The organism is Pseudophaeobacter sp. 1A09344 (assembly GCF_041008745.1).
GTDB classification, from domain to species: domain Bacteria; phylum Pseudomonadota; class Alphaproteobacteria; order Rhodobacterales; family Rhodobacteraceae; genus Phycobacter; species Phycobacter gallaeciensis_A.
The window spans coordinates 341,397-572,082 of sequence record NZ_JAXGFS010000001.1; the positions used below are offsets into that span (position 1 = coordinate 341,397).

Below are 230,686 nucleotides of genomic sequence, written 5' to 3' on the forward strand. Positions count from 1 at the left end.
CGTTAATCTGCCCAGCGGCGCGACCGCGGCAAACCAAGAGATGTTGAATGGGTCCTATCTACTCCTTGCCGGATCTTCTGGACATGCTGCGCCGCCGCGCGTTGGTGATCCTTGCGATTGCCGTTCTGGGCAGTCTGGTGTCGCTGTTTCTGGCCGCCCGACAGCAGCATTTCTACGAAAGCTCCGAGGTCATTCAGGTCGCACAGCCGACAATCGCGGATGATCTGGCCAAATCAACGGTCGAAGGATCCACCGCGCGTCGCATGCAGCTGATCGAACAGCGGCTGATGGCGCGCAGCTCTGTACTAGAGATTGTCGAGGCGTTCGATCTATATAGCGATATGCCGGATCTTAGACCTTCGGACCTGGTTACGCTGGTGCGCGAAAACGTCTCGATTACCGGGGTGGCTGCGGTGCGCGAAGGCTTTGCCGATGATGGTACCATCGCTGTTTTGACCATCACCGCCCGCATGCCCAGCCCTGAACAGGCCCAGGCGGTTGCAGCGGAATTTGGGCGCCGGACGATCGAGCTCAGCGTCAGTACCCGTATCGAGCAGGCGCGGGAAACGCTGAATTTCTTTACCGCAAAGGAAACGGCCGTGGCCAAGGAACTGGCGGCGCTGGACGATGAGATCGCCTCCTACCGGACCGAGCACGACGTTGCTCAGCCGGGGGCGTTGGAAATCCGCCAAGGGGAAATCGCCACGCTGAACGAGGCGCTGCTGGATATTGACCGGGAGCAGATCCAGATCCGTCGGGCGGCAGATCAGGCGATGTCCAATGAACGCCCGGCAACAGCGCAGCGCATGCTTGAAGAATTCGAAGAGCAGCTTGCCACCCTGACCGCGCAGCGCGATCTTCTGACCCGGCGCAAGGCAGAAATCGAAGCGTCACTAGAAACCTCTCCTGAGGTCGAGCGTCAGCTCGCTGCCTATGACCGCAGGCTGCAACAGCTGCAGAGCGAACTGGAGACGACCCGTGCTCGCCGCAACGAGGCCGAGATCGGATTCCGTCTGGAAACCGCGCGCCAGTCCGAGCGACTGACAGTGCTGGAACCAGCTGCCTTGCCCGATTACCCGGTAACAGGGGGACGCAAGCGCACGGCGCTTTTGGGCGCCGCCGCCAGCCTGCTCGCCGCTTTGGTGATTGCCTTCCTTCTGGAGTTACGAAAGCCGGTGCTGCGCTCGGTCGCGCAGATGAAGCGGGAAACTGGGCTAATGCCGGTTGTCACCATTCCGGAAATGAAGTCCCCCGGCGGAAAACGGCGCTCAGGCAAAGGGCGGCGCAGCTGATCGTTTGCCTTGTGAGGGGACCGTCACGACCAAAAGCCGGGCGTGCAGTCCCAGTTGTCCTGCCGCAGGGGCGGCTGTAGGGCAGGCGGTGGATCAGGGGGCTAGCGCCTTGATCAGGGTCAGCACCGCATCTTGATGCCACCATAGGGCGCTGCCTCCGACCAGAACAACCAGAAAGCCAGAGACCAGATCGTGCAGGGGATCCCAGGCGCCGTGTCGGCGGGCCAGCCAGATCAGCACCGGATAGGCGCCGAGCATCGCCAATCCCAGCGCTGCAATACCGCCGGGCAACCCGAACCAGTAGGTGCCGAGTAAGAAAAGTGCTGTTTGCAGCAGGGCGCGGCTGGCGGTGAAGACAAAGAACGCCCGGCTGTCTCCGGCGGCCAATGCGGCCTGATCGTAGGTCATGGTGATGACGGCCGGGGCCAGAGCCAGTGAGATCAGCACGATCATCGCACCCGCCTGCTGATAGCGCGCATCATAGAGCAGATCTGTCAGCCAGGGGCCGATCCAGGCCATGATCAACAGCAGCGACAGGATCACGGCGCTCAGACCTGCGCGCAGCAGGCGGTGTTTGCGCCGGTTTTCCGGCGGGCCATCGGCGGGCTTGTCGCGGTACACCGGAATCATCAGCCTCTGGTTCACCGCATGGCCCAGCAGCATCGGGAAACTCGCTAGAAAGTAGCCGATATTATAGACGCCCAGCACATCCAGCGGCACAAAGCGGCCCAAGATAGCCCGGTCCCCCTGCGAGGTCAGGAACCAGAAGGCCGTGGAGAGGAATATCCACTTACCAAAGCGGATCAGCTCCTGCGCGGCGCGGGGTTCCCAGCGAAACCGGTTTGTCTGCCCTGGCAGGCCAAAATGGGTCAGCGCCAGTTTCGCCGCGGCCTGAATGACCCCGCCCAGAACCAGCGCCAGAACCGATCCGGTTGCCCATGCCAAAAGCACCATAGCGCCGATGCCAAGGGCCTGCGCCGCGAGATCCAGTGCAGTGAGGCGCCCGACCAGCAAGTGCCGGTGCGCAGTTTCGATGCGGGTCGGGTTGAAGCCTGCGATGGCGAGGCCAATGCCGGCGATCGGCAAGTAGAGCAGCAGATCCGGGGCCTGATAGAGCCAGGAAACAGGCCAGGCCAGCAGCAGAGTCATCCCCCAGAGACCGAACCCGCGGACAACTTGAATGCTCCAGGCGGTGTTGAGAAAGTCGGGATCATCGCCGCGTTCATTCTGCGCAATGGACGGGCCGATCCCGACATCGGAAAACAGCGAAAGGCCAACGGTCACCACGCTGACCAGTGCCATCAGGCCAAAGGCCTCGGGGAACAGCAGCCGGGCCAGGATCAGATTGGCGCCAAGCCGCAGTGCCTGGCTGCCGCCATAGCCGATCATCAGCCAGGAGGCCGAGCGCAGCACCCGCGCCAGCAGACCCTGGCCGGAAAACAGCGCGGCTTGCTTAAGCATCTGACCTCCTGATGGTTTTCTGCACGCTAGGCAGGGCGGCGCGGCGCGTCAATCGACATGCAACTTTCGGCGCTGCCTAAGCACGAAACCCGGCAGTTGCATGCGACAATCCGTTGGCTGGGCAGTGATTGATGCGCCGTCGTGACAGGCAGTGGAGCAGCGCGACGGCGGAAACTTCTGCTGCCAACGGCGCTCTCCCGCCCATCTTGCCCACGGCAGAGCCGCGTGTGCGACGGTTGGGCCTGGCGCCGCGCAAGCGCGGCGCGGTGGCGTCAGTCCTCAGGCGTCAGAAGGCCTAGCGACCTCTCGCCCAGCGTGTCTTGGTCCTGAACAGTGGCGTTTTTACCGTCAGGCTGACCAGCGCATAGGCGGCAAACCCCAGCGGGTCGCGCAGGAAGAGACGCATCAGACTCGATGCGCCGAGACTTCGTTTGTCATCGTTTTCCAACAGATGCGGAAATCGCTTGGCGATTTCCTCGACGCCGAGATTCTGCCGTCTGCGCACCCGCACAAGATTGGCAAAGCCTTCGACCATCGGCCAGTCATAGCGGGCGGGCACACGAATGCGCTCGGCAGGGGCAAAGGACAGCCGTGCGAATGTGTCGTCCGAGATGATGTCGGGCCAGTCCTGCCAGCGCTCACGCCCGGTACGGGTCATGGCGAAAAGACCAAAACCGGGGGCGCCATCCGTGACAAAGGGCAGTCTGGACCAGAACCGCCCATAGGCGCGGGTCAGGGAAGAGCGGGCCGGGGCAACACGGGGGCTGCCACTGGCATAAAGCGGTCGCTCCGGCGTCAGAACCCCTGCCAGTTGCGCCAAGAGAGGCGGGGTAACCGTGACATCGGCATCCAGGTAGATCAGCACCGCGCCCTTTGCACGGGTATCCCCGGCGTTGAGCGCGGCCAGCTTGCCGCCCTGTGGCAGGTCGGCCACCTCGCGGCTCCAGCCTTGGGGAAGGGTGACAGAACGGGCAATTTCAGCGGTGTCATCGCTGCAGCCATTGGCTAGCACCAGAACCTCGGCCGAGCCGGGCAACGGATCAGAGGCAAAAAGCGCCTCAAGACAGGGGCGGATATACGCCGCCTCGTTATGGGCCGGGATCAGCACGGATATCAGCGGTGTCATTTCACCGCCTCCAGCACCCGCCAACGCGGGTTGTCGTCGCTGAGCGTGCGCCGCGCACCCCAGCTGCCCCATTTGCCGGGCACAGCCACATCGGCATAGGCCGCGAACAGGGTGCCGCCATGCTCGGCCCAGCCGGTCAGCATCTTCGTATAAAGCGCGGCCATTTCTTCGGTGTAATTAAAGTGGGTGAAAAAGCCGGTCAGCTCTGCGTCCTCGACCATCTGGCCGACACCCACCACATGGCTGCCGCCCTCGTACATGATTAGGTCCAGCTCGTATTCGTCGGCGACGGATTTGTGATAGGGCAGTTCCTTGTCCAGAAAACCGGCCATAGCGCCATTGCCGTCCTCGCTGAGGAGGCCATCCTCGATTTCCAGCATAGCCTGCGCCGTTGCCACATCGTACTGATGCGCCTCGATATAGGCCGCAGCCTCAGCGCCCTGCAGCCCCAGATCGGCGGCGGCAGAGCGGGCCCGGTCGCGGCTGTCGGCGATCCAGGCGCGCACCATGGGGGCGTTGTCGCGCAGGCCAAGCGTGCCGCCGAAATAGCCGGTGATCGCATAGGCATCGAAATAGCGCGCCGGGGGCAGGCGGTCTGGCGCCCCGGCCACCCAGAGCGGTGCGTTCAGCACCTGTTCCTCAAGGCCCGGCCAGCCGGTCTGACTTGAAATCACCCGCACCAGTCGTTGGTCGGCGTCTGCGCCAAAGACATCGGTCCAGATCCGCGACATTTCCGCAGCGCGTCCGCCGTAGAACTGCATCCAGAGGTCGCTGCCGCCCCAGAGGCTGCGGACCTGCTCGTCTGCCCATTGGGCCTGTGCAAATTGCCAGTTCCAGACCTCGTTGGAGTATTCCACATAGGCACGTAGATCCTCGTCCAGGCCGCCATCCACCAGCTGGGCGAAATTGCGCAGATAGCTGTCGTCGGCCATATGGGGCATGTTGAACCAGGGATCGGCGCCCAGCGTGTTGACCAGCGCGAGCAGGACTTCGGCCGGAACGCCCTTGCGCGCCCAGGTGTAATCAGAAACCTCCGGCCGGTCTTCCCAGCCAACCTGTTCGGAATCGTTGGTCTGCATCCAGTCCATGAACCGTAGCACGTCAAACCCATCCAGCATGTCGAGCCAGAGTGGGTTGAACAGGGCGCCATCTGCATAGGCCTTCAGCTGATCGGCGCGCACCACGGTGATGTTGCGTACATAATCTGTCCCGCGCCCGGTGCGCTGAATGCGGATTTCGACCGGGCCGGGGCCGGGGGTATAGTCAAAGGTGACCTTGCCTTTGCCGTAGCGGACGTTTTCGGCGCGGCCAGAGACCTCGACAATGCCGGAGCCGTCAAAGCGCAGCACATAACGCCCGGCAAGCGAGTGCGCCGAGGCGGGCAGATCGGTCAGAATGACGGTGCCGATGGAGCCAAGCTCGGGCGGCATGGCGGTGGGCCAGCCTTGCGGGTCCAGATAGCCTGCAGCGGCAAGATCGTCATGGCCGACACCGCCCCAGCGCCCAGGCAGGTGGCCGATCCACGGGCGGGCGGTTTTGAAGTGGTCAAGGAAAGGTGCCTGTGGGCTCCAGTCGGCGACCTCCATCAGGTTCATGGCGATCGGCTGGCGCGGCGGTGCCTTCGCAACAGCCTCGACCGCAGTGGCAGAGGTCGCAACCTCGGCGTTGAGGCGCGGCGTGACGGGGTCGGAGGGCAGCGGCGGCGGGTCGGGCGGCAGGGCGGCGGTGCGCACCTCCTCGCCTTGGGCCGCGGCCCAGGCGATCTCCTGCAGCCGCCGGGCCAGCGCGGGCTCAGGCGCCGGATAGGCTTTGCCCCAACGATCCTGTAGCCGGTGCGGCAGACCCACGGGGCTGTGTCCGGTCAGAACCGCATATTGTAGCGCGCTGATATAGTAGAACCCGGTGGAATTTGGGTGGATGTCATCGGAAAAGACTTCGGAAATCTCGGTGAGGCCCGGCACCGTGCCGGCCCGGATGGCATCGTCCAGACGCGCCATGGCCTGCCCGGCGGGAAGTAGGCGCATATCACCACCGACGCTGTCGTTGACTTCATCCACCACAGCCTGCCAGCGGGGCAAGTCCTGCTCCAGCCGGTCACGCCAGGCGATATCGGCGCCTTCGTCAAACGGCACCTCGGTGCCGGTTCCGCTGCTGAGGCTGTGCCAGGTTTCCTGCAGATAGACTGCGGCATCCGGATTGGCATCCTTGGCCAACTGGTAATAGCGGGTGACGGTCTCTTCGGTATTGCTCCATTTCAGGTGATTGGCCAGCGGAAGGCCCTCGGTGAGGATCACCGCGTCGACTGGGGTCTGGAGCCGCTCGCGGGCGTTCACCCCTTCGGCGCTGTCGCCGTGCTCCCAGTTATAGCTGAGCGGCGCGCCATTGATGATCTGCGCTTCGACGGTGGCACTGCTACTGGACTGGCGCAACAGCTGTTCCAGCATGGCGGGATTGTCCTGGCCAAACAGCGAATGGCCCACCATCAGGACCGAGGTGATCAGTGTTTCAAGGTTCATCCGTTCTGGCCTGCGTCAGAGAGACCCGTGCGGGGGATCCCTGTCACCACCTGCCAGACAATTTGCTGCACCGTCTCGGCAGCGGCCGGTGACAGCGCCGTCGCTGCCTCTCCATCCGGACGCGACAGCTGGTGCGGCAGGCCAACAGGGGAGCGGTGATAGAGCACGGCATAGTGGGCGAGGGCGACAATATAGGCGCCCAAGTCGTTGATATGAATGGTATCCTGTGCGCCCTCTGGGCTCTTGGCGAAAAGATCCGCAATATCGCTCAACCCGTCGATCTGGCCTGCATCAATGGCCCGTGCGACAGCGGCCATGACCTGTCCGGCGGGGATCAGGTAGACCGGGCGTTTGGGATTACGACGTGTGTCTGATCCGAGCACCTTGCCCAGCCAGAGCCGGTCAAGATCGCTTGCGATGCGCGCCTGCCAGCCGTCCGGGTCATCAAGGTGATGCCAGGTCTCATAAAGATAGATCCGCGTGTCAGGCGAAGCATCACGGGCCAGCGCGGCCCAGCGGCGCATGTATTTGGCGGAGCCGAAATACTTCACCGCGTCGCGCAGCTCGACCATTTCTGTCAGCACCACCGCATCATAATCGCCGGAACCGATGGCCTCTTTGGCGTCGCGCCAGATGGGGGCCTGATTCACCAGATCGAAATGAAGGATCGGCTCCTCCGGCTCCCAGTGCTGCTTTAGTGATGTGCCCGACCCGAGCTGGCTATTCCAGCTGTGCCCCTTGGGGGCAAGCTGCGCCAGCATGTGCGGCATCACAGGGCCAACCAGAGAGTGGCCAAGGTGATAGACCTTCATCGGTTGCTCTGGTGGGGAAAGCTCGGGCACGGGAAACGGCGCGGCCTGCAGGGGTAGGCTGGCCCAGATCCCATGCAGGCAGGTCGTCAGCGCCAGAAGCAGAGATCGTTTTCCCATTGCTCACGCCTCCAGACTTGCCGCGGTGAAAATGATACCTTCCCCGATGACATAGGCGCCGTTGATCCGGGCGCCAGTGAGAAACGGCGGGCGGTCGGCGGTGAAGGCGGCTACGAAACGTCCGCGCCGGACCGTTTCACCCACGTCTTCTGGTTCGATCTCCAATTCCATGCCGTCAAAGCCGAAAAACTGTTCACTGACAGTATACTGGCACTTATATGCAGCTTCCTTGGCGGAGAAGATCAGCTTGGCCATCTGGCCGGGGTTGTCCTGCGAGGTCAGCCAATCCTGTTCGCGGGCAGAGCAGATCGCCGGGCGCAGGTCGTCTTTCAGCGGGGTGTCTTCCTCGACGTCGATGCCAATGGCCCGCCGGGTCTGTGTTGAGGTCACGGCGGCAAGGGCGCAGCTGTGGGTATGGGTGATCGATCCGGTCAACCCTTTGGGCCAAATGGGCGCGCGGGATTTGGCAATCACGATGGGGCAGGGTGCCCGGCCAAGATCCTGCATCGCCCGGTGCGCCGCCGCCCGCCCAGCGGCAAATTCGCGGCGGCGTTTATCCACGGCGCTGGGCGACAGGCAGGCGCGCTCTTGCGGGAAGGGATCGGGCAACGCCCCCAGCGGGTTGGCCGCCCCCAGCGATATGCCAGCGCCAAAGAGCGGCCGGACCAGAGCCAGCCGCGCATCGGTTGTCTGATCAAGGGGGGCGGGGCTGTCTGTTATCATCCGGTCCGGGCTTTGCGGCTGGCGCGCATCGCCCGCCGTTTCGACATGGTTTCCGATTTGGCCGCCTCGGCTACGGCGGCCTGTTCTGCATCGGCCGGATCATCCGGCGATTCCGCGCCGCCTGCAAGCCCTTCGATATGGGCGGCCAAACCGGCCAGCGTCGGGAAGCGGAAGATATCGGTGATCGACAGTTTCGGCACCTCCAGCGCCGTGCGGATGTCCCTGTGCGCCTGCACCGCCAGCAGGGAATGACCGCCAAGGACAAAGAAATTGTCCTGGGCGCCGATCCCGTCGAGACCAAGAATCTGCCCCCAGATCGCGGCGATCTTGCCCTGCGCGCCGCCCTTGGGCGGGGTCGCTGTGGTGGGTGCGGCAACCCGCGCCGGTTTTGGATCCGGCAGCGCCTTGCGGTCGATCTTCTTGTTGGGGGTCAGTGGAAACGCATCCAGCGTCACGATATGCGATGGTACCATCACCTCGGCCAGCCGGGCCGAAAGCGCCTGTTTCAACGCAGCCTCCTGCACCGGAGCAGAGGTGGTGATATAGCCGACCAGTTGTTCCCCCGCGCCGATCTTGCGCGGCATGACAACCGCGCCGGTGACGCCGGGCTGGACGGCCAGGGCCGCTTCAATCTCTCCAAGTTCAATACGTTGGCCGCGGATCTTCACCTGATGGTCGGTCCGTCCCAGGAAATCGAGCCGCCCATCCGCGCGCCAGCGCACCAGATCGCCGGTGCGATACATCAACCTGCCGCCAAAGGGATCGGGGACAAACCGCTCCGCTGTCAGTTCGGGCCGTTGCCAGTAACCTGCGGTCACGCCGTGTCCGGCGATGAACAACTCCCCTGGCGCCCCGATGGGCTGCGGCGCGCCCGCAGCATCCAGCACGTAAACTTGGGTATTGGCGATGGGCCCGCCGATATCGGCAACGCCTGCCGGGACGCCATCAAGGGTCTGCATGGTCGACCAGATGGTAGTTTCGGTCGGCCCGTACATGTTGTGGATCTGCCCGGGGCCAGCCTCGCGAAGATCACCGGCCAGATCGCCGGGCAGCGCTTCGCCCCCGACCAGAAGATGCTTCAGGTGCGGCAGCACCATGCGGGCCTCATCGTTCTGCACCATCATCCGCGCCATGGAGGGCGTACATTGCATGTGGCTGACGTCATGGCGCAGGATCTGCGCCGCAAGTGAAAAGTCGTCCGCGGCCAGTTCCTGCGGGGCGTTGGAAAGGCGTAGCACCTCGGCCAGCGGTTTCAAACCGTCCAGTACGACATCGGGCGCGATGCCATAGTCGATGAGGCAGGCAATCTCGTCCACGCCGATGCGCTTCAGTTGCTCGACCCGGGCGACGCCATCCTGCACGGTGCCGAACAGGCCTGAGTCCTCGAAATAGCGTTCGAAGGCAAAGTCGAGGATCGCATCCAGTTCTTCCTCGGACAGGATACCAAGATCCATTTCAAAGGGATTGTTGACGCCTTTGGGTTTCTTAAAGGCGGGGAAGGCCCAGGCGTATTGCTTGATCAGGCCCGCGGCCGAGCGCAGGTAATCCTTCATCGGCTCGCGTGCGGTCTGACGGGCATCCTCGCGGCTGTCGGCCAGATAGGTGTGCAGCATCAGCGTCACGGTGAACTCCGCCGGATCATGCCCGGCGCCGCGCAGGGCGTCGTGGTAGATGCGGATCTTGCCCGCGACCTCATCAATGCTTTGCCCCAGAAGGTGGGTCAGGACATTGGCGCCGATCTCGCCCGCCTCGCGCCAGGTGTCGGGGTTGCCAGCCGTAGTGACCCAGACCGGCAGTTCGCTGGACACGGGGCGAGGCTGTGTGAGCACCGCATGGGTGCCGCCATCCTTGCGCGGGAAGGCGACCTCTTCGCCACGCCAGAGTTTGCGCACGGTTTCGATGGCTTCGTACATCGCCGGTTTGTTGGCCGGCGGCGTATTCTCGGGGCGCAGGATGAAATCATCCGGTTGCCAGCCTGCGGCAAAGCCGATACCGGCGCGCCCCGCCGTCAGGTTGTCGATCACCGCCCATTCCTCGGCGATGCGGGCGGGATGGTGCAGCGGCGCCACGCAAGAGCCGGAGCGCACACCGATATTCTGCGTCACCGCCGCGACGGCTGCCCCGGTGACCGAGGGGTTCGGGTAGGGACCGCCAAAGGCGTGAAAGTGCCGCTCGGGCGTCCAGACCGCGTTGAACCCATGCTGATCGGCGAATTTCGCACCCTCCAGCAGCAGGTTGTATTTGCGTGGGCCGGGGCCATCGTCATTGCCCCAGTAGAACAGGTTGAAGTCCATCTTCCGGTCCGAGATGGCAATTGGCCCGTTGGATAGCTGCAGGCGGCTTTCATCGCTGGACAGCACCAGTTTGAAGCCGCGCGCGAGGGTCCAGAACAGCTCCAGCACCGAGATATCAAAGGAGAGGCTGGTCACCGCGAGCCAGGCATCGCCGGGCTGATGGGGAATGCGCGCATCCATGGCGGCAAAGAAATTCGCCACATTGGCGTGGCGCACCATCACCCCCTTGGGCAGGCCGGTAGAGCCGGAGGTATAAATCACATAGGCCAGATCCTGTCCGGTGGCGCCGCCATCAACAGGCGTGTCACTCGGGGCGGGGGCATCCGCGCCATCCAGTACCAGCAGTTGCGCGCTTGAGACGGGCAGACTGCCTTGCAGGGCGTCTTGTGTCACGATGACATCGGCGCCGCTGTCCTTGATGAAATGGGCAATCCGATCCGCAGGATAGGCGGGGTCGAGCGGCACATAGGCGCCACCCGCCTTCATCACCGCGAGGGCGGCCACCACCAGATCCGGACTGCGGGAGACGTAGATCCCCACATGGCTGCCGGGTTTGACGCCCATGTCCTGTAGTCTGGCCGCGACCCCGTTGGCGCGGGCATTGAGGTCTGCGTAGCTGAGGCTCTGATCCTCGAATACCAGAGCGGTGGCCTCGGGTGTGCGGGACACCTGCGCTGCAAATGCGGCGTGGATGGTCTGATCCGGTCCCGTGTCTGCGCCTGTCTGGTTCCAGTCGCTGAGCAGCACCCGGCGCTCATCCTCGGGCAGGACCGGCAGATCGGTGAGAGGGCTATCTGCGTGATCCGGGGTGGAAATGGCGCCCAGCAGCAGCTCCAGCCGCGCGGCGAGCAGCTCCGCGGCCTTTGGTGTCAGCTGGGCACCATCCACATGGAGCGCAAGCACCCCATCCGCCCATGACACGGTTGCGACGCAGCCTGGCAGAGCTGCATCCCGTCCCATGGACAAACCAATGCCGGGCTGTGCCTGCGGTGCCAGTTCCGGCGCGCGGGCAATCAAATCCTCGGCAAACCCGCCTGTTGCGCGGGCTTTTTCAATCTCTTTGGCGACGCGGCTCTGCAGATCCGCGAGGGTGTCGTCGCGCTTTCCCTGCACCGGAACCCAGCCAGAGACAAGCCCCGCCAGCGGTGTCATGGTCTCAAGGCTGAGGGCAATATCGGCGACCTCTTCCCCCGCGCTGCGCAGGGCCCAGGTCAGGACTGCGGCGGCGATCTGTGCCTCTGTCAGGCCATCCGGCGCTGCAATGGGACGGCGGGTGACGCCGCTGTTGCCGGTCGGTTCTGCAAGGGGAACAGCGACCGGGCGCATCGCAGCCAGCGCGCGGCGCCAATGGCTTTCGCCTTTCTGTGTCTTGGCAAGGGCTTCGGTAATCGCTTGCCTTTCCGCTTCACTCAGGACCGGGAGCGCATCGCCCGGCTTGCACAGATCGACAGGCGCCCGTTTGCGTCCCGCAGGATCGGTCAGACCGCTGAGCCGCACCGCGCCATCGCCGCAGGCCACGGTCAGGCTGTCCTTGCTGACCTCGATCACACTGCCGGGCGCGCCTGCGCCCTCGACCGCCTCTGCGCTGCCGACCAGCAGGATATTCTCGCCAAGGGCGCATTTCGCGGCGCAAAGCGGGTTCCAGTAGCCGCCAAAATCAAGCGCGCGCACCACACGGGTGATCGCGGCCGCCGGGGCGATAAAATCGATCAGCGCGCCTGCCGCGGGCCGGTCGCTGCGGGCGTAGTAGCTGCGCTGGCTCAGGTCCTGTGGCTGGCGGTTGAGTGTGCCTGCCTCCAGCTGGTCTATCACCGTGCCAAAGCTATCCATCGCGGCGGCATAGCATTTGGAGTTGAGGCTGAAGGCGGTGTCATCCGCCGCAACATCGAACAGGCGCTGGGCGAGGATATCGCCCTCATCGATGCCGCCTTCGATCATATGCCAAGTGATGCCATAGCTGTCGGCGCCCTCAATCAACGCCCAGTTCGGCGCGTTGAGGCCGGCGTAACGTGGCAGCGGCCCGTCGTGAAAGTTCACCGCGCCCTTGGCCGCCAGCGCCAGCACCCGGTCGGGAATGACCCGCAGGTTGGCAATGGAGAGCAGCCAGTCGAAACCCTCGGTCAGCGCATCCGGGCTGGCGTGTACCGGGATTCCGTGTTTCTCGGCCCAACTGCGAATACCATCATCCTGCGACACGACGGCAGAGATTTGATGCCCGCGCGCCAGCAGCGCATCGCCGCATCCCACCGCGAGGGATTCATTGCCGATGATGACTGAGGAAAATTGGCTCATTTCTGTTCCTCCGGAACATGACTGTGAGGGCGCGTTTCACGTATTGCTGTCTTGGGGCGGATCGCCGACCGCAGCGCGTGGGTCAGCAGATCGCGCAGAAAATATGGTGCATCGGCGGCTGGCTTTTTCTGGAGCATCCGCCGCAGCCCATATAGGCCGCAGCCGAGGACGCGCGCCAGGGTGGCGAGGGCGGCGTAGATCACCCCGTGCGTCTTGACGAAATAATGCATGCGGGAATCGAACCAGTAGGTCGGTGTGCGGTCCCAGGACTTCATCCCGGTCGAGGCCGAGCCGAGATGCGCCACGGTGCTTGTCGGTACGTAATGCGTGCGCCACCCGGCCTGCGCGGCGCGCTTGCACAGATCCGTTTCCTCGAAATAAAGGAAAAAACTTTCGTCAAAGCCACCGATATCCTCGATCACTTCGCGGCGGATCATCAGGCTGGCGCCGGCGGTCCAGTCGACCTGGGTCTCCTGCTGCGGCATATCCATCGCCACCACTGCATGGGACAGCAGCCGGGTCACGATACCGGTGCGGGCGGCCATTTCGAACTCTCCCGCGATCGAGGGGAAGCGGAAGGCGGTGCGGTGGGGCACATCATCCGTGCCATGCACAAAGGATCCGGCGAGGCCAGCACCGGGGCTGGAAAGGAGAAATTCCCGCAGCCGGGAAATCGTCGTGCCCTCCACGAAGGCATCGGAGTTCAGCAGATAATAGAACCCCGGCGCGCTGCCGTCGGGCAGACCGGCCTCCATGCCGATGTTCATGCCCGCGCCAAAGCCACCGTTGACGGGCGAACGGATCAGCCGCAGTTTGCCGCTGTCCAGCCAGCCCCGGCTGGCGGCGCCTGCTTGCAACTCTTCCCACGAGTTATCGCCCGATCCGTTTTCCACGATCACCACGGCGCCGGACAGATCTTCCATTTCCGCCAGCGCCGCCTCTGCCGCCTGCAGCGTCATCTGCGGGGTGCGGTAGTTCAGGATGATGGTCAGAACGCTGTCGCTTTGTGACGGTGGGGGAGGGGCCATGGACATCTACTCCGCCGCCTGATTACGCACTTGCCCGGCATGCACCGGTACTGGCGCAGTATAGCCAGCCTCGGCCCGGTCCAGCCGCGCTTTGACCTCAGCCGCCAGAACGCTGACGTTGGGTACCAGCACCATGCTGTCGTGGTCACCGGGCACTTCGATCACCTCGATCTCCGGCGCCCAGCGGGTCCAGTCGTTGTCGGCAAAGACATACTCCCGCTCGGCGCTGACCCAATTGCCCCCCGAGACCTGCCAGTGCTGGTCCAGTGGCGGACGGAACAGCGACATGGCGCCGTCCCAGGGCTGCAATTCATAGCTGGCAACAGCGGCGCGGAAGCCCATTTCGATCTGCCGGTTGTTAAAGGCAGGCGCGGCTCCTGCATCGTTGCTGCCCTGGCGGCGTTGGCGTTTTGCGATCTCCCAGGCAACGCGGTTGCGCGCCCATTCCGCCAGATAGGACGGTCCCTTGCGGCGCAACTCCTGCAGTTTGATCAGCGCCTTGTCCTGTCGGCTCAGCGGTGGGCGCAGTGGCAGCGGTGTGTCGAGCAGGACCAGCGCTGCGGTTTCCTCTCCGGCAGCCTTCAGCTGCTGCGCCATTTCATAGGCCGTGATGCCACCGCCCGAGAAACCGCCCAGAAGATAGGGGCCCTGCGGCTGGATCTGCCGCACCTCGTGCAGGTAATCGGCGGCGGCCTCGGCAATGTTGTCGTGGGGCGCAACGTCCCCGATCAACCCGCGCGCCTGAAGGCCGTAGACCGGGCGGTCGCTGCCCAGCATCTGGGCCAGATGCCGCAGGTTCAGCACGTTGCCAAACATGCCGGCCACCAGGAAGAACGGACGCCGCCCGGTGCCATCACCGGCGTGAAGCTTGACCAGATGGGTAAAGGGTTCTGGCCCTGCGTCATCGGTAGTGTTCGGGGACTGCGCGCTGCCTTCGGTGGTCACGCCGCCGCCTGTTCGGGCGATAATCCTGGTCGCCAGATCAGCAACGCTTGGGGCTTCGAAGAGGACTGACAGGGGGAACTCGACGCCAAAATCCCGCTTGATCTGGGCAAACAGCCGCACCGCGATCAGGGAATGCCCACCCAGATCGAAGAAGCTGTCGCGGGTGCCGACCTCGCCCACACCCAGAAGGGTCTGGAAATATCCCGCCAGGACCTCCTCAACCGCGTTTTCCGGCGCTACGTAATCAGTGTCGAGCTGCGGGCGCTCAAAACTTTGGCTGTCCGATGGGGCCTCGGAACTGGTCATCTTGGCCTGTTCGATCAGGGCAGGCAGATCAAGGGCTGAGACCACGACCTGCGACAGGCCGCCGGAGGTTGCCGCGGCAAGGGCGCGCGTCAGGGCCTCGCCCCCGTCTTCGGCGCGGATGCCGTTTGCGATATTGTGGTGAAGGCGGCGTTCCTCGGGCGACAGGGGCTGAGCGCTGCCACCTTTGCCCATGGCAATACCGGCGGCGCTGACATCAGCCGCCGCAGTTGCAGCGGGAGCCAGAGCCTGCGTCATCCGCTGCATGCGGAAGCCTTCGATCTCGACCAGAACCCGCCCTGTATCATCGCATAGCGTCACGTCGAATACGGCGGTCCCTTCGCCAGCCGCGTCGGCGGCTTGCGCGGACAGGCGCATGTGGCTGTGGATTGTCTCGGTCAGTGGCGCATGGATGCGGATTGCCCGGTACGACAGGGGCACCCAAAGGTGGTCAGGGCTATAGCCCGGCGCCAGCGCGATGGCCCAGCCGGTTGCCAGATCCAGCAGCCCCGGGTGCAGAAGCGTTCCGTCGGATTTGGCCGCATCGGCCAGTTGTAGTGTCGCGATCCCTTCGCCGCTGCCAAAGGCCATGCGCTGCAGCACATGCCAGCGCGGGCCAAAAAGTAGGTTGGCCTCCTGCGGGGATTTCAGCCGCGCGCCATCGGTTTCGGTCTGCGACGGGCAGCGGGCGGCAAGAGCGCTGAGGTCAACCGGCGCCGCCGTGGTCTGTGTTTCTGCAAATGTCACCTTGGCCTCGGCATGCAGGGCATAGCCTTCGCCGCTGGCGGTGTAGAAGGACAGCGCGTAGCCGTCTTCCTCGGCCAGCAGCCGGATCAGCAGATCTGCCGGACTGTCATCGGCGACCACAAGCGGGCGCAGGAAGTAAAGGTCGTGCAGTTCAAAGGCTGGGTGCGCGCCATCTTTGGCCATGCCAAGGGCCGTCATCGCCTCTGCAGCCAGTTCGATGTAACCGGTGCCGGGCATCACTGCGGTGCCATCGGCGGTGCGGTGTTCATTCAGCAGCCAGTGTTGGGCTGCATCCAGTCGGGTGCGGTAGATCCGGTTCCCGCTGCCATCAAATCCTTCGCTGTCCAGCAGGGCCTGTGCGCAGGGCACAGGGTCCGAGGGGCCGTCACTGCCTTGCCGCGCGGCCATCGCTTCGGAAGCCATGCCGGTATCGGCCCAGACGCCCCAATCCACCGCCACGACACGGGTCTTGCCGCCCCGGCGATGCGCCGCCCAGGCATTGAGGTATTCGTTGGCGGCGATGTAATCCACCTGTCCCGCCGGTCCCGTCACCGTCGAGGATGAGGAGAACAGCACCATCAGATCAAGGCTGCCGTCGGGGAACAGGCTGTCCAGTACTCGCAACCCGCTGACCTTGGCCGCCAGGACCTTGGCGATCTGTTCGTCTGATTTCGCCAGCAATGGCCCGTCATCTATATTGCCCGCGCCATGGATCACCCCGGTGAGGGGGCCAAAGCGGTCCTCGGCGGTCTTTAGCGCGGCGCGCATCTGGCCGGAGTTGCAGACATTGGCGGCCAGCGGCAGCACCGCGCCCTTGCCGATCTCCTCCAGGGCCTCGACCGCGCGGATGCGCGTGGCGGTGCGGTTGGCGGGGCTGTGACTACGCAGATATTGCGCCCATCCGCCGCGTTCGGGCAGGCCCTCGCGCGAGATCAGGATCACATTTGCGGCGTATTCCTCCAGCAGATGCCGGGCGATTGAGAGGCCAATGCCACCATAGCCACCGGTGATCAGATAGGTTCCGCCTTTTTTGAAGGTGGGCAGCTCGGCAGGCGGCAGTTCGACCGGGCGCCAGTCCAGCTCATAACGTTTTTCACCGCGCCAGGCGGCGGCTGTGCTGGTCGGCTCGGCCAGAAGTTCCTCAAGCAGGCGAGAGGAGATATCTGGCGCCGCCGCGCCCTTGATCCGGGCCAGCAGACCTGTTTCTGCGCGGGGAAGTTCGATGTCCACCGTGGCGCAGGAGAATCCAGGCAATTCGCGCGGTATCACCCGGGCAGGACCCGCGATCATCGCCTTTTCCGGATCCGGCAGGGCTTCGTCCCGCAACTGCGCGGCGCCGGTGGTGAAGACGGTGATGTGCGGCGGCTGGGGTAGATCGGCGCTGCCAAGCTCCTGCGCCAGCGCGGTCAGGGCATAAAACCCGGTTTCCAGATTGCGGTCAAAGAACGAACTGCCGGGGCGGAAGGTCTCGCCTTCGGTCGCTAGCCAGAAATGCGCAATCCGGGTTGGCAGCATCTCGGTCCGGGCCAGATCCGCCAGCAGTGCGGCATAGCCCGCGCGGCCCTGTTCGGGCGCCAAGATGTAAGAGGTCGGAGATAGCTGCGCATAGGTATCCCCGGTGCGCAGCCGCACCACGGCGTGCCCTGCCGCCACCAGCCTGTCCGCCACCTGAGAGGCAAGGCCGATGTCATCTTCGAAGATCAGCCAGCATTGCGGGTCCTGATCCAGTTCGGTGTCCACATCCAGCGCGCAATCGGCAAGGCGCGGGCGCCAGGCCGCACGGTAGCCCCAGTTGTCGATGTCATCGTGGCGGGCGGGCAGGGGAGCCTCTTCGACCTGCGTGGCGGTGCCCGGTTCGATGAAATAGCGGCTGCGCTGAAAGGCATAAGTGGGCAGCGGCAGGCGATGGCGCTTTGCCTCGCCCCAGATCTGATCCCAGTCGGCGTCATAGCCGCAGGCCCAGAGCCGACCTATGACGCCAAAGAAATAGGCATCATCCATCACATCCTGTTCGGGATGGCGCAGTGAGCTGAGCGCCTGTCCGGGGGCGACCGCCGGGGCCATTTGCGCCAGCGCGCTGAGCGCCTTGCCCGGGCCGACCTCCAGATAGATGCGGCCCGGCACCTCGGCCAAGCTGTCGATGCAGGCGCCAAATTGCACGGTGCCGCGCAGCTGGCTGACCCAATAGTCGGGGTCGGTGGCCTGCTCTGGCGTCAGCTGGTCGCCGCTGCGGTTGGACATCACCGGGATCTGCGGCGCCGACAGGGTCAGACCGCGCAGGAAGGCGCCGTATTGCTCAAGGATCCCGTCCAGCATCCGCGAATGAGCCGCAATATTGATCTGGATCCGCTGATGGTCGATGTCGCGTGCGCTCAGGTCCTTGGCCAGCCGGTCCAGCGCCGCTTGCGGGCCGGAAACTGCGGTCAGGCGCGGCGCGTTGACGCTGGCGATATCGAGATCGTCACCGATCAGTGCCTCCACCTCGGCCAGCGGCAAGGAGACGGACAGCATGCCCCCCGCAGGCACGGTGTCGAAGAGCCGCCCGCGCAAGAGCACCAGATCGATGCAATCCTCGAATGAGATCACCCCGGCCAGACAGGCGGCGGTGTTTTCGCCCATGGAATGGCCGACCAGCGCAGCGGGGCGCACGCCCCAGCTGATCCAGAGCTGCGCCAGCGCGTATTCCACGATCATGATCAGCGGCAGCTGCACCGAGGGCTTTTGCAGGGCTGCATTCGCGGCCTCCTCCTGCCCCTCTTCGGGGAGCCACAGGGCGCGGATGTCATAGTCGAGGCTGGCTTGGAGGTGATCAATCCCCCGGTCCATCCAATCGGCAAAGACCGGTTCGGTCTCGTAAAGGTCGCGCGCCATGCCCGCGTATTGTGCACCGCCGCCCGGGAACATGAAGACGACCTCGGGCGCATCGCCCAGATGGTCGTGTGTGAAGACCTTGCGTGGATCACCAGCCTCTAGCAGATCGGCGGCCTCGCTTGCGGTTTCGGCCACCAGCACCCGACGCTTGGCAAAACCGCGCCGCCCTTCCTTAAGAGTATAGGCCACATCGGCCAGATCCACCTCGGGGTTCTGGCGCAGCCACGCGGCCAGCGCGGCGCTGTTGTCATCAAGCGCCGCCTTGGACCGGCCCGAGATGCAGAGCACATGGAAGGGGAAATCGCTTTCGTCGGAGGCGCCGCGGTTTGGCGCTTCCTCCAAAATGACATGGGCGTTGGTGCCGCCAACCCCCAGCGCGTTCACCGCAGCACGTCGCGGCCCGGAATGGGACTGCCAGTCGCTGAGAGCGGCGTTGACCTTGAACGGTGAGCCTTCGAAATCAATGGCCGGGTTTGGTGCCTCGTAGCCAAGCGAGGCCGGGATCTGCTGATGTTTCAGCGCCAGCGCGGTCTTGGCCAGCCCCGCGACCCCTGCGGCCGTATCGAGATGGCCGATGTTGGTCTTGACCGAGCCGATGCGGCAAAAGCCGCTTTCCTCGGTGCTGTCGCGGTAGGCTTCTGTGAGGGCGGTGACCTCGATTGGATCACCTAGGTAGGTTCCGGTGCCATGGCATTCCACATAGTCGATGGTCTCAGCCGTCACATCCGCTGCCGCCAGCGCTTTGCGTACGGCAGTGGCCTGTCCTCCGACCGAAGGCGCCAGATAGCCAGCCTTGTCGGCGCCGTCGTTGTTTATCGCGGAGCCCTTGATCACGGCCCAGATATGGTCGCCCTCGGCGATGGCATCCTCCAGCCGTCTGAGCGCCACCGCCCCAGCGCCAGAGCCGAAGACGGTGCCCTGCGCCCGGTGGTCAAAAGCATGACAATGGCCGTCGGGCGACAGGATCTCGTTTTCCTTGTATAGGTATCCACGCCCCTGCGGCAGCTCGATGGTGACGCCGCCTGCCAGCGCCATGCCGCATTCCCCTTCGCGCAGCGCCTTGCAGGCGTAATGCACCGCCACCAGAGAAGTCGAGCAGGCGGTCTGAATGTTGACCGATGGCCCTTTCAGATCAAACACATGGCTGACGCGGGTCGACAGGAAGTCCTTGTCGTTGCCGGTGTGGCGCAGCAGGAACATGCCGACCTCGTCCACCAGGGCCGGGTTCGAGCAGATGTTGAAATAGAAATAGCTACCCATGCCGCAGCCCGCATAGACCCCGATGGGTTCATCCAGGCTTTCGGGCGGGTGGCCGGCATCCTCCATGGCACCCCAGGCGACCTCAAGGAACTTTCGGTGCTGGGGATCCAGAATGGCGGCTTCCTTGGGGCTGAAGCCAAAGAAATCGGCGTCGAATTCGTCATAGCCCTCAAGACGCGCGGCGGCAGGCACATAGTTGGGATCGCTGAGGACAGAGGTGCGTTCACCGGCTTCCAGCAGGCTCGCCTCGTCCAGCACCTCGATGGATTCAATGCCGTCACGCAGATTACGCCAGAACGCGGCAGCGGACTCGGCGCCAGGCAGGCAGACGGACAGTCCGACGATGGCGATGTCACCGGAGTAGGCGTCGGCGCGTGTTTGGCTCTCGTCTTTGTTTCCCAACTTAGTCTTCACCTTTTACGCGTCTTACGCATCAACCCTGAACCGAAACCCGCAGCGCCGTGAAAGTGGAACGGGCCGGTCGTCTTTTGTCAATCCCTTCAACCCCTTGTCGCGCCCGGTTAACCTCTGTTCCGAAATAGGAAAAGCCCCCGGGAAAGCGGGGTCCTAGGAATAATAAACCGAGATGCGGCTGGGCTGAATTCAGTCAAAACCTCGGAAATAAGACTTCCGAAATCCTGATTGCCCAAGGCCAGAGTGATCGCCATATGCGGCCAAGCTATGGACGGACGGTGACCAATTATGCCGGAAACGCGATAAAAATGAGGCAGCAAGGGCAAAAGCTTGCAAAGCGTTAGTCACAAGACACTGCGTGGCCCCGGAGCCTGTTCCGACGTTCCAATGGCTTGCTGTCGGTCAAACAGGCTGCGCTTACTGCGAAATACGTCCGGATTGCGCAGGCGTTCGGCATATCCCAGCACAGAGCCTGCACAAAGCCAGGTGATCGGGATGAGTGTGTCATTCAACAGCATATCGGCCAATGTGGCTGCTAGGATCAGGGCGATCGGTGTTGCATAGGGGGAGAACGCGTGGCCCCGGTGGCGGCGCATTTCCCAAGCGAGGAGAAAAATCGGCAAGGTCAGCATGCCCATTTCGGCAATGTAACCGAGCCAACCAAATGCGCCGAAAGTGATGATCCAGCGCCCGTCGGGCACAGATATGATCCGGCCGGTTTCCATGTCGCGCACCAGATTGCGCCCCCAGCCCCCCCAGCCGAACCAGGGCTTTTCGGCGGCCCGCTCCAGCATCATCGCCTCGTTGTGGAACCGGTAACCCAGGGACTGTGCCCGCTCGCTGCTGATTGCCTCTGCCTGTGCCAGAATGGCGTCGGTTGGAATAAGACCCTGGTTGCGCAGCATCGGATAGGTCACCGCGATCACCGCAATTACCATCGCCAGACGCATTTGCCAGCGGGCCGGGGCCAGGGCCACAACCGGCACGATGGAAAGCCCGTAGGCAAGCGAAGCCAGGCTCTTGCACAGGTAGAGCACCCCAAAGAGATAGACAGCGGCGAGGGCGAATTTGGTCCGTTCCCGCTCCTGTGCGGCCCGGGCAAGTGCGACAGCTGCAACAATGGAGGTAAAGATGAAGAAGGCCAGCCACAGCGCATGCGGCAGGAACACGATGGGACGAAATCCGCCCTGCCGCATCATCTGGCCGAAATCGTGCTGAAAAAATCCATAGATCCAGATGTTGAGCTGGGGACTCAAGCGGATCTCGAACAGCGACGGAATACTATAGGCCAGACCGGCCAGGCAGAGGGCCAGCAACAGTTCCTTCTGTCCCGCTTCGCAGGACAGATAGCGTCGGGCCAGCAAAAACGGCATCAGCACTATGATCTGATTGATGATCACTGATCCCAGATCACGCCAGCGCAGCCCAGGTAGCATATCGGTCAGAAAGACGATCGGGCCGGCCCCTTCAAGCACCTGAAACAGAACGGGATCTTTATTCGTCATGACCGTAGGGATGACGCATAGGACAAACAGGATTGTCAGCGCACGGGCCAGCGGATGGCGCGGCCACAGCGGCACTGGCTTGCGCAACAGCCAGACGCAGAGGCCAAAAGCGACGACCGAAGGGATCGTGAACTTGTCCATGTCCGGCACCAGCGGCAGGTCGAACTCGGCCAGGGGCGGCAGCACAAGATAGCCACCGATGAAACACCACAGGATTGCCCGTTCCAGCGGCAGCCGCAGGAACAGCAGCAGGCTGACCAGCGGCCAGATTAGCAGCATCATATTGGCCAGGGCGTTGGGCATCGGCGTTCGGGACTCTCGATGGTGACGATCACAAACGATCAGTAATGGCCTGTTTTATAGACCTTACCTGTCAAAGTTTACGTAAACTTGCACCTCGTGTCCCGCTGAAATGCGAAATCGGGTAAACGGATGGCAACAATGCCACGTTTACCTATGCGCACCCCTGCCGGACTGGTCCAGACGCGGGCAGACGGGTAATCAGTCCTTTGCAGACTGGATTTATAGGCAGGGTTTGCAGACAGGGATGAGGCGAACTGGTGTATTTCGAGTTTCAAGGCACACGGATTGAGGTCAACATCGCGGACCGGCCCCGGTTGGAGAGTGAGGTCCTGTCGCGGTTTGCAAGCGGTGAAGGCTTTGCTCTTGCTACGGTCAATCTGGATCATCTCGTCAAACTGGAAACAAGTGCCGATTTCCTTGCCGCCTATGCGGCGCAGGATCTGGTTGTTGCCGATGGGAGCCCGGTGGTCTGGCTGTCACAGCTGGCGGGCAGACCGGTTGAGCTGATGCCGGGATCGGACATGGTGCTACCCCTGTGCAGGCTGGCCGCAAAGGCTGGGGTGCCGGTGGCGCTGGTCGGCAGCACTGCCGAGGCGCTTTCGGATGCCTCCGCCGCGCTGACGGCCAAGGTGCCGGGACTTGATCTGGCATGGTGCCATGCGCCCTCTGGCGTGTTCGACCCCGCAGGCCCCGAGGCGGAAGAGATCCTGCATAACTTGGATCAAAAGGGAATTCGCCTGTGTTTCCTCGCGCTTGGTGCGCCAAAGCAGGAGCTGCTGGCGGCGCGCGGGCGCGAACTAGCCCCGGGCGTCGGGTTTGCTTCGGTCGGTGCGGGTTTGGATTTTCTCGGTGGGCACCAGCAACGCGCGCCACTGTGGATGCGCAAACTGGCACTTGAATGGCTTTGGCGGGCGCTCAGCAGCCCGGGCCGGATGGTTCCCCGTTATCTTAAGTGTTTTGCCATTCTGCCACGTCAAATTAAGCGCGCCCTGCGGCTCAGGCGCAGCTAGTCGCCCTCAGCCGAGGCCCGGATGTGTTGACTGTAGTCCTCTGACGCGATCAAAAACCCCTTGTCCTGCAGGGTGGCGATATCCGGCGCCTGCAGTGCCGCCTCGGACCACAGCGACAGATCGGGGTTGCTGGACAGAACCGACAGGCGCAATTGGTCCTCACCATGCGCGATGGCCGCCTCGGCAACGGATTTGCGGTCGCGCGCCAAGCTGTCATTGGCGAATTTATAGTGCTTAAGCAGCCCTGTTATCGGCGCCAGTGTCACCCCGGTGGCGGCATGGGGATGCACGCCTGCCTCAACCCCGGGACCGACAAAGACCAACGGGTGTTTCGTCAGGCAGCAATGCTCTGAAAACACCTTGGCGCGCACGCCGCCAAACAGCACTTGCAGTGGCTGCAAACCACCCATGGCGATCCGGTTTTGGTTCAGAAAATAGGAAAGCCCGGTGTCCGGTGCGTCATAGTCATGGGCGGTAATCGCGCTGAGGTCGCACCAGCTGAACTGGCGCAGCACCTCGGGGTAGGTCATGTCCGCGACCTCGGCCAAAGGCGCTTTGGGGAACATTTCCAGCATCTGCGCCATCATGGCGGTATATCCGCGCGCGGACATGTAGCGCGCCAGCCCCTGAAGCCCGATCTCAGTGCGCCCTTCGAACTCAAAAATCTCGTCCATATCCACGATCAGGCACCAGCGGTTTTTCGCATAGCGCTGCGCGGCATAGCTGCGGAACATGTTCTCGAACTGGCCCCAGGGCAGGCGCGATTGCAGGATGGCGGTGCCCGGTCTTTCGCGGATCCGCGCAATCGTGTCATCCTCCGAGCCGTTGTCGAAGAACACGAAATGGCGGATGCCAAGGCTGCTGTAGTGGTCGAAAAACGCGTCGAGGTAATAACTCCCGTCACGCACAAGGGCGATCAGGGTGACCTCATCCGGGGCTGCAAAGACGCCGCGCGGCCCGTGCAAGTGACGCAGCGAGGACAGGAACCGCATCCGCTGATAGGTTCGGCCGAGCCGTTTGCGCAGCCGTACAGAGACGGAGCTTGGTTCGGCACTGTCCTTCATTTGCATCTGTTTCCTTCAGCTTAGGTGCGGCCAACCTAAGGCGAGGGCCGTATCTGCGGCAAGATGTGTTTGCCGATCCTGGCACGGGCAATGGTTGCGCCAACATTTGCATTTTGCTATTCGATGCGGCAGCTTAAAATAACAGCACCCGACAACCGGGGCGCCCGAGGAGGCTGACAGGAATGGCATCGGATCTGACCGTATTGGTGGGGGATGTTGGGGGCAGTAATACGCGGCTGGCTCTTGCGGGGCCGGAAATCGGCGTGACAGGGCTCAAACATTTCCCGAACGACAGCTATTCCAGCCTGGATGAGGTTCTGGCCGCCTATTGCGCGCAGCCGGATCTGCCGCCCTTGCAGGGCTGCTGCCTGGCCGTGGCCGGGCCGGTTTATGGTGGAACCTACCGGCTGACCAACCGAGACTGGCATGGCACGGCGGCTGGGCTGGCTGAGAGATTGCCGCTGGAGCCCGGTGGCGGGGTCGATGTGGTGAATGACCTAGCCGCCCTTGGTTATGCGCTGCCGGTGCTGATCCCCGGACAGCTGTCCTCGCTGCGCGCTGGGCGCCAGCAGGGAGAGCAGGCACTGGTGGCCGGTGTCGGCACCGGCTTCAATGTCTCGCTTTCGGCCGGTGGGAACACGATCGAGGCGGAACTGGGTCACGCCAGCCTGCCGGATCCGCTGGCGCAGGAGTTGGCACGTCTTCTGGGGCGTAGTCCGGAGGAATTCCCCAGCGTGGAAGAGCTGTTTTCCGGTCGCGGACTCGTGCGGCTGCACCGCGCCCTTGGCGGCGATCCCTCCGAAGGCGGGGCAGAGATCGTTGCCGCCTTTCAGGATGGCGAAGAACACGTCGCGCAGCGCAGCGTGCCTGCCTGGGCGCGGCTGCTTGGGCTGTTGGCCCGCGAACTGGTGCCTGCCTATATGCCGGGACAGGGGATCTTCTTTGCCGGTAGCGTCGCCCGCGGGGTGCTTGGCACCGGTGCGCGCGGTGATTTTCTGGCGGCCTTTGCCGAACCGGGGGGCAAACTTGCCGCGCAATGCGCAACCACGCCCCTGTGGCTGATCACCGATGATGCTGCTGGCGTCAGCGGCACCGCCCGCTATGCCATCGAAGCAGCGCAGCGCCGGGGTGCCGCACCCGTTCAAGCGTAATCGGTCGGCTACCAACGCGGAGCGGAGAGTGTTGCCGGGCGCGGTGCCTGCCTGTCAGTAATCACGTTTGAAAAACAGGCCCAGACCGGATTCGCCTTCACTGTCGACCTTGCCGCTCACCGTCAGGCTTTTGGACAGGTCAAGATTGATGCTCAGCTCGCTATCGCCGCGGGTGTTCACATCCACATCGGTATAGACGTTCTCGGAGATATAACCGCCCAGACCCAGTCGCCCGGCGCCAAGGCTGTCTAGGCCGACTTCGGCATCATCCGCGCCGGTGCTTTGGCGCAGAGTGTCCTGAGTTTGCCCGCCCCGACCGCTCAGCTGCAGGGCCGATGCCGCCAGCCGGGCCAGTGCCAGCGGCGACAGATCCTTGATGTTATCCCCAAAGAGCAGCAACGCCAGGGCTTCTTCGCTGGGGCGGGGCGGCTCGGAGGTGACCTTGATTTCCGGTGCATCGATCAGGCCCGAAATCTCCAGCGTGGCGCTGCCCTGTTCCGTCTGCGCCGAGGAGCGGAATTCAAGATAAGGAACCAGGTTGCCCAGCAGGGTGATCTGCCCTTCGTCCAGATTCAGACGCCGCCCCAGAATGTCGAAGGTGCCGCGGATCAGGCCGATTTGCCCGGCGGGTGAGATCCGCGCTGTGCTGCCCCGCAGGTGAATGCGTCCGCCCAGTTCGGCGCGCAGGCCGCGCCCACGGGCAAAGATCTTGCCCGGGGCGTCGATCACCACGTCCAGCGCGATGTTCGAACGGCCCGCGCTGCCACCCGTGTTTTTCGCCTGCGTGATCAGCCCGGCGCGGGCGCGGGTGGCATTCACGGCGCCAGAGGCCCCGATATGAGAGATCGGCGGGATTGGCGCCGCAGTGACCGAACCGCCAGTGGCGTTGAGGTTGATATTGGTTTCACCCACGTCGATGCGCCCGGACAGGCGGCTGTTGCCGGTGAGCGCCCCGGTGAGGGCCAGCCGCCCGTTCAACTGGCTGTCATAGCTCAGATGATCGCTCATCAGCAGATCGAGGATCTCAATGCTGAGGTCTGCATTGAACGGCGCCGCCAGAGCCACCGGCCCGGAGACGCGCAGGCTGCCGCTGTCGCCGGGGCTGGCTGAAAGTTGTAGCAAGGCGCGCGCCTGCTGCAGGGTCACGGTGGCGTTGATATCATCGACGCGCTGACCCGCCGTTGGCAGGGCCAGCGTTGCCCCAGACGTGGTGATCGTGCCCGTAATGCTTTCCAGTGCGGGCGGGCCTTTCATGGCCAGATCGAAGCGGGCCGCGCCCTTGGCAAGGTTGGGCTTGATGAAGGGGTTCGCCCCTTCCAGACGCAGCTGACCGGTGGCGGCGATATCGGCCGCGCCGCTGGCCTCGCTAAAGGTGCCGGAGAGATCGGCGCGGGCCTCTGCAGGGGCTGTGGCACTGGCATTGATGCTCCAGACCCCGTCTTTGCGCTGCGCCTCGCCCTTGGCGGCCAGGACGCCCGGCAATTCCGGCACGAACCGCTGTAATTCGTTGAGCGCCGCATCAAATGTCAGATCGGCGCTGCCATCCAGCTGCACGGACCCTTCCAGATCCGCACGCGAGGAATGCGGTCCCTTGAGCCGTGCCAGGCCCGACAGGATGTCGCCATCGCGGGTCAGGTACGCCGCAAGTTCCAGCGTTCCGGGCACCTCTGGCACCAGCTGTTCCAGCTCCAGCAGGCGGGCGGTGAGGGAGAGCCGTCCGGCGGCGCTGTCCAGACTGCCGCTGGCAGTGGCAGACAGGGCGCGGCTATCTAGGTTGAAATCGTCAATCCGCAATCCGTCTGCGCCGCGCGCGGCTACAAGTTTCAGCGTGGTAGGACCGGTCATCAGCGCATCCAGCTGGGCGATATCCGCGCTCAGGTCCTGCGCCTGCAGGTTCAGATCCACGTCAAAGGCGCCGGAAAGAGGCGTGAACTGCCCGGTGAACAATGCCTGCACCGCGCCGCCCAGCGGGCGGCCCGCCAGAGCAGAGAACCGTGACAGGTCGCCAGCACCTGCACTGAGGTCCGCCGACACCCGGAGACCGCTATCGAGGCCGGAAAACTTGGCGTCGCCTGCGGCGCGGTAGTCGGAGCCGCTCAGCGTCAGGCCGGTCAGCGACAGCGCATCCGGCCCGTCTGTGGTGAGAGTGGTGACAAGCTCCAGTTCGCTACCGGTTGCCTGTGCCAGCGCCGGATCGCGCGGCGCGAAATCGCGCAGGGCCAGACGTAGATCTCCGACAAGACCTGCCGGGCCGGTGTCATCTGCTGCGCTCTTGAGGGTGCCGGAGCCGTCAAGTCGGAGTTCCCCAAGGCGCATCTGCGGATGGCTGAGTTGGCTCACCGTTCCGGCGACGCTCCAGGCGCCATCGGTGGTCTTGCGCGCGGTGAGATCTGCCCCGGCAAGGGTCGTTGCCGCGCCGGGGACGGGCAGGACGACGGCGGCTTCTCCTGACGGGGGCCGGATTTGGACCTTCAGGTTGGCGGTATCAAGGTTGCCGGTGGCGCCGGTGGCAAGCGCGCCGGTCACGCGCAGGGCACGGGTGCTGAGCGCGAGCGTATCAAGCGCGACACCGCCTTCGGCCCCGGTCTGACCACGTGTCACCAACCGCAGGCCCGGACCAAAGAAGGGGCGGTAGTCGGGCAAGAGAAGCGGATCGATATCGCCGCCCAGATCAGCCGAGAAGGCGATCCCGCTGGGGCCTGCGTCCGGTTCGCTCTCGGCATCCTGCAGCGCAGCCAGAACGACCTGACCCGAAAGACGTTCCTGTCCGTTGCTGCTGAGCGCGATATCCGCTTCGAAATCAGTGACCGGGCCACTGCCCTTTGCGGTGAGGCCAAGGGTCGGGCGACCGGGAAGTGCCAGGACGGTGGAGAGCAAACCGCCTGCGGCCTCGGTCAGGGACAGGTCCAGATCAATTTGGCGGGTCTGATCGGAATAGCCCGCCACCAGCGACAGCCGGTCGCCGGGCTTGTCCAGCCGCGCCGTTTCGAGCCGGGTCTGCAGCGCGCCATCGGCCAGGCTCAGTGCCCCCGTGACGGAGAGGCTGGCGGATTGGCCCAGCAGGTCTTCGCCAAGATCCACGCGGCCTGCGCGGATCTCGCCCAGTTCAATCGCGACGGGCAATTCGGGCAGGCGGAGTGGGGTGGCTTCCGGGGTGGGCAGCTCAGGGTCTGCGGGCACCGGTGTCGGGCTGCGAACCACGGTGATGCTCTCGGCGCTGAGGCTGTTGACCGAAAACCGCCCCTGCAGAAGGGCCAGCCGGTTCCAGTCCAGCTTTGCCTCTTCGATGGTGAGCCAGATGCCATCATCATCCGCGACGGTCAGCCGTTCGATCGTGGCTTGTGAGGACAGGGCACCAGTGAGGCCGGTCACGGTGATATAGCGACTGTCGGCAGACAGGGTGTCTTCGAGGAACCCCACCAGCATACCGCCGCTGTCGCTTTCTGTTTCCTGAGCGCCGGAGGGGCCGACAGCAGCGGTGAGCGACAGGGCCGCAGCCAAGCAGCTGCCGCGCGTGAGGGTGCGGGTACTGGTCAAAACGCCTGTCCTATGCCGATGTAGAGTTGTGGCCCGTCGTCGCTGCCGCCGGTCACGGGATAGGCGAGGTCAACCCGGATCGAGCCGATGCCCGACACGTTGTAGCGCAGGCCCAGCCCGGCGCCCGAGTGGCTGGCCGAGTCCGACGACACGAAGCTATCCGCATCGACGTAGGCATGGTCGTAAAAGCCGACGAGCGAGATTTTCTCTGTGATGCGGCCGCGCAGTTCCGCGGACAGGGCCAGATAGCCCCGGCCGCCTGCGGTCTTTCCTGCGACGGGCACGCCAAGGGATTGATATTCATGCCCGCGCACCGACCCGCCACCGCCGGAGAAGAACAGCAGCGTCGGAGAAACCCCACTGTGCGAAGGACCAATGACCGAGCCGAGTTGCGCTCGCCCGGCCAGCACGATCCGGTCATCGGCGCCAAACCCGTGATAGGTCCGGGCATCCAGCGTGAGCTGGGCGCCGGGATCGCTGCCATCGACGCCAAAGAAGGGGGTGAAGCGGCCACTCAAGAAGCGGCCACGGGTGGGATCCACCGTGCTGTCGCGTCCGTCGTATTCGGTGCGTAGGCTGGCGAAAGCATATTTGAAGCGTCGTTTGCCAAAGGCGTCCGTCGCGAGGATGGAATCGAACCCGACGGTTGCTTCGGCGAAGAGCGTGTCGGAAAACACCCGCCGCACACCGATGCCGCCCATGCCATGGGTGGCGGTGAAATGCTCCTGATCCAGGCGCTCTGCTTCGATGAGGTAGAAGATATTGTCATCCGGGCCGAGCGTGGCGGGCTGGTCCAGACGGAGCGCGATGCGCCCGTCGATATCGCTGCTGCCGCCGATGCCGCTGACGCGGGCCTCGAAGCGCAGTTTTTCGGCAGCGCCGAACAGGTTGCGGTGCATCCAGCTGGTGGTGAGTGTTACTCCCTCGGTGGTGCTCAGTTCAGCGCCGAAGGTCAGCCTGCGGGGCGGCATGTCTTCCAACGTGACGTTCAGATCAAGCGTACCATCGGTGTTGGCGCGCTCGGCCTCTTGCAGCGAGACCGAGGAAAAGGCCCCGGTGCGGCGCAGCCGGGTGGCGGATTTCGACATCAGATCGGGATGATAGACCTCGCCCTGAGGGAAACCTGCGATCTTGCGGATGGCGTCTTCGCGGACGGCGCTGGGGCTGAGAATCGTGGTCTTGCCGAACCGCAGCTGCGGACCGGGCTGCAGCCGCAGCCGCGCGTTCAGCGTGGCGCTGCGATGATCTGCGGTAATGTCCTGCCCGCCAAGGGCGACCTTGGCGTGTCCCTGCCGCCGCCAGGCGCGGATCCCGGCATTGGCTGCATCGCGGATGGCACCGGTGCTGGCGGGGGCGCCGCTGGTGAACTCGTTCGGCAGCTCCACATCGCTGGTCTTGGGCCAGGGACGAACCTCGGCCGCGCCAAAGGTGAATCTGCGCCCCGGTTTGACCGAAATCTCGATCCGGTCGATGCGGCTGGGCGGTGTTACGGGATCAATCGCCGCTGCCTCGCGCCCATCAAGGCGAATATTCACCACCGGCGCGAAATAGCCCGCATCATACAGAACCTGCACCATGGTGCGGTAATCCGACAGCGCTGCCGCCAGAAGATCCTGAACGTCGCTCTGATCTCTTGTGGCCAGAACCGCAGAGGCGCCTTGCAGACGCGCGGTCAGATCATCCGGCGCACCGGGAGCAACCAGCAGGGTTTCGGCGGCCTCAGCAGGAGCGGACATCAGGCAGCCGCAGACCAGCAGGCCCGACGCCAAACGCCGCAAGGCAAAGCGTGATTTCGGTTTTGAGTACATCAAGGCTCCGGGCAGCGGCAGGGGGCGGGCGTGCCCCCCTGTCGGCGGAAAACCTAGCACAGCAACAGCCGAGGTAAAGCCGGGATAGGTATCATCGCAGGAGCGGATCGGGCAGGTGGCGGATTGGTGCGCACATAGACATGCCGCCCGCCATCAGAAGGCGCGGATCACATCTGCGCGGCGCGGAACCAGCGGCGGATCGCGGCACGGTCTTCGGGTTCCATATAGGTGATATTGGCCGGGGGCATGGCATGGGTGACGCCTGCCTGCAGGTAGATTTCGCGGGCGCGGCGGGCCACGTCGCGCTCGGTTTCCAGAACCACGCCCTTGGGCGCTGTGCGGATGCCGTCCCAGAAGGGTTCGCGCGCGTGGCACATGCTACAGCGGCCCATGACGATCTCATGCACCTCTTCGAACCCCGCTGTCTCTGCCATCACCAGGGCGGTGCCTTGGAGTGCCGCCTCTTCCTCAGTATCGCCTTCGTGCTCCAGCCCGGCAGTGGACAGAATGATCACCCCGAGGAACAGCAGGAACGTGGCCAGCCAGGTCCAGGTCGGGTTGCCAGCATTGGCGTGGCGGGTGTTGAAATAATGCCGGATCGTCACCCCCATCAAGAATACCAGCGCCGCGATCAGCCAGTTGTATTCACTGGCAAAGGCCAGCGGATAGTGGTTCGACAGCATCAGGAAGATGACTGGCAGGGTCAGGTAGTTGTTATGGGTCGAGCGCAGCTTGGCGATCTTGCCGTATTTGGCATCGGGGGTGCGCCCTTCCTGCAGGTCCTTCACCACGATGCGCTGGTTCGGCATGATGATGAAAAAGACATTCGCGGTCATGATGGTGGCGGTAAATGCCCCCAGATGCAGCATCATGGCGCGGCCGGTGAAGACCTGATTGAGGCCCCAACCCATGGCCACCAGCAGTACGAACAGCAGTACCATCAGCAGGGTAGGGCGCTCGGCCAGACCGGATTTGCACAGGCGGTCGTAAACGAGCCAGCCAATCGACAAGGTGGCGGCAGAGATCGCGATGCCCTGCCACAGGGACATATCCGCCTTGGACTGGTCGATGAGATAAAGCTCACCCCCGGCCCAGTAGACCACCATCAGCAGCGCAAAGCCGGAGAGCCAGGTGGAATAGCTTTCCCATTTGAACCAGATCAGATGCTCCGGCATCTCGACCGGGGCCACCAGGTATTTGCGTATATGGTAGAAACCGCCGCCGTGCACCTGCCATTCCTCGCCATGGGCGCCGGGGGGCAGATCCGCGGCCTTGCGCAGGCCCAGGTCCAGCGCGATGAAATAGAAGGACGAGCCGATCCAGGCGATCGCGGTGATCACATGCAGCCAGCGGATGGCAAAGCCCAGCCAATCCCACATCATCACGAGTTCATACATGCGCAAACGCCCCTATTGTCTTTGCTCTCTGGTCTCAGTCCGGTCTCTGGCCCTTACCCTAGGCAAGGGGGACATTCTTCGGTATTGCAGATAAAATCCAAGCTGTATCAAAAATTCTGGAATAATATCGGCCCCGTCCATGTCTTACCTCGACAATATCCGCACCTTTGTGCGTGTCTATGAACTTGGCTCCATGTCGGCGGCGGGGCGGGATCTGCGGATCTCTCCGGCTGTTACTTCGGCACGGATTTCCCAGCTTGAGGATTATCTGGGCGTTCGTCTGTTCCAGCGCACCACCCGCAACCTGACCGCGACCGAGCAGGGGCAGGTGTTCTATAGCGGCGCGGTCACGGTTCTGGACGCGGTGGACCAGGCCGAGGCGAAGGTGATGCATCTGACCGATGCGCCGCGCGGCACGCTGTTCGTAGCGGCGCCTCTGGGAGTGGGGCGGCGACTGGTTGCGCCTGCGGTGCCGGAATTCCTGGCGAGCTATCCTGAAATCAACCTGCGCCTGCGACTATCGGACCGGGCGGTGGATCTGACCACCGAAGGGCTGGATTTGGCGTTTTTTCTGGGGCAACCCGAAGACAGCACCCTGCGGATCCGCAAGATCGCCGATTGCCGCCGGGTTCTAGTTGCGGCGCCGGAGTATATTGCTCGCTGTGGCATGCCAAAGGACGGGGCGGCACTGATCCGAGAGGGGCACAATTGTCTCAACCTGCGCTATCCCGGCGCCAGTGAGTTTCAGTGGATGCTGCAAACTCCGGAGGGGCCGCAGCGTTTTGCCGTCTCCGGCCGCTATGAATGCGATGATGGCGATGTGTTGACCGACTGGGCTCTGGCTGGTGAGGGGATCGCCCTCAAACCCGTGTTCGAGGTGGCGCCGCATCTGGAGGCCGGGCTGCTGGTGCCGGTTGCAACCGCGACGCCGCCGGTGCCGGTGCAGATGGCCTGTCTCTACACCCACCGGCGCCATCAGGATCCGAAAACCCGGCTGTTCATGGATTTCATGACCGAGCGGATGGCGCGGGCGATGCGCCAGACCGAAACAGGCGCCGAGGATCCCGGCGCCTGACCGATGCGGCGTTCAGCTGCCGCGGTAAGTGGAATAACCATAGGGCGATAGCAGCAGCGGCACGTGGTAATGGGCCTCTGGATCGCTGATGCCAAACCGGATCGGCACGATATCGAGGAACAGTGGCTCCTCTGCGGTCTGACCGGTGGCGCGCAAATAGCCGCCTGCGTCGAACTCCAACTCGTAAGTGCCGGTCGCAAACTCCCCCTGTGGCAGGATCGGGCTGTCGGTGCGTCCATCCGTGTTGGTCTGCATCTGCGCCAGCTCGGTCCGGGTGCCACCTTCGACACGATAAAGCGTGATCGAAAGCCCCTCGGCCGGGCAGCCGCGGGCGGTATCCAGAACATGGGTGGTAAGGTATCCGGTCATTGGCAGTTCCTTCGCTATGTCTGTTCTTCCTGCACCAAGCGCGAGAGTTGAGCAAATGGCGCCGGATTGACAGTGTTTTCGGGAAATTTTGATAAAAGGGCCAGGTCTTCTGCCATTATAGAGGTTATGCTTGCGGTTGCCTGCCAAAGTGGCGGGCGACATCAACAAAGAGACAGCAGACCATGAACAGATATCCGCGCAATATGATCGGCTATGGCGCCACCCCTCCGGATGCAGCCTGGCCGGGCGGTGCGAAGGTCGCGGTGCAATTCGTGCTGAACTATGAAGAAGGCGGCGAGAATTGCGTGCTGCACGGGGATGCTGCGTCCGAGGCCTTTCTGTCGGATATCGCCGGGGCCGCACCCTGGCCGGGGCAGCGGCACTGGAACATGGAGTCGATCTACGAATACGGCGCCCGCGCCGGGTTCTGGCGGCTGCACCGGATGTTCACCGGGGCGAATATCCCGGTCACCATTTATGGCGTCGCCTCCGCGCTGGCGCGCTCCCCTGAGCAGGTGGCCGCGATGAAGTCCGCCGGGTGGGAGATCGCCAGCCATGGGCTGAAATGGGTCGAGCACAAGGACATGCCCGAGGCAGAGGAACGCGCCGCGATCGCCGAGGCGGTGCGCCTTCATACCGAGGTGGTCGGAACCCGCCCGCGCGGTTGGTACACCGGCCGCTGCAGCGCCAACACCGTGCGACTGGTCGCCGAGGAAGGCGGGTTCGACTATATCTCGGATACCTATGATGACGATCTGCCCTATTGGCTCGAGGTGGGCGAGCGTGACCAGTTGATCATTCCCTATACGCTGGAAGCCAACGACATGCGCTTTGCCACCGCACCGGGCTACATCACGGGCGAGCAGTTCTTTCAGTATCTGAAGGACGCCTTTGACGTGCTCTATGCCGAAGGAGAGGCCGGAGCACCCAAGATGATGTCGGTGGGGCTGCATTGCCGCCTGATCGGCAGGCCCGGCAAGGCCGCAGGGCTGAAGCGGTTCCTTGATTATATCCAAGGGTTTGAGGGCGTCTGGTGTCCGCGCCGGGCCGATATCGCCGATCACTGGGCAGAGACCCACCCGCACAAGCGCTACACGCGTCTGAGCCAGATGGAGCGGGAAAGCTTTGTCGCGGCCTATGGTGGCATCTTCGAACATTCCCCCTGGATCGCCGAGCGCGCCTTTGATCTGGAGCTGGGACCGGCGCATGACACGGCACTGGGGCTGCACAATGCGCTGTGCCGGATGTTCCGCTCCGCCAGTGAGGCTGAGCGTTTGGGCGTGTTGACTGCGCACCCGGATCTGGCGGGAAAGCTGGCCGCCGCGAAACGCCTGACCGCAGAAAGCACTTCAGAGCAGGCCAGCGCCGGGCTGGACGCGTTGACTGACGCAGAGCGGGAGAGCTTCACGCAGCTCAACACTGCTTATGTGGAAAAACACGGTTTCCCTTTCATCATCGCCGTGCGCGATCACGACAAGGCATCAATCCTGGCGGCCTTTGAACGGCGGATCGAAAACGACCGGGATACCGAATTTGCCGAGGCCTGCCGTCAGGTTGAACGGATTGCCGAATTTCGCCTGAAGGATCTCCTGCCATGAGTGAGATTATCGAGATCGCGCCGATCAGCGCCGAGGCTTTTGCACCCTTCGGGGATCTGATCGACATTTCTGGCGCGCCCGACAAGATCATCAATCAGGGCCTGTGCGGGCGTTATCACGACCGGGCAAAGATGGATTTTGCGGACGGGCGCGCGGGCCTCAGCCTGTTCAACGCCGAGCCGCGTAGCCTGCCGATGCGGCTGGAAATGGTGGAGCGCCACCCGGAGGGAAGCCAGGCCTTTATCCCCATGGGGGGGCAGGGTTTCCTTGTGGTTGTTGCCCAAGATTTGGGCGATGCGCCGGGCAGGCCGCTGGCTTTTGAGACAGAGCCGGGTCAGGCCATCAATTTCCACCGTGGCACCTGGCACGGCGTGTTGACGCCGCTGTGCGAACCCGGCCTCTTTGCCGTGGTGGACCGGATCGGTCCCGGCGCAAATCTGCAGGAACACTGGTTCGATACCGCATATGAGGTGAGGCGCCCCTGACGGGCGCCTCGTCTGTTTTCCAGCCCACCCGAAAAGAGGTGGCACCAACAAAAATACCAACAGATCCAACAGAAGAGGGAAATGAAAATGGCAGATGGTTCCATCGGAACGGCAGCAGAGCTGCGCGATCCGAATTACACGCCGCCGCTGACCCAGGCGATACCGCTGGGGATCCAGCATGTGCTTGCGATGTTCGTGTCCAATGTGACGCCTGCGATCATCGTCGCCGGGGCGGCGGGGTTCGGGTTTGGTTCGAACTCGCCCGACTTTCCCGAGCTGTTGTACATGATCCAGATGTCGATGCTGTTTGCCGGGGTGGCGACGCTGCTGCAGACGATCACCCTCGGCCCGGTTGGCGCCGCGCTTCCGATCGTGCAGGGCACCAGTTTTGCCTTTCTGCCGATCATGATCCCGCTGGTCGCGGGCAAGGGCGTCGATGCGCTGGGCGCGCTTTATGGCGGTGTCCTGATCGGTGGCCTGTTTCATGCGGCGCTGGGCATGGTGATCGGCAAGATCCGTTTTGCCCTGCCGCCGCTGGTGACCGGGCTGGTGGTGACGATGATCGGTCTGGCGCTGGTCAAGGTCGGCATCCAGTACGCGGCAGGCGGCGTGCCTGCCATCGGCAAGCCGGAATACGGCTCGCTCTTGAACTGGTCGGCCGCGTTGATCGTGATCTTTGCCACCTTGGGGCTGAAATTCTTTGCCCGTGGCATGCTGTCGGTTTCGGCGGTGCTTCTGGGGCTGATCGTGGGCTATATCTACGCGCTGATGGTCGGCATGGTGAGCTTTGAGGCCATCGGAACCAGCTGGTCGCGCGCATCGGCCTTTGCCTTGCCGGTGCCGTTCAAATACGGGTTCGAGTTCTCCTTTGCCGCGATCCTGGGTTTCTGCCTGATGGCCTTTGTCTCGGCTGTTGAGACCGTGGGTGATGTCAGCGGCATCACTCAGGGTGGCGCCGGGCGCGAGGCCACCGACAAGGAGATCGCCGGAGCGACCTATGCCGATGGTCTGGGCACGGCGGTTGCGGGGATCTTTGGCGGGCTGCCGAATACATCTTTCAGCCAGAACGTCGGCCTTATCGCCATGACCGGCGTGATGAGCCGCCATGTGGTGACCTGCGGCGCGATCTTTCTGATCATTTGCGGCCTGGTGCCCAAGGTCGGCGCCATTATCCGCACCATTCCGATCGAGGTGCTGGGGGGCGGCGTGATCGTCATGTTCGGCATGGTGGTCGCGGCTGGCATTTCGATGCTGTCCGATGTGGACTGGAACCGGCGCAACATGGTGATCTTTGCAATCTCCCTGTCGGTGGGGCTGGGGCTGCAGCTGGAACCCGGTGCGGTTCAGTATCTGCCCGATACGCTTCGGATCCTGATGACCAGCGGCCTACTGCCTGCGGCGGTAATCGCCATCGTGCTGAACCTGGTGCTGCCCATGGAACTGCCCGGCAGCGCCACCGAGGAAGTTTCTGGCGGCATGTCCGGGCATGGTCAGGGCAGCCTCGGACACGACTGATCCAAGTCCCAAGGATTGGCGGGGGCTCTCCCGCCCGTCCTGCGATCATCCTGTGATGATCTGGTCCCGTTGGGCCGGGCGCCGTGCTGCCGCGCGGCGCTTTTCTTTTTGCTGAGAGGTGCCTGAAGGGCAGGTCTGCCTTCAGGCACCTGCGCCATTCTATCGGTCTGGTTTCGGCCTCAAGGGGAGCCCGCGCCAAGGCGCGGCAGCTGCGCTGCCCTTGACCCCGAAGCCAGACCTTGGGAGCGGGGCCAAGATCGGGCCGGGGATGAGGTCAGCTTTGCGCCATCAGCCGGGCCACATCCAGCATGCGGGCGGAAAAGCCCCATTCATTGTCGTACCAACCGAACAGACGGATCTGCCGGTCTCCGCACATCCGGGTTTCCGGCGCTGCGATTACCAGTGATTCCGGCCGGGCCCGCAGATCCGAGGAAACCAGGGGCAGATCGGTCCAGCCCAGCACCGGAGAGCCTTCGACGGCTTTCTTCAGCGCGCTGAGGGCGTCAGTTTCGCTGAACGGGGTTTCAAGGCTAGCCACCAGATCGACGGCGGAAACACTGGCGGCAGGCACCCTGACGGCAGCGCCGCTGATCCGGCCCTTCAGCTGCGGCAGGACCTCGTCGATCAGGTGAGTGGCCGAACTGGTGGTCGGAACCATCGACATTGCCGCGGCGCGCGAGCGGGCGAAATCGCCGCGGGGCGCATCTACCAGCGGCTGCGAATTGGTGTAGCAGTGGATCGTGGTCATATGGGCGGCAGCAATGCCCGCGAGTTCATCCAGCAGGCGCACCAGCGGCGCCAGGGCATTGGTGGTGCAGGAGGCGTTTGAGACGATGCGGGCGTCTGTCAGCCTATCCCCGTTGGCGCCCAGAACCACGGTGCGTTCGGCGGCGGGGGAGGGGCCGGAGATCAGCACCTTGCGCGCGCCGGCCTGCAGGCCGCGTTGCGCCACGTCCGAGGTTCGGGCGATGCCGGTGCATTCGAGAACCACATCGACACCGGACAGATCGACCTCAGTCAGGTCCGCTGCATGGCTGACCGGGATAGTGCGCCCCATCACGTGCAGGCTGGCTTCTCCGGTCTCCACCGGCGCGGGGAAGGGGCCGAATGTGCTGTCGTATTGGAACAGGTATGCGCAGATATCGAGCGGTGCGATATCGTTGATCCGGGCGATCTCGATGCTTTCGGATCCGGGCAGTGTCAGGATCTGGCGCAGGATGGTGCGGCCAATGCGGCCAAATCCGTTGATGGCAATTTTCATGAATTGTTCTCCGGCCCCGGAAATGGAGCGGCGCAGCCGGTCCGGATTGGGGTGATGAATATCTGAATGGGAGGGCAAAAGGGAGCGAGTGGCAGGCGCCGTGCGGTGTCGCGGTGCGCGGTTACCGCGACCGGCAGACCAGATCGGCGTAGTAGACGCCGGAGATCGTCCTAAGCATGCTGTCGCGGCGGGCGGTGCAACCGGTGGCGGCCTTGTAGGCGCGCGCAGCCTGCCGGGCGCTGATCATTGCAGGAGGGCGGAAGGCTTCCAGCTTGCGGTTCAGCCGCTCGGCCCGGTAGCGACCGGTGCCATCGCCGACAGGGCTGACGATCCAGGTGCGGCCCAGAATTGTAACCTGACTTCCCTGCACCTTCTCCCCGGCCGCGGCGGGTGTGGGGGACAGCGTCAGCATACCCGCGCCGAGCGTCGCGCAAAGCGCCAGAGTGGGAACCGTTATGCGGCGGCTGAAAACAAGGCGGGCAAGGGTGCGGGCCGGGGCAAAAGCAAAAGTCATCGGACTGCTCCTGAAGGCAAAGACGTACTCGCAGCCTAGCGTCGCGGCTGCGGTTTGCAATGGGGCGTCCGAGGAAAAGCCGCCGACCCGGCCGTTCAGCGCAGGGGCGTGAGCGGCATATGGCGGTTCACATCCTTGTAAAGCAGGTAGCGGAACCGGCCCGGTCCACCCGCATAGCAGGCCTGTGGGCAGAAAGCGCGGAGCCACATGAAATCACCGGCTTCCACCTCGACCCAGTCCTGATTGAGCCGGTAGACTGCCTTGCCTTCCAGCACATAAAGCCCGTGCTCCATCACATGGGTTTCGGCAAAAGGAATGGTGCCGCCGGGTTCAAAGGTAACGATGGTCACATGCATGTCATGGGAGAGGTCTTCGGGATCCATGAAGCGCGTGGTGCCCCAGCGCCCCTCGGTTCCAGGCATCATATGGGGCGACAGATCCTTTTCGTTGACGGTGAAAAAGGCAGGCGCGGTCAGGCCCGGTGCAGACTGCCACTGTTTGCGGATCCAGTGGAAGGAGGCGGTGTCTGCGGCGGGATTGCGCAGCGACCAGTCGCTGCCCGGGGGCACATAGGCAAACCCGCCTTCCTCCAGCACATGCGCGGTGCCGTCGATGCTGAGCTCGACCTGGCCAGCGGTAACAAACAGGCTGTCCTGCGCAGCCGGATCGGTTTCCGGGGTGTCAGACCCGCCGCCCGGTTGCAGCTCGACGATATACTGAGAGAAGGTTTCGGCAAACCCGCTGAGCGGGCGTGCGATCACCCACATGCGCATGCCCTGCCAGCCCGGCAGGACCGAGGTGACGATGTCCCGCATGGTGCCCTTGGGGATGACCGCATAGGCATCGGTGAACATGGCCCGGTCTGTCAGCAGCTGGTCCTGCCCGGGGTGCCCGCCTGTTGGGGTAAAATAGCTGCGCTCTGTCATGGTGCCGCCGTCCTTTGTGAGGCTCTGATGGGGCGCGGACTGTTCCGCCTGGCATTGTTTGGGCAGGCGGTTACCGCGCGTCAGGAGCGACTATGAGCCGATGCGCGCGCGGGTCCAAGGTGCGACGTGGTAAAAACATTGTTCAATAATTTTTGAATATGCATCCCGGAACCGGCGTCCCGGGATGCGAGAGGGCGTGGATCAGAGACAGTCCACCGCCTTGGACTGGCGCAGATCGGCGGCGCACAGCTGCAACCCCTGCAAGAGATCGCCGGTGGCGGCTTCGGGATTGTCACCACGCGGGAGCGAGGCACCGACCACGATGGGTGTTTGCCCGGGAGCCGAGACCGGCACCGCAAGGCCCAGAATGCCCGGTTCGAATTCGCTGTCTGTCAGGCACCATCCCTGACGGCGCGCGACGTCGACCTGATTGGTGATGTCTTCGGGGTGGGTCAGGGACTGCTCCGTATGGCGCGGTTTATCCGCGCGCGCGACGGCTTCGCCCGCCTCCTCGGGTGGTAGGCAGGCCAGAAGCATCCGTCCGAGACTGGTGTGCAGCAGCGGGATATGCGCTCCTGCAGTAAAGCCGTAGGTGACCGGTCCTTGATCAACGGTGGATTGTGCCAACAGCAGAACCCGGTCCTGATCCAGAATGCAAAGGGTGATGCCGACCTCCAGCTTGCGGGCATGCTGGTTCAGCACCGGCTGAACCCGGTGGCCGAACTGGTTGGCCTGCAGGAAACCGCCCGCGAGCGCCAGAACCCGCGGCGTCAACGATAGCATGCGGCCGTCCTGCCGCAGATACCCGGCCTGCACCAGGGTCAGGGCCCCCCGGCGCGCAGTTGCCCGGTCCTGTCCGCTGCGGCGCGCGATTTCGGCCAGGGTGAGGCTGGGTGTTTCGGCGTCAAAGGTCGCCATGACGGCCAGCCCCTTGGCAAAGCTGGATGAAATGTTCCGGTCCTGAGGAGGTTTGTTCATTCGAAGTCCCAAAGAAGCCGCTCGCCATAAGGGGAACAGGTCTTGACACCGATCCTCAGGCTGCGCAGTAATTGTGCGTATGAACATATATTGGTGCGTATTTCGAACTTCGTCAAGTCACTCGTTGCAGCCTGTTACCTTCGGTTCGAATTATTGCAGACAGGAATAAGGATCCCGCCATGATCAGCCAGGAACTCAACGACAGTCTGACACGCGTCGGAAAGGGGAGCGATGCCGGAGAGGTACTGCGCCGCTATTGGCAGCCTGCGGCGCTCTCGGATGAACTGCAGCAGGGGCGCCCGGTGGTGCCGGTGCGTCTGCTGGGCGAGGATCTGGTGCTGTTCCGCGATACCGAAGGCAAGCTCGGCCTTATCGGGCGGCACTGTCCGCACCGGGGCGCAGACATGTGCTATGGGCGGCTTGAGGATAACGGTCTGCGCTGCCCCTTCCATGGCTGGCATTTCAACCGTTCGGGGCAATGCGTTGAGCAGCCGGGTGAGCCGGAAGGCAGCCGGATGCACGAGAAGATCCAGACCGCGTCTTACCCGGTGGTCGAAAAGAACGGTATCGTCTGGGCTTATATGGGGCCGGGAGAGCCGCCGGAATTCCCCAACTTTGACTGTTTCCGGGCACCCGATACGCATGTCTTTGCCTTCAAGGGCCTGTGGGAGTGCAACTGGCTGCAGGCAATGGAAGTGGGGATCGACCCGGCGCATGCCTCTTTCCTGCACCGGTTCCTGCAGGACGAAGATCCCGCCGACAGCTATGGCAAGCAGTTCCGCGATAAGGCGGGCAACACCGAAATCCCGATGACCAAGTTGCTGCGCGACTATCCGCGCCCGGAAATTCAGGTGGAAGAGGCCGATCACGGGCTGAAAATCACCGCCCTGCGCCACATGGAGGATGGCCGCAGCCACGTGCGGGTCACCAACCAGATCTTCCCCGAAGCGATCTGCATTCCGATGAGCCGGGAAATGACCATCACCCAGTGGCACGTGCCGATCGATGACGAGAATTGTTATTGGTATTCGATGTTCACCAGCTTCGACAAACCGGTGAACAAGGAGCTGATGCGCGAACAGCGCCTGAAGGAACACGTGTTGCCCAGCTATGCGCCGAAAAAGAACAAGCGCAACGAATACGGCTATAACCCGGCCGAGCAGGAAAGCGAGACCTATACGGGCATGGGGCTCGACATCAACGTGCACGATCAATGGGCAGTTGAAAGCATGGGCGCCATTCAGGACCGCACGCAGGAGCATCTGGGCAAGTCGGATGTGGCCATCATCCGCTACCGTCGTATGCTGCGGGCAGCGATTGCGGCCGTGAAGGAAGGCCGTGAAGCGGATCTTCCGATGGCAGGCGGACTGGACCTTGGCAGCATTTTCGGGCCTATTTCCAATGACTCGATCGCCCAGGACGGCGATTGGCAAAAGGCGGCGGAAGAGGCAGACGATGCGCGCCGCGGCCAGTGCTCCTGGGATGCGAGCGTCTGAACCGTCCCGGAAGTAACGCAACACCACAGCCAGCACCGGCCCCGGTAGGGCCGGATGCATAGCGATGAAAGAGGCGAGATGGCCGAAGATATTTCCACAGGCAAGCTGGCCCGTCTTGGCCTCTTGTCCGATGCATGCCGCGCTGGGGCGGCGGATCTGCTGCAAAGGGTCAGGTCAGAGGGTATAGAAACCGTCCGGGTTCTGTTTGCCGATCAGCACGGTATCCTGCGTGGCAAAACCATCGTGGCCGACGCCTTTGACAGCCTGTTCTCTGCGGGGCTCAATGTGCCTTCGACCCTGCTGTTGAAAGATACCTCGCATCGCACCGCCTTTCCCGTCTGGAGCGAGGCAGATGACGGTCCTGCCAGCCTGATGCAGGGGGCGAGTGATGTGCTGCTGGTGCCGCGTCCGGAGACTTTCCGCGTACTCCCGTGGTCGTCGCATTCGGCCTGGATCCTCTGCACGCCGGTGATGCGCGATGGCAGCCCGGTTCCCTTTGCCTCGCAAACCGTGCTGCAGACGGCGGTGGATCGGCTGGCCGGGCAGGGCATGGCTGCAACATTGGGGCTGGAGGTGGAATTTCAGGTCTTTGAGCGGTCCAGCGATGCCCGCGAACACGGTCAGTCGGGCATGCCTGGCGCGCCGGTTGAGACCCGCAATCTGGCGCAGGGGTACCAGTATCTGACCGAAACCCGTTATGGCGAAATGGAAAGCGTGCTGGATCTCATCCGCCGCAACGCGCAGGGGCTGGGGCTGAAGGTGCGCTCGGTCGAGATTGAAATGGGGCCAAGCCAGGTCGAGCTGACCTTTGCCCCTGCCGATCCGGTGACGCAGGCGGACGCGATGGTGATGTTCCGTACCATGGTCAAGGAGGTATGTGCCCGCGAAGGATTGCACGCTAGCTTCATGGCCAAGCCGCGGCTGGAGAACGCGATGGCCAACGGCTGGCACGTGCATCAGTCGCTGCAGGATATCGCCACGGGCCGCAACCTGTTCATGCCACAGGCGGATGGCAGCCTTAGCGCCGAGGCGTCGGGCTGGATCGCCGGGCTGCTGACCCATGCGGAGGCTTCGTCGCTGATGATCGCACCGACGGTCAACAGCTACAAACGCTATATGCCGTTCCAGCTGGCGCCGAACCGGATCCAGTGGGGCGCCGACAACCGCGGCGCCATGCTGCGCGGGCTGATGGCGCCCGGCGATCCCGCGAGCCGGATCGAAAACCGCGCGCCGGACAGTTCCGCAAACCCCTATTACGCCTTTGCCGCGCAGCTGATCGCGGGCGGCGATGGAATTGCGGCGGGGCTCAAGGCGCCGTTGCCCACGACCTCTCCCTATGGCGAGGGGGCGCAGGAATTGCCGAAATCGCTGGGCGCGGCGCTGGCGGCCTTCGAGGCAGGGAGCGATCTGTTCAGTGGCGTTCTGGGGGAGGGCTTCACGGGGTATCTGTCCCATCTCAAACGCTTCGAATGGGATCGTTACCTGAACACCATCAGCGAATGGGAACAGGCCGAATATTTCAACCTGTTCTGAAATCGGCATCAAACTTCCTTGAAAGCGACAGTATTGCTGCCGTTTGCGTCTTGAACGGCAGGCGGCGCGCTGTTAGCTTCGGGGCGCGCAGACGGGAGAACCGCAGCGGAGCGGAATCACCTCGCTCCAACCGGTGCCGAAGGAGCAACCGCCCCGGAAACTCTCAGGCCAAAGGGACCGCCTGCGCAGTAAACTCTGGAGAGACCCCGGCGTAGGTACCGGGGCGCCGAAGGGATAGCGATCTCAGGCGCAAGGGACAGAGGGGGCATCGAAGTGTGCAGGCGAAATCTGCGCAGAACTTGGATGCCGGACCCATTCGAACAGATGGATCGGACCGGCCGTGACAACGGGACGGACACGCATGTCTGATGAAACCACGTCTGATTTGAAAAAGACGCCTTTGTTTGCCCTGCATGAAGAGCTGGGTGGCAAGATGGTGCCTTTTGCCGGGTATCTGATGCCGGTGCAGTATCCCATGGGCATTATGGGCGAGCACAAGCACACCCGCGCCAAGGCGGGCCTTTTTGATGTCAGCCACATGGGGCAGGTGATCCTGACCGGGGAGAGCTATGCGGCGGTGGCCGAGGCATTCGAAAGGCTGGTGCCGATGGACGTGCTGGGCCTCAAGGAAGGGCGCCAGCGCTACGGTCTGTTCACCAACGATCAGGGCGGCATCGAGGACGATCTGATGTTCGCCAATCGCGGTGATCACCTGTTCGTGGTCGTGAATGCTGCCTGTAAAGAGGCCGATATCGCCCGCATGAAGGCGGCGCTGGAACCGGCTGTGACTGTTACCCCCATTATTGACCGCGCGCTGCTGGCGCTGCAGGGTCCTGCGGCCGAGGCGGTTCTTTCGGCGATTGCGCCTGCCGCCGCGGACATGAAATTCATGGATGTGGCCACCCTGGATGCAGATGGGGTCGAAATCTGGGTCTCCCGCTCGGGCTACACGGGCGAGGATGGCTATGAGATCTCCGTACCTGCAAACCAGGCCGAAGCGTTTGCCCGCCGCCTGCTGGCGCGCGCTGATGTAGAGCCGATTGGCCTTGGCGCGCGGGACTCCCTGCGCCTTGAAGGCGGTCTGTGCCTTTACGGCCATGACATTGACGCAGAGACCCGCCCGGCGGCGGCCTCGCTCACCTGGGCCATCCAGAAGGTGCGTCGCCCCGGCGGCGACCGCGAAGGTGGTTTTCCGGGAGCCGCGCACGTCTTTGCCGAGATGGCAGAGGGGTCGGCCATGCGCCGCGTGGGCCTGAAACCCGAAGGCCGCGCGCCAATGCGCGAAGGTGTGGAGCTGTTTGCCGAACCCGAGGGCGGCGCGCCCATCGGCAAGATCACCTCTGGCGGCTTTGGCCCCACCGAGGGCGGCCCGGTGGCGATGGGATATGTCCCTGCGGACATGGCCACGCCCGGCACCCGTATCTATGGCGAGCTGCGCGGTAAACGCGCCCCCGTCACCGTTGCAACGCTGCCTTTCGTGGCGGCCAACTTCAAGCGCTGAAACAGAAAAACAGGCGCGTTTGTTCAAAGGGAAAGTGGACATGAAATATACCGAAGAACACGAGTGGCTGCAGGCCGAAGGCGAGATCATCACCGTGGGCATCACCGCCCATGCGGCTGAACAGCTGGGCGATGTGGTGTTCGTCGAACTGCCCGAGGTCGGCAGCGAAGTGACCAAGGACGAAGAGATCGTGGTGATCGAATCCGTCAAGGCCGCCTCGGACATCCTGTCGCCGCTGGACGGCGAGATCGTCGAGATCAACGAAGCCATCGCGGATGAGCCGGGTAAGGTCAACGAAGACCCCGAAGGCGAAGCTTGGTTCTTCAAGATCAAACCGTCCGATCTGTCTCCGATGGACGATTACATGGACGAAGCCGGTTACAAGGCGTTCATCGGCTGATTTCTCATTCCCCGCCGCCAGATCCGGGGGCGGGGAACCACTGCGCTGTGCGAACGGGCCTGCCCGAATGATAGGGTTTTGCCTGAAACATGAACCTGAAGGGGTGCCTCATGTCTTTTGAACCGACGGACTACCTGCCGTATGACTTTGCCAACCGCCGCCACATCGGCCCGTCTCCCGAGGAGATGGACGAGATGCTGCGCGTCGTGGGCGCCGACAGTCTGGATGCGCTGATCGACGACACCGTTCCGGCGTCGATCCGGCAAAAGGCTGCTCTGGATTTTGGTCGCCCGCTGTCCGAGCGCGAGCTGCTGTTCCACATGCGCGAAGTTGCCCAGAAGAACAAGGTGATGACCTCGCTGATCGGGCAGGGCTATCATGGCACGGTGACCCCGCCCGCGATCCAGCGCAACATTCTGGAAAACCCGGCCTGGTACACGGCCTACACTCCCTATCAGCCAGAAATCTCGCAGGGTCGGCTGGAGGCGCTGTTGAATTTCCAGACGATGATTTCCGATCTGACCGGTCTGGAAATTGCGAATGCCTCGCTTCTGGATGAAGCCACCGCCGCCGCCGAAGCGATGACCATGGCGCAGCGGGTTGCCAAATCCAAGGCCAAGGCGTTTTTCGTCGACCGCGACTGCCACCCGCAGAACATCGCCGTGATCAAGACCCGCGCCGAACCGCTTGGGATCGAGGTGATCGTCGGCAATCCGGAGAAGATGGACCCCGAGCAGGTGTTTGGCGCCATCTTCCAGTATCCCGGCACCTATGGTCACGTGACCGATTTCACCCCCCATATCGAAAAGCTGCACGCGCACAAGGCAATCGCCGTGGTCACTGCCGATCCGCTGGCGCTGACGCTGCTGAAAGAGCCCGGTGCCATGGGCGCCGATATCGCTGTCGGCTCGACCCAGCGGTTTGGCGTACCGATGGGAGCAGGCGGGCCGCATGCGGCCTATATGGCGACCAAGGACGCCTACAAGCGCGCGATGCCGGGCCGGATCGTCGGCGTCTCGGTCGATGCCCATGGCAACAAGGCATACCGCCTTTCGCTGCAGACCCGCGAACAGCACATCCGCCGCGAAAAGGCGACCTCGAACGTTTGTACCGCGCAGGCGCTGCTGGCTGTGATGGCCTCGATGTATGGCGTCTTCCATGGTCCCAAGGGGCTGAAGGCGATTGCGCAGCGTATCCACCGCAAGACCGTGCGTCTGGCCAAAGGGCTGGAAGAGGCGAACTTCAAGGTCGATCCCAAGGTGTTCTTTGACACCATCACCGTTGATGTGGGCCCGCTGCAGGCGGCAGTCCTGAAATCCGCGGTCGATGAAGGCATCAACCTGCGCCGCGTTGGTGAGACCCGGGTTGGCATCACGCTGGATGAAACCACCCGTCCGGAAACCATCGAAGCCGTCTGGCGCGCCTTTGGGATTGTTCGCAAGGATGATGATTTCACCCCGGAATACCGGGTGCCAGAGAACCTGCATCGGACCTCGGACTACCTGACCCATCCGATCTTCCACATGAACCGGGCTGAGACTGAGATGATGCGCTATATGCGTCGTCTTGCGGATCGCGATCTGGCGCTGGACCGGGCGATGATCCCGCTGGGCTCCTGCACCATGAAGCTGAACGCTGCCGCGGAAATGATGCCGCTCAGCTGGCCCGAGTTCGCCCATATCCACCCCTTTGCCCCGGCAGACCAGACCGAAGGCTATGGCGAGATGGTGACGGATCTGTCCGACAAACTGTGTCAGATCACCGGTTATGACGCGATCTCGATGCAGCCGAACTCCGGCGCGCAGGGTGAATACGCCGGTCTTCTGACCATCGCGGCATATCACCGGGCGCGCGGCGAAGGGCACCGTAACATCTGCCTGATCCCGGTGTCGGCGCATGGCACCAACCCAGCCTCGGCGCAGATGGTCGGATGGAAGGTCGTGGTGGTGAAATCGGCCGAGAACGGTGATATTGACCTCGACGATTTCCGGGCCAAGGCGGAAAAGCACCGCGACAACCTTGCGGGCTGCATGATTACCTATCCCTCGACCCATGGCGTGTTCGAGGAAACCGTGCATGAGGTCTGCAAGATCACCCATGATCTGGGCGGTCAGGTCTATATCGACGGCGCCAATATGAACGCCATGGTCGGTCTGTCCCGTCCCGGTGATCTGGGCGGCGATGTCAGCCACCTGAACCTGCACAAGACCTTTGCCATCCCGCATGGCGGCGGCGGCCCCGGCATGGGACCGATCGGTGTGAAATCGCACCTGGTCTCGCACCTTCCGGGCCATCCCGAAACCGGCGGCGAAGAAGGTCCGGTGTCGGGCGCGCCCTTCGGGTCGGCCTCGATCCTGACCATCAGCTGGGCCTATTGCCTGATGATGGGGGGCGCCGGTCTGACCCAGGCAACCCGGGTTGCGATCCTCAACGCCAACTACATCGCCAAGCGGCTCGAAGGGGCTTATGACGTCCTGTATAAGGGACCCTCGGGCCGCGTCGCGCATGAGTGTATCCTGGACACGCGCCCCTATGCGGACAGTGCTCATGTCACCGTGGACGATGTTGCCAAACGTCTGATGGACAGCGGTTTTCACGCCCCGACGATGAGCTGGCCGGTGGCAGGTACCCTGATGGTGGAGCCGACGGAATCCGAAACCAAGGCCGAACTGGACCGGTTCTGTGAGGCCATGCTGTCGATCCGCGAAGAGATCCGCGACATCGAGGAAGGCCGTATCGACGGGGAGAACAACCCGCTGAAACACGCGCCGCACACGATGGAGGATCTGGTCAAGGATTGGGACCGTCCCTACAGCCGCGAACAGGGCTGCTTCCCGCCGGGCGCCTTCCGCGTCGACAAATACTGGCCACCGGTCAACCGGGTCGACAACGTCTATGGTGACCGCCATCTGATCTGCACCTGCCCGCCGCTGGAGGACTACGCCGAAGCGGCAGAGTAAGGCGCGGTCCTAATTGAAGAAGGACAGCGGGCCCCATTTGGGGCCCGTTTTCTATTGGCGGATTGCCTTCGGCGGCCGGCTATCTCTGTTTGCGCAGGAATACGTTAACCCGCCAAAGAGACGTAAGTGTTCAAAGCGTGGCTTGTCTTGGAAATAATATTTCGCGCCGCTTTCGAGGCGCTTCCACATTGATGCACATTTTATGTTCAGGTCAATTTTTCGCGAAGTTATGACCTTTTTTGCAACCTACAGGCGCGTGAGTGATAAGCACCCGTTAAGACGAATCGACTTCTTTGGCTTGGTACTCAATACCAGGAGCGAAGTATGAAGTTCGGAATTGCAGCATGTGTGTCTGCGTCTCTTCTCGTCTTTTCCAATCCCGCGGTAGCGGCCGAAATTACAGTCATGGCCGGTGATCTGCCTCCGATGATCAATCAGGATGGCACCGGGCGCGAGGCTGAGATTATCTCGGCGGTTCTGGGGCACTGCGGCCACAGCGCTGTTTTCAAGGTGCAGCCCTTTACCCGTCACTGGCAGTCCTTCGAAAAAGGGTCTGGTGATGCGGTGGCCACCGTGCCGCTGGGCATGCCCACAGCCGGGACTCAAACCAAGACCTACATCAATTATCAGAATGGTGTTTCGTTCCTGACCTCTTCAGAGCAGCAGGCCGATGCGCTGTCGGATCTGGATGGCTGGAACATCGTGGCCTTTGAGGGCGCGAGCAACATCATTCCCGGTCTGGATGGGGCAACCGCAGGCTTCAAATCCTATCGCGAGATGGCTGACCAGAAGACCCAGAGCAAGCTACTCTATGGCAAGCGGGTCGATGGCATTCTGGGCGATGGCATGCTTTTCGCAGAGTTCAGCCGTCAACTGCAGGAAGCTGGTTCTTCCGCCGGTGTCGACGCCAGCCAGCCGCTTGAATTCCGTGCCATCTTTGAACCCAGCCCCTATGTCATGAGCTTCCGGGATCCGGCGATTGCCGCTGATTTCGACCGCTGCTTTGGTGAGCTGGAAGCAGATGGAACCATCCAGGAGATCAACACCCGGTGGACCGACAAATACCGGGACGCGCTGGAAGACAACTACATGTCCTTCTGATCCGCAGCGGTGGCAGGCGTGTCGGTCTAACCCGGCCCGCGCCTGCCACCCTGTGCAATCTGCCTTCGCGGGGGAACGCCCCCTTTACGTGTGGCAGGCGCATAACCTCTCCTTCGGGAAAACGGGGCGCCATGCGTGGCGCCTTCAAAAAGAATTTTTGAACCCGGAACCCTGCTTGCCGGGGGTGTACGCAGCTTTGCATGCAGCCTGGCCTCAAGATCACTGACACGTTCGTCACCAAACCGGAGCACCATAATGAAACGCCAGCTTTCACGTTTCTTGGGCATGTCCATCAAGAAGAAACTGCTGCTGCCCATCCTCGCCTGCATTGTTGTATCGAACATTGCTTACACCGTCTTCTGGGCGTCCAAGCACAGCAGCGCCTTGATTGACGCCTTCGAGGATGAAGTCGGGCTGGCGCAACGGTTTGTCGGGCCTCCGGTCGCTGCGGCGGTCTGGGATTTCAACAGTGATGCGGCGCAGGGGGCAATCCAGGGCGTGGCGGATATGGAAAACGCTCTGTTCGCGCAGGTCGTGGTCGATGGTGAGACCTTTACCGAGGTGTTCGTAAGCGAGGACCGGCGCGCGGAAGTGACCGGGGCAGTGGAAATCCTGCTGGCGGATCCGGAAGAGGAGAAGACCACCGAGGTCAATCAAGTGGTCTACGTCAAGTTTCCGATCTCCCTCACCGATGGCACCGTTGTGGGTGAAATGGTGATGGGTTTTGACAACAGCGCGATCCAGGACACCGTCTCTGCTCTCTATCTGCAGTCGGCGGTCATCGGTCTTGCGATCTGTCTTGCAATTGGCCTGATCGTCTATTTCTCCGCGGCCTCGGTCACGCGTCCGCTGGACCGGATCGTTGATCGTATCGATGCGCTGCGCAATGGTGACACCGACAGCGCGGTTCCGGAAAAGACGCGAGGCGACGAGTTGGGGCGTCTGGCTGCTGCGGTTGTCGAATTCGTCGAGGCGATGCGCGCCAATGCCGAGCTTGAGGGGCAGTCCCGCGCTGCGGCGAAGGAGCAGGCGGATGTGGTTCAGGAGCTGGCGAACGGTCTGAACAATCTGTCCAAGGGCAACCTCGGGTACCGGATCACCAAGGAAATGAGCGCCGAATATGCCGCGCTGCGCTCCGATTTCAACCAGACGGCTGAGGCTTTGGATGACGTGATTGGACGGGTGCTGAGCACGGTCGGAGATATCGAAGGTCAGATCGGCGAGATGGCAGTTGGCACGGACGAGCTGTCCCGCCGCACTGAAAATCAGGCGGCGACCCTGGAAGAAACTGCGGCTGCACTGGACAATATCACCTCCAATGTTCAATCCGCCACCGAACAGACAAAAGCGGTCGAAGGCACTATTGCCGAAACCACCAGCGAGGCGATGCGCAGCGGCGATATCGTGAAGCGGACCGTCGTGGCCATGCAGGAGATCAATGAGGCCTCGGGCAAGATTTCGGAGATCAACAGCGTGATCGACGATATCTCGTTCCAGACCAATCTGCTGGCGCTGAATGCTGGGGTTGAGGCGGCGCGTGCGGGCGAGGCCGGCCGTGGTTTTGCCGTGGTGGCCTCCGAAGTGCGTTCCCTTGCGCTGAAATCGGCCAATTCGGCCAATGAGATCCGGGAACTGATCCAGAGCAGCTCGGAAAAGGTCAAGATCGGCGTGGAACTGGTTGATGAGGCTGGTAAATCTCTGGGCGAGATTATCACCAAGATCCAGTCGGTGTCGACCCTGGCCAGCCAGATCGCAGAGTCATCCGGTGAGCAGGCCTCGACCATATCCGAGATCAACTCGGGCATGACCGAGCTGGACAGGGTGACGCAGCAGAACGCGAGCATGGTTCTGAAATCCAGTGAGCAGGGCAAGTCGTTGCAGCAGGCCGCGACCGAGCTGGCGCAACTGGTGGCGCAGTTCAAACCCTCGTCTTCGTCTTTCGCTTCGGCTACAACGCCCAGTGCCCATGGTGATTGGGATCTCGCGGGGCAGGGCTATGACGATGATTTTGGTCAGGAGCTCATGGCGGGCTAACTCGCATATTACGCGCAGGGAAATCCATTGCGCCCGGGCCGTTGGCCCGGGCGTTTTTGTGTCTTCCTGGGGTTAGCTGCAGATGTTCTGTAGGCGCACCCAGTCGCGGTCATTCAGAACCGGTTCCAGAACCCGGCCTGCCATCGGATCGGCCTCGATCAGCCCGATGGTGGTCTCTCCGGTGATATCCAGCGCATAGGCGTAAGGGGTGGAGGGGATCGCGGTGCGGGCAAATTCGGCCAGCAGCGTCTCATCCGCAACCTCGGGGCGCGGCGTGCTGAGAACCGTTTCAACATAGTGATCGAGTGTCTCGCGTTTCAGCTGTCCCGTGGTCAGAAGCCGGAAAGAGGCCAGCACACCGCCTGATGCCAGCAGTTCTGCCAGCGGGTCCTGCGCCTCGGCCCGGGCCCGTTCGGCCAAAACGGCTCCTGCTGCCACGGCAGGGTCTTCGTGATCCTCGACAAACGTCCGGTTCAAAAGAACGATACCACCCGGCAGGTGCAGGCTGGTGGCGAGGCCGGAGCGGAACACAACAAGACGGCGCACGCCTGTGCGCAGCGCGAGTTTTTCCAGAATGGGCACCGTGTCCGCCGTGCTGCAGGCCTGACCGGTAACTCGCTCAATCCGGCCAAGCAGCGCCTGACCCAGCGCCTTGCGCTTGATATCGGGCACAACGCTGACGGCGTGGTTCTGCAGCGCGCTCGGCAGCCATAGAAATACCACCAGCGCAAGGACGACCAGACTGGCAAGGACGCTTGCCGCGCGCAGGCGCCCGGGATGCGGACGGCGCCTATCAATGGCGGCCCGCACCTTGTCGATCGCCTCGAGCATGGTGGTTTCGTCTTCTGCGATCTCCAGCGTTTCACCGGGATCGCCATCGGGATGAAAGATCGCCGGGAATTCGCCGGGGTTGGCACGTTCGACCGCCGCCAAGGACCAATGCGCCAGGGGGCGGTCGCTCATGTCGGTAATGGTGAGGGTCGCATCCCCAACCGAGATGATCACATCCCGGCGCTGCGCATCAGGGGCTGCGCGCCACAAACCCGCAGCCTCCAGCCGTTCGAAGTCCCTGAGTGCGGTCATTCAGCCTGCCCGTATCATTGCGGTTGTTCTGTTTGCCGCAGGATAGCATGCCTCACGGCAAGGCAGCAAACCGCTTTGCCGCAGATTTCACAACTCAGTGGGGCGCCTTAGCCACCGCCGTGCCTCACGCGGGTTTCAAACCCATACGGGCAAAGATCATCGCTGCCGGGCAAAAGCCGGTAAAGGCCGATTGAAACAGGTTGGCGCCGACAAAGACCGTCAGCCAGACCCAGTTGGGCGACACGAATTGCGTCAGCACCACGGACAGCAACACCATGAAACCGGCAAGCGCCATAACCGCTTTGTTGATCGTCATGTCTTATCCTTTCTGATACGCGCGCCCTACGGCGCCTTCATATTCAAAAATAAGAATAAGACTTGGTGAATGCAAGAGGCAACCGACGGGCAGGCCCGCCGGTGCCGATATTATTGGCCGTTTGCGATCTTGCGCAGCTCAAATTTCTGGATTTTCCCGGTCGATGTCTTGGGCAGCTCCTGGAACACCACCTTTTTGGGCGCCTTGAACCCAGCCAGAGTCTCGCGGGAGAAGGCGATCAGCCCGGCCTCATCCACAGATGCGCCTTCTTTCAGTTCGACAAAGGCGCAGGGAACCTCTCCCCATTTCTCGTCCTGCTTGGCCACAACGGCAGCCAGATTGACATCCGGGTGGGCCATCAGCACGCCCTCTACCTCGACCGAGGAGATATTCTCGCCGCCGGAAATGATGATGTCCTTGGCACGGTCGGCGATCTGGATATAGCCATCGGGGTGCTGGATCGCGATATCGCCCGAATGGAAGTAGCCACCTTTGAAGCTCTCGGCTGTTGCCTCAGGGTTTTTCAGATACCCCTTCATCACCGAATTGCCGCGCATGACGATTTCGCCCTGATCCTTGGCATTCATCGGGATCTGATGCATGTCGTCATCCACGACGGTGATATGGTCCATCATCGGGAAGGCAACGCCCTGACGCGCCTTGATCGCGGCGCGGCCCTGCTGGTCCAGCGTGTCCCAGCTGCCGCCTTTCCACAGGCATTCGGTGACATGGCCATAGGTCTCGGTGAGGCCATAGACCTGCGTCACGTGAAAGCCGAGCTTTTCGATTTTCTCCAGCGTTGCCGGGGCAGGCGGGGCTCCGGCGGTAAAGACCTCGACCGTGTGGTCAAAGGCACGGCGGTCCTCTTCCTTGGCGTTGACGATGGTGTTGAGCACAATGGGCGCGCCGCCGAAATGGGTGACGCCTTCATCCGCAATCGCGTTATAGACAGCAGACGCGGTAATGTTGCGGCAGCAGACCAGCGTGCCGCCCAGAACCGGCATCATCCATGTGTGGTTCCAGCCGTTGCAGTGAAACAGTGGCACGATGGTCAGGTAGACCGGGTGCATCACCATGCGCCAGGAGATCACCGTGCCCATGGTCATCAGATAGGCGCCGCGGTGATGGTAGACGACCCCCTTGGGACGTCCCGTGGTGCCTGAGGTATAGTTCAGCGCCAGGCTTTCCCATTCGTCCTCGGGCATGATCCAGTCGAAATCATGCGCTGCATTGCCTAGCACGTCCTCATAAATGGAATAGCGGCCAGAAGCGGTGAAACCAGCCTCGATGTCCGGCACTTCGATCAGGATCGGTCCGTCGCCCTCCATCCGCTCCTTGGCCGCTTCGGCGAGGGCCAGGAATTCGCTGTCCACCAGTGCGACCTTGGCCTCGCCATGCTCAAAGATATAGGCCACCGTGTCCACATCCAGGCGGGTGTTGATGGTGTTGAGGACGGCGCCGCAGGCGGGCACGCCAAAATGCGCTTCGGCCTGGGCGGGCAGGTTGGGGATCAGCGTTGCGACCACATCGCCCGGTTTCACGCCCATCCCCGCCAGCGCCGAGGCCAGCCGGGTGCAGCGGTCGTAATAGGCGGCATAGGTCTTGCGGTGCTTGCCATAGACCACCGCCGGAACGTCGGAAAACACATGCGCGGCCCGGCGCAGATGCGACAGCGGGGTCAGCGGAACATAGTTTGCCGCATTTTTTTCCAGTCCCGTTTCATCCTGCATCCAGCCCATGAATTTTCCTCCCATGATTCTGCGCCGTGTCGCTTAGAGGACAGATATTGCCGAAAGTTACTTTCATTGAAAGAGATATGAAACAATTGACCATTCCCCCCGGCGTGGCAGGCAGTCAGACCACAGCCGCGCAGGCGATGCTGGCCGCCATGGCCATCATCGGTATCAGTGACAATGCCGTGCCGCTCATGGCGGAGCAGATCGGAATCTGGCAGTTCTACTTGTTGCGTACGGTCATCACCCTGCCGTTGATCTGGGTCATGATGCGTGCCGGCCTGGGCGGGCTACGGCCGCAGCGGCTGGGGCCGGTGGCGCTGCGGGGCTTTCTGGTGGCGGTGTCGATGGTGTTCTACTTTTCAGCCGTCGCGCTGATGCCGCTGGCGCAGGCGCTGGCCGGGCTTTTCACCTCGCCGATCCTGATCGTGCTGATCTCGGTGCTGTTTCTGAAGCATCGTATCGGCCCGGTCCGTATCGGGGCGGTGGTGCTGGGGTTTGTCGGTGTGCTGTGCGTGTTGCAGCCGGACCTGTTCGATTTCGACTGGCTGATCCTGCTGCCGATCTGTGGCGGGCTGTTCTACGCGCTGGGATCTATGGCGACCGGGCTGATGTGCCGGGGCGAAAGCACGGTGTCGATGTTGTTTGCCATGCTGCTGGCGCAGGCGGTGATCGGGGCTGTGGCCCTAGGCGGGCTGGCGGTCTGGCCGTTGCCGGTGGCCGAGGGCGCCGATGGGTTTGTCACCCGGGGCTGGGTCTGGCCAGTGTGGGAGATTTCGCATTGGCTGCTGCTGCAGGGTATGGCTTCGGTCGTCGGGGTGTTCCTGATCACCAAGGCCTATCAGCAGGGCGAGGCGTCTTATGTTGCAGTCTTCGAATATTCGGTGATCATCGTCGGACCCGCCTTTGCCTGGCTTGTGTTCGGTCAGACGCTGAATCTGCTGCAAATGGCGGGAATCGGCCTGATTGTTCTGGCCGGGGCGACACTGGCCCTGCGCGGATCGTAAACCGCAGCGGTCCGCCGTTTTCTTTTCCCGCGGGACTGCATAGGCTGGCGTCATGATCCTGTCCCCCGGCCGCAACTTCGTTTTTATCCATATCCCAAAAACCGGGGGCACCTCTCTGTCGTTGGCGCTGGAGGCGCGGGCGATGAAGGACGACATGATGCTGGGGGATACGCCCAAGGCGCGCAACCGGCGGCGGCGGCTGAAGGAGGTGCAGACGCGGGGTAGGTTGTGGAAACATTCCACCCTCGCAGATATCGAAGGGCTGCTGCCGGAGGACCAGATGAGGGGGCTTTTTGCCTTTACTCTGGTGCGCAATCCCTTTGATCGGGCGGTCAGCTATTACCACTGGCTGCGGGACCAGACGTTCGATCATCCTGCAGTCACGCGATCCAAGGCCTTGGATTTCCGCGAATTTATCCTGCATTCCGATACACTTTCGGCGTTTCGTGCGCATCCGCCGCGTTCCTACATGCGCCATGCGGACGGGAGCGAACAGTGTCAGGCCTATATCCGGATTGAGTATTTTGAGAAGGATGCTGAGCCGCTGTTTGATCATCTCGGCTTTCGGCTGAACCTAGAGCGGGCCAATGCTTCGGTCCGGGCGCGGGATTGGCGGGAATATTACGATCTGCAAAGTCGCGCCGCACTGGCGGCAAGCTGCGCTGAAGAAATTGAACAATTTGAATATTCTTTTAACGTTTAACCTTTACCTCTGTTTAAGACGGGCAAAACCGCCCGCGCGAAACGGATGTAACAGGCTAAACGGCGCAGGGGACAGGCACCCCGGACCGAAAGGCCGGAAAGGATCGCAGATGCTTGATTGGTTCCAGAAACGCAGCAACCCTTTTTCCGAGGGCGCGGCGCCGATGGTGTCGGTTGGGCAGGGTGGTTTTCTGGCCGGAACCCATGCGGCGTCGAACCTGGGCTGGCGCCCGGTCGAGGCGTTGACTGTCGGCGACCAGCTTTTGACCTTTGATCATGGCATGCAGCCACTGGTCGAAGTGCGGCGCGAAACGGTGCTGGTGGGTGAAGGCGACGTGGACCCGGTGTTCTGCCCACTGCTGGTGCCGCAGGACGCGCTGAACAACCGCGTGCCGATGTATCTGATGCCGGATCAGGGCGTTCTGATGGAAAGTGATCTGGTCGAGGACGCCCATGGCGATCCCTTTGCCGTGGTTCCCGCCTGTGCGCTGGACGGCTATCGCGGTATCCGCCGCCTGCATCCAGGCGAGCGGATGGAGTTGATCATCCCCCGCTTTGCCCGGGACGAGGTGATCTATTTGGAGGCTGGCTTCCTTGGCTTTGCACCGATGCAAGGCGATCTGCTGAATGGCGCCGCCGCACCTGAGTTCTACAATGTACTGTCGGCAGCCGAGGCGCGTGATCTTGTGCTGGCCATGGCTGCAGCAGAGCAACTTGGGGGTTTTGGTGCTGGCCCCACGATTGACCCTTCGGGAGCTCCGTCCCTGATCTGAGGTTCCGCCCGGTAAAAGAAACTGGGTGAGCCGGTCAGGGTTTTGGTTTTACTACAGAGCCTTACCAAGAAACAAAAATGGCCGACCCGGTTTGGGGTCGGCCATTTCGTTTGTTGAGTGCCCAATCTTAAGCAGCGGCGGCTGCATCCGGATTGAACCGGCCATAGAAGGTCTGACCCTTCTCCGCCATCTCCCGCAGCAGCGCCGGGCAGGTGAAGCGCTCACCGTAGGCTTCGGTCAGCTGATCGCAGCGTTCGGCAGCATAGGGCGTGCCGATGATGTCGAGCCAGCTGAGCGGGCCGCCGGACCAAGGCGCAAAGCCCCAGGCCAGGATTGCCCCCACGTCGCCTTCGCGGATATCCATCAGAACGCCTTCTTCCAGCGCGCGCACGGCTTCCAGCACCTGCGCAAACATCAGGCGTTCCTGCACTTCGATCAGATCGGGCTGGTCTTCGGCCAGCGGGTATTTCTCCTGCATGCCTTTCCAGTATTCAACCCGCTTGCCCTTTTCGTCATAGTCGAAGAAGCCGGCATTGGATTTGCGGCCCAAACGACCCAGACCTTCCATCCAGAAGATCAGATCATCCGCCGGGCTGTCGGGATAGGCATCGCCCATGGCAGCCTTGGTTGCGCGGGCGATCTTGGCACCCAGGTCGATCGAGGTCTCGTCGTTGAGCTGGATCGGACCCACCGGGAAGCCCAGCTGACGCGCCGCATTGTCGATCAGCACGGGCGACACGCCCTCGGTGATCATGCGCAGACCTTCGTTGATATAGGGAATGATGCAGCGGTTGGCGTAGAAGAAACGCGCATCATTGACAACGATCGGGGTCTTGCGGATCTGGCGCACGTAATCCAGCGCCTTGGCCACCGCGCGATCACCGGTTTCCTTGCCCTTGATGATCTCCACCAGCAGCATCTTCTCAACCGGAGAGAAGAAGTGGATGCCGATGAACTGCTCAGGACGGCTCGACGCCTTGGCGAGATCGGTGATCGGCAGGGTCGAGGTGTTGGAGGCGAAGATGCAATCCTCGGGGATGATCGCCTCGACCTTCTGGGTCATCTCGGCCTTGACGGCCGGATCTTCGAAGACCGCTTCGATGATCAGATCGCAGCCCTTCAACGCGTCCAGATCCGGCGTTGCGTTGATCAGGCCCAGCATCGCCTCTTTCTTCTCGGCAGTGACCTTGCCGCGTTTGATGCCCTTGTCGAGATAGGCTTCGGTATAGGCCTTGCCCTTGTCGGCTGCGGCCTGATCGCGGTCCACCAGAACCACTTCCATACCGGCCTGCGCCGAAACCAGCGCGATGCCCGCGCCCATCATGCCCGCACCCAGAACGCCGAGTTTCTTGACGCGCTGATCCGGCACGTCCTTTGGCCGCACGGCGCCTTTCTCCAGGGCTTCCTTGTTCAGGAACAGGGAGCGGATCATGGCGCCCGACGAGGGGTTCATGATCACGGATGTGAACCAGCGGGCCTCGATCTTCAATGCCGTGTCGAAATCGACGAGCGCGCCTTCATAGACTGCCGACAGAAGCGCCTTGGCCGCCGGGAAGGCGCCTTGCGTCTTGCCGTTGATCATTGCGGAGGCGCCAACGAAGTTCATGAAACCAGCCGGGTGATAGGGCGCGCCGCCGGGCATCTTGTAGCCCTTGGCGTCCCAGGGTTTCACCAGATCGGCGTCCTTGGCGCTGAGCACCCATTCTTTCGCGGCGGCGACGGGATCGGCTGCGATCTCATCGATATAACCTGCACTCTTGGCCTTTTTCGCGTCCAGCATCTTGCCTTCGAGCAGCAGCGGCGCGGCTGCGATGGCGCCCACCTTGCGTACCATGCGGGTGGTGCCGCCGGCGCCGGGGAAGATACCGATCAGGATTTCCGGCAGGCCATATTTCGCCTTGGGGTTTTCCGCGGCAAAGACCCGGTGCGTGGACAGCGGCAGCTCCATGCCGATGCCCGCGGCGGTGCCGGGCAGGGCGGTGGCAATCGGCTTGCCGCCCTTCTTGGTCTTGGGGTCCATGCCTGCCAGCTCGATCTTGCGCAGCAGGGCATGCATTTTCATGATGCCGTCAAAGACGCCGCGTGCGGGATCGTCTCCGGCTTCTTCCTTCATCACCGCCAGCAGGTTCAGGTCCATGCCGCCGGCAAAGGAGCCTTCCTTGCCCGAGGTGATCACGATGCCTTTGACCGCGTCATCGGCCAATGCGTCGTCGATGGCGGCTTCCAGTTCCATGAGCCCGTCAAAGGACATCACGTTCATGGTCTTGCCGGGCACATCCCAGGTGATGGTTGCGACGCCGTCAGCGTCCTTGGAAAGCATAAACTCAGTCATGTTTCGTCTCCGATCTGGTCAGCCGTCAGCGGGCTGCCGTCCTTGCGGGTGAAGGCGGACCCGTTGGAGTCCTGTTTCACCATCATGTCCATATCGCTGTAATAAGCGGTCTCTGTTTCGGTGCGCGTGCCCACCACCAGGAAGGTGGCAGGCGCGTCGGTGTTGTTTTTCAGGTGATGGCCGTTGGCATCTCCTGCAGGAAAAGTGGCGCAGTCGCCGGGGTGCAGTTCGGTTTCCCCGTGATCATCGATCAGGGTGCAGACCCCGGCGGTGACCATCAGGAATTCGTCCTGCTCCATGTGGTAATGGCGCAAGGACGACAGGCCACCCGGTTCCAGCTGAACGAGGTTCACGCCAAACTGCGTGAGGCCACCCGCATCGCCCAAGCGCTGGCTGGAGCGGCCCGCGACCGCCTCTGCCAGCTTGCCGGGGTAGGCGGAGCCGGTCCGCCAGGGGATATCGGCCAGGTTCAGCTTGGGCATCAGACGCGCTCGATGATCGTGGCCGCGCCCATGCCGGATGCGATGCAGAGCGTCGCGAGACCAACTTCCTTGTCGGTGCGCTCCAACTCGTCCAGCAGCGTGCCGATGATCATCGCGCCGGTGGCGCCCAGCGGGTGGCCCATCGCGATGGAGCCGCCGTTGGGGTTCACGATGGCAGGGTCCACGTCAAACGCCTGCTGGAAGCGCAGCACGACCGAGGCAAAGGCTTCGTTGACTTCGAACAGGTCGATATCACTGATCGCCATGCCGTTGTCGGCAAGGATCTTCTGCGTTGCGGGCACAGGGCCGGTCAGCATGATGGTGGGATCGGTGCCGATCTTGGTCGTCGCCTTGATGCGGGCGCGGGGTTTCAGACCGTATTCCTCGCCGAACTCCTTGTTGCCGATCAGAACGGCGGCAGCGCCATCGACGATGCCAGAGGAGTTGCCCGCGTGGTGGATATGGTTGATCCGCTCCAGGTGCGGGTACTTCAGCTTGGCCACAGCATCAAAGCCGGGCATCTGCTCGCCCATCATCTGGAACGAAGGGTTCAACGCACCAAGGCTCTGCATGTCGGTCTGGGGGCGCATGTATTCGTCGCGGTCCAGAATGGTCAGACCGTTCTGATCAGTGACGGCGATCACCGACTTGTCGAAACGGCCATCGTCCCAGGCTTCCTTGGCGCGGCGCTGCGATTCAACGGCCAGCGCATCGGCCTGCTCACGCGAAAAGCCGTATTCTGTGGCGATGATATCGGCCGAGATGCCTTGCGGGACGAAATAGGTTTCCATTGCAACCGAGGGATCCACGGCGATGGCCGCGCCATCGCTGCCCATGGCAACGCGGCCCATCATCTCAACACCGCCCGCGATATAGGCCTTGCCTGCGCCGCCCTTCACCTGGTTGGAGGCCAGGTTCACGGCCTCCATGCCCGAGGCACAGAAACGGTTGATGGCGAGGCCCGGAATGCTTTCGTCCAGATCCGAGGCCAGAACCGCGGTGCGTGCAAGGCAGCCGCCCTGTTCCATCACCTGGGTGACGTTGCCCCAGATCACGTCCTCGACGGCGTGACCATCCAGGTTGTTGCGCGCCTTCAGGGCGTTCAGTGTCAGCGCGGACAGGCGCACCGAGGTCACCTCGTGCAAGGAGCCGTCCTTGCGGCCCTTTCCGCGCGGGGTGCGGATCGCGTCATAGATATAAGCTTCGGTCATAAGTATCTCCTCAAGCTCGGTCCGACGGGTTGCCGGGCATCAGATCATAGGGGGGTTTCCAGCCGGGCGTTTCGCTGAGACGGGTCAGCCAGGCGTCGATATGGGGCCATTCGGCGCGGTCAAAGCCGAAGGGTTCGGGATAATAAAGGTAGCCGCAGCAGGAAAGGTCAGCATTGGTGATCCCATCGCCAACGATCCAGTCACGTCCGTCCAGATGGGCGTTCAGCGTCGCATAGGCGGCCTTGAGCCGTCCCTGCATGAAGCCGATCACCTGGTCGGGGCGCTTGTCTTCGGGCAGGAAGTTCATCAGGAACCGGGTCATGCCCGCCTGGCTGGAGAGTTTGTGGTTATCCCACAGAACCCAGCGCAGCACCTCGTATTTGTCCTCCGGCGCGCCGCCGAATTTGCCCGTTTTGTCGGTGATATACTGCTGGATGGCGCCGGACTGTGTCAGGCGCATGTCGCCGTCTTCCAGCACCGGTGCTTCGCCCATCACGTTCATTTCCCGGAATTCCGGCGTGCGGTTCACCCCGGCAAAGAAATCAACAAAGACAGGCTCCCACTCAAGGCCCGACAGCTCAAGCGCCAAGGCGGCCTTATAGGCGTTACCGCTTTCTCCGAAACAGTGCAGTTTGATGGTCATTCTTCAAATCCTCCCACGGAATTCAGCAGATCAAAGGCTGCGCGAAATCAGTTCCTTCATGATTTCATTGGTGCCACCGTAGATGCGCTGCACCCGGGCGTCAGCCCACATTTCCGCGACGGCATATTCCTGCATGAAGCCATAACCGCCATGCATCTGGACGCATTCATCCAGCACTTCGCCTTGGGTGTCGGTGGTCCAGTATTTCGCCATCGCCGCCTTTTCGACGGTCAGCTTGCCTTGCAGATGCTCGGCCATGCATTCATCCAGGAAGGCGCGCGCAACCTTGGTCTTGGTCAGGCATTCCACCAGTTTGAAACGGGTGTTCTGAAACTGGGTCAGCGGGCCGCCAAAGGCTTCGCGTTCCTTGCAATAGGCGATGGTGCGCTCGACCGCGCCTTCCATGGCGCCCACTGCACCACAGGCGATGATCAGACGTTCCTGCGGCAGCTGCTGCATCATCTGATAAAAGCCTTTGCCCTCTTCCTGGCCAAGGATGTTTTCCGGCGGGATTTCGACGTTGTCGAAGAACAGCTCGGAGGTATCGGCAGCATGCAGGCCCACCTTGTCGAGGTTGCGCCCGCGCTGGAAGCCCTCGGCGCCGTCGGTTTCAAGCGCCACCAGCGACACGCCCTTGGAGCCCTGCGAGGGATCCGTCTTGGCTGCAACCAGAATAAGATTGGCGTGTTGGCCATTGGTAATAAAGGTTTTTTGCCCGGACAGACGGTAGGCGTTGCCATCGCGGATCGCCTTGGCCTTGATCCGCTGCACGTCCGAACCGGTGGAGGGTTCGGTCATCGCCAGTGCGCCAACCAGCTCACCCGAAACCATCTTGGGCAGCCAGCGTTTCTTCTGCTCCTCGGTGCCGTACTGAAGAATGTAATGCGCAACGATGCCGGAATGGATGCCATGGCCCCAGCTCGCCAGATTGGCGCGGCTGCCTTCGATCAGGATTGCGGCCTCGTGCCCGAAATCACCGCCCGCGCCGCCGTATTCCTCGGGGATCGAGGGGCAGAGAAGCCCCAATTCACCGGCCTGGTTCCACGTCTCGCGGTCCATCATCCCCTGTTTGCGCCATTTTTCGTATTTTGGCATCCATTCGTTGGTGATGAACTGCGCCGTCATGTCGGCCAGCATCTGATGCTCGTCTGTCATCCAGGCGGAACGGGTCTCGGTGCTCATGTCTCTCCCTTTCAGCACGCGTCGTTGCGGCGTGCCTATCGTTTTCTGTCCTCCAGCGCGCTGTTGAACAGACGCAGCCGGTGGGTCAGGTTTTCGCTGTCGGTGACGCTGTCGAAATTCTCAAAAAGGAATGACAGCGCCTCGCCTTCGTCCAACCCGGCCTCATGGGCAAAACGTTTCAGCCTGCGATAACCATCCTCGGTCATGGCAACCGGAAAGCGGCGGGTCAGGCGGAACCGTTTTGGCATGGTTCGGTGGTCCTTTTGGTCTGGGCACCGGGCCGGAAGGGAAGGCAAAGCAGGGCGTCCCGGTTGGAACGCCCCGGCAAAGGATCAGAAGCTTGCCGCGTCCAGCGCCATCACCGTATCCGCACCGCTCTGGATGCGCACAAGGTGCAGCTGCGTGGCGGGCAGGCGCCGTGCCATGTAGTAACGGCCGGTGGTCAGCTTTGTCTCGTAGAACGCCGCGTCAGAGGTTCCGGCCTCCAGCGCAGCATGCGCGGCCTTTGCCATCTGCGCCCACATCAGGCCAAGGCAGACATGACCGAACATGTGCATGAAGTCATAAGAGCCAGAGAGCGCGTTGTTGGGGTTCTTCATGCCGTTCTGCATGAAATACATGCCCGCGGCCTGAAGATCCTTGGAGGCGGCCTTCAGCGGCTCGATGAAGTCCTTGGCGTAATCCTCGGAGATACCAGCGTTTTCCTTGCAGAAATTTTTCACCAGATCAAAGAAGGCCATGACGTGCTTGCCGCCGTCCTGCGCCAATTTGCGGCCCACGAGGTCGAGCGCCTGAACGCCGTTTGCCCCTTCGTAGATCTGCGCAATGCGGGCATCGCGTGTGTACTGGCTCATCCCGTGTTCTTCGATATAGCCGTGGCCGCCATAGACCTGCTGGGCCTTCACGGTCATGTCGTAGCCTTCGTCGGTCAGGAAGCCCTTGATCACCGGAGTCAGCAGCGAGACCAGACCGTCGGCGTCCTTGTCACCGTCGCGGTGCGCCTTGTCGATCATGGTTGCGCCCCACAGAAGGAAGGCACGGCCCCCTTCGACAAAGCTTTTCTGATCCATCAGGCTGCGGCGGATGTCCGGGTGCACGATCAGCGGATCGGCCGGGCCATCGGGGTTCTTGACGCCGGTCACGTCACGGCCCTGGAGGCGGTCCTTGGCGTATTCAACAGCGTTCTGGTAGGCGGCCTCGGCCTGGGCCACGCCCTGCATGCCGACACCCAGACGGGCTTCGTTCATCATGGTGAACATGGCGCGCATGCCCTTGTGCTCGGTGCCAAGGAGGTAGCCGGTCGCCTCATCATAGTTCATCACACAGGTCGAGTTGCCGTGGATGCCCATCTTCTTTTCGATATTGCCCACCGAGACGCCATTGCGTTCGCCGACCGAGCCGTCTTCGTTGACGATGAATTTCGGGACGATGAACAGGCTGACGCCCTTGATACCCTCGGGGCCGCCGGGGATCTTGGCCAGAACCAGATGGATCACGTTCTCGGACATGTCGTGATCACCGGCCGAGATAAAGATCTTCTGGCCTGACACCTTGTAGGTGCCATCTGCCTGCGGTTCTGCCTTGGTACGCATCAGACCCAGATCGGTGCCGCAATGCGGTTCGGTCAGGTTCATGGTGCCGGTCCATTCGCAAGACACCATCTTGGGCAGGTAGGTGTCTTTCTGCGCGTCGGTGCCATGCGCCAGGATCGCCGAGGCGGCGCCATGGGTGAGGCCCTGATACATCACAAATGCTTGGTTGGCCGAGGAGAACAGCTCACCCACTGCGGTGCCCAGCACATAGGGCATGTTCTGGCCGCCGTATTGTTCCGGCATATCCAGACCGGTCCAGCCGCCTTCCTTGACCTGCTCAAAGGCGTCCTTGAAGCCGGTTGGGGTGTAGACAATCCCGTTTTCCAGGCGGCAGCCTTCGGTATCACCCACCACGTTCAGCGGGTGCAGAACCTCGGAGCTGATCTTACCAGCCTCTTCCAGAATGGCGCCGGTGAAATCGCGTTCCAACTCGCTATATCCCGGCGTGGCGGCCTCGGAGACTTTCAAGACATCGTGCAGGATGAACTGGGTGTCCTTGGTGGGAGCATTGTAAACGGGCATCGCGGTCCTCGTTGAATTTCTTCAGTGTTTGTCTGGCGTGACCTCCCGAAGGGCGGAAGGCCGGGGCGGGGCAACCGGTTATTCGGCAGCCTCCTGTTCGGATTTCATCGAGGCGATGACACTTTCGCCCCATTTCAGCTGCTGTTGCAGATCTTCGATCGCTTCGTTCAGCTCGTCCCGCTGGCGTTCCATATCGGCGAGCCGTTCGCAGGCGACATCATAGGTGCGCGACAGCTGCGTCAGCTGCTGGTCCCCGATGTGATAAAGGTCCAGAAGCTGGCGGATTTCCTCAAGGCTGAAGCCAAACCGTTTTCCGCGCAGGATCAGTTTCAGGCGTGCGCCGTCCCGTTTGGTGAACAGGCGTTTCTGGCCGTCGCGGATCGGGAACAACAGTTCCTTGGCTTCGTAAAACCGCAGGGTGCGCGGAGTCACGTCGAACTCATCGCACATCTGACGGATGGATTTTGTCTCTTCGGTCATCGTCGTCACTCTTGACTGCTGGGTGCAGCCTAAAATTGAACAGCTGAGGCGTGTTTTACAACATCTTCTTGACGTTTACGTAAGCTGTACGCTGCGTCACATGCGTGGGTGACGTGGAGAGAGCTATTTGTGACGCAGCGTCGGACCCCGGAACGCCTGGTAAATCCGGCGAAAGGGGGATCCGGGGCAGGGGTAAAGGCGGAATTCAGGTCGGATCTTTCGGGATTCGATGCGGCGGTGCGGCGAATCCCACCCAGCACGTCAGATATGCCGAGCGGGCGGACCAAGGGCACTTCACAGCACGGCCACGCAGGCATAGCTGCCGCGTGAAATCCGGTATTCCGAGAGCCGCCGAAACGGGAGTATTCGTGTTATTTCGCCAGAGCCAGGGTGGTGACGCGCAGGGCGCTCAGCTCTTCCATGGCCTCATCCAGCTGCTCGCGCTGCTTTTGCAGCTCGATCATTTGCCGGTCCGCCATCTCCACAAAGGCCTGCATTTGTGCCTGATCGCCTTCGTTCTCGCGGATCAGCAGCCATTGCCGGATCTCTTCGAGCTGAAAGCCGAACCGGCGTCCGCGCAGGATCAGCTTCATCCGCGCCTTTTCACGCGGGCCGTAGAACCGCGACCGCCCTTCGCGATCGGGCTGCAGCAGCTCGATGTACTCGTAATAGCGCAATGTACGCGGTGTCACGTCGAACGCAGCGCACATTTCCTTGAATGACAATCTGGCTTCGGTCATCCACTTTCTCCCCTTGGCCGCGAACCTATGCAACTGCGGCAAACAGTGCAAGCACCCGCAGCAGGCAACTTCATCCGACGTCACGGAGCGCTGTGATCACGGGGTTGCGCTTTGGGGCGGGCAGGGCCAAGGTTGCGCATACAAAAACCAAACAGATCAAAGGGAACGCCCCTATGGCGGACAAGACCCAGCTGGCGCGCCAGTTCATCGAAGCCATCCCCCACGCCCGTGAATTGGGCATGGTGCTGACCGAAATCGGCGATGGCATGGCCGAGATCACCATGGCTTATGATGAAAAACTGATCGGCGACCCTGAGACGGGTGTCATTCATGGCGGCGCGGTTTCGGCCGTGATGGACACCTGCTGCGGTGCGGCAGTGATGAGCCATCCCTCGGCGCCCGGCGGCACCGCAACCATTGATCTGCGTATCGATTACATGCGGGCAGCGACCCCGGGGCAGACCATTGTCACTCGGGCCACCTGCCATCACATCACCCGCAACGTTGCCTTTGTCCGCGCGGTTGCGATGGATGACGACAGCGACCGCCCCGTGGCCACGGCTTCGGGTGCCTTCACAGTGGAGAAAGGGTTTTGAACCGTTCCCGTCCCGAACCCGTTCAGGTGGTCAAGCAGCGCCGCGATGCCGCCCTTGCCGCCCTTGTCGAGGCCGTGCCTTATATCCGTTTTCTGGGGATCACCTTTGACCGGCGCGGGGATGAGCTGACGGCGATCCTCAACTTCGATGAGAAGCTGATCGGCAATCCGTTCCTGCCTGCTATCCATGGCGGCGTCACGGCGGCTTTCCTTGAGGTTACATCAGTGGTCACACTGAACTGGGCGCATTTGTGGCCGAAAATCGAATCCGGCGAGCTGGACCCGAATGAGCTGACGGCAGGCAAACTGCCGCGCCAGCCCAAGACGATCGATTTCACCGTTGATTACCTGCGATCTGGCCTGCCGCGCGACGCCTATGCGCGGGCGACGGTGAACCGGGCCGGGCGCCGCTATGCCTCGGTCCATGTCGAGGCCTGGCAGGATCACAAGGACCGGCTGTTCGCGCAGGCCACCGGCCATTTCCTGATCCCGCAGGATCCTGTGAAAAAGGATTGAACCGGGTGTCGCGATGACTGCCGCGTCCGAGGCGCCAATCACCCACGGCCGGGTTCTGAAGATCGCGGTGCCGATCGTGCTGTCCAACGTGACGGTGCCGATCCTTGGCGCGGTCGACACCGGCGTGGTGGGGCAGATGGGGCAGGCGGCTCCGATTGGCGCCGTGGGAATTGGCGCCGTTATCCTGGCCACCGTCTACTGGATCTTCGGGTTCCTGCGCATGGGCACCACCGGGCTTGCGGCGCAGGCGCGTGGCGCCGGGGATATGGCTGAAACCGGCGCTCTTTTGATGCGGGGACTGATCCTGGCCGCACTGGCCGGTGGTGTCTTTATCGTGTTTCAGACGCTTCTGTTCTGGGGTGCCTTTGCGCTGGCCCCGGCCAGCGCCGAGGTGGAGACGCTGGCGCGCGAGTATCTGACCATTCGGATCTGGGGGGCACCTGCCACAATTGCGCTCTATGCCGTGACGGGCTGGCTGATCGCGATGGAGCGGACGCGCGGCGTCTTCATCCTGCAGATCTGGATGAACGGGCTCAATATCCTGCTGGATCTGTGGTTCGTTCTGGGGCTTGACTGGGGCGTCGAGGGCGTCGCGGCGGCGACCCTGATCGCCGAATGGAGCGGCCTGGCGCTGGGGCTGTGGCTGTGCCGGGACGCCTTTGGCGGCAATCAGTGGCGCGACTGGGGGCGGGTATTCGACCCCGCAAGGCTGCGCCGCATGCTGCAGGTCAATGGCGACATCATGGTGCGCTCGGTTCTGCTGACCGGCTCCTTCACCACTTTCCTGTTCATTGGCGCGGATCTTGGCGATGTGCAACTGGCGGCCAATCAGGTGCTGTTGCAGTTTCTGGAGATCACCGCCTTTGCGCTTGATGGCTTTGCCTTCTCTGCCGAGGCCCTGGTGGGCGGCGCCGTGGGCGCAAATAGCCGCGACCGGATGCGCCGGGCGGCCTTGCTGGCGTCTTTCTGGGCGCTTGGCGGGGCGGTGGTCCTGTCGCTCGCCTTTGCGCTTGGCGGCGGTACGATCATCGATGTGATGACAACCTCGCCCGAGGTGCGCAGCACGGCGCGGCTGTTCCTCTTCTGGGCAGCGCTGGCGCCGGTGCTGAGCGTGGCCAGTTACATGCTCGATGGTGTCTTTATCGGCGCCACATGGACGCGGGATATGCGCGTTGCGATGATCCAGTCGGTGACGCTTTATGTGGTGTCGCTGCTGGTTCTGGTGCCGCTGTTTGGCAATCATGGCCTCTGGGGCGCACTGATGGTGCTGAACGTGGCGCGGGCCGCCACGCTTGCCCTTCGATATCCACGGTTGGAGGCCAGCGTCGCCGCCTAAAGCAGCGCCTCGATAGCCTCGGTCGGGCGGCCAATGACGGCCCGGTCACCCTTGATGGCGATCGGGCGTTCGATCAGGATCGGATGTTCCGCCATTGCGGCGAGCAGATCCGCCTCGGCGCTGTCCTTGCTGAGGCCCAGCTCCTTGAAAGTTTTCTCGCCCGTGCGCATCATGCCGATTGCAGGCAGGTCCAGCGCGGCTTGCACCGTCTTGATTTCCTCCAGGCTGGGCGCGTCTTTCAGATATTGCCGCACTTCGGCCTCTGCGCCGCGCTCCTCCAAGAGGGCGAGACCGGCGCGGGATTTTGAGCAGCGAGGATTGTGCCAATAGGTGATCACAGCCAGTCCTTTCTTGTGGTTCCAACAGCTTGCGCGACGTTGTCAAAGCCGTCGCGTGCCAAAAGGGCATCCAGCCCGCGTGCGATATCGCCCGCCAGCGACAGACCGCCAAAGACCATCGCCGTGTAGAACTGCACCGCCGTGGCGCCTGCGCAGATCTTTGCATAGGCTTGTTCTGCGTTGCTGATCCCGCCAACCCCGATCAGCGGCACCCGGTCTTGCAACAGCTCTGAAAGCTGCGCCAGAACCCGGGTAGAGCGATCAAACAGCGGCGCCCCGGATAGCCCGCCTGCCTCGTCCCGATGCGCGCTTTTGAGGCCCTCGCGCGACAGGGTGGTGTTGGTGGCGATCACCGCATCGATGCCGCTTTCCAGCGCCACGGCGGCGATATCCTCGATCCCGGCGCGGTCCAGATCGGGGGCGATTTTCAGGAACACGGGAACCCGGCGCAGCAGACCATCACGGGTTTCGATCACCCCGGCCAGCAGCGCCGACAGCGCTGCCTTGCCCTGCAGGTCGCGCAGTTTTTCGGTGTTGGGGGAGGACACGTTGACGGTGGCAAAATCCAGATGCGCGCCGCAATGGGCCAGGACCCGTGCGAAATCGGCAGCGCGGTCCTCGCTGTCCTTGTTGGCGCCAAGGTTCAGACCAATGACGGCATCGCGGGGACGCTGCGAAAGGCGCTTGCCGATCACCTCCATGCCTTCGTTGTTGAAGCCAAAGCGGTTGATGGCAGCGCCATCCTCGGTCAGGCGGAACAGGCGCGGTTTGGGGTTGCCGGGCTGCGGGCGGGGCGTTGCGGCGCCCACCTCGATGAACCCGAAACCGGCGCGCGACAGCGGCAACAACGCCTCGGCGTTCTTGTCAAACCCTGCCGCCAGACCCACCGGGTTCGGTAGTTCGATCCCGGCAAGCGTTGTCTTCAGACGCGGCGAAGTCACCGGGCCGGGCGTCGGTGTGAACCCCGATGTCAGTGCCTTGATCGACAGCCCGTGTGCGGTTTCGGGATCGACGCGGTGCAGGGCGGCAAGGGCCAGCTTCTCTGTCAGCTTCATCCGAAACTCGCTCCGCCTTTCGCAGGGTTGGTGCGGATCAAGCGCGAGGTCTCAACCGCGGCCTGACGGTGCACCACCGCCTTGCGGTAATCGGGGTCGGTCACCATCTCCAGAAACGCATGGGCAGTGGGGTAGCGGGCGATGAACATCTCGTCCCAGACCTCATCCCCCGGGCCGATCAGGGTCGCCTGCCAATTGCCGCGCCAGACGATACCGGCGCCGAGGCGGGCGATGATCGGCGCGGTTTCGCGGCCGTAATTTTTGTAAGCCTCGGCCCCCGTCAGCCCGGTGCCAGCCAGCGCGTGATCCTCGGGGTAGGCGGCGGTGTCGCGGAACTTCACAAGGTTCAGCATCTCGATGGGCTGGTCGCGGTCGAGCCCCTTGAAGGCTTCGAACTGGGCGCGGTCCGGGTCGATATAATGGCTCATGTCATCTCCTGCGGGAATTGGTGCCGGCCATCCTTCAGCGGCAGCGGTTTGGCCCAAAGCACCTCGTCCAGCTTCATTTCGCGATAAAGATGGGGGAACTCCGCGCCGCCGCGAGAGACTTCCCATTTCAGCGCATCGCCCAGAGCGTCAGCCTCCAGCGCGAGGAGAAACAGCCCCTCCGCGCCCGCGAAATGCTTGGCCGCGGTTTCGGCGGCCTGGTCGGCGGTGGAAAAGTGGATGTAGCCATCGGAAAGGTCGATCGGCGCGCCGCGGGTGGTGCCCGCAGCCTCAAATGCGGCCCATTCGTCCGCCCGGAAAATTTTGTAGATCAGCATGAAATCGTGATGCCCCGCGCCGCGTACGGAATCAAGCCTGTAATCCGGCGGTGCTGATGCCCACTGCCTGCGCAGGCTGACCCTAGGAAACCCGGTCTGGTTGTTTTTCCCCTTTGACTGGCGCGTTGTTTGGTCGCACCATTCCTCCAATCATAAAACAAGGGAGTCCTGATGATGATGACACGTTTCCTTATGTCGGTTGCGGCACTGGGGCTGACGGCGGGGGTTGCGGCCGCCGATTACAAGCTGACCATTCTGCACACCAATGATTTCCACTCCCGGTTTGAACCGATCAGCAAATACGACAGCGGCTGCCGCGAGGGTGACAACGCCGAGGGCAAATGCTTTGGTGGCTCCGCCCGTCTGGTGAGCGCGATTGCCGATGCCCGAACTCGCAGCAACAATTCGATCCTGGTGGATGGTGGTGACCAATTCCAGGGCTCGCTGTTCTATACCTATTACAAGGGTAAAGCCGCGGCCGAGATGATGAACAAGATGGGCTATGACGGGATGACCGTCGGCAACCACGAGTTCGACGACGGCCCCGAGGTGCTGCGCGGCTTCATGGATGCGGTGGGCTTTCCGGTGCTGATGTCCAATGCCGATGTCAGCGCGGAACCGGCGCTGGCGGATGTGCTGAAGAAATCCACCGTGATCGAGCGCGGAGGCGAAAAGATCGGCCTGATTGGTCTTACGCCCGAAGACACCCATGAGCTGGCCAGCCCCGGCAAGAATATCACCTTCTCCGATCCGGTGGCCGCCGTGCAGGCCGAAGTCGACCGTCTGACAGCGGAAGGCATCAACAAGATCATCGTGCTGAGCCATTCCGGCTATGGCGTCGATCAGCGCGTCGCGGCCGAAACCAAGGGCGTCGATGTGATCGTAGGAGGGCACAGTAACACTTATCTCTCCAATGTATCGGACCGGGCGGTTGGGCCTTATCCGACGATGGTGAACGGTGTGGCCATCGTGCAAGCCTATGCCTATGGCAAGTTTCTGGGCGAGCTGAACGTGACCTTTGATGAGACTGGGAACCTGGTCGAGGCGGTAGGTGAGCCGCTGATCATGGATGGCACCGTGGCTGAGGATGAAGCCACCGTCGCCCGTATCGCCGAGCTGGCGCAGCCGCTTGATGAGATCCGAAACAAGGTGGTGGCCGAGGCTGCGGCTGCGGTGGACGGAGACCGCCAGACCTGCCGCATTCAGGAATGCCAGATGGGTAATCTTGTTGCGGATGCGATGCTGGACCGGGTCAAGGATCAGGGCGTGCAGATCGCCATTGCCAACTCGGGCGGCATCCGCGCCAGCTTGGAGCCGGGCGAGGTGACGATGGGCGAGGTTCTGACCATCCTGCCGTTCCAGAATACGCTTTCGACCTTTGAAATCTCAGGTCAGGAACTGGTTGCTGCGCTTGAAAACGGTGTCAGCCAGGTGGAAGAGGTCAAAGGCCGCTTTCCGCAGGTAGCCGGGCTGACCTTCACCTGGGATCCTACGGTTGCCCCGAACGAAGGGCGCGTGCAGGAGGTGATGGTCGATATGGGCGACGGATTTACCCCGCTGGATCCGGCCAAGACCTATCTGGTTGTAACCAACAACTACGTGCGCAATGGCGGCGATGGCTACAAGGTCTTCTCAGGCGATGACAAGAACGCCTATGACTTTGGTCCCGATCTTGCGGATGTGCTGGCGGAATATTTGGCAGAGCAAGGGGCATATTCGCCCTATACCGATGGGCGCATCGCGCAGAAGTAATCGGGCTTGCGGGTAGTGGATTTGCGCGCGGTCTAAGGCTGCGCGCAAATCATACATTTGACGTGCCCCGCCTCTATGGGGGCGGTTCTGGAACGTTGAACTGCCCCTATGCGGCCTTCCGGGGGACCTGTTGCAAGAGCGACAGCAACTGAGGCTTTGACACCGGCTTCGCCAGAACCTCGTCCATGCCTGCCGCCAAATATTGTTCCAGTTGCTCAGGCATGGCGTTGGCGGTGACGGCGACGATAAAGCAGGGCGGCCGACGGGTGGCCTGTTCCATGGCGCGGATCTTCTGCGTCGCCTCTACGCCGTCCATACCGGGCATCTGAATATCCATCAGAACCACATCAAAGGCAGAAGCGCGCACCATGTCGAGCGCTTCGGCGCCGCTGCAGGCACTGTGAACCTCGCAGGAGGTATGGCAGAGGAACTTTTCGAGGATCAGCCGGTTGGTCTTGTTGTCATCGACTACCAGAACCTCCATCGCCGGAGCGTCTGACACTGTGGCGACATCCGTGGTGGACTGAAGCGGTCCCGTGTCTACGTCAGGGCCTGGGACCAGCGGTAGTCTGATTTCAAAGGTTTCGCCTTTCCCGGCTTTATCGGCCAGTTCCAGGCTGCCGCCCATCAGGTGGCACAATTGACGGGAAATCGACAGCCCCAGACCGGTTCCACCGAACTTGCGTGTGTCGCCCGCATCCGCCTGCTGAAAAGGAAGAAAGATCGCCTGCCGGGCCCCGATGGGAACGCCGGCACCGGTATCACTGACCCGGACCAACAGCTCGCTGCCCTCAGCCGTGGGTTCCGCTGTGATGGTGACGCTGCCTGACTGGGTGAACTTGATGGCATTGGAGACCAGATTGTGGAGGACCTGGCGGAACCGGTGTCCGTCGCCGACTATCATCTGAGGCAGATCCTCGTGAATGCTGGCGCTGAGCTGCAGGTGTTTTTCTTCGGCTCTAGCTGAAAACAGTGATCGCGCACCTTCGATTGCATCGCGGAGTGCGAAAGGCCGGGTTTCCAGAGCCATCCGTCCCGCTTCGATCTTTGACAGATCGAGAACATCGCCGATCGTCGTGAGCAGCACCTGACCGGAATCCTCGATAATGCGAAGATAGTCATGCTGTTCCCTGTCCAGCGCGGTTTCGCTCAGCACCGAGGCCATCCCCAGAATGCCATTCAACGGCGTACGGATTTCGTGGCTGACATTCGCCAGAAAATGCGATTTCGCGCGGTTGGCGGCTTCTGCTGTCGCCAGCGCCTCGCGCAGGGCCTCGGCAGACCGTTCTCTTTCGGTGATGTCGACAAGGGAAACGGACCAACCCAGGAGCGGGCTCTTGCTTTGCATAGGGCTTTCGATCGGCAGCGCGCGCATATCAAAGATACGCCCGTTGAGCCGGATCGGTTCCGCGTTGGCCAGAACGCCACTGTTCAGGAAGGACTGCAGTGTCGTACCGATCTTGTCCAGATGATCCAGCGTGTCGCCATGGCGTGGAAGGGTTTCACCAAACAGCATTTTGGCGGCGGGATTGGCCCCTGCAAAGCGACCGTCTGCGTCCAGAATGATCACCGGATCATGGGTGGCATAGAACAACAGGCTCCGGCCCTGTGCGACGGTATCCATCATCGTATTGTTCAGCAGCAGCCAGCTCAGCGCGATAAGGGTCACGGCAAACATGAAGGGGGTGGGATCATATCCGAAAACAGTGAAGCCATTGAAAATATAGGCCAGATTGGCCGTGAGCGGCGCTGCGGTGATGAAAATCAGCACCGCGAGGAATGGCCGAATGATTTTCCTGGCCCGGATCAGCGCATAGGTCAGCAGCCCAAGGGCGGTGCTCACAAAAATATAAAGCCCAGCCGCAACCGCATAAAACAGGGGGCCATGGTCAAAAATGACGAATGTATTTTTGCCCTCGGTCACAAGCCGGGTGTCAGGACCATACAACAGCTGCGTCTGACTGTTGGTGGCAGCGATGAGGGCGACAAGGATTGGCAGAGCGACATAGAGCAACAACCGGATCGGTTGCCGCTTGCGGCTGGAATTCATCGTGTAGTCGAAGACAAAGAAGGACCAGGCAATCGGCAGCAAGGTGATGCCGGGCCAGGCAGCAAGGGACCAGGCAACCTTGCAGGCTTCTCCGGGCGAAGCGAGATCGGCGGCAACGGTAAACAGCCACCACAGCATCGCACTCAATGTCAGCAGAAAGGCGGGCTTACCCGCAAAGCGGGTGTTGCGTGCGACCCAGAACAAGATCATGGCGCAGATCGCCCAGAGCATGGCAGCGGTCGCAGCGGCCAGCGTAACATGCAGGTGTGTCAGGCAGGTCATGGCCTAACCGGAACACCCTGGGGGCAAGTTGTGCAGCGTAGAGGCGAGAGCATGAAAAGATATCTTCGATATTGATACGTATGGCGTCCGGTTTCGCACAAAGGGTGTCGATCATTGTTTCGTGAGGACAGAGTGACGGTATATCGCGAAGATATTGAAAACAAGGCGGAAAGCCTGTGTGGTAAATGGTGTGTTGCCGGGCTTGGGCCGGGCTGTCGATTGCCCATATCTTTGAGCTTTCTCAGCAGAGCAGGATTCGCTGTCGCCCCTCAGCAAGTGGGCGATGGCCGGTTTTGAGCCAATACAGGTTAATTCCAGGAGCAATCTTGGCCGTGGCAACAGGGGCAAAGCGAGGCTTTGGGATCGTTTCTGCGGTCACAACTCCGGCTTGCAGGTGCCGTGAGGTAACCGGAGGTTCGTGATTGAGGTACCGCTAAGCTCCAGTCATACGTAGATTGTTTTCATTTTGAGACCTGAGCGGCTGTCACTTTTGATCGCGGCGTCTGTGGCATGGGGGTCCGGAAATAGGTCGCATCGCTCTCTTTGCATGTGTTAGGGATAATTGTCACAAAGCGCCTGCTGCGGAAGCGCCGATCTGTCTGTAATTACACATGACAAACAACAGTAGCCGATCCACCTCTGTGGGGCGGGACCTTAGAACCGGCGATGCTGGATCAATACAATTAGAAGTAAAAACAGGAGCCAACATGGCGGTGAAGACAGCGGTAATCGGACTGGGGATCATGGGGCAGCGGATGCTTGAGCAACTGATCCTGCACAAAGACTACACTCCGGTAGCCCTTTGGGATCCGTCTGCGGACGCTTGCGCAGCCGCGCAGGCACTGGCGCCCGAGGCTGAGGTGACAGGTACGCCCGAGGCGGCAATCGCGGCGGCTGATCTGGTCTATCTTGCTTGCCCTCCGGTACCGCGCAAAGCCTATGCCCTGGCGGCGGCTGCGGCTGGCCAAGCGGTGTTTCTGGAAAAACCGCTTGGCGTTGATCTGGCGGAAAGCGAGGCGCTGGTGGCAGGGCTCAAGGCCAGCGGCGTACCAGCAGCGGTGAATTTCACTCAGGCCGCCGGTGCGGCTCTAACGGATATCTCCAGTGCTGCCCTTGCAGGGGAAATGGGCGATCTCGTCGGGGTGGATATGGTGGTGACCTATGCTGCCTGGCCGCGCGCCTGGCAGCAGGCGGCGGACTGGCTGCGGTTCCGCGCCGAAGGCGGCATGACGCGCGAGGTCCTGTCGCATTTCCTGTTCTTCACCCAGCGGATCTTTGGCTCGCTCACCGTCTCCTGGGCGAAGCCCTCTTACCCTGGGGACCCGGCGCTGTGCGAAACGGCGTTGTTGGCCCGGCTGGAAAACGAGGAAGGATTGCCGGTGTCGATCCTGGCTTCGGTCGGCGGTGCGCAGCCGGATCGTCAGGAGTTCACCATCAAGGGCAGCAAGGCCAGCCACCGGGTTTCGAATTTCTCGGACCATGCCATCTCGGAAGGGGACGACTTCGTTCCGGTGCCCCAACCTCCGGCAGACCGCCGCACCGTCGCGCTGCAAGCGCAGTTGGACGATTTCCTTCTGTGCATGGCGGGCAAACCTCACCGGCTTGCCACCCCGCAAGAGGCGCTGGAGGTGCAGCGCCTGGTTGAGGAGATGTTGGGCGGAAAAGGCTGAGGGGCGTTTGGACCTGCCGTTGGGGCAGGTCCATCCTCGATACCTTGCGAAGTGGCGGCGAGGTGAGCCGCCCTCACGTGGTACATGCGCCTCGGCCTACGAAACCCTAAGCACCAGTTCCGCCGCGCTTCCTACATTTGACTTGGCAAGAACAGCACAAGCGTAGGGAAGGCGAGTAGCAGGATCAGGCGCAGGATATCCATCAGCCAGAAAGGCGTCACGCCGCGAAAGATGGTAGCGGTCGAAACGTCACCAACCACCCCTTTGAGGATGAAGACGTTCAAGCCGACGGGAGGCGTGATCAGGCTGATTTCAATCACGACGACGACAACGATCCCGAACCAGACCGGATCGAACCCCAGCGATGTGATCAGGGGGAAGAAAATCGGCACGGTCAGAAGCAGCATCGACATGCTTTCAAAGATGCAGCCCAGGCCGAGGTAGATCAGTATGATCAGGCCCATGACAACCCAGGGGCCCAGATCAAGCGATGTGACCAGCGCTAGTAGCCCTTCGGGCAGACCGGCCAGATTGACGAAGTTGGAAAACACCCAGGCCCCTATAAGAACCGCAAAGAGCGAGGCCGTGGTCAGAGCCGTCTCCCCCAGGACTTCGCGAATGCTTCGCCAATTCAGGTTGCCCCGGGCCAGGGCGATCAGGAAAGCGCCCATTGCGCCCATTCCTGCGGCCTCGGTAGGGGAAAAGGCGAGGTTCAGCGGCCAGAAGTTGAGCGCTCCGTAAAGGCCGCCGATGACCAGAAAAAACAGCAGCAGAACGGCCCAGACATGGCTGAGCGCCTGCAGGCGTTCGCCCCATGTGGCACGCGTCCCGGCAGGGCCTGCCTCTGGGTTGCGCATCACGGTCAGGCGCACGGCCGCAAGGTAGAACAGGACGCCAAGGAAGCCGGGAACGATGCCCGCGATAAAGAGCTTGCCGATGGAGGTTTCCGTGAGCAGGCCGTAGATCACCAAGATCACGGAGGGTGGAATGAGAATGCCCAGGGTGCCGCCCGCCGCGATGGAGGCACTGGAAAGACCGTCTGCATATCCGTATTTGCGCATTTCCGGCATGGCCACCTTGGCCATGGTTGCCGCCGTTGCCAGCGAGGATCCGCAGATGGCCGCAAACCCACCGCAGGCCACGATTGTGGCCATGGCCAGACCGCCACGGAAATGTCCCAGAAAGGCGTTCGAGACGCGGTAGAGCTCGCGACTGATCCCACCCTTGTTGACGAAAAGCCCCATCAGGATGAACAGGGGAATGACGCTGAGGCCGTAGTCCTGTGCGGTGTCGATGATCAAACGCCCGACCATCGAAATCGCAGCGCGATAGCTGGTTTCGTAAATCAACCCGATCATGCCGACAAAACCCATGGCAAAGGCAATCGGGATGCGCAGCAGGACCAGAACGAAGACGGCGATAAAGCCAAGGAAGGATTCAAGCATTCTTGGCCTCCAGCATATGCGGCGCAATGAGGTGCAGCAGGCCGCGCCCGATCAATGCGACAGCGGTGACGTAGATCATCGCTGCGATGAAATAGGCGATATAAAAGGTGGGGATCGACAGATATTCTGTCACGTCGCCGTAGCTGCGCGAGCGTTCCGCCAGATCGACAACACGGCCCGCCGGATACCACAGCATCACAGCACAGATCAGGGCAACAGCCGCATCACGCCAGCGTTCAAGTCTCATCCTGCGGAACGGCCCGTCCAACAGATCAACGGCGATATGGCCGTTCTGGGCGCTCAGAACCGGCAAGGCGGCGAACACGATAAGCGCAATGCCGATACGGATCAGCTCGGTTGCCGCTTCGATCGGGGCATTGAAAACCGAACGCATCAGCACATCTGCAAAGGTCAGGCACATCAGCGCAAAAAGGGACAGGTTGGCCAGGAACATCGGCAGTTTTGAAAGGGCGGTCAGGAACCGGAGGGCGTATTGCATCGGGCCTCGCTTGAGCGCAGTAGGATATGAAAGGACCGGCGCCCATCTGTGCGCCGGTCCCGTTTTCCGGATCGTTTACTTGCCGGACGCGGCGGCCATTTCCTTGACCATCATGTCATAGGCGGCTTGCCCGTCGACGCCTGCGGCTGTCACCTCTGCGATGATCTTGTCGCGGACCTCTGCGGCCATGACGGCAAAGGCTGCCTGATCTTCCGCGCTGGCCTCAACGATCTTATTGTCCGCGGTGTCCTGGGTCAGCTTGCGTGCGGTTGCGTCGCTTTTGTCCCAGACCGCGCCCATCATCCGCGATGCGGGTTCGCCGAAGACCTTGCTGTCGAGGGCCTCCTGCACATCGGCGGGCAGGCTGTCGAATTTCTCCTGGCTCATGATGACCGAGAAGGAGCCACGATAAAAACCACCGGGCATTTCATACACGTTCTTGGCAACTTCGTTCAGTTTGAAGCTGATACGTTCGCCAAGGTTCATGGCAACCGCATCTGCAGCGCCGGAATCAAGCGTCTCGTAGACCTTGGGGGCAGGCACCTGAATGCCGACAAGACCCAGTTTCGCGCCTACGTCTGCGGAGACACCACCGCCCAAACGTGTCTTGAGGCCAGACAGATCGGCCAGGGTGTTGACCTCTTTGTTCGAGTGGATCTGCCCCGGGCCGTGGGTCGTCAGCGCGATGACCTTTACGCCGCGATGCTCGTTCAGGTCCTTGAGAATGGCTTCGTGCACCCGCCAATGAGCGACCGAGGAGGCTTCGGCGTTGCCCTCGTAGCCGGGGATCTCGACCAGCTTGGTGCCGACGAACCGTCCGGGCGTGTAACCGTGAAACAGGATTGCCACATCCGCGATGCCATCAAGGACCAGATCCATCTGCGCAGGCGGCGAGGCAAGGCCGCTCTTCAGCTCGGTCGTCACGGCGCCGTCTGTCGCCTCTGACATCATCTCGCCCAGCTGAGCGAACATCTCAGTGTTCACCGGGTGGGTGGGCGGCAGCCATGTGGAAATGGTGATCGGTTCGGCAGAAAATGCACTGGTTCCCATGCTGATCGCAACGGCGGCGCTGGCCAGAATCTTGGTTAGCTTGGTCATTGGAGTGTCTCCCAGAATGTTGGATTCATACCATTTTCAGGGTCTAGCGCCCCAATTCGGAAGGTATATGCGTTTTCATGTAACTCCATTTTTGCCGTCTTGAAAACTATTTTCTGCTTAAAGCTTCTCTGGCGCGTCCTCTTCCAGGGTGTTCAGCAATGCATGCAGTATGGGCTTCAGGTGGTGTCCGCCGTGCTCTGTCAGGCGTTCTAGCAAGGCCTTTTCATGGGCTTGTGCCTGTGGAACGAGCCTGTTGGTCAACGCGCGCCCCTCCGGCGTCAAAAAGACGCGGACCCGTCTGCCATCTTCGGGATCGCTTTGGCGGATCAGTAGTCCGCGCTTCTCCATCTGGGCGATGATGCGGGTCAGGCGGGATTGCTCAACCAGCGCGATCCGGGCCAGCTGCGTGATCATCGCGCCTTCGCAGTCGTGCAGGCAGGCCAGCACCCGCCATTCCGGCACGCGCAGGCCCGAGCTGCGGACTTGGGCGTGAAACTGGGCACTGGCCCCTTCGCTGGCGGCAGCAAGCAGATAAAGCAGGTAGTTGCTCACAAACCCCGGTGCGCCATCCGGGCTCACTGGCATTGTCATAGGTCCACCCAGCATGCGCCAAGGCGAAGCCCAGAAATGTCTTGACCTGAGTTATATGAAATTTCATATTCTTTCAAAAGGAGGACTCCCGTGAGCAAAATTGATGGTGTCGTACTGGAGGTTACACCGCTGACCGACCGTATCAGCAGCCTGATAGTGGCTGCAACAGATGGTCGCGTGTTGCCCGAATGGGAGGCTGGCGCGCATGTCGAGTTCGACGTGCCGGGCGGAACCCGCGCCTATTCGCTGGTGGCGTTTGATGCTGACATGATGTCCGCGCCGAAGGAATACCGCATCACCGTTCAGCGCGAAGACGAGGGGCAGGGTGGCTCCAAGGCGATGCATGCGCTGACGGTGGGCGATCCTGTCACTTTCGCAGCGCCCAAGAATGATTTCCCGGTGAAGCTGGACGCCCCGGCTGTTCTATTGGCGGGCGGTATCGGGGTCACGCCAATGATTTCGATGGCGGCGGCCTTGCAGGCGGCAGGCCAGAGATTCGCGTTCCACTATGCGGGCCGCACGGGTGCCGCCATGGCCTATCACGAGAGGCTGGCGGACACCTTGGGCGAGGCGTTTCACCTGCATTGCGATGATGACACGAGCGCGCTGGATTTGGATGCTCTCATAAGTGGGCTGGGGGATGCGCATCTATACGTCTGTGGTCCGCGCGGGTTGCTGGATGCGGTGCGCGCCAAGGCCGAAGGTGCCGGTATTCCAGCGGATCATGTGCATTTTGAACTCTTCACCGCAGCCGAGGCGCAGGAGGGTGACAGCGCCTTTGAGGTGCAGATCAACGATGGCAGGGTCTTCACCATCCCTGCGGACAAAACCATCGTGGAGGTGCTGGAGGAGCATGACGTCGATGTCCTTTACGATTGCCAGCGCGGCGATTGCGGCATCTGCCAATGCGATGTGATCGAGGGCGTGCCGGATCACCGCGATGTTGTGCTCAGCGAAGCGGAACGCGCCGCTGGTGATGTGATGCAGATATGCGTGAGCCGTGCGAAATCCGCGCGGCTGGTGCTGGATATATAGGGGAACGGACATGGTCAGCTATTCAGGAAACCCAACTGCGGCGGCGTCCCTTGTGCAGCCCCATCAGGTGCACCGGGATGTCTATATCAACGAGGACATCTTCAAGCTTGAGATGAAGCACGTCTTTGCCAATTCCTGGGTATTTGTCGGCCACGAAAGCCAGACCCCGGCCAAGGGCGATTACTTCGCCACCCAGATCGGGGATCAGCCAGTCATCCAGGTGCGTCACAAGGCGGATGACATTCACGTCCTTTATAATCGCTGCCCGCACAAGGGCACCAAGATCGTCATCGACCGGCAGGGCAATACCGGTAAATTCTTCCGCTGCCCCTATCACGCGTGGTCCTTCAAGACAGATGGCTGCCTGCTCGCGATCCCACTCAAAAAGGGATACGAGGGCACCGGCCTTGAAGAGACCGAAAGCGGCAAGGGCATGAAGGCGGTCGGCGCCGTCAAGAACTACCGCGGCTTCATCTTTGCGCGGCTGGCCGAAGAGGGCATCAGCTTCGAGGAGTTCTTTGGCGACAGCCTCAGCTCGCTCGACAATATGGTGGACCGCTCGCCCGAAGGTCGGCTTGAGGTGGTCGGCCCGCCGCTGCGTTATCTGCATCACTGCAATTGGAAAATGCTGGTCGAGAACCAGACCGACACCTGCCATCCAATGGTCGCGCATGAAAGCAGCGCCGGAACCGCAGTGAAGCTATACGAAGATCTGGACCTGCCGGAAGGCACGCCCAAGCCCCCGGCGATGGAGATCATCGCGCCCTTCATGTCTCCCTATGAGTTCTTCGAGGGCATGGGTATCCGCACCTGGCCCAATGGGCATGGGCACACGGGCGTCAGCCATTCGATCCACTCGGACTACTCCGCCATTCCGGGGTATTTCGAAGCATTGACGGAAAGCTACGGAGAGGAGCGGGCCAAGGCCATTCTCGACGACAACCGTCACAACACCCTCTATTTCCCCAATATCATGATCAAGGGACCGATCCAGCAGCTGCGGGTCTTCATCCCGCTCGCGGCCGACAAGACCATCGTGGAAAGCTACATCTACCGTCTGGTTGGGGCGCCAGACGCGCTGACCGCCCGCACGGCGATGTACAACCGCATGATCAATGCGCCCACCTCGATTGTGGGGCATGACGACCTTGAGATGTACGAGCGCGCGCAGGAAGGATTGCACGCCGACGGTATGGAATGGGTCAACGTCCAGCGATTGCTCGAAGAGGACGAGGATTTCAGCGAGGAAGCCGTCCACAACGGCACCACCGAACGCCAGATGCGCAACCAGTTCAACGCCTGGGCCAAGTTCATGACCTATGATGCCTCGGAGCAGGGGGTGGCGGAATGACTGTCACACGGGATCAGCTGATCGATTTCATCTATGACGAGGTGCGGATGCTGGACGAGGGGCGCTATGACGAGTGGTTGTCGCTCTGGCTGCCCGACGGCATCTACTGGATGCCGCTTGACTACAAACAGACCGATCCGATCAATCAGACCTCGCTTCTATACGAGGACATGTTCATGCTGAAGCTGCGGGTCGAGCGTCTGAACGGCGCGCGCACCTTCAGCCAAAAGCCCAAAAGCCGTTGTCATCATGTCATTCAGCGCCCATTCGTGGACGAGATGGGCGAAGACCGCTTCGTGACCAATACCTCCATGCACTACGTGGAGACGCGTCTGGACGAGCAGCAGCTGCTGGCCCTGACCGTACGGCATGATCTGGCCCTAGTGGACGGGGCGCTTCGGATTGCGGGCAAGCGGGTTGATCTCCTCAATTGCGACGCAGCCTTCCGCAATATTCAGTTGCTGCCATGATCACCGCACAGACCGTTTTTGGCGCCTTTGCAGAAAGCGCCGCCCGCTGGCCCGACCGTCCGTTCCTGAATGTGCTGCCAGAGACGGCAGAGATCTACGGGATCGACGCAGGCGAAATCACCTACGCCGAGGCCCTGAAGACGGTGCAGGACCATGTCGCAGAGATTGAGGCTGCCGGATACGTCAAGGGTCAGCGCGTTATGGTCTTGCTGGAGAACCGGCCCAGCTATTTCCTGTGGTGGCTGGCCTTCAATGCGCTCGGGATCTCTGTTGTTCCCGTGAACCCCGATCTGCGCGCCGCTGAAATGGAATACATGATCGCGCACGGCGAACCTGTTCTGGCCCTGTCGCTGGCCAGTCGCGCGGACGAGCTGCGCAGCGCCGCTGAGGCGGCCAAGGTTCAGATGCCTGTGGTGACACTTGGGGAACCGATGCCGAAGGCCGTCACAACCGAGGCCATCGCCGCGCGTAATGGCGATGCGGAGGCGGCGCTCCTTTATACATCGGGCACCACCGGGCAGCCCAAGGGCTGCATCCTGACCGATGAGTATTTCATCGAGGCGGGCCGCTGGTACAGCACCGCAACCGGTGTTTGTGCGCTGAACACGGATGGCGAGCGGATGATCACGCCGCTGCCGATCTTTCACATGAACGCCATGGCCTTTTCCTTCATGGCGATGGTTGCCGTGGGCGGCTGCCTGACGGCGCTGGATCGTTTCCATCCACGCAGCTGGTGGGACTCGGTGCGCCGCAGCCGGGCAACCTGCCTGCATTATCTGGGCGTGATGCCCTCGATGCTGATGGGGGCGGAGCCTTGCGCGGAGGATCGCAATCACTCGGTACGCTTCGGGTTTGGCGCAGGGATTGATCCCAAACTCCATGCCCCCTTCGAAGAACGCTTCGGCTTTGCCCTGACCGAGGCCTGGGCGATGACCGAAACCGGGGCAGGGGCCACCGTTTGTGCCAACCGCGAACCGCGCAATGTGGGCACCTCCTGCATCGGCTGGCCGCAGGACACGGTCGAGGCACGGCTGGTGGATGACAGCGGCGCCGATGCCGATCAGGGCGAATTGCTGGTACGTCACGCCGGGCCGGATCCGCGCAAGGGCTTCTTTGCGGGATACTTCAAGAACGCCGAAGCCACGGATGAGGCCTGGGAAGGCGGTTGGTTTCACACCGGCGATATCGTGCGGCGCGCGGCGGATGGCACGATGTATTTCGTCGACCGCAAGAAGAACGTGATCCGCAGATCCGGGGAAAACATCGCGGCGGTCGAGGTGGAATCCATCCTGGCTCGCCATCCGGCCATTGCCGGGGTCGCGGTCGCCGCTGTCCCCGATGAGATCAGGGGGGACGAGGTCTTTGCCTGCATTGTTCCCAGGGATGCCGCCAGTCCGCAGCTTGCAGAAGAGATTACCACATGGTGCCTGACGCAGTTGGCCTATTACAAGGCGCCGGGCTACATCGCCTTTGTCGAAGACCTGCCCGTCACCGCGACCCAGAAACTGCAACGGGCGGTGTTGAAGACGCGCGCGGCTGAGCTGCTGAAGGATCCCCAGACCGTCGACACTCGCCATCTGAAAAAGCGGAGCGCGGCATGAGCCGTCTGCCCTATGACGGGGTTGTGCTGACCGCGCCGGTGTCGGTGCCCTATGTGCGCTACACCAATGAAACCGCCCATTGGTGGATCGCCCGCGCCCTGCGCGAGGCGCTGAACGTGATCGGCATGACACCGCAGCAACTGGACGGGCTTTCGGTCTCGAGCTTCACGCTGGCGCCCGACACGCCTGTTGGCCTGACGCAGCATCTCGGCCTTTCGCCCCGGTGGCTCGATACCGTTCCGATGGGCGGGGCCTGCGGCGTTGCCGCCCTGCGCCGGGCGGCGCGCGCGGTGCAATGCGGCGATGCCGATGTCATCGCCTGCGTGTCGGGGGATACCAACCGGATCGACAGTTTCCGCACCCTTCTGTCCGCCTTTTCGCGGTTCTCGATGGATGCGACCTTTCCCTATGGGTTCGGCGGCCCCAACGCCAGCTTTGCGCTGTTGCAGGACGCCTATATGCAACAATTTGGCGCCACGCGTGAGGATTTTGGCCGCATCGCGGTGGCGCAGCGGGCCAATGCCCTGAAGAACCCGCAGGCGATCATGAAAAAACCGCTGAGCCTCGATCAATACCTTGACGGCCGCATGATCTCGGACCCGATCGGCCTGTTTGACTGCGTGATGCCCTGCGCAGGCGCTGAGGCCTTTGTGGTGATGCGCGAAGAGATGGCCGTGGCCAAGGGGCTGCCCTTTGCCCGCATCAGCGCCACCATTGAGCGCACCAATGCCTTTCCTGAGGATCCCATGCAGCTGCGTGGCGGCTGGGCCGTGGACGTGGACGAGCTGTGGCAGATGGCGGGCCATGGCCCTGACGAGATCGACGTCCTGCAAACCTATGATGATTACCCGGTGATCTGCATGATGCAGTTCGAGGATCTGGGGTTCTGCGCCAAGGGCGAGGGCGCGGAATTCGTGCGCCGCCACGATCTGACCATCGGCGGCGATTTCCCGCATAACACCTCGGGCGGGCAGCTGTCCGTCGGGCAAGCCGGAGCCGCAGGCGGCTATCTTGGACTGGTCGAAGCACTGCGGCAGGTGACGGGCACAGCGGGACCAACCCAGGTCGAGGGCGCCCGCCGCGCGGCCGTGTCGGGCTTTGGCGTGATCAATTATGACCGGGGCCTGTGTTCCTCTGCCGCCGTGATCGAAGGAGGGACGACATGAGCGAACCACTGGTCCCACCGAAAAAGAAAGACCCGCAAAAACGCACCACCGTGCCGGTGCTGCCCCCCGCCACGCGCAGCCGGGCCGCGTTGGGGTTGGGTGTGATGGCCGCTCAAGGGCGCTTTGGCCTGCAGGTCTGTGCAGACTGCCAGGCGGTGCAATATCCGCCACGCGATGCCTGCCACAAATGCCTGTCCACTGATCTGCCTTGGCAGGATGTGGATCCATCCGGCACGGTGATGGCTGAAACCACGATCCGTGTGTCGCCCGAACCCTATTTCCGTGAACGGATGCCCTGGCGCATGGGTGCGGTGAAACTCGATGCCGGGCCGATGCTGAATTGCCATCTGCATGGCGAGGTCGGTCGCGGCGATGCGGTGCGCATGGCGTTGAAACTGGACAGGGCCGGGCAGGGCGTATTGGTTGCGCTGCCGCAGAAAGGAAGTACCGCGATGCAAGATGATCCCGTGCTGCGGGCAATGTCGTCCGACCCGAAATACCGCCGCGTGCTGATCAGTGACGCGCGCGCGCCGGTGGCCCTAGCCCTGACGCAGGCTCTGCTCAAGGCCGGTGCCTCCCATGTGTTCCTGGGAGAGCCTGAAGCCTGGCGCAGCTGGCCGGAACGCGCGGCCTTTGAAGCGATGGAAGACGTCTCTCTGCTGCCGCTGGACGTGACGGATGTGATGTCGATTGAAAAACTGGCGGCCGAGATCGGCGGCAAGGTCGATATCCTGATCAACACGGCCAGTTTCGTGCGCCCCGGCGGGATCATGGGCAATGACACGGGTTTTGCCCGCGACAGTTTCGAGGTGAACACCTTGGGACTTATGCGGCTGGCGCAGGGGTTTGGCCCCGGCATGGCGGCGCGGGTGCAGGATGGCACCAACTCGGCGGCGGCTTTTGTGAATATCCTCTCGGTGCATGCGCTGGTGCCGGATCCAGGCTTTGGCTCATTTGGCGCGTCCCAGGCGGCGGCACGGTCGATCTCGCAAAGCCTGCGCGCCGAATTCCGCCAGAGCGGCTTGCGCGTGATGAATGTCTATATCGGCCCTATTGAGGGCGATGCCTGGTTCCAGCCGCTGCCGCCGCCCAAGGTGACGCCGAACGCCGTGGCGCGCTCGGTCGTCGGCGGGCTGGTTGATGGGCTGGAAGAGGTCACCTGTGGCGACATTGCCCGTGATCACTATGCGCGCTGGCAGGCGGATGCCCTGCTGCTGGAACGGGAAATGACCGGAGGCGGATCATGAACGATCTTATTGCAGATGTGGCGGTGGCGCTGGGCAGAGGTGCGGCGCGTATCGTGGACCTGACCCATACGCTGGACCCGGATTTCCCGGTGATCATCCTGCCGCCGGAATTTGGCCAATGTGCCCGCTTCCGCATGGAAGAGGTCAGCGCCTATGATCATCGCGGACCCGCGTGGAAGTGGCACAACCTGACCCTCAATGAACATACCGGCACGCATTTTGATGCCCCCATCCATTGGGTGTCGGGCAAGGATGTACCCAATGGCGCAGTGGATGAGATCGACCCGAGAGTCTTTGTGGGCCCGGTCGTGGTGATCGATTGTTCCGAAGGGGCGGCCAAGGATGACGATTTCGAACTGACGCCAGAGATCATCGAAGCCTGGGAAACCGAACACGGAGAAATCCCTGCCGACAGCTGGGTCCTGATGCGCACCGATTGGTCCAAGCGCAGCGGGGCAGCCTATCTCAACATGGCAGAGGACGGGCCGCATTCACCGGGGCCGAGCCCGGCAGCGATCGAACTGCTGCTGAAACGCGATATTCGCGGCTTTGGCACCGAAACCGTTGGCACCGATGCCGGTCAGGGCGTTCATTACGTGCCACCCTATCCGGCGCATTACTTGCTTCATGGGGCAGGCAAATTCGGGCTGCAATGCCTGCGCAACCTGGATCAGCTGCCCCCCACGGGCGCGCTGCTGATTGCCCCCCCTCTCAAGATTAAAGGCGGTACGGGCAGCCCCCTGCGCGTGCTGGCAATGGTGACGACATGAGCAAGTATACAGCCGTGATCACGGGCGGCAGCAAGGGCATTGGCGCCGATCTGGGGCAGCGCCTGATTGCTAGGGGATACACGGTTGTCTCCCTGTCACGCGGCGCGCCTGAGTGGTCGGATCCGGGCCTGCACCACGTGGAGGTCGACCTGCTGGACCCAAGCGCCACGGCGCAGGCCGCAGCAGAAATCGCTGCCAATCATGACGTGACGCATTTGGTTAACAATGCCGGGATGATCTGGCCCAATCTGCTGGAAGAGGCATCGCCCGACGATCTGGCCGGGCTAACGCAGCTGCACCTTGCGGCCCCGCTGACGCTGTTGCAGGCCTTCCTGCCTGCGATGAAGGCGCGCGGTTTTGGACGCGTTCTTTTCAACGGCTCGCGTGCGGCACTTGGTGTGCCGACGCGCACGGCCTACTCGGCGACCAAGGCGGGGATCATCGGCATGGCCCGCACCTGGGCGCTTGAGCTTGCCGGGCATGGCATCACGGTGAATGTGGTCTCTCCCGGCCCCGTGCAGACCGATAACTTCTGGGGGATCATTCCCAAGGGCAGCGACCGTGAGGCAGAGCTGGCGAAGCGCATTCCGGTGGGGCGTCTCGGCACGGTGCGCGATATCTCGAACGCCTTTCTGTTCTTTTGCGATCCGGAGAACGGGTTTGTCACCGGTCAGACCCTGTATGTTTGCGGTGGCGGCAGCGTCGGGGCGATGTCGCTTTGATCGGGGCTGCTCCGTAGCGATTGAAAAAAAGCACTGCAATTCTAAAGCAAAAGTACGACCGCTGACGGCTTGTGCGACCGCGGTGCTGCGCCGCAAGAAAGCGGATTGATGCGCAGGGGGACGGCGGCTTTGAGGGAAGTCATTGGTGGTGTGGTAGGCCCGGCAGGATTCGAACCTGCAACCAAAGCGTTATGAGCGCTCTGCTCTAACCGTTGAGCTACAGGCCCGCCGTAAGCAAGTGGTTAGGAAATGGCGCGGGTAAGGTCAAGCGATGATTGTCGCGGGTCTCGGCTGCGCCGCTCGGCGGTGTATCTGGGTCAGGCGCTCGGTCACTCCATCGATCACCAGTTCCCGCCGCCGGTCGATACTGTGGCGCGAGGGGAAGACCGCAAAGACGTCCTTGTCCGGGGCGTTGTACTCCGGCAGCACCTGTTCGAAGGTGCCATCGCGCAGCTGGTCCTCGACGAAAGGACGCGGGGCGCGGGTGTAGCCAGAGCCGTTGGTCACCGCCTGAATGATGAGTTCGGGATCGTCTGCCGTGAAACCAACCCGGATCGGCGCCAGGACTTCCTGGCCATCACGGTGCAGCGGAAAGAAACCTTCGGTCTGGTCTTCGTGCAGCTGGATGAACTTAAGCCTTATCAAGTCTTCGGGCTGCTGCGGTCGCCCCACGTCATCAAGATAGGCTGGTGAAGCAAAGAGCACGGTTTCCAACTCCGCGATCTTGCGGCCCACGCCATCGGTGCTGCCCAGCTTGCCGCTGCGGATGGCAAGATCGTAATTCTCGCGCACCACATCGACCAGCCGGTCCTCCAACCGCATGACGATGTCTAGATCGGGGTATTGCCGGTCCAGCTCCAGAAGAAGCGGTCCGACCACGCTGCGGCCAAGGAAGGTGCTGGTGCTGATGCGAAAGGTACCGGAGACGCTGGCGTTCAGGCTGTCCAGCTCGGCTGTTAGCCGGTCATAGCCACCCAGCAGTCCCTGGGCGTGGGTAAAGACCAGGTCCCCGGCGCGGGTGGCCTGCACCCCGCGAGCACTGCGGTGCAGCAGTTGCTGGCCCAGTAGGCTCTCCAGTTGCTTGATCTGCTGGCTGACGGCGGATTGGGTCATACCCCGGCGCTGCGCTGCGCGGTTCAGGCTGCCTTCATCCAGTGCCACGACGAATGTTTCCAGAAGTGAAAGCCGGTCCATGGTGTGCCTATTAGCAATGCTTATGACGGGTATCTGACTTTTGAGACTGATGCCCGCGATATGCAGGGCATATCTCACGGGGGCGGGGAAATTCCCCTTATCAGATATTGGAGTGTCTTATGACTATCACCCGAAGAACCCTTTTGAAAGCCGCTGCGGTCGCCCCGGCGGCGGCTGCAGCTCCGGCGTTGTTTTCTCCTGCGGCTGCGGCGCCGCGGGGGTCGGCGCCGGTGCTGCATCAGTTCACTCTGGGCGATGCGCGGATCACGGCGTTGCTGGATGGGCATCTGGCGCTCAAGCCGGAAATGTTCACCGGATATGACGCGGCCAAGGCAGAGGCGGCGCTGGCAGGCTCTCTTTATCGCGAAAATGCGAAAGGTCTGGAAATCCCGGTCAATGGCTATCTGGTGGAGCAGGGCGGTGAATATACCCTGATCGATACCGGGACGGCGCAATTGATGGGACCTGATCTGGGCGCGCTGCCTGCGGCCCTGGCAGCGGCGGGTGTGACGCCTGAGCAGATTACGACCGTGCTGCTGACCCATATCCACCCTGACCATAGCGGTGGATTGCTGACGCCGGATGGCCGTGCCGCCTTTGCCAATGCGGAACTGGCGGTGGCTGCGGCGGAGTGGGACTATTGGCACGATGAGGCAGTTCTGGCTGCGGTGCCCGAAGAAAGCCGCGGCTTCTTCCAGATGGCCCGCAGCAGCGTCGCACCCTACGCAAACCGTCTGAAACTACTGACGGGCGAGGCTGAGGCAGCCAAGGGGTTGAGCGCGGTGCCGCTGCCCGGCCACACACCGGGACACACCGGCTTCATGCTGGATGCGGGCAGCGAGGCGCTGTTGTTCTGGGGCGATGTTGTTCACAGCGCCGCCCTGCAATTCGCCGAGCCGGACTGGACCATTCCCTTTGACGTCGATCAGGCGCTGGCGGCGCAGACACGGCGGCAGATGTTCGACCGGGCTGCGGCGGATGATCTGCTGGTTGTCGGGATGCATCTGGACTTCCCGGGGCTCGGCAAGGTGAAGCGTTCAGGTGAAGACTTCCGGTTTCATCAGGCACCTTGGCAATTCGGCCTGTAATCCGGGCGTGAGAGACGCAGTTTGACAGGTTTGCCGTGCTGCCTCTTGCGGCGCGGCAGATTCCCTTGTTCCCTTCCGAAGCGCCTTGCGTTAAAGGCTGCGCAACGTTTCTAAAGGAGCCAAGCGATGACCAGCGGCAAGAACGGTTTGACCTATGCGGATGCAGGTGTGGACATTGATGCAGGAAATGCATTGGTGGACCGGATCAAGCCGGCCGCGAAACGCACCAATCGCTCTGGCGTGATGAGCGGTCTGGGCGGTTTTGGAGCGCTGTTTGATCTGAAAGCCGCCGGGTACAATGATCCGATCCTGGTCGGTGCCACCGATGGCGTGGGCACCAAGCTGCGCATTGCCATTGATACCGGTGTTGTGGACGGCGTCGGCGTCGATCTGGTTGCCATGTGCGTCAACGATCTGGTCTGTCAAGGTGCCGAGCCGTTGTTCTTCCTGGACTATTTCGCCACCGGCAAGCTGGAAACAGAAACCGCAGCACGCATCATCGAAGGTATCGCCGAGGGCTGCGTGCGCTCTGGTTGCGCGCTGATCGGTGGTGAGACGGCAGAAATGCCGGGCATGTATCCTGAGGGCGACTTTGACCTTGCGGGCTTTGCCGTCGGCGCGATGGAGCGCGGCACCGCGCTGCCCGAGGGCGTGGAAGAGGGGGATGTCCTGTTGGGGCTGGCCTCGGATGGGGTGCATTCCAATGGCTATTCGCTGGTGCGCAAGCTGGTTGAAGTGTCGGGACTCGGCTGGGATGCCGATTGTCCCTTTGCCGAGGGTACACTTGGTGAGGCGCTGCTGACTCCGACCCGGCTTTACGTGAAACAATCGCTGGCGGCGGTACGGGCAGGGGGCGTGCACGCGCTGGCCCATATCACCGGCGGCGGTCTGACCGAGAATCTGCCGCGCGTGCTGCCCGAAGGGTTGGGCGCTGATATCGATCTGAACGCCTGGGAGCTGCCGCCGGTGTTCAAATGGATGGCGGAAACCGGCGGCATCGCCGAGGCTGAGATGCTGAAGACCTTCAACTGCGGCATTGGCATGATCCTGGCGGTCTCTGCCGACCGCGCAGATGCGCTGACCGAGGTTCTGGAAGGCGAAGGCGAGACCGTCAGCCGCCTTGGCTCCGTGACCCAGGGCGAGGGTATGCGTTACTCGGGCAAGCTGCTGTGAGCCACAAGAAGGTTGCCATTCTGATTTCGGGCGGCGGCTCCAATATGGTGTCGCTGCTGGAAAGCATGACCGGAGACCATCCGGCGCGCCCCTGTCTGGTGCTGTCCAACAATGCCGATGCGGGCGGGCTGAAAAAGGCCGCCGCTGCTGGTGTCGCCACCGCAGTGGTGGATCACCGCCCGTTCAAGGGCGACCGCGAGGCGTTTGAGGCGGAGCTGGTCAAACCCATTCTGGAGGCGGGCGCTGATATCGTTTGCCTTGCCGGTTTCATGCGGGTTCTGACCGCTGGTTTCGTGTCGCAGTTTCAGGGCCGGATGCTGAATATTCACCCGTCGCTGCTGCCCAAATACAAGGGGCTGCACACCCACGCACGCGCGCTTGAGGCAGGTGACAAGGAACACGGCTGCACCGTGCACGAGGTCACGCCCGCGTTGGATGATGGTCCGGTTCTGGGGCAGGCGCGGGTTCCGATCTTACCGGGGGACACGCCCGAGGATCTGGCCCAGCGAGTTCTGGTCAAGGAACACCTGCTGTATCCGGCAGTGCTGCGTCGTTACGCAGCCGGGGACCGGACACCGGTTCTGATCGACTGATCTTTCCCGCGCCGTTTGCAATGCAGGAACCAAGGGCGTATCACCGGGTGATACGCATGAAATATAAAGAAAAGCCGCGACCGATGAAAACACTCACCACCACCGAAGAGTTGACTGCCTTCTGTCAGGAGGCTGCCAAGCATGATTATGTGACGGTGGATACCGAGTTCCTGCGCGAGCGAACCTATTATTCCAAGCTGTGCCTGATCCAGCTGGCGTTTTCCGGCGATGGTGAAACGGACGCGGTGCTGGTCGATCCGCTGGCCGACGGTCTGTCGCTGGAGCCGCTTTACACGCTGTTCCGCGATGAAAGCGTGGTGAAGGTGTTCCATGCCGCGCGGCAGGATCTGGAGATTTTCTGGGTCGATGCGGGCGTTTTCCCGAAACCGCTGTTCGACACTCAGGTGGCCGCCATGGTCTGCGGATTTGGCGAACAGGTGGGCTATGAAACTCTGGTGCGCAAGATCGTGAAACAGGGGCTCGACAAGACCTCGCGGTTTACCGACTGGTCTCGCCGCCCGCTGAGTGATGCGCAGAAAACCTATGCGTTGGCGGATGTGACTCACCTGCGCCGGATCTATGAATACCTCGCCGCTGAGCTGGACCGCAGCGGTCGCAGCCATTGGGTGGCCGAGGAACTGCAGGTTCTGACCGACCCAGCTACTTATGACATTCGCCCGCAAGAGGCCTGGCGCCGGATCAAGACCCGCACCACCTCGGGTAAATTCCTGGCCGTGGTGCGCGAGCTGGCGGCCTTCCGCGAAGATTACGCACAGCGTAACAACGTGCCGCGCAACCGTGTGTTCAAGGACGACGCACTGGTCGAGCTGGCCTCGACCAAACCGCGCACCGGATCGGATCTGGGGGGCTCGCGCCTGCTGCTACGTGAGGCCCGCAAGGGCGCCATCGCCGAAGGTATTTTGGAGGCAGTTGGCCGCGGTGTGAACTGCCCGCCGGAAAAACAGCCCAAACCCGACCGCAGCCGTGAAAAACTGCAGGTCAATCCGGCGCTTGCGGACCTGCTGCGGGTACTGCTGAAGGCAAAGACCGAAAGTTCAGGCGTCGCAGCCAAGCTGATCGCGCCTAGCGCTGATCTGGATGCTATCGCCGCCGGGCAGCGCGATGTGGCGGCCCTGACGGGCTGGCGCCGCGAAGTCTTTGGCGCCGATGCGCTGCGTCTGTGTGACGGGGAAATCGCGCTGGCGGCGCATGGGCAATCCGTGAAGGTTGTTTCCCTCTAAGCGGCACCCGTTCCTGCGAAAAATCTCTCACATTGCCCTGACGAACCTTTGGTGGTCGTCAGGGTCTAAGCGCGGGTACAAAGGGCAGCAGCCTGTTCGCGTACGGCGCCTGATCAGCGACGGCGGCTTTCGCGGGCGTTGCCGGATCCGTTGACGCGGATCGTGCGAATGCCCGCCAGATCCTGCCTTCCGAGGCTGACCGCAGCGCGCAGGGTGCGGCTGAAGGCACTGCCCACGGCGGTGGCGTCTTCGGGATAGACCACCCGGAAATCATATTCGAGAACGGCAGGATCGTCATTCGGCACCGGGCGCATCTCGACATCAAAGGCGCCCAGCCGCGAGGCAACACCAGTGGCATAGACGATGGCGCCGGTGGGGGTCTTTTCAATGCGCAATTCACTGACCTCGGCGATCAGAACGCTGCGGTCCTCGGCCTCGGGTTTGTCGAGCAGGCCATTGCCGACCTTTTCGGGGATCAGCGGGTTCACGTCGCCGTCTACCGGGGCCTCAGCCACACGGGAGCTGCCGAACCAGTTGCTCGGGTTGATGCGGGAGTCACGCCAGCCGCCGCAGCCCGCCAGAACAATTGCACTGGCCAAGAGTAGTGAAAGGGGTTTGCGCATGATGTCCTGCCCGTTTGAGTTCTCCCTGATTGTGGTTACCCGATTGCTGCTGCGTTGAAAAGCGGTTGAAAAGACCGGGCCAGCCGCATAACTGCTGATCTGCTCGCACCGTAACCAACAGGGGATTGTCCTTTCATGGCCAGCGCCGCATTTGAAGAGATCGTCGAGGACTTCGAATTCCTGGAAGACTGGGAAGACCGCTATCGCCATGTCATCGATCAGGGCAAGGAAATGACCCCGCTGGACGATGCGCTGAAGGTCCCCGCAACCAAGGTCGAAGGCTGCGCCAGTCAGGTCTGGCTGCACCCGGTGATCGAAGACGGCCGGTTCCATTTTGACGGCGACAGCGACGCGATGATCGTGCGTGGTCTGATTTCGGTTCTGCGGTCGCTTTATAATGGGTTGACGCTGGCCGAGGTTCTGGCCGTGGATGCCAAGGCTGAACTGGGCCGCTTGGGGCTGAACGATCACCTTTCGGCGCAGCGCTCCAACGGTCTGCGCGCCATGATCGAGCGGATCCGCGAGACCGCCGCCGCCGCGTCCTGATCCGCCCCTGATCTGCGCCTATGAAAGGGACTCTGTCTGGGATGGTTCACAGCGCGCCTTTAGCTGTTCGATAAACTCCCTGAGCAGGGCAACCCTGCGCGGGCGAAAGCTTTCGCCGGTTTGCTCGTAGCCTTCGATGCGGGTGACGTGAAAGAAACGGAAATCCCGCCGTTTGCAGCACCAGGCGAGCAGCATCACCACGCGATCGTTGTATGAGAGTGCCAGCGGATAGATCCGACGCTGCGTGCGCGCGTCCTGCAGATCGCGATAACCGATATCCAGCGCTTCCTCTGCCCACATCGCCTCGCGCAGCAGGGTCATGTCGATCGTCGGCTGCGGCGGGGTGTTGAACCGGTGCACCAGATTGACCGCATGCATCGCTTGGCGCTGCTGGCGTTGGGGCAGGGTGGCCAGAATCTTGATCAATGCATCATTTGCCGCTTGCGCCAGATCCGCATCACCGCGCTGGTTCACATCCGCCAGACCCAGCATCAGGGCCTCCAGTTCGATCTGGTTAAAGGTCTGTGGAGGCAGGGCAGGGTCCTCGGTCATGGTGTAGCCGAGACCTGCCTCGCCTTCGATCCGGGCCCCGGCTGCGCGCAGGCTGTCGATGTCGCGATAGATCGTGCGCTCGGACACCTCCATTGCAGCAGCAAGCCGCGCGGCCGTCACCGGCGGGCGCAGACCCCGGATCAGATGCAGTAGTCGGAACAGTCGGTCGCTTTTGGCCATGGGGGAGATTGTACCCGGAAACATCCTGACAGAAATTGGCAAGAGGGTAACGGCATAGCTGCGTCATCAGCAACCCATCAACACGAAGGTCATGGATATGCCCACTCTCTTTCATTCCCCCAACAGCCGTTCCTCTCGCGTGATTGCCCAGCTCATACTGATCGGCAAGCTGGAGGCGGTCGATGTCGTCATCGTAGATGTCGCACGCGGTGATGGCACCGGGCGTCACGACCCGCGCAATGTCCATCCCGAAGGCAAGGTGCCCTATCTGATCACCGATGACGGGCAAGAGGTCCGCGAAAGCGCCGCGATCATGATGTACCTGGATGAACTCTTCGGTCAGCCGCTAAGCCCGAAGATCGGCACGCCTATGCGTGGGAGCTTCCTAAGCTGGATGAGCTATTATGGCGGCGTCATGGAACCCGTCATCGTGTCCGCCTTCTCCGGCATTGACCATCCGGCGATCACCGGGAATTTTCGCGGGATGGCAGAGGTTTGCTCCGCACTGGAGGCGGGCTTGAAGGATCGGCCGTTCCTGCTGGGAGAGGACATTAGTATTGCAGACATCCTTCTGGCTTCACCCTTTCAATGGGCGCCCCATCTGATGCCGGACAGTCCTGCGATCAAGGCCTGGGTCAAACGGGTTGGCGATGCCTTGGATGGTTCGGCGCTGGCAGCCTACGAGGCTAACGCGGTGGCGGAGCTCGGTGCGTTGCAAAGCGCCTGAGCGAAAGGGGCCAAATTGGGGGCGCGTAGGTCAGTCCTGCGTGTCCCTAGCGCCCCAGCGCCGGATCGCGGTTTCCAGATCGCCATAGCCGGTGTGGCGGTGTTCAAATTCCAGCCCCATGCGATCTGCGCAGGCGCGGGCCTTTTCCACCAGCGCGGGATCGCTGATCTGGGACTGATAGACCAGCTTGGTATAATTGCCGAACACCATGTCGCGCAGCTCGGGGTGCTTATCCAGCCCCATGGGACGCCAGACAAAGGCGTCGAACTGTTTGACCAGAAAATCGGTGAGGTAAAAGGCGGTGATTTCGCCCTCGTCAGCCTTTTGAGCAAAGGCTTCGTTTCCCTCGAAAAAGGCATAGCAATGCGGGCCGGGCACCAGTTCCACGCCCAGTTCCGCGCAGCGCTTTTCGAGCGTACCGCCAGTGCCGCAATCGGCATAGACCACATAGATCTGGTCGTAGACCTGCTGGTGTTTCAGCACCGCCTCCTCGACGGCTTCGGTGATCTTGTCGGGATAGATATGCAGTTTCGCGGGCAGGCAGGTCAGATCCATGTGATCCAGACCGTTCTTTTCCTTGATATCAAGGATTTCCCGGGCCAGGGCGCCACATCCGATCAGCAGGATGCGCCCGGTCTTTTTCTCGGGGGCGGCCAGCCCCTGTTCCGCAAGGGAGGCGGTATCGAGACTGCGCCCGGTTGGGGGGCGGAAGGCAGCCCGCTCATTCAGGCGGGCTGCGCGTCCTTTGCGTGCCAAATCAGGCGCTCATCTGGTTGTGCTTGCGCGCGACGAAGTCCTTGGCGGTTTCCACCGCAACAGCCGCATCACGGCAATAGGCGTCTGCGCCGATGGCCTTGCCGAACTCTTCGTTCAGCGGGGCGCCGCCAACCAGAACGATGTAATCGTCCCGCTTGCCCTGTTCGACCATCGTGTCGATGACCACTTTCATATAGGGCATGGTGGTGGTCAGCAGAGCCGACATGCCGAGGATGTCGGGCTGGTGCTCTTCCAGAGCTTCCAGGTAGTTTTCGACCGGGTTGTTGATGCCCAGATCCACCACTTCGAAACCTGCGCCTTCCATCATCATCGACACAAGGTTCTTGCCGATGTCGTGGATGTCGCCCTTGACCGTTCCGATCACCATCGACCCCATGCGCGGCGCGCCGGTTTCTGCCAGCAGCGGCTTCAGGATGGACATGCCGCCCTTCATCGCGTTTGCGGCCAGCAGCACTTCGGGCACGAACAGGATGCCATCGCGGAAGTCGGCGCCGACGATAGTCATGCCGCCGACCAGCGCTTCGGTCAGGATCTTGTAGGGCGCCCAGCCGCGTTCCAGAAGGATATTCACACCTTCTTCGATCTCTTCTTTCATTCCATCGTAGAGGTCGTCGAACATCTGCTGAACGAGTTCCTCGTCATCCAGTTCCGCCAGGATGATTTCGTCTTCTTCTTCCGACATGGGCTTGTTCCTTGACTGGCGGGGTATCCCCGGCTTGGCCTTATTCACCGACTAATGGGCCAGAATGACGCAGCGAAACTGCATTATTTGCGACACTGCCTTTATCCGAACCGACCTATAGGCGGAAAAGATGCCGAATGATAATGAAGATTTCGCAAGGAAATCTTCGCGTTTGCTTGTTTGTTCTTTATTTGTTCCTATCGCTCTGTCATCCTTGGCGCATGAGTATCGAAAGCGACCAACCCCACATGCGCCGCAAAGGGCGCGCCAGTGTCAGCAATGCGACAGGCCGGTTCGATCTTCCGAGAATCGCGGTCGATGACGGCTGGGAGCAAGAGGCGCCGCCGGAGGTGATTCCCACCGAAATCCGGCAGGAAACGGCGAAATCCATCATCAGCTACAACCGCTCGCCGGATCTTCCCTTCGATCGCTCTATCAATCCGTATCGGGGCTGCGAACATGGCTGTATCTATTGTTTTGCGCGGCCCACGCATGCCTATCTGGGCCTGTCACCGGGGCTGGATTTCGAAACCCAGCTGATCGCGCGGCCCAATGCCGCCGAGCTGCTGCGCAAGGAGCTCTGCGCGAAGCGATACAAGGTGGCGCCGATCGCCATCGGCACCAACACCGATCCCTACCAGCCCTGTGAACGGGATCTGGAGATCACCCGCAGCTGCCTGAAGGTGCTGCGGGATTTCCGGCACCCCGTGGCCATCGTCACCAAGGGAGCGCTGGTCGAGCGGGATATCGACATTCTGTCAGAGATGGCCGCGCTGGGGCTGGTACGGGTTGGCATTTCGGTCACGACGCTGGATCCGGACCTATCCCGCCGGATGGAGCCACGGGCGCCATCACCCGCCCGGCGGCTGGCCACGATCCGCCGCCTGTCGGAGGCGGGGATCCCGGTGCGGGTCATGACGTCACCCATCGTGCCGGGATTGACCGATCACGAGATTGAGGCGCTGCTTGCTGCCGGGGCCGAGGCGGGCGCCGATGCTGCCAGCTGGATCATGCTGCGCCTGCCGCGCGAAGTGTCCGAACTATGGCAGGAATGGCTGTCCTTGCACGTGCCGGGCCGCGCGGCCAAGGTTATGGCCCGTCTGCGGGAGATGCACGGCGGGCGGGAATATGATCCGCGCTGGGGTGAGCGGATGCGGGGCACGGGCGAATATGCCGGAATGATCGGGCGCCGGTTTCGCGCCGCCTGCAAGCGTCTGGGCCTGACCGAGAGGTCTGAACCGCAGCGCTGCGATCTCTTTGCGCGCCCGGCGCAGGCCGGGGATCAGCTGGCGCTGTTTTGACCGGGCCGGTCTGGGCACTGGAATGTGGGAATGGGAGTGAGCTATGCGCGCCGAGCTGCGTCAGAAGATCCTTACGGTCTGCGACCGTAAAATTGCTCAGAAGGGGGCCGGTGTCGGCCTGTCCTTTTATGCCTTTTTCGCCAATCGCAATGATGATCCCGCTCTGCTGATGGAGGCGGCTACCTGGTGGATCGAGACGCACCAGCTGGATCATTTCGAAAAGGCAGTGAAGGTTCGAGCCATGGTGGCGGATGGGCTTTAGGCGCTTGCGGGGCACGGAACCCGCTGAACAGGGTTGCAATCGGTGAAACGAAAAACGGCAGCCCGGGATTGGACCGCCGTTTCATAGAATAAAGAGGGGGAAGCTTAGCCGCGGCGGCGACCCCGGCGGGTGCGGCGCTCACCGGCAGCAGCGGCATCTTCACCGGTGCCATCGCTGGCCGAGGAGAAGGGGCCAAGCACTTCGACGATCTGCTCCAGTGTGGGGCGGTCACCGCGCGGGCGGCTGTCCAGCGCGGCGCGCATGTGGCGCAGATGCTCGGGCATGGTGCCACAGCAGCCGCCGATGATCTTGGCGCCGCAATCGCGCGCCATCACCGCGTATTCGCCCATCAGTTCGGGCGTGCCGTCATAATGGATGTGGCCATCGACGTATTTCGGAATGCCGGCGTTGCCCTTGGAGATGATCGGCCGCTCGGTGCCCTGCGCCGAAAAGCCGAGCACCGTGCGCAGGATGTCTGAGGCGCCGGTGCCGCAATTGGCGCCAAAGGCGAGCGGCGGATTGTCGAATTCCTCGACCAGCTGCGCCAGCGCTTCGGAGGTGACGCCCATCATGGTGCGCCCGGCGGTGTCAAAGCTCATAGTGCCGCACCAGGGCATATCCGCGAGTTTGAACGCCTCGGCCGCGGCGCGGAATTCTTCAGGGGCGGAAATGGTTTCCAGCCAGAGCACGTCGACGCCGCCTTCTTTCAGGGCTTCGGCCTGTTCGTGGAACATTTCCACCGCCAGCGCGTGCGACAGTTCCCCGACCGGCTGCATGATTTCACCGGTGGGGCCGACCGAGCCCGCGACTGCGATCTTGCGCCCGGCCTTGTCGGCGACCTCGCGACCCAGTTCCGCAGCGGCGCGGTTCAGCTCGCGCACGCGGCCCTGGGCGTCGTGCAGTTTCAGGCGGGCAGCGGTGCCGCCAAAGCTGTTGGTCAGGAACAGATCACTGCCCGCATCGACCGAACCCTGATAAAGCGCCATGATCTTTTTCGGCTCGTCGGTGTTCCACAGCTCGGGCGCATCGCCCGATTGCAGGCCCATATTGAACAGGTTGGTGCCGGTGGCGCCGTCGGCCAGCAGCACGTCTTTGTCTTGCAGGAGCTGAATAAAGGTGTTGGTCATCGCTGATCGGTCCCGTCAAAGGGTTGGCACTGGGGCGCACTGGCGGGCCAGTGCGGAGTGGCCCCTCCTGTCACGGCGCGGCGCGCAGGGCAATTTCATTTTGCTCAAGTTCATTATGAGCCGGATAGCGGTCGAGGAGATCATTCTCTGTGTCCGAAGTCTGGCCTGCGTCATCGCTACTGGTCTGCAGGACTGGCTGCACGGGATCCGGGCGGTGCACAAGACGCAGAAGCTCAATCAGGGAGACAGCCATCTGCGGCCAGCTGGGCGACGCCAGATAGCGTGGTTCCCAGCGCGGCGTGAAACAGGATTTGAACCGGCGCAGTCCCGGATCGGTATGCTTGGCCCAGCGGTGGTCGGGCACTGCCGCCAGCGACAGGCGCGGCACGTTTTCCAGCGCGGCGGCGGCAATCGCGGTGCGCACCAGCGCGTGGCCTGTGCCATCCGGCGCGTCAGGCACGATGCGGATCAGGTCCAGGCACCACTCTCCGGGCGTGGCGTGCAGGCTGACAAATCCCTCAAGCCGTCCGTCCTTCCAGGCAAGGAACACGCGCTGCTCGGCCAGATATCCCGGTTCGAACCGGCCCATGGTGGTGCCGTGGGCGTGTCCATGCGTGGACTGCCAGGCGGCGTCGATGGCGTCCATCTGGTCGATCGGCAGCGTGGCGGGGGCCTGCATGACCTTGAGGCCCGCCTTTTCCGCATGGCGGAGCTTGCGGCGCAGCTGCCGGTGGGAGGAGCCGCTGTCGCTGAAGGTGGTGGGCCGGACCACGGCCTCTTGCGCGATGCGTAGGATCTTCCATCCGGCATTGCGGGCCAGCGTCCCGGTGCGGGCGCCGCATTTGTAGAAACAGGCAGAGCCATTCCGCTGCCGGGCATAAGCGGCAAGCGGGGCAAAGACCTCGGGCGTGTGGCCCGACAGGGGATCAAAGAAGGCTACCGTGCATTGCGGGCTGTCAAGCACCGCAAGCTGGTTGAAACCCAGGGCCTGCACGTGGCCTCCGTTCTGCCGGATGATTGCCGTTTCGGCGCAGGCGCGGCTTGCGGGCAGATCTGCGGCAGGGGTGCGACGGGCGCCCAACAGGTCAGCATCGGTCGGGGCGCTGGATTTCGCGCGGCCCATACCCGGCAGGAACAGCACGCCGCAAGCCAGCGCGGCAGGCAGCACATAGTATACAAGGCGAAAGGCGACGAGGGCGCCGAGGAGGGCGCCCGTATCCGCAGTTGGCAGCAGGGCGCAGACCGTCAGCTCCAGTGGACCGGCTCCACCGGGGGCGGAGGAGAGGATCGCAGCGCCAAGGGCGATCAGATAGACAGGCACCAACATCGACCAGGCAATCTGGACCGTATCCGGCAGCAGCATCCAAAGGGCAGTTGCCGCCGCCACCACATCGATCAGGGTCCAGCCCATCAGCGCCGCCAGGGCAATCAGCGAGGGCCAGCGCAGTCTGAGCTTGCCGATCCTGAGGGACGGAAACCAGAAACTCATCCCAACCGCACAAATGAAACCGGCCAGTAACAGCCCGCCAATCCAGCCAAACCCCTGTATTGGCGGGAAGAGCACGAGGGCAACCCCGGCGATAGCGGCCAGCGTGGCCATGAAGGTGAACCCGACAAGGGCAGTGATCTTGGCGGCCTGCAGCGCGGTAAGACCCGGCAGCAGGCGCCAGCGGGCATAGGTGCCGGTGATGAGCCCAAAGCCAGCTGTCTGTGAGAACGCGATGGCGGCCATTCCGGCGCGGCGGGCCGCGGCGCCATCAAGGCCGGTTTGCAGATGGCGGTGTGCCACGGAGTCGTAGCGCCCCAAAGCCCAGAAACTAATTGCAGTGGCGATAGAGGACCCCAGCCAGCCCCATGCGGGCAAGGCGGCTAGTGTGTGACCAAGTTCGGCAAGGGAGGGAAGGCCAAGTTTGGCCTCGATGGCCCAGAGACACAGGACCGTCATGGCCACAGGCGCGGCCCACCGGAAACCGGCGCCAAAACCGTCCTTCAGGCTAGTCCAGAGGCGGCCGCAGCCTGCACCGGAAAGAGGGAGAGTGTGGATTGTCATCAGCATCCCTGCGTAATCGCCGCACCAGCGGTCCGCGCAGGAGAATACCAAAGAAGGCGTTCTTCTTCAGTTAATATCGATGATTTCAGTTAATGCCCCTCCCGACCAAGCTGGGCGGGAGATGCATGCCTCAGCTGATTTCGGACAGAATTTGTTCCTTGGCAAGGGCCAGCGTGTCGGTCATCTTCTCGCGGATGTCATCGGCGCTCACCCGGCCAGTCAGATCCTCCGCCAGCTTGCGAATAACGTCCTCGTGCCCCGGTTCCTGAAAATCGGCGGTAACGACCGTTTTGGCATAGGCCTCGGCTGCATCGCCGGACTTTCCCAGCATTTCGGCCGCCCAGAGACCGAGCAGCTTGTTGCAACGGGCCTGCGCTTTGAACTGCATTTCCTCATCATGGGCAAATTTGGCCTCGAAAGCCTGCTCGCGACTGTCAAAAGTACTCATCATTTCCTCCTGTTCCGCACTATGGCATGAAATGACTATGCGCCTGCCCCGGGCGCACTGCAATAGCGCCAAGAGCGGCCTGCGGAACCAAATATCCCTTCACAGCAAGCCTGTGACCGCGCGCCGCGCTTGCGGCGCAATGTCGCTTGCACTAAGAGAGCGGCAAGAAACCGGGACGGATTCCCGCCCCTGACCCCCGAAAGGTTCCTCATGGCACGTCGCAAGAAGATCTACGAAGGCAAAGCCAAGACATTGTATGAAGGTCCCGAGCCCGGAACCATCGTTCAGTACTTCAAGGACGACGCAACCGCGTTCAACGCCGAAAAGCGGGACGTGATCGAGGGTAAGGGGGTTCTGAACAACCTCTTGAGCGAATTCTTCATGCAGGGGCTAGGCCAGATCGGCGTGCCGACGCATTTTCTGAAGCGGCTCAATATGCGCGAACAGCTGGTGCGCAGCTGCGAGATCATCCCGCTTGAGGTGATCGTGCGCAACTACGCGGCCGGCAGCATGTCCAAACGTCTGGGTATCGACGAGGGCACGCAATTGCCACGCCCCATCGTCGAGTATTGCTACAAGGACGACGCGCTGGGTGACCCGCTGGTTACAGAGGAACATATCGCTGCCTTCGGCTGGGCCAGCCAGCAGGACATGGACGATATCCTGAGCCTGGCGTTGCGGGTCAACGATTTCCTGTCCGGCGTGATGCTGGCTGTGGGCATTCGCCTGGTCGACTTCAAGATTGAGATCGGCCGGGTCTACGACGGTGATTTCCAGCGTCTGGTTGTCGCTGATGAGATCAGCCCGGACAGCTGCCGCCTGTGGGACATCGAAACCGGCCAGAAGCTGGACAAGGACGTGTTCCGCCGCGATCTGGGCAGCCTGACCGACGCCTATACCGAAGTGGCACGCCGTCTGGGCGTGATGCCGAACAACCCGCCTGCAGCGGGAAAGCCGACTCTGGTCAACTGACCGACCCGTCCTGCCTATCCGGGGCTGTGGTCCCGTGAAGATGGCAGGCAGGGCATAGATCTGACAACAACAAGCCCGTGGCGGGCTTTGTGACCGAAAGCTGAGGAAAGACGCGATGAAGGCACGGGTGCATGTGATGCTGAAGAACGGAGTTCTGGATCCCCAGGGCGAGGCGGTCCGCCACGCGCTTGGCGCCATGGGCTTTGACAAGGTCGAAGGCGTCCGTCAGGGCAAGGTCATCGATCTGGAGCTGAGCGACGACGCCACCGAGGCGGATGTGCGGGACATGTGCGAGAAGCTGCTCGCCAATACCGTGATCGAATCCTACGAGATCGAGCTGGCCTGACCGATGCGGGCGGCGCGGCTTATCGGCTTTCGCCAGCCGCTGGAGCTGGTAACCTTGCCGGACCCGTCGCCCGCGCCGGGCAAAGTGCTGAGCCGCGCCATCTCTCTTTTAAAGGCCAGCGCGATCTGGCCGCGTTTGACCGCCCGGCGCCTTCGGGTTGGGGCGGTCATTACCGATTTCGCAAGCTAGGAAGGAACCCCTGATGCGTGCTGCCGTTGTCGTTTTCCCCGGATCCAACTGCGACAGGGATCTTGCCGTGGCCTTTGAACAGGCCGGATTTGATGTCTCCATGGTCTGGCACAAGGACAGCAAGCTGCCCGAAGGCATCGACATTGTCGGCGTGCCCGGCGGGTTTTCCTACGGCGATTACCTGCGCTGCGGCGCCATCGCGGCGCAATCGCCGATCTGCCAGGCAGTTGTGGAGCACGCCAACCGGGGCGGTTACGCACTTGGTGTCTGCAACGGGTTCCAGATCCTGACCGAGACCGGCATCCTGCCCGGCGCCCTTCTGCGCAACGCGGGGCTGAAATACATCTGCCGCACGGTGGACCTGAAGGTCGAGACCAGCAACAGTGTCTTTACTGAAGGCTATTCGGCAGGGGACGTCATCGGCATCCCGATCGCCCACCACGATGGCAACTACTATGCAGACGCCGACACTGTCGCGGCGCTGAAGGATCAGGACCGGGTGGCCTTCACCTACGTCGACAATCCCAACGGATCGGTTGCTGATATTGCCGGGATCCTGTCCGAGAACCGTCGGGTTCTGGGCATGATGCCGCACCCCGAACGCGCGGCGGACGAAGGTCATGGCGGCACCGACGGGACGGCAGTCTTCCGCGCATTGACCGGGATCGTCGCAACAGCGTGACTTGAGACAGGCGGGCAGCCGCAATAGGTTAAGCCTATGAGCACCCCGCCTGATCGCACAGAACTCCCCGTGGCCAAATCCGGGTCCGCCGCAAGATCGCGCACGATCTCCTGGCGGGCGCGGCTGGCCTTGGTCCTGTTCATGGCGGTGGCGGCAACGACGGTCTGGGTGACCAACCGAATGCTGACGCACCGGTTCACCGAAAGTACCCGCAACCGGGCCGAACTGCGCCTTGCGCTTTACTCCGGAAACCTGGTCAGTGAGCTGCGCCGCCATGCCATCGTGCCGCAGCTACTGGCGCGTGACCAGGCGCTGATATCAGCGCTGCAAAGTCAGGATTTTTCGCTATCTACCCACCGACTGATTTCTTTTGTTGAGGAAATCGGCGCTGCCTCAATCATGTTGCTGGCCAGCGACGGGCGTACCGTGGCGGCGACCAATCGCAACCGTCTGGGCGAAACCCACCGCAACGCGCCCTATTTCGTCGATGCGGTGCGGGCCAAATCTACCGTGTTCTCCGTCATTGAACGCGAGGTGGGCGGCTATCGTTTTACCTATTCGCGGCGCATTGTTGACACCACCGGGACGCTCGGCGTGATCGTGATCGAGGTCGATCTGCAGAAATTCGAACGGGCTTGGGCGGGGATTTCAGACGCGGTGATGGTCAGCGACAGCACCGGCCGTATCGTTCTGGCGACCGAAGCGCGCTGGCGCGGCAAGGAAGAGCGCGACGCACTGCGCCTGCAAACGCCGGAGGGCGCCATTCAGCGCGCGATCCGGGCAACCGCGGATTGGACTGTCCTGCCAGCCGATGCCTATCTGCAAGGCGAGGCGGTGATGCGGCTGGAAACGCGGGTGCCGTTTCAGGGCTGGCGGCTGACCTCCTTCACCACCTATGCCTCGATCCGCGAGCGGGTGAACGCGGTTCTGGCGCTTGAAATCATGGGATTCGCGATTCTGCTGGCACTGGCCTTCTATGCGCTCAGCCGCAAGACGGCGCTGCGCATGGCGCTGTTCCAGCGCGAGTCGGCGGAGCTTCGCGTATTGAACGCACGGCTACAGCGGGAAATCGCCGAACGGGAACGGGTGCAGGAAACCCTTGCCGTGGCTGAACAAAGCCTGGCGCAAAGCTCGAAACTCGCGGCGCTGGGGGAGATGTCAGCGGCGGTTAGTCACGAGCTCAATCAGCCGCTGGCGGCGATGAAAACCTATCTGGCCGGGGCGCGGCTGCTGCTCAACCGCAACCGCCCCGAAGAGGCACTTGCCTCCTTTGGGCGTATCGATGATCTGATCGAGCGCATGGGGGCCATTACCCGGCAGCTGAAATCTTACGCCCGCAAGGCAGGCGATGCCTTTGCGCCTGTAAACATGGGCGATGCGCTGGCGTCGTCCCTGTCGATGATGGAACCGCAGCTGCGTCAGCGTCAGGTCAAGATCACCCGAATGCTGCCCGATCAGCCGGTTTACGTTATGGGCGACCGATTGCGGCTGGAGCAGGTGATGGTCAACCTCTTGCGCAATGCACTGGATGCCACCAAATCTGTAGAGGACCCCGAGGTGGAGATCCTGCTGGCGGCAGGCGAGACAGCAACCCTGTCGGTGCGCGACAATGGCAACGGGATCAAGGATTTCGACAATCTGTTCGAACCCTTCTACACCACCAAACAGCCCGGCGATGGGGTCGGACTGGGGCTTGCCATCTCCTCGGGGATCGTGAACGACCTCGGGGGGCGGCTGATTGCCCGCAACGGGCAAAACGGCGGCGCCGTGTTTGAAATACAGTTGCCGATCCTTGTGGACGGTATCGAAGCCGCTGAATAAGCGGCGTTAAAGATGGAGAGGCCGCGCATGGCACAGGCTATGAAGATCGCGATCGTTGATGATGAACAGGATATGCGCCAGTCGATCAGCCAGTGGCTGGCCCTGTCGGGCTATGACACTGAAACCTTTGCCAGTGCCGAGGATGCGCTGAAGGTTCTGGGCTCGGATTACCCGGGGATCGTGATCTCCGACATCAAGATGCCTGGCATGGACGGAATGCAGTTCCTGAAGAAACTGATGGGCAGCGATAGCGCCTTGCCCGTCATCATGATCACCGGCCACGGCGATGTGCCGATGGCGGTCGAGGCGATGCGCGTCGGGGCGTTCGATTTCCTTGAAAAACCCTTCAACCCGGACCGGATGTCCGAGCTTGCCAAACGGGCCACCAATTCCCGGCGCCTGACGCTCGACAACCGGGCACTGCGCCGCGAGCTGTCCGATGGCAGCCAGATCATGAAGAAACTGATCGGGATGAGCCCGGTCATGGAGCGCCTGCGCGAGGATATTCTGGATCTAGGTCAAGCCGATGGACACGTGCTGATCGATGGTGAGACCGGCACCGGCAAGACGCTGGTGGCCCATGCGCTGCACGCCGTCGGCAGCCGGGCGGGCAAGAAATTCGTTCTGGTCTCCTGCGCCGCACTGGAGGAAGAGGCCCTATCAAAGCGTCTGTTTGGTCCGATGCAGCCCGAAGACAGCCTGTTGCCCGCCATTGAAGAGGCCCGCGGCGGCACATTGGTGCTGGAGGACGTGGAGGCGCTGAGCGAGGCTCTGCAGGCCAAACTCCTGAGCGTGATCAACGAACAGGGCATGCCGGGCGAAACCCGTATCATCGCCATCTCGAACCTACAGGAGGCGGGCAAGACCTGCGAGGACGCGCTGCGCCCGGATCTGTTCTACCGCCTTGCGGCATTGCGGATCACTGTGCCGCCCCTGCGCCAGCGCGGCGAGGATATCCTGACTCTGTTCACCCGCTTCAGCGAGCAATTCTCTGAAGAATACGGCTGCGAGGCACCGCAGGTCACCGCGCAGGAGGCCGCACAGCTGTTGCAGGCCCCCTGGCCGGGCAACGTGCGCCAGCTGATCAACGTAGCCGAACGGGCGGTTCTGCAATCCCGACGTGGATCGGGGACCATCGCATCGCTGCTGATGTCCGATCATGAGGAAATGCAGCCGGTGATGACCACTGAAGGTAAGCCCCTGAAGGAATACGTCGAAGCCTTTGAACGCATGTTGATCGACAACACCATGCGCCGCCACAAGGGCTCCATCGCCTCGGTGATGGAGGAGCTGTGCCTGCCGCGCCGGACTCTGAATGAGAAGATGGCCAAATACGGATTGCAGCGCTCAGAATACCTGAGCTGACAGCTGCAGGCTTGGACTGCAACCTGGCTGAGGCAGATTTTGGCTTTGATCGACATTGATGCGGCGCCGGGATGCACCGGCGCCGTTTTCCATTCAGGTCGCTTTTTTGCGGAAAAACACCGCAGTTTTTCGGGGATTTGTTAACCAATACCGTCTAAGGAAGAATAGTTTACACTTTCAGCAATGCCCGTGCCGAATGGCCATTGTCATTTCCCGGTTTCAGGCCTTATGCTGAAAATACAGGAAAAGGATGCCTCTTTCGCATCCAGCCTTATGAGATTCGCTGTCTCATGCTTTTGTCCGGAAAGAACCGAGAAAGCTGAGGCAGACCGATTTGCCCCTTGTGAAGGGGCAGCCTAGCACCTCTTCCGGCACGACCGGGAAGGAATAACATGGCAGGGTTCGGGATATCCCACCTGTCGGAGAAGAACCGCGATGACGCGCGCGAGAGCGAAGAGCATACAGGACAAAGGGCCGGACGCATGTTTCGGGACCCTGACCTGCGGCGCGCAGTCTGAAATCGCCCTGACAAGACACCACCCAAAACACGCGCAGCCCCCCGGAAGAGGAGGGGCTTTGTTTGCACTGGGCAGGTGCACCAAGGAAACATGGCCAAGAAGATGCTTATCGATGCCACCCACGCGGAAGAGACCCGCGTCGTGGTGGTTGATGGAAACAAGGTCGAGGAGTTCGACTTTGAATCCGAAAACAAACGCCAGCTTGCCGGCAATATCTATCTCGCAAAAGTAACACGGGTCGAACCTTCGCTTCAGGCGGCCTTTGTCGATTACGGTGGAAACCGCCACGGGTTCCTTGCGTTTTCGGAAATCCATCCGGACTATTACCAGATCCCCGTCGCCGATCGTGAGGCGCTGATGGAAGAAGAGCGCGCCTACGCCGAGGCGATGCGCGCCCGCGACGAGGAAGAAGAGAGCAAACCGTCCCGTGGCTCGCGCTCGCGCAGCCGCAAGTCTTCGCGCACCAAGGCTGCCAAGGCGAACGCCGGTGATGCGGTGGAGACCAAAGAGGTCACGCCGCAGGACAATGCTGATGATGCGTCAACCCAGGCCCCGGAAAAAGACAGCCCGAAAAAGGCTGAAATCGCGGGTATGGAAACCATCGATCTGGACGCCGAAGATGGCGCTGCAGATGACAAGCTTGCCGAGGTCCCCGAGGGCACCTCGCCGATGGAGACCGTTGCGGAAACCCCGGTTGAAGAGCCGGATGGCGACGATCAGAACGGTGCAGAGGCTACCAGCACCGAAGAAGCGGCTGGCGATGACGCGACCGCCGATGCTGAGACAGCCGAGGATGCCGGTGCGGATAACGGTGATGTCGCCGACAAGGCTGAGTCTGCCGAACAAGACGTAGCTGACGATAAGGACGAGGACGACAAAGAAGACACCGCGAAGTCTGACGCGACCTCGAAAGATGAGACCATCGAATCCGTCGCAGACGAGGATGACAGCGAGGACATCCGTCCGCCGCGCAAGCCGCGTCCGCGTCGCTACAAGATTCAGGAAGTCATCAAGGTCCGTCAGGTTCTTCTGGTGCAGGTCGTCAAGGAAGAGCGCGGTAATAAGGGCGCGGCGCTGACCACCTACCTGTCGCTGGCAGGCCGTTACTGCGTACTGATGCCCAACACCGCCCGTGGCGGTGGCATCAGCCGTAAGATCACCAATGCCGCCGACCGCAAGAAACTGAAGGATATCGCAACCGAACTCGACGTGCCGCAGGGCGCGGGCCTCATCGTGCGTACCGCAGGGGCCAAACGGACCAAGGCCGAGATCAAGCGCGACTATGAATACCTGCAGCGCCTCTGGGAACAGATCCGCGAGCTGACGCTGAAATCCATCGCGCCGGCCAAGATCTATGAAGAGGGCGACCTGATCAAACGCTCGATCCGCGATCTATACAACCGCGAGATCGACGAGGTTCTGGTAGAGGGCGAGCGCGGCTACCGCATCGCCAAGGACTTCATGAAGATGATCATGCCGTCCCACGCCAAGAACGTGAAGAACTACAACGAGACGCTGCCGCTCTTTGCGCGCTACCAGGTGGAAAGCTACCTGGCGGGCATGTTCAACCCGACGGTGCAGCTGAAATCAGGCGGCTATATCGTGATCGGCGTGACCGAGGCCCTGGTAGCCATCGACGTGAACTCCGGCCGGGCGACCAAGGAAGCCTCGATCGAGGAAACCGCGCTCAAGACCAACCTGGAGGCCGCCGAAGAGGTGGCGCGACAGCTGCGTCTGCGTGACCTTGCGGGCCTTATCGTCATCGACTTCATCGACATGGACGAGCGCAAGAACAACGCCGCCGTCGAAAAGCGGATGAAGGACAAGCTGAAGACCGACCGTGCCCGCATTCAAGTGGGCCGCATTTCCGGCTTTGGCCTGATGGAGATGTCGCGTCAGCGTTTGCGCCCCGGCATGATCGAGGCGACCACGGCGCCGTGCCCGCATTGCCATGGCACCGGCCTTATCCGCTCGGATGACTCGCTGGCCCTGTCGATCCTGCGTCAGATCGAGGAAGAAGGCACCCGCCGTCGTTCGCGCGAGGTTCTGGTGAAATGCCCGGTGGCCATCGCCAATTATCTGATGAACCAGAAACGCGAACATATTGCGCAGATCGAAGCGCGCTATGGTCTCTCCGTGCGCATCGAGGGCCACCCGCATCTGGTTAGCCCGGATTTCGAGTTGGAGAAGTTCAAAACCGCATCGCGCACTGTTCCAGTGGCCGCGTCGCCCGTGGTCTCGGTTGATACTTCGATCATGGATCAGATCGATGCCGACGAAAGTGAGGCTGCGGAAGCAGAGGAGACAACCTCTGTCGACGAGGGCAACAAGACCCAGCCTGAGGCCGAAGGCGATGGTGAGAACAAACCCAAGCGCAAGCGTCGTCGTCGGCGGCGGCGCAAGTCCGGATCCTCGGATCAGGACAATGGCGAGAACAACGGCGATCAGTCCGAAGGTGATAAAGACCAGTCTGCTGGAGTTGCGGAGGGTGACAAGTCTACGGAAGACGGTTCGGCGCAGGACGCCAAGTCTGATCAGCCCGCTGACGCAGCCGAGGCCAAGGCGGAGGGCGCGGAAGAGGGTGCTGAGCAGGAAGAGAAGAAGCCTGCCAAACGCACCCGTCGCACCCGCACCAGCCAGAGCCGCAGCCGCAAAAAATCTTCCGATAAACCGGCAGAGGCTGCAGAGGCCGAGACCGCAGATGCGGTGACAGAAGAGAAACCCGCAGAGCCCGACCAAGCCGAAAGCCCCGCGTCGCAGCCAGAAGAAGCTGTTGCTGCCGAAGCACCTGCGGAAGCAGCTGCCGAAGCGGAAGCTGCACCCGATGCCGCTGAGGCTGCGCCTGCGGAAGAGCCCGAGGCGGTAGAACCCGCCGAGGCAACTGCTGCTGCTGAGCCGGAGGCCGCGCCTGAGGTGGAACCGGCGGCAGAAGAGGCAGCCGCCGAAACTGCACCTGCCGAGGCGGAGACCGCTGCGCCTGAAGAGGCCGAGAAACCCGCTGAGCCGGAAGCTACGGCCCCTGAGACAGCAGGACCGGAAACCAAGGAGCCCGAGGTGGCTGTGGCAGCGGCTGAACCTGCGCCCGCGCCTGAACCGGAAGCCCCGCCCAAGCCCAAGCGCCGCGGCTGGTGGTCACTGGGAAGCTGAGACTGATATCGGGGCGGGCCACAGGGTCCGCCCCTTTTTCATTACTGAGGGGATCGCCATGGCAAAGACGCGGCCGCACAGCGGCACAGAGCTACTGAACGCGTTGTTGGAGTGTGAGGCGCGGGTCTGGCAGGCGCTGCAGACCGGCGACAGTGCAGCAGACGCCGCCTTGCTAAGTGCGGATTTTCTGGGGGTTTACCCGGACGGCTTTGCGGGCCGGGAGGATCACGTGGCGCAGATCAGCGCTGGTGCGTCGATTGACCGCTACGAGGTCTCGGAGGCAAAGGTCAGGGCGCTGGGGCCGGATCACGGACTGCTGTCTTACCGCGCACTCTACAGCCGCTGCGGTAAGGAGGTGGAAGAGGTGATGTACGTGAGCTCCATCTGGCAGCGCACTGATGCAGGCTGGGTCAATACCTTCAGCCAGGACACTCCGGCGCTTGACCCCGAAAGAGAGACAAACTGACCTGTTCAGGTGCGGGAACCTGGCTTTCGCCCCATGTAAATAGGGATCTCAGCCGCCTTTTCGGATGCGGTAGATCTGGTGACCGGCCCCGTCGCTTTGGCCAAGGAACTCATGCCCAGCCTCGGCGCAGAAATGTGGTACATCGATAATGGCCGCAGGATCATCGGCAAGCATGGTCAGCGTATCGCCCGGGGCCAGCGCCTTCAGCCGTTTGCGGGCCTTCAGAACGGGCAGGGGGCAAAGCAGCCCGATGGCATCAAGAGTGGTGTTTTCGTCAGTCATATCCTGCAGATAGGGTGCCTCTCACAGCCTGTCCACAAGGATGTGACCGCAGGTACCAGTGACCTTTGGTCTGCACTGGATTAAGTGAGAGCTATGTTTGGAATTGAAATCATCGACGCAGGACTGATTCCTGCCATGTTCGTGGCGCTGACGGCTGGTCTTATCAGCTTTCTGTCGCCCTGTGTGTTGCCGATCGTGCCGCCCTATCTGGCCTATATGAGCGGCGTCACCATCGGAGAGATGCAAGGCACGGCAACCGCCCGGCGCAAGGTGATCGTCTCGGCACTGTTCTTTGTGCTGGGGCTGTCGACGGTGTTCCTGCTGCTGGGGTTCACCGCCTCGGCCTTTGGCGCCTTCGTCCTGCAAAATCAGGAGCTGTTCGCCAAGGTCTCCGGCGTTGTCGTGATCGTCTTTGGCCTGCACTTCCTGTCGGTCTTCCGCATTCCGATCCTCGACCGCGAAGCACGGATGGAAGCGGGGCAATCCGGTGGGTCCGCCATCGGGGCCTACGTGCTCGGTCTGGCCTTTGCCTTTGGCTGGACGCCCTGCATCGGCCCGCAGCTGGGCGCGATCCTGTCGCTGGCGGCCTCTGAGGCCTCGGTCAGCCGCGGAACGCTGTTGCTCGGTGTCTATGCGCTGGGACTGGGCGTTCCCTTCCTACTGGCGGCGATCTTCCTTAACCGCTCAATGGCGCTGATGAACCGGATGAAGCGCCACATGGGGCTGATCGAAAAGGTCATGGGCGGCCTTCTGCTCGTGGTTGGGATCATGCTGGTGACCGGTCTGTTCTCCACCTTCTCCTGGTGGCTGCTGGAAACATTCCCCGCGCTTGCAACACTTGGCTAAGAGCCGCCGCCGGGGTCTTACTCTTGCCCAGATCCGCCGCTAATCTCGAGTGAAATCGAATGAGGCCGGAATGGGCAGAACGGCAAGGCAGGACTGCGATCAATCCATCGGCGGTGCAACAGTGCGCCGCCGACAGGTTTTTTACATCCCCGGTTACGATCCCATCCACCCCCGCCGCTATCGTGAGCTTTACCGCAGCGAAAGCACCGCCCAGGCGGCGATCTCCGGCTACCAGATCTCGCAGCGCCCTAAACAGGCTGACGGTCCCTATGGCTGGCACGTAGAGGCCGAGATCGACGGGACCGAGGTGGCGGCCGATGTAGAGGTTCTGGTCTGGTCTGACATCGTGCGGGGCAGCATGGCGGCCTCCATCCCGGCGACCTATCTGCAACTGGCGCGCACCGCCTGGACCTATATCTCGACTGGCGCGCTTTTTCGCCTGATGCGTCTGCGCAAGGGGCCGGTGATTGCAGCGCTTTATCCGGTGGGCATGCTGCTGCTGCAATTGCTGCTGGCGCTGGCGTTGGGGGCTGTTGTCGGCGGTGCAATCGACTGGCTCGCACAATGGGCGCTCACCCCTGTGGCTGGGTCTCAGACAGCGGCGGTCGTCGGCGCGGTGGCATTCATTGCGGCGCTGATTTTAACTGCGATTGCACTGCTGCGCTGGTTCAAGGCGCGCGATGGTAAGCTCTTTGCCTATTACCTGATGCATGATTACGCCTATTCCGCAGCCTCGCGCGGGGCCAACCCGCCCGAGCTGGAGGCGCGCATAGCAGAGTTCCGGCAGCTGATCCGCCGCGCCATCGAAGAGAATACAGTGGATGAGGTTTTGGTCGTTGGCCACTCCTCCGGCGCCCATGTCGGTGTTTCGGTGCTGGCGGATCTGTTGCGCGAAGGGTTGCCCGCGGCGCGCCCGGCGTTGGGGTTTCTCAGCCTTGGTCAGGTGGTGCCGATGGTTTCCTTCCTGCCAAAGGCCGACCGGCTCCGCGGCGATCTGCGGTATCTGTCGGTCAGTCCGGAACTTTCTTGGGTAGATGTCAGCGCGCCGGGGGATGGCTGCGCCTTTGCCTTGTGCGATCCGGTCTGCGTCAGCGGCGTTGCACCAGATGAAAAACGCTGGCCACTGGTCGTTTCGGCGGCCTTTACACAAACGCTGAGCCCAGAGCGCTGGAAAGAGCTGCGTTGGCGGTTCTTCCGGCTGCATTTTCAGTATCTCTGCGCCTTTGACCGGCCCGGTGACTATGACTACTTTCAGATCACCGCAGGCCCCATCTCGCTGGCAGAGCGTTACGAGGGGCGGCCTGCGTCGAAATCCCGGATCGAGGCGCCGACCTCGGGCTATACCTCGGTGTCATCGCCATGACGCCCCTGCCACCCAAACCCGCCTCTCGTCCCGACAAAGTATCGCTCTGGCGCTATGTGAGGCTGTTTCGCAAGGACATCCTGTCGGCGCAGCCCGCGCGGCTTTACCGGGCCTGGATGGCGGAGTTCCGCACGCCCTTCTTCCGGTCCTTCCTGCTGAACCAGCCGGATCTGGTGAAAACCGTGCTGAAGGACCGCCCGGACGATTTCCCGAAATCGGACCGGATCAGCGAGGGGCTGAAGCCGCTGCTGGGTAATTCGGTGTTCCTGACCAACGGCGAAGTCTGGAAGCGCCAGCGCCGGATTATCGACCCGGCATTCGAAGGCGGGCGTCTGAAAGAGACCTTCCCGGCGATGCGTGCCGCTGCCGAAGCCGCTGCCGCGCGCCTCAAGGGGCAGGAGGGGGAGGTGGAGATCGAAGCAGTCACTTCGCATGTGGCGGCGGATGTGATTTTTCGCACGCTGTTTTCCATCCCCATCGAGCACGAGGTTGCCGCCCAGGTGTTTTCCCGCTTCCGGGACTACCAGCGCAGCCAGCCAATCCTGAATCTCGCCGCCTTTGTGCCGGTGCCGCGCTGGATGCCGCGTTTCTTTCGCAAGGGAACGCGGGAAAATGCTACGCGCATTCGCGCCCTGATTACCCAGCTGACGGATGAGCGAGCAGCCGAAATCGCTGCCGGGACCGCGCCGCAGGACCTTGCGACCAAGATCATGACCACTGCCGATCCGGAAACCGGGGCGCGCTTTTCCACCGAGGAAATGGTCGATCAGGTGGCAATCTTCTTTCTGGCCGGGCATGAAACCAGTGCTTCGGCGCTGGCCTGGACGCTTTATCTGATGGCGATTTATCCAGAGTGGCAGGAAAGGGTGGCCGAGGAAGCCGCCGCGCTTGAGGACGACAGTTTCGCCGCAGTATCCCGCCTGCGCATCAGCCGCGATGTGTTCCGCGAGGCGCTGCGGCTCTATCCGCCGGTGCCGATGATGGTACGCGAGGCGACGTGCCCCGAACGCTTCCGCGACCGCGAAGTGCCGAAAGGGTCGCAACTGGTGCTCAGCCCCTGGCACCTGCATCGCCACGAACGGCTGTGGGACAACCCGGATGGCTTTGATCCGGAGCGCTGGCAGACCGAGAATGGTAAAAAGTGTCAACGTGAAGCCTATATGCCGTTCTCGGCTGGTCCCCGGGTCTGCACCGGTGCTGGCTTTGCCATGGTCGAAGGGCCGTTGATTCTGTCGATGCTGCTGCGCCATTTCCGGGTGGCGCCGGTGGCAGGCAAGGAGCCCGTGCCGGTTGCACATCTAACGGTGCGGGCAAAGAATGGGATCTGGCTGCGGCTGGAGCGGCGGGATCAGTCCCCGGTCTGATGCGCCTGCAGGTGGCGCAGAACGTACAGGCGGATGGCCGAGGCCAGCCCGCATTCTGTTCCGCGTTCTTCATCAATGTCGGCGGCCAAGTCGTTGATTGCCCGGCCTTCCTTGGCGGCTATGGCGCGGAAGGCGGTCCAGAATTCATCCTCCAGCGAGACCGAGGTGCGGTGCCCGCGCAGGGTCAGGGAGTGTTTCTTGGGACGGTTGCTCATTCTTCGGACTTGTGACCGTCAAGTTGGCGGTCGCTTTTGTCACGCCGACTGCGGTCAAGCTGCTTTTCGGCCTTGCTGCGGCCGAATTTCACAGCGTTGGCATCAGCGCGGGCCTTTTTCTCGGCCCGCGCTTTTTGTTTTCTGAACCGGTTTAGATTGACCGGTTCCGCCATCAGGCCTTGGGCCCGATCATGTCTTCGGGGCGCACCACGGCGTCAAAGGTCGCTTCATCCACAAAGCCGAGCGCGATGGCTTCTTCCTTGAGGGTGGTGCCGTTCTTATGCGCGGTCTTGGCGACCTTGGTGGCGTTGTCATAGCCGATGGTCGGCGCCAGAGCGGTGACCAGCATCAGCGACTCTTTCATCAGCTTTTCGATGCGGGGCTCGTTGGCCTGAATGCCCATCAGCATCCGCTCGGTAAAGCTGTCCGCCGCATCACCCAGCAGCTGGATCGACTGCAGCAGGTTGTAGGACATCATCGGGTTGTAGACGTTCAGTTCGAAATGGCCCTGGCTGCCCGCGAATTTGATCGCGGCGTCGTTGCCCATGACGTGGGCGGCGACCTGTGTCAGCGCCTCTGCCTGTGTCGGGTTCACCTTGCCCGGCATAATCGAGGAACCGGGTTCGTTTTCCGGCAGGATCAGCTCACCCAGACCCGAACGCGGACCAGAGCCGAGGAAGCGGATGTCGTTTGCGATCTTGTAGCAGCTGCCTGCGATGGTCGCGAGTGCGCCGGACAGGAACACCATGGCGTCATGCGCGGCCAGTGCCTCGAACTTGTTCGGTGCGGTGACAAAGGGCAAGCCGGTGATCTCGGCCATGTTGGCCGCTACGGTCTCGCCCCAGCCGTTCTGGGTATTGAGCCCGGTGCCGACGGCGGTGCCGCCCTGTGCCAGCTCATAGATACCGGGCATCGCGGCCTCGACCCGTGCCAGACCCTGACGGATCTGATGCGCGTAGCCAGAGAATTCCTGGCCCAATGTCAGCGGGGTCGCGTCCTGGGTGTGGGTGCGACCGATCTTGATAATGTACTTGAACTCTTCGGACTTCTTTTCCAGCCCTTCGGCCAGTTTGGTCAGGCCCGGCACCAGCACGTCGCGTACGGACATGGCGGTGGCGATATGCATTGCGGTGGGGAATGTGTCGTTCGAGGACTGGCCCATGTTGCAGTGATCGTTGGGGTGCACCGGATCCTTGGAGCCGATGACGCCGCCGAGGATCTCGATCGCCCGGTTGGCGATCACCTCGTTCGAGTTCATGTTCGACTGGGTGCCGGAGCCGGTCTGCCAGACAACCAGCGGGAAGTTGTCGTCGAACTTGCCTTCGATCACCTCACCGGCGGCCTGGATCACTGCATCGGCGATCTTGGCGTCCATTTTGCCAGAGGCCTTGTTGGCCATGGCGCAGGCTTTCTTGATCACGCCCAGCGCGCGCACGATGGCGACGGGCTGTTTTTCCCAGCCAATGGGGAAGTTCATGATCGAACGCTGCGTTTGCGCGCCCCAGTATTTGTCGGAAGGAACTTCCAGCGGACCAAAGCTGTCTGTTTCGGTGCGGGTATCGGACATCTTGTCTCTCTCCGTCTCGTATGCCGTTGCATGCCGTTTAGCCGACGCCCGGGTCAGGCGCAATCGGCCAGTTGCGCGCATCATAGGGAAACGCGCGCGCGGGTATAGGGACAAATGGGCGCGCCGGATTGCCTGCGCCCTGAAATAAGCTAAAGTCACCGGAAGATACTTTCGCTCATCTGTAGACAAGGAACGCCAGTGCCCGATTATTCTGCCCCCTCCAGTCCATCAGCCGTTGCCCGCGTCAGGGCGTTTCCGGCCGTACGTGACGGTGTGGTATGGCTCCGCTGGGTCATGCTTCAGGCTGCGATGTTTTGTGCCGCAGTTATGCTGCTTGCGCAGGCGGCTATTGCGGATATCGCGCCGTTTGTCGGGGCTTACACCGGGTCGGTGATCGTCACCCATGCCAACGGTGAGAGCGAGCTGCGGGACATGAGCGTGACGATTGCTGAGGCCAAGAAGGGATTTACCGTCAAATGGAGCACCGTCACCATCAAAGGGGGCGGCAACCGCAAGGCAAAAACCTATGAGATCAGTTTCGTGGACAGCGATCGTTCGGGGATTTTTGCCGCTGCGATGGAGCAGAACGTCTTTGGCCATGCCGTCCAGATGGATCCGATGAAAGGCGATCCCTACGTCTGGAGCCGGATTGCCGGAGATACCTTTACGGTGTTTTCAATGTTCATCGCGCCGAACGGCGATTACGAGATGCAGCAATACGACCGCACCCTGGTCAAAGGGGGGCTGGACCTGAAGTATGTGGTCCATCGCAATGGTGAGCCGACCCGGATGGTTTCGACCTTTCTGAAACGTCAGGACTAACGCCGCGCCGACGGCTGATCGTTTAAACGGACAAAGGCCTTATTTGGGGTGTCTGAAAAAAACGCCACCCGCGACGCGCAAAAGGTTTAGCCGTATTTCGCGATCTGGGTTTTTGGTGATCCGGCGGGCCGCGACCGGCGGTTACTTGCGGAAGCTGTCCAGCGATACCACCTCGGCGTCGGTTTTCTCCGCCGTCTCGTCCGTGGTCGTATCTTCCTCGGGCGCGGTGGTGTCTTCGGGCTGTTCGTCCTCGACGTCGTCCTCGGCGGTTTCGAACCGCAGGCCGAATTCGACGGAGGGGTCCACGAAGGTTTTGATCGCGTCGTAAGGAATATAGAGCGGCTCTGGCGTTTCACCGAAATTGAGCGTGACGGCAAAGCCATCCTGATCGACGGCAAGATTGTCATACCAGTGCTGCATCACCACGGTCATTTCTTCCGGGTAGCGTTCGCGCAGCCAGTCGGCAAGCTGGGCATCGGGATGACGGGTGTCAAAGGTGATGAAGAAGTGATGATTGCCGGGCAGACCGTTGTCCGCCACATCCTGCAGGACGGTGCGGATCAGGCCGCGCATGGCGGAATGCATCAGGTTACCGTAGTCGATTTCTCGGGACACGCTGAGACCCCTTTTCTTTTCCCCTAGCATAGGGGATTCTCCGGGAAACGAAATAGTTACCGGAACCGATTTGTTAAAAAAACAACGGACCGGAGGGGGCATTTTCCGCTCTGGCACAGGGATTACGGGAGCAGCAGATCGGGTGCAGCCGCAACTGCGAGCCCCGCCACAACCATAAGCGCCAGAAGCCAGAGCAGCCGCCCGCGCAGCGCGATGGCCGCGCCCGCTGCCACTGCTGTCAGAAGCAGCGCCTCGGCGTCAAGGCTGCTCCAGTCCGGCACCACAAAGGACAGCGGCCCGACCTGTGTCTGCGGCAGGTCGCGGAACAGGACGTGCAGCAGGAACCAGACCGACAGGTTGAGGATGACACCGGTCACCGCAGCGGTGATCGCCTTTAGCGCGCTGCCAAGGCGGGGATGCTGGGACAGGCGCTCCACATAGGGGGCGGCGGTAAAGATCCACAGGAAGCAGGGCACGAAGGTCGCCCAGAGGGCCACCGCCCCGGCAGCCAGGAACACGGGCATCCCGCCGGTCGTCAGCCCGGCCAGCATTGCGATGAACTGGGTGACCAGAATCAGCGGTCCGGGGGTGGTTTCTGCAAGACCCAGCGCGTCGATCATCTGCCCGGCGGTGACCCAGCCATGCTGCTCGACCACGGTCTGGCTCATATAGGCGAGCACCGCATAGGCGCCGCCAAAGGTTACCACGGCGAGTTTGGCAAAGAACCAGCCAATGTCTGCCAGAAAGCCGAAGCCGGAAAAATGCAGCAGTGCCAGCGGCGTCAGCCAGAGAATGCTCCAGAAGGCAGCGATCCGCAGCGGCGATTGTGGCCCGTGTCCCTTTGTGACTTCTGCCGGTTCCGCTGCCGGTGTCTGGCCTTTCACAAGACCAAACAGACCTGCGCCCAGGACGACAACGGGAAAGGGTAAGCCAAGGAAAAACAATCCGACAAAGCCAAGTCCGGCGAGAGCCCAGTCGGAGCCTTTGCTGAGGGCCTTCTTGCTGAGCCGCCACAGGGCTTGCAGAACCACGATGATGACTGCTGCCTTGATCCCGGCAAAGGCGGCCTGAACCCCCGGCACGGTGCCAAAGGCAGCGTAAAGCCAGACCAATGCGGCGATAACTGCGGCGCCGGGCAGCACAAAGAGCAATCCGGCCAGAATCCCCCCAAAGGTGCCGCGCAGGCGCCAGCCGGTATAGGTGCACAGCTGCATCGCTTCGGGGCCGGGCAGCAGCATGCAGAAGGAGAGACCGCGCAGGAATTCATCTTCGCTAAGCCAGGGGCGCTGCTCCACCAGTTCGCGATGCATCAGGGCGATCTGGGCGGCGGGGCCGCCAAAGCTCAGCAGGCCGATACGAAGAAAAACGCGGAACAGATCGCGCAGATCCGGGCGGTCGGGCGTGAAACTGGCAGACAAGTCGATCTCCGCGGCTGATCGGGGCAGGGTCTTGCATGCCTATAGGGCAGCCGCGCCCGCGGAGACAGAAAAAACTAGCTTAGGCTGTGGAGGGATTACTGAGCCCAGATCAATTGCTCGCCTGTGAGGCAGATCGGGAGGGAATCCTCGGGCAGCTGGCCAAGCTGCTCGAACATCTTCATGTAGTCTATGGTTGCAATAAGTTCTGTCACTATTGCTTCTTTGACCCGGGCGATGATCTGCCCGGTAAAGCGAACGTCATCCCCAGTTGCGGCGGATTGCGCCTGCACGATCAACTTTACTGCAACCCATTCCCCCTGCTCGACAGGATAGGCGTATTCGAAGTGAATATTCTTTAGCAGGTCATTCAACGCGGTGACCACTTCGCCATAGTTCTGTGGCGCAGCCAGCTCTGATATCGCTCCCTGCATCGTGGTGCCAGAATTGGAGAGGGCATTTATGGCGGCCGTATCCGCCTCTTCCCAAAGCTCGTGAAACCATTGCTTTACAGTCTCAAGAACGCTGCCTGTCTGATGAGTCATTCGTTGGGGTCTCGGTTGGTCAGAGTTGAAGTGTCAATCCGGTACTTGTTACCAACAGTGAAGTCGAGAGGGCTTGTGGCTGCGAATCAACCACTTTTACGTGTGTATCGTTTCTGGTGAAAAGGGTGGGTTGAGTCCGTTTGTGGGGCTGGCGGTCTAATGCGCCGTGGCGAGGCTGTGGGGTGTCTGTCTGACCCAATCGAGCCGCTGCCCGGTCATGCAGATCGGGATCGTGTCGGGCGGCAACAGGTCCATTTGCTCCAGCAGGCAGATATAGTCGACGTGATTATAGGCTTCGGCGATCCTGCCGTTTTCGAACCGGGCCATGACCTGCCCTGAAACCTCAAGCGGGGCGCCCGTGTCGGTTCTTGAGGTGCGTACGACGAGAAAGGCTGAAACCCAGTCGCCTTCGGCGATCACTTTGGGCAGGTCCACTTCAAACCGCCCGACCTGGGCCTGAAAGGTCATGATAAGGTCTCGGAAATCATCGATTCCCATCTGCATTTCAGGAACGATTCCCTTGGCGATGGTGTCCGGTGCAATGAAATCTGTGATCGCGTCCAGGTTTCCTTTTTCCCAGACCTCGGTATACCAGTTTCGCAAGCGTTGAGCGTTGGTCATCACAGTTCTCCGTCTTGCGCATAGGATGCGCCCAGAGTCTGAATAAAACCTATACGGGTGCCTGTGATCGTTGAGAAAGCTGGGGAAAAGTGCAGGTTTCTGTTGCCAGGTACCTGCGAACCCCGCCTAACGCGGCTAGGCGCTAGGACTTAAAGTCGGTTCGACTCGAACTGCTTACGCAGCCAGAGCAACCGGAGCACGATTGTCGTTTGCAATTGTACTAGTTTCGCCGATAACGGTGGCAGACAGCCGAGACAAAGCTAACCCCTTTAGACGTTCGTCGATCCTGTTTCGGCCCCATGATCCCCAAACGAAGGATATATGGTGGAGCCGCCGGGTACCGCCCCCGGGTCCGATCCGCTTATTACGAGCGCGTTTATGTCCATAGTTCCACGAGGGAACAGTGAGAACATAGGTGCTGACCGGGCGGAGTTAAAGGGGCAAATCGGATAGACAGCGCGAATTTTGTGGGCCGAATTACCTGCGATCAGGCGTCAGGTAGAGACCGCCGCAGCACGTGCGGCAAAGACATCCGAGGCCAGCTTGCGCGTTTCCTTTTCCAGATCACTGAGGCCTTCGCTGGCAGCGGTGCCGTCACCGGATTCGATGGCATCCGCGATGCGTCCGTGCAAATCCACGATACGTGCACGGTCCCTTGCGGTGAAGGTGATCATGTTCATCAGCGGCTGCATCGCCTCGACTGCGCCAGCCAGCTGATAGGACAGTACTGGATTGCCCGCGCCATCGACGAGCGCACGGTGAAAGGCAACATCCGAGGCGCAGAAGGCTTCATCGGTCAGGCCGGGCTGGGACTGGCGGAACATCTCTGTCCGCATCGTGGCCAGTTGATCGGCTGTGCGCCGCTGGGCCGACAAGGGCGCGCAGGCGCGCTCCAGCGCATAACGCGCTTCGCAGGCTGTGTCGAAACTGACCGCATTCATCGACAGCAGCAGGGTCGAGGTGGTCACCTGCTGGGGGTAGGCATCCTCAAAACTCAATCGGTTGACGAAGGCGCCGCCGGTGGCGCCGCGCTGCGTACGGATCAGCGATTGCGCCGCAAGCCGTTTCAACGCTTCGCGTACGGTCGGGCGGGACACCTGAAAATGGTCGGCCAGTTCGGCCTCGGAAGGAAGTCGTTCATCGACGATCAGCTGACCGCCGATAATCGCGTCCTTGATTGCCTGTGCGATTTGCACAGAGAGGTCGTCGGAACTGGAAGGGTCGATTTTCATGGGTACTGTCCTGTCGATATCCGGCGTCATTACCATATCGTGAGGGGCTGTAAAAATCATTTGTCAGACATTTAAAAGTCTGACATTTGGGAAACAAGCGTTGAGTCGCGGTTTCCGACCCTTGGGTGAAGCGTAAAACCCTGTTCCGGTGAGGATGAGGAGGACCGCAGGCTACTGGGCAACGCGCCTTGCCAGGGAGGATTTGCAATGGCACTGATTTCACCGTCGCGTCGGCTGCGGCGCACCCCGTTTTCCCAAGGTGTGGAAGAGGCCGGAGTGCGCGCCTACACCGTTTACAACCACATGCTGCTGCCCACGGTTTTCGAAAGCGTCGAGGCGGATTACCATCATCTGAAAAACCATGTTCAGGTCTGGGATGTGGCCTGTGAGCGCCAGGTTGAACTGCGTGGACCTGATGCCGGGCGCCTGATGCAGATGCTGACCCCGCGCGATCTGCGCGGGATGACGGCAGGCCAGTGTTTCTACGTGCCCATCGTCGATGAAACCGGCGGCATGCTGAACGATCCCGTGGCAGTGAAGCTGGCCGAGGACCGCTGGTGGATCTCCATCGCGGACAGCGACCTTCTTTACTGGGTGAAGGGGATCGCCAATGGCTGGCGTCTGGATGTGCTGGTGGACGAACCCGATGTCTCACCGCTGGCCGTGCAGGGACCCAAGGCCGAGGAGCTGATGGTGCGCGTCTTTGGCGAAAGCATCCGCAATATCCGCTTCTTCCGCTTCGGGGTTTATCAGTTCCAGGGGCATGATCTGGTTATTGCGCGCTCGGGGTATTCCAAACAGGGCGGGTTCGAGATCTACGTGGAGGGCAGCGAATTTGGCATGCCACTGTGGCGCAAGCTGTTCGAGGCGGGTGAGGATCTTGAGGTCCGCGCGGGCTGTCCGAACCTGATCGAACGGATCGAGGGCGGCTTGCTCAGCTACGGTAACGACATGACCGATGACAACACGCCGCATGAATGTGGTCTGGGCCGGTTCTGCAATACCCATACGGCGATTGGCTGTATCGGCCGGGATGCGTTGTTGCGGGTCGCCAAGGAAGGGCCGGTACAGCAGATCCGCCCGATTGCCATCGACGGGGATGCCGTGCCACCCTGTGATCAGTTTTGGTCGGTGTTTGCAGGCGGTCGTCCGGCGGGGCGAATTTCCTCGGCGGCCTGGTCGCCCGATTTCCGCACCAATGTGGCAATCGGCATGATCCGCATGACTCATTGGGATGCGGGCTCAAGACTTGAGGTGGAAACACCCGACGGTATGCGCACGGCCACCGTGCGCGAGAAATTCTGGATGTGAAACGAGGGGAAGCATGATGTTCAACGCATTGGTCGTGAATAAGGACGAAGACACCGGAAAGACATCTGCGGCGGTCGAGCAGATCAGCCTTGATGACCTGCCGGAGGCCGAGGTGACTGTGGCGGTGGACTATTCCACCGTGAACTACAAGGACGGGCTCTGCATCGGCCCTGGTGGCGGTCTGGTCCGCAAATACCCGCATATTCCCGGCATCGACTTTGCCGGTACGGTCGAGGCGTCTTCGGATGCGCGTTACAAGGCGGGGGACAAGGTGGTCCTGACCGGCTGGCGCGTGGGAGAGGCCCATTGGGGCGGTTACTCCCAAAAGGCCCGCGTGCGCGCCGATTGGCTGGTACCGCTGCCCGAAGGGCTGACAACCCGCCAGGCGATGGCAGTGGGAACCGCTGGGTTCACCGCCATGCTGGCGGTCATGGCGCTGGAGGATCACGGGCTGCAAAAGGACCACGGTCCGGTTCTGGTCACCGGCGCCGCTGGTGGGGTTGGCTCTGTTGCAACCGCGATTCTGGCCAATCTCGGCTATGAGGTCGCGGCCGTGACCGGCCGTCCAGAGACCGCAGATTACCTGCGCAGCCTTGGCGCGACACAGATCGTGGCCCGTGAAGAAATCAATGAGACGGTCAAACGCCCGCTGGAAAGCGAAACCTGGGCAGGCTGCGTTGATGCGGTTGGCGGGGCGATGCTGGCACGTGTGCTGGGGCAGATGAAATACGGTGCCTCCGTTGCGGCGGTGGGTCTTGCTGGTGGGGCGAACCTGCCCGCAACTGTGGTGCCCTTCCTTTTGCGCGGGGTGAACCTGCTGGGTATCGATTCCGTCATGCAGCCCTATGACAACCGCCTGCGCGCCTGGGAGCGGATCGCAACGGATCTACCGATGGACAAACTGGAGGCGATGATCCAGCCCGCAACTCTGCAGGATCTGCCGCAATTGGGCGCAGACATCCTCAAAGGGCAGGTCAAAGGCCGCGTCGTGGTGGATGTGAACGGGTAACGGAAACACCGTTTTTCTGAGACGAAGGGAGCGCGCAGGGTTGATACTGCGCGCTCTTTCTTTTGGCGACGCATCTGGCGCCTCACGCGGCAGGACGGTTCCACCGCGTACCGGCGCTTGACCTTGCACGGCAAGATCTGCATCCCTTTTGCGAACACAAAAGCAGGGGAATGACAGATGGCGCTGGATATTGATTTTGTACGCGGGCAGTTCCCGGCCTTTGCCGAACCCACGCTGCAAGGGCAGGCTTTCTTTGAAAACGCAGGCGGCTCTTATACCTGCAAGCCGGTGATTGATCGTCTGATGCGCTATTACACCCAGCGCAAGGTGCAGCCCTATGCGCCTTACGAGGCCTCGACCCTGGCCGGGGCAGAGATGGATGAGGCCCGGCAACGGCTTGCGGCAATCCTGGGAGTGGATACCGATGAGGTCAGCTTTGGCCCCTCGACCACGCAGAACACCTATGTTCTGGCGCAGGCCTTCCGGCAGTTCCTGTCCCCGGGGGAGGCGATCATCGTCACCAACCAGGATCACGAGGCCAATACCGGTCCCTGGCGGCGGCTGGCCGAAGAGGGCATCGAGGTCCGTGAATGGAAGATCGACCCTGCCACTGGTCATCTGGATCCGGCGGATCTGGAGACGCTGCTGGATGAAAACGTGCGCCTTGTTTGCTTTCCCCATTGCTCGAACGTGGTGGGAGAGATCAACCCGGTGACCGAGATAACCGCGCTTTGCCATGCAGCGGGGGCCTTTGTCTGCGTCGACGGGGTGTCCTACGCGCCGCATGGGCTGCCCAACGTCGGGGAGCTGGGACCGGACATTTACCTATTCTCGGCCTATAAGACCTATGGTCCGCATCAGGGGATCATGGTCATCCGCCGCGCGCTGGGCGAAATCCTTCCGAACCAGGCGCATTATTTCAACGGCGACGTTCTCTACAAGCGCTTCACCCCTGCGGGACCCGATCACGCACAGGTCGCGGCCAGCGCCGGTATGGCGGATTATATCGACGCCCTGTGCGATCATCACGGCGGCCCTACCGAAGACGCAGCAGCGCGCGCCGGGTTCGTGCACGATCTGATGCGTGACCACGAGGTCAAACTGCTGCAACCGCTGTTGGATGCGCTGAAGGACCGCAACGATCTGCGCCTCATCGGCCCAAGCGACGCCGCCGTGCGCGCGCCGACCGTGGCTGTTGCCGTCAACCGGTCTGGCGCTGGGCTGGCAGAGGAACTGGCCGGGCACGGTATAATGGCGGGCGGCGGGGATTTCTACGCGGTGCGCGCGCTCTCGGCGATGGGGGTGGACCCGGAACAGGGCGTCCTTCGGATGAGTTTTACCCATTACACCAACGAAAATGAGGTGACGCAGCTGATCGAGGCCCTAGATCGCGTGCTGTAACGAGAATGGCAGCACAGGACTCTCAGACATATGACCAGCAATGCCCCGGTGATCTGGTGGATCCGGCGCGATCTGCGCCTTGCGGATAATCCGGCCCTGACGGAGGCGGCGCGCAGCGGCGCGCCCGTTATCCCGCTATATATTCTGGATGCGCAGGACAAGGCGCTGGGCGCTGCCCCGAAATTCCGTCTTGGCCTTGGGCTGGAGAAACTTGCCGAAACGCTGGCCGCGCGGGGCAGCCGACTGATCTTCCGCCGCGGCGATGCGCAAGAGGTTCTGCGGCAGGTGATTGATGAGACCGGGGCAGGGAGCGTCGTCTGGTCGCGGCTTTATGATCCCGAGGCCATCGCGCGGGATACAGCGATCAAGGAAGATCTGAAGGCCGCCGGGATCGCTGTGAAATCCCACGGCGGGCGGCTGCTCTTTGAACCCTGGACGGTCGAGACCAAGGCGGGGGGCATGTTCAAGGTCTACACCCCGTTCTGGAAAGCCGTTCGCGATCGCCAGCCCGCCGATTTGCTGCCCGAGCCGGGCAAGCTGTCCGCGCCGGAGAGCTGGCCGGACAGCGATGCGGTGGCGGATTGGCAGATGGGCGCGGCGATGCGGCGCGGCGCCGATATCGTGCGGGCGCACTGCAATGTTGGCGAACAAGCGGCGCTGGACCGTCTTGACGGGTTCCTTGAGGAGGCCGTCGCCCGCTACAAGGATCGCCGTGATTACCCAGCCGAGGATGCAACCTCGAACCTGTCGGAAAACCTCGCCTGGGGTGAGATCAGCCCGCACCGGATGTGGCAGCTGGGCCAGCGCGCGATGGCAGGCAGCGGGAAAGGCGCGGAACATTTCCTGAAAGAGGTGGTCTGGCGCGAGTTTGCCTACCACCTGATGTATCACAGCCCGCAGATCCTGACGGAAAACTGGCGGCCAGAATGGGATGGTTTTGGCTGGTCCAGCGAGATCACCCCGGATGTGGAGGCCTGGCAGCGGGGGCAGACCGGTTATGACTTTGTCGATGCCGCCATGCGGGAAATGTATGTCACCGGCAGGATGCACAACAGATCGCGCATGATCGTGGCAAGTTTCCTGACCAAACATCTGATGGTGCATTGGAAGGTCGGGATGGACTGGTTTGCGGATTGTCTGGTGGACTGGGATCCGGCCGCCAATGCGATGGGCTGGCAATGGACCACAGGCTCCGGCCCGGATGCGGCGCCGTTCTTCCGCATCTACAATCCGGAAGGCCAGATCGACAAGTTCGACGCCGATCGCCGCTATATCCGCCGCTGGATCGCCGAAGGGCAGCGCACACCGCCGCAAAGCGCGACCAGCTTTTTTGATGCGGCGCCGCTCAGCTGGGGCCTGTCCCCGGACCAGATGCGCGCCCGGCCCCTGATCGATCTGAAAGCGGGGCGGGAGCGCGCCTTGGAGGCTTATGGGCAACACCGCAGCGCCGGACAGAAGGCAGGCTGAGCGGCGCCGAGCAGGGGACGCTTTGTTGCCCAGTTGCGCATGGTGGCAGAACTTGTTCCCTGCACTCTTGTCTGCGGGGCGGGAACCGGCGAAATTGCTAGGCAATGCAGGATGCGGTGGCCGTTTGGGGGCAACCGCCACAACAGGAACGGAACCCGCCGGGATGCCAAACGGAGCACGACTGATCGCAGCCCTGTCGATGGCGCTGCTTGCCTTTGTTGTTTCGGGCATGATCATGCCCCTGATGCCCGAGGGTACCGATTTTGGCTATTTCACCTATGTGAACATGGCCATCGGGGTCGTCTGCGGCTGGATCTTGATGGGGCGACGGGCCGGTCATGGTCTGGTGCCTGCCATCAACAACGGGATCACCGGCATGGCGGTGATGGTGTTCTGGGGTCTGTTCGTGCAGGGCGTCTGGGAGATGTTCCGGCTGGCCATGCGGCACCGGTTTGACGGGCCGTTCGAGGCGCTTACCGCGATCTTCACCATCGCGCTGGATTATTTCTTTGTGATGGCAGTGCCGCACGTCCTGCTGGCGCTGGTGATCGGCGGGGTTCTGGCGGGCCTTGCAACCGAGAACGCTCACAACCGCTGGCGCTGACTGTCAATTTTCACTTCATAACGGGAGCGCCTTGTGGCTGATCTCTTTTTATACGGCACGCTGCGCTATGTGCCGCTGCTGGAATGCGTTCTGGGACGCAGCGCCAAAAGTCTTGATGCGCGGCAGGCGCAGCTTGCCGATCACGCAGTGCGGCAGGTCAGGGACCAGCCCTTTCCCGCCATCGAGGCCTGCGAAGGCGCCTCTGCGCCGGGGCTGCTGCTGCGCGGTGTGACGCAGCAGGATCTCGACGCGCTCAATTTCTATGAAGGCGGTTTCGATTATGCGCTGAAACAGGTGGAGGTGCGCCTGGAGGGGGGAGAGCCTGCGCATGCAGAGGTATATTTCCCCGCGCCCGGTATGTGGGATACCACTGAGCTTTGGGATCTGGATGAGTGGATCGCAGATTGGGGCGCGCTGTCACTGCGCGCTGCCGAGGAGGTCATGGACCTGCGCGGTTGCAAATCGGCTGAGGAGATCGCCCGGATCTTCCCCTCGATCCGCCGCCGCGCCGCGTCCTGGTTGGCGGCGCAGGCCCGGCCAGAGGATCCGGCCCACGATCTGGCGCGGGATGTGCGGGTGCACGGCCACAAACGTGCCTATGTGAATTTTTTCGCCATGGAAGAGATGGATCTGCAGTTCCGCCGCTACGATGGCAGCTTCAGCCCGGTGGTGAACCGGGGCGTGGCGCTGGTTGGACGGGCGGCGGTGGTTCTGCCCTATGATCCGGTCCGCGATCAGGTGCTGCTGATCGAGCAGTTCCGCGCCGCGACCTATATTGCCGGGGAAAAACGCCCCTGGATGTGGGAGCCGGTGGCGGGTCTGATCGACCCCGGTGAAACGCCGGAAGAAACCGCTCGGCGCGAAGCACAGGAAGAGGCGGGCGTAGCCGTCACCCAGCTGGAGCGTGTGGCCGAGGTCTACCCCTCAAGCGGCGCTTCAGGTGAATTCATTCACATTTTTGTGGGGCTTGCCGATCTTGATACGGTCGAAGGTGGCGGCGGGCTGGCCAGTGAACACGAGGACATCCGCAGTAAAGTCATTTCGTTCTCTGAATTTATCGATGCGGTGGACAGGAATACCTATCAGGACATGCCTTTGGTAACGGCAGCGCTTTGGCTGGCCCGGCACCGGGACAGGCTTCGCGCGCACATCGATTGAGCGGGGCACAGTTGTGGCTTCGCGCCTTGTGATCGGAGGGGCGGTTGGCTAAGTCTGTAGGGAAAGATCGAAAGGGATACTATGCGCATTGCACGTGATCTGGCCGATGCAATCGGCCATACGCCACTGATCCGGCTGAACCGCGTCAGCGACGAAACCGGCTGTGAAATTCTGGGCAAGGCGGAGTTCATGAACCCCGGCCAGTCGGTCAAGGACCGTGCGGCGCTCTATATTATCCGCGACGCCATCGCACGCGGCGAGCTGAAGCCGGGCGGCACCATTGTTGAAGGCACCGCGGGCAACACCGGGATCGGTCTGGCGCTGGTGGGGGCCTCGATGGGGTTCAAGACTGTCATCGTGATTCCCGAAACCCAGTCCGAAGAGAAAAAGGACATGCTGCGCCTTGCGGGTGCGCAACTGGTGCAGGTTCCGGCGGCGCCCTATCGCAACCCGAACAACTTCGTGCGCTATTCCGAGCGTCTGGCCAAGGAACTGGCCAAGACCGAACCCAATGGTGCGATCTGGGCCAATCAGTTCGACAATGTCGCCAACCGTCAGGCCCATGTGGAAACCACCGGCCCCGAAATCTGGCAGCAAACCGACGGCAAGGTCGATGGTTTCATCTGCGCTGTCGGCTCGGGTGGTACGCTGGCCGGTGTCGCCGAGGCGCTGCAGCCCAAGGGCGTTAAGATCGGTCTTGCCGATCCGATGGGCGCCGGGCTTTACAGCTATTACACCACCGGTGAAATCGCGATGGAGGGCTCCTCCATTGCCGAAGGCATCGGTCAGGTACGCATCACCAAGAACCTTGAAGGCTTCACACCGGATTTCAACTATCAGGTCCCGGACGAAGAAGCGCTGCCGTTTGTCTTTGATCTTCTGCATAACGAAGGTCTGGTGCTTGGCGGTTCGTCGGCGATCAACATCGCGGGCGCCGTACGCATGGCCAAGGAAATGGGACCGGGCAAAACCATCGTGACGGTGCTGTGTGATTATGGCACGCGCTATCAGTCGAAACTTTTCAACCCCGATTTCCTGCGTGAGAAAAGCCTGCCGGTGCCGGACTGGATGACTCACGCTCCTGCCTCCATCCCGGGTGTATTCGAGGACGTATGAAACGCATAGCTGACTTGCTGCGCATTTGGGGGGCTGGGCTGATCCTGTTGATCGGCCTGGCCCTTCCGCTGTCTGCACAGAGCACGGAAGAGATCCGGGCCATGTCTGCCGAATGGCAGAAAACCGCGACGCGTGCGGAACAGGTTATTGATGCCAACCGGGCTTCCAACGCCGCGCTGGAACAGCTGCGAAGCGAATTGGCCAGGTTCCGGCAGACCTTTCTGTCTTCAGGCACCGACAACGCTGACCGGATTCGCACGCTGGAAGGGCAGCTGGAGGCGCTTGGCCCACCCCCGGCAGAGGGCGAGACCGAGGCCGAGGATATCGCCCAGTTGCGGGCAAGCCTCCGAGATCAGCTGAATGCCTTGCGGGTCCCACGGGTGGTTTCTGAAGAGGCTTACAGCCGCGCCGACGGCTTGATTGCAGAGATCGACAAAATCATTCGTGAGCGGCGCACCAAACGGTTGCTGGAACGGGGGCCGTCGCCTCTGAACCCGCAATACTGGCCCGAGGCAGCGGCCGATCTGTCCGATGCCGGAATGGCGGTGTGGCATGAAACCGCTTTCCAATTGGGCAATGACACCACGCGGGAGCGGATCAGCAACAACCTGCCGGCGATTTTGCTGCTGCTGCTGTTGTCCGGGCTGCTGCTCTTGCGGGGACGCCCCTGGGCACGGGCTGCGGGCAGCCATTTGCGCCAATATGGCGGCGGTGGCACCGGCGTCTGGAGTTTCGTGGTCTCCTTGCTGGAAGTTCTGCTGCCGTTCGGTGGCATCCTGTTGCTGACCGCTGCAATCGATCTGTCCGGTCTTCTCGGGCTGCGCGGTTCGCTGCTGATGGATTACGTGCCGGTTTGGGCCTTCTTGCTGTTGTCCTTCCATTGGTTGGGCGAACAGGTCTTCAAGCCGCGCGACGGCAGCAGCCTGATCCCGGTTGCCGACAACCGGCACCAGCAGGCCCGGTTGATGCTGGATCTTCTGGCGGTGTTGCTGGTGCTGAAGGATGCGCTGATCCGTCTTGAGCAGATCGAAAGGATCTCGGTCGAGGCCCATGCGGTGCTGGGCTTCCCGCTGATCGTCTTTGCGGCGCTTGTGATGTTGCGGGTACAGCGGCTAACGGCCATCTCCGAGACGTCCGAGACCCAGCAGAGCGAGGACGACGACACCGGAGCGCCAGCTGTTTCAAATGTCGGGCGGATACGGTCCGTCGTGCGACGTGGCGCCTATACCTTGGGGATCGTGTCGCCGCTGGTGGCTGCAGTCGGCTATACCAGTGCGGCCGAGGCGCTGATTTATCCGGCAATCTCCACGCTTGCGATCCTCGCGGCAATGCTGGTGCTGCAACGCTTCATTGGCGATGTTTACGGCTGGCTTAGCGGCAAGGGGCAGACCGCGCAGGATTCGCTGTTCACGGTGATCTCTGGCTTCCTGCTGGTGACGCTGTCGCTGCCGATTTTGGCCATTGTCTGGGGGGCCCGCGTTGCCGACCTGACGGAGCTGTGGTCTCGGTTCCTTGCGGGCTTTTCGATTGGCGATACGCGGATTTCTCCGACCGCTTTCCTTAGCTTTGCAATCGTATTCGCCGCCGGGTATGCGCTGACCCGTCTGGTGCAGGGTAGCCTGCGCAATTCTCTGCTGCCAAAGACCAAGATCGATCCGGGCGGCCAGAATGCCATTGTTTCGGGGCTTGGCTATGCGGGGATATTCATTTCCGCTGTAGTGGCGATTTCCCTGGCCGGACTGGACCTGTCTTCGCTGGCGATTGTTGCCGGTGCCCTGTCTGTCGGGATCGGTTTCGGCCTTCAGACCATCGTATCGAATTTCGTATCGGGCATCATCCTGCTGATCGAACGCCCGATCTCCAAAGGCGACTGGATCGAGGTTGGCGGGTTGATGGGCTACGTGCGGGACATCTCGGTGCGCTCCACCCGGATTGAGACCTTTGACCGCTCTGATGTAATCATCCCGAACTCTGACCTGATCACCGGGACTGTAACCAATTATACGCGTGGCAACACGGTAGGTCGCGTGATCGTGCCGGTCGGGGTGGCCTATGGCACGGACCTGCGCAAGGTTGAGAGTATCCTAATGGAGATTGCCAAGGCCAATCCGCTGGTTCTGATGAACCCGGCACCCAGTGTGATTTTCCAGGGCTTTGGTGCTGACAGTCTCGATTTTGAAATCCGCGCCATTCTGCGGGATGTGAATTGGGTGCTCTCAGTTAAATCCGAGATGAACTACGAGATCGCTCGTCGGTTCCACGAGGAAGGCATCGAGATCCCGTTCTCGCAGCGCGATATCTGGATCCGCAACCCCGAGGCTCTCGCGACATCGCAGCCTTCCGGTCCGGCTGCCCCTCGTTCGGCGGTCGACGATCCGGTTAAACCCGATCTTCAGGATCTCGACCCCGATCAAGCCGACGGAGAGGATTGAGCGGGCGCGCCTGACGTGCCCGTAAAACCTTGCGCGATGCGGCGTCGCGGGCAGCGGCGAATAGTTGATTCGTTAAGATTGCCGCGGCTGTTTGTTTCGTGCGCAGCAACATTGGCGCTTGTTTCTAGTGATTGCCTCAAATCGGGTGATTATTCGAGAGATTGGCCCGGCACGGCTGCTCGGATGTTTGGCGCTTCAAACAGGCAGAAATTGCAATGAGCAGAGAAACAGAAGGCCGGGTATTGAGTGGATTTTGCACACAATAAGGGCGGTAGGTGCCGGATTGTTTCGAATGCTCGTTGCAAGCTAAGCCCTTGCCGTCGTTGATATACTCCAGCTTGGAAACAGTTTTTCAACGTTACAAACTCAAAGAGGGCGCGTTTCTTTGAGTTTCTACAAATCGTTTAAATTTTCTTTCGATTTTTTCCTTTGTTGGTTTCAGGGCCTAGGGTAGTTTCGATTGAGCCCATCTGGGGGGGCTGTTTTTGAGTACGCCGAAATTCGGCACTGGGGTTCTGTTCGCTCTGGTATTTGCTGTCGTCTGCCTGGCAGTGAGTGTGTCGTTGAATGTGCATTGTTGACCTGCACGCCTTTCGGGCTGTGCGGAATACGGCGGCGGTAGAATAGGCCGCATCCCCCTACATGATCGGGTATTGGCGATGTCGGCAGATCTGTGCGGCATGGTTATTTGGTATTCGGTCGCTCCGGCGTCCAGAGTTTCTGGTGCGAGCGCGTGCCGAAGAGGAGAATGTGATGGCTGAGAATTTCGACAACCCGTATTCGGCAAATCTGATTGGTTTGTGGGACTTCCGCGAGGATTATACCACTGAGGACACCGGTCTGGGCGATGGCATCGCGCAGGATGGGACGGGGTCTCCCTCCACCACCTACGCTGGCGGCTGGATGCTCGGAAATGGCAGCAACACGCAATTCTCTGTCGATGGCAGCAATGATGGCCCCTTCGATCTGACCGAAGGCACCCTTATCAGCACCTTCCAGCCGAATGAGGTCCCGGCCTCTGACTCCCAAACCGTTGTCAGCCGCGGTCTGGAAACGTCGGGCGATGCCGATGGCGAGAATTTCGAAATCCGGGTCACCGCCGATGGGTCGGTCGAGGTCGCGCATGCCGATGGCGGCGCTTCCGTGCTGCTGGCGACGGACCCGGGCTTTTTCACCTATGGCGATGTGCTGACCGTGAAATACAGCTGGACCGATGGGGGCCAGACGATGGTGGTGGAAAACACCACTCAAGGCACGGTTGCCACCGCCGGGGATGATGTGGCTGGCCTGTCTCTGGATGTTACCGCCGACGGCGATGACAGTTTCTCCATCGGCGCCGCCGGGGACGGGTCTGCGTCCTTTAACGGTCTGATTGATTATGTGGCCGTGCTGGATGAAGACGTGATTGCCGGTGAGTTGGACGGAATTGTGGAAGGTGGAGCCACGGACGACCTGATCGACACGGCCTATACCGGTGATCCAGAAGGCGACCGGATCGACGCCGGTGATGCGATTAACCCGGCAGATGGCCCGGATGACGATCTGGTCAACGCCGCAGCCGGGGATGACACCGTTGAAGCGGGCGCCGGGGACGACACCGTGCATGGTGGCTCTGGGGCAGACAGCCTTAGCGGGGGCGCAGGCGATGACGTGCTGGAGGGTGACACCGATGCGCCGGGCGCCGGTCCCAGCAGCCGCGAGGTGTTCCAGTGGGATCTGGCTCCGGACCCGGATGACGGTGGCGCCGTTGATCCGCAGGACGATCTGAGCGGCGGCTTTTCGCAGGATACAGGTTCGGTCACCGTGGACTTCTCCGTGCTGTCTCAGACCTCGGGTTCTGAGACGCTATTCAGCGACACCACGCAGTTTGTTGGCAATATCGACACCGATGGCAGTGCTGCCGATGCCAACAGTGGCATGGCGTCTGAACTGGACGGCGACGGTAACAACGCGGCCTATCAGCTCGACTTTTCTGACCCGGTTGGAAATGTTTCCTTCCGTATCAACGATATCGATGGCGATGGCTCGGTACAGGTCAGCGCATTTGACGCCGATGGAAACCCGGTAATCGTCAATCTCTCGGGCGGACCGGCGCTGACTTTGTCGGATGCGGATGCCGTACCGGGCGATGACAGCGCCGAGGTCAAGGTTGACGGCACCTATGCCAGCGATTTCGACCCGGACATTTCCCTATTGGTGACGATACCGGGGCCGGTATCTTCGATCGTGATCAGCCACACGCAGGATGGACATGACAACAGTGGCATCGACGTCTCCGACGTCTATTTCGATGCCACCGATCCCACCGCGCCGATCGTGCCGGGAAATGACACCATTGATGGCGGCGACGGTGATGATGTGATCATCGGCAATGGCGGGGACGACAGCCTGACCGGCGGTGACGGGTCTGACAGCGTCGATGGCGGCGACGGCGATGATGTCATCGACACCTCTGGCAACGAGCCGACACCGCTGCCGGATCGCGGTTTCCCGGGCTACACCGGCACCACGCCGAACATTCCGCCGATCCCGGCGGACAGCGATCCCTATGATGACATGGATACCGTTGCGGGTGGCGCAGGCAATGACACCATCACCACTGGTGATGACGCCGACCTGATCTCCGGTGGCAGCGGTGATGACAGCATCGATGGTGGCATCGACGACGATACGGTCGATGGCGGCGCCGACAACGATATGATCATCGGCGGTGAGGGCTCGGACGTTCTGCTGGGGGGCGATGGGGACGATACCCTTTATGGCGGTCTTGATCCGGCCTTCCCGGATGGGCTCAACATCATGGACGATGGCGCTGATGGGCGCCCCGTTGATCCTGACCCGACCAATGGCATGGACACCATCGAAGGCGGTGCTGGCAACGATCTGATCTATGGCCAGGACGACGACGATGTCATTTCCGGTGGTGAAGGCGACGACACCATTGATGCGGGTATCGATGATGACGAGGTGACCGGCGGCACTGGCAATGACGTGATCACCGGCGGCCATGGGGCCGACACGCTGAGTGGCGGCGCCGACCGCGACTTGTTCATCGGTGCATCCGATGGCGATGTGGTCGATGGTGGTTCCACTGGCGATGACTATGACACGCTGGATCTGACAGGTCAGAACTTTGAAATCACCAGCCGCACGCTGGACGCCGATGGCAACAGCTATTCGGGCACCATCAACCTGCTGGATGGCGCGGACTCCGTGATTGGATCCATGACCTACAGCGAGATCGAGCGGATCATTCCCTGTTTCACGCCGGGCACCCTGATCGCGACACCTGATGGGGAGCGCAAGGTCGAGGATCTGCAGGCGGGGGGCCGGGTGATCACCCGTGACAACGGCATTCAGGAAATCCGCTGGATCGGAGCCCGTAGCCTGACCGAAGCCGAACTGAAGGACGCCGCACATCTGCAACCGGTGTTGATCCGTCAGGGTGCGCTTGGCAATGGTCTGCCGGAGCGCGACATGATGGTCAGTCCGAACCACCGGGTACTGGTCGCCAACGACAAAACGGCGCTTTATTTCGAGGACCGCGAGGTTCTGGTCGCGGCGAAGCATCTGACCGGCCTTGAAGGGGTGGACGTGGTGGAAACCACTGCGGTGACCTACATCCACTTCATGTTCGACCAGCACGAGGTGGTTCTGTCGGATGGTGCCTGGACCGAAAGTTTCCAGCCCGGTGATCTGACCCTGCGTGGTCTGGATGGGGATCAGCGCAACGAGGTGCTGGAACTGTTCCCCGAATTGCAGACTGTCGAGGGCCGCGAGGCCTACACGTCAGCGCGCCGGTCGTTGAAGAAACACGAAGCGCGGCTGCTGGTTCACTGAACGGTCCGTCCGTAGCGCCGGGGGGAAGCTGCGGAAGAGGACCCGTGAACCATTGCAGACCGAGGCTTCGGGGGAGGGGCAGGGCCGCTGGGTCCTGCCTTTCTTGTTATCAGGTGGTCTTTCGGATTGGGGTAGGCGTCCGAGGGTAGGCCTTCAAACCCGCGCGGCACGCCAGGCGGCCCAGGCTTCGGGAGTGTCCAGATCCGTTGTCGCATGGCGGGCGGGCAGGGCGATATATTGTACCTTGTCCTGCTTCAGCAGCACGCGGGCGCCCTGATCGCCGGTGATCGCCTCAAGATCCGCAAAACAGCGTTTGGGAAAGAGCACCGGATGCCCGGACTGGCCGTCCTCGGCAGTGGCGCGCAGAATCGGGCCATCGCCGCCATGGAAATGCGCTGCCATGTGCATCAGGTCCTGCGTTTCCAGCTCGGGCATGTCTGCGGGCACGATCATCACCCCTTCGGTCGTCTCCGGCAGGGCAGTAACCCCGCGCCGGATCGAGGCGGCCATGCCTTCATCAGCGTCCGGTACCGGGACGGGCGTTGCCGTACCGGTCAGACCGGTGCGCGGGTGTGCCTCGTTCGGGACGGTGACATAGACCGGCAATCCGGTCAGCGCAGCGCGGCGGCACATCAGAGCGAGCAGGGGCTGGCCTTCCACATCTTCGCTCAGCTTGTCGCGCCCAGCCATACGGGACGACGCGCCTGCCGCAAGCAGAAGGATAGCAATGTTGGACATGGAACGTTCCCCCGTGGCTGCTCTGTCACCTGCCAGCCGTTTGGGGATCTTGTGGGCATTGTGCCCATAAAGCCAGAGATTTCTGGCGCCTGCGTCACCCCCGCCCGGGAACAGGCGGAGGCGAAATGCGTTTCAGATCACTGGTCAGCCGCGCATGCGGGCGCCGTCGGCGTCGAACAGCGGCGTGGTGATCAGGCGGGCCTTGTGCATCTTGCCGAGAATTTCGATCTCGGCCTCCAGCCCTTCGGCCACCTTGTCGGTCGGTACGAACCCTTGCGCGATGGATTTCCCGGCGTGATGCGAATAGCCGCCCGAGGTGCAGAAGCCGACAACCGTGCCATCCAGCCAGATCGGTTCATAGGCGGTGACATCGGCGTCATCCGCGTCAACCTCAAAGGCGCAGAGCTTGCGCGCAGGACCCGCATCGCGTTCTGCCTCGGCAGCAGCGCGGCCGATGAAGTCCACGTCCTTCTTGAAGGAAATGAAGCGGTCCAGACCGGTTTCGGCGGCGGTGTAGTCGGGGGAGAATTCCCGCAGCCAGGCGCCAAAGAATTTGTCCAGACGTAGCGACATCATCGCCCGCATGCCGAAGGGCTTCATGCCATGGGGCTGGCCTGCCTCCCACAACACATTCCACAGGGCGCGCTGGCTGGGCAGATCGCAGTAGATCTCATAGCCGAGGTCACCGGTGTAGCTGACCCGCTGCACCACGCAGTCTGCCATGCCGACGCTCATCCGGCGCACGTCCAGGAATTTCATGTCGGAAATATCCTGTCGCGTGCAGGCCTGCAGCACCTCGCGCGCCTTGGGGCCGGCGATCTGGAAGCCGTTAACCCGGTCCGAGATGTTCTCGACGTGAACGCCGTCCTGTGCGTTCTGCTGGAACCAGCGCATATGATAGGCCTGCGCGCCATAAGAAGCGGTCAGCTGGTAGGTTTCCTGATCGAGGCAGGAGATGGTGAAATCACCGATCAGACGTCCCTTGTGCGACAGCATCGGCGTCAGGCTGATCCGGCCCGGCTGCGGCACCCGGCCTGCCATGACACGGTCCAGCCAGACGCGGGCATTGGGGCCGGTGACCCGGTATTTGCCGAAGTTATGCACCTCGTTGATCCCAACCGCTTCGCGCACGGCCTTGACCTCACGCGCGGTGGCGTCAAAGGCGTTGGAGCGGCGGAAAGAGGGCGTCTCGTAGCGCGGCTCACCCTCCGCGGCGAAGTAGTTCACCACTTCCATGCCGTATTGCTGGCCCCAGACCGCGCCCATCTTGTCGAAGATATCGTACATCGGCGTGGTGCGGAAAGGACGCGCGGCGGGCAGTTCCTCGTTCGGGTAGGAGACGGAGAACCGGGTCTGGTAGTTTTCGATCACCTTGGGACGGGTATAGCCCGGCGTGATCCAGTCGCCGTAACGGGCACAGTCCATTGCAAAGGTATCACGCTCGCACTCGCCTTCGACCATCCATTGCGCCAGCATCAGGCCAACACCGCCGCCTTGGCTGAAGCCTGCCATCACCGCGCAAGCGGACCAGTAGTTGCGCATGCCGGGCACCGGGCCGACCAGCGGGTTGCCGTCGGGGGCAAAGGTGAAGGGACCGTGGATCACCGATTTCACCCCGGCGCGCTCCAGTGCGGGGAAGCGGCGATAGGCAAAGGCGATGCTGTCCTCGATCTTGTCGAAATTGTCGGGCAGCAGTTCGTGGCCAAAGTTCCACGGCGTGCCGTCGACCGCCCAGGGTTTGCAGGGTTGTTCATAGAAACCAATACAAAGGCCACGGCCCTCCTGGCGCAGGTAGCTTTCACCAGCCGGGTCCATCACGTGGGGGTGCTCGCCACCCGCGTCGATAATGGCCGCGATTTCAGGCACTTCGTCGGTGACGATATATTGGTGCTCCATCGGGTGCAGCGGGAAATAAACCCCGGCCATCGCGCCCACTTCGCGCGCCCAAAGTCCGCCTGCGTTGACCACGTGTTCGGCGTGGATGGTGCCCTTTTCGGTGACCACGTCCCAGGTGCCATCGGGGCGCTGGTTGGTCTCGATCACCTTGCAATGGGTTTCGATGGTTGCACCGCCCATGCGCGCCGCCTTGGCATAAGCGTGGGTTGTGCCCGAGGGATCAAGGTGCCCGTCGAGGGGATCGTAAAGCGCGCCAAGGATGCCGTCGGTATTGGTGACCTCCGACAGTTTCTTCACCTCTTCGGGGCCGATGATGTCGGTCTCAAGCCCCATGAAGCGGTGCTTGGCCCGCTCGGCCTTCAGCATGTCAAAGCGTTCCTGATTATCGGCCAGGGTAATGCCGCCGACGTGGTGCAAGCCACAGGACATGCCGGTGATCTCTTCCAGCTCGCGGTAGAGTTTGATGGTATAGCCCTGAAGCGCCGCCATATTGGTGTCGCCATTGAGCGTGTGAAAGCCGCCTGCCGCGTGCCACGTCGAGCCGGAGGTCAGCTCGGACCGTTCGATCAGCATGACGTCGGACCAGCCCAGTTTGGTCAGGTGATAAAGGACCGAACAGCCGACGACTCCGCCGCCGATGACTGCCACGCGCGTTGTGGTCTTCATGATTGTGCTCCCTGGCGTTCTGCGTTTCGGCCATTCTGGACAGAAGTGAACAGTAGTCCAGTGAAAAAGCGACATCTCATGTCGCTGGCAGATCGGAGGAGAGGGGAACTGTCAGTCTTCGCTGCGGAAACGGCTGTTCTGGATGATGACAATGGCGATCAGCGGCGCGACCAGCGTCAGCACGGCAACGGTGATCAACAATGGCCCGAGCTGAGTGTAATCGGCGGCGGTGACGACGGTGCCATCGGCATCTGTGACCTCACGCGTGACCACGAAGATCTGGTTAAGGTACTTGGTGCCAAGGCTGGAAGCCGAAAGCGCCAGATTGGTGAAGGAGGCCATCACCGCAAAGAAGGTCGCCTTCAGCCCCGAGGGCGCGTTGCGGGCAATCCATGCCAGCATCGGGATCATCGACACCTGTCCCAGCGGCGATTCCACGGCGGTGTCCACCAGTGCGATGAAACGGGCATCCACGACCCCACCGGTCATCGCCGAGGTCCATTCATGGATACCGTAGTAAAGCGCCAGATTCGGCAGGCTCAGCACGGCCTCGCTGCAGGTCAGGAAAATCACGATCCAGGCAATCGTGTGGTTGGCCATCATCGGCCGTAAAACGATCATGCCGACCAGTGTCAGCAGCGAAGCGATCAGCGACAGCACCGAAAAGAACTGAGGATCAAAACCCAGAACGTCGATTTCGAACCAACTGGCCCCGGGGCCACTGAGGGGCTTGGCACGGTAGACGAAAATGATGATCGCGGTGCCAATCAGCGCGCGGGCCTGGGCTGGCGTCAGCACCGCGATCAACTGGCGCATCAGCAGTAGGACGATGGCCATGGATCCGGCAAAGATGATTTCCTGCCCATAGGCCAGATCGCTGAGCCCGACGCTGAGCGACAGCGCAACAAAGGCGCCGCCGCCGATGAAATACCACCAGTTCACATCCACCGGATCGCGCGGCGGATCGAGCCGGGTGCGGATCTCGGCCTGTGGCAATCCCCTGCGGCGCAGATCGGTAGTCCTGCGAATGCGCTGCACAAGGGCAAGCGCGACCCCGGACAGGGACAGTACCGGCACCAGCAGCGCCAGAGTATAGACATGGGCGTAAAGCGCGCCCTTTTCGGCTTGTGGCAGGGCTTCGGCGCCTTCGAACAACAGCACGTTCAGCGCGGCCGCCGCGCTGGAGCCGCCGATCAGGGCGATACGGCCCAGGGTCTGCATGGTGGTGTGCAGTGCGCGGGTTTCTTCTTCGGCCAGCAACGTGCCGTCGGCATCCCGGTGCGGAACCGCCTCGACAGACATGGCATCGGCGACCACGTCCTGCAGCACAAAACCGCAGGGCGCCAGAATGATTGCGGTTACATACCAGGCATTGACCGGCATGATCGCCTGCATAACCTCGGGCAGGGTCAACAATGCCACGATGATCCCATAGCTTGACGCCATCAGCGCCGCGCCCAGAAGGATCAGCAGGTATTTCCAGCGCCAGATCAGATCGACCAGATGCCCGATCGGCATTTTCAGTGCCCAGGGAATACCCACCCAAAAGCTGAGCCCGGCGAGGAAGGCCGCAGGCAGGTCCAGATATTCCTTGACGTAAAAGGCCCCGGCAACCGAGGTGATGCCCTGCGCCCCATAGGCGAAATAGATCAGCAGCGGCGGCAGGAACGACCAGCGCATCTGCCGGGACAGATCCACGAAGATACTGTCGATCCATCGCCACGCCCGGGTCATGGGCTGCGTCCGGTCCGGGAGGCGGGGCTATTGCCTCCGTTTCTGCGCTGGCTCTGGGTCATGTCAGCGGGCGCACCTTCAGGTCGGTGATCCGGTTGCCTTCGCGACCTGTCACCTCGAACCGAAAGCCATGGAAGGAAAACACCTGTCCAACGGTGGGGATCATCTGGGCCTCATGGATCACAAGACCGGCGATGGTGTTCGCCTCATCATCGGGCAGGTTCCATTCGGTGGCGCGGTTGAGATCGCGAATGGTCGTGGCGCCCTCCACGAGGAAATTGCCGTCCTGGGTCTTCTTGGCAAGGGATTGCTCCGCCGGGTCGAATTCATCGGTGATCTCGCCGACGATTTCCTCAAGGATGTCCTCAAGCGTGATGAGACCTTGCAAAGCACCATATTCGTCCACCACCAGGGCGAAATGACTGCGCATGCGCAGGAACTGGCGCATCTGGTCGTCCAGCGTGGTGGTTTCCGGTACAAAGTAGGGCGGTTTCGCGACCGAGGTGATCTGGAAGTTGCGCAACGCCGCGGCATCGCCATCCGGCCCGCCGATCTGGGCATACATGTCGCGCAGCAGATCCTTGGCATGCACCACGCCGATGATGTTTTCCTGCTCATCCTTGAACACGGGCAGTCGGGTATGGGGCGAGGTCAGGCATTGCTCCAGAATGACCTCTGGGTCGGAATTGGCGTCGATCATCTCGATATGGGAACGGTGCAGCATGATCTCTTCCACAAAGCGGTCGGACAGATCCAGCGCGCCGAGGATACGGTCACGGTCCTCTTTTTCCACAACGCCTTCGGAATGGCCCAGTTGCAGGGCACCTGCGATTTCTTCGCGCACTGCCATGATGTGGCTGTCCGGGTCGATCTGAACTCCGAAGAGGCGCAGCACGCCGCGTACCAGCAGCCGCACTGCACCGACGACCGGCGCCAGTATGGTCACCAGAAAGCCAATCACCGGGGCTACGGCCGATGCGGCCTTTTCGGCGTTGGAAATCGCGTATGTCTTGGGCAGAACCTCGGCAAAGATCAGAACCAGCAGAGTCATGACCAGGGTCGCCAGAGCAACGCCGCCTTCGCCGAATGCGCGGGTGAACAGCGCTGTCGCCAGTGAGGTCGCCAGGATATTGACGAGGTTGTTGCCCAGCAGAACCGAGCCGATCAGCCGCTCGCTGTCCTCGGTTACGGCCAAGGCGCTGCGGGCGCCGCGTGCGCCCTTGTCGGCCTGGGTGCGGAGCTTCCCGCGCGAGGCGGCGGTCAGGGCTGTTTCGGAGCCAGAGAAGAAGGCCGAAAGAACGAGCAGCAGAGCAATGGATCCGGCGCTAAGCCAGAATGCGCTGTCCAGAGTGGTCGGATCGGTTTCCATGTCGGGTCCAGTTTATCAGAAGGATTTTGTATGGTTATGGGCGTCCTGCCGGTTTCGTTCAAGAGGCAGGGCGCTTCCGTGCGGCGCGGCTTATTCTTTGTCGCCAGGGCCCTTGTTGCGGGACAGGGGGTGGTGCTGCAGGACCAGCTCGCTCAGCCGGGCATCCAGCACATGGGTATAGATCTCGGTCGTGGCGATATCGGCATGCCCCAGCAGCGCTTGAATGGCGCGCAGATCGGCGCCATTGGCCAGTAGATGGGTGGCAAAGGCGTGGCGCAGCGTGTGCGGCGTCACCTTTTGCGGCGACACGCCACCGGTGACGGCAAATTCCTTGATCAACAGATAGAACCGGTGCCGGGTCAGGTGCCCTTCCTTGCCGCGCGAGGGGAACAGAAACCGTGAGGCGGGCTTGCCCTGTTTTTCTGCCTCAGCAGCGGCGGCATCGCGGGCTTGCAGCCACTCGGCCAGCGCATCGCGGGCCGGGGGCGACAGGGGCACCATACGTTCCTTGCCGCCTTTGCCCAGAACCAGCAGCATGCGCGGATCGCCCCGGGCGGCGCTGACCGGCAGCGAGACCAGTTCGCTCACCCGCATGCCGGTGGCATAGAGCAACTCCATAAGGCAGGTGTTGCGCAGCCGGTCGTCGGGCGTGCGGCCAGTCTGACGCGCGGCCTCTAGCAGGCGGTCGACTTCGGTCACCTCCAGCGTCTTTGGCAGGGATTTGCTGCGCCCCGGCCCTTTGATCTGAATGGCGGGATTGTCTGTGCGCCAGCCTTCTTCGAAGGCAAAGCGATAAATCTGCCGGATCGCGGAGAGACGCCGCGCGCGGGTGGCGCGAGAGAGGCCCTCGGCGTCGCAGGCAATCAGGTAGGATTCGATGTCATCCTGACTGGCCGCGCTAAAGGAAATACCACGCCGGGCCATCCAGCCCGCCAGATCCTTCAGATCGCGGCCATAGGCCAAAAGCGTGTTGCGCGCCGCCCCGAGATCCGCTGCCTGAGCATCAAGGAAGGTCGCGATCCATTGCAGATCATCGCGCGGGGCATCCATATCAGTGCCTGTCGAGCAGCAAGAGCTGAAGCGCCGCCCGGCGCGCGGTATCCTCAAGCCCCATCGCCCGTAGTGCAACCAGCGCGGCGCTGAGATCGCCCAGGTTGCCGTCGGCGCCATGGGCAAAGAGCTCGATGGTCTGCAAGATCGCTTCGCCCAGCTGGCCGTTGTCCAGAAGGCGGGCGATGGAGACAGGCATTTCTGCGTCGGCAGCAAAACCGGTCGCGATGGAGGCCGACAGATCGGAAGGGGGCTGTACCTCTGCTGGGCGGCCTTGTGCCAAAGCAGCCAGAAACAGATCTTCGGCGGAGCGCGACGGCGGATTATGCGCCGCGAGTTCATAGCTTCGCGCCAAAAGCCGAATACGCCAGGCCAATTCGGCGGCCTCTCCCTGCAGGCGTGCGCGGCCCAGATCGTCGGCAAAAAGATCGGCAAAGGCGACTTCGATCCGGGAGGCCTGCGCGGCCTCCCAGGCAGACTGAAGGGCGTCATCCAGTGCCGTAGATGTGCCCGGATCGCTCCGATTGCCGCGCAGCGCGGTTTCAAAGGTCTGCAGGGCGCGGACCCGGTCCCAGATACCGCCGGAGGCGGCAGGTTTGCGTTCGGTGAACAGGCCAAGCAGTTGGTTGGGGTTAAGCGCCCCGACACGGGTCAGTCGCTCTGCCGCCTCAAGCTGGGCTTTCCAACCGGCGATGTCGCGCAGATCGGCAGCGGCAAAGGCGCGCGGCAAGGGCGCCGTCGGTTGCCGTTCTCCGATGGTTTCAAACAGGCGGAAGGTCAGGGGATCAGGATTGTCTGGCGCCGGAAGCGGTGCGGCTCCTTCGAAGATATCCGGATTCAGGAACCGGTCGAGCAAGGCCAGCGCCGGTGGATCCAGCAGCTCCAGCGCATGGGCGGATTCCAGCATTAGCGCCGCGGTCGGCCAGTCGCCGCGCCGGGCCGCGCAAAAGATCCGCGCGCTGTAATCTGGCGCCAGATAGGGTGCAGCGGTCAGCGCGGCGCAGGCGCGGTCCTCATCCCCGGTCAGGAGCGTGCTGTCGAACCAGCGGTCGAAACGAGCGCGTGTTTCCGACGGTCCAGCCTGTTCGGCCAGCGCCTGTGCCGGGTCGATGGCACCGAGGTCGATCAGCCGGTCGAGGCGGGCCAGCAGAATGGCGTCATCGCCGCCGGGCAAGGGGCGACTCTCTGATAGAATGACAGTGAACAGCAGCGACTGCATCGCCGGGCTGTTATGCACCGGCACGTCGCGCAGCAGCCGTGCAATGTCCTGCGGAGCGCTGCCGCGCCAAAGGTCGATTGGCAGCCCGGTGGCAGAGGGCGTCACCAATCCGATCGGGGGCAACAGCGCCTCAAGCGGGGTTACCGAGATTTCCGGCCGCGCGGCGCTTCCCGCAGTTGGCGGCTCCAGCAGCACTGTATCCGGCAATACCTGGCTTTGGGTTTGTCCCAGCCAGTCGATCACCGTCAGCGGTTCCTCCGCCAGTGGCGGAGAGGCGCCCGCAGCGCCCGCAAATATCGCCGAAAGGGCAAGGGCCAGAGGTCCTGAAGAACGCCTAGTCGGCATGCAGGACCACCGGTTTGCGGATCTCCTCTGTCGGGGCGCTGAAATCAGCGCCGAACCACGGGCCGACATAGGCGTATCCCACCAGGCCGATCGCGGCCAGAACAACAATATAAAATAGATATTTGATCAAACTTGCCATTGCGTCCCTGCTGCCTGCTTCTTTGTGTTTTGCTCAAGTTATATATGGCCTTTTCGGCAATATCACGTCATTCACTGAAGAATGAGCGAAAAAGAGCAAACCGAAGAAACTGTGACCGTCGGACCGACACCGGGAAGGCTGAAAAAGACGATCGTCATGGTTGGGATGATGGGCGCGGGCAAGACCGCTGTGGGCCGGGCGCTGGCTGCCCGGCTGGATGTGCCGTTTCTGGATAGCGACCATGAAATCGAAGCTGCCGCCAATATGTCGATCCCGGAGATCTTCTCGCGCGATGGGGAGCCGTTTTTCCGGCTCAAGGAACGTCAGGTCATCGCCCGCTTGCTCGAAGAAGAGCGCGGTGTGCTTTCGACCGGGGGCGGCGCCTTCCTGTCCGAAGAGAATCGCACCCTGATCACCGAAGGCGGTGTGTCGGTCTGGCTGCAGGCGGACCTTGAGGTTCTGTGGAACCGGGTGCGCCACCGGGACAGTCGCCCTTTGTTACGTACCAGTGACCCCAAGGCCACCCTGCGCGAGCTTTATGACGCGAGGGTGCCATTTTATGAAAAGGCCGACCTGACGGTGAAATCCGACGGGCAGGCTTCGATTGAAACAATGGTCGACCGGGTGCTTGAGGCCCTGAAGGAGCGGCCAGACGTATTGGAATGGACGAAATAATGCAGCGCACAGTTCACGTACCCCTTGGCGAGCGCGCCTATGATGTGGTGATCGGTCCCGGCCTGTTGCAGGAGGCGGGCAAGCGGATCAAACCGCTGCTGAACCGCCCCCGGGTTGCGGTTCTGACCGACGAAAACGTGGCGGCCAGGCACCTTGATACCCTGCGGGCCGGACTGGCGGCGGAAGGCATCGAAATGGATGCGCTGGCCTTGCCGCCCGGCGAAAGCACCAAAGCCTGGCCACAGTTTTCGCGCGCCGTCGAATGGCTTCTTGAGACGCAGGTGGAACGCTCTGACATCGTGATTGCCCTTGGCGGTGGTGTGATCGGGGATCTGGCCGGGTTTGCGGCGGCGGTCCTGCGGCGGGGTGTGCGTTTCGTGCAGATCCCGACCTCCCTGCTGGCGCAGGTCGACAGTTCGGTCGGAGGCAAGACCGGGATCAACGCGCCGCAGGGCAAGAACCTGATCGGCGCTTTTCACCAGCCTTCGCTGGTGCTGGCGGATACCGAGGTGCTGGGCACGCTGACCGCGCGGGATTTCCTGTCCGGCTATGGCGAGGTGGTGAAATACGGTCTGCTGGGCGATGCTGCGTTCTTTGACTGGCTTGAAGAACACGGCCCGGCACTGGCGGCGGGCGATATGGCGGCCCGGGTCGAAGCGGTGGCCCGCTCGGTCCAGATGAAGGCGGATATCGTCGTGCGCGATGAGACCGAGCAGGGGGATCGCGCCTTGCTGAACCTTGGCCATACATTCTGCCACGCGCTGGAGGCGGCGACCGGCTATTCCGACCGTCTGATGCATGGCGAAGGCGTTGCCATCGGCTGCGCGCTTGCGTTCGAATTGTCCTCGCGTCTGGGGCTGTGCAGTCAGGAGGATCCCAGCCGGGTCCGCGCCCATCTGAAGGCGATGGGGATGAAGGCGGATCTGTCGGATATCCGCGGCGATCTGCCCGGCGCTGTGGCGCTGCTGGACCTGATGGGGCAGGACAAGAAGGTGATCGCCGGCCAGCTGCGGTTCGTTCTGGCGCGCGGCATTGGCAATGCCTTCGTGACGGCAGATGTGCCGCGCGAGACGGTGCTGGCCGTGCTGGAGGATGCGCTGGCCCTGCGTCAGGTCGAACGGGCGTAACCATTCCGGGGAATGGGGGCTGTTGGCCCCCGTCCTGTTACAGGTCGTCTGCCGATGGCTAGCGGCCTTTCACCACCATCATCTCCCCGATGTTCTCCGAGGTGATATAGCCTGCAAGAGCGCCTGTTTTTGTCGTGACGACAACGGCAGGCGCGCCCTTGTGCAGGGCGTCGAGAACGGTCTCCAGCCCGGCAGTCAGCGGGACCGAGGGGATATCATTTGTCATCAGCATGGAAACCGCCTTCATGCGCGGGGTTTCTGCGGCGATGGCGGCGAACAGATCGCCGCGCGTCACAAAACCCAGCGGGCGGCCTGTGGCATCCAGAACCGGGAATTCATGCTGGGTGGTGCGGATGACTGCGGCAGAGGCCGTGTCTAGCGTGTCCTCAGGGCGCAGCGCCTCGAAACTGGTGATCATGGCATCGCGGGCCATGAACCGCTTGGTCACGGCGCGCATCGCCACGTCCTGATTTTCGGCATTGGCGGCAATGAAGACAAAGCCCGCCACCAGCACCAATACCGGGTTGCCGGAGGTGAGGCCGAGATATGCCAGCCCCATGGCGGCGATCTGCCCGGCGATGGCGGCGATGCGGGTCGCCTTGACCCGGTCCATCTTGAGGCACAGCGCAGCACGAAGCACCCGGCCGCCATCCATCGGAAAGGCGGGGATCAGGTTGAAGACTGCAAGGATCAGGTTCACCAGCGCCAAACGGCCCAGGAAATTCCAGCCGGAAAACTCCTGCGCCGGATCTGCCAGGCTCGCCAGATCCCAGCGGCCCGCACCAATCACCACCAGAATGGCCCAGATTGCAATGTTGACGGCAGGTCCGGCAAAGGCCACCGCGATCTCGTGCCAGGGGTTGGACGGCATCCGTTCCAACCGTGCCAGACCGCCGATGGGCAACAGGGTGATGTCGGGGGTGTCAATGCCGTATCGCCGCGCCATCAGCGCATGGCCGAATTCATGGGCCAGAACACAGGCAAACAGCGCCAGCACGAAAACGGTGTTCTCAATGGCGCCGGGCAGGCCCTGTTCGCTGTAGGCAGAAAGCCCGATCCACCCCAGAAGAAGGAAGAAGGTGACATGAACTCTGACCTCTGAGCCAAAGAGGCGGCCGAGAGAAAAAGACCATGTCATCGCGTCATTCCTTTTGCAGCCTGTGCGGATCGGGCAAGGATCATCAGGGAGATATCACCAAGGCTGTATCGCCAGGGTGATATCACGCGTCAGAACCGTTAGATCAGAACGGGATCTCGTCGTCGTCGATATTGTGCGAGGGGCCACCCTGACCGCCACCGCCAAAGCCACCGCCCTGGGGTCCGCTGTCGTAGCCACCGCCGCCACCGCCATATCCGCCGCCGCCGCCACCGTAGCTGCCGCCACCCTGGCCGCCACCACCGCCGCCTTCACCGCGGCCATCCAGCATGGTCAGGGTGGAGCCAAAGCCCTGCAGGACGACTTCGGTGGAATAACGGTCCTGACCGTTTTGATCCTGCCATTTGCGTGTTTGCAGCTGGCCTTCGATATAGACCTTGGAGCCCTTGCGCAGGTATTGCTCGCAGACGCGCACCAGACCTTCGTTGAAGACGGCAACGCTGTGCCATTCGGTCTTTTCGCGGCGTTCACCGGTGTTGCGGTCTTTCCAGGTTTCAGAGGTGGCGATGCGCAGGTTGCACACCTTGCCGCCGTTCTGAAAGGTCCGCACCTCTGGGTCGCGGCCCAGGTTACCGATGAGGATGACTTTGTTGACTGAGCCGGCCATTTGGTCCTGTCCTTGTTCTTATTGGATGTTCTTGTCTGTGGATGGGCATCTGGTGTCAGAACCGAATCTGAGCGCGCCCGGATTTTGGGCCACAGTACAGACCCGCAAGCTCTGATGAAAGCAACCTTCTTGGCCGCGGGGCGCGGGGGGGGCGCAGGTTTTCGGTCGGGCAGCCTCCCACCAGAATCTGTTTGCCGCACTCTGACGCTTTCAATTTAGTTAAGATCCGCTATAGTCTCGCCGGTCGGAAAACGGATCGCGACGGTAACAGAGTTGAGGGCCGCTATGTTTGGGCAAGCCACGTTTAAGACCGCTTTGATCAATGTCTATGCAATGAACTCTCGTGGCCTTGCTGCGGCTGCCGGGGTTTCGTTATTGGCGACTGGCGCTACCGCCGACATGTTCTCGACCAAGAACCAGCGCAGCCTGTTCGCCGCCCATACCAAGGTTCTGGATGGCCGTGCGGCGCAACAATACGAGAACTCCAGCCGTCTGTTGCCGCGGTCCTCATTTGAAACGGGCCAGTATGGCAGTCTGCCCTATACCGGCAAATACCGTGGGAAATTCATGACCATGGCGCGCGCCGCAGCGCGCAAACACGGCGTGCCCGAGGATCTGTTTCTGCGTCTCGTGCAACAGGAAAGTAACTGGAACCCCGGCGCGAAATCCCACAAAGGCGCTCTGGGGCTGGCGCAGCTGATGCCGCAGACCGCCCGGTCGCTGGGGGTGGATCCCGCTGTCCCGCAGGAAAACCTGGAAGGCGGCGCGCGGTACCTGGCGCGCCAATTCCGTAAGTTCGGCTCCTGGCGCTTGGCACTGGCTGCATATAACGCAGGCCCCGAGGCAGTCCAGAAACACGGCGGCGTGCCGCCTTACCGTGAAACCCAGGCCTATGTAAAAACGATCTGGGGCGGCTGACCGCTTACGAAACGCCTTGAACCGCACCCGTTTGGATCGGCCCGGATCACGACCGTGTTAACGCCTCGGTAAACTTGGTAAATGCCGCGTTAACTTCTTTTCTCCGCCACGAAGCTGCCCGAATTACCCCTGAAAAATGCGAGCAGTTTCAGGAGGATTTGCCGTGACAGCCTACAGTTTTGATGATCGCCTTGACCGTATGCACTGGACCCCGTCGGCGGGTCCCAGCCGCGAGATCGTCGACAGCGTCCTTGGCGCGCGGCAGCGTGCCGGCGCCCGCAGTGTCGGTGTTACCCTTGCCGGGGCCATCGTGGGAATACTGATTGGCTTTGGCCTGATCGGCATGTCCTTCGAACAGTCGCCCTGGGGGCCGGGCAGCGGTGCTGTCGGTCTCGTGTTTGGTACCCTGTCGCTGGCCGGTCTGGCCCTGTCGGTCACGCTGGCCTTGTTCGCGGCGTGGAAAAGCAAACGTTTCCCGCGCTTGATGCAGTTCGCCTCGATGAACCTTCTGATGATCGTTGTTCTGTTGCTGAGTTAACCAGTATCGGCCCGCCCCATGATCGGGGCGGGTCTTTTCCTAGCTTTATTGTCGGGAATTGCGCTTGATCAAGGTCGGGGCTATAGCTGCCGGGTACTTCGCGTGGGGACTGCCCCGGATCCAAAGGCCCTGATGATGACGATTTCTCCTTTCTGGCGCATGGGCGCCGCTGCCCGTTGCCTTGCCTTGTTGGTCGTCGCGGCATCACCGCATACTGCATTGGCCGAGGATGCAGAGCTGACGCCGGTTGAGGCCTTGGGAGAGGCTCTGTTTCACGATCCGATCTTGTCGCAGAACCGCACTCAGTCCTGTGCCAGTTGTCATGATGCCGAATATGGCTTCACCGATCCACGCCGTTCTGCCGATGGTGCGTTTTCGCTGGGGGATGACGGGCACTCGCTGGGCGACCGCAACGCGCCAAGCGCGGCTTACGCGGCCTTCACGCCGCCGTTTCACCAGAAGGAAGACGGAAGCTGGGCCGGTGGGATGTTCTGGGACGGGCGCGCCCGGGATCTGGCAGAGCAGGCCGCGGGGCCGCCGCTGAACCCGATCGAGATGGGGCTAAGTGATAAGGCGCAGCTCGTCGCGCGCCTGAAGGAAGAGCCGGACTATGTCACAGCCTTTCAGCAGAACTTCGGCGCGGATGTCCTGAAGGATCCGGAGGCCGGGTATGCGGCGATGACCGAGGCGCTGGCGGTCTACGAGAGAACCGCCATCTTTGCGCCGTTCGACAGCAAGTACGACCGTTTCCTACGCGGTGAGGTGCAGCTCAGCAAAGAAGAAGAATTGGGCCGGATCCTGTTCTTCTCGGAGCAGTTCACCAATTGCAACCAGTGCCACCAGCTGAAGCGCAGCGCGATGGATCCGCAGGAGACCTTCACCAACTACAGCTACCACAATATCGGCGTGCCTGAGAATGTTCTGGGGCGGGCCGAGAACGGCGTTGCCGCCGGTACCATTGACGACGGGCTGCTTGCCAACCCGGCGGTCAGTGATCCGGCAGAGCGGGGCAAGTTCAAGACGCCGGGACTGCGTAACGTGGCTGTCACCGGCCCCTATATGCACAACGGGGTGTTTCAGGAGCTGCGCACGGTGATTGCCTTTTACAATCGCTACAACAGCAAATCGGACGCCGCGCAGATCAATCCCGAAACCGGAAAACCCTGGGGGCCGCCGCCGGTTGCAGGCACCCTGTCGACCACCGAGCTCACCCACGGGCCTGCGCTGGATGACCGGCGCATTGACGCCCTGGTTGCGTTTCTGAAAACGCTGACCGATCAGCGCTACGAAGAGTATCTGGAATAGAAAGGGCGCCCGCGTGATGAACGCGGGCGCCGCTTTGGGTGTGATCAGAGTGGCTACTCGGCGGCGATCTTGATGACCGGGTTCATCCGTTCAAGGATCTCATCGCTGAGGTGGCATTTGATCTGATGCCCGCCCTGCATGTCGCGCACCGGGGGGACCTCGCGTTCACAGAGACCGCCCGGAACTTCGCTCTTCCAGCGACAGCGGGTCTGGAACGGACAGCCTGATGGCGGGTTCATCGCTGACGGGATGTCGCCTTCGAGAACGATATGCTCCTTTTCCACCGATGTATCGGCGATGGGAACCGCGCTCAGCAGGGCCTCTGTATAGGGGTGATAGGGTGGCGAGAAGACCTGATCGGTCGTCCCCAGCTCCACCACATGGCCGAGATACATCACCATCACCCGGTCGCTGAGATAGCGCACGATGGACAGGTCGTGGCTGATGAACAGCAGCGTCGTCTTCTCGTTGCGCTGGATCTCCATCAGAAGATCGGTCACCGCCGCCTGCACCGACACATCCAGTGCCGAGACGGGTTCATCCGCCACAACGATGCGTGCACCGCCAGCAAAGGCGCGGGCGATGCCGACGCGCTGTTTTTGTCCGCCGGACAGCTGCCGCGGCATGCGGTCGGCAAAGGCGCGGGGTAGTTTCACCAGATCCAGCAGCTCCAGCATCCTCTGCTTGCGCTCCGCGTCGTTGTCACCGATGCCAAAGATTTCCAGCGCCCGGGTGATCTGCCGTCCGACGGTCATCGACGGGTTCAGCGTATCAAAGGGGTTCTGGAACACCATCTGCACGTCCGAAATCGTCTTGGTGTTGCGTTCTTCGATCGGGGTCTGTTCGATGTTCTGGCCATCCATCAGGATATCCCCGTCGGTGGCGGTTTCGAGCCCCATCAGCACCTTGGCAAAAGTGGATTTGCCACACCCCGATTCACCGACGATGGCCAGCGTTTCGGATTCGCGGGCCTCGAAGCTGAGCGTTTCATTGGCTTTCACCACCTTCTTGGCGCCGCCACCGAACAGGGCATTCGCCGCCACCTCGTAGTATTTCTTAAGCTTGTCGATCTTGAGGACAACCTCACCCGGGGCGGTCTTTTCCTTCTTGTCGGCTACGGTGATCGGCGCGTTCCAGTCGATTTCCTGGAACTTCAGGCAGCGCGTGGCGTGGCGGTCATTGCCGGGCACATCGGCCATGGCAATGTCGCCCGCATCGCAGCGGCCCGCTTCGAAATAATCGCAGCGCGGACCGAAGTTGCAGCCCGGCGGGCGTTCGTGGGGCAGTGGGAAGTTGCCCGGAATCGCCACCAGCGGGCGCGCGTTCTTGTCGGCACCCGGCAGCGGGATCGAGCGGAACAGCGCCTGCGTATAGGGGTGCTGCATCTCGTCAAAGACGTCTTCGATACTGCCGCGCTCCACTGCTTCGCCGGAGTACATCACGCAGAGCCGGTCACAGGTTTCCAGGACAAGGCCAAGGTTGTGAGAGATGAACAGCATCGAGGTGCCGTATTTCTTGCCCAGATCCTTGACCAGTTCGACCACCGCAGCCTCCACCGTCACGTCAAGGGCGGTGGTGGGCTCATCCAGGATCAGCAGTGCCGGTTTCGACATCAGCGCCATGGCGATGACGATCCGCTGCTGTTGGCCGCCCGACAGCTGGTGCGGATAGCTGTTCAGCATCCGCTCCGGGTCGGGGAGGCGCACGTCGGTGACAACTTCAAGGGCGCGCTTGTAGGCTTCCTCTTCGCTGACGCCCTCGTGGATCATCGGCACTTCCATCAGCTGCTTGCCGATTTTCATCGCCGGGTTAAGGCTGGCCATTGGCTCCTGATAGATCATCGCGATTTCGTTGCCGCGGATGTCGCGCAACTCCTCGACGCTCATCTCGCCCAGATCGCGGCCCTTGAACTTGATCGAGCCGCCCACGATGCGGCCGTTCTTGCCAAGGTCCTGCATCACCCCAAGGGCGACAGTGGATTTACCGCAGCCGGATTCGCCCACAAGGCCAACCGCTTCGCCGGGCATCACGGAGACGGAAAAATCCATCACCGCCGGGATTTCGCGCAGCCGGGTGAAAAAGGAGATCGACAGGCGGTCGATTTCCAGGATCGGGCCATCGGTTTGCTCAAGCTTGCTCATGTCATCAATCCCTCAGGCTTTCTTCGCGCAGACCATCGGCCAGCAGGTTCAGACCCAGCACCAGGCTCAGCAGAGCGATGGCGGGGGGCAGGGCCGGGTGCAGGTAGATCGACAAGAGCTTGCGCCCTTCGTTGATGGTCGATCCCCAGTCCGGGCTTTCGGGCGGCAGGCCAAGGCCGAAGAAACCCAGAGTCCCGAGAAGGATGGTCGTGTAACCAATGCGCAGGCAAAAATCGACGATCAGCGGCCCGCGTGCGTTCGGCAGAACCTCCCACAGCATGATGTACCAGGGACGCTCACCCCGGGTCTGCGCGGCGGCCACGTAATCGCGGGTCTTGATGTCCATCGTCAGGCCCCGCACGATGCGGAACACGGTGGGTGAGTTCACGAAGACCACCGAGACAAAGACCACAAGGATACCGCCCGGAATGTCGAACAGATCCACCGGCCAGAAGTCGATCTTGGACCCCTTGGCATTGATCAGCGACATGTAAAGGATGAACAGCGGCGCCAGAACGACAGCTAGGATGATGAAGTTCTTCTTGGGCTGCGTCCGGTAGCGGGCGTTCAGCAGCACCCCGAAGAATACCATCGGGAAGGCAAAGAGCACCACTGCCATATACTGCGGCAGGCCGGTTTCGACGATCTCGGGGGTTACCATCAGGTAGAACAGCAGGATCACCGGGAAGGCCAGGATCAGGTTGGCGAGGAACGACAGGAAGGTGTCCAGTTTGCCGCCATAGTATCCGGCCGGCAGCCCCAGGGTGATCCCCACCATGAAGGCAAAGGTCGTCGCGAGCGGGGCAATTTTCACCACCTCCCAGGAGCCTTTGACCATCCGGCTGAACACATCCCGAGCCAGGTTGTCACCGCCAAGGAGATACCATTGGAATTCCCCCTCTTCGGCGCCGCGCAGGGGCGTGCCGGGGGCTTTGTTTTTCATGCCCGACGCCTGCGACAGCGCATCATGGGTGGCCAGCATGTCAAAGGCCGCAAAAAAGCCGGTGAAGACCCAGAACATGACAAGGCCAAAGCCGATCATGCCGATGGGGCTGTCAAACAGCTTGCCATAAAGGCCAAGACGCCGCTTGAAGGTGATGGAAACGGCATAAAGCACCACAAGGGCGATCCAGACCGGCAGCATCTGCTGCGACAGGGCGCCGATGATGCCCGCGCCGGTGCCCATCACGAGGCCAAGCAGCAGATAGGCCAGAAGGATGACGGCCGAGGCCAGGAAGGTGAGGCGCACGGCCAGCGCGGCAAGGCCCTGCGGCCCGGCCGACAGGCTGAGCGTACCGCCTGCGTTGGTAATGGCGCGTTCCTCGGGGGTGACCGCGCCGATGATGATCCAAAGAAGGATCGAGATTGCCAGTAGTCCCAAAGCCGCAAAAAGAAGCGGGTTGAGAAAGGCGATTGATCCGGTCCAGCTGAGTGGTTCCATAGTCTTTCTCCGTCTTCAGGAAATGCGAATGCGTGGGTTGAGGTAGACGTAGCCGATGTCCGAGATCAGCTGCGTGATCAACACCACGAGAACCGAGACGACCGAGACGCCCAGCAGCAGTTCGATATCGTTGTTGCCAGCGGCTTGTACCAGCGTCCAGCCAAAGCCCTTGTAGTTGAACAGGGTCTCAACGATCACCACGCCGTTCAGGAGCCAAGGGAACTGCAGCATGATCACGGTGAAAGGCGCGATCAGCGCGTTGCGCAGGGCATGTTTCATGACGATCTTGGGAAAGCTCACCCCTTTGAGCCGTGCGGTGCGGATATATTGCGCCGTCATCACCTCGGTCATCGAGGCGCGGGTCATGCGTGCGATATAGCCCATGCCATAAAGGGCGATGGTCAGAACCGGCAGCAGGAAGTTTTCGATGTTGGGGCTTTCCATCGCGCTGGTCGCGGTGCCCTTGAACCATTTGAGGCCGACGGCAGAGGAGGAGAAAATAGCGATAAACAGGACGCCGGAAACATATTCGGGTGTCGCCGTGGTGGTGATGGCAAAGGTCGACAGTGTTCGGTCGGTGGCAGAGCCTTCCTTCATGCCCGCCAGAACGCCAAGGATCAGCGCCGAGGGCACCATGACCAGCATCACCCAGAACATCAGCGTGCCCGTCAGCGACAGGCGGGTGGCGATGATGGAACTGACCTCATCCTTGAACACCGTGGAATAACCCCAATAGCCCTGCAGGATGCCGCAGAACTGCGGGGCCTCGGCTGGGTCCATGCCCGGAGTGATGCAGCGGCCGGTGATGGTGCCATCCTCAGCCGTGTGCTGGTAAGATGGCGCGACGCCGATCCATTCCATGTATTTCTTTGGCGTGGATTGCAGGTAACCGCCTTTTTCCAGCCAGCTGGCCACGGCTTCGTCCGACATGCGGAAGTTGCCCTGGGTCTTGGCGAGTTTTTCAAGGTTCGGATAGAGGTTTGTCATGAAGAACACGACAAAGGTCAGACAAAGCGCCGTCAGGATCATGACCCCGACGCGTCTGAGGATAAACAGTCCCATGGATGCCCCCATTGGTGGCTATGCGCCCGGTTCAATGCCGCTGCGCTTTTGCTAGGCGCGGATGCGCCCTGTCTTTTGGCTGTGCTACGGGTCCAGCGGAAACGGGCCGCGCGATGCGCGGCCCGTGCAGGTCCAGGTCAGGCTTTGAGAGCCCACTTGTAAAGCTGGGGCAGGTCCGCAATGTGCTTGTCGACACCGACCAGGGTATCCCGGTGGTGACGCATGGCGGTGCGCCAGTAAGGCTGGATGGTGACGCCTTCGTCGATCATGATGGCTTGCAGTTTGCCCATCACTTCGCGGCGCTTGTCGGCATCTGCGATCGAGTTGGCCTCGGCCAGCAGAGCGTCGAACTCGGCATTTGCAAAGCCGCTTTCGTTCCAGGCCTCGCCCGAGCGATAGGCCAGTGCCAGTACCTGAGTGCCCAGCGGGCGGTGGTTCCAGTTGGTCGAGGAGAAGGGATATTTCACCCAGTCGTTCCAGAAGGTGGAACCGGGCAGGATGGTCCGCTTCACGTTGATGCCTGCATCGCGCAGCTGGGCTGCCACCGCATCGGTTGTGTTGCGGCGCCAGTCATCGTCGATCGACAGCAGCTCGTGCTCGTAATCGCCCATGCCTGCTTCATCCATCAGGGCCTTGGCCTTGGCGGGGTCATAGGGGATACGGGTGACGCTGGGGTCGTGCTCCGGGTGCATCGGGCCGACGTGGCAGTTGTCTGCCGGGATGCCGTAGCCGGACATGCCCAGTTCAAGGCAGACGTTGTTGTCGACTGCCATGGCCAGGGCCTGGCGCACGCGCTTGTCAGCATAGGGCTTCATGCCATCGACTTCGGCCAGCTGGTTCGGGCGGATGACGATGGTAAAGCCGGAGGGGATTTCCGATCGGGTCAGGCCGATGCTGTCGAAGATGTCGACATATTCACCGACCGACTCCCAGTTCATGTCGATTTCTTCGGCCTCGAAGGCGGCCAGGAAGGCGGCCGGATCGGTGCCGTAGTCGATGAACTCGATGCGGTCCAGATGGCCGCCCTTACCAGCGGCGTAGCCCCACCACTCGTGGTCCTCGTTGCGCACCAGCACACCCTTGACACCGACTTCCATGCTCTCGGGCAGCATGTAACCGGTACCGATCGGGTTCTCCAGCATGGTTGCCGCGTCATGGCTGGCATGGGTGATGGCTGCGGGATAGTCCGCCATGCCGGGGATGATGGTGATGTCCGGCGTGTTGGTCTTCAGCATCACGGTGTGGCTGTCCACCACGGTGATGGCGCCATCTGCGGCCTTGCCAGTGGCTTCGTCGATCAGCGATGCCATGCGGCCTGCCATCGAGTTGCCTTCGACGCTCTTGTCACACCAGCCGGCGATGTTGCGAGCCACGTCCTCGGCGGTGAAATCGTCGCCGTTGTTCCATTTGACGCCTTTGCGGACGTTCAGGGTGTATTCGGTCGCATCGGCATTGGCGCTCCAGCTTTCCAGCAGCATCGGGCCGAAAGAGCCGTCGCTGTTGTATTCGACCAGATATTCCAGCCAGCCGGCGGTAAAGGTCGCGATCTGGGTCCAGTCAAAAGTGCGCGGATCCTTGAGCGCACGGACCTCCATCTGCATACGCAGGGTGCCACCCTTCTGGGCATGTGCAGCGGCCTGCACCGGGGTCTCCAGACCGATCAGCCCATAGGCGGCTGCGGCGCTGACGCCCAGTGCGGTGGAGCGGGCCAGGAATTCACGGCGGCTCAGTTTGCCGTTTTTGACTTCCTCGGCATGCATCTGGGCGGCCCAGTGGATCGGCGCGCCGGTGGTGGTATCGTTGTTCATACGGATCTCCCTGTTTGCACCAACAGGACGCTTGGCCCTGCCTCGAGGTGGCGATGGTATGTCCGGATTGCGGTCCGGAAAGGTGCTATTTTTGAATTTCGCCGTCTCACGCACCTATTCGGCCTCATAAGGCGGCTTAGGTCAATGCACAGATTCGGCGGAATACGGCAGAAAAGCGACCTTTTTTGCGTCGTTTTCGTATATTCGCGGTGGGTCGCGCCACAGGACTGGGCAGAAGTGCCCAGTTCTCCGCAGGGTTGAGGTGCAAACGGGGGCCTGGGCCGACTCACGACGGCAGGTCGCGGGCAGAGGCTGGAACGTTACTGGGGAATAGCGGCTTTGCGCGCCTTCTTGCGCAGGGCGCTTGGTGTCTCACCGGTGTGCTGGGTGATGAAGCGAGTGAAATAGGCGGCGCTGCCGAACCCCAGTTGGGCGGCAATGTCGCGCATGGCCAGATCGCTTGAAATCAGCAGGCTGCGGGCCGCGTGAAGCTGCCGCTCTGTCAGCAGCGTGGCGGCAGTCTTGCCGGTTTCCGCCTTGCAGACCCGGGTCAGGTGGGTCGGCGTTACGTTCAGCGCAGCGGCGTGATCTGCCATGCTGGCGTGTTCATCGAAATAGGTAACCACCCGCTTGCAATAGGCCTGTGACAGGCGCCGCGCGGCGTTTGGTTTCACCGGGGGTAGGGGGCCGGAGGGGGGCTGACGGCGCAGCTGGATGCTGATCAGATCGGTGTAGGACTGCATGGCCCGGCGCCACAGGGCAGGATGAGTGGATTGTTCGACCGACACCGCCTCAAGCAGGCTGTTGAGACGCGCTTGCTCGACCGGGTCGTTGAACTTCAGGTGTAGCGGCTCGGGCGGCATCGACACGGGCGCGGTGGCGGGCACGATCAGGGCCTGACCCAGGCATTGGCGTCCGAATTCCACTGACCACAGATTGCCGGCCGGAAAGAACAGCGCCGTATGCGCGCCAAAGCCGCGCCGGTGCCCATCCATCAGGAAACGACCCTGTCCGCGTGTGATCCAGATCAGCACATGCTCGGCGCGATCATGCGCGAGTTCTGTTTGCCAAGGACCGTCCGGGTAGAGACGCGAAAGCGGCGAAACGTGAAGATCTTCGGCTGGTTTCGGGTCGAATGGCATGAGATGTTACATAGATTTACTTAAACTTTATCGATGTAACAGCGCATGAAAATGTGATTCTGGCAAGTTCCTGCCGAAGAAGGTTAAAAATTGATAAATTTGTGCCTCTTACCTGCACCTGCCGTTTAGCTGAGCTGATAGCCGATCTCCGGGGAGATTTTCCGCCATTTATCCATGCGGGCACGGAACCAGGTGCGCTGCCGTTTGGCGAAACGGCGGGTGGCAATCGCGGCGCTTTCCTCCGCCTCCTCCAGCGTCATTCTGCCAGTGGCATAGGCCATGAGTTCCGGCGCGCCGATCGCCTTGCAGGAGGGCAGGCTGGGGTCGAACCGATCTCGCATGGCCTCGACTTCATCCATGGCGCCCTGATCCAGCATGGCGCGGAACCGTTTGCGGATGCGTGCCTCCAGCCAGTCCTTACTGCTTTCCAGCACCAACGCACTGCAGGCGTTCAGCGGCAGGGGCGGCGGCGGGGTGTCATCCTGCCAATCGGCCAGCGCCCGTCCCGTGGCGGTCAGCACCTCCCAGGCGCGCTGCACGCGGGCACGGTTCTGCACATCGATGCGGGCCGCGGTCTGGGGATCAAGCGCCGACAGCAAGTCTTCGAGCGACATCGAATCGCCCTCGGCCCGGACTTCTGCAGGTGTGGGCGGGATTTCAGCCATACCTTCGGTCAAAGCACTGAAATAAAGGCCGGTTCCGCCGACGATGATCGGCCGCTGCGCTCCTGACAGCAGCGGCACCACCTCCCGTAGCCAGTGACCGGCGGAATAGGGCGCATCATAGGCCACATGCCCATAAAGCTGGTGCGGCGCGCGGGCTTCTTCTTCGGCAGAAGGGCGGGCGGTAACGATCCGCCAACAGTCGAACACCTGGCTGGCATCGGCGTTGACCACCACACCGCCTTGTTTTTCCGCAATTTCCAGCGCGAGCGCGGATTTCCCCGAGGCCGTTGGGCCAGCGATCAGAACGGGCCTATCCGGATCGATGCGAAGTTCTGTCATGTCAGCCTGTCCTCACCGAGGGCGGATTTGTTATACTCCGGGGAAGAAAAGGCGCCTGGCCTGCATTGATCCTGCCGGTGATTTGCTTCATTTTGCGGCGCAAATTAACCCCGTCATATTCCGGAGCGCAACATGCCCCAAGAAATCGAAACACCGGCCGCCACTTCGGCCGTTGCCTATAAACGTGTCATGCTGAAAATCTCCGGGGAGGCGCTGATGGGGGATCAGGGCTTTGGCCTGCATCCGCCGACCGTGGAGCGGATCGCCAAAGAGGTGAAGTCGGTGCACGACATGGGCGTCGAGATCTGCATGGTTATCGGCGGCGGCAATATCTTCCGGGGCCTGTCCGGCGCTGCGCAGGGCATGGAACGCACCACAGCTGACTATATGGGGATGCTGGCGACCGTGATGAACGCCCTTGGCATGCAGGCCGCTCTGGAATCGCTTGGCGTCTTCACCCGGGTGATCAGCGCCATTCCGATGGATCAGGTCTGCGAGCCCTATATCCGCCGCCGCGCCGTGCGCCACCTTGAGAAGAAGCGGGTCTGCATCTTCGCGGCCGGCACCGGTAACCCCTATTTCACCACCGACACTGCGGCGACGCTGCGTGCCAATGAAATGGCCTGCGAGGCGATCTTCAAAGGCACCAAGGTCGATGGCGTCTATGACAAGGATCCGGTGAAGTTCGACGACGCCAAACGCTATGACACCGTCAGTTATGACGATGTGCTGGCCAAACGTCTGGGCGTGATGGATGCCTCGGCGATTGCTCTGGCGCGCGACAACAGCCTGCCGATCATTGTCTTCTCGCTGGATGAGCCGGGCGGGTTCCGCGGTATTCTGGCTGGCGAAGGCACCTACACCAAGGTTCAGGGCTGAACCGCAGTTGGTTTGAAAATGGCAAAAGACGCGTGTCCCGGCAGGAGGCGCGTCTTTTCGTTTATGCAAGGGGTTGCAAGCCGGTATCAACGCTGTGGCTAGCTGCTGCCATCGGGCAGAGTGGCCGTCAGCGGGCCGAGATTGCTATACAATCTTGCGACAATCGCTTATGAGCGGTGTAAAGACCGCCTCAAGTCAGGGGAGAGAGCAGAATGTCTGATGATTTTGAACTGGATACCGACGATCTGAAACGTCGCATGGATGGCGCCATGGCCAACCTGCGCACCGAGTTTGCCTCGCTGCGGACTGGGCGTGGCTCGGCCTCGATGCTGGATCCGGTGATGGTAGATGCCTATGGCTCGATGACGCCGATCAACCAGGTCGGCACCGTCAACGTGCCCGAGCCGCGCATGGTGACGATCAACGTGTGGGATAAATCCCTTGTTGGCAAAGTTGAAAAGGCCATCCGTGAATCCGGCCTCGGCATCAACCCGCAGCTGAACGGCACCATCATCATGCTGCCGATTCCGGAGCTGAACGAAGAACGCCGCCGCGAGCTGACGAAGGTTGCCGGCCAATACGCTGAACACGCCCGTGTGTCGGTGCGCAACGTGCGCCGCGATGGCATGGATCAAATCAAGAAGGCCAAGGCTGATGGGATGTCCGAGGACGACCAGAAGTTCTGGGAGAGCGAAGTTCAGGATCTGACCGACGCGATGATCAAGGCCGTGGATGAGGCGCTGGAAAACAAGCAAGCCGAAATCATGCAGGTCTGACGCCCGGATATGGTCAGCAATACCGACACGGCGCCTTCCGAGGGCGCGTCCGAAGACGGCACGGGGCAGGGCCCACGCCATGTTGCCATCATCATGGATGGCAACGGCCGGTGGGCACAGTCCCGTGGCCGCCCGCGTCTGTTCGGGCACCACGCAGGCGCCAAACGGGTGCGGGAAATCGTCGAATGCTGCCCGTCCCTGGGCATCAAGTATCTGACCATATTTGCCTTTTCGACCGAGAACTGGAAACGGACGCAGGTCGAGGTCGCAGGCCTCATGAGCCTGTTTCGCCGCTATATCTCCAAGGAGATGAAGGCGCTGGCCGCGCGTAATGTACGGGTGCGTTTCATCGGGGATCGGGTGCGGCTTGATGCCAAGCTGATCCAGTTGATGGATCAGTTGGAAGAGGAAACCAAAGGTAACGACGGCACCAATCTCACAATTGCCCTGAACTATGGTGGGCGGGACGAGGTGGCCCGCGCCACGAAACGGCTAGCGCAGGATGTTGCGGCTGGAAAACTATCTCCTGACGATGTGGACGAGGAAACCCTGCCGAAATACCTCGATACCCATGTGTTGCCGGATCCCGATCTGGTGATCCGCACCAGCGGTGAGGCGCGGATTTCCAACTTCCTGCTGTGGCAGTCTGCCTATGCGGAGTATGAGTTCATCGACACGCTCTGGCCGGATTTCACCGCCGAAGAACTGGGGCGCCTGTGCCGGGGCTATGGCGCCCGTGACAGACGTTTTGGCGCGGTGAAGACATGAGCGCGGGACGCTGGTCCGACCTGATGCCGCGCTTGCTGTCCGCGGTCGTCATGCTTGTCGTAGGCGCCGTGGAAATCTGGCTGGGCGGCATCTGGTTTGCGCTGCTCATCGCTGCCGCTTGCGGTGGCATGATCTGGGAACTTGTCCGGATGCTGACGCCCGAAAAGACCGGACAGGCGCTGCAACTGGGGGCAATGTCAGCCATTGCGGTGCTGGGCGCGACCCTGCTGCCGCCGGTCTGGGGTATGCCCTTGCTGGTTTCGCCTATTCTTGGCGGTATGTTTCAACTGCCCGTTGCTGCCCGCCTGCGTTTTGGCTTGTTTGGTCTCTGGATCGTTTGCGCCGGCTTTACCTTTGTATGGCTGCGCAATGAAATGGGGGCCCCTTGGCTGTTGTGGCTGATCGGCGTTGTCGTCGCCACCGATGTAGCAGGCTATTTTGCCGGTAAGATGATCGGCGGGCCAAAGCTTTGGCCGCGTGTCAGCCCCAAGAAAACCTGGTCCGGATCTTCGGCTGGCTGGATCGCTGCGGCGATTGTCGGGGCCTTTTTCAGCGAAGCCTCGGGGCTGGGCATGGGCGCGATTGTCCTGTCGGTTGTCATGTCGATGGCTAGCCAAGCGGGCGACATCGCGGAAAGCGCGCTGAAGCGGAAGACCGGCGTCAAGGATTCCAGCGCGCTTATTCCCGGTCACGGTGGTCTTTTTGACCGGTTCGACGGGATGCTCGGGGCGGCGGCGGCCTTCCTGATCTTCGTGACATTTCTGGGATAGCCTTGTAGGGCATGACCATGCGTAAAATTTCTATCTTCGGCGCCACCGGCTCGATCGGGCAGAACACCATTGACCTGATCCGGCGCGATCTGCGCGCCTATGACGTAGTGGCACTGACGGGCGGTGCCAATATTGCCCGGCTTGCGGCGGATGCCATCGCGCTCAAGGCTGATATTGCGGTAACGGCCTATGAGGAGCGCCTGCCGGATCTGCGCGCCGCGCTGGAGGGCAGTGGCGTGGAGGCCGCAGCGGGAGAGGCTGCCCTGATCGAGGCGGCAACCCGTCCGGCGGACTGGATCATGTCGGCCATCGTTGGCGCCGCCGGTCTTGCGCCGGGTCTCAAGGCGCTGGAGCAGGGCACCACGCTGGCGCTGGCCAATAAGGAATCGCTGGTCTGTGCCGGTGGCCTTCTGATGCAGACCGCGCTGCGACATGGCGCCCGGCTCTTGCCGGTGGACAGCGAACATTCGGCGGTGTTTCAGGGGCTGGTCGGTGAAGAGATTTCCGCGGTTGAGCGGATCATCATCACCGCATCCGGTGGCGCGTTCCGCGACTGGCCGCTGGAAGATCTGCAAAAGGCAACCTTGGCCGAGGCGTCCTCCCATCCAAACTGGGACATGGGGCAGCGCATCACCATCGACAGCGCATCAATGTTCAATAAGGCGTTAGAGGTTATTGAAACCAAAGAATTCTTTGGTGTCGCGCCAGAACAAATCGAGGTTCTGGTGCACCCCGAATCGATGGTGCATGCGCTGGTTGGCTTTCGCGATGGTGCCCTGATGGCGCATCTGGGCGCACCAGATATGCGCCATGCCATCGGATACGCGCTGCATTGGCCCGAGCGAAAGGATCTGCCGGTTGCGCGCCTCGATCTGGCGGAAATCGGTCAGCTGAAATTCACGGCTCCGGATACGGCGCGGTACCCGGCGCTACAGCAAGCCTATGATGTAATGCAGCGCGGCGGTCTGATGGGCGCCGTCTTCAATGCAGCCAAGGAAAAGGCGCTGGATCTGTTCATCGCGGGACAGATCGGGTTCACCGAAATGGCCGAGGTAACGGCCGCGGTTCTGGAGCGGATGGAGGCACAAAGCGGCCTTATTGATTCCGCAATGACCCTTGATAACGTCACTGAGATTGACCATCTCGCCCGACAAGAGGCAGAGCGCGCCGCAGCGGAACGCAGATAAGGTAAGAACTTGGATATCGTGACCCTACTCCCGCAGTTTGGCGGCTTTCTCTACACTATCGCCAGTTTTGTTGTCGCGCTTTCGGTGATCGTCGCGGTGCATGAATACGGCCACTACATCGTTGGCCGGTGGTCCGGAATCCATGCGGAAGTTTTTTCGCTGGGCTTTGGCCCCGTGTTGTTCAGCCGCGTCGATAAGCGTGGCACCCGCTGGCAGATCGCGCTGTTGCCCTTTGGGGGATATGTGAAATTCCTTGGCGATGCAGACGCGGCCTCGGGCAAGGACAGCGCCGCGATGGAGGCGGCGGCCAATGATCCGACGCGCCTGCGCCAGACCATGCACGGTGCCCCGCTTTGGGCGCGCAGCGCTACGGTTGCTGCCGGACCAGTGTTCAATTTTGTGATGTCAGTGATCATTTTCTCGGTTCTGGCGATGACGCAGGGAACCCTGCGGGATCCGCTGGCTATCGGTACCTTGGTGCCGCTGCCCGGCATCGAAAACCAGCTGCGCGAAGGTGACGAATTGGTCGCAATCGAGGGCGTTGCCATCCCGGACGAGGCCGGAGCCATGTCATGGGGGGAATTCCGCGACCAACTGCCGATGGTGCAGCCGATGGAGTATCAGGTGCGCAGAGAGGGGCAGCTGATCACGGTTCAGGGGCCGTTCCTGTCGCCGCCCCACGTGCGGGCCGTTGCGCCGCGCAGCGCTGCATCGGATGCCGGGCTTCAGGCCGGAGATGTCATCACGGGCGTCGATGGAGAACCGATTTTTGCCTTCGATCAGCTTAAGCAGACCGTCGAACAGGCCGATGGCCGCGTACTGCTATTGGATGTCTGGCGGCAGGGGCAGGAGTTGGAGCTTGCGCTGGCACCGCGTCGCACGGATGAGCCGCAGCCCGACGGAAGTTTCGCGACCCGTTGGCGGATTGGTGTGGTCGGCGGTCAGGCCTTTGAGCCCGCAACCGAAGTGGGCGGGGTCGGCGAATCCCTGGTAGCTGGGGCGTCGCAGGTTTGGTCGGTGATCGACATGTCGATTTCGGGCCTGACGCATATGATTACCGGCGCCATCAGCACCTGTAACCTGTCAGGGCCCATCGGGATCGCGGAAACCTCCAGCGCAATGGCAAGCCAGGGCGCGGTCAGCTTCATCCGTTTCATCGCGGTTCTGTCGACAGCTGTTGGCCTGTTGAACCTCTTCCCGGTGCCAGCACTGGATGGGGGCCACCTGGTGTTCTACGCCTATGAGGCGGTCACAGGGCGTCCGCCCAGTGATGGAGTCATGCGGATCCTGATGACCCTTGGCATTGCGATGATTCTGTCGTTGATGGTCTTTGCACTCGGCAACGATCTTTTCTGTTAAAATTTAACACACTTCTTGTGGCGCCCGCCTCCGGGAAGGGGGCAGGTGCCCAACTGTCGCCATATTCCAGCATTAACCCTTTCTCAATCTGCTACGCCCGCAGCGCAGCCTTGCGCGCGGCATCGACTGGGGAAAGGAAGTCGCCATGCACGCTCTGATGAGAACGGACAATGGCCTGGGTCTTTTGATGCGCCTTAATTGGGATCGCGCACTGTCGGTCGTGACGATTTTTCTCGCTCTGACTGCAGGTGCCTGGTTCGGATCCCTTTGAAACCATGGGGATGCGGCGTTTGCACCGCGCAACGCGTCGGTCACCCGTGCTCAGTCTGTGCGCATCTTCGTGCCCCGGAGTGATTTCTTAGTTTTGACAACGGTCAGTAAACCCGGTACGCACAGTTAAAAGCTGCTTAAAAAATCGGATTATGACTGATGGTTCGGGGGAAGGTCGTGGGTACATCCTGCGGTGTGCGCACAAAACGCACCAATATACTGTATAGAAGCGTATCGAGCGCCGTATTGGCTGTTGCCTTGGGATTTGTCCTGACGCCCAGTTTCGCATCGGCGCAAAGCTACCAGTTCAATTCGGTCCGGGTGGAGGGCAATCAGCGCATCCAATCGGATACGATCGTGTCCTATGCGGCGCTGGAACGGGGAAAACCAGTCAGCGCTGGCCAGTTGAATGACGCGTATCAGCGTATTCTTGACAGCGGTGTCTTTGAGACCGTTGAGCTGGTGCCGAGTGGCAATTCTCTGATCATCAAGGTCACCGAGTTCCCGACGATCAACCAGATCAATTTTGAAGGTAACCGGCGGATCAAGGATGACAAGCTGGCCGAGCTGATCGAATCCGCGCCGCGCCGCGTGTTTCGCGCCGCGCAGGCCGAACGGGACGCCGAGACCATTGCTGCCGCCTATGGGGCGCAGGGACGTTTGGCCTCGCGTGTAACGCCGCGCATCATCCGCCGTAGCGACAATCGCGTCGATCTGGTGTTTGAGATTGCCGAAGGCGACACCATCGAAGTCGAGCGTGTTTCGTTTGTCGGCAACAAGGTTTATTCGGATCGGCGTCTGCGCCGGGTTCTGGAAACCAAGCAGGCTGGTCTCTTGCGGACCTTCATCAACAAGGACACGCTGATCGAGGACCGCCTGCAGTTTGACCGGCAGGTGTTGCGCGATTTCTACCTGTCGCGCGGCTATGTGGATTTCCGGGTCAACAGCACCAACGCCGAAGTGACTCGGGAGCGTGACGCCGTCTATCTGGTCGTCGATGTTACCGAAGGTCAGCAGTTCGAGTTCGGCAATATCTCGGTGACCAGCGAAATCGCTGAGGCCGATGCTGACCTCTACCGCTCTGCGTTGAAAGTCAAACCGGGCGTGACCTATTCGCCGCTGATTGTTGAACGTTCCATCGAGATGCTGGAAACGCTGGCAACGCGTCAGGGGATTGATTTCCTGCGGGTTGAGCCGCGGGTGACCCGCAACGACCGCGATCTGACGCTGGATGTTGAATTCGCGATGGTGCGCGGACCGCGTGTCTTCGTCGAACGCATCGATATCGAAGGCAACACGACAACGCTGGACCGGGTGATCCGCCAGAAGTTCCGCTCGGTCGAAGGCGACCCCTTCAATCCGCGTGAAATCCGGGATGCCGCAGAACGGATTCGTGCGCTTGGCTTCTTTGCCAAATCAGACGTGGACGTCCGGGAAGGCAGCTCCGAAAGCCAGGTGATCGTAGACGTGAACGTCGAAGAGCAACCGACCGGTTCGTTGAGCCTTGGCGGCGCATACTCTGTCAACGACGGCTTTGGGGTTAACGTTGGTCTGACCGAAAACAACTTCCTGGGCCGCGGTCAACGCCTGTCTTTCTCGATCGCGACTGCTCAGGAATCGGAAGAGTACGTTCTGGGCTTTACCGAGCCGCATCTGCTGGGACGGGATCTGAAATTCGATTTGGACCTTGGTGTGTCCGAAACCGATTCTAGCTATGCGGAGTACGACACCTCTCGCGCGTTCTTCCGTCCGGCGCTGACCTTCAATGTGACCGAAGATACCACTCTGGAAGTGCGCTATACTTGGGCCGACAGTGAGATGATCCGCCGCGATGACGTGAGCTTTGTCGGAGGGACCTACCCTGTGGCGGGCCCTGTGATAAGAAGTGAGATCAATCAAGGCAGCAAAACGTCCAGCTCCCTTGGGTTCACATATTCCTATGACAGCCGTCTGACCGGACTCGACCCCAATATTGGTTTCACCATGCAGGTGGGCGCTGATTATGCCGGGCTTGGCGGAGATAGCGAATACCTCAGAACCACGGCCAAGCTGGTCGCGCAGCGCAAGATCCTCAACGAGGAAGTCACGCTTCGGGCCACTTTGGAAACCGGCTCGCTGCACTGGATGGGCGACGATTACAGCCGCTCGATTGACCGTTTTGTTCTGACCCCCAGCGTTATGCGGGGGTTCGAACCCGGCGGGATCGGGCCTCGGGATACTGCACCGCGGGCTGATGGCGGAAGTTACGACGATTTCCTCGGCGGCAACGTCTATGCTGTTGCACGTTTTGATGCCGAATTCCCGCTGGGTCTGCCTGAGGAACTGGGGCTGCGCGGTGGTCTTTTCTACGATGTCGGCAACCTTTGGGGCCTGCAGGACGTGGACACACCGGCCAGCGGTGGTTTCGTCGTCGGCCGTAACGGCTCTTTCCGGCACGTGGTCGGCTTTTCGGTCCTCTGGACGACGGCCTTTGGCCCGTTGCGGTTCAACTTTTCCAATGCGGTCAAGAAAGAAGACTTTGACAAGGAACAAAGTTTCGATCTGACCTTGCAGGCCCGGTTCTGACCCGGTGATGCAGGCAAGGCCGACGTGTATAACAAAGAGGGCGCCGACCGGCTGGTCGGCGCCCCTTTATCAGGCGCGCCGGGGGCTTGTTATGGGCCTGGCGCTGTACCTGCCTTTGACCGCTGGAACAGCTTTGGCCCAGTCAACGGTTATTGGAACACCCGCGCCTTTCAATCTGTCTCTCGGCCAGGAAATGCAGATTGGCGCGCCGCAAAGTGGCATTCTGACGATCCAGCCTGACCGTCTCTTCTCCGAAAGCGCCTTTGGCCAGCGCGTCACGCGTGAGCTGGAAGCCGAAGGTGCCGTGCTCACCGCCGAGAACCGCCGTATCGAAGCAGAGCTGCGCGCCGAAGAGCAGGACCTGACTCAGCGGCGGCCCTCTATGGAGCCCGAGGCGTTTCGCACGCTTGCGGATGCCTTTGACAAAAAGGTGCAGGAGACCCGGCGTACGCAGGATCAGAAACTGCGCGAGATCACTCAAATGGGCGAAACAGCCCGCCGGGAGTTCTTTGTAGCCTCTTTGCCCATCCTTCAGGGGATCATGCGTGACAGCGGCGCCGGTGCCATTCTGGATAACTCTTCGGTTTTCCTCAGCTCTGAGGCCGCGGATGTGACGGATCTTGCGATCACGCGCATCGATGCCGTTCTGGGAGACGGGGCAGACCTTGAAAGCCAGTCGTCTGACCAGTGAAACAGGTCTGACCGGTGCCTGACATCGGCGCGGTGCGCTTGCCCAGACCGTTCCCGCTTGGTAGTGACGCAGGACATATAAAAAAACGGGATACCCGCCATGACCGCCGATCTGAAAAGTGCCGATATTCACCTGATCCAGCGCATTCTGCCGCATCGTTACCCGTTCCTGCTGGTCGACAAAGTGATCGAAATCGACGGTTACACCTCGGCGCATGGGATCAAGAACGTCACCATGAACGAACCGCATTTTCAGGGCCACTTCCCCGGCACGCCGATCATGCCTGGCGTAACCATCGTCGAGGCGATGGCGCAAACCGCCGGCGTCATGCTGGGTGTCGGCATGGATATGGTCGATACCGACCTGCTGATCTACTTCATGAATATCGACAAGTGCAAATTCCGCCGCAAGGTGATCCCGGGCGACGTCCTGGACATGCATGTCGAAACCCTGCGCGGGAAGAAAGGTGGCAAGATCTTCAAGTTCAAGGGCGTTGCCTCGGTCGATGGCGAAACCGCTGCCGAGGCTGAATTCTCGGCCATGGTCGACATTCAGAAGGATTGATCGCGATGAGCCAGATCCATCCGTCGGCGGTGATCGAACCGGGCTCCACCATTGGTGAGGGCTGTGAAATCGGTCCGTTCTGCATGGTCGGCGCTGACGTCACCCTTGGCGAAGGGGTGGTTCTGAAATCCCATGTGGTGGTCACCGGCGAAACCGAGATCGGCGCAGAGACGACGGTGTTCTCCTTCGCAGTGATCGGTGAGATTCCGCAGGATCTGAAGTTCAAGGGAGAGAAAAGCCGGACCGTGATCGGTGCGCGCAACCGGATCCGTGAACATGTGACCATCAATGCAGGTACCGAAGGTGGCGGCGGGGTGACCCGGATCGGCGATGACGGCTTGTTCATGGCCGGTTGCCACATTGCCCATGACGCGCAGATTGGGGATCGGGTGATCGTGGTCAATTCTGCCGCCGTCGCAGGTCATTGCGTGATCGAGGATGATGTGATCATCGGTGGTCTTTCCGGTATCCACCAATGGGTGCGCATCGGGCGTGGCGCTATCATCGGCGCGGTGACCATGGTCACAAATGATGTGATCCCCTACGGGCTGGTACAGGCCCCGCGCGGAGAGCTGGACGGGCTTAACCTTGTCGGCCTGAAACGCCGCGGTGTGTCGCGGGCAGATATCACCGCCCTGCGCGCCGCCTTCCAGATGCTGGCACAGGGGGAGGGCACCTTTCAGGAACGCGCCCGGCGGCTTGGTGAGGAAACCGACAGCGCTTATGTGCAGGAAATCATCGCCTTTATCACCGGTGCAAGCGACCGGTCGTTTTTGACACCAGGGGGATGATCGCATGATCGCTCTGATCGCGGGGCGCGGTGCGCTGCCGCTTGAAATCTGCAATCGCCTGTCCGAACGACCGCTGGTCTGCGCCATGGCGGGGTCCGAGCCGGATGCGCTTGATCCGGAAATCACCTTTCGCCTGGAACAGCTGGGCAGTTTCCTCGCCCGGCTGACGTCCGCAGGCGTAACGGAGATCTGTCTGGCGGGGGGCGTGTCGCGCCCGGCCATTGATCCTGCGGCCATCGATGCCGAAACCTTGCCGATGGTGCCGGTGTTGCAGGCTGCGCTTGGCGCCGGGGATGACGGCGCATTGCGGGCGATCATGGAGCTTTTTGAGTCAGCAGGTTTTGCTGTACGAGCTGCGCATGATGTGGCGCCGGATCTATTGATGCAGCCAGGGGTGCCGACCCGTATTCAGCCAGGTGAACTCGACAAGGCAGACGCAGCCAGGGGAACAGAAATCGTTGCCGCGATGAGCGCGGCGGACATTGGCCAGTCCTGCGCGGTGCGGGCGCGGCAAGCCGTCGCGGTGGAAACGGTCTTTGGCACCGACTGGATGCTGGAGACCTTGATCCACCGTCCGGACGGGCAGGGCGGAGTGATGGTCAAGGCGCCGAAGACAGGACAGGACCGGCGCGCCGATCTGCCCACCATTGGCCCTGCGACGGTGGAAAAGGCCGCAGCAGCCGGTCTGTCCGGTATCGTGCTGGAGGCCGGAGGCGTGATCGTGCTGGAGCAGGAGGCGGTGATTGCCACCTGTGACCGTCTGGGCCTGTTCCTGTGGCTGCGCGACGCGGCATGAGCCTCCGGGTCTTTATCCTGGCCGGGGAGCCTTCGGGGGATCGGCTGGGCGCGGCCCTGATGGAAGGGCTGAAAACGCTAGCCCCCGATGTTTCATTTGAAGGGGTTGGCGGTACCCTGATGGCTGAGCAGGGGCTGCAGTCCCGGTTTCCGATGGACGAGCTGTCCGTCATGGGCCTGGCCGAGGTTCTGCCGAAATACCGCCATCTGAAACGCCGTATCCGTGAAACCGCCGATGCTGTGATCGCCATGCGCCCTGATGTGATGATCACCATCGACAGCCCGGATTTTTCGCTGCGCGTGGCGCGGCTGGTGAAACAGGGCAGCGACATCCGTACCGTGCATTACGTGGCACCGTCCGTCTGGGCCTGGCGGCCGGGCCGGGCGCAGAAGATGGCCACCTGCATCGATCACGTGCTTGCGCTGCTGCCGTTCGAGCCGCCTTATATGGAAGCCGCCGGGATGGACTGCGATTTTGTCGGCCATCCCGTAGTAGCAGAGCCAAAGGCGACAGCAGAAGAGATCGCCGCGTTGCGCCAGACCTGTGACCTTGGCGATGCGCCGATCCTTTTGGCCTTACCGGGGTCACGGCGGTCAGAGGTGGGGCGCTTGGCGCCCGTGTTCGGGGCCGCGCTGCGGGATTTCGTAGCGGCCTATCCCGAATACCGAATCGTGGTGCCGACCGCCGGTCCGGTGGCTGAATTGGTGCGCCAGCACGCCAAGGATTGGCCACAGGGCACTGTGTTGCTCGACCCGACCGGTCTTGACCCGGCTGTTGCCGAGGCGCGCAAACGAGCGGCCTTTGCCGCGGCGGATCTGGCGCTTGCAGCTTCGGGCACCGTGTCGCTGGAGCTAGCCGCCGCGCGCACCCCCATGGTGATCGCCTATCGCTTCCAATGGCTGACCTGGCAGATCATGAAGCGCATGGCCCTGATTGATACGGTCACACTCGTCAATCTGGTGAGCGAAACCCGCGTTGTGCCGGAATGCCTTGGGCCAGATTGCACCCCGTCGCGGATCGCCGGGGCGCTGGCAGATGTCCGTGCCAACCCTGAGGCGCAGCAGGACGCCATGGGGCTCACCATGGAGCGTCTGGGCGAGGGCGGGGAGGCGCCGGGCCTGCGCGCCGCCCGCGCGGTTCTGGCGCGCCTTTAGTAGCCGCGCCAGATCCAGCCGCCTCCAAAGATGCGGCTGCTTTCGGTGTCATAAAAAACGCAGGCCTGTCCGGGCGATACGCCTTCTTCGGGCGTCAGGAGCTCAACCTCGGCCGTGGTTTCGGACAATGGACGGATAATCGCCTCACGCGGGGGGCGGGTCGAGCGAACCTTCACCGCGACATGCCATTCCTTCCGACTGGTAAAGGGTTCGTCGCCCAGCCAGTTGATTTCCCGCACAGGTACGATTCGGGTGGCCAGCATGTCCTTGGGGCCGACGACCACCTGTTTCTTGTCCACATCAAGCCGCACCACATAGAGCGGCTCGCTGAGGCCACCGATCCCAAGGCCGCGGCGCTGGCCGATGGTGTAGTGAATCACCCCGGTGTGCTGGCCCAGAACGCGCCCATCCGCATGAACGATCTCTCCGGGATCAGCCGCCCCGGGGCGCAGCTTCTCGATCACGCTGGCATAGTTTCCATCGGGTACGAAACAGATGTCCTGACTGTCGGGCTTGTCGGCCACCGCCAGCCCATAGCGGGAGGCCATCTCGCGGGTGGCATCCTTGGAGGGTAGGTGCCCTAGCGGAAAGCGCAGATAGTCCAGCTGTTCCGGCGTTGTTGAAAAAAGGAAATAGCTCTGATCCCGGTTGGCATCCTCGGCCGAATGTAGCTCGGGGCCGTTAGGGCCCATCTTGCGCTGGATATAGTGACCCGTCGCCATGCAATCGGCCTCGAGATCCTTTGCGGTCTCCAGAAGATCCTTGAATTTGACCCGTTCATTGCAGCGGATGCAGGGCACTGGCGTCGCCCCGGCCAGATAGCTGTCGGCAAACTCATCGATAACCGCATCCTTAAAAATGTTCTCATAGTCGAGAACATAGTGCGGGAATCCGCGCTCTTCGGCGACTCGCCGCGCATCGTGGATGTCGATCCCAGCGCAGCAGGCGCCCTTCTTGGCCAGGGCCGCGCCGTGGTCGTAAAGCTGCAGCGTGACGCCCACCACATCATAGCCCTGATCGGCCAAATATGCAGCAACAACAGAGCTGTCGACGCCGCCGGACATGGCAACAACCACCCGCGTTTCCGAGGGCGGTTTGGCAAAGCCAAGCGAATTCAGCGGGCCATCGGTATCCAGCGCCATAGGGCGACTCCTTAGTTCAAGGGAAAGGCGTTGCAGAATATAGGAAAATCCTAACGACTCTCAAGTGTGTGGTTCACGCGCCATTAAGGACAATGGGGGAAACCTGCTCACGAAGCTAATTACGCAGATCCTCACAGGGATAAAGCAATGTTCTTGAAAAAAGTAGATGGACCACGGGCTGTGACCTTGCCGGACGGCTCCGTTATGACCCGTGCAGACCTTCCGCCCAAAACGACAAAACGCTGGGTTGCCTCGCGCAAGGCCTCGGTGGTGAGGGGCGTTCTTTATGGATTGCTGCCACAAGGGGAAGCACTGCGTCTTTATGGTCTCAGTGAAGAAGAATTCCGCAGCTGGGTTGCTGCGGTTGCCGATCACGGCGAAGAAGCGTTGAAAACCACCCAATTGAAGAAATTTCGTAAGCCTTAGTGCTTAATACTAACCTTTTGCTCCGCCTACCCAGTGCCATTTTGTGCTAAAACAACACCGAACGGTTGATTTGATGTTGAGTTTTAACGATCATGGTAACGGGGCATTAACTATTTTCCAGCAAGGTTAACAGCGACCTGAGGGAAACAGGATACAGGCGGAGAAAACGAACATGCGCATTCTTCTTGTTGAGGATGATCCTACAACTGCAAAAAGCATTGAGTTGATGCTGACCCATGCCAACCTGAACGTCTATACGACGGATCTGGGCGAGGAAGGCATCGATCTGGCAAAGCTTTATGATTACGATCTGATCCTTTTGGATCTGGGACTGCCGGACATGAACGGGCACGAAGTGCTGCGCCAATTGCGCATGGCACGTATTGAGACGCCCATTCTCATCCTGTCTGGTGCTGATGATACAGACAATAAAATCAAAGGCTTCGGTTTCGGCGCTGATGATTACCTGACCAAGCCGTTCCACCGTGAGGAACTGGTGGCACGGATCCACGCGATCATTCGCCGCTCCAAAGGTCACTCCCAGTCGATCATTAAGACCGGCAAGATCTCGGTTAATCTGGATGCAAAAACCGTTGAGGTTGACGGCAAGGCCGTTCACCTGACCGGCAAAGAATACCAGATGCTGGAATTGCTCAGCCTGCGGAAAGGGACCACCCTGACCAAGGAAATGTTCCTGAACCACCTTTATGGCGGGATGGACGAGCCCGAACTGAAAATCATCGACGTTTTCATCTGCAAGCTGAGAAAGAAACTCAGCACTGCAACAGGCGGTGAAAACTACATCGAAACGGTCTGGGGCCGGGGCTATGTGCTGCGCGATCCGCAGGACGATCAACTCGGTGGCGGTGCCGAACAACGGATGGCAGTCGGCGCCTGATCGGCGACCCATTCGAATTGTAACTCTTTGTTGGGGGCAGATGTCTGCCCTCAATTATAATGGCATATGCTGTTAACCAAAGGCATGTGTCGTTAACCAAGTGGCTGCGCCATTTACCATGTGCGCGCCACGCCAATTTTGGTTTTCGTGAGTAAGGTTCTGTACGGGCCTTCGCTCAACCCGCTGCGGCGGGATTTTTTGTGTTTGATGGGACGCCAAAGCCCTCTTGCTTCTCTGGACGTGGCAGGTTCTGCGGCCTATCACCTAGTCTGAAGCAAGACGGGGCAAACGCGTGACACAAAGCCAAGACAGCGATCCGAAGAGTCTTTCCAAAGAAGACGCCCGCCAGGAATTCCTGGCCTTGCAGGAGAAACTGCAAACCGCCGATCTTGCGTATCACCAGGAAGATGCGCCGATCATTTCGGACGCCGAATACGATGCGGCCAAACGCCGGTATGTTGCTTTGACGGACGCGTTTCCGGCACTGAAAGACGAGGCGTCTCAGCTGAATACCGTAGGGGCGCCCGCGGCCTCTGGCTTTGGCAAGGTGGCGCATAGCGTGCCGATGTTGTCGCTCGGAAATGCGTTTGAAGACAGTGATGTAGAAGATTTTGCCCGCAGTGTTCGAAAATACCTGGGCCAGTCCGAGGATACTCCGCTCAGCTTTACCGCCGAGCCAAAAATCGATGGTTTGTCTCTTTCTCTGCGCTATGAAAACGGTGTGCTGATACAGGCCGCCACCCGCGGTGATGGATCGGTGGGCGAGAACGTCACCGAAAACGCCCGCACCATCGCCGATATTCCGCAGCAGATCGCAGATGCGCCCGCAGTGCTGGAGGTGCGCGGCGAAGTCTACATGAGCCATGAGGCTTTTGCCGCCCTGAACGCCCGGCAGGAAGAACGCGGCGGCAAGACATTTGCCAACCCGCGCAACGCGGCGGCAGGGTCCTTGCGTCAACTGGATCCGGAAATTACCCGCTCCCGTCCATTGCAATTCTTTGCCTATAGCTGGGGTGAGCTCTCTGAACCTCTTGCGGAAACGCAGTTCGAGGCGATGAAACGATTGGAAAGCTTTGGCTTTACCATCAATCCCCTGACCAGGCTGTGCCCCACTGTGGACGAGATGATTGCGCATTACCGGAGCATCGAGGAACAGCGGGCCACGCTGGGCTACGATATCGACGGTGTCGTTTACAAGGTGAATGACATGGCGCTGCAGGGGCGGCTGGGTTTCCGCTCCACCACGCCACGCTGGGCGATTGCGCATAAGTTTCCCGCCGAACTGGCCTGGACCCGGCTTGAAGCCATCGACATCCAGGTTGGCCGCACCGGTGCGCTCAGTCCCGTTGCGCGGCTGACCCCGGTGACCGTGGGCGGGGTGGTTGTCTCGAACGCGACACTGCACAATGAGGATTACATTCGCGGCTTTGACTCCAAAGGCGAAGAAATCCGTGGCGGCAAGGACATCCGCATCGGCGATTGGGTGCAGATCTACCGCGCTGGTGATGTGATCCCCAAGGTGGCGGATGTGGACCTCACCAAGCGGCCCGAGGGTGCAGAGCCATATGCATTCCCGCATATCTGCCCGGAATGCGGATCCGAAGCGATCCGGGAAGAGGGCGACGCTGTGCGCCGCTGCACCGGTGGCCTTATCTGTCCCGCGCAGGCTGTTGAAAAGATGAAACATTTCGTCTCTCGCGCGGCCTTTGATATTGATGGGCTGGGCAACAAGCAGGTCGAACAATTCTACGGCGATGAATGGATCCGCGAACCGGCTGATATTTTTACCCTGCGGGACCGCTTTGGCTCTGGCATGCAGCTGCTGAAACACCGCGAAGGTTGGGGGGAAAAATCGGCCGCCAACCTGTTTGATGCCATTGATGAGAAACGACAGATCCCACTGGCCAAGTTCATCTTTGCCCTTGGTATTCGCCACGTCGGCGAGGTCGGTGGCCGCGATCTGGCGCTGCATTACGGCGGTTGGGGTGAACTGGTTTCGGCGCTTGATACCGCGCGTCCGGCGGCGCTGGCGCATCGGGCGGCGGATGAGGCGGAAGAGGCCGAACGCATCGCCGCCGCCGAGGAAGGGCGCCGCGCCCGGATCTCCGATACCCGTGCCGCTGCGGTCAGCGCCTGCGACGTGCCCGAGGCAGCGCAGGCGGCCTGGGACGATCTGGTCGCCGCCGACGGGATAGGACCTATTCTGGCCCTGTCTCTGTCCGACGCCCTTTCCAACCCTGAGGAACGCGCCGCGATTGACCGGTTGACGGCACATCTGACGATCATCGCCCCGGATGCGCCCGCCGCCGAAAGCCCGGTGTCCGGCAAAACGGTGGTATTTACTGGAACGCTGGAAAAGATGACAAGGGCCGAGGCCAAGGCGCGGGCTGAGGCACTGGGGGCAAAGGTCTCCGGCTCGGTCTCCAAGAAAACCGATATCCTTGTGGCGGGGCCCGGGGCCGGTTCCAAGGCAACCAAGGCGGCAGATCTTGGGATCAAGGTTCTGGATGAAGACAGCTGGCTGGAGCTGATAGAACAGTCATGAGCGGGCGTCCCGAGATCCTGTTTCCCCTGTTTTCAGGGCTGGAGAAACTGCCAGGGATTGGGCCGAAGACGGCCCAAAATCTGGAGCATATCCATATAGAAACGCCGCGTGACCTGTTGTTTTCATTGCCATACTCGGTACAGGATCGCCGTCGTCGCGATACGGTTTCCGGGTTGGAACTGCCGACCGTTGCCACGGTTGAGGTTACCATCGGCGGCCATAGGCCGCCGCGCAATCGCGGGGGCGCCTACCGTATTACGGTGACGGATGCGGAGACGGATTTTCAGTTGGTGTTCTTTCACGGACGCAGCCGTTATCTGGAGGCGCAATGCCCCGAGGGATCGCGCCGTCTGGTGTCGGGCAAGCTGGAGCTGTTCGACGGTATCGCGCAGATGGTGCATCCCGATCACATGGTGCCACTGGCCGAAGCCGCGACGATTCCCGAGTTCGAGCCAGTCTATCACCTGACCCATGGGGTATCGCAGAAAACCATGTTCAAGGCGCTGCGCGGCGCATTGGATCTGGCGCCGGAACTGCCCGAATGGATCGACCCCGAGCAAGTCAAACGCGAAGCCTGGCCTTCATGGGACGATGCGATCACCACGGCGCATGAGCCACAAGGGCAGGAGGATCTGTCCCCTGATGCACCGGCACGGGCGCGCCTGGCCTATGATGAGCTGTTTGCGCATCAGCTGACGCTGGCGATTGCCCGCCAATCGGAGCGCAAATCCCGTGGCATCCAGAGTCAGGCCACCGGGCGTTTGCAGTCCCGTGTCCTGTCGGCGTTGCCTTATCGCCCCACGGGGGCGCAGACCCGCGCGATTGAGGAAATCTCCGCCGATATGGCCTCGGACAAGCGGATGAACCGGCTGCTGCAGGGCGATGTGGGCGCGGGCAAGACGCTGGTGGCGCTGATGGCGCTTCTGGTTGCGGTTGAGGCAGGCGGGCAGGGTGTGATGATGGCCCCGACCAGCATCCTCGCGCAGCAGCATTACGACGGGCTGCGCCCCCTGGCCGAAGAAGCAGGCGTGGTTCTGGAACTGTTGACCGGCCGCGACAAGGGCGCCGAGCGCAAGGCCAAGCTTGCAGCGCTACAGCGAGGTGATATCCAGATTCTGGTCGGGACCCATGCGGTTTTCCAGCAGGATGTTCATTTTGCAGATTTGCGGTTGGCCATCGTAGATGAACAGCATCGGTTTGGCGTTCGTCAACGTATGGAACTGGCAGAAAAGGGCATGGGCGCCGATGTTCTGGTGATGACCGCGACTCCCATTCCGCGCTCACTGGCTCTGGCGCAGTACGGGGATATGGATGTTTCGGTGCTGGATGAGAAACCTCCGGGCCGCAAGCCGGTCAAGACGGCTGTGATCAGCACGGAACGGACCGAGGAGATTGTCAGCCACCTGCGCCACGCCATTGAGGAAGGGCGGCAGTGCTACTGGGTGTGCCCCTTGGTTGGCGAATCCGAGGTCATGGACCTGACCGCTGCAGAAGAACGGTTCAAGCTCTTGCGCGCCGCCCTTGGCGAAGGCGTGGTGGGTCTCGTGCATGGGCAGATGCCGGTTGGGGAAAAAGATGCGGCCATGGCCGCCTTTCAAAGCGGTGAGACCAAGGTTCTGGTGGCGACCACGGTGATCGAGGTGGGCGTCAACGTGCCCAATGCCTCGATCATGGTGATCGAACGGGCCGAAATCTTTGGCCTAGCCCAGCTGCATCAGCTGCGGGGGCGTGTCGGGCGTGGCAGCGCAGAATCCACCTGCCTGTTGATGTACCAGCCACCGCTGAGCGAGGGAGGCCGTCGGCGGCTGGAGGTGCTGCGCGAAACCGAGGATGGCTTTCGCATTTCCGAAACCGATCTGGAGATGCGCGGTGCCGGTGACATGATCGGCACGGCGCAATCCGGTCTGCCGCGGTTCAGGATTGCCGATCTGGAACGGCAGGCACCATTGATGGCCGTAGCGCAAAGCGATGCGCGCGCATTGCTGGCCAAAGACCCCGATCTGACTGGTCCCCGGGGGCAGGCCGCACGCGTTCTGCTGTGGTTGATGAAGCAGGACCAGGCATTCCGTTTGATTTCAGTGGGTTAACCTGTTTCGTTCCTGCTGAAACCGGTTTTGTTCCAAAAAGTTCGCAAATGTTCCCATAAAGTTCTTTACTTGCTGTTCGCAAAATGAGAACAAAGGGGCAACAAGAATGCGCCCAAGCGCAAACACAGCGAACAGACCGGAGGAACGATAATGATTGCACAGTTGAAAACGACCCTTCAAAACGCCCAATCCACCCTGCTGCAGGACGCGATTGGTGCGGGCGCCCTTACGGTCATGCTGGTGGCGGCGCTGCACCTTCCGGGATCTTTCTAAGCCTGACACAATCCTGAATTCGATCTTGGCTCTTCATGGTGGTCGCACTGCATCCTGTCCCGAACCGATGAGGGGAATACCTGCCTGTACCCATCCCCGTCCGGCCTTGCCTGATTGCCGGAAAGCGTGACCCGTCCCGCATGAAGAACCAGAGTTGCCGCCACCATCTGCCCGGATGTGTGGCGGCTTTTTTTATTGCATAAATATATAGTTGCGCGGGGTTTTCGTCTGTTTCGGGGATCCGTGTAATTGGGCTTCAGGTCGTAAAGGCCATCCGCAGACCACCCCAATGGCGACCACCCACGGTAATGGGCGCCGACAGGTCCTTCATCATGACGAAGTCGCCGCCGCCCATGTCGCGCCGGTAAACCTGCATCAGGAAGGGACCTGTGTTGCGTCCGGCCTTGAGCCCGACACGATCATCGAAAATCCGCCGGTTGCGGCAGTTGGCCGTGTTCCAGTCAGGATCTGCGCTTTGCGGTTTGGAGAATTTCTTGTTGTGAGTCGGGAGGTATCCGTTGACGTCCACTGCTGCGGAAAAGACCACGCGCGGATCCAGATCCAGGGCGGCCTCCAGCAGCGGCGGCAGGACGCTGTCGGTGAACTTGGTGAAACGGGTCATGACCTGTGTCGGATTGGTGTTGGGGATTGGAACATAGGTCCGGTCGAACAGATCTGCCTGCGAAATCCGGCTGCTGGTCAGGCCTTCTTCGAATAGCCTTCCAATCTGGGCGGCCATGTCGGTGACAAATGCGATGAACATCTTGTCCCCGGATTGGCCGCCAAGCGCCACCGTGCCCTGAACAAGACGTTCAGAGGAAAGAATAAGATTTTCAACACGGTGGTGGGTCTTTTGAATGTCGGCAGTGGTGTCCTGAACAGAATGCTTGATCCGGTTGATGTTGGGAAAACACGCCTCCATCGCGTCGCGCACGGTCGTGGCATCGGTCAGAATCCGGCCGGTTTCGCTGTTCACCTTCTGGGCGTCTTTTTCAATGCCAGCCAGCGACGCGTCGGTATCTCGGGCGCGGTCCAGGATTTGTTTGGCGGATTTGGATATCGTCTCAGTTTCTTCGTCCAGAGTCCGGATCCAGCTGTAAAGCGTTTCGATATTTGTGCTGATCTCCCGTGCCGCGCGTTGGGTGCGTTTGGACAGATCATTGATCGCCTCTGCAACGACCGCAAATCCCCGCCCGGCATCGCCTGCGCGCCCCGCTTCGATCTTGGCATTGATGGCGAGAATGTTCACCTGCGCCGCGATCGAAGTGATGATCTCGTTGTCCTTGCGCATAGCGTCGACGGTGTTGCTGACGTCCTCGGTACGGCTGTTGAGGTCCTGCACCCATTCGGCAACCTCCTGGCTGCGGCCGCTGCTTTCGCGGACGAGGGCTACGGACTCTCTGGCTGACTCCAGCGTTTTCTGGGTTGATAGAGAGACGGCACCCACGGTCTCCATGACCTGCGCATTCGATCTGACAACCCGCTCGGCGCCTCGGTCCAATTGGTCAAGATCTTCAAGTTGGGTTTTGGATTTACTCTCGATCATGTCCAGGAACCCGGCAATGTCGACAATTTCAAAACCGAGCTGGGAAGAGATTTCGGCAAGATCGTTCAGATTGGCGTCCGCGACTGATGGCGCCTGAGTGTCTTGTTTTTGCAGCATTTAGGGACCCGTTTACTCGTTACAGTCAACAAGTAGCCCAAATGTTATAAAATTATCGTTAAGTACACTCTTCCTTAGCAACTTGCTGAAGCGCCTCACGCGTCGCATCCAGCGCCAGCATGATCGAAGCATGGCGATTCTTGAACTCACGGGCGGGCACCAATACCTCAAGTTCGTCAAAGGGGGCTTGCGGCGGTTCGGCACCTTCGGTCAGCATCGCTTTCAGCTGGTTGCGGGCCTTTTCCACCGTCTCCAGCGAGCAGCCGATAATGTGATCCGCCACAACCGATGCCGCGGCTTGCCCCAGGGCGCAGGCTTTCACGTCCTGGCCGAAATCGGTGATCTTGCCATCCTCGACCTTCAGATCGACGGTCACCGTCGACCCGCAGAGAGGCGAGCGTTTTTTCACTGTGACATCAGGATCTTCCAGACGCTCCAAATGCGGAATATCCGCCGCAAGGGCCAGAATGCGGGAAGAATAGAGTTTGATCAGATCGGTTTCGCTGGACATGCGGGCCTCGGGGTTTCCCTTGGGTGGAGTTCCTCATACATAGGGAGCGAAGCTTCAGATGCAAAAGGTTTTTGCCATGTCCAGCGCGACCACACAGTCCTTTGATCCCGCAAGCCTGCGTTACGACGCAAACGGCCTGATCCCCTGTATCGCGCAGGACCGTGAAAGCCATGAGGTGCTGATGATGGCCTGGATGAACGCGGAAAGCGTCGCGCGCACGCTGGAGACGGGCAAGGTGACCTATTGGTCGCGCTCGCGGCAGTCGTTCTGGGTCAAGGGTGAAAGCTCGGGCCATGTGCAGGAGCTGGTGGATCTGCGACTGGATTGTGACCGGGATTGCTTGCTTGCTGTCGTGCGCCAGACCGGACCGGCTTGCCACACCAACCGGCGCAGCTGTTTCTATACCGCTGTGCGGCAGGGGGAAGAGGTCGAACTGATGGCGCCCATGGTCTGAGGCAGCTCAGTCAAGGCCCACCATGCGGCGGATGTCCTGCGGCGTTGCGCCTTCGGCGCGGTATTTTGCGATGGCTCGGGCATCGTCGCGTTTGGCGAGGCGCTTGCCTGCCTCGTCACGGATCAGGCGGTGGTGGTGGTAAATGGGAACCGGCAGCTCCAGCAGTGTCAGTAGCAGGACCTGTAGCTGGGTGAAGTCGAACAGATCCTCGCCCCGTACCACATGGGTGATCTCCTGATGCACGTCGTCCAGCGCCGAGGCGAGGAAATAGGCGATGATCTCTTCGCCCTTGCGCGACAGAACCACATCGCCGATTTCCTGCAGGGCGCGCTCAGGATCCAGATGGTGTGTGCCCTTATGCGCCGCGCCGGTTTCTTCGAAGGTCACGTTCTGGCCTTTGAGGCGGGAAAGCGCGCGGTCAAGATGCAGCCGCAGCGCATCACCCGGTTTGCGATCCGACATGGGGCGGTTCTTGCAGGTGCCGGGATAGACGTCGTGGCTGACACCCTCCTGCGGTGCGGAGAGGGCGGCGCGGATATCTGCACGGCTGCAGGAGCAGGGATATAAAATCCCCATACTTTCAAAGGCTTTGAGGTATTTATTGTAGTCGTTCAGGTGCTCTGACTGGCGCAGAATGGGCTCGTCCCAGCGAAGGCCCAGCCAGGTCAGATCTTCGATAATGGCCGCGTCCCATTCCGGTTTCGACCGTTGCAGGTCGGTGTCCTCCATGCGCAGCAGGAAGGCGCCTCCGGCGGCGCGGGCCATGTCATGAGCAATGATCGCGGAATAGGCATGGCCCAGGTGCAGCGGACCGGTGGGCGAGGGCGCAAAACGGGTGCGAAATGTCATTGCGCCCCTCGCGGTTCAGGAAAACTGCTGCAGCCATTCGGTCCAGGCGGCTTTGGCCCGGTCGGTATAGGCCTTGTAGCGGTCCTTGCGGCCGCGACGCCCGCCTTTCAGCCCATCTACCGGGCGGAACAGGCCAAAGTTCACGTTCATTGGCTGGAACGTCTTGGCCTCGGCGCCGCCGGTGATGTGATGGATCAGCGCGCCCATGGCGCTGTCCTGCGGCACATCGGTCAGGGGCTTGCCCAGGATCTCCGCAGCGGCCAGGCGACCGGCAAGCAGGCCCATAGCGGCGCTTTCCACGTAGCCTTCGACGCCGGTGATCTGCCCGGCAAAGCGGATATTGGGCCGCGACTTCATGCGCATCTGGCTGTCCAGAAGGGTCGGAGAGTTGAGGAAGGTGTTGCGGTGGATGCCGCCAAGCCGTGCGAAACTGGCGTTTTCCAACCCCGGAATCATCCGGAACACCTCGGTCTGGGCGCCGTATTTCATCTTGGTCTGGAAGCCGACGATGTTGAACAGCGTCCCCAAAGCATTGTCCCGGCGCAGCTGCACCACGGCGTGTGCCTTGATGTCGGGCTGGTGCGGGTTGGTGAGGCCAACGGGCTTCATCGGTCCGTGGCGCAGGGTTTCGCGGCCGCGTTCGGCCATCACTTCAATCGGCAGGCAGCCGTCGAAATAGCCAGCGGTTTCGCCCTCGTGGAACTCTGTCTTGTCGGCGGCGAGCAGCGCGTCGATGAAGGCCTCGTATTGTTCCTTGTCCATCGGACAGTTGAGGTAAGCGGTGCGCTCCTCCTCGGTCTCGCCCTTGTCATAGCGCGACTGCATCCAGGCCTTGGACATGTCGATGCTCCCGGCATAGACGATGGGTGCAATGGCATCGAAGAACGCCAGCGCCTCGGCGCCGGTTTCAGCCTGGATCGCCTTGCCCAGATCGGGGGAGGTCAGCGGACCGGTTGCAAAGATCCAGTGACCTTCGGTGGGAAGCTCTGTGATTTCTTCATAAGAAACAGAGACATTCGGAAGGCTCTTAAGCTGGGCGGTGACGGTTTCGGCAAAGGGTTCCCGGTCCACCGCCAGGGCGCCGCCTGCGGGCAGGCGATGCTTATCCGCCGTGGTCATGATCAGACCCTTGGCGGCGCGCATTTCCCAATGCAGCAGGCCAACGGCGTTCTGTTCATCGTCATCGGAGCGGAAGGAGTTGGAACAGACCATCTCACCCAGGTTGCCGGTCTGATGGGCAAAGGTTTCGACCTTGGGCCGCATCTCGTGCAGCACGACCTTTACGCCCATGTTCGCCGCCTGCCAGGCAGCTTCGGACCCGGCCATGCCGCCGCCCACGATATGCAATTCTTGTGTCATGAGGTGCCACATAGGGCAGGGATGGCCATTGCGCAATATGACATGCTTCGGGGGCAGCAATGGCGCGCAATGCAAGGGGGCCGACAACGCACCCGTTTGCTCATCATTGGAACCGGTATTGTGCAGGGGAGAATTTTGGGGCCACTGCGGCGGGAATGTCGACCGGGGAGAGAGACCCGGTTGGAGGGACCTTCCGACGCAGCGGCCCAAAATTGTGACCGGTCTGTGACCGGTGCCCAACCTTTGCCATTATCCTGCCTTTATTGAAAGACCGGATATGGAAACAATATCTGGTCAATCGTAAACAAAGGCTAAACTTGTTTTAAATTTTCGGAAAACTCAGTTGTCTTCCCAGTTGGGCGGACGCTTTTCGATAAAGGCGTTGAGCCCTTCGATGGTGTCGCGGTGCATCAGGTTCTCGACGATCACCCCGCTGGTATAGGCATAGGCCTCGTCCAGCGGCATTTCGATTTGACGGTAATAGGCTTCCTTGCCGATTTTCACGGCCGAGCGGAGTTTTGATGCGATGGTTTCTGCCATCTTCAGCGTTTCCGTCTCCAGATCCTCTTCGGGCACGGCGCGGTTGATCAGGCCCAGCTCGGCGGCGCGGTCGGCGGACATGAACTCACCCGTGGTCAGCAGTTCAAAGGCGTGTTTACGCGGGATATTACGGGACAGGGCCACCATCGGGGTTGAGCAGAACAGACCGATATTGACGCCATTGACGCCGAACCGGGTGCCCTGCGCGGCCACGGCCAGATCGCAAGAGGCGACAAGCTGACAGCCGGCGGCAGTCGCAATCCCATGCACTTGGGCAATCACCGGCTGCGGCAGGCGTTGCAGGCCCAGCATCACACTGGTGCAGCGGGCGAAAAGGCCCTCGAAATAGGCCTTGCCACCATCCTCGGCCGCGCGCCCTGCGTTCATCTGTCGGATATCGTGCCCGGCGCAGAAGGCCTTGCCCTCGCCAGAGAGTACAACGGCCTTGATTGTGCTGTCGTTTTTCAAGGCGTCGATCTGCTCTTGCAGGGCGGCCAGCATCTCATCCGACAGCGCGTTTAGCCGCTCGGGTGCGTTCATGCGCAGATGTGCGATCGCATTTGCGTCGCGACGTTCCAGAATTGTCATCTTGTCCTCCTGACCCTGTTTGGGGCAACTCTATGGCGGACAAGGGAGAAGGAAAAGCATGGCTTTGGCTTTTGATGCGGCGGGGCTGACCGCCTATATGGCGGAGATCTTTCCGCAGGTGGCGGATGATTTCGCCGTGGACGAACTGTCTGAGGCAGGGATCACCATGCGGCTGCTGACGGCAGAACGGCACCTGCGGCCGGGCGGCACTGTGTCTGGCCCTTCGATGTTCGCGCTGGCTGATGTGACGGTCTACGGGCTGGTCCTATCCCGGCTGGGACGCAAGGCACTGGCGGTGACCACCAATTGCTCGCTTGATTTTATGCGCAAGCCCGAGGCGGGTGTCGATTTGATCGCCAAAGGAACTCTGTTGAAACTGGGCCGCGCGCTGGCTGTGGGCGACGTGCATATGTATTCGGAAGGTTCGGACAAGATGGTGGCGCGCTCCACCATGACCTATTCAATTCCGCCGGAAAAATAGGGGTCAGAGGGCGCGCGCCAGAGGTTCGCCGACTTTCACAAGGGTTTCCAAGCCTTTGGAACTGTTGGTGATCAGATCGTCGCTGAACTGAACCTTTCCGGGTTCAAAGACCACGACGACGGTGGAGCCGCCGAACTTGAAATAGCCCTTTTCGTCCATCTTCTCGACCCGGCCACTGGTGCGGGTGTTGACGATGGACCCCACGCCAAAGGCGCCGACCTCGACAAAGCACATGGTGCCCGCCGTGTCCGTGTCGATCAGGGTCAGGCTGCGCTTGTTGTCACCAAAAACATCCGGCCCGGCGCCAAGCGCGATGGGGTTCACCGAATGCAGCGCGCCGGGAATGTCGCGGGTTTCGGTAATCTGGCCTGCGGTCGGAAAATGATACCTGTGATAATCGGCGGGGCACAGGCGGACAATGGCGAGGGCACCGCCCAGAAACCGCTCGTGCAGGCCGGGCAGCATGGTACGGATCGACATCGGGTGCCCTTTGACCGGGACAAAAACGTCCTCCTCCAGTTCAGGGAACACCAAGACGCGACCATCCGCCGGGGAGACGATGTCGTTCAGTTCATCACTATAGGGGCGGGTTTCCGGTTTCAGGTGCCGCACGAAGAAATCGTTAAAGCAGCGAAAGCTGGAGACCGGATCACGGGCCTCGTCCATGTCAATCGACAGTTCCTCGATGACCGCGGCGATCTTGCGTCGGGAAAGGGGCGAGTCGAACCACAGCCCGAACAGGCGGCTGACCAAAGAGGATCGGAACAGTGCGCGCTCCAGCAGGCTGGAGCCTGCGTCCTGATAAGCCCAGCGGATCCATTTCTCGCCAAGGATCACCTCGTCGAAAACCGTGCCGCTTGCCCGGTCGACCACCTTGATCGGAGTATTCGTCATCTATCCGCCTTGTCGCTTGTCCGGCCTGTCTGGCCCGTGGCGATGAGGTAGCAGAGTGCGCGCAGAAGGCTCAAGGGCGGAATGCAACGGCGGCGGAGGGCCGCAGGGCCAGACCGTTGCCTCATGCGCGGACGCGAGGGTAACGGGACCTCAGCTGTTTGGTGCAACACTTTGCCATGAAACAGCAAAGAGTGTGTGGATGCAGGTCAGGCAGATTGCCGAAGAGATCGTCGAGCGCGAAGGCGGTTATGTGAATGATCCCGGTGATCCGGGTGGGGCCACCAAACACGGGGTCACGATCGGGACCCTGAAACGGCTGGGAATTGATGTCACCGGTGACGGGCAGGTCGACACCAGGGATGTGAAGGCGCTGAGCCGCGAAGATGCGGTGGATATCTTCATCCGCTGGTATTTCGAACGTCCAGGAATCGCCCGCTTGCCAGAGGCGCTCCAGGCATCGGTGTTCGATATGTACGTCAATTCCGGCGCTAACGCGGTCCGGATCCTGCAGGGGTTGCTACAGGAAATGGGGTTCGACATTGTGGTGGATGGGGTGATTGGGACGCAGACTGCGGCGACCGCACTGCGGGCGGCGCAGATAGATGCAAAGAGCCTGCGCGACGCCTACGGCATTGCCCGGCGCAGCTACTATTTCGACTTGGCAGACCGGCGCCCGGCCAGCCGCAAATACGCCCGGACCCGCGCGGGCGGCAAGGGTGGATGGATCCGGCGCGCCGAGGTATTCATCAGCACCAAATACCACATGGACCGGAAGGCCTTTGTCCGGCGGGTCGCACGGTGGCAGGAAGAAAAACGATGATCACAGGTTTGTTTCGCTTGCTGTTTGGTAGCAATCGCAATGTGTTGCAGAATACAGTTGAGGTGTTTCGTGAAAACGCGGAGGCCGGCGCAGAGCGGGCCAGCCGGGCGCAAGGCGCGGCGCTGCAGCAGTTCGCGGCAGAATTCCGCGCTGAACGGCGTAGCGGGTTTGACCGGGTGATGGATGGGATCAACCGGCTGCCAAGGCCGCTGCTGGCGCTCGGGACAGTGGGGCTGATGGTGAGCGCAATGGCCAACCCCTCGTGGTTTGCAGCCCGGATGCAGGGGCTGGCGGCCGTGCCCGAACCGTTGTGGTGGCTGCTGGGGGTTATCGTCTCGTTCTATTTTGGCGCGCGTCATCAGATCAAAAGCCAGGAGTTCCAGCGGAGCCTCGCGAAAGTCGCGGCGCGCATGCCGAAAGGCGCAGAAAGTTTTGCGTCTTTGCAGGGTGGTGAGGCGCCGTCCGTTCAAGAAGCCCCTTCTATGCAGCAGGAAGGACACTTGGCGGCGAGTGCGGAAGCCGAAAACCGGGCGCTGGCTGCATGGAAGCAAAGCCAGCTCAGGCTGTCGCAGACCGACCCCGCAGAGTAAGCGCGCAATCGCCTCCTGCGGCGGCTGGACGCGCCAAATGCCATTGGCGCCGCCCCGGTGAAAGATTATAGACAGAGGTATGATTACAGAACTCGGTCACTTCGCCCTCATCCTCGCCTTTCTGGTTGCCATCGTGCAGATGGTCGTTCCCATGATCGGCGCCCATAAACGCTGGCCCGGCTGGATGGCCGTCGCCGAACCTGCGGCACAGGCGCAGTTCTTCTTTACCGCCTTTGCCTTTGCGGCGCTGGTCTGGGCCTTCGTGACTTCGGATTTCTCGCTCCGGCTTGTCACCCTCAACAGCCACTCGGCCAAGCCGATGCTTTACAAGATCTCGGGCACCTGGGGGAACCACGAAGGCTCCATGCTGCTCTGGGTACTGATTGTCAGCCTGTTCGGCGCAGTGGCCTCGGTCTTTGGCGGCGGCTTGCCGCAGACGCTCAAGGCGCGGGTTCTTTCGGTTCAGGCCGCCATTGGCGTTGCCTTCTTTGCCTTCATCCTGTTCACATCGAACCCGTTCCTGAGGCTGGTGTCGCCGCCGTTTGACGGGCAGGATCTGAACCCGCTGCTGCAGGACCCGGGCCTCGCCTTTCACCCGCCATTCCTTTACCTCGGCTATGTTGGGCTTTCGATGGCGTTTTCCTTTGCCGTGGCTGCCCTGATCGAGGGGCGTATTGATGCCGCCTGGGGACGCTGGGTGCGGCCATGGACGCTGGCCGCCTGGATCTTCCTGACCATCGGCATCGCGCTGGGATCCTGGTGGGCCTATTACGAGCTGGGTTGGGGTGGCTTCTGGTTCTGGGACCCGGTGGAAAACGCCAGCTTCATGCCCTGGCTGCTGGCGGCAGCGCTGCTGCATTCGGCCATCGTGGTGGAAAAACGTGAGTCACTCAAAAGCTGGACCATCCTGCTGGCCATCCTCGCCTTTGGCTTCTCGCTGATCGGGACCTTTATCGTCCGCTCGGGGCTGCTGACCTCGGTACATGCCTTTGCCAACGATCCGGAACGCGGCGTGTTCATCCTCTTTATCCTCGCCTTCTTTACCGGCGGGGCACTGACGTTGTTCGCGGCGCGCGCCCAACAGATGCAGGCCAAGGGTGTCTTTGGCATCGTCAGTCGCGAAGGCGCGCTTGTGGCCAACAACATTCTGCTGGCGGTCAGCTGTTTCGTGGTGTTCTTCGGTACGCTTTGGCCCATCGTGGCCGAGATGGCCTTTGCCCGCAAGCTGAGCGTCGGACCGCCGTTCTTCAACGCGGCCTTCACGCCCTTCATGGTCCTTCTGGGGATGATCCTGCCGGTTGGCGCCATGCTGCCGTGGAAACGCGGTAAGCTGGGGCAGACGGTCTGGTACCTGCGCTATGTGCTGGTGCTGTCGGTTGCCCTGGGCGTGCTGGCCTGGGCGATGCAGACTGGCCGGTCCGGTCTGGGGCCAATCGGGTTGTTCATCGGCTCCTGGGTGGTCTTTGGCGCTGCTGCCGATCTGTGGTCGCGCACCGGCAGGGACGGGCAGTTCGGTCGATTGCTGCGCCTGCCGCGCGCTGACTGGGGTAAGGCCGTGGCCCATGCAGGGCTGGGGATCACCATCTTTGCCATCGCCGGTCTGACGGCGTGGGAAGAGGAAGACATCCGCGTTGCCAAGATCGGCGAGCCCTTCACTGTCGGCGGGTACGAGTTGGTGCTGGATGCGGTCGACCGCGCGCGGGGGCCGAACTACTTCACCACCATGGCCACCGTCAGCATCTTTAAGGATGGCGCGGATGTTGCTGTGCTGCATCCTGAAAAACGCACCTACCCGGTGGCGAAGATGCCGACGACAGAGGCGGCCATCGACTACCGCTTGCTGCGCGACCTTTACGTGGTGATCGGCGATCAGCAGGCGGATGGTGGCTGGACCGTACGGACCTATATCAAACCACTGGCCAACTGGATCTGGGGTGGCTGTCTGTTGATGGCGCTTGGCGGCATGCTGAGCCTCAGCGATCGACGATTCCGCGTGGCGGCCGGGGCCCGCAAGGGCGCTGGCGCGGCCAAGGTGCCCGCAGAATGAGGGGCGTGGCTATGCTCAATCGGTTTGCCAAGGTTCTGGTGATCACCCTCATGGGGGTGATCGCGCTGCCTGCGACGCCTGTACTGGCCGTCCAGCCGGATGAGGTCCTATCCGATCCGGTTTTGGAGGGACGCGCGCGCGAGTTGTCCAAGGACCTGCGCTGCCTCGTCTGCCGCAACGAGAATATCGATGAATCCAACGCCGATCTGGCGCGGGATCTGCGGCTTCTGGTGCGCGAGCGCCTGGTGGCCGGCGACAGCGATACCGAGGTGATCGATTTCGTGGTCGACCGCTACGGTGAATACGTGCTGCTGCGGCCTACCACCACGGGGGCGAACTGGCTGCTTTGGGCGGCGGGTCCGCTGATGCTGTTACTGGCCCTTGGCCTTGGCGCCGGGTATCTGCGTGGGCGGGCCAGGGCGCCCGGAACAGCAGAGGCCGGGCTGAGTCCCGAGGAAGAAGACCGGCTGCGGAAAATTATGGACGAGTGACGCCGGGTCCGGCTTTTCGACCGCAATCCTTTACGCCACCATGGCTGAAATAACATCCGCTCCGCGGCGCCACTGGGCCGCGGGGATCCGAGAGAAGACAGACGAGGCCCTCTGATGGACTATAAAGAAATCCAATATTCGCTTGAGAACGGATTGGCGATCCTGACGCTGAACCGCCCGTCGAAGATGAACGCGCTGACTGGTCAGATGCGGGCCGAATTGACCCATGCGCTGAAACAGGCCGCGAGCGAGGCACGCGCTGTGGTGCTCACCGGCGCTGGCAGCGCCTTTTGCTCGGGGCAGGATCTGAGCGATGCCTCCGGCTCTGGCGATCTGGATCTGGAGCGGACGTTGCGCGACGAATATACGCCGATGCTTGAGGCGCTTTATGATTGTCCGGTGCCGACCATGGCGGCGGTCAACGGTCCTGTGGCCGGGGCAGGGGCCAATCTGGCGCTGGCAGCCGATGTGGTAATCGCGACCGAGAGCGCCTATTTCCTGCAGGCCTTTGCCCGGATCGGCCTGATGCCGGATGCAGGCGGTACCTGGTTCCTGCCGCGCCAGATGGGGCTGGCCAAGGCGATGGGCGCGGCCCTGTTTGCGGACAAGATCACGGCCAAGCAAGCCAGCGACTGGGGCATGATCTGGGAAGCGGTACCGGACGCCGAGTTCGACGCCCATTGGCGGGCGCGCGCGGCCTATCTGGCCGAAGGTCCGACCAAGGCCTTTGGCGCCATCAAGACCGCGATGCGCGGCAGCTATAACAAAAGCCTGCCCGAACAGCTGTCGATTGAGGCCCAGTTGCAGGGCGAATGCGGCAAGACCCGGGATTTCCTGGAAGGCGTCACTGCCTTCATGGAAAAACGCCCAGCCAAGTTCGAAGGGCGCTGAAGACAGCCTTATGCAAAAGGAAGCCCCCGCCGGTTATTCCGGCGGGGTTTTTTCATTTCAGTTATCAGATCGTAGGTCTCGCGCTAGCGCCATCGGCAAACAGCCGGATATGGCGGTCTGGATCGAACTGTCCATCCTGATCCAGAACCCGTAGGACCTCGACCCCGTCTGCCAGGACGATAGCATCGCTGCCCCCATCCTCATTCTCTTGATTGAAGACAGAAAACCGCGGTGGCGGGCCATCTTCGGGATTGAACCCGTAAACGATCTGATCCTCGCCCGGCTCGAAATCAGTAATGGTGGCAGCCTCGGTGGTTTCCAGCCAACGACCGGCGAAAAATTCATCCGCGCCGTCGCCGCCAGTCACGGTATCATCGCGGCCAAAGAGGATAAGATCATCCCCGGCGCCGCCATTCACGGCATCGCCACCGGTATCGACATCGGCCCGGATGGCGCCGGAGGGATGCAGATCAAAACGGCTGACCCATAGGACGTCATCGCCTTCTCCCCCGTTGATGGTGTCGCTCCCTTGACCCTCAATGACTCCGTCATTTCCCTGACCACCAAATATGGTGTCATTGCCTTCGGCACCGGTCAGCAGATCGTTGCCGTCGCCGCCGGAGACCAAATCGTTGCCAAAGCCTCCCATCAACGTGTCACTGCCACTATCGCCAAACAGACGATCATTTCCCCCACGACCGTCGATTTCGTCATTTCCGGAGCGTCCCGCGATGGATTCACCTGCGTTAGTGCCTGTAAGCGAGTCATCCCCGCTGCTGCCTTCGATCAATTCGCCCGGTGGGGTCGTGTTACCATTTCCTGGGGGGGAGGGCAGATCGCTGAGATCGTCATCGGGCAGGTTATCTCCATCATCGCTGGAGTCCATGATCAGCCCGGCAAAAAGGCCAAGAGAAACAAGCGCGAAAAGAGCAATCATAGGGTCGTCCTGAAATTGTTTAATACAACTTATAGAAAATTAACCCCGAGAGGTGAGTGAGTCAATTTTTAATAGAAAACAAACTTTTACCACCGTTTCCCTTCGGGCGACAATGCGTATGTGGGCGCCCGAAATTCGCCGGAGCAGGAGTTTTTTCGCCTTTGCACGCAAAGGCCGGAGGTGACCGCCACGCCCAAAAAAACGCCCCGCACCCAGAAGGTGCGAGGCGTCCAATCAAGGCTGATATGCCGATCAGCGGTTCTCGATATCCACGTAATCGCGGGCGGTTTCGCCGAGGTACAGCTGACGCGGGCGACCGATTTTGTTCTGTGGGTCTGCGATCATCTCTTTCCACTGCGAGATCCAGCCGACGGTGCGCGACAGCGCGAAGATCGGCGTGAACATCGAGGTCGGGAAGCCCATCGCCTCCAGGATGATGCCCGAGTAGAAGTCGACGTTCGGGAACAGTTTCTTCTCGATGAAGTAAGGATCGTTGAGCGCGGTCTGTTCCAGCTCCTTGGCAACCTGCAGCAGCGGGTTGTCTTCGACGCCGAGCAGTTCAAGAACCTCATCCGCGGACTGTTTCAGAACCTTGGCGCGCGGGTCGGTGTTTTTGTACACGCGGTGACCAAAGCCCATCAGGCGGAACGGATCGTTCTTGTCCTTGGCGCGGGCGATGAATTCGGGGATCTTGTCGACGGTGCCGATTTCTTTCAGCATCTCGAGGCAAGCCTGGTTGGCGCCGCCATGGGCAGGACCCCAGAGGCAGGCGATACCAGCCGCGATACAGGCGAACGGGTTTGCACCGGAAGAGGACGCCAGACGCACGGTCGAGGTCGAAGCGTTCTGTTCGTGGTCCGCGTGCAGGATAAAGATCCGGTCCATGGCGCGGGCGAGGATCGGGTCGACGTGGTATTCTTCGGCCGGGACCGAGAAACACATGTGCAGGAAGTTCGCGGCGTAATCCAGATCGTTGCGCGGATAGACGAAGGGCTGACCGATCGAATATTTATAGGCCATCGCGGCGATGGTCGGCAGTTTTGCGATCAGGCGGATCGAGGCGACCTCGCGCTGCCACGGATCGGCGATATCGGTGGAGTCGTGGTAGAAGGCGGACATCGCGCCAACCACACCAACCAGGGTCGCCATCGGGTGCGCATCGCGGCGGAAACCACGGAAGAAGTTGTGCATCTGCTCGTGCACCATGGTGTGACGGGTCACACGTGCTTCGAAATCTTCCAGCTGAGCAGCGGTCGGCAGCTCACCGTAAAGCAGCAGGTAGCAGACTTCGAGGTGGTGCGAATTGGCTGCAAGTTGGTCGATCGGGTAGCCACGGTGCAGCAGCTCGCCCTTGCCACCATCGATGAAGGTGATGGTGCTGTCGCAGCTTGCGGTCGAGGTGAAGCCCGGATCGTACGTGAAGACACCGGCCTGCGCGTAGAGTTTGCGGATGTCGAGAACATCGGGCCCGGCTGTCGGAGAGAAGATGGGAAGCTCGTAAGTTTCGCCATTCAGGCTGAGCTGGGCTGTCTTATTGGTATCGGTCATAGATGTCCCTTCCTGTTACAGGCACGAAAACCCGGAGAAATCCGGGCTTCATGCAGGCAGCACCTGCGCGTGGACTGCGCAGGTGAGGTCGTATCGAAGCAGACTTACCCAAGGGTTAAGAGGCGGGATCAGCCTGCAGCGTCAGTCAAACGGGCCAATGTTTCCTCACGGCCCAAAATCAGCATCATATCGAACACCGAAGGCGTTACCGCCCGGCCTGCCAGGGCCGCTCTCAGCGGGCCGGCCAGCTTGCCGAACTTGGTATCCTGTGCTTCCGCGAATTGGTTGAGAAGCGCCTCCAGATCGTCACGCGTCCAGCTAGCACTTTGCAACTGCGGCGTCAATTCATTCAGTATACTATCGGATACAGATGCCAGCGCCTTGGCGGCCTTTGCATCCGGTTCGATGGGGCGTGACGTCAGGATAAAATGCGCTTTCTCAAGAAGTTCAGGGAAAGTCTTGGCGCGATCTTTCAGGCAGTACATGGCCCGTTCAAGATCAGTTGACTGAACGTCAGTCAGGGCTGGCTCACCGGCTGCGGCAAGATAGGCTTCGATCTCCTGCCGCAGTGCAGCGTCATCGCTAACGGCGATATGCTGCCCGCAGAGGCTTTCCAGCTTTTTGGTATCAAACCGGGCCGGGCTTTTGCCGATTCCATCCAGATCGAACCATTCGCGTGCTTGCGCGTCGGTGAAGAACTCATCGTCGCCATGGCTCCAGCCGAGACGGGCCAGATAGTTGCGCATGCCAGCCGCGGGATACCCCATGGCCTGATACTCCTGCGCGCCAAGGGCGCCGTGGCGTTTCGACAGTTTTTTGCCGTCGGGGCCATGGATCAGCGGGATGTGCGCCCAGACCGGAATGTCCCAGCCCATCGCCTCGTAGATCATCATCTGACGGGCGGCGTTGTTGAGATGGTCGTCGCCGCGGATCACATGGGTGACGCCCATGTCATAATCGTCCACGACCACGGCCAGCATATAAACAGGCGTGCCATCGGACCGCAGCAGAATCATGTCGTCCAGCTGATCGTTGCGGATCGAAACATCGCCCTGCACCTGATCGCGAATGACCGAAGTCCCCTCCTGCGGGGCCTTGATGCGCACCACGTAAGGCGCATCCGGATGAGTGGAGGCATCGGCATCGCGCCAGGGCGAGCGGTAGAGCGTCGATTTTCCCTCGGCCCGGGCGGCATCGCGGAAGGCGGCGATTTCTTCCTGGGTGGCAAAGCACTTGTAGGCCTTGCCTTCGGCCAGCAGTTGATGCGCAACCTCGGCGTGACGGTCGGCGCGTTCGAACTGGCTGATCACATCACCGTCGTGATCCAGGCCCAGCCAGTCCAGCCCCTGCAGGATGGCGGCGGTGGCTTCGGGGGTGGAACGCTCCCGGTCGGTATCTTCGATTCTGAGCAGGAATTTACCGCCGCGTCCGCGCGCATACAGCCAGTTGAACAGCGCGGTGCGGGCACCGCCGATATGTAGAAAGCCGGTGGGCGAGGGGGCGAAACGGGTGACGACCGGTTTGGACATGGAGGTGATTTACCTTTTGGAAACCATAAGAGGAGTAGCGTTTCTGCCTGTCTACCCACCCGAAGGGTCAGGAGCAAGCATGCGTATGATGCCTATCCTGGACCAGCTGCTACAGGTTCAAAGGGGACATTTGCTGGCCTGGGTGCCGGTGTTTCTGGGGCTTGGAATAGGGGTCTTTTTTGCGCTCCCGGTCGAGCCGGAGGCGGTGGCCTATCTTTGCGCTCTGGTTCTTGGTGGAGTGTGTGCTGGTTTCTCTCTGCGGGGCAGCGCCAGCGGATTGCTGGCACGGGCGGTTCTTCTTTGTGTTCTTGGGTTCATGGTTGTGGGGTGGCGGACCCATTCTGTGGCGGCTCCAGTACTCGGCTTTCGCTACTACGGCCCTGTGGAGGGGCGCGTCGCCACTATCGACCGGTCGGCGCGCGATATGCTGCGTCTTACGCTGGATCAGGTGCGGCTGAAGCAGGTATCGCCGAGTAGAACGCCTGCGCGGGTGCGTGTCTCGGTGCCGGTGGACAGCGGGTTGCCCGGTCCCGGCGCAAGGGTGGCCACCACCGCACATCTGATGCCGCCGCAGGGCCCGGCTGAGCCGGGCGGTTTCGACTTCCGGCGCCATGCCTGGTTTTTTCAACTGGGCGCCAATGGCTACACCCGCGTTGCCGTGCTGACGCTCGATCCCGGCCCGCCGGGGCTGACCTTGGCCGGGCTGCGGCGGGATCTGTCTTTGGCGCTGCGCCAGCGGCTGCCCGGTGAGACCGGCGCCATCGCCGCCGCCATCACCACCGGCGACCGCAGCGGTGTCAGTCAGTCAACGTTGCAGGATTTGCGAGCCAGCAATCTGGCGCATTTGCTGGCCATTTCCGGCCTTCATATGGGGCTGGTGGCTGGATTTGTCTTTGCGTCTTTACGGTTTGCCCTGTGCATGGTGCCGCCCATCGCACTGCGACTGAACGTGAAGAAACTGTCAGCGGCTGCGGCCATGCTGGCGGCGGGGGCATACCTGGCGCTGTCCGGGGGAAATGTCGCGACCGAGCGGGCCTTTATCATGGTGGCGGTGATGTTTGTCGCGGTGCTGCTGGACCGGCGGGCGATATCCTTGCGCGCGGTTGCCATTGCTGCGGTTCTGGTTCTGTTGCGGCGCCCGGAGACGCTGCTCAGCCCAGGCTTCCAGATGAGCTTTGCTGCCACGGCCGCGCTGGTGGGGGTGTTTGGGGCGATCCGGGATGGCGGTCTTACCCTTGGGCCAAAATGGCTGCGCCCTGTGGCCGCCTTGGTTTTGTCCTCGCTGGTTGCTGGGCTGGCCACGGCGCCCTTTGGCGCGGCGCATTTCAACACCCTGTCGCACTATGGGCTGCTGGCCAACCTGCTCGCGGTGCCGGTGATGGGCCTTGTTGTGGTGCCCGCCTTGGTTCTGTCCTTTTGCCTGCTGCCCCTCGGTTTGGAGGGCTTCGGCCTGGCGGTGATGGGAGCGGGCATTGACTGGATCCTGACCGTCGCCCGCGCGGTTGCGGAGCTGCCGGGAGCAGAGGGCACGGTGATGCAGCCGGGGCAGTGGGTGTTGCCGTTGCTTTCGGTCGGCGGGGTGTTCCTATTGATCTGGCAGGGGCGTTTGCGCCTTCTCGGGGTGATGCCGGTTGCACTGGCCTTCGCGCTTTGGTCGCAAGACACGCGGCCGCTGGCGTTGATTTCATCGAATGGCGGCTTGGTCGGGGTAATGGGGCCAGAGGGCCGGGCCTTGTCCCGAAGCAAGGGGCAGGGCTTTGCGGCGCGGGTCTGGCTGGAAAATGACGGAGATCCCGTCAGACAGGTCATTGCAGCAAGCCGCTGGCGGTCTCAGGGCAACGACCCGAGCCTTCGCCGCGTCAGGATTGGCCCCTACTCTCTGGTGCATGCGGTAGGCAGCAGGGCTGCGGAGCGTTTGACCTCATGTGCCGAGGGGGAGATTCTGGTGTCGACGGTTGATCTGAAGCCGGAGGGCGGCTGCATCATTTTGGGGCTACAGCAATTGCGGCGCATGGGCAGTATTGCGATCGATCAGCAAGGCAAATTGACCACGGCGAGGGACCTGTCAGGGCAGCGCATCTGGACCCGCTAGGGCCATTGACCGCGATTGGTACGGCTCATCCGAACCGGGCCGGTGTCCGCCGCATAGGACAACTGGCCGACACTCCGCCCACCAAACAGCGGTGCGGGCGGTCAGTAGCTGCGGATCAAGCCAACCAGCCGCCCCTGTACCTCGACCTGATCGGAGGGGTAGGCGCGGGTTTCATAAGCTGGGTTGGCGGCCTCCAGTTCAATCGCGCCGTTGCGGCGATAGATCTTTTTCAGCGTGGCTTCATGCCCCTGAACCAATGCGACCACGATGTCGCCATCGTCCGCCGTGTCGGTTTCGCGGATCACCACGATATCGCCGTTGTTGATCCCGGCGTCGATCATCGAGTCGCCGCGCACCTCAAGGGCGTAGTGGCTACCTGATGAGGTTAGCATCGAACTGGGCACAGTCACCTTGCTGGCCATCTGGCTTATTGCCTCGATCGGTACACCTGCAGCGATGCGCCCCATGACGGGCAAGTCCATTGCGGAGCCAATCGCTCGGTCGGTGTTGGCCGCAGCCGGTCCCGCATCTGCACTAGCGGAGCGATCCGTGCCCGTCTCGGTGGATCCGCCGCTGATACTGTCAGGGAGACGCAGGATTTCGATGGCGCGGGCACGGTGGGCAAGGCGGCGGATGAAACCGCGTTCTTCCAAAGCAGTGATCAGTCGGTGGATGCCGGATTTCGACCGCAAATCCAGTGCGATCTTCATTTCATCAAAGCTGGGCGGGACACCGTCCTTTTGCAGACGCGTGTGAATGAATTCCAACAAATCCAATTGCTTCTTGGTCAGCATGTCCGCCCCTCTGCGCCCTGTGACGCTTTGCCATGTTTCCCTTTGTTCTAGTCATGTTCCCGTTTTGTGTCAACGGACCCCATGCGAATTTCCCGGTGGCGTTGTGGCGACGCACCGAACGGCCGGGGGATCACAAGGGGTAGAGGGACGTGTGGCGCGCGGGCAGACCGCAGGAGCGGTCAATCTGAGAGACGGTTGGGATACGGCAGCCGTCCCGGCGCCGGAAACATCAGATCAAGCGCAGATAGGACATTGTTTCGCCGATCTCGCGGGGCGGATCATGCGGCGGGCGGATCAACAGGGCGTCAGCCTCTGCCAGTACCGTCAGCAGCGCACTGTCCTGCCGCTCGAACGCGCGGATCTGCCCGTCCTCCGTCAGGGTGGCGCGCATGTAATGCTCTCTCGGACCGTTCTGTTCCAGCGGTGCCGCCAGCGGAGCGGAGAGAATAACCTCTTGCAAGGGCGGCAGCCCCAGCATCGCCCGCACCATTGGTGCCAAAAAGATATGGCCGCAGACCATGGCCGACACTGGATTACCTGGCAGTCCGGCCATGGCAGAGGTGCCAAGGCGGCCAGCCATTAGTGGTTTGCCGGGGCGCATCGCCACCTTGTAGAAACTCCGCTCCATGCCAAGGTCGGCGGCAACCTCGCCAACCAGATCATGATCGCCTACCGAGGCGCCACCAATGGTGACGATCAGATCAGCGCCCTCGGCCAGCGAAAAGGCGGTGCGCAGAGAGCTGTGGGTGTCCCGCGCGACGGGCAGGATCCGGACCTGTGCGCCCAGACCCTCCAGCATGGCCTTTAGCCCGAAGGTGTTGGAGGCAATGATCTGGTCCGGGCCCGGAGTGCTGCCGGGCATCACCAACTCGTCCCCGGTGGAGATCAGGGCGATATCGGGTTTGCGGGCAACGGGGACCTCGGCAATATTCATCGCAGCGAGGAGGGCAATGTCAGATGGTGTCAGCTGCCGCGGGGCCGAAACGGTCTGGCCGTTCTGGAAATCACCACCGCGCGGGCGGACATTGGCATTGTCACCTGGCGCGTCGGTGATGGTGATCAGGGTACCTTTTGCGGTGACGTCTTCCTGAATGACCACGAAATCGGCGCCGTCGGGGATCGGCGCACCGGTGAAAATCCGCACCGCCTGACCCGCACCGACGGTGCCGTCAAAGCCGTGGCCGGCGGCGGCTTCGCCGATCACCTTGAACATGGCGTGAAGTTCGACCTCGGCAGATTTTACCGCGTACCCGTCCATCGCCGATGCGGCAAAGGGCGGTTGATCCCGGCGGGCGGCGACGTCGTCGGCCAGAACCCGGCCCGCAGCCTCTGCGAGAGGGACCAGTTCGGTTCCAAGCGGGGAAACCAGCTCCAGAAGATGCGCGCGTGCCTCGCTGACTGAGATCATTTAAGCCTCGTACCGTCCTGATTTTCCGCCATCTTTCAGCGTAACGCGGATGCCGCCGATTTCCATCGCCTTGTCCACGGCCTTGGCCATGTCATAGACGGTGAGCGCCGCAGTCGACACTGCGGTCAGGGCTTCCATCTCGACCCCGGTCTGGCCGGTAGTCTTGACGGTGCCTTCGATGCGCACGCCCGGAAGATCGGGGTCCAGGGTCAGCTCAACCGCGACCTTGGTCACCGGCAGCGGATGGCAGAGCGGGATCAGCTCGGGTGTTTTCTTGGCGCCCATGATGCCAGCCAGCCGGGCCACGCTTAGAACGTCGCCCTTTTTTGCGCGGCCTTCGGAAATGATATCAAAGGTTTCCCGGGCCATGGTGATGTGGCCTTCGGCGGTGGCGATGCGCGCGGTCACGGCCTTGTCCGAGACATCGACCATATGGGCGTCACCCTTGCCGTCAAAATGCGTCAGCGGCATCACATCGCTCCCGGTGTCAGGGGATTGGCGAGCAGGTGGCGGGTTGCAGAGGCCACGTCCTCCTGACGCATCAGGGATTCCCCGATCAGGAAGCTGCGGGCGCCATAGCGGGCCATGTCGGACAGATCCTGCGGCGTGAACAAGCCGCTTTCGCAGACGATGGTGCGATCTGCGGGAACCATGCGCGACAGCTCACGCGTGGTGTCCAGAGTGGTCTCGAAGGTCTTGAGATTGCGGTTGTTTATTCCCATCAGGGGCGATTTAAGCGCGCAAGCGCGCTCGAGTTCTTCGGCATCATGCACCTCCAGAAGAACATCCATGCCCCATTCGGTGGCGCAGTCTTCCAGCTCGGCCGCCTGCGCGTCGGTGACAGAGGCGAGAATGATGAGGATACAATCGGCGCCCAGTGCGCGTGCCTCGGCCACCTGATAGGTATCATACATGAAATCCTTGCGCAGCGCGGGCAGGCTGCAGGCATCACGTGCCTCGGTCAAAAAGGATTTGGCGCCCTGAAAGCTGGGCGTATCGGTCAGCACGGACAGGCAGGTGGCGCCGCCCTGTTCATAAGCCTCGGCCAGCGCCACGGGGTCGAAATCCTCGCGGATCAATCCTTTGGAAGGGCTGGCTTTCTTGATTTCCGCGATCAGACCGTAGCCTTCGCGGCTGGCCCCGAGCAGCGCATTTGCAAATCCGCGCACGGGGGACGCATTGCGAGCCATGGCTTCGACCTCGCTCAGCGGCACGGCGGCCTTGTCGGCGGCGACTTCCTCCAGCTTGTAGGCCTTGATCTTGTCGAGCACGTTTTCTGTCATCGCGTTGCCTCCAGTCAGCTGGCCCAGTCGATGGGCGCTTCGCCGCGCGCGCGCAGCCATGTGTTTATTGCCGAAAACGGCCGGGATCCGAAGAAGCCGCGCCGCGCCGAAAGCGGCGAGGGATGCGCGGTCTTCAGGATCAGGTGATCGCCCGGATTCAGGTGTTTTTCAAGCCTTTGTGCCTGTTTTCCCCAAAACACATAGGCCGTGGGGCGCTGCGATGTGCGCTGCAGCACCTCTTCGATCAGGGATAGCCATCCCAGATCCTTGTGCCCGTTCGCGGTGCCCGCCGGTACGCTGAGCGCGGTATTGAGAAGCAGCACCCCTTGCCGCGCCCAGCTGCGCAGGTCGCCCGTGGTGGGCACTGCACCAATATCGCTCTGCAACTCCCTGAAAATATTGCCAAGTGATCGGGGCAGGGGCGCAACATCCGGTTCCACTGAAAAGGCCAGCCCATGGGCATGGCCGGGGGTTGGATAGGGATCCTGTCCCAATATAACGACACGGGTGTCTGCAGGCTGGGTCAGCTCCAGCGCAGCAAAACGCTGCGCCGCAGGGGGCAGAACCGGCTGCGTTTCTGCCGCCAGCGCAGCCTCTATTGTGGGCCAGTCACGCTGAAAAAACGGCAGGTCGGACCAGGCGCCAAGACCACCAGGCAAGAGCATCAGTTGCCCCCGGAGGTGATCCGCGCAACGGTTGCGATCTTGTCCCGTGCAGCGCCGCTGTCGATGCTGTGGGCCGCCTTGGCGACGCCTTCGCGCAGGTCTTCGGCGTCTCCGGCGACCACCAGCGCGGCGGCGCTGTTGAGCAGGACGGCATCGCGATAGGCCGAAGGCTGCCCGTCCAGCAGCGCCCGGAAGGCGATCGCGTTCTCTTCCGGCGTGCCGCCGATGATATCCTCGAACGGGTGGACAGGCAGACCCGCGTCCTCGGGGTGCAGTTCCACATCGCGGATGCTGCCGTCTTCTTCCAGCGCGGAGACCCAGCTAACGCCGGTAATGGTCAGTTCGTCGGTGCCATCCGAGCCATGCACCAGCCAGGCCCGTTCAGAGCCAAGCTGCCCAAGTGTTTCCGCCATGGGACGGATCAGATCGCGGGAGAAAGCCCCGGTCAGCTGGCGTTTGACGCCCGCAGGGTTGGTGAGCGGGCCGAGGATGTTGAAGATCGTTCGGGTGCCAAGCTCCTGCCGGGTGGGCATGACATGGGCGATCGCAGGGTGGTGCATGGGGGCCATCATGAAGCCAATTCCGGCCTCTTTCAGTGACTTTTCAACCACTTCTGCGCCGACCATAACCTGAATGCCCATCTGCCCCAGCGCATCTGCCGCGCCGGATTTTGAGCTGAGGTTGCGGTTGCCGTGTTTGGCGACAACCGTGCCTGCACCAGCGACCACGAATGCGGTCGCGGTCGAGATATTGAGCGTGCCCTTGCCGTCACCGCCAGTGCCGACGATGTCGATAGCGCCCTCTGGCGCCTTCACCGGGTTGCATTTCGACCGCATTACGGCGGCAGCAGCAGCATATTCATCAACGGTTTCGCCGCGGGTGCGCAGGGCCATCAGCAACCCGCCCATCTGGCTGGGGGTCGCTTCGCCTTCGAACAGCAGGGTAAAGGCCTGTTCTGCCTCGGCCCGTGTCAGCGGGCGGTCGGCTGCGGCGTCGATCAGCGGCTTCATCTGGTCGCTCATGCGGGCACCTTCATTTCATTCAGGAAGTTCTTCAGCAGGGTATGGCCGTGCTCGGAGGCAATGGATTCCGGGTGGAACTGCACCCCGTGGATCGGCAGCTCCCGGTGTTGCAGCCCCATGATGGTGCCGTCTTCCAGCTCTGCTGTGATCTCAAGGCAGTCGGGCAGGCTGTCGCGATCCACCACCAGCGAATGATAGCGCGTTGCCTGGAACGGAGAAGGCAGCCCTGCAAAGACACCTTTGCCTTGATGATGCACCGCGCCCATCTTGCCATGCACGATTTCGTGGCAGCGCACGACCTGGCCGCCAAAGGCCTGTCCGATGGTCTGGTGGCCAAGGCAGACGCCCAGAAGGGGAATACCGGCCTCGGCTGCAGCAAGGGTCAGGGGCAGGCAGATCCCGGCCTGATCCGGATCGCAGGGGCCGGGGCTCAGCAGGATCCCAGCGGGGCGCAGGGCCAGAGCGGCCTCGACATCCAGCGCGTCGTTGCGGTGCACTTCCATCGAAGCCCCCAACTCGCCCAGATAATGCACAAGGTTGTAGGTAAAGGAATCGTAGTTGTCGATCAGCAGCAACATCTTGGCAGGCTCTTTTATGGGTGGCGGGCAGGGCTTGCGCCGCAGTATAGTTGTTGCGACATACATGTTCAGGCTTGCAAGGCAGCGTCAAGAGCGCGGCGCGTTTTTGAAGGCTCGGCGGGGCTGTGGCGACAGGGTGTCGCCCTCGCTGGTCCTGATGGCCAGGCCGGACACAAGGATAAAGGGCGAGCGGGCATGCGTGGCTTTCTGGGAGGCGTGAGTATCGGAGCTTTGGTGGCGGTGTGCGGCGCTGCCATGTGGTCGTTGTCGACCCCGCTGCCGCGGCAGGTCGACGTCAGCGCCACGGGACCGGAAAAGGCCACTGTGCCTCAATCGGGCGCGCTGGCGCCCATAGAGACGCCGCAACCCGACGCCGATCTGGTCGAGGCCGCGCCGGTAGCACCTGAAACGGCGCCTGCGGATGACCTCAATGACCTGACCTCTCTGGATACCGAACCGGCTGCCCGTCCCGAAGTCGGACCCGCGGGTGATGTGCGCGGCTCTGGCGATGCCGATCTGCCGGATGTGCCAGAGGCCCCGTCCGAGGCGGAAACAGCTGCTGGCGGCGCTGAGCCTGCAATGTTGCCCGAAACAGCAGAGAGCGACGACGGTGTGGAGGTGTCCATGACCCCGGCGCCGACACCCGAGGCGCCGGACACCACCGCAGAGGTGGGGCAGAACCCGACCGACAGCCCGGCGCCTGGCACCGCGCCTGAAATGACGGCGCCGCAGGGCGCGCCCGAGACGGTTCAGCTTGAGCAAGGCGCTGCGGTGCCGGTGCCGGAGCTGGGCAGCGCCCCGGATCCAACCACGCCGCCGGTGATTGCCTTCTCCACCCCCGAACCCGCGCCTGAGCAGCCTGAGGTCGTCGAAGCGGAGCTGGAAGAAGACATGCCGCCCGCCGAGGAGGCCGAGACGGAAGATGCGCCGGAAAATGGTCGGATCGCCGCGCTGCCAACTGCAGACGGAAGCCGCGCGTCGCAATCGCCGCAGATCGGAACCCGCGTGGTGCCGCTGACCGAACGCGACAGCGAGGAGACCGCTGCGGCGGGCGCTGAAACCACGCAGCAGCCGTTTGATGCCTATTCCGAACCCTTCGCTGGCAGCGATGGGCGGCCCTTGATGTCGATTGTCCTCATCGATGATGAGACATCCGTCGGCGCTGAGGCGCTGGTCGATTTTCCCTATCCGCTGAGCTTTGCTATCGATCCCGAAGATCCCAGGGCGACTGAGAAAATGGCCGCGCGCCGGGCCGCGGGCTTTGAGGTGCTGATCCTGTCGGATCTGCCGCGCGAAGCCATGCCACAGGACGCGGAGACTGCGATGGAGGTCTGGCTGGACCGGGTGCCGCAGGCGCTGGGAATTCTGGAAGGCGTGGAGACAGGCGTGCAGGGCAACAGGCCGCTGGCGGATCAGGTGTCCGATGTGGCGCGCACCGGTGGATACGGGCTGGTGCTGCAGAACAGCGGCCTTAATACCGTGCAGAAACTGGCGCTGCGCGACGGGGTGCCGTCCGGCGTGGTGTTCCGGGATTTCGATGGCGCCGGTCAGAACCCGCGTGCCATTCGCCGCTTTCTGGATCAGGCGGCCTTCCGGGCGGGGCAGGAAGGCGCAGTGATCATGCTGGGGCGGCTGCAGCCCGATACGATTTCAGCACTTTTGCTGTGGGGGCTGCAGGACCGGGCCAGCCGGGTGGCGCTGGCGCCGGTTTCGGCCAGTCTGCGCGCCAATCTGGCTGCAACGGGAGAATAGCCCGTAATAGACCCGCACGGGGCAGAGCCCAGGGGCACGGGGTCGCTTAAGCTTCCCCGCGCTCCGGAGCGCTTTGATGTTATCAGCTGTTGCGGCTGCCGGTAAAACGCGCGGCATCCGCAGCAGCACGGCGGATCGCGTTCGATTTATGCACGGTTTCCTGATACTCGGCCTCGGGGTCGCTATCATAGACCACGCCGCCACCAGCCTGGATATAGAGCGTCTGATCCTGCACGATGGCCGTGCGCAGGGCGATACACATATCCATGTCGCCCCCGGCCGAGAAATAGCCGACACCGCCGCCGTATACGCCGCGTTTTTCTGGCTCCAACTCGTCGATGATTTCCATCGCGCGTACCTTTGGCGCGCCGGACACCGTGCCCGCCGGCATGCCCGCAAAAAACGCATCCAGAGCGTCCTTGTCCTCGTCCAGCTCACCCACCACGTTCGATACGATATGCATCACGTGGCTGTAGCGTTCGATGATGAACTTTTCCGTCGGGCGCACAGTGCCGATCTTTGATACGCGGCCCGTATCGTTGCGGCCCAGATCCAGCAGCATTAGGTGTTCTGCCAGCTCTTTCTTGTCGGCCAGAAGATCGGCCTCCAGCGCCTTGTCCTCTTCCGGTGTTGCGCCGCGCGGGCGGGTGCCTGCGATGGGGCGGATGGTGACCTCTTTGCCAAAGACACGGACCAGAATTTCGGGGCTGGCGCCAATCACCTGAAAGCCACCGAAGTTGAAATAGAACATGAAGGGCGACGGGTTGGTTCGCCGCAAAGAACGGTAAAGCGAGAACGGCGGCAGCGGGAAGTCCTGCTTCCAGCGCTGCGCCGGAACCACCTGAAAGATGTCGCCGGCCCGGATGTATTCCTTGGCCTTTTCCACCGCTTCCATGTAGCCGGATTTGCTGAAGTTGCTGACCGGCGGGGCCACCTCGTGCGCATCGCCGAGATCGCGGGTCTCTGCGGGCATGGCGCGCTCCAGATCGCGCACCGCGTCCATCACCCGTTCGGCGGCCTGCGCATAGGCGGCCTTGGCCGATTTCCCATCTCCGGTCCAGGCCGGGGAGACCACGGTCACCTCGCCTTTGACGCCATCCAGAACCGCGACCACCGAAGGGCGCATCATGACCGCGTCGGGCAGGCCAAGGGGGTCGGGATTGACGTCCGGGAGATGTTCGATCAGCCGGACCATGTCATAGCCAAGATAGCCGAACAGCCCGGCCGCGGCCTGCGGCAGGTCATCGGGCAGGTCGATGCGGCTTTCGGCGAGAAGCGCTCGCAGGTTGTCCAGCGGCGCGCCCGTCTGCGCTTCGAAACCCTCGGGATCAAAGCGGGCCGAGCGGTTGATTTCGGATGTCGTGCCGCGGCAGCGCCAGACCAGATCGGGTTTCATGCCGATGATCGAGTAACGGCCACGCACCTCGCCGCCGGTCACCGATTCCAGCATGAAGGCGTCCTTCTGGGCGCCCGTCAGCTTGAGCATCAGCGACACGGGCGTGTCGAGGTCAGCCGCCAGCCGGGTATAGACCAGCTGGTTCTCTCCCGCCTCATAGGCGGCGGCGAAAGTGTCGAAATCCGGGGTCAGAGCCATCGTCAGGTGCCTTGATTGATCTATGCGCGCTTATTGGAAATTGGCCTGAACCGCGTTCAGGGCCTGCTGGTCAACACGCGGTGCGGCGCGCAGCTGTGCGTCCTGCGCGAAGGCTTCGAACAGCGCCTGCGACAATGCCTGATCCAGCTGGGTCTGCATCGCGTTGGCCAGCATCTGCATTTCCTCGCTGGTGTCCTCGGCAGGCAGAACCTCGTCCAAACGCAGCACCACGGCGGAGCCTTCACCGGACACGGTGCGCAGCTCGCCCGGGTTCATTTCGAAGACCTCGATCATCATCTCGACCGGGGTGGTGTCGATATAGGCGGTGCGGGTTTGCGCCGTCTCGGTCTGCACGTCGTAGCCTTCGGGGAAGGCTCCGTCTGCCTCGGTCTGTTTCAGCAGTTCCTGTGCCAGGCTGTTTACGGCCTCTGCTGTCCGGTTTTCGTTCCAGGCGGCAAGTACCTTGTCCCGAGCGTCTTCGAAGGGCTCGGGGCGCGGGGGCAGGACTTCGTCGAGCCGCAGAGCAAAGAGGCTACCATCCTCAAGGAAGGCGACCGAGGGGAAATCATCAACCGTCACGGCCTCTGCGGCCTCGCGGAAGCCGTCATATGCGGCGATGCCTTCGGCGTTGAGCCCGGTCCAGCCGAGGGTGCCAATCTGCATGTCTGTCTGATCCGGCAGTTCTTCCAGCGTGACGCCACCAGCGAGCATGTCCTCGATGGATTCGGCTTGCTGCTCAATCACTCGGCGGGCGCGGTCTGCGGCCAGCTCGGCGCGGAGCTCGGCTTCGGCCTCTTCAAAGCTGGTTTCGCGGGCTTCGAGGCGGCCGTTAACCCGGTAGAGTGCTGGGCCAAGATCCGATGGCAGCGGGCCAACAACATCGCCGACCTCTGCAGCAAACACTTCAGCGCCTGCATCCGAGAGGTCAGCTTCGGTCACATCGCCCATATCCACGTCCGACAGGGCCAGACCGCGATCCTGCACCAGGACCTCAAAAGTCGTGCCGCTCACGTCAAGCTGCGCCTTGGCGCTTGCGGCGCTGTCATTGTCCGCAAAGACAAGGCGTTCCACCAGACGGCGTTCCGGGATCAGGTACTGATCGGCGCGATCTTCATAAAGGCCACGCAGCGCCTCCTGATCGACCTCAACGGTGTCAAGCAGCATGTCGGGGCTGAGATGCGCGTAGGTCAGGGATTTGGTTTCCGGCAGGGTGAAATCCGCGATATTGTCGTCATAGAAGGCACGCAGCGCAGTGTCATCGGGCATCTCCTGCGTCAGCAGCACATCGTCGGATGACAGTTGCACGTAGGAAAAGCTGCGGCGCTCGCCGATATAGGACACCAGCGTGTCACTCATCACTTCGGGCATCTTGGTGCCGGACATGATGGCGCCCTGGACCAGCGTGCGTGAGGCCTCGCGGCGAAGATCGTCTTCGAACTCGGCTTCGGTGAAACCGGCGTTGTCGAGGGTAAAGCGGTAGGTCTCGCGGTCGAACTGGCCGCTGGAGTCCTGGAACGAGGAGACCTTGGTCAGTTCGGACAGCAGGTTTTCATCCCCGATGGAGATGCCCAGCTTGCTGACCTCATTGTCAATGGCGGCGAGGGTGATCAGCCGCCCGAGCACAACCTGATCCAAACCCATTGCGGTCAGCTGCGACATCGGCATTGCCTGACCGGTCTGGGCCTGCATGGCGCGTTGTTCGCGCTGCAACTCGCGCACATAGGCGTCGACGGTAACTTCTTCGTCACCCACCAAGGCAACCGCGCTCATCGAGCCGGTGAAATTGACCGCACCAAAACCGGCAAGGCCGACGATAAGCATCCCCATCAGGATCCAAACAAAGGTTCTGGAAAGATTTTTCATGCCTGCGGCCATTGTGCCCTCATTCGTACCTGTTGCCCGCTCCCTTTGCGCCGGATGGGCGCTGCGGGCAGGGTGCCTGTGTCATAATCGTGTTCTGCATACGCTGCCGCCCGTACAGGAGCAAGATCTTGTGCCGGGCTTGTTGGTTTCCTATGGCGCAGCGTAGCGTTAGGGGTGAAACGCGCAAAGCCGGTCGAACAGGGAGACGATCCCGGCCCGGTCGACATTGGCAAAGGCGATGCGGAATTGCTTGCTGCCTGCCGGATCGCCTTCGGGCATGAACATCGTGCCAGGCAGCATCAGGACCGACGCGTCCTGCACCAGCTTTTTGGCCAGCTCGGACGAGGCTTCCTCGAAGGGGTGTTCCACATAAGCGAAATAGGCACCGCAGCCCAACAGCTTCCATCCCTTCTCGGCAAGGCGGGGGAATTCCTCTTCGATCGCCGCCTTGCGGTCCAGAATCTCCAGCCGTTCCCCCGCGAGCCAGGACTGGAGGTTTTCAAGTCCCCAAAGCGCGCCGATCTGTCCAAGCTGTGCAGGACAGATCGTTATTGTATCGAGAAACTTCTCCATTTCGAACAATTTCTCTTCAGAACTCGCGATCGCTCCAACCCGGTGGCCGGTCAGCCGATAGGCCTTGGAGAAGGAGTACAGATGGATCAGCGTCTCGTCCCAGTTCGGGGTCTGGAACAGGTCGTGCGGCGCCCCTTCGCGGCTGTCAAAGTCGCGGTAGGTTTCATCCAGAATCAGTGCCAGCCCATGTTTGCGGGCCAGGTCAAAGAAGGCCTGCACGAGGCCCGAGGGGTATTCGGCGCCAGTGGGATTGTTGGGGGTGACAAGCGTGATGGCCCGCGTCTTGGGCGTGATCAGCTGGGCTGCGGCCTGCGGATCCGGCATCATATCAGCACCTACCGGCAGCGGAACCGCTGTGACGCCTGCCATATCGAGGCACATTTTGTGATTGAAATACCAAGGCACCGGGATGATCACCTCGTCCCCTTCGCCGCAAAGGGCGGCGATGGCAGCGGCAAAGGCCTGATTGCAGCCAGAGGTAATACCGACCTGCGCTGCGCCAACGGTGCCGTCATAATGCTCCGAGATTTGTGCCGCCAGTGCTGCACGCAGTTCGCTGCGGCCCAAAACGGCGCCATATAGATGCGCGTCGGTTTCATTCAGGGCCGCATCGGCGATGGCCTGCCGCAAGCCCGTGGGCGGCGGATCTGCTGGGGCGGCCTGACTGACGTTGATCAGGGGGCGCGACGGCGGAAAAGTGACCCCTTCGGTCCAGCGCCGGGACTCGACGATCGGAGAACAAAAGGTCGCTTCGGTGCGGGAGATATGCATGCAGTCATCCTATTGTCGCAAGGCCCTGCCAGGGCAGGCGTATTCGGGCCTTATCTGTGGCACGCCCTCGCGGCAGGCTCAAGAAAAAGCGCGCCTCCAACAGGGGCGCGCATTCATGGTGTTTTGAAAATCGGCTGCGGTTCGTCCCGCGCACGGGGCGGGGCGGCGTCAGTCCTTGCCGCGATAGGGCTCGACGTATTGCAGCGCCATATCCCAGGGGAAGAAGATCCAGGTGTCTTGGCTGACCTCGGTGATAAAGGTGTCCACCATCGGGCGGCCCTTGGGCTTTGCATAAACCGTGGCAAAATGCGCCTTGGGATACATCTGGCGCACCAGTTCAAGGGTTTTGCCGCTATCCACCAGATCATCGATGATCAGGATACCTTCGCCATCACCCATCAGCTCGGCGTCGGGTGCTTTCAGCACCACGGCCTCACCCTGGTCCTGGTGGTGGTAGGATTTCACCGAGATCGTATCGACCGTGCGGATATCCAGCTCGCGGCTGACGATCATCGCGGGGGCCATGCCGCCACGGGTGATCGCGACCACGGCACGCCATGCGCCACCGTCAGGTCCCTGACCGTCCAACCGCCAGGCCAGCGCGCGGCTGTCCCGGTGGATCTGATCCCAGCTGATGTGAAACCCTTTTTCGTGCGGCAGGCGGTCGGTCATCTTGCGATTTGCTCCGGCAATTGTAGCGTCTGATGCGGTGTCATGTGCCGGGCTGCAAAGCAGGCACGATACCAGTGTTGGTCTGACGAGTGCGTCGTTGATATAGCCCCGGGCGCACCATTCAAAATAAAAACAGCACAGGCCCGGGGCAGTTCGTTTATTTAGTAATGTCGGGGGCGTCCACGGCTTTCATGCCGACAACGTGATAACCAGCATCCACGTGCAGATTTTCCCCGGTCACGCCCGATCCGAGGTCCGACAAAAGATACAAAGCGGATTTACCGACGTCCTCGGTTGTAACATTTCGCCGCAGCGGCGAATTGTATTCGTTCCATTTCATAATGTAGCGGAAGTCGCCAATTCCGCTGGCGGCCAGCGTTTTGATCGGACCAGCGGAAATCGCATTTACGCGAATGCCGTCTTTTCCAAGATCTTCGGCCAGATATTTGACCGATGCTTCGAGCGCGGCCTTGGCAACGCCCATCACATTGTAGTGAGGCATAACCTGCTCGGCACCATAGTATGTCAGGGTGAGCATCGAGCCGCCCTCGGACATCAGTTTCTCGGCGCGGCGGGCAACAGCCGTAAAGGAGTAGACCGAGATATCCATGGTCATCTGGAAATTGTCACGGCTGGTATCGACGTAGCGGCCGCGCAGTTCGTTTTTGTCAGAAAAACCAATGGCGTGCACGACAAAGTCCAGCTTGCCCCATTCGTTTTCGAGGCTCTCAAACAAGGCGTCAATCGAGGTTTCGTCGGATACATCGCAGGGCAGAACGATGGAGCTGTTCAGCTGTTCGGCGAGCGGGCCAACGCGCTTTTTAAGGGCTTCACCCTGGTAAGAAAAAGCAAGTTCGGCACCGGCATCGGCGCAGGCCTTGGCGATCCCCCATGCGATGGATTTGTCGTTGGCCAGGCCCATGATAAGGCCACGTTTGCCGGACAGCAGTTGACTGGGCATGCAGGTTCTCCGCCTGTAAAATATGAACTGAAGGACCTTTAATATGCTCGAGCCGCTGCATCAAGAGAGTACCGGTTGAGGCGCATTGTCAGTTTTGCGGCCCGTTTTGGATGTCGGCCTGCATGGCCGCACATATTTATACGCATAAATCCGCAGCCACCTTGGCTTGTATGCCCAACCAAGGCGGCATAGATTGGCGCGCACAGTTAAGAAGAGGTTTCCATGTCAGAGCGGTCGGGATTATTTGCGGGGGATAACCCCTTTGAACTTGCGCGGGCATGGCTCGCGGAGGCCGAAGAGACTGAGCTCAATGATCCGAATGCGATTGCGCTGTCGACGGTGGATGCTGATGGCATGCCGAATGTCCGCATGGTGCTGCTCAAGGAGATCGAAGATGGCGCTTTTGTCTTCTTTACTAACTACGAAAGCGCCAAGGGGCAGGAGCTGGAGCAGTCCGGCAAGGCCGCCTTCGTGCTACATTGGAAGAGCCTGCGTCGCCAGATCCGTGTCCGTGGTCATGTGACACGCGAAGACGGTCCGCAGGCAGACGAGTATTACCACTCCCGGTCGCTGAAAAGCAGGCTTGGGGCGTGGGCTTCGCAGCAATCGCGCCCATTGCAGAGCCGTTCGGCCCTGATGGCAGAGGTTGCAAAAATCACGGCCACGAAAGGCCCGAACCCGGACCGGCCGCCATTCTGGGGCGGATTTCGCATCGTTCCGAGCGAAATTGAATTCTGGGCGGATGGGGCTTTCAGGCTGCATGACCGATTTGTCTGGCGCCGAAATACGCCGGATGACGAATGGAGTGTGGTGCGGCTAAACCCTTAATGGGTTAAGCATAAAATAGCATTTTCGTGATAATGGGGAATTTTTTTAACTTGAACTCATATGCGAAAATCGCGCATCAAGCATCGAGAAATCAAATACGACGCGGTGGACGAGATAAGTGGCAGACGATCAAAGCAGTCTCAGGCAAATCCAGGGCATAGTGAAGTGGTTTGACCCGACCAAAGGGTATGGCTTCGTTGTGTCCGATGAGGGTGGTCCCGACATCCTGTTGCACGTGAATGTCCTGCGTAACTTCGGGCAGAGCTCGGTAGCGGACGGGTCCAGCGTAACCGTTCTGACCCACGCGACGGAGCGCGGGGTTCAGGCTGTGGAGGTTGTCGCAATCGTGCCTCCGGCCCGGGATGACGCGCCGGTTCTCAGCGATTTTGTCGATATGGATATCGAGGAGCTGAAAACACTTCCGTTGCGCCCGGCGCGTGTGAAGTGGTTCGACAAGGGTAAGGGCTTTGGCTTTGCCAACCTGTTCGGCTACGGAGATGACGTCTTCTTGCACGTCGAGGTGTTGCGCCAGTCGGGTCTTGCTGACCTCCAGCCGGGCGAGGCTATCGCCATGCGATCGATCAGCGGGCGGCGGGGCTGCATGGCGGTCGAGGTCCAGGCCTGGGAAGCGGCCATTTCCGAAACCGCATCCGAAGAAGAATAAGATCATGTCGGTGCGCGCCTCTGGAATTGTCCGCTGGGGTGCCGCCATAATGCTGTGCCTTGGTGCAGGTATTGCACAGGCACAGGAGACCTGCGCCCCGGATCGTGTCGATCTTCGCGGCGATTGGGGGCAGGCGTCCTTCTCTGTTGAGATTGCCGATACTGTCGACAGCCGTTCAATGGGGCTGATGTACCGGGAGGACCTGCCTCGCGGGGCGGGGATGCTGTTTGTTTACGAGCACCCCCAAAGGGCGGCTTTTTGGATGAAGAACACGCTGATCCCCCTGGATATCATTTTCCTTGATGAAACCGGCATGGTGACGTCGGTGCATTCCAATGCCATTCCCCATGATTTGACCCCCATTCCAGGCGGCGACCGGGTGTTTGCGGTGCTGGAAATCAATGGTGGTTTGGCGCGCCGATATGGCATTGGGCCGGGCACCCAGATGCGGCACGAAGTTTTTTCTTCTAATGCGTCTGTTTGGCCCTGTTAGGGCTTTTCAAATCCGTTTCACACCGCTAGGAAAGCGCACGGTCCGGGGCGTGGCGCAGTCTGGTAGCGCACCTGTTTTGGGTACAGGGGGTCGTGAGTTCGAATCTCGCCGCCCCGACCACTTTCCACTTATAAAAATCCCAGCTCTGATCGGTTTGTCCCGGTCAGGGTGACGTCCTTTGGCGGTCAAGTCTAAGGCGAGCGTGCAAGCAGCCAGATTCGCTGAAAGGGCGATCAGGGGCCCAGGTCTCACTTAGATGTGATCGGGGCGATGGTTAGAATCGCGCAAAATGTGACCCCGAAATGTTGGTGGCTACCAAATCTTGTGTTAACCGATTATTAACCATGTGACGCGAACTGGCGCCACCTGCAGCTGGGTTTTGCCTAACTTGGCACAGGATTTCAGCAGATAGACTGTGCGCTTCGTGCAACGTGGCAGGTCGGCGCGAAGAGTCCGCTGCCATGTCTCGGAAGTGGGCCGCGGGCCGGTGTTAGTGGAGTCGCCGAGGAAGTGGTGAAGGGGCCGTGAGTAAGGTATTTGCGGCAAACCATTAGTGTTTCGCAAAAAAATACGAGGCTGCTAAAGTGGTGTTGGCAGCTCGGTCAGCCCGCGGGTGCAGTCGGTGAATCGATGAAGCGAACCACGGGCGTTTCCGATTTCACCGGTCAACCAAAAAAATGGTATCTAAGTGGTAAATTTTGCGTTGACCCTCACGGCGTGATTACGCCAAATTGTGGGTGCCGGTTGCTTCGCCACTAAATCTTGTATGTTCTTTGGGCGCTGCAACAAGACTAAACACTAGTAGAGATTCCAAGGACCGGGGCCGGTGTAGGGCTCCCTGGCACGCTTCTGACAGCAGTTGCCGCCTGTTTTCTGTGTTTCTTCATGGCAAGGCTGCGCCGCGACGTGGCCAACAAAAAGACGGGACAGAGCTAATGCGAAGGGGCAGAGCATGAAGATCGAACGGAAGTACACCAAATCTGGTCAGGACGCATATGCGGACCTCGATTTCATCTCGGCTACGTCCGAAATTCGAAATCCTGACGGGACCATTGTCTTCCGACTCGAAAACATCGAAGTTCCGGCTGAATGGAGCCAGGTTGCCAGCGATGTCATCGCCCAGAAATACTTTCGCAAAGCCGGTGTTCCGTCCCGCCTGAAGAAAGTCCGGGAAAAGGGCGTGCCAGAATTCCTGTGGCGGTCGGTCCCCGATGGAGATGATGTTGAATTCGTTGGCGAAACCTCTTCCAAACAGGTCTTTGACCGTCTTGCCGGTGGCTGGGCATACTGGGGCTGGAAAGGCGGCTATTTCTCGACCGAGGAAGACGCCCGCGCCTATTACGACGAAATGCGCTATATGCTGGCCTCTCAGCGCGCGGCGCCGAATTCGCCGCAGTGGTTCAACACCGGGCTTCACTGGGCTTATGGCATCGACGGCCCCGCGCAAGGCCACCACTACGTCGATTACAAGACCGGCAAGCTGACCAAATCCGACAGCGCCTATGAACATCCGCAGCCGCACGCCTGTTTCATCCAGTCCGTGTCCGACGATCTGGTAAACGACGGCGGCATCATGGATCTTTGGGTGCGCGAGGCGCGGCTGTTCAAATACGGCTCCGGCACCGGCACCAACTTCAGCCATCTGCGCGGCGAAGGCGAGCCTCTGTCCGGTGGTGGCAAATCTTCGGGCCTGATGGGCTTCCTCAAGATCGGTGACCGGGCAGCCGGCGCGATCAAATCCGGTGGCACCACCCGCCGCGCGGCCAAGATGGTCATCGTCGATGCGGATCACCCAGATATCGAGGATTTCATCCAGTGGAAGGTGATCGAAGAGCAGAAAGTTGCCTCGATCGTTGCTGGCTCGAAGATGCACGAGCAGATGCTGAACGGCATCTTTGCGGCGATCCGCGAATGGGACGGTCTGGAGGCAGACGCCTATGAGCCGAGCAAGAACGAGGGGCTGAAGAAAGCCATCCGCGAAGCGAAAAAGGTCGCGATCCCGGAGACTTATATCAAACGGGTTCTGGATTACGCCAAGCAGGGGCACACTTCGATCGAATTCCCGACCTATGACACCGATTGGGACAGCGATGCCTATTCCTCGGTTTCGGGTCAAAACTCCAACAACTCGATCCGCGTCACCAATGCTTTCCTGCACGCGGTTGAGAAAGATGCCGAGTGGGAGCTGATCAACCGTACCGATGGCCGCGTCGCCAAGACCGTCAAGGCGCGTGATCTGTGGGAGAAGGTCGGCCACGCCGCATGGGCCTGTGCCGATCCGGGTATCCAGTTCCATGACACAGTGAATGACTGGCACACCTGCCCCGAAGATGGCGAGATCCGCGGATCGAACCCGTGCTCGGAGTATATGTTCCTGGATGACACCGCCTGTAACCTGGCCTCGCTGAACCTCCTGACCTTCCTCAAGGACGGTGAGTTCCAGGCCGAGGACTACATGCATGCCTGCCGCCTGTGGACGTTGACGCTGGAAATCAGCGTGATGATGGCGCAGTTCCCGTCCAAGGAAATTGCGCAGCGGTCTTATGACTTCCGCACGCTGGGTCTGGGATATGCCAATATCGGCGGTCTCTTGATGAACATGGGCTATGGCTATGACAGCGACGAAGGCCGCGCGCTCTGCGGCACGCTCACTGCCATCATGACCGGCGTCGCCTATGCCACTTCGGCCGAAATCTCCTCCGAGCTGGGTCCGTTCCCCGGTTTTGAAAAGAACCGCGACCACATGCTGCGGGTGATGCGCAACCACCGCACCGCCGCGCAGGGGAAGACAACCGGCTATGAAGGGCTGGCGGTGCCGCCGGTGCCGCTGGATCTGAAAAACTGCCCCGATGCACGCCTGACCGATCTGGCCGCGGGCGCCTGGGATGAGGCGCTGGAACTGGGCGAGAAACACGGCTACCGCAACGCGCAGGCCACCGTGATTGCCCCGACCGGCACCATCGGCCTTGTGATGGATTGCGACACCACCGGGATCGAGCCCGACTTTGCCCTGGTGAAGTTCAAGAAACTGGCCGGTGGCGGCTATTTCAAGATTATCAACCGCTCGGTGCCTGCCGCGCTGGAAGGGCTCGGGTATACCTCGGCCCAGATCGAAGAAATCGTTGCTTATGCCGTCGGCCACGGCACCATCGGCAATGCGCCGGGGATCAACCATACCTCGCTGGCCGGTCACGGCTTTGGCCCCAACGAGCTGGCCAAGATCGACGCCGCACTGGAAAGCGCCTTTGATGTGCGTTTCGTGTTCAACCAGTGGACCCTTGGCGAAGAGTTCTGCACCGGTGTTCTGGGCATCCCGGCGACCAAGCTGAACGACCCGACCTTTGATCTGCTGCGTCACCTGGGCTTTACCAAGGCTGATATCGAGGCGACCAACGATCACGTCTGCGGCACCATGACCTTGGAGAACGCGCCGCACCTGAAGGAAGAGCACTATCACATCTTCGATTGCGCCAACCCCTGCGGCAAGAAGGGCAAGCGCTACCTGAGCGTTGACAGCCACATCCGCATGATGGCGGCGGCGCAAAGCTTTATCTCGGGCGCGATCTCCAAGACGATCAACATGCCCAACGATGCCACCATCGAAGACTGCCAGAAGGCCTATGAGTTGTCCTGGTCGCTGGGTGTGAAAGCAAACGCGCTCTATCGTGACGGGTCCAAGCTGAGCCAGCCGTTGGCGGCTGCGCTGGTCGAGGATGACGATGAGGCGGCGGAGATCCTGGAAAGCGGTAGCCAGCAGGAAAAGGCCGTCACCCTGGCCGAGAAGATCGTCGAAAAAGTGGTCATCAAGGAAGTGGTTAAATCGCACCGCACCAAGATGCCCCAGCGCCGCAAAGGCTATACCCAGAAGGCGGTTGTCGGCGGGCACAAGGTCTACCTGCGCACCGGCGAGTATGAAGACGGCAACCTTGGCGAGATCTTCATCGACATGCACAAGGAAGGTGCTGGCTTCCGGGCGATGATGAACAACTTTGCCATCGCCGTCTCTGTTGGCCTGCAATATGGCGTGCCGCTGGAAGAGTTCGTCGATGCCTTCACCTTCACCAAGTTCGAACCGGCGGGCATGGTGCAGGGCAACGACAGCATCAAGAACGCAACCTCGATCCTCGACTATGTCTTCCGCGAACTGGCGGTCAGCTACCTGGATCGCACCGACCTCGCGCACGTGAAACCCGAAGGCCCCGCATTCGATGATATCGGTCGCGGTGAGGAAGAGGGCGTCTCCAACGTCACCGAGCTGAGCGAAAGCGCCGCAACCCGCTCGCTGGAGGTGCTGAAGCAGATCTCCTCGACCGGGTACTTGCGCAAGCGTCTGCCGCAGGAACTTGTGGTGCTGAACGGCGGGCAGACCGTGCTGGACGGGATCGCGCCGCTTGGCACCGGTGCTGACCCGGTGACTGCGCTGCAAACACTGGTGCCGGAGGTGACTGAAAGCGCAACGGTGACGGAAACGGCTTCGGTTACGGTGACCGGCATGGACGCCCGCACCAAGGCCAAGATGCAGGGCTACGAGGGCGAGGCCTGCGGCGAATGCGGCAACTACACGCTGGTGCGCAACGGCACCTGCATGAAGTGCAACACCTGCGGCGCCACTTCGGGCTGCAGCTGAGACCAGATCGGGGGCGAGTGCGCTCGCCCTGGACGCCAAGAAGGCCCAGGCAAAAAAACGCGGGCGGTACACTAATGAGCCTGATTGGCGAAACTCGCCCCCTCCGTATCGGAGGGGGCTTTTTCCTGTGGGGTATCCGTTTCCCCGTTCTGCCGCTTGGCCTTGGCGCGGCTCTTTGCTAGGCCAAGAGTGCAGTCCACCAAGCCCCGGAGAAACGCCATGCCTGCCATAAGTATCTGCATTCCGGCCTATGGCATGGGGGGCAAGGGTGCAGAGTATCTGGCTCAGTCGCTGGAGATCCTGACAAGGCAAAGCTTTCGCGATTTCGAGGTTGTCGTTTCGGACCAATCCGATGACACGGCGGTGGCCGATGTCTGCGCAGCTTTCTCGGATCGCCTGACCATACACCACATCTGGAACCACGATGCACCACGGCAGGCATCGGCCAATGTGAACAATGCCCTGGATCACGCATCCGGTGATATCGTCAAAGTGCTTTTTCAGGACGATTTCCTGAATGGAAGCGGTGCCTTGGGGGGTATTGTTGAAGCGATGGATGGGGGGGGCGACTGGCTGTTGTGTGGCTCGGGTATCAGCCGCAATAGCGGGTCGGTTGAACGCCCCATGGTGCCGCGACTGACTGAGAAGCTGCAGTTTGGCAAAAACACCGTCTCAAGCCCGTCGGTGCTGGCAATGCGGCGCAGCCGTATGCAGCGGTTTGATGAAAACCTGATCTGGCTGATGGATGTGGACCTCTACAAACGGCTGTGGGATGCGCTTGGCGATCCGGTGATCCTGCCGCAGACTCTGGTGGTGAACCGGATACACGAGGGGCAGGTCAGCGCCAGCGTCTCAAAATCGCTGCGCCAGAAAGAGCTGCGTTATGTCCGCCAGAAATTCGCCGCCTCCACATCCCTTTCAGGTTATCTTGAATACCTGCGCCAAAGGATCAAGGCTCTCTAGAGTTTCGGGCCAGCAGTTGGTGCAGACGCCCGGTATCCTTTTTGAAATCCTGTGTTTCGTGGGAGTTCATCTGGAAATGCTGCAAAACCTCACGGTCGTACAGGTTGTGCCTTCCTGTCAAAATGCAAAACAATTTGATGGCACGCTCGAACGCATGCCCGGACGGGCGACTGTTTCCCATCGCAAGGCCAAGCGGCGTAAACCAACGCACGAAATCGGACAGCGTATCGCGGCGCATAGCCACGTTGTTTGTGGCAGGCCAGTTCTTGTCGGTTGCTGAGGCCATGTGGCTGCGCAGGATCGGTTTGATGTCAAACCCATACACCTTCTTCACGGCCTCACGCAGGGGCGCGTAACCCATGTTGTCACGGATAAAATTCCGATCTGCCATGGGGACAGGGCTATATCCCAGCACCGCGTCTGGATCGGTTTGAAGCTGGGACAGCGTGGTGCTGGAGAAACTTTCGCTTACGGTTACATCGTATTGAATCAGCGCAACAAATTCCGTCAGGGGGACAGCGTTATTGATGCAGGCGTACCAAGACGTGAAGTCTACGAGGAATTTGTAATCCTCAATATTGTCAGCCTGTTCCCGGGCAATGATGACGCGATCCATGGCGCGAACCTTATCTACCGGCCCTTTGCCTACGAACATATAGGTGACAGGGCACCCAATCGTTTGGAATTTGTTCTCAGCTTCATACTGCAGAAGAAGGTCCTGATCGTGGATGGTCACGATTGCGGATAATTGGGAGGGAGGTGTCATCGTATGCTCCAACAGGGCGCTGCTTTCTCCGCAGCGGACGCTCCCCTATATGGACCATTCGACAGCCCAACACTAGGTGCGAGCACCGGAATGCCTGAGACCCTCAGGTGCTCGCGCTGTGTCAACTGGGCAAATGGATGGGGAACCGCTCCCTTATGACCCGGTCCAGATCCGGGGGAAGGCGCGCCGGGCTTCGGCGTGACAGGATCTCCTCCTTCCGCTGCCGTGCCTTGTGCAACAGATCCGGCTTCCCTTTTTCCTCCCACTCCTTGGGGGAGGTGCGATCCCCAAGGGTTGGATAGACATGGTCGGCCTGCATCCGTGACAGGGTTTGCGCCGTTCCAAGATAGTGACCACTGCCACCAAGGCAAACCTCGGCGATTTGATCCAGCGCCAGGGTTTCATCTGTCACCTCGATCCCCCGCACGCAGCGCAGCGCCTGACCGATCAGATCATCGCCAAGGATCAGAGATTCGTGGCAGAACCCCAGCAGCGACGCGTGCATTCCGGCGGCCTCATAGACCATGTTGAGGCCGGAAAGGCCGGCCATGACGTTGGAGCACATCTGCTCCCATCCCGCCTGCATGTCCGGCAATTTTGCATCCGCGATCCCCGCCGCCGCGCCGCCGGGTAGGCCGTAGAACCGGTGCATCTGTGCACAGCCTGCCGTCAGCAACGCCTGTTCACCCGATCCGCCGGTCATAGCGCCGGTGCGCAAGTCCAGCCCAAATGGCCAGGTGCCAAAAATCGCAGGATGTCTGGGGCTTACGGCGTTGACGTAAACCAGCCCTGCCAGGCATTCAGCCACTGCCTGCACGATCGCGCCCGCGATGGTTGATGGCGCAGTGGCCCCGGCCATTCCCGCCGACAGCAGCAAGACAGGAACGCCATGGCGAATGCATTCCTCCATCACCAGACAGCTTTCAGTGGCGAATTTCATCGGCGGCACCACAAAGCAGTTGGAATTGGAGACAAAGGGGCGTTCGCGCCATTTCTCCTCGCCACCTGCGATCATGTGCAGCATCTCCACGGCGGGCGCGACAAAGCTCGCGTCGGTGAATGAGGTCCCGATGTGTTTGAAGGTTCCCGAACAGCAGGCGTAGATGGTGTTTAGGTCAAGTTCGCGGCTGTCGGTAATGTCCCGGGCCACCATGGGGCGCTGTACGAAATGGATATTGTCTAGTGCGTCGCAGATCCGGGCGGCGTCATGCAGGTCCTGCAAGGTGGACTCGCGATAGGCGTGGCCGTCGACGTCAACCATATGTACCGCTGCGCCCGCCGTTCCGTAGTGCACCCGGGTGCCGGAGAGGTTTAGGTCGGTCTGCCCGTCGCGGCTGAACAGGGTGACGGATCGGTTGGCGCGGGCCAGGGTATCTTCGACCAAGGCGCGGGGAAAGCGCAGGCGCCCGTCGCTGCCCAGCGTGCAGCCCGCAGCGGTCAGGTAATTAATTCCACTTTGTGGGGCGTCGGCAAGGCCGATCCGCTCCAGCGCGTCCAGCGCAGCGTGGTGGATTTTCTCCACATCGGCCTGTGACAGGGGCGAATAGGCGCCGCCGGACATACCGGGGCGGATGGGACGGAGGGCGCGGTCCAGCGGCGCGGCGCGCGCGGCGCGGCGGGCCGCACGCCCACCGCTGCGCAAATTGGTGCGGATTGTCGGACTAACAGTCATGAAAAATCCCTTGGATAGATAGGGTTACCTTCTTTTATTAAGCGGATAACCCGATCTTGGTCGACCGCGCGCTGCAAGACCCCGCGCGGCGCCGATGGTGCGCCAGACCAGACTGACCAAGCATTGCTCCTCCTGCATCCGTGCGCCCTCCTTTCACGGTTTCAGGATGGCAGCGCGACAAGGCAAAACTATCGTGTTTGCGACCGATGTGAAAAAAACGTCACCTATTTCACGAGCGCGCTCGGACGATGGAGGGTTGCGCGGGGACGCCGCGCAAGGGCTGGGGAATGTTCTGGAAATTTTGCGGTTCGAAAGTGGAGTGTTTTCAAGGTGTTATAACGAGGCGGTGATTTTGTGGGGGAATGGCCGCAGCACACGCGATACGGGAACCAAGTGTTAAGAGATTTTTGACAAGCTGGATCACGGGGATGCCGCGCCATCACTGGCGTAAAATACCGTACCGATACGGGTGCGAAAACAGGACCGAAACAATGTCAGGGGTTTTCCAGCTTCATAATCTCAGCAGCAGTGTCATCGGGGCGATGACCGGGCTTGCGCTGGCCATTCCCGCAGCGGCGGGGGACTGGTCCACCTCCTTTGTGGCACGCTCTCTGGGGCAGGCGGGATCCGGCGGTAATGGTGCATATCTCGCTCGGTCGGGGCTGCAGTCAAACGGGGCTGCCACGCTGCAGGCTGGGTTCGATCATGACTATGGTGAGCTTGTCCTCGGTGGCACGGTCCGGCAGGGCGGCGGTCTGGATATTACTGGCCTTGGCGGTCAGTCGGACAGTCAGCAGCTGCATCTGCGGGCCGGATATGATTTTGGCGATGCCCTTGGCTATGTCACGCTGGGCGAGGTTCAGCACGGTGCGTCCTCTGGTCTGGCGCCGAGCCAGGTCTTTGGTCTTGGGTTGCGGGTCTCGGTGAACCGAGTGTTGCAGATGACCGGCGAATTTCTGCACCATGATGTCGACTCGGCAAATGCGCTTGCGGGCCAGGGCGGCGAAATCCTTTCGGTGCGGGCCGCTTTCCGGTTCTGAAGGCGGCGCCGGGTCTGCAAAGGGTTGGCGAGACCATGGGCAGAAAGAGCCAGCATAGCATTGCGAAATGCTTGGCGGCGGAGCCGGAGCGTGCTAACAGCCATCCCATGACCCGAACCGCCGCGCCTATCTCCATTAGCTGCTGCATTACCTGCTGAATTTCACAGCGGGCTGGTTTCTGTCGTTCCCTTCCAACTGACAACTTGCTAAGCCCGCGCTGCGCCCCCGTGCGCCTGGCCTTGAGCCCTGCACGCCCGTGCCTGTCAAAGGAGCTGTCATGACGACGACCGATACAGTGACCCAACCGGTGATCAAACTGCACAACACGAAGACCCGCAAGAAAGAGGTCTTCACTCCGATCGATCCGGAAAACGTGCGGATGTATGTCTGTGGTCCCACTGTCTATGATCGGGCGCATCTGGGCAACGCACGGCCTGTCGTGGTGTTCGACGTGCTCTATCGGCTGCTGCGGCACGTCTATGGCGCGGATCACGTGACCTATGCGCGAAATTTCACCGACGTGGACGACAAGATCAACGCGCGCGCTGCCGAAAGTGGTCGTGCAATTGGTGAGATCACCGCCGAGACGACCCAGTGGTTCCTGGATGACATGGGTGCCCTTGGCGCGCTGGAGCCGAACCACATGCCGCGGGCAACGGAATATATTCCCCAGATGGTCGCAATGATCGAGGATCTGATCGCCAAGGGCCACGCCTATGCCGCCGAGGGGCATGTGCTTTTCGCCGTCGACAGCTGGCGCGAGGGCTACGGTAAACTGTCGGGCCGTTCGGTCGACGACATGATCGCGGGCGCCCGGGTGGAGGTCGCGCCCTACAAGAAGAACCCGATGGATTTCGTGCTGTGGAAACCGTCGAGCGATGATCTGCCCGGTTGGGACAGTCCCTGGGGCCGCGGGCGCCCCGGCTGGCATATCGAATGCTCGGCCATGTCCTATGAGATTTTAGGCGAGACCTTTGATATTCACGGCGGCGGCAACGATCTGATGTTCCCGCACCACGAAAACGAGATCGCGCAAAGCTGCTGCGCCCATCCTGAAGGCGAGTTCGCGCGCTACTGGCTGCACAATGAGATGCTGCAGGTCGAAGGCAAGAAGATGTCGAAATCGCTCGGCAATTTCTTCACCGTGCATGACCTGCTGGACCAGGGCATTCCGGGCGAGGTGATCCGGTTTGTCTTCCTGTCGACACACTATCGCAAACCGATGGACTGGACCGAGAAGAAGGCAAAGGAGGCTGAGGCGACGCTTTCAGATTTTAAGTCACTTGTCTTTGAAATTGAGGCGACGGTTGTTGACGATGGTGTTCTCGAAGCACTTGCAGATGACTTGAATACCTCGAAGGCTATCACGCGCTTACACGAGCTGAAGAAGACAGGGGACTATGGGCGCCTAAAAGCATCCCTCGCATTTATGGGGTTTGATCTCAGCACGATCGAGAGTTGGTGGGGCGGGGCCAAAGAGCGTGAGGCATTGCCTGGAGAAGAGCTTATTGGGGAGATTGTTCAAACTCGTCATAGAGCGAAGATGGATAAGGACTGGGCAACAGCAGACAGGCTACGTGATATTTTGACGAAGGCGGGTGTCATTCTTTACGACAGCAAAGACAAGCCAGCGAGATGGGAGGTTGGTCCCGATTTCGATGGAACCAAGCTGGAAGACATCTGAAACGAACCGCCCGGAGCATGTCACCGGGCAGCGCCCGACCCGCCCCCACGGGCGGGCGCTTTACGCCCACCCCGGGCCGGGCGCCGCCCGGTGAACACAACGAGGCAGGAATGAGCAAAGAACGTCTCTACCTTTACGACACCACGCTGCGCGATGGGCAGCAGACGCAGGGCGTGCAGTTCTCGACCGCGGAAAAGCAGCAGATCGCCGAGGCGCTGGATGATCTCGGTATCGACTACATCGAAGGTGGCTGGCCCGGTGCCAATCCGACCGACAGCGCCTTTTTCGAGGTGGCGCCGAAAACCCGCGCGCGGCTGGCGGCCTTTGGCATGACGAAACGGGCAGGGCGCTCGGCCGCGAATGACGATGTTCTGGCAGCAGTGATGAACGCGGGAACCGATACGGTCTGCCTCGTCGGAAAATCACACGATTACCACGTGACGGCCGCGCTCGGCATCACGCTGGAAGAGAACCTTGAGAATATCGGCGCCTCGGTGGCGCATATCGTGGCCGAGGGACGCGAGGCGCTGTTTGACGCCGAACATTTCTTTGATGGCTACAAGGACAATGCGGAGTATGCGCTGGCCGCCTGCCGTGCCGCCCTGGATGCGGGCGCGCGCTGGGTGGTTCTGTGCGACACCAACGGCGGCACAATGCCCGCCGAGGTCCATCGCATCGTGACCGAGGTGATCGCTGCAGGCATCCCCGGGGACCGTCTGGGCATCCATACGCATAACGACACCGAAAACGCAGTGGCCTGTTCGCTGGCGGCCGTGGATGCGGGCGTGCGGCAGGTGCAGGGCACGCTGAATGGGCTGGGCGAACGCTGTGGCAATGCCAATCTGACGACGCTGATCCCCTCGCTGCTGCTAAAGGAACCCTACGCCAGCCAGTTCGAGACCGGCGTCAGCCTTGAGGCGCTGACCAGCCTCACGCAACAAAGCCGGATGCTGGATGATATCCTCAACCGGGTGCCGATGAAGCAGGCGCCCTATGTTGGGGCCTCGGCCTTTGCGCATAAGGCGGGACTGCACGCCAGCGCGATCCTGAAGGATCCGTCGACCTATGAACATATCCAGCCTGAACTGGTGGGCAACGCGCGCATCATTCCCATGTCCAATCAGGCCGGCCAGTCGAACCTGCGCAAGCGGCTGACCGACGCCGGGCTGAACGTGGAAAAGGGCGATCCGGCGCTGGCGCGGATCCTTGACCGGATCAAGGCGCGCGAGGATGAAGGATACTCCTACGATACGGCGCAGGCCTCGTTTGAGCTGCTGGCGCGCGAGGAGCTGGGGCAACTGCCGACATTCTTCGAGGTGAAGCGCTACAAGGTCACGGTTGAGCGGCGCAAGAACAAGTACAACAAGATGGTGAGCCTCTCCGAGGCGGTCGTTGTCGTGAAGGTGGACGGCGAAAAACGCCTGTCGGTCAGCGAGTCCATGGATGAAACCGGCAGCGACCGCGGCCCGGTGAACGCGCTGGCGAAGGCGCTGGCCAAGGATCTGGGGCGTTACTCCGAGGTGATCGACGATATGCGTCTGGTGGACTTCAAGGTCCGCATCACTCAGGGCGGCACCGAAGCGGTGACGCGTGTGGTCATCGACAGCGCCGACAATCAGGGCCGCCGCTGGTCCACGGTGGGCGTTAGCCCGAACATCATCGACGCCTCTTTCGAGGCGCTGCTGGATGCGATCCGCTGGAAGCTGATCCGCGACTGCGCGCCGGAAGCATGATGGAAGCGCTGATCCGGGCGGCGGCTATCGGTCTGGCCATCACGGCGGTGCTGCCCTTTGCTTTGATCCTGTCGCAGAGGCCTGCAGATATGCTGCCTGCGGCGCCGGAAAAGGGGCTGGATTTCTCTGCGGTCTCTGCGGGGCCGGACATGCCAGAGCCGGAGACCGTTCCGATGCGGGATGGCTATCCGCTGCAGGTGCGCAGCTTCGACAACGGCGTCGGGCCGCTGGTGGTCATGGTGCATGGTTCCGGCTGGAATGGGCTGCAATATGCCACGCTTGCACCGCAGATTGCAGGACATGTTCTGGTGCCGGATCTGCGCGGGCACGGAGCCGCCCCCGGGCGGCGCGGCGATGTGGAGTATATTGGCCAGCTGGAGGATGACCTTGCGGACCTGATCGCAGCCCGCGTGCAACCGCGGCAGAAAGTTGTTCTGCTGGGGCATTCCTCGGGCGGCGGGCTGGTGGTGCGCTTTGCCGGGGGGCAACATGGGGGCATGCTGGACCGCGCCGTTCTTCTGGCGCCGTTCCTGAAGTATGACGCCCCGACAACCCGCAAGAATTCGGGCGGATGGGCGCAGCCGCTGACGCGCCGGATCATCGGGCTTTCGATGCTGAATGCCTTTGGGATCACGTGGTTCAATCACCTGACCGTGATCCAGTTCGCGATGCCGAAACAGGTTCTGGACGGACCGCTGGGGCATCTGGCGACGACGGAATATTCCTATCGGCTCAACACCTCATACGCACCGCGAAGCGACTATCTGGCGGACATTAGGGCTCTTCCGGAATTCTTTGTAATGGCAGGGGAAAAGGATGAAGCCTTTGTCGCGGAGGGCTATGAGCCACTGATGGCGCCAGTGACGCACCGGGGGAGCTATCGCATCATTCCGGGCGTCGGCCATCTTGGCATCGTCGATGCGCCGGAAACTGCAATGGCCGTGAAGGAGTTCCTAAATGGCATTTGACGACGATCTGAAAGGCTGCGCTGAGTTGGTCCGGCAGGGCGATCCGGACCGCTTCATGGCGACCATGGCGGCGCCCGTTGCAGCGCGTCCGCTTCTGTTCGCGCTTTATGCCTTCAATCTTGAACTCTCCCGGGCGCCCTGGGCCAGCCAGGAAAGCATGATCGCCGAGATGCGGGTGCAGTGGTGGCGGGATGTCGGCGCCGAAATCGCGGAAGCGAAGCCGGTACGCCGTCACTATGTGGCGACCCCGCTGGGGCGGCTGCTGCGGCCCGAACTGGCGAAAGAGATCGACGCCATGGCCGAGGCGCGGCGCTGGGACATTTATCGCGATCCGTTCGAGGACGAGGCGGCGTTCGATACCTATATCGATTCCACTTCGGGCAGCCTGTTGTGGATGGCGGCGGCCTCATTGGGGGATGCGGAGGAAGAAACCGTGCGCGCCTTTGGGCGCGGGATGGGCATTGCCAACTGGCTGCGCGCGATCCCCGAGCTGGAGAAACAAAAGCGCGTGCCGCTACTGGACGGCACACCAAAGGGCGTGCAACAGCTGGCGGAAAAGGGATACCAATACCTTGAGCAAGCGCGGCGGTCGCGTGGTAGCGTGTCGGGTGCAGCGGCCCCGGCGATGCTGGCGGGCTGGCAGGCGCGCAGCATTCTGAAACAGGCAATGCGCGATCCGGAGCGGGTGGCAGCAGGTGCGCTTGGCACCAGCGAATTCCGCCGTCGTAGCGGGTTGATGATGCGGGCCGCGCTGGGGCGCTGGTAGGCGGGCGCGTTTGAGGCGGTAGGTCTTTGTAATCGAACAAAAAAAGCCGCCCACTGGGCGGCTTTTGTGTTTTG

Annotated in this window: 195 protein-coding genes, 2 tRNA genes, 1 other RNA gene and 2 riboswitches; of the genes, 100 read left to right on the forward strand and 98 right to left on the reverse strand. The window is 61.6% G+C overall.

Features of this window, described 5'->3' with window-relative positions:
- Positions 1-47 precede the first annotated feature (47 nt).
- Positions 48-1,292 (forward strand): GumC domain-containing protein, encoded by a 1,245-nt coding sequence (locus SM765_RS01590; protein WP_065273308.1) that lies wholly within the window; start codon positions 48-50, stop codon positions 1,290-1,292.
- A 93-nt stretch (positions 1,293-1,385) separates the two neighbouring features.
- Here the strand turns inward: SM765_RS01590 and SM765_RS01595 are convergent, their stop codons facing one another.
- From SM765_RS01595 to SM765_RS01635, 9 genes are all read right to left on the reverse strand, one after another.
- On the reverse strand, positions 1,386-2,753 hold the full coding sequence (locus tag SM765_RS01595; RefSeq protein ID WP_274833782.1) for an oligosaccharide flippase family protein: 1,368 nt from the start codon (positions 2,751-2,753) through the stop codon (positions 1,386-1,388).
- 295 nt (positions 2,754-3,048) lie between these two features.
- Complete coding sequence (locus tag SM765_RS01600; RefSeq protein WP_274836841.1) at positions 3,049-3,879, reverse strand: glycosyltransferase family 2 protein; 831 nt, start codon at positions 3,877-3,879, stop codon at positions 3,049-3,051.
- On the reverse strand, positions 3,876-6,395 hold the full coding sequence (locus SM765_RS01605) for a hypothetical protein (RefSeq protein ID WP_274836842.1): 2,520 nt from the start codon (positions 6,393-6,395) through the stop codon (positions 3,876-3,878). Before SM765_RS01605 ends, SM765_RS01600 begins: the two co-directional genes overlap by 4 nt.
- Complete coding sequence (locus tag SM765_RS01610; RefSeq protein ID WP_274836843.1) at positions 6,392-7,324, reverse strand: hypothetical protein; 933 nt, start codon at positions 7,322-7,324, stop codon at positions 6,392-6,394. The genes SM765_RS01605 and SM765_RS01610 overlap by 4 nt, the downstream gene beginning before the upstream one ends.
- Before the next feature lie 3 nt (positions 7,325-7,327).
- On the reverse strand, positions 7,328-8,047 hold the full coding sequence (locus SM765_RS01615) for a 4'-phosphopantetheinyl transferase family protein (RefSeq protein ID WP_274836844.1): 720 nt from the start codon (positions 8,045-8,047) through the stop codon (positions 7,328-7,330).
- Positions 8,044-12,633, reverse strand: a complete 4,590-nt coding sequence (locus SM765_RS01620) for a MupA/Atu3671 family FMN-dependent luciferase-like monooxygenase (protein WP_274836845.1) — start codon at positions 12,631-12,633, stop codon at positions 8,044-8,046. The genes SM765_RS01615 and SM765_RS01620 overlap by 4 nt, the downstream gene beginning before the upstream one ends.
- On the reverse strand, positions 12,630-13,661 hold the full coding sequence (locus tag SM765_RS01625) for a glycosyltransferase family 2 protein (protein ID WP_274836846.1): 1,032 nt from the start codon (positions 13,659-13,661) through the stop codon (positions 12,630-12,632). Before SM765_RS01625 ends, SM765_RS01620 begins: the two co-directional genes overlap by 4 nt.
- A gap of 6 nt (positions 13,662-13,667) precedes the next feature.
- Positions 13,668-20,189: a type I polyketide synthase gene (locus tag SM765_RS01630; RefSeq protein WP_274836847.1), complete on the reverse strand. Its 6,522-nt coding sequence runs from the start codon at positions 20,187-20,189 to the stop codon at positions 13,668-13,670.
- Positions 20,190-20,545: 356 nt separating this feature from the next.
- A complete protein-coding gene (locus tag SM765_RS01635; protein ID WP_274833792.1) occupies positions 20,546-22,009 on the reverse strand; it encodes a hypothetical protein in 1,464 nt (487 codons plus the stop codon).
- 257 nt (positions 22,010-22,266) lie between these two features.
- Between SM765_RS01635 and SM765_RS01640 the strand changes: the two genes are divergently transcribed.
- Positions 22,267-23,019 carry a WecB/TagA/CpsF family glycosyltransferase gene (locus SM765_RS01640; RefSeq protein WP_274833793.1) on the forward strand — a complete coding sequence of 251 codons (753 nt, stop codon included), beginning with the start codon at positions 22,267-22,269 and terminating at the stop codon, positions 23,017-23,019.
- Here the strand turns inward: SM765_RS01640 and SM765_RS01645 are convergent.
- Complete coding sequence (locus SM765_RS01645) at positions 23,016-24,083, reverse strand: glycosyltransferase family 2 protein (protein WP_274836849.1); 1,068 nt, start codon at positions 24,081-24,083, stop codon at positions 23,016-23,018. The genes SM765_RS01640 and SM765_RS01645 overlap by 4 nt on opposite strands.
- Positions 24,084-24,265: 182 nt before the next feature.
- Here SM765_RS01645 and SM765_RS01650 point away from each other — a divergent pair, with 182 nt between their 5' ends.
- Positions 24,266-25,234 (forward strand): glucokinase, encoded by a 969-nt coding sequence (locus tag SM765_RS01650; protein ID WP_274836850.1) that lies wholly within the window; start codon positions 24,266-24,268, stop codon positions 25,232-25,234.
- A 54-nt stretch (positions 25,235-25,288) separates the two neighbouring features.
- On the opposite strand, the gene SM765_RS01655 is transcribed toward SM765_RS01650, so the two are convergent.
- From SM765_RS01655 to SM765_RS01665, 3 genes are all read right to left on the reverse strand, one after another.
- Positions 25,289-28,771: a translocation/assembly module TamB domain-containing protein gene (locus tag SM765_RS01655; protein ID WP_274836851.1), complete on the reverse strand. Its 3,483-nt coding sequence runs from the start codon at positions 28,769-28,771 to the stop codon at positions 25,289-25,291.
- The gene (locus tag SM765_RS01660) at positions 28,768-30,579 is read right to left on the reverse strand and encodes an autotransporter assembly complex protein TamA (protein ID WP_274836852.1); all 1,812 of its coding nucleotides are present in this window, start codon (positions 30,577-30,579) and stop codon (positions 28,768-28,770) included. The genes SM765_RS01655 and SM765_RS01660 overlap by 4 nt, the downstream gene beginning before the upstream one ends.
- A gap of 167 nt (positions 30,580-30,746) precedes the next feature.
- The gene (locus SM765_RS01665; RefSeq protein WP_274836853.1) at positions 30,747-31,976 is read right to left on the reverse strand and encodes a urate hydroxylase PuuD; all 1,230 of its coding nucleotides are present in this window, start codon (positions 31,974-31,976) and stop codon (positions 30,747-30,749) included.
- Positions 31,977-32,115: 139 nt separating this feature from the next.
- On the opposite strand from SM765_RS01665, the gene SM765_RS01670 reads away from it, so the two are divergent.
- Positions 32,116-33,051: a LysR family transcriptional regulator gene (locus SM765_RS01670; protein ID WP_274836854.1), complete on the forward strand. Its 936-nt coding sequence runs from the start codon at positions 32,116-32,118 to the stop codon at positions 33,049-33,051.
- Positions 33,052-33,063: 12 nt separating this feature from the next.
- Here SM765_RS01670 and uraH read toward each other — a convergent pair whose 3' ends face one another.
- On the reverse strand, positions 33,064-33,420 hold the full coding sequence (gene uraH, locus SM765_RS01675) for a hydroxyisourate hydrolase (protein ID WP_274836855.1): 357 nt from the start codon (positions 33,418-33,420) through the stop codon (positions 33,064-33,066).
- A 182-nt stretch (positions 33,421-33,602) separates the two neighbouring features.
- On the opposite strand from uraH, the gene puuE reads away from it, so the two are divergent.
- From puuE to SM765_RS01690, 3 genes are all read left to right on the forward strand, one after another.
- Positions 33,603-35,018 carry an allantoinase PuuE gene (gene puuE, locus SM765_RS01680; protein WP_274836856.1) on the forward strand — a complete coding sequence of 472 codons (1,416 nt, stop codon included), beginning with the start codon at positions 33,603-33,605 and terminating at the stop codon, positions 35,016-35,018.
- Entirely contained in the window at positions 35,015-35,503 is a 489-nt protein-coding gene (locus tag SM765_RS01685) for an ureidoglycolate lyase (protein ID WP_274827875.1), read from the forward strand. The genes puuE and SM765_RS01685 overlap by 4 nt, the downstream gene beginning before the upstream one ends.
- Before the next feature lie 87 nt (positions 35,504-35,590).
- A complete protein-coding gene (locus SM765_RS01690) occupies positions 35,591-37,018 on the forward strand; it encodes a uracil-xanthine permease family protein (RefSeq protein ID WP_274836857.1) in 1,428 nt (475 codons plus the stop codon).
- A gap of 274 nt (positions 37,019-37,292) precedes the next feature.
- On the opposite strand, the gene SM765_RS01695 is transcribed toward SM765_RS01690, so the two are convergent.
- The 4 genes from SM765_RS01695 to SM765_RS01710 all read right to left on the reverse strand — a co-directional run bounded on the left by SM765_RS01695 (position 37,293) and on the right by SM765_RS01710 (position 40,697).
- A complete protein-coding gene (locus tag SM765_RS01695; protein ID WP_274833814.1) occupies positions 37,293-38,279 on the reverse strand; it encodes a type I glyceraldehyde-3-phosphate dehydrogenase in 987 nt (328 codons plus the stop codon).
- 121 nt (positions 38,280-38,400) lie between these two features.
- A complete protein-coding gene (locus SM765_RS01700; protein WP_274833816.1) occupies positions 38,401-38,793 on the reverse strand; it encodes a hypothetical protein in 393 nt (130 codons plus the stop codon).
- A gap of 95 nt (positions 38,794-38,888) precedes the next feature.
- Positions 38,889-39,719: a bifunctional allantoicase/(S)-ureidoglycine aminohydrolase gene (locus SM765_RS01705; RefSeq protein WP_274836859.1), complete on the reverse strand. Its 831-nt coding sequence runs from the start codon at positions 39,717-39,719 to the stop codon at positions 38,889-38,891.
- A gap of 201 nt (positions 39,720-39,920) precedes the next feature.
- Entirely contained in the window at positions 39,921-40,697 is a 777-nt protein-coding gene (locus SM765_RS01710; protein ID WP_274832069.1) for an IclR family transcriptional regulator domain-containing protein, read from the reverse strand.
- Between the two features lie 179 nt (positions 40,698-40,876).
- Between SM765_RS01710 and SM765_RS01715 the strand changes: the two genes are divergently transcribed.
- From SM765_RS01715 to SM765_RS01745, 7 genes are all read left to right on the forward strand, one after another.
- Positions 40,877-42,193, forward strand: coding sequence for an aromatic ring-hydroxylating dioxygenase subunit alpha (locus SM765_RS01715; RefSeq protein WP_065273329.1), 1,317 nt, complete (start codon positions 40,877-40,879; stop codon positions 42,191-42,193).
- A gap of 78 nt (positions 42,194-42,271) precedes the next feature.
- Positions 42,272-43,726 (forward strand): glutamine synthetase family protein, encoded by a 1,455-nt coding sequence (locus tag SM765_RS01720; protein ID WP_274836861.1) that lies wholly within the window; start codon positions 42,272-42,274, stop codon positions 43,724-43,726.
- An 82-nt stretch (positions 43,727-43,808) separates the two neighbouring features.
- Positions 43,809-43,916, forward strand: a riboswitch (glycine riboswitch).
- 3 nt (positions 43,917-43,919) lie between these two features.
- Positions 43,920-43,988: riboswitch (glycine riboswitch) on the forward strand.
- A gap of 99 nt (positions 43,989-44,087) precedes the next feature.
- Complete coding sequence (gcvT, locus tag SM765_RS01725; RefSeq protein ID WP_274836863.1) at positions 44,088-45,227, forward strand: glycine cleavage system aminomethyltransferase GcvT; 1,140 nt, start codon at positions 44,088-44,090, stop codon at positions 45,225-45,227.
- Positions 45,228-45,267: 40 nt separating this feature from the next.
- The gene (gcvH, locus tag SM765_RS01730; protein WP_065273332.1) at positions 45,268-45,627 is read left to right on the forward strand and encodes a glycine cleavage system protein GcvH; all 360 of its coding nucleotides are present in this window, start codon (positions 45,268-45,270) and stop codon (positions 45,625-45,627) included.
- A gap of 110 nt (positions 45,628-45,737) precedes the next feature.
- Positions 45,738-48,587, forward strand: coding sequence for an aminomethyl-transferring glycine dehydrogenase (gcvP, locus tag SM765_RS01735; RefSeq protein ID WP_274827883.1), 2,850 nt, complete (start codon positions 45,738-45,740; stop codon positions 48,585-48,587).
- A gap of 324 nt (positions 48,588-48,911) precedes the next feature.
- The gene (locus SM765_RS01740) at positions 48,912-49,688 is read left to right on the forward strand and encodes a type 2 periplasmic-binding domain-containing protein (RefSeq protein WP_274827884.1); all 777 of its coding nucleotides are present in this window, start codon (positions 48,912-48,914) and stop codon (positions 49,686-49,688) included.
- A gap of 255 nt (positions 49,689-49,943) precedes the next feature.
- A complete protein-coding gene (locus tag SM765_RS01745; protein ID WP_368981399.1) occupies positions 49,944-51,722 on the forward strand; it encodes a methyl-accepting chemotaxis protein in 1,779 nt (592 codons plus the stop codon).
- A gap of 72 nt (positions 51,723-51,794) precedes the next feature.
- On the opposite strand, the gene SM765_RS01750 is transcribed toward SM765_RS01745, so the two are convergent.
- From SM765_RS01750 to SM765_RS01760, 3 genes are all read right to left on the reverse strand, one after another.
- The gene (locus tag SM765_RS01750) at positions 51,795-52,805 is read right to left on the reverse strand and encodes a hypothetical protein (protein WP_065273336.1); all 1,011 of its coding nucleotides are present in this window, start codon (positions 52,803-52,805) and stop codon (positions 51,795-51,797) included.
- A 124-nt stretch (positions 52,806-52,929) separates the two neighbouring features.
- Positions 52,930-53,121 (reverse strand): YgaP family membrane protein, encoded by a 192-nt coding sequence (locus SM765_RS01755; protein ID WP_065273337.1) that lies wholly within the window; start codon positions 53,119-53,121, stop codon positions 52,930-52,932.
- A gap of 110 nt (positions 53,122-53,231) precedes the next feature.
- The gene (locus tag SM765_RS01760) at positions 53,232-54,860 is read right to left on the reverse strand and encodes an AMP-binding protein (RefSeq protein WP_065273822.1); all 1,629 of its coding nucleotides are present in this window, start codon (positions 54,858-54,860) and stop codon (positions 53,232-53,234) included.
- A 77-nt stretch (positions 54,861-54,937) separates the two neighbouring features.
- On the opposite strand from SM765_RS01760, the gene SM765_RS01765 reads away from it, so the two are divergent.
- From SM765_RS01765 to SM765_RS01775, 3 genes are all read left to right on the forward strand, one after another.
- Positions 54,938-55,861, forward strand: coding sequence for a DMT family transporter (locus tag SM765_RS01765; protein ID WP_065273338.1), 924 nt, complete (start codon positions 54,938-54,940; stop codon positions 55,859-55,861).
- Between the two features lie 52 nt (positions 55,862-55,913).
- The gene (locus tag SM765_RS01770; RefSeq protein WP_065273339.1) at positions 55,914-56,564 is read left to right on the forward strand and encodes a sulfotransferase family 2 domain-containing protein; all 651 of its coding nucleotides are present in this window, start codon (positions 55,914-55,916) and stop codon (positions 56,562-56,564) included.
- Positions 56,565-56,673: 109 nt separating this feature from the next.
- A complete protein-coding gene (locus SM765_RS01775) occupies positions 56,674-57,336 on the forward strand; it encodes a Hint domain-containing protein (protein ID WP_065273340.1) in 663 nt (220 codons plus the stop codon).
- Positions 57,337-57,463: 127 nt separating this feature from the next.
- On the opposite strand, the gene SM765_RS01780 is transcribed toward SM765_RS01775, so the two are convergent.
- From SM765_RS01780 to SM765_RS01820, 9 genes are all read right to left on the reverse strand, one after another.
- Complete coding sequence (locus SM765_RS01780) at positions 57,464-59,668, reverse strand: 3-hydroxyacyl-CoA dehydrogenase NAD-binding domain-containing protein (RefSeq protein WP_274836869.1); 2,205 nt, start codon at positions 59,666-59,668, stop codon at positions 57,464-57,466.
- Complete coding sequence (locus SM765_RS01785) at positions 59,665-60,150, reverse strand: cupin domain-containing protein (RefSeq protein ID WP_274836870.1); 486 nt, start codon at positions 60,148-60,150, stop codon at positions 59,665-59,667. Before SM765_RS01785 ends, SM765_RS01780 begins: the two co-directional genes overlap by 4 nt.
- Positions 60,150-61,361 (reverse strand): acetyl-CoA C-acetyltransferase, encoded by a 1,212-nt coding sequence (locus tag SM765_RS01790; protein ID WP_065273343.1) that lies wholly within the window; start codon positions 61,359-61,361, stop codon positions 60,150-60,152. Before SM765_RS01790 ends, SM765_RS01785 begins: the two co-directional genes overlap by 1 nt.
- Positions 61,362-61,371: 10 nt before the next feature.
- A complete protein-coding gene (locus tag SM765_RS01795) occupies positions 61,372-62,004 on the reverse strand; it encodes a glutathione S-transferase family protein (protein WP_274836872.1) in 633 nt (210 codons plus the stop codon).
- A 30-nt stretch (positions 62,005-62,034) separates the two neighbouring features.
- Positions 62,035-63,186 (reverse strand): acyl-CoA dehydrogenase family protein, encoded by a 1,152-nt coding sequence (locus SM765_RS01800; protein ID WP_368981400.1) that lies wholly within the window; start codon positions 63,184-63,186, stop codon positions 62,035-62,037.
- Between the two features lie 35 nt (positions 63,187-63,221).
- On the reverse strand, positions 63,222-63,434 hold the full coding sequence (locus SM765_RS01805; protein WP_274827894.1) for a hypothetical protein: 213 nt from the start codon (positions 63,432-63,434) through the stop codon (positions 63,222-63,224).
- 84 nt (positions 63,435-63,518) lie between these two features.
- Positions 63,519-65,300 (reverse strand): acyl-CoA dehydrogenase C-terminal domain-containing protein, encoded by a 1,782-nt coding sequence (locus tag SM765_RS01810; protein ID WP_274836873.1) that lies wholly within the window; start codon positions 65,298-65,300, stop codon positions 63,519-63,521.
- A 78-nt stretch (positions 65,301-65,378) separates the two neighbouring features.
- On the reverse strand, positions 65,379-65,780 hold the full coding sequence (locus SM765_RS01815; RefSeq protein WP_065273348.1) for a MerR family transcriptional regulator: 402 nt from the start codon (positions 65,778-65,780) through the stop codon (positions 65,379-65,381).
- A 371-nt stretch (positions 65,781-66,151) separates the two neighbouring features.
- A complete protein-coding gene (locus tag SM765_RS01820) occupies positions 66,152-66,520 on the reverse strand; it encodes a MerR family transcriptional regulator (protein ID WP_065273349.1) in 369 nt (122 codons plus the stop codon).
- Positions 66,521-66,693: 173 nt separating this feature from the next.
- Here SM765_RS01820 and SM765_RS01825 point away from each other — a divergent pair, with 173 nt between their 5' ends.
- From SM765_RS01825 to SM765_RS01835, 3 genes are read left to right on the forward strand one after another with little or no spacing between them, the layout of a single operon-like run.
- Positions 66,694-67,116 carry a PaaI family thioesterase gene (locus tag SM765_RS01825; protein WP_065273823.1) on the forward strand — a complete coding sequence of 141 codons (423 nt, stop codon included), beginning with the start codon at positions 66,694-66,696 and terminating at the stop codon, positions 67,114-67,116.
- On the forward strand, positions 67,113-67,631 hold the full coding sequence (locus SM765_RS01830; protein WP_065273350.1) for a PaaI family thioesterase: 519 nt from the start codon (positions 67,113-67,115) through the stop codon (positions 67,629-67,631). Before SM765_RS01825 ends, SM765_RS01830 begins: the two co-directional genes overlap by 4 nt.
- Positions 67,632-67,644: 13 nt before the next feature.
- Positions 67,645-68,967: an MATE family efflux transporter gene (locus tag SM765_RS01835; RefSeq protein WP_274836874.1), complete on the forward strand. Its 1,323-nt coding sequence runs from the start codon at positions 67,645-67,647 to the stop codon at positions 68,965-68,967.
- On the opposite strand, the gene arsC is transcribed toward SM765_RS01835, so the two are convergent.
- From arsC to SM765_RS01855, 4 genes are read right to left on the reverse strand one after another with little or no spacing between them, the layout of a single operon-like run.
- Complete coding sequence (gene arsC, locus SM765_RS01840; RefSeq protein WP_274836875.1) at positions 68,964-69,305, reverse strand: arsenate reductase (glutaredoxin); 342 nt, start codon at positions 69,303-69,305, stop codon at positions 68,964-68,966. The genes SM765_RS01835 and arsC overlap by 4 nt on opposite strands.
- The gene (locus SM765_RS01845; RefSeq protein ID WP_274836876.1) at positions 69,302-70,360 is read right to left on the reverse strand and encodes a quinone-dependent dihydroorotate dehydrogenase; all 1,059 of its coding nucleotides are present in this window, start codon (positions 70,358-70,360) and stop codon (positions 69,302-69,304) included. The genes arsC and SM765_RS01845 overlap by 4 nt, the downstream gene beginning before the upstream one ends.
- Entirely contained in the window at positions 70,357-70,788 is a 432-nt protein-coding gene (locus SM765_RS01850; RefSeq protein WP_274833844.1) for a DUF1330 domain-containing protein, read from the reverse strand. The genes SM765_RS01845 and SM765_RS01850 overlap by 4 nt, the downstream gene beginning before the upstream one ends.
- Positions 70,785-71,123, reverse strand: coding sequence for a DUF952 domain-containing protein (locus SM765_RS01855; RefSeq protein ID WP_274833845.1), 339 nt, complete (start codon positions 71,121-71,123; stop codon positions 70,785-70,787). Before SM765_RS01855 ends, SM765_RS01850 begins: the two co-directional genes overlap by 4 nt.
- Positions 71,124-71,297: 174 nt before the next feature.
- On the opposite strand from SM765_RS01855, the gene SM765_RS01860 reads away from it, so the two are divergent.
- On the forward strand, positions 71,298-72,875 hold the full coding sequence (locus SM765_RS01860) for a bifunctional metallophosphatase/5'-nucleotidase (protein ID WP_274837241.1): 1,578 nt from the start codon (positions 71,298-71,300) through the stop codon (positions 72,873-72,875).
- A gap of 106 nt (positions 72,876-72,981) precedes the next feature.
- Here SM765_RS01860 and SM765_RS01865 read toward each other — a convergent pair whose 3' ends face one another.
- Positions 72,982-75,207, reverse strand: a complete 2,226-nt coding sequence (locus tag SM765_RS01865; protein ID WP_274836879.1) for a hybrid sensor histidine kinase/response regulator — start codon at positions 75,205-75,207, stop codon at positions 72,982-72,984.
- A gap of 707 nt (positions 75,208-75,914) precedes the next feature.
- On the opposite strand from SM765_RS01865, the gene SM765_RS01870 reads away from it, so the two are divergent.
- On the forward strand, positions 75,915-76,877 hold the full coding sequence (locus tag SM765_RS01870) for a Gfo/Idh/MocA family protein (RefSeq protein WP_274836881.1): 963 nt from the start codon (positions 75,915-75,917) through the stop codon (positions 76,875-76,877).
- A 131-nt stretch (positions 76,878-77,008) separates the two neighbouring features.
- Here the strand turns inward: SM765_RS01870 and SM765_RS01875 are convergent, their stop codons facing one another.
- The 4 genes from SM765_RS01875 to SM765_RS01890 form a co-directional block, all read right to left on the reverse strand.
- Entirely contained in the window at positions 77,009-78,322 is a 1,314-nt protein-coding gene (locus SM765_RS01875; RefSeq protein ID WP_274836882.1) for a TRAP transporter large permease, read from the reverse strand.
- Positions 78,315-78,821 carry a TRAP transporter small permease gene (locus tag SM765_RS01880; RefSeq protein ID WP_065273358.1) on the reverse strand — a complete coding sequence of 169 codons (507 nt, stop codon included), beginning with the start codon at positions 78,819-78,821 and terminating at the stop codon, positions 78,315-78,317. The genes SM765_RS01875 and SM765_RS01880 overlap by 8 nt, the downstream gene beginning before the upstream one ends.
- 75 nt (positions 78,822-78,896) lie before the next feature.
- On the reverse strand, positions 78,897-79,919 hold the full coding sequence (locus SM765_RS01885; RefSeq protein WP_274836883.1) for a TRAP transporter substrate-binding protein: 1,023 nt from the start codon (positions 79,917-79,919) through the stop codon (positions 78,897-78,899).
- Positions 79,920-80,036: 117 nt separating this feature from the next.
- Positions 80,037-80,510, reverse strand: a complete 474-nt coding sequence (locus SM765_RS01890; RefSeq protein WP_274832092.1) for a MarR family winged helix-turn-helix transcriptional regulator — start codon at positions 80,508-80,510, stop codon at positions 80,037-80,039.
- A gap of 90 nt (positions 80,511-80,600) precedes the next feature.
- On the opposite strand from SM765_RS01890, the gene SM765_RS01895 reads away from it, so the two are divergent.
- From SM765_RS01895 to SM765_RS01930, 8 genes are read left to right on the forward strand one after another with little or no spacing between them, the layout of a single operon-like run.
- Positions 80,601-81,545, forward strand: coding sequence for a PDR/VanB family oxidoreductase (locus tag SM765_RS01895; protein WP_274836884.1), 945 nt, complete (start codon positions 80,601-80,603; stop codon positions 81,543-81,545).
- 10 nt (positions 81,546-81,555) lie between these two features.
- The gene (locus SM765_RS01900; protein ID WP_274836885.1) at positions 81,556-82,896 is read left to right on the forward strand and encodes an aromatic ring-hydroxylating dioxygenase subunit alpha; all 1,341 of its coding nucleotides are present in this window, start codon (positions 81,556-81,558) and stop codon (positions 82,894-82,896) included.
- Positions 82,893-83,366 carry an aromatic-ring-hydroxylating dioxygenase subunit beta gene (locus tag SM765_RS01905; protein WP_274833856.1) on the forward strand — a complete coding sequence of 158 codons (474 nt, stop codon included), beginning with the start codon at positions 82,893-82,895 and terminating at the stop codon, positions 83,364-83,366. The genes SM765_RS01900 and SM765_RS01905 overlap by 4 nt, the downstream gene beginning before the upstream one ends.
- Positions 83,363-84,967 carry an AMP-binding protein gene (locus tag SM765_RS01910; protein WP_274833859.1) on the forward strand — a complete coding sequence of 535 codons (1,605 nt, stop codon included), beginning with the start codon at positions 83,363-83,365 and terminating at the stop codon, positions 84,965-84,967. The genes SM765_RS01905 and SM765_RS01910 overlap by 4 nt, the downstream gene beginning before the upstream one ends.
- Positions 84,964-86,133 (forward strand): thiolase family protein, encoded by a 1,170-nt coding sequence (locus tag SM765_RS01915; RefSeq protein ID WP_368981401.1) that lies wholly within the window; start codon positions 84,964-84,966, stop codon positions 86,131-86,133. The genes SM765_RS01910 and SM765_RS01915 overlap by 4 nt, the downstream gene beginning before the upstream one ends.
- Positions 86,130-87,380, forward strand: a complete 1,251-nt coding sequence (locus SM765_RS01920) for an SDR family NAD(P)-dependent oxidoreductase (RefSeq protein WP_274836888.1) — start codon at positions 86,130-86,132, stop codon at positions 87,378-87,380. Before SM765_RS01915 ends, SM765_RS01920 begins: the two co-directional genes overlap by 4 nt.
- Positions 87,377-88,150 carry a cyclase family protein gene (locus tag SM765_RS01925; RefSeq protein WP_274836889.1) on the forward strand — a complete coding sequence of 258 codons (774 nt, stop codon included), beginning with the start codon at positions 87,377-87,379 and terminating at the stop codon, positions 88,148-88,150. The genes SM765_RS01920 and SM765_RS01925 overlap by 4 nt, the downstream gene beginning before the upstream one ends.
- Positions 88,147-88,872, forward strand: coding sequence for an SDR family NAD(P)-dependent oxidoreductase (locus SM765_RS01930; protein ID WP_274836891.1), 726 nt, complete (start codon positions 88,147-88,149; stop codon positions 88,870-88,872). The genes SM765_RS01925 and SM765_RS01930 overlap by 4 nt, the downstream gene beginning before the upstream one ends.
- A gap of 151 nt (positions 88,873-89,023) precedes the next feature.
- On the opposite strand, the gene SM765_RS01935 is transcribed toward SM765_RS01930, so the two are convergent.
- Positions 89,024-89,099, reverse strand: a tRNA-Ile gene (locus SM765_RS01935).
- A 37-nt stretch (positions 89,100-89,136) separates the two neighbouring features.
- Positions 89,137-90,066: a LysR family transcriptional regulator gene (locus SM765_RS01940; RefSeq protein WP_274836892.1), complete on the reverse strand. Its 930-nt coding sequence runs from the start codon at positions 90,064-90,066 to the stop codon at positions 89,137-89,139.
- 119 nt (positions 90,067-90,185) lie between these two features.
- Between SM765_RS01940 and SM765_RS01945 the strand changes: the two genes are divergently transcribed.
- The 4 genes from SM765_RS01945 (at position 90,186) to rnd (ending at position 94,161) form a co-directional block, all read left to right on the forward strand.
- On the forward strand, positions 90,186-91,154 hold the full coding sequence (locus SM765_RS01945) for an MBL fold metallo-hydrolase (RefSeq protein WP_274833869.1): 969 nt from the start codon (positions 90,186-90,188) through the stop codon (positions 91,152-91,154).
- 126 nt (positions 91,155-91,280) lie between these two features.
- The gene (purM, locus tag SM765_RS01950) at positions 91,281-92,327 is read left to right on the forward strand and encodes a phosphoribosylformylglycinamidine cyclo-ligase (RefSeq protein WP_274836893.1); all 1,047 of its coding nucleotides are present in this window, start codon (positions 91,281-91,283) and stop codon (positions 92,325-92,327) included.
- Positions 92,324-92,920 carry a phosphoribosylglycinamide formyltransferase gene (gene purN / locus SM765_RS01955; RefSeq protein WP_065273372.1) on the forward strand — a complete coding sequence of 199 codons (597 nt, stop codon included), beginning with the start codon at positions 92,324-92,326 and terminating at the stop codon, positions 92,918-92,920. The genes purM and purN overlap by 4 nt, the downstream gene beginning before the upstream one ends.
- Positions 92,921-93,003: 83 nt before the next feature.
- A complete protein-coding gene (gene rnd / locus SM765_RS01960) occupies positions 93,004-94,161 on the forward strand; it encodes a ribonuclease D (protein WP_274836895.1) in 1,158 nt (385 codons plus the stop codon).
- A gap of 113 nt (positions 94,162-94,274) precedes the next feature.
- On the opposite strand, the gene SM765_RS01965 is transcribed toward rnd, so the two are convergent.
- Positions 94,275-94,784, reverse strand: a complete 510-nt coding sequence (locus SM765_RS01965; RefSeq protein ID WP_065273373.1) for a hypothetical protein — start codon at positions 94,782-94,784, stop codon at positions 94,275-94,277.
- A 135-nt stretch (positions 94,785-94,919) separates the two neighbouring features.
- Between SM765_RS01965 and SM765_RS01970 the strand changes: the two genes are divergently transcribed.
- A complete protein-coding gene (locus SM765_RS01970; protein WP_274827959.1) occupies positions 94,920-95,330 on the forward strand; it encodes a SufE family protein in 411 nt (136 codons plus the stop codon).
- Between the two features lie 18 nt (positions 95,331-95,348).
- On the opposite strand, the gene SM765_RS01975 is transcribed toward SM765_RS01970, so the two are convergent.
- Positions 95,349-96,062 carry a helix-turn-helix transcriptional regulator gene (locus SM765_RS01975; RefSeq protein WP_274832104.1) on the reverse strand — a complete coding sequence of 238 codons (714 nt, stop codon included), beginning with the start codon at positions 96,060-96,062 and terminating at the stop codon, positions 95,349-95,351.
- Positions 96,063-96,159: 97 nt separating this feature from the next.
- On the opposite strand from SM765_RS01975, the gene SM765_RS01980 reads away from it, so the two are divergent.
- A complete protein-coding gene (locus SM765_RS01980) occupies positions 96,160-96,789 on the forward strand; it encodes a glutathione S-transferase family protein (RefSeq protein ID WP_274836896.1) in 630 nt (209 codons plus the stop codon).
- A 30-nt stretch (positions 96,790-96,819) separates the two neighbouring features.
- Here SM765_RS01980 and SM765_RS01985 read toward each other — a convergent pair whose 3' ends face one another.
- Both SM765_RS01985 and SM765_RS01990 read right to left on the reverse strand, forming a co-directional pair.
- Positions 96,820-97,545 (reverse strand): DUF1638 domain-containing protein, encoded by a 726-nt coding sequence (locus SM765_RS01985; protein WP_274836898.1) that lies wholly within the window; start codon positions 97,543-97,545, stop codon positions 96,820-96,822.
- A 1-nt stretch (position 97,546) separates the two neighbouring features.
- Complete coding sequence (locus tag SM765_RS01990) at positions 97,547-98,248, reverse strand: corrinoid protein (RefSeq protein ID WP_065273377.1); 702 nt, start codon at positions 98,246-98,248, stop codon at positions 97,547-97,549.
- A 221-nt stretch (positions 98,249-98,469) separates the two neighbouring features.
- On the opposite strand from SM765_RS01990, the gene SM765_RS01995 reads away from it, so the two are divergent.
- Both SM765_RS01995 and SM765_RS02000 read left to right on the forward strand, forming a co-directional pair.
- Positions 98,470-99,549, forward strand: coding sequence for a PA0069 family radical SAM protein (locus SM765_RS01995; protein WP_274836901.1), 1,080 nt, complete (start codon positions 98,470-98,472; stop codon positions 99,547-99,549).
- A gap of 43 nt (positions 99,550-99,592) precedes the next feature.
- Entirely contained in the window at positions 99,593-99,811 is a 219-nt protein-coding gene (locus SM765_RS02000) for a DUF6500 family protein (RefSeq protein ID WP_065273379.1), read from the forward strand.
- Between the two features lie 104 nt (positions 99,812-99,915).
- Here the strand turns inward: SM765_RS02000 and bmt are convergent, their stop codons facing one another.
- From bmt to SM765_RS02015, 3 genes are all read right to left on the reverse strand, one after another.
- Entirely contained in the window at positions 99,916-100,938 is a 1,023-nt protein-coding gene (gene bmt, locus SM765_RS02005) for a betaine--homocysteine S-methyltransferase (protein WP_065273380.1), read from the reverse strand.
- A gap of 70 nt (positions 100,939-101,008) precedes the next feature.
- Positions 101,009-102,988 (reverse strand): phosphatidylglycerol lysyltransferase domain-containing protein, encoded by a 1,980-nt coding sequence (locus SM765_RS02010; protein ID WP_274838988.1) that lies wholly within the window; start codon positions 102,986-102,988, stop codon positions 101,009-101,011.
- A 130-nt stretch (positions 102,989-103,118) separates the two neighbouring features.
- Complete coding sequence (locus SM765_RS02015; RefSeq protein ID WP_274833887.1) at positions 103,119-103,436, reverse strand: DUF1476 domain-containing protein; 318 nt, start codon at positions 103,434-103,436, stop codon at positions 103,119-103,121.
- Positions 103,437-103,646: 210 nt separating this feature from the next.
- Between SM765_RS02015 and purC the strand changes: the two genes are divergently transcribed.
- Both purC and purS read left to right on the forward strand, forming a co-directional pair.
- Positions 103,647-104,408 carry a phosphoribosylaminoimidazolesuccinocarboxamide synthase gene (purC, locus tag SM765_RS02020; protein ID WP_065273381.1) on the forward strand — a complete coding sequence of 254 codons (762 nt, stop codon included), beginning with the start codon at positions 103,647-103,649 and terminating at the stop codon, positions 104,406-104,408.
- A 115-nt stretch (positions 104,409-104,523) separates the two neighbouring features.
- A complete protein-coding gene (gene purS, locus SM765_RS02025; RefSeq protein WP_065273382.1) occupies positions 104,524-104,754 on the forward strand; it encodes a phosphoribosylformylglycinamidine synthase subunit PurS in 231 nt (76 codons plus the stop codon).
- Here the strand turns inward: purS and SM765_RS02030 are convergent.
- Positions 104,733-104,924, reverse strand: coding sequence for a hypothetical protein (locus tag SM765_RS02030; protein WP_274827967.1), 192 nt, complete (start codon positions 104,922-104,924; stop codon positions 104,733-104,735). The two genes, purS and SM765_RS02030, sit on opposite strands and share 22 nt — an antisense overlap.
- 32 nt (positions 104,925-104,956) lie before the next feature.
- On the opposite strand from SM765_RS02030, the gene purQ reads away from it, so the two are divergent.
- From purQ to SM765_RS02055, 5 genes are all read left to right on the forward strand, one after another.
- Positions 104,957-105,625, forward strand: a complete 669-nt coding sequence (purQ, locus tag SM765_RS02035; protein ID WP_274827968.1) for a phosphoribosylformylglycinamidine synthase subunit PurQ — start codon at positions 104,957-104,959, stop codon at positions 105,623-105,625.
- Between the two features lie 36 nt (positions 105,626-105,661).
- A complete protein-coding gene (locus SM765_RS02040; protein WP_065273385.1) occupies positions 105,662-107,446 on the forward strand; it encodes an ATP-binding protein in 1,785 nt (594 codons plus the stop codon).
- 27 nt (positions 107,447-107,473) lie between these two features.
- Positions 107,474-108,811, forward strand: a complete 1,338-nt coding sequence (locus SM765_RS02045) for a sigma-54-dependent transcriptional regulator (RefSeq protein WP_274836906.1) — start codon at positions 107,474-107,476, stop codon at positions 108,809-108,811.
- 608 nt (positions 108,812-109,419) lie between these two features.
- On the forward strand, positions 109,420-112,476 hold the full coding sequence (locus SM765_RS02050) for an Rne/Rng family ribonuclease (protein ID WP_274836907.1): 3,057 nt from the start codon (positions 109,420-109,422) through the stop codon (positions 112,474-112,476).
- Positions 112,477-112,534: 58 nt separating this feature from the next.
- A complete protein-coding gene (locus SM765_RS02055; RefSeq protein WP_274833890.1) occupies positions 112,535-112,942 on the forward strand; it encodes a nuclear transport factor 2 family protein in 408 nt (135 codons plus the stop codon).
- Between the two features lie 48 nt (positions 112,943-112,990).
- On the opposite strand, the gene SM765_RS02060 is transcribed toward SM765_RS02055, so the two are convergent.
- A complete protein-coding gene (locus tag SM765_RS02060; RefSeq protein WP_274832114.1) occupies positions 112,991-113,224 on the reverse strand; it encodes a sulfurtransferase TusA family protein in 234 nt (77 codons plus the stop codon).
- 93 nt (positions 113,225-113,317) lie between these two features.
- Here SM765_RS02060 and SM765_RS02065 point away from each other — a divergent pair, with 93 nt between their 5' ends.
- The 3 genes from SM765_RS02065 (at position 113,318) to SM765_RS02075 (ending at position 116,797) form a co-directional block, all read left to right on the forward strand.
- Positions 113,318-114,070 carry a cytochrome c biogenesis CcdA family protein gene (locus tag SM765_RS02065; protein ID WP_065273390.1) on the forward strand — a complete coding sequence of 251 codons (753 nt, stop codon included), beginning with the start codon at positions 113,318-113,320 and terminating at the stop codon, positions 114,068-114,070.
- A gap of 70 nt (positions 114,071-114,140) precedes the next feature.
- Complete coding sequence (locus SM765_RS02070; RefSeq protein ID WP_274836909.1) at positions 114,141-115,433, forward strand: hypothetical protein; 1,293 nt, start codon at positions 114,141-114,143, stop codon at positions 115,431-115,433.
- Positions 115,430-116,797 carry a cytochrome P450 gene (locus SM765_RS02075; RefSeq protein ID WP_274833894.1) on the forward strand — a complete coding sequence of 456 codons (1,368 nt, stop codon included), beginning with the start codon at positions 115,430-115,432 and terminating at the stop codon, positions 116,795-116,797. Before SM765_RS02070 ends, SM765_RS02075 begins: the two co-directional genes overlap by 4 nt.
- Here SM765_RS02075 and SM765_RS02080 read toward each other — a convergent pair.
- From SM765_RS02080 to fumC, 3 genes are read right to left on the reverse strand one after another with little or no spacing between them, the layout of a single operon-like run.
- Entirely contained in the window at positions 116,782-117,012 is a 231-nt protein-coding gene (locus SM765_RS02080; protein ID WP_065273393.1) for a ribbon-helix-helix domain-containing protein, read from the reverse strand. The two genes, SM765_RS02075 and SM765_RS02080, sit on opposite strands and share 16 nt — an antisense overlap.
- The gene (locus tag SM765_RS02085; protein WP_065273394.1) at positions 117,009-117,185 is read right to left on the reverse strand and encodes a DUF4169 family protein; all 177 of its coding nucleotides are present in this window, start codon (positions 117,183-117,185) and stop codon (positions 117,009-117,011) included. Before SM765_RS02085 ends, SM765_RS02080 begins: the two co-directional genes overlap by 4 nt.
- Complete coding sequence (fumC, locus tag SM765_RS02090) at positions 117,185-118,579, reverse strand: class II fumarate hydratase (protein ID WP_274836915.1); 1,395 nt, start codon at positions 118,577-118,579, stop codon at positions 117,185-117,187. The genes SM765_RS02085 and fumC overlap by 1 nt, the downstream gene beginning before the upstream one ends.
- 327 nt (positions 118,580-118,906) lie before the next feature.
- Between fumC and SM765_RS02095 the strand changes: the two genes are divergently transcribed.
- Complete coding sequence (locus tag SM765_RS02095) at positions 118,907-119,401, forward strand: hypothetical protein (protein WP_274833896.1); 495 nt, start codon at positions 118,907-118,909, stop codon at positions 119,399-119,401.
- 141 nt (positions 119,402-119,542) lie between these two features.
- Here the strand turns inward: SM765_RS02095 and SM765_RS02100 are convergent, their stop codons facing one another.
- The 6 genes from SM765_RS02100 to SM765_RS02125 all read right to left on the reverse strand — a co-directional run bounded on the left by SM765_RS02100 (position 119,543) and on the right by SM765_RS02125 (position 123,829).
- On the reverse strand, positions 119,543-120,016 hold the full coding sequence (locus tag SM765_RS02100) for an SspB family protein (RefSeq protein ID WP_274833897.1): 474 nt from the start codon (positions 120,014-120,016) through the stop codon (positions 119,543-119,545).
- Between the two features lie 122 nt (positions 120,017-120,138).
- Positions 120,139-121,440, reverse strand: coding sequence for a chromate efflux transporter (chrA, locus tag SM765_RS02105; RefSeq protein WP_425537293.1), 1,302 nt, complete (start codon positions 121,438-121,440; stop codon positions 120,139-120,141).
- An 89-nt stretch (positions 121,441-121,529) separates the two neighbouring features.
- Positions 121,530-121,976, reverse strand: a complete 447-nt coding sequence (locus tag SM765_RS02110) for an ester cyclase (protein WP_065273398.1) — start codon at positions 121,974-121,976, stop codon at positions 121,530-121,532.
- 156 nt (positions 121,977-122,132) lie between these two features.
- Positions 122,133-122,597, reverse strand: a complete 465-nt coding sequence (locus SM765_RS02115) for an ester cyclase (protein WP_274833901.1) — start codon at positions 122,595-122,597, stop codon at positions 122,133-122,135.
- An 88-nt stretch (positions 122,598-122,685) separates the two neighbouring features.
- Positions 122,686-123,038, reverse strand: a transfer-messenger RNA (tmRNA) gene (gene ssrA, locus SM765_RS02120).
- A gap of 53 nt (positions 123,039-123,091) precedes the next feature.
- A complete protein-coding gene (locus SM765_RS02125; protein WP_065273400.1) occupies positions 123,092-123,829 on the reverse strand; it encodes a FadR/GntR family transcriptional regulator in 738 nt (245 codons plus the stop codon).
- A gap of 207 nt (positions 123,830-124,036) precedes the next feature.
- On the opposite strand from SM765_RS02125, the gene SM765_RS02130 reads away from it, so the two are divergent.
- From SM765_RS02130 to SM765_RS02170, 9 genes are all read left to right on the forward strand, one after another.
- Positions 124,037-125,140, forward strand: coding sequence for a dimethylsulfoniopropionate demethylase (locus tag SM765_RS02130; RefSeq protein ID WP_274827979.1), 1,104 nt, complete (start codon positions 124,037-124,039; stop codon positions 125,138-125,140).
- A 16-nt stretch (positions 125,141-125,156) separates the two neighbouring features.
- Positions 125,157-126,149 (forward strand): acryloyl-CoA reductase, encoded by a 993-nt coding sequence (acuI, locus tag SM765_RS02135; RefSeq protein WP_274836918.1) that lies wholly within the window; start codon positions 125,157-125,159, stop codon positions 126,147-126,149.
- 177 nt (positions 126,150-126,326) lie between these two features.
- A complete protein-coding gene (locus SM765_RS02140; RefSeq protein WP_274833904.1) occupies positions 126,327-127,550 on the forward strand; it encodes an aminotransferase class V-fold PLP-dependent enzyme in 1,224 nt (407 codons plus the stop codon).
- A gap of 30 nt (positions 127,551-127,580) precedes the next feature.
- Complete coding sequence (locus tag SM765_RS02145) at positions 127,581-129,017, forward strand: cryptochrome/photolyase family protein (RefSeq protein WP_368981402.1); 1,437 nt, start codon at positions 127,581-127,583, stop codon at positions 129,015-129,017.
- 163 nt (positions 129,018-129,180) lie between these two features.
- The gene (locus SM765_RS02150) at positions 129,181-129,621 is read left to right on the forward strand and encodes a TrgA family protein (RefSeq protein ID WP_274836923.1); all 441 of its coding nucleotides are present in this window, start codon (positions 129,181-129,183) and stop codon (positions 129,619-129,621) included.
- Positions 129,622-129,654: 33 nt separating this feature from the next.
- Positions 129,655-130,779 carry an NUDIX domain-containing protein gene (locus SM765_RS02155; protein ID WP_274836924.1) on the forward strand — a complete coding sequence of 375 codons (1,125 nt, stop codon included), beginning with the start codon at positions 129,655-129,657 and terminating at the stop codon, positions 130,777-130,779.
- Between the two features lie 81 nt (positions 130,780-130,860).
- Complete coding sequence (locus SM765_RS02160) at positions 130,861-131,895, forward strand: cysteine synthase A (protein ID WP_065273405.1); 1,035 nt, start codon at positions 130,861-130,863, stop codon at positions 131,893-131,895.
- Positions 131,892-134,327: a DUF3772 domain-containing protein gene (locus SM765_RS02165; protein ID WP_274836928.1), complete on the forward strand. Its 2,436-nt coding sequence runs from the start codon at positions 131,892-131,894 to the stop codon at positions 134,325-134,327. The genes SM765_RS02160 and SM765_RS02165 overlap by 4 nt, the downstream gene beginning before the upstream one ends.
- 753 nt (positions 134,328-135,080) lie before the next feature.
- On the forward strand, positions 135,081-138,167 hold the full coding sequence (locus SM765_RS02170; protein WP_274836929.1) for a Hint domain-containing protein: 3,087 nt from the start codon (positions 135,081-135,083) through the stop codon (positions 138,165-138,167).
- 153 nt (positions 138,168-138,320) lie between these two features.
- Here SM765_RS02170 and SM765_RS02175 read toward each other — a convergent pair whose 3' ends face one another.
- The 7 genes from SM765_RS02175 to SM765_RS02205 form a co-directional block, all read right to left on the reverse strand.
- Positions 138,321-138,905: a nucleotidyltransferase family protein gene (locus SM765_RS02175; protein WP_274827987.1), complete on the reverse strand. Its 585-nt coding sequence runs from the start codon at positions 138,903-138,905 to the stop codon at positions 138,321-138,323.
- A 144-nt stretch (positions 138,906-139,049) separates the two neighbouring features.
- A complete protein-coding gene (locus tag SM765_RS02180; protein ID WP_274836931.1) occupies positions 139,050-141,467 on the reverse strand; it encodes a GcvT family protein in 2,418 nt (805 codons plus the stop codon).
- A 111-nt stretch (positions 141,468-141,578) separates the two neighbouring features.
- Positions 141,579-143,201 (reverse strand): MFS transporter, encoded by a 1,623-nt coding sequence (locus SM765_RS02185; protein ID WP_274836934.1) that lies wholly within the window; start codon positions 143,199-143,201, stop codon positions 141,579-141,581.
- 58 nt (positions 143,202-143,259) lie between these two features.
- Complete coding sequence (locus SM765_RS02190; RefSeq protein ID WP_065273411.1) at positions 143,260-144,570, reverse strand: HlyC/CorC family transporter; 1,311 nt, start codon at positions 144,568-144,570, stop codon at positions 143,260-143,262.
- 90 nt (positions 144,571-144,660) lie between these two features.
- Positions 144,661-145,620 (reverse strand): site-specific tyrosine recombinase XerD, encoded by a 960-nt coding sequence (locus SM765_RS02195; protein ID WP_274836936.1) that lies wholly within the window; start codon positions 145,618-145,620, stop codon positions 144,661-144,663.
- A gap of 1 nt (position 145,621) precedes the next feature.
- Positions 145,622-147,184: a hypothetical protein gene (locus tag SM765_RS02200; RefSeq protein ID WP_274836937.1), complete on the reverse strand. Its 1,563-nt coding sequence runs from the start codon at positions 147,182-147,184 to the stop codon at positions 145,622-145,624.
- Entirely contained in the window at positions 147,174-147,323 is a 150-nt protein-coding gene (locus tag SM765_RS02205) for a hypothetical protein (protein ID WP_197492328.1), read from the reverse strand. The genes SM765_RS02200 and SM765_RS02205 overlap by 11 nt, the downstream gene beginning before the upstream one ends.
- 81 nt (positions 147,324-147,404) lie before the next feature.
- On the opposite strand from SM765_RS02205, the gene SM765_RS02210 reads away from it, so the two are divergent.
- Both SM765_RS02210 and aroB read left to right on the forward strand, forming a co-directional pair.
- Positions 147,405-147,998, forward strand: coding sequence for a shikimate kinase (locus tag SM765_RS02210; RefSeq protein WP_065273414.1), 594 nt, complete (start codon positions 147,405-147,407; stop codon positions 147,996-147,998).
- Positions 147,998-149,125, forward strand: a complete 1,128-nt coding sequence (aroB, locus tag SM765_RS02215; RefSeq protein ID WP_274836938.1) for a 3-dehydroquinate synthase — start codon at positions 147,998-148,000, stop codon at positions 149,123-149,125. Before SM765_RS02210 ends, aroB begins: the two co-directional genes overlap by 1 nt.
- Positions 149,126-149,183: 58 nt before the next feature.
- Here aroB and SM765_RS02220 read toward each other — a convergent pair whose 3' ends face one another.
- Together SM765_RS02220 and SM765_RS02225 are read right to left on the reverse strand one after the other, a co-directional pair.
- On the reverse strand, positions 149,184-150,263 hold the full coding sequence (locus SM765_RS02220) for a site-2 protease family protein (RefSeq protein WP_274836940.1): 1,080 nt from the start codon (positions 150,261-150,263) through the stop codon (positions 149,184-149,186).
- Between the two features lie 103 nt (positions 150,264-150,366).
- Entirely contained in the window at positions 150,367-150,888 is a 522-nt protein-coding gene (locus SM765_RS02225; RefSeq protein WP_274836942.1) for a single-stranded DNA-binding protein, read from the reverse strand.
- Between the two features lie 399 nt (positions 150,889-151,287).
- Here SM765_RS02225 and SM765_RS02230 point away from each other — a divergent pair, with 399 nt between their 5' ends.
- The 3 genes from SM765_RS02230 (at position 151,288) to SM765_RS02240 (ending at position 153,649) form a co-directional block, all read left to right on the forward strand.
- Positions 151,288-151,806 carry a lytic transglycosylase domain-containing protein gene (locus SM765_RS02230; RefSeq protein ID WP_425537371.1) on the forward strand — a complete coding sequence of 173 codons (519 nt, stop codon included), beginning with the start codon at positions 151,288-151,290 and terminating at the stop codon, positions 151,804-151,806.
- A gap of 163 nt (positions 151,807-151,969) precedes the next feature.
- A complete protein-coding gene (locus SM765_RS02235) occupies positions 151,970-152,344 on the forward strand; it encodes a hypothetical protein (protein WP_274836943.1) in 375 nt (124 codons plus the stop codon).
- 135 nt (positions 152,345-152,479) lie between these two features.
- On the forward strand, positions 152,480-153,649 hold the full coding sequence (locus tag SM765_RS02240) for a cytochrome-c peroxidase (protein ID WP_274836945.1): 1,170 nt from the start codon (positions 152,480-152,482) through the stop codon (positions 153,647-153,649).
- A gap of 53 nt (positions 153,650-153,702) precedes the next feature.
- On the opposite strand, the gene SM765_RS02245 is transcribed toward SM765_RS02240, so the two are convergent.
- The 6 genes from SM765_RS02245 to miaA form a co-directional block, all read right to left on the reverse strand.
- A complete protein-coding gene (locus SM765_RS02245) occupies positions 153,703-155,790 on the reverse strand; it encodes a dipeptide ABC transporter ATP-binding protein (RefSeq protein WP_065273419.1) in 2,088 nt (695 codons plus the stop codon).
- A 4-nt stretch (positions 155,791-155,794) separates the two neighbouring features.
- A complete protein-coding gene (locus tag SM765_RS02250) occupies positions 155,795-157,231 on the reverse strand; it encodes an ABC transporter permease (RefSeq protein ID WP_274827996.1) in 1,437 nt (478 codons plus the stop codon).
- A 15-nt stretch (positions 157,232-157,246) separates the two neighbouring features.
- On the reverse strand, positions 157,247-158,293 hold the full coding sequence (locus SM765_RS02255; protein ID WP_274836947.1) for an ABC transporter permease: 1,047 nt from the start codon (positions 158,291-158,293) through the stop codon (positions 157,247-157,249).
- Positions 158,294-158,430: 137 nt separating this feature from the next.
- The gene (locus SM765_RS02260) at positions 158,431-160,101 is read right to left on the reverse strand and encodes an ABC transporter substrate-binding protein (protein ID WP_274833938.1); all 1,671 of its coding nucleotides are present in this window, start codon (positions 160,099-160,101) and stop codon (positions 158,431-158,433) included.
- A gap of 320 nt (positions 160,102-160,421) precedes the next feature.
- Positions 160,422-161,243 carry a helix-turn-helix transcriptional regulator gene (locus SM765_RS02265; RefSeq protein ID WP_274827999.1) on the reverse strand — a complete coding sequence of 274 codons (822 nt, stop codon included), beginning with the start codon at positions 161,241-161,243 and terminating at the stop codon, positions 160,422-160,424.
- 125 nt (positions 161,244-161,368) lie between these two features.
- Positions 161,369-162,247: a tRNA (adenosine(37)-N6)-dimethylallyltransferase MiaA gene (gene miaA / locus SM765_RS02270; RefSeq protein WP_274836951.1), complete on the reverse strand. Its 879-nt coding sequence runs from the start codon at positions 162,245-162,247 to the stop codon at positions 161,369-161,371.
- Positions 162,248-162,379: 132 nt separating this feature from the next.
- On the opposite strand from miaA, the gene pyrH reads away from it, so the two are divergent.
- The 12 genes from pyrH (at position 162,380) to lpxB (ending at position 174,817) form a co-directional block, all read left to right on the forward strand.
- Positions 162,380-163,126, forward strand: coding sequence for a UMP kinase (gene pyrH, locus SM765_RS02275; protein ID WP_065273425.1), 747 nt, complete (start codon positions 162,380-162,382; stop codon positions 163,124-163,126).
- 212 nt (positions 163,127-163,338) lie between these two features.
- Positions 163,339-163,902, forward strand: a complete 564-nt coding sequence (gene frr, locus SM765_RS02280; protein WP_065273426.1) for a ribosome recycling factor — start codon at positions 163,339-163,341, stop codon at positions 163,900-163,902.
- 9 nt (positions 163,903-163,911) lie between these two features.
- On the forward strand, positions 163,912-164,670 hold the full coding sequence (gene uppS / locus SM765_RS02285) for an undecaprenyl pyrophosphate synthase (RefSeq protein WP_065273427.1): 759 nt from the start codon (positions 163,912-163,914) through the stop codon (positions 164,668-164,670).
- Positions 164,667-165,440 carry a phosphatidate cytidylyltransferase gene (locus tag SM765_RS02290; RefSeq protein WP_274836954.1) on the forward strand — a complete coding sequence of 258 codons (774 nt, stop codon included), beginning with the start codon at positions 164,667-164,669 and terminating at the stop codon, positions 165,438-165,440. The genes uppS and SM765_RS02290 overlap by 4 nt, the downstream gene beginning before the upstream one ends.
- Before the next feature lie 17 nt (positions 165,441-165,457).
- On the forward strand, positions 165,458-166,627 hold the full coding sequence (gene dxr, locus SM765_RS02295; protein WP_274833943.1) for a 1-deoxy-D-xylulose-5-phosphate reductoisomerase: 1,170 nt from the start codon (positions 165,458-165,460) through the stop codon (positions 166,625-166,627).
- 9 nt (positions 166,628-166,636) lie between these two features.
- Entirely contained in the window at positions 166,637-167,986 is a 1,350-nt protein-coding gene (gene rseP / locus SM765_RS02300) for an RIP metalloprotease RseP (RefSeq protein WP_274836956.1), read from the forward strand.
- A gap of 429 nt (positions 167,987-168,415) precedes the next feature.
- The gene (gene bamA / locus SM765_RS02305) at positions 168,416-170,821 is read left to right on the forward strand and encodes an outer membrane protein assembly factor BamA (protein ID WP_065273430.1); all 2,406 of its coding nucleotides are present in this window, start codon (positions 168,416-168,418) and stop codon (positions 170,819-170,821) included.
- A gap of 91 nt (positions 170,822-170,912) precedes the next feature.
- Positions 170,913-171,512, forward strand: a complete 600-nt coding sequence (locus SM765_RS02310; protein WP_425537289.1) for an OmpH/Skp family outer membrane protein — start codon at positions 170,913-170,915, stop codon at positions 171,510-171,512.
- Between the two features lie 99 nt (positions 171,513-171,611).
- Complete coding sequence (gene fabZ / locus SM765_RS02315; RefSeq protein ID WP_065273432.1) at positions 171,612-172,076, forward strand: 3-hydroxyacyl-ACP dehydratase FabZ; 465 nt, start codon at positions 171,612-171,614, stop codon at positions 172,074-172,076.
- A gap of 5 nt (positions 172,077-172,081) precedes the next feature.
- Positions 172,082-172,867, forward strand: a complete 786-nt coding sequence (gene lpxA, locus SM765_RS02320; protein ID WP_274836958.1) for an acyl-ACP--UDP-N-acetylglucosamine O-acyltransferase — start codon at positions 172,082-172,084, stop codon at positions 172,865-172,867.
- Between the two features lie 4 nt (positions 172,868-172,871).
- The gene (locus SM765_RS02325) at positions 172,872-173,663 is read left to right on the forward strand and encodes an LpxI family protein (protein WP_368981403.1); all 792 of its coding nucleotides are present in this window, start codon (positions 172,872-172,874) and stop codon (positions 173,661-173,663) included.
- The gene (gene lpxB, locus SM765_RS02330) at positions 173,660-174,817 is read left to right on the forward strand and encodes a lipid-A-disaccharide synthase (RefSeq protein ID WP_274836959.1); all 1,158 of its coding nucleotides are present in this window, start codon (positions 173,660-173,662) and stop codon (positions 174,815-174,817) included. Before SM765_RS02325 ends, lpxB begins: the two co-directional genes overlap by 4 nt.
- On the opposite strand, the gene mnmA is transcribed toward lpxB, so the two are convergent.
- The gene (gene mnmA / locus SM765_RS02335; protein WP_065273436.1) at positions 174,814-175,959 is read right to left on the reverse strand and encodes a tRNA 2-thiouridine(34) synthase MnmA; all 1,146 of its coding nucleotides are present in this window, start codon (positions 175,957-175,959) and stop codon (positions 174,814-174,816) included. The genes lpxB and mnmA overlap by 4 nt on opposite strands.
- A 147-nt stretch (positions 175,960-176,106) precedes the next feature.
- On the opposite strand from mnmA, the gene sciP reads away from it, so the two are divergent.
- The 5 genes from sciP (at position 176,107) to SM765_RS02360 (ending at position 182,188) form a co-directional block, all read left to right on the forward strand.
- Positions 176,107-176,385 (forward strand): CtrA inhibitor SciP, encoded by a 279-nt coding sequence (sciP, locus tag SM765_RS02340; protein WP_065273437.1) that lies wholly within the window; start codon positions 176,107-176,109, stop codon positions 176,383-176,385.
- Positions 176,386-176,557: 172 nt separating this feature from the next.
- On the forward strand, positions 176,558-177,283 hold the full coding sequence (ctrA, locus tag SM765_RS02345) for a response regulator transcription factor CtrA (RefSeq protein WP_065273438.1): 726 nt from the start codon (positions 176,558-176,560) through the stop codon (positions 177,281-177,283).
- A gap of 292 nt (positions 177,284-177,575) precedes the next feature.
- The gene (gene ligA / locus SM765_RS02350; RefSeq protein ID WP_274836960.1) at positions 177,576-179,828 is read left to right on the forward strand and encodes an NAD-dependent DNA ligase LigA; all 2,253 of its coding nucleotides are present in this window, start codon (positions 177,576-177,578) and stop codon (positions 179,826-179,828) included.
- Positions 179,825-181,915, forward strand: a complete 2,091-nt coding sequence (recG, locus tag SM765_RS02355) for an ATP-dependent DNA helicase RecG (protein ID WP_274836961.1) — start codon at positions 179,825-179,827, stop codon at positions 181,913-181,915. The genes ligA and recG overlap by 4 nt, the downstream gene beginning before the upstream one ends.
- A gap of 150 nt (positions 181,916-182,065) precedes the next feature.
- Positions 182,066-182,188, forward strand: coding sequence for a hypothetical protein (locus SM765_RS02360; protein ID WP_274831152.1), 123 nt, complete (start codon positions 182,066-182,068; stop codon positions 182,186-182,188).
- Positions 182,189-182,444: 256 nt separating this feature from the next.
- Here the strand turns inward: SM765_RS02360 and SM765_RS02365 are convergent, their stop codons facing one another.
- Both SM765_RS02365 and SM765_RS02370 read right to left on the reverse strand, forming a co-directional pair.
- Positions 182,445-183,851 carry a methyl-accepting chemotaxis protein gene (locus SM765_RS02365; protein WP_274836962.1) on the reverse strand — a complete coding sequence of 469 codons (1,407 nt, stop codon included), beginning with the start codon at positions 183,849-183,851 and terminating at the stop codon, positions 182,445-182,447.
- Positions 183,852-183,909: 58 nt separating this feature from the next.
- Entirely contained in the window at positions 183,910-184,362 is a 453-nt protein-coding gene (locus SM765_RS02370) for an iron-sulfur cluster assembly scaffold protein (protein ID WP_065270139.1), read from the reverse strand.
- Between the two features lie 58 nt (positions 184,363-184,420).
- Between SM765_RS02370 and hisI the strand changes: the two genes are divergently transcribed.
- A complete protein-coding gene (gene hisI, locus SM765_RS02375; RefSeq protein ID WP_274836963.1) occupies positions 184,421-184,816 on the forward strand; it encodes a phosphoribosyl-AMP cyclohydrolase in 396 nt (131 codons plus the stop codon).
- Between the two features lie 6 nt (positions 184,817-184,822).
- Here hisI and gluQRS read toward each other — a convergent pair whose 3' ends face one another.
- The 3 genes from gluQRS to SM765_RS02390 form a co-directional block, all read right to left on the reverse strand.
- Positions 184,823-185,665, reverse strand: a complete 843-nt coding sequence (gene gluQRS, locus SM765_RS02380) for a tRNA glutamyl-Q(34) synthetase GluQRS (protein WP_274836964.1) — start codon at positions 185,663-185,665, stop codon at positions 184,823-184,825.
- 15 nt (positions 185,666-185,680) lie between these two features.
- Entirely contained in the window at positions 185,681-187,024 is a 1,344-nt protein-coding gene (gene trmFO, locus SM765_RS02385; RefSeq protein ID WP_368981404.1) for a methylenetetrahydrofolate--tRNA-(uracil(54)-C(5))-methyltransferase (FADH(2)-oxidizing) TrmFO, read from the reverse strand.
- A 339-nt stretch (positions 187,025-187,363) separates the two neighbouring features.
- Positions 187,364-188,152, reverse strand: a complete 789-nt coding sequence (locus SM765_RS02390; protein ID WP_274828017.1) for an enoyl-CoA hydratase — start codon at positions 188,150-188,152, stop codon at positions 187,364-187,366.
- Positions 188,153-188,210: 58 nt separating this feature from the next.
- On the opposite strand from SM765_RS02390, the gene SM765_RS02395 reads away from it, so the two are divergent.
- Positions 188,211-188,633, forward strand: a complete 423-nt coding sequence (locus tag SM765_RS02395; RefSeq protein ID WP_274828018.1) for a PaaI family thioesterase — start codon at positions 188,211-188,213, stop codon at positions 188,631-188,633.
- 3 nt (positions 188,634-188,636) lie between these two features.
- On the opposite strand, the gene asd is transcribed toward SM765_RS02395, so the two are convergent.
- A complete protein-coding gene (gene asd / locus SM765_RS02400; protein ID WP_274836965.1) occupies positions 188,637-189,527 on the reverse strand; it encodes an archaetidylserine decarboxylase in 891 nt (296 codons plus the stop codon).
- A 199-nt stretch (positions 189,528-189,726) separates the two neighbouring features.
- On the opposite strand from asd, the gene SM765_RS02405 reads away from it, so the two are divergent.
- The 5 genes from SM765_RS02405 (at position 189,727) to SM765_RS02425 (ending at position 194,366) form a co-directional block, all read left to right on the forward strand.
- Complete coding sequence (locus tag SM765_RS02405; protein ID WP_274836966.1) at positions 189,727-190,347, forward strand: holin-associated N-acetylmuramidase; 621 nt, start codon at positions 189,727-189,729, stop codon at positions 190,345-190,347.
- Positions 190,344-190,937 carry a holin family protein gene (locus SM765_RS02410; protein ID WP_274837243.1) on the forward strand — a complete coding sequence of 198 codons (594 nt, stop codon included), beginning with the start codon at positions 190,344-190,346 and terminating at the stop codon, positions 190,935-190,937. Before SM765_RS02405 ends, SM765_RS02410 begins: the two co-directional genes overlap by 4 nt.
- A gap of 79 nt (positions 190,938-191,016) precedes the next feature.
- On the forward strand, positions 191,017-192,984 hold the full coding sequence (locus tag SM765_RS02415; RefSeq protein WP_274833972.1) for a heme lyase CcmF/NrfE family subunit: 1,968 nt from the start codon (positions 191,017-191,019) through the stop codon (positions 192,982-192,984).
- 50 nt (positions 192,985-193,034) lie between these two features.
- A complete protein-coding gene (locus SM765_RS02420) occupies positions 193,035-193,475 on the forward strand; it encodes a cytochrome c-type biogenesis protein (protein ID WP_274834459.1) in 441 nt (146 codons plus the stop codon).
- 114 nt (positions 193,476-193,589) lie between these two features.
- Positions 193,590-194,366: an enoyl-CoA hydratase-related protein gene (locus tag SM765_RS02425; protein WP_274836967.1), complete on the forward strand. Its 777-nt coding sequence runs from the start codon at positions 193,590-193,592 to the stop codon at positions 194,364-194,366.
- Between the two features lie 64 nt (positions 194,367-194,430).
- Here the strand turns inward: SM765_RS02425 and SM765_RS02430 are convergent, their stop codons facing one another.
- The 3 genes from SM765_RS02430 to gltX form a co-directional block, all read right to left on the reverse strand.
- Complete coding sequence (locus tag SM765_RS02430) at positions 194,431-195,303, reverse strand: calcium-binding protein (protein WP_065270150.1); 873 nt, start codon at positions 195,301-195,303, stop codon at positions 194,431-194,433.
- A 252-nt stretch (positions 195,304-195,555) separates the two neighbouring features.
- Complete coding sequence (gene gltA, locus SM765_RS02435; protein ID WP_065270151.1) at positions 195,556-196,851, reverse strand: citrate synthase; 1,296 nt, start codon at positions 196,849-196,851, stop codon at positions 195,556-195,558.
- Positions 196,852-196,979: 128 nt separating this feature from the next.
- Entirely contained in the window at positions 196,980-198,380 is a 1,401-nt protein-coding gene (gene gltX, locus SM765_RS02440; protein ID WP_065270152.1) for a glutamate--tRNA ligase, read from the reverse strand.
- Between the two features lie 79 nt (positions 198,381-198,459).
- Between gltX and SM765_RS02445 the strand changes: the two genes are divergently transcribed.
- A complete protein-coding gene (locus tag SM765_RS02445) occupies positions 198,460-200,472 on the forward strand; it encodes a ComEC/Rec2 family competence protein (RefSeq protein WP_274836969.1) in 2,013 nt (670 codons plus the stop codon).
- A gap of 101 nt (positions 200,473-200,573) precedes the next feature.
- On the opposite strand, the gene lexA is transcribed toward SM765_RS02445, so the two are convergent.
- The 7 genes from lexA to SM765_RS02480 form a co-directional block, all read right to left on the reverse strand.
- A complete protein-coding gene (gene lexA / locus SM765_RS02450) occupies positions 200,574-201,266 on the reverse strand; it encodes a transcriptional repressor LexA (protein ID WP_274828025.1) in 693 nt (230 codons plus the stop codon).
- A gap of 229 nt (positions 201,267-201,495) precedes the next feature.
- Complete coding sequence (locus SM765_RS02455; protein WP_274836972.1) at positions 201,496-202,674, reverse strand: molybdopterin molybdotransferase MoeA; 1,179 nt, start codon at positions 202,672-202,674, stop codon at positions 201,496-201,498.
- On the reverse strand, positions 202,675-203,145 hold the full coding sequence (gene moaC, locus SM765_RS02460; protein ID WP_065270156.1) for a cyclic pyranopterin monophosphate synthase MoaC: 471 nt from the start codon (positions 203,143-203,145) through the stop codon (positions 202,675-202,677).
- The gene (gene trpC / locus SM765_RS02465) at positions 203,145-203,957 is read right to left on the reverse strand and encodes an indole-3-glycerol phosphate synthase TrpC (RefSeq protein ID WP_274836974.1); all 813 of its coding nucleotides are present in this window, start codon (positions 203,955-203,957) and stop codon (positions 203,145-203,147) included. The genes moaC and trpC overlap by 1 nt, the downstream gene beginning before the upstream one ends.
- A 14-nt stretch (positions 203,958-203,971) precedes the next feature.
- On the reverse strand, positions 203,972-204,622 hold the full coding sequence (locus tag SM765_RS02470) for a uracil-DNA glycosylase (protein WP_274836976.1): 651 nt from the start codon (positions 204,620-204,622) through the stop codon (positions 203,972-203,974).
- The gene (trpD, locus tag SM765_RS02475) at positions 204,622-205,644 is read right to left on the reverse strand and encodes an anthranilate phosphoribosyltransferase (protein ID WP_274828029.1); all 1,023 of its coding nucleotides are present in this window, start codon (positions 205,642-205,644) and stop codon (positions 204,622-204,624) included. The genes SM765_RS02470 and trpD overlap by 1 nt, the downstream gene beginning before the upstream one ends.
- Positions 205,641-206,222 carry an anthranilate synthase component II gene (locus SM765_RS02480; RefSeq protein ID WP_274836978.1) on the reverse strand — a complete coding sequence of 194 codons (582 nt, stop codon included), beginning with the start codon at positions 206,220-206,222 and terminating at the stop codon, positions 205,641-205,643. Before SM765_RS02480 ends, trpD begins: the two co-directional genes overlap by 4 nt.
- A gap of 195 nt (positions 206,223-206,417) precedes the next feature.
- Here SM765_RS02480 and SM765_RS02485 point away from each other — a divergent pair, with 195 nt between their 5' ends.
- Positions 206,418-207,974 carry a polysaccharide deacteylase family 2 protein gene (locus SM765_RS02485; protein ID WP_274836980.1) on the forward strand — a complete coding sequence of 519 codons (1,557 nt, stop codon included), beginning with the start codon at positions 206,418-206,420 and terminating at the stop codon, positions 207,972-207,974.
- An 82-nt stretch (positions 207,975-208,056) separates the two neighbouring features.
- Here SM765_RS02485 and trpE read toward each other — a convergent pair whose 3' ends face one another.
- The 5 genes from trpE to fabI all read right to left on the reverse strand — a co-directional run bounded on the left by trpE (position 208,057) and on the right by fabI (position 214,408).
- Positions 208,057-209,568 carry an anthranilate synthase component I gene (gene trpE / locus SM765_RS02490; protein WP_274832169.1) on the reverse strand — a complete coding sequence of 504 codons (1,512 nt, stop codon included), beginning with the start codon at positions 209,566-209,568 and terminating at the stop codon, positions 208,057-208,059.
- 30 nt (positions 209,569-209,598) lie between these two features.
- Positions 209,599-211,443: a peptidylprolyl isomerase gene (locus SM765_RS02495; protein ID WP_274836982.1), complete on the reverse strand. Its 1,845-nt coding sequence runs from the start codon at positions 211,441-211,443 to the stop codon at positions 209,599-209,601.
- A 156-nt stretch (positions 211,444-211,599) separates the two neighbouring features.
- Positions 211,600-212,775, reverse strand: a complete 1,176-nt coding sequence (locus tag SM765_RS02500) for an aminotransferase (RefSeq protein ID WP_274836983.1) — start codon at positions 212,773-212,775, stop codon at positions 211,600-211,602.
- 168 nt (positions 212,776-212,943) lie between these two features.
- Entirely contained in the window at positions 212,944-213,447 is a 504-nt protein-coding gene (gene gpt / locus SM765_RS02505) for a xanthine phosphoribosyltransferase (RefSeq protein WP_065270164.1), read from the reverse strand.
- A gap of 157 nt (positions 213,448-213,604) precedes the next feature.
- Positions 213,605-214,408: an enoyl-ACP reductase FabI gene (gene fabI, locus SM765_RS02510; protein WP_274832172.1), complete on the reverse strand. Its 804-nt coding sequence runs from the start codon at positions 214,406-214,408 to the stop codon at positions 213,605-213,607.
- 222 nt (positions 214,409-214,630) lie between these two features.
- Here fabI and pdxH point away from each other — a divergent pair, with 222 nt between their 5' ends.
- The 6 genes from pdxH to SM765_RS02540 all read left to right on the forward strand — a co-directional run bounded on the left by pdxH (position 214,631) and on the right by SM765_RS02540 (position 221,983).
- A complete protein-coding gene (gene pdxH / locus SM765_RS02515; protein WP_274836985.1) occupies positions 214,631-215,236 on the forward strand; it encodes a pyridoxamine 5'-phosphate oxidase in 606 nt (201 codons plus the stop codon).
- Between the two features lie 118 nt (positions 215,237-215,354).
- On the forward strand, positions 215,355-215,900 hold the full coding sequence (locus tag SM765_RS02520) for a cold-shock protein (RefSeq protein WP_065270167.1): 546 nt from the start codon (positions 215,355-215,357) through the stop codon (positions 215,898-215,900).
- Between the two features lie 4 nt (positions 215,901-215,904).
- The gene (locus SM765_RS02525; protein ID WP_425537288.1) at positions 215,905-216,393 is read left to right on the forward strand and encodes a DUF192 domain-containing protein; all 489 of its coding nucleotides are present in this window, start codon (positions 215,905-215,907) and stop codon (positions 216,391-216,393) included.
- Between the two features lie 43 nt (positions 216,394-216,436).
- A tRNA-Pro gene (locus SM765_RS02530) sits at positions 216,437-216,513 on the forward strand.
- 832 nt (positions 216,514-217,345) lie between these two features.
- Positions 217,346-221,020, forward strand: coding sequence for a vitamin B12-dependent ribonucleotide reductase (locus tag SM765_RS02535; protein WP_274836986.1), 3,675 nt, complete (start codon positions 217,346-217,348; stop codon positions 221,018-221,020).
- 219 nt (positions 221,021-221,239) lie between these two features.
- On the forward strand, positions 221,240-221,983 hold the full coding sequence (locus tag SM765_RS02540; RefSeq protein ID WP_274836987.1) for a glycosyltransferase family 2 protein: 744 nt from the start codon (positions 221,240-221,242) through the stop codon (positions 221,981-221,983).
- Here SM765_RS02540 and SM765_RS02545 read toward each other — a convergent pair.
- Complete coding sequence (locus tag SM765_RS02545; RefSeq protein WP_133245344.1) at positions 221,970-222,749, reverse strand: hypothetical protein; 780 nt, start codon at positions 222,747-222,749, stop codon at positions 221,970-221,972. The two genes, SM765_RS02540 and SM765_RS02545, sit on opposite strands and share 14 nt — an antisense overlap.
- A gap of 121 nt (positions 222,750-222,870) precedes the next feature.
- The gene (locus SM765_RS02550; protein ID WP_274836988.1) at positions 222,871-224,421 is read right to left on the reverse strand and encodes a trimethylamine methyltransferase family protein; all 1,551 of its coding nucleotides are present in this window, start codon (positions 224,419-224,421) and stop codon (positions 222,871-222,873) included.
- Between the two features lie 491 nt (positions 224,422-224,912).
- On the opposite strand from SM765_RS02550, the gene SM765_RS02555 reads away from it, so the two are divergent.
- From SM765_RS02555 to SM765_RS02575, 5 genes are all read left to right on the forward strand, one after another.
- Entirely contained in the window at positions 224,913-225,461 is a 549-nt protein-coding gene (locus tag SM765_RS02555) for a hypothetical protein (protein ID WP_274836989.1), read from the forward strand.
- A 277-nt stretch (positions 225,462-225,738) separates the two neighbouring features.
- Positions 225,739-227,145: a cysteine--tRNA ligase gene (cysS, locus tag SM765_RS02560; RefSeq protein WP_274836991.1), complete on the forward strand. Its 1,407-nt coding sequence runs from the start codon at positions 225,739-225,741 to the stop codon at positions 227,143-227,145.
- 110 nt (positions 227,146-227,255) lie between these two features.
- Positions 227,256-228,878 carry a citramalate synthase gene (cimA, locus tag SM765_RS02565; RefSeq protein ID WP_274836992.1) on the forward strand — a complete coding sequence of 541 codons (1,623 nt, stop codon included), beginning with the start codon at positions 227,256-227,258 and terminating at the stop codon, positions 228,876-228,878.
- Positions 228,878-229,846, forward strand: a complete 969-nt coding sequence (locus tag SM765_RS02570; protein WP_274834012.1) for an alpha/beta hydrolase — start codon at positions 228,878-228,880, stop codon at positions 229,844-229,846. The genes cimA and SM765_RS02570 overlap by 1 nt, the downstream gene beginning before the upstream one ends.
- A complete protein-coding gene (locus SM765_RS02575) occupies positions 229,836-230,612 on the forward strand; it encodes a squalene/phytoene synthase family protein (protein WP_274836995.1) in 777 nt (258 codons plus the stop codon). Before SM765_RS02570 ends, SM765_RS02575 begins: the two co-directional genes overlap by 11 nt.
- The last annotated feature ends 74 nt before the right edge of the window (positions 230,613-230,686 follow it).

Excerpts from the sequence above, each read along its gene's own strand:
- SM765_RS01590 (WP_065273308.1), top strand. The coding sequence starts at position 48 with ATGGGTCCTATCTACTCCTTGCCGGATCTTCTGGACATGCTGCGCCGC.
- SM765_RS01595 (WP_274833782.1), bottom strand. The coding sequence starts at position 2,753 with ATGCTTAAGCAAGCCGCGCTGTTTTCCGGCCAGGGTCTGCTGGCGCGG.
- SM765_RS01600 (WP_274836841.1), bottom strand. The coding sequence starts at position 3,879 with ATGACACCGCTGATATCCGTGCTGATCCCGGCCCATAACGAGGCGGCG.
- SM765_RS01605 (WP_274836842.1), bottom strand. The coding sequence starts at position 6,395 with ATGAACCTTGAAACACTGATCACCTCGGTCCTGATGGTGGGCCATTCG.
- SM765_RS01610 (WP_274836843.1), bottom strand. The coding sequence starts at position 7,324 with ATGGGAAAACGATCTCTGCTTCTGGCGCTGACGACCTGCCTGCATGGG.
- SM765_RS01615 (WP_274836844.1), bottom strand. The coding sequence starts at position 8,047 with ATGATAACAGACAGCCCCGCCCCCCTTGATCAGACAACCGATGCGCGG.
- SM765_RS01620 (WP_274836845.1), bottom strand. The coding sequence starts at position 12,633 with ATGAGCCAATTTTCCTCAGTCATCATCGGCAATGAATCCCTCGCGGTG.
- SM765_RS01625 (WP_274836846.1), bottom strand. The coding sequence starts at position 13,661 with ATGGCCCCTCCCCCACCGTCACAAAGCGACAGCGTTCTGACCATCATC.
- SM765_RS01635 (WP_274833792.1), bottom strand. The coding sequence starts at position 22,009 with ATGCCCAACGCCCTGGCCAATATGATGCTGCTAATCTGGCCGCTGGTC.
- SM765_RS01645 (WP_274836849.1), bottom strand. The coding sequence starts at position 24,083 with ATGAAGGACAGTGCCGAACCAAGCTCCGTCTCTGTACGGCTGCGCAAA.
- SM765_RS01650 (WP_274836850.1), top strand. The coding sequence starts at position 24,266 with ATGGCATCGGATCTGACCGTATTGGTGGGGGATGTTGGGGGCAGTAAT.
- SM765_RS01660 (WP_274836852.1), bottom strand. The coding sequence starts at position 30,579 with ATGTACTCAAAACCGAAATCACGCTTTGCCTTGCGGCGTTTGGCGTCG.
- SM765_RS01665 (WP_274836853.1), bottom strand. The coding sequence starts at position 31,976 with ATGTATGAACTCGTGATGATGTGGGATTGGCTGGGCTTTGCCATCCGC.
- SM765_RS01670 (WP_274836854.1), top strand. The coding sequence starts at position 32,116 with ATGTCTTACCTCGACAATATCCGCACCTTTGTGCGTGTCTATGAACTT.
- uraH (WP_274836855.1), bottom strand. The coding sequence starts at position 33,420 with ATGACCGGATACCTTACCACCCATGTTCTGGATACCGCCCGCGGCTGC.
- puuE (WP_274836856.1), top strand. The coding sequence starts at position 33,603 with ATGAACAGATATCCGCGCAATATGATCGGCTATGGCGCCACCCCTCCG.
- SM765_RS01685 (WP_274827875.1), top strand. The coding sequence starts at position 35,015 with ATGAGTGAGATTATCGAGATCGCGCCGATCAGCGCCGAGGCTTTTGCA.
- SM765_RS01690 (WP_274836857.1), top strand. The coding sequence starts at position 35,591 with ATGGCAGATGGTTCCATCGGAACGGCAGCAGAGCTGCGCGATCCGAAT.
- SM765_RS01695 (WP_274833814.1), bottom strand. The coding sequence starts at position 38,279 with ATGAAAATTGCCATCAACGGATTTGGCCGCATTGGCCGCACCATCCTG.
- SM765_RS01700 (WP_274833816.1), bottom strand. The coding sequence starts at position 38,793 with ATGACTTTTGCTTTTGCCCCGGCCCGCACCCTTGCCCGCCTTGTTTTC.
- SM765_RS01705 (WP_274836859.1), bottom strand. The coding sequence starts at position 39,719 with ATGACAGAGCGCAGCTATTTTACCCCAACAGGCGGGCACCCCGGGCAG.
- SM765_RS01710 (WP_274832069.1), bottom strand. The coding sequence starts at position 40,697 with ATGAACAAACCTCCTCAGGACCGGAACATTTCATCCAGCTTTGCCAAG.
- SM765_RS01715 (WP_065273329.1), top strand. The coding sequence starts at position 40,877 with ATGATCAGCCAGGAACTCAACGACAGTCTGACACGCGTCGGAAAGGGG.
- SM765_RS01720 (WP_274836861.1), top strand. The coding sequence starts at position 42,272 with ATGGCCGAAGATATTTCCACAGGCAAGCTGGCCCGTCTTGGCCTCTTG.
- gcvT (WP_274836863.1), top strand. The coding sequence starts at position 44,088 with ATGTCTGATGAAACCACGTCTGATTTGAAAAAGACGCCTTTGTTTGCC.
- gcvH (WP_065273332.1), top strand. The coding sequence starts at position 45,268 with ATGAAATATACCGAAGAACACGAGTGGCTGCAGGCCGAAGGCGAGATC.
- gcvP (WP_274827883.1), top strand. The coding sequence starts at position 45,738 with ATGTCTTTTGAACCGACGGACTACCTGCCGTATGACTTTGCCAACCGC.
- SM765_RS01740 (WP_274827884.1), top strand. The coding sequence starts at position 48,912 with ATGAAGTTCGGAATTGCAGCATGTGTGTCTGCGTCTCTTCTCGTCTTT.
- SM765_RS01745 (WP_368981399.1), top strand. The coding sequence starts at position 49,944 with ATGAAACGCCAGCTTTCACGTTTCTTGGGCATGTCCATCAAGAAGAAA.
- SM765_RS01750 (WP_065273336.1), bottom strand. The coding sequence starts at position 52,805 with ATGACCGCACTCAGGGACTTCGAACGGCTGGAGGCTGCGGGTTTGTGG.
- SM765_RS01755 (WP_065273337.1), bottom strand. The coding sequence starts at position 53,121 with ATGACGATCAACAAAGCGGTTATGGCGCTTGCCGGTTTCATGGTGTTG.
- SM765_RS01760 (WP_065273822.1), bottom strand. The coding sequence starts at position 54,860 with ATGGGCTGGATGCAGGATGAAACGGGACTGGAAAAAAATGCGGCAAAC.
- SM765_RS01765 (WP_065273338.1), top strand. The coding sequence starts at position 54,938 with ATGAAACAATTGACCATTCCCCCCGGCGTGGCAGGCAGTCAGACCACA.
- SM765_RS01770 (WP_065273339.1), top strand. The coding sequence starts at position 55,914 with ATGATCCTGTCCCCCGGCCGCAACTTCGTTTTTATCCATATCCCAAAA.
- SM765_RS01775 (WP_065273340.1), top strand. The coding sequence starts at position 56,674 with ATGCTTGATTGGTTCCAGAAACGCAGCAACCCTTTTTCCGAGGGCGCG.
- SM765_RS01780 (WP_274836869.1), bottom strand. The coding sequence starts at position 59,668 with ATGACTGAGTTTATGCTTTCCAAGGACGCTGACGGCGTCGCAACCATC.
- SM765_RS01785 (WP_274836870.1), bottom strand. The coding sequence starts at position 60,150 with ATGCCCAAGCTGAACCTGGCCGATATCCCCTGGCGGACCGGCTCCGCC.
- SM765_RS01790 (WP_065273343.1), bottom strand. The coding sequence starts at position 61,361 with ATGACCGAAGCTTATATCTATGACGCGATCCGCACCCCGCGCGGAAAG.
- SM765_RS01795 (WP_274836872.1), bottom strand. The coding sequence starts at position 62,004 with ATGACCATCAAACTGCACTGTTTCGGAGAAAGCGGTAACGCCTATAAG.
- SM765_RS01800 (WP_368981400.1), bottom strand. The coding sequence starts at position 63,186 with ATGAGCACCGAGACCCGTTCCGCCTGGATGACAGACGAGCATCAGATG.
- SM765_RS01805 (WP_274827894.1), bottom strand. The coding sequence starts at position 63,434 with ATGCCAAAACGGTTCCGCCTGACCCGCCGCTTTCCGGTTGCCATGACC.
- SM765_RS01810 (WP_274836873.1), bottom strand. The coding sequence starts at position 65,300 with ATGCCCGTTTACAATGCTCCCACCAAGGACACCCAGTTCATCCTGCAC.
- SM765_RS01815 (WP_065273348.1), bottom strand. The coding sequence starts at position 65,780 with ATGACCGAAGAGACAAAATCCATCCGTCAGATGTGCGATGAGTTCGAC.
- SM765_RS01820 (WP_065273349.1), bottom strand. The coding sequence starts at position 66,520 with ATGACCGAAGCCAGATTGTCATTCAAGGAAATGTGCGCTGCGTTCGAC.
- SM765_RS01825 (WP_065273823.1), top strand. The coding sequence starts at position 66,694 with ATGGCGGACAAGACCCAGCTGGCGCGCCAGTTCATCGAAGCCATCCCC.
- SM765_RS01835 (WP_274836874.1), top strand. The coding sequence starts at position 67,645 with ATGACTGCCGCGTCCGAGGCGCCAATCACCCACGGCCGGGTTCTGAAG.
- SM765_RS01845 (WP_274836876.1), bottom strand. The coding sequence starts at position 70,360 with ATGAAGCTGACAGAGAAGCTGGCCCTTGCCGCCCTGCACCGCGTCGAT.
- SM765_RS01850 (WP_274833844.1), bottom strand. The coding sequence starts at position 70,788 with ATGAGCCATTATATCGACCCGGACCGCGCCCAGTTCGAAGCCTTCAAG.
- SM765_RS01855 (WP_274833845.1), bottom strand. The coding sequence starts at position 71,123 with ATGCTGATCTACAAAATTTTCCGGGCGGACGAATGGGCCGCATTTGAG.
- SM765_RS01860 (WP_274837241.1), top strand. The coding sequence starts at position 71,298 with ATGATGACACGTTTCCTTATGTCGGTTGCGGCACTGGGGCTGACGGCG.
- SM765_RS01865 (WP_274836879.1), bottom strand. The coding sequence starts at position 75,207 with ATGACCTGCCTGACACACCTGCATGTTACGCTGGCCGCTGCGACCGCT.
- SM765_RS01870 (WP_274836881.1), top strand. The coding sequence starts at position 75,915 with ATGGCGGTGAAGACAGCGGTAATCGGACTGGGGATCATGGGGCAGCGG.
- SM765_RS01875 (WP_274836882.1), bottom strand. The coding sequence starts at position 78,322 with ATGCTTGAATCCTTCCTTGGCTTTATCGCCGTCTTCGTTCTGGTCCTG.
- SM765_RS01880 (WP_065273358.1), bottom strand. The coding sequence starts at position 78,821 with ATGCAATACGCCCTCCGGTTCCTGACCGCCCTTTCAAAACTGCCGATG.
- SM765_RS01885 (WP_274836883.1), bottom strand. The coding sequence starts at position 79,919 with ATGACCAAGCTAACCAAGATTCTGGCCAGCGCCGCCGTTGCGATCAGC.
- SM765_RS01890 (WP_274832092.1), bottom strand. The coding sequence starts at position 80,510 with ATGACAATGCCAGTGAGCCCGGATGGCGCACCGGGGTTTGTGAGCAAC.
- SM765_RS01900 (WP_274836885.1), top strand. The coding sequence starts at position 81,556 with ATGGTCAGCTATTCAGGAAACCCAACTGCGGCGGCGTCCCTTGTGCAG.
- SM765_RS01905 (WP_274833856.1), top strand. The coding sequence starts at position 82,893 with ATGACTGTCACACGGGATCAGCTGATCGATTTCATCTATGACGAGGTG.
- SM765_RS01910 (WP_274833859.1), top strand. The coding sequence starts at position 83,363 with ATGATCACCGCACAGACCGTTTTTGGCGCCTTTGCAGAAAGCGCCGCC.
- SM765_RS01915 (WP_368981401.1), top strand. The coding sequence starts at position 84,964 with ATGAGCCGTCTGCCCTATGACGGGGTTGTGCTGACCGCGCCGGTGTCG.
- SM765_RS01920 (WP_274836888.1), top strand. The coding sequence starts at position 86,130 with ATGAGCGAACCACTGGTCCCACCGAAAAAGAAAGACCCGCAAAAACGC.
- SM765_RS01925 (WP_274836889.1), top strand. The coding sequence starts at position 87,377 with ATGAACGATCTTATTGCAGATGTGGCGGTGGCGCTGGGCAGAGGTGCG.
- SM765_RS01930 (WP_274836891.1), top strand. The coding sequence starts at position 88,147 with ATGAGCAAGTATACAGCCGTGATCACGGGCGGCAGCAAGGGCATTGGC.
- SM765_RS01940 (WP_274836892.1), bottom strand. The coding sequence starts at position 90,066 with ATGGACCGGCTTTCACTTCTGGAAACATTCGTCGTGGCACTGGATGAA.
- SM765_RS01945 (WP_274833869.1), top strand. The coding sequence starts at position 90,186 with ATGACTATCACCCGAAGAACCCTTTTGAAAGCCGCTGCGGTCGCCCCG.
- purM (WP_274836893.1), top strand. The coding sequence starts at position 91,281 with ATGACCAGCGGCAAGAACGGTTTGACCTATGCGGATGCAGGTGTGGAC.
- rnd (WP_274836895.1), top strand. The coding sequence starts at position 93,004 with ATGAAAACACTCACCACCACCGAAGAGTTGACTGCCTTCTGTCAGGAG.
- SM765_RS01965 (WP_065273373.1), bottom strand. The coding sequence starts at position 94,784 with ATGCGCAAACCCCTTTCACTACTCTTGGCCAGTGCAATTGTTCTGGCG.
- SM765_RS01970 (WP_274827959.1), top strand. The coding sequence starts at position 94,920 with ATGGCCAGCGCCGCATTTGAAGAGATCGTCGAGGACTTCGAATTCCTG.
- SM765_RS01975 (WP_274832104.1), bottom strand. The coding sequence starts at position 96,062 with ATGGCCAAAAGCGACCGACTGTTCCGACTACTGCATCTGATCCGGGGT.
- SM765_RS01980 (WP_274836896.1), top strand. The coding sequence starts at position 96,160 with ATGCCCACTCTCTTTCATTCCCCCAACAGCCGTTCCTCTCGCGTGATT.
- SM765_RS01990 (WP_065273377.1), bottom strand. The coding sequence starts at position 98,248 with ATGTCGGAAGAAGAAGACGAAATCATCCTGGCGGAACTGGATGACGAG.
- SM765_RS01995 (WP_274836901.1), top strand. The coding sequence starts at position 98,470 with ATGAGTATCGAAAGCGACCAACCCCACATGCGCCGCAAAGGGCGCGCC.
- SM765_RS02000 (WP_065273379.1), top strand. The coding sequence starts at position 99,593 with ATGCGCGCCGAGCTGCGTCAGAAGATCCTTACGGTCTGCGACCGTAAA.
- bmt (WP_065273380.1), bottom strand. The coding sequence starts at position 100,938 with ATGACCAACACCTTTATTCAGCTCCTGCAAGACAAAGACGTGCTGCTG.
- SM765_RS02010 (WP_274838988.1), bottom strand. The coding sequence starts at position 102,988 with ATGACAATCCACACTCTCCCTCTTTCCGGTGCAGGCTGCGGCCGCCTC.
- SM765_RS02015 (WP_274833887.1), bottom strand. The coding sequence starts at position 103,436 with ATGAGTACTTTTGACAGTCGCGAGCAGGCTTTCGAGGCCAAATTTGCC.
- purC (WP_065273381.1), top strand. The coding sequence starts at position 103,647 with ATGGCACGTCGCAAGAAGATCTACGAAGGCAAAGCCAAGACATTGTAT.
- purS (WP_065273382.1), top strand. The coding sequence starts at position 104,524 with ATGAAGGCACGGGTGCATGTGATGCTGAAGAACGGAGTTCTGGATCCC.
- SM765_RS02030 (WP_274827967.1), bottom strand. The coding sequence starts at position 104,924 with ATGACCGCCCCAACCCGAAGGCGCCGGGCGGTCAAACGCGGCCAGATC.
- purQ (WP_274827968.1), top strand. The coding sequence starts at position 104,957 with ATGCGTGCTGCCGTTGTCGTTTTCCCCGGATCCAACTGCGACAGGGAT.
- SM765_RS02040 (WP_065273385.1), top strand. The coding sequence starts at position 105,662 with ATGAGCACCCCGCCTGATCGCACAGAACTCCCCGTGGCCAAATCCGGG.
- SM765_RS02045 (WP_274836906.1), top strand. The coding sequence starts at position 107,474 with ATGGCACAGGCTATGAAGATCGCGATCGTTGATGATGAACAGGATATG.
- SM765_RS02050 (WP_274836907.1), top strand. The coding sequence starts at position 109,420 with ATGGCCAAGAAGATGCTTATCGATGCCACCCACGCGGAAGAGACCCGC.
- SM765_RS02055 (WP_274833890.1), top strand. The coding sequence starts at position 112,535 with ATGGCAAAGACGCGGCCGCACAGCGGCACAGAGCTACTGAACGCGTTG.
- SM765_RS02060 (WP_274832114.1), bottom strand. The coding sequence starts at position 113,224 with ATGACTGACGAAAACACCACTCTTGATGCCATCGGGCTGCTTTGCCCC.
- SM765_RS02065 (WP_065273390.1), top strand. The coding sequence starts at position 113,318 with ATGTTTGGAATTGAAATCATCGACGCAGGACTGATTCCTGCCATGTTC.
- SM765_RS02070 (WP_274836909.1), top strand. The coding sequence starts at position 114,141 with ATGGGCAGAACGGCAAGGCAGGACTGCGATCAATCCATCGGCGGTGCA.
- SM765_RS02075 (WP_274833894.1), top strand. The coding sequence starts at position 115,430 with ATGACGCCCCTGCCACCCAAACCCGCCTCTCGTCCCGACAAAGTATCG.
- SM765_RS02080 (WP_065273393.1), bottom strand. The coding sequence starts at position 117,012 with ATGAGCAACCGTCCCAAGAAACACTCCCTGACCCTGCGCGGGCACCGC.
- SM765_RS02085 (WP_065273394.1), bottom strand. The coding sequence starts at position 117,185 with ATGGCGGAACCGGTCAATCTAAACCGGTTCAGAAAACAAAAAGCGCGG.
- fumC (WP_274836915.1), bottom strand. The coding sequence starts at position 118,579 with ATGTCCGATACCCGCACCGAAACAGACAGCTTTGGTCCGCTGGAAGTT.
- SM765_RS02095 (WP_274833896.1), top strand. The coding sequence starts at position 118,907 with ATGCTGCTTGCGCAGGCGGCTATTGCGGATATCGCGCCGTTTGTCGGG.
- SM765_RS02110 (WP_065273398.1), bottom strand. The coding sequence starts at position 121,976 with ATGACTCATCAGACAGGCAGCGTTCTTGAGACTGTAAAGCAATGGTTT.
- SM765_RS02115 (WP_274833901.1), bottom strand. The coding sequence starts at position 122,597 with ATGACCAACGCTCAACGCTTGCGAAACTGGTATACCGAGGTCTGGGAA.
- SM765_RS02125 (WP_065273400.1), bottom strand. The coding sequence starts at position 123,829 with ATGAAAATCGACCCTTCCAGTTCCGACGACCTCTCTGTGCAAATCGCA.
- SM765_RS02130 (WP_274827979.1), top strand. The coding sequence starts at position 124,037 with ATGGCACTGATTTCACCGTCGCGTCGGCTGCGGCGCACCCCGTTTTCC.
- acuI (WP_274836918.1), top strand. The coding sequence starts at position 125,157 with ATGTTCAACGCATTGGTCGTGAATAAGGACGAAGACACCGGAAAGACA.
- SM765_RS02140 (WP_274833904.1), top strand. The coding sequence starts at position 126,327 with ATGGCGCTGGATATTGATTTTGTACGCGGGCAGTTCCCGGCCTTTGCC.
- SM765_RS02145 (WP_368981402.1), top strand. The coding sequence starts at position 127,581 with ATGACCAGCAATGCCCCGGTGATCTGGTGGATCCGGCGCGATCTGCGC.
- SM765_RS02150 (WP_274836923.1), top strand. The coding sequence starts at position 129,181 with ATGCCAAACGGAGCACGACTGATCGCAGCCCTGTCGATGGCGCTGCTT.
- SM765_RS02160 (WP_065273405.1), top strand. The coding sequence starts at position 130,861 with ATGCGCATTGCACGTGATCTGGCCGATGCAATCGGCCATACGCCACTG.
- SM765_RS02165 (WP_274836928.1), top strand. The coding sequence starts at position 131,892 with ATGAAACGCATAGCTGACTTGCTGCGCATTTGGGGGGCTGGGCTGATC.
- SM765_RS02170 (WP_274836929.1), top strand. The coding sequence starts at position 135,081 with ATGGCTGAGAATTTCGACAACCCGTATTCGGCAAATCTGATTGGTTTG.
- SM765_RS02175 (WP_274827987.1), bottom strand. The coding sequence starts at position 138,905 with ATGTCCAACATTGCTATCCTTCTGCTTGCGGCAGGCGCGTCGTCCCGT.
- SM765_RS02180 (WP_274836931.1), bottom strand. The coding sequence starts at position 141,467 with ATGAAGACCACAACGCGCGTGGCAGTCATCGGCGGCGGAGTCGTCGGC.
- SM765_RS02185 (WP_274836934.1), bottom strand. The coding sequence starts at position 143,201 with ATGACCCGGGCGTGGCGATGGATCGACAGTATCTTCGTGGATCTGTCC.
- SM765_RS02190 (WP_065273411.1), bottom strand. The coding sequence starts at position 144,570 with ATGGAAACCGATCCGACCACTCTGGACAGCGCATTCTGGCTTAGCGCC.
- SM765_RS02195 (WP_274836936.1), bottom strand. The coding sequence starts at position 145,620 with ATGGATGCCCCGCGCGATGATCTGCAATGGATCGCGACCTTCCTTGAT.
- SM765_RS02200 (WP_274836937.1), bottom strand. The coding sequence starts at position 147,184 with ATGCCGACTAGGCGTTCTTCAGGACCTCTGGCCCTTGCCCTTTCGGCG.
- SM765_RS02205 (WP_197492328.1), bottom strand. The coding sequence starts at position 147,323 with ATGGCAAGTTTGATCAAATATCTATTTTATATTGTTGTTCTGGCCGCG.
- SM765_RS02210 (WP_065273414.1), top strand. The coding sequence starts at position 147,405 with ATGAGCGAAAAAGAGCAAACCGAAGAAACTGTGACCGTCGGACCGACA.
- aroB (WP_274836938.1), top strand. The coding sequence starts at position 147,998 with ATGCAGCGCACAGTTCACGTACCCCTTGGCGAGCGCGCCTATGATGTG.
- SM765_RS02220 (WP_274836940.1), bottom strand. The coding sequence starts at position 150,263 with ATGACATGGTCTTTTTCTCTCGGCCGCCTCTTTGGCTCAGAGGTCAGA.
- SM765_RS02225 (WP_274836942.1), bottom strand. The coding sequence starts at position 150,888 with ATGGCCGGCTCAGTCAACAAAGTCATCCTCATCGGTAACCTGGGCCGC.
- SM765_RS02230 (WP_425537371.1), top strand. The coding sequence starts at position 151,288 with ATGTTCTCGACCAAGAACCAGCGCAGCCTGTTCGCCGCCCATACCAAG.
- SM765_RS02240 (WP_274836945.1), top strand. The coding sequence starts at position 152,480 with ATGACGATTTCTCCTTTCTGGCGCATGGGCGCCGCTGCCCGTTGCCTT.
- SM765_RS02245 (WP_065273419.1), bottom strand. The coding sequence starts at position 155,790 with ATGAGCAAGCTTGAGCAAACCGATGGCCCGATCCTGGAAATCGACCGC.
- SM765_RS02250 (WP_274827996.1), bottom strand. The coding sequence starts at position 157,231 with ATGGAACCACTCAGCTGGACCGGATCAATCGCCTTTCTCAACCCGCTT.
- SM765_RS02255 (WP_274836947.1), bottom strand. The coding sequence starts at position 158,293 with ATGGGACTGTTTATCCTCAGACGCGTCGGGGTCATGATCCTGACGGCG.
- SM765_RS02260 (WP_274833938.1), bottom strand. The coding sequence starts at position 160,101 with ATGAACAACGATACCACCACCGGCGCGCCGATCCACTGGGCCGCCCAG.
- SM765_RS02265 (WP_274827999.1), bottom strand. The coding sequence starts at position 161,243 with ATGCCATTCGACCCGAAACCAGCCGAAGATCTTCACGTTTCGCCGCTT.
- miaA (WP_274836951.1), bottom strand. The coding sequence starts at position 162,247 with ATGACAGAACTTCGCATCGATCCGGATAGGCCCGTTCTGATCGCTGGC.
- pyrH (WP_065273425.1), top strand. The coding sequence starts at position 162,380 with ATGCCCCAAGAAATCGAAACACCGGCCGCCACTTCGGCCGTTGCCTAT.
- frr (WP_065273426.1), top strand. The coding sequence starts at position 163,339 with ATGTCTGATGATTTTGAACTGGATACCGACGATCTGAAACGTCGCATG.
- uppS (WP_065273427.1), top strand. The coding sequence starts at position 163,912 with ATGGTCAGCAATACCGACACGGCGCCTTCCGAGGGCGCGTCCGAAGAC.
- SM765_RS02290 (WP_274836954.1), top strand. The coding sequence starts at position 164,667 with ATGAGCGCGGGACGCTGGTCCGACCTGATGCCGCGCTTGCTGTCCGCG.
- dxr (WP_274833943.1), top strand. The coding sequence starts at position 165,458 with ATGCGTAAAATTTCTATCTTCGGCGCCACCGGCTCGATCGGGCAGAAC.
- bamA (WP_065273430.1), top strand. The coding sequence starts at position 168,416 with ATGGTTCGGGGGAAGGTCGTGGGTACATCCTGCGGTGTGCGCACAAAA.
- SM765_RS02310 (WP_425537289.1), top strand. The coding sequence starts at position 170,913 with ATGGGCCTGGCGCTGTACCTGCCTTTGACCGCTGGAACAGCTTTGGCC.
- fabZ (WP_065273432.1), top strand. The coding sequence starts at position 171,612 with ATGACCGCCGATCTGAAAAGTGCCGATATTCACCTGATCCAGCGCATT.
- lpxA (WP_274836958.1), top strand. The coding sequence starts at position 172,082 with ATGAGCCAGATCCATCCGTCGGCGGTGATCGAACCGGGCTCCACCATT.
- SM765_RS02325 (WP_368981403.1), top strand. The coding sequence starts at position 172,872 with ATGATCGCTCTGATCGCGGGGCGCGGTGCGCTGCCGCTTGAAATCTGC.
- lpxB (WP_274836959.1), top strand. The coding sequence starts at position 173,660 with ATGAGCCTCCGGGTCTTTATCCTGGCCGGGGAGCCTTCGGGGGATCGG.
- mnmA (WP_065273436.1), bottom strand. The coding sequence starts at position 175,959 with ATGGCGCTGGATACCGATGGCCCGCTGAATTCGCTTGGCTTTGCCAAA.
- sciP (WP_065273437.1), top strand. The coding sequence starts at position 176,107 with ATGTTCTTGAAAAAAGTAGATGGACCACGGGCTGTGACCTTGCCGGAC.
- ctrA (WP_065273438.1), top strand. The coding sequence starts at position 176,558 with ATGCGCATTCTTCTTGTTGAGGATGATCCTACAACTGCAAAAAGCATT.
- recG (WP_274836961.1), top strand. The coding sequence starts at position 179,825 with ATGAGCGGGCGTCCCGAGATCCTGTTTCCCCTGTTTTCAGGGCTGGAG.
- SM765_RS02360 (WP_274831152.1), top strand. The coding sequence starts at position 182,066 with ATGATTGCACAGTTGAAAACGACCCTTCAAAACGCCCAATCCACCCTG.
- SM765_RS02365 (WP_274836962.1), bottom strand. The coding sequence starts at position 183,851 with ATGCTGCAAAAACAAGACACTCAGGCGCCATCAGTCGCGGACGCCAAT.
- SM765_RS02370 (WP_065270139.1), bottom strand. The coding sequence starts at position 184,362 with ATGTCCAGCGAAACCGATCTGATCAAACTCTATTCTTCCCGCATTCTG.
- hisI (WP_274836963.1), top strand. The coding sequence starts at position 184,421 with ATGCAAAAGGTTTTTGCCATGTCCAGCGCGACCACACAGTCCTTTGAT.
- gluQRS (WP_274836964.1), bottom strand. The coding sequence starts at position 185,665 with ATGACATTTCGCACCCGTTTTGCGCCCTCGCCCACCGGTCCGCTGCAC.
- trmFO (WP_368981404.1), bottom strand. The coding sequence starts at position 187,024 with ATGACACAAGAATTGCATATCGTGGGCGGCGGCATGGCCGGGTCCGAA.
- SM765_RS02390 (WP_274828017.1), bottom strand. The coding sequence starts at position 188,152 with ATGACAATTCTGGAACGTCGCGACGCAAATGCGATCGCACATCTGCGC.
- SM765_RS02395 (WP_274828018.1), top strand. The coding sequence starts at position 188,211 with ATGGCTTTGGCTTTTGATGCGGCGGGGCTGACCGCCTATATGGCGGAG.
- asd (WP_274836965.1), bottom strand. The coding sequence starts at position 189,527 with ATGACGAATACTCCGATCAAGGTGGTCGACCGGGCAAGCGGCACGGTT.
- SM765_RS02405 (WP_274836966.1), top strand. The coding sequence starts at position 189,727 with ATGCAGGTCAGGCAGATTGCCGAAGAGATCGTCGAGCGCGAAGGCGGT.
- SM765_RS02410 (WP_274837243.1), top strand. The coding sequence starts at position 190,344 with ATGATCACAGGTTTGTTTCGCTTGCTGTTTGGTAGCAATCGCAATGTG.
- SM765_RS02415 (WP_274833972.1), top strand. The coding sequence starts at position 191,017 with ATGATTACAGAACTCGGTCACTTCGCCCTCATCCTCGCCTTTCTGGTT.
- SM765_RS02420 (WP_274834459.1), top strand. The coding sequence starts at position 193,035 with ATGGGGGTGATCGCGCTGCCTGCGACGCCTGTACTGGCCGTCCAGCCG.
- SM765_RS02425 (WP_274836967.1), top strand. The coding sequence starts at position 193,590 with ATGGACTATAAAGAAATCCAATATTCGCTTGAGAACGGATTGGCGATC.
- SM765_RS02430 (WP_065270150.1), bottom strand. The coding sequence starts at position 195,303 with ATGATTGCTCTTTTCGCGCTTGTTTCTCTTGGCCTTTTTGCCGGGCTG.
- gltA (WP_065270151.1), bottom strand. The coding sequence starts at position 196,851 with ATGACCGATACCAATAAGACAGCCCAGCTCAGCCTGAATGGCGAAACT.
- gltX (WP_065270152.1), bottom strand. The coding sequence starts at position 198,380 with ATGTCCAAACCGGTCGTCACCCGTTTCGCCCCCTCGCCCACCGGCTTT.
- SM765_RS02445 (WP_274836969.1), top strand. The coding sequence starts at position 198,460 with ATGCGTATGATGCCTATCCTGGACCAGCTGCTACAGGTTCAAAGGGGA.
- lexA (WP_274828025.1), bottom strand. The coding sequence starts at position 201,266 with ATGCTGACCAAGAAGCAATTGGATTTGTTGGAATTCATTCACACGCGT.
- SM765_RS02455 (WP_274836972.1), bottom strand. The coding sequence starts at position 202,674 with ATGATCTCAGTCAGCGAGGCACGCGCGCATCTTCTGGAGCTGGTTTCC.
- moaC (WP_065270156.1), bottom strand. The coding sequence starts at position 203,145 with ATGCCGCTGACGCATTTTGACGGCAAGGGTGACGCCCATATGGTCGAT.
- trpC (WP_274836974.1), bottom strand. The coding sequence starts at position 203,957 with ATGACAGAAAACGTGCTCGACAAGATCAAGGCCTACAAGCTGGAGGAA.
- SM765_RS02470 (WP_274836976.1), bottom strand. The coding sequence starts at position 204,622 with ATGCTCTTGCCTGGTGGTCTTGGCGCCTGGTCCGACCTGCCGTTTTTT.
- trpD (WP_274828029.1), bottom strand. The coding sequence starts at position 205,644 with ATGAGCGACCAGATGAAGCCGCTGATCGACGCCGCAGCCGACCGCCCG.
- SM765_RS02480 (WP_274836978.1), bottom strand. The coding sequence starts at position 206,222 with ATGTTGCTGCTGATCGACAACTACGATTCCTTTACCTACAACCTTGTG.
- SM765_RS02485 (WP_274836980.1), top strand. The coding sequence starts at position 206,418 with ATGCGTGGCTTTCTGGGAGGCGTGAGTATCGGAGCTTTGGTGGCGGTG.
- trpE (WP_274832169.1), bottom strand. The coding sequence starts at position 209,568 with ATGGCTCTGACCCCGGATTTCGACACTTTCGCCGCCGCCTATGAGGCG.
- SM765_RS02495 (WP_274836982.1), bottom strand. The coding sequence starts at position 211,443 with ATGGCCGCAGGCATGAAAAATCTTTCCAGAACCTTTGTTTGGATCCTG.
- SM765_RS02500 (WP_274836983.1), bottom strand. The coding sequence starts at position 212,775 with ATGCATATCTCCCGCACCGAAGCGACCTTTTGTTCTCCGATCGTCGAG.
- gpt (WP_065270164.1), bottom strand. The coding sequence starts at position 213,447 with ATGACCGACCGCCTGCCGCACGAAAAAGGGTTTCACATCAGCTGGGAT.
- fabI (WP_274832172.1), bottom strand. The coding sequence starts at position 214,408 with ATGCCCAGTCAACTGCTGTCCGGCAAACGTGGCCTTATCATGGGCCTG.
- pdxH (WP_274836985.1), top strand. The coding sequence starts at position 214,631 with ATGTCAGAGCGGTCGGGATTATTTGCGGGGGATAACCCCTTTGAACTT.
- SM765_RS02525 (WP_425537288.1), top strand. The coding sequence starts at position 215,905 with ATGTCGGTGCGCGCCTCTGGAATTGTCCGCTGGGGTGCCGCCATAATG.
- SM765_RS02535 (WP_274836986.1), top strand. The coding sequence starts at position 217,346 with ATGAAGATCGAACGGAAGTACACCAAATCTGGTCAGGACGCATATGCG.
- SM765_RS02540 (WP_274836987.1), top strand. The coding sequence starts at position 221,240 with ATGCCTGCCATAAGTATCTGCATTCCGGCCTATGGCATGGGGGGCAAG.
- SM765_RS02545 (WP_133245344.1), bottom strand. The coding sequence starts at position 222,749 with ATGACACCTCCCTCCCAATTATCCGCAATCGTGACCATCCACGATCAG.
- SM765_RS02550 (WP_274836988.1), bottom strand. The coding sequence starts at position 224,421 with ATGACTGTTAGTCCGACAATCCGCACCAATTTGCGCAGCGGTGGGCGT.
- SM765_RS02555 (WP_274836989.1), top strand. The coding sequence starts at position 224,913 with ATGTCAGGGGTTTTCCAGCTTCATAATCTCAGCAGCAGTGTCATCGGG.
- cysS (WP_274836991.1), top strand. The coding sequence starts at position 225,739 with ATGACGACGACCGATACAGTGACCCAACCGGTGATCAAACTGCACAAC.
- cimA (WP_274836992.1), top strand. The coding sequence starts at position 227,256 with ATGAGCAAAGAACGTCTCTACCTTTACGACACCACGCTGCGCGATGGG.
- SM765_RS02570 (WP_274834012.1), top strand. The coding sequence starts at position 228,878 with ATGGAAGCGCTGATCCGGGCGGCGGCTATCGGTCTGGCCATCACGGCG.
- SM765_RS02575 (WP_274836995.1), top strand. The coding sequence starts at position 229,836 with ATGGCATTTGACGACGATCTGAAAGGCTGCGCTGAGTTGGTCCGGCAG.